General features: G+C 37.6%; 206 protein-coding genes, 4 tRNA genes, 9 rRNA genes and 6 pseudogenes (2 of these 225 only partly in view). 126 read left to right on the top strand and 99 right to left on the bottom strand.

Annotated features, from left to right (window positions below):
* From GQR59_RS17940 to GQR59_RS17920, 5 genes are all read left to right on the top strand, one after another.
* Positions 1-1,466, top strand: the final stretch of a protein-coding gene (locus GQR59_RS17940; protein ID WP_160064943.1) for an MHYT domain-containing protein. It extends 1,858 nt beyond the left edge of the window; the window shows 1,466 of its 3,324 coding nt (coding positions 1,859-3,324); its start codon lies beyond the left edge, outside the window; its stop codon occupies positions 1,464-1,466.
* A gap of 22 nt (positions 1,467-1,488) precedes the next feature.
* The gene (locus tag GQR59_RS17935; protein ID WP_160064941.1) at positions 1,489-2,472 is read left to right on the top strand and encodes a response regulator; all 984 of its coding nucleotides are present in this window, start codon (positions 1,489-1,491) and stop codon (positions 2,470-2,472) included.
* Between the two features lie 200 nt (positions 2,473-2,672).
* Complete coding sequence (gene gmk, locus GQR59_RS17930) at positions 2,673-3,299, top strand: guanylate kinase (protein WP_160064939.1); 627 nt, start codon at positions 2,673-2,675, stop codon at positions 3,297-3,299.
* A gap of 86 nt (positions 3,300-3,385) precedes the next feature.
* Entirely contained in the window at positions 3,386-3,661 is a 276-nt protein-coding gene (gene rpoZ / locus GQR59_RS17925) for a DNA-directed RNA polymerase subunit omega (protein WP_025563521.1), read from the top strand.
* 92 nt (positions 3,662-3,753) lie between these two features.
* A complete protein-coding gene (locus GQR59_RS17920; protein WP_160064937.1) occupies positions 3,754-4,737 on the top strand; it encodes a calcium/sodium antiporter in 984 nt (327 codons plus the stop codon).
* A gap of 344 nt (positions 4,738-5,081) precedes the next feature.
* Here GQR59_RS17920 and GQR59_RS17915 read toward each other — a convergent pair whose 3' ends face one another.
* The 5 genes from GQR59_RS17915 to GQR59_RS17895 form a co-directional block, all read right to left on the bottom strand.
* Positions 5,082-5,894, bottom strand: coding sequence for a formate/nitrite transporter family protein (locus tag GQR59_RS17915; RefSeq protein ID WP_160064935.1), 813 nt, complete (start codon positions 5,892-5,894; stop codon positions 5,082-5,084).
* 145 nt (positions 5,895-6,039) lie between these two features.
* Entirely contained in the window at positions 6,040-6,366 is a 327-nt protein-coding gene (nirD, locus tag GQR59_RS17910) for a nitrite reductase small subunit NirD (protein ID WP_160064933.1), read from the bottom strand.
* On the bottom strand, positions 6,363-8,912 hold the full coding sequence (gene nirB / locus GQR59_RS17905) for a nitrite reductase large subunit NirB (protein WP_160064931.1): 2,550 nt from the start codon (positions 8,910-8,912) through the stop codon (positions 6,363-6,365). Before nirB ends, nirD begins: the two co-directional genes overlap by 4 nt.
* Before the next feature lie 255 nt (positions 8,913-9,167).
* Positions 9,168-9,977 carry a dTDP-glucose 4,6-dehydratase gene (locus tag GQR59_RS17900; protein ID WP_160064929.1) on the bottom strand — a complete coding sequence of 270 codons (810 nt, stop codon included), beginning with the start codon at positions 9,975-9,977 and terminating at the stop codon, positions 9,168-9,170.
* A gap of 27 nt (positions 9,978-10,004) precedes the next feature.
* Positions 10,005-10,196, bottom strand: a complete 192-nt coding sequence (locus GQR59_RS17895; RefSeq protein WP_160064927.1) for a DUF1289 domain-containing protein — start codon at positions 10,194-10,196, stop codon at positions 10,005-10,007.
* A 99-nt stretch (positions 10,197-10,295) separates the two neighbouring features.
* Here GQR59_RS17895 and GQR59_RS17890 point away from each other — a divergent pair, with 99 nt between their 5' ends.
* The gene (locus tag GQR59_RS17890) at positions 10,296-10,652 is read left to right on the top strand and encodes a glutathione S-transferase N-terminal domain-containing protein (RefSeq protein ID WP_160064925.1); all 357 of its coding nucleotides are present in this window, start codon (positions 10,296-10,298) and stop codon (positions 10,650-10,652) included.
* 52 nt (positions 10,653-10,704) lie between these two features.
* On the opposite strand, the gene GQR59_RS17885 is transcribed toward GQR59_RS17890, so the two are convergent.
* From GQR59_RS17885 to GQR59_RS17815, 14 genes and pseudogenes are all read right to left on the bottom strand, one after another.
* Positions 10,705-12,726 (bottom strand): permease, encoded by a 2,022-nt coding sequence (locus tag GQR59_RS17885; RefSeq protein WP_160064923.1) that lies wholly within the window; start codon positions 12,724-12,726, stop codon positions 10,705-10,707.
* Between the two features lie 256 nt (positions 12,727-12,982).
* On the bottom strand, positions 12,983-14,164 hold the full coding sequence (locus tag GQR59_RS17880; RefSeq protein ID WP_160064921.1) for a heme biosynthesis HemY N-terminal domain-containing protein: 1,182 nt from the start codon (positions 14,162-14,164) through the stop codon (positions 12,983-12,985).
* Between the two features lie 5 nt (positions 14,165-14,169).
* The gene (locus GQR59_RS17875) at positions 14,170-15,303 is read right to left on the bottom strand and encodes a uroporphyrinogen-III C-methyltransferase (protein ID WP_160064919.1); all 1,134 of its coding nucleotides are present in this window, start codon (positions 15,301-15,303) and stop codon (positions 14,170-14,172) included.
* Between the two features lie 24 nt (positions 15,304-15,327).
* Positions 15,328-16,080 (bottom strand): uroporphyrinogen-III synthase, encoded by a 753-nt coding sequence (locus GQR59_RS17870; protein WP_160064917.1) that lies wholly within the window; start codon positions 16,078-16,080, stop codon positions 15,328-15,330.
* On the bottom strand, positions 16,077-17,003 hold the full coding sequence (gene hemC / locus GQR59_RS17865; RefSeq protein WP_160064915.1) for a hydroxymethylbilane synthase: 927 nt from the start codon (positions 17,001-17,003) through the stop codon (positions 16,077-16,079). Before hemC ends, GQR59_RS17870 begins: the two co-directional genes overlap by 4 nt.
* A gap of 649 nt (positions 17,004-17,652) precedes the next feature.
* Positions 17,653-17,768: ribosomal RNA gene (gene rrf, locus GQR59_RS17860) — 5S ribosomal RNA — on the bottom strand.
* Positions 17,769-17,919: 151 nt separating this feature from the next.
* Positions 17,920-20,806, bottom strand: a 23S ribosomal RNA gene (locus tag GQR59_RS17855).
* 395 nt (positions 20,807-21,201) lie between these two features.
* Positions 21,202-21,277, bottom strand: a tRNA-Glu gene (locus GQR59_RS17850).
* A gap of 146 nt (positions 21,278-21,423) precedes the next feature.
* Positions 21,424-22,968, bottom strand: a 16S ribosomal RNA gene (locus tag GQR59_RS17845).
* The 16S, 23S and 5S rRNA genes sit together here with 1 tRNA gene alongside, the layout of an rRNA operon.
* Positions 22,969-24,323: 1,355 nt before the next feature.
* Positions 24,324-24,482: a carboxyltransferase domain-containing protein gene (locus tag GQR59_RS19070; protein ID WP_442966209.1), complete on the bottom strand. Its 159-nt coding sequence runs from the start codon at positions 24,480-24,482 to the stop codon at positions 24,324-24,326.
* Positions 24,483-24,774: 292 nt separating this feature from the next.
* The gene (locus GQR59_RS19065) at positions 24,775-24,882 is read right to left on the bottom strand and encodes a LamB/YcsF family protein (RefSeq protein WP_160065302.1); all 108 of its coding nucleotides are present in this window, start codon (positions 24,880-24,882) and stop codon (positions 24,775-24,777) included.
* 215 nt (positions 24,883-25,097) lie between these two features.
* The gene (locus GQR59_RS19060; protein WP_442966208.1) at positions 25,098-25,169 is read right to left on the bottom strand and encodes a hypothetical protein; all 72 of its coding nucleotides are present in this window, start codon (positions 25,167-25,169) and stop codon (positions 25,098-25,100) included.
* A gap of 11 nt (positions 25,170-25,180) precedes the next feature.
* Positions 25,181-25,606 (bottom strand): annotated as a pseudogene (locus GQR59_RS18770) (transposase); the annotation flags it as partial.
* Positions 25,607-25,640: 34 nt separating this feature from the next.
* Positions 25,641-26,663, bottom strand: a complete 1,023-nt coding sequence (locus GQR59_RS17815) for an IS630 family transposase (RefSeq protein WP_160064911.1) — start codon at positions 26,661-26,663, stop codon at positions 25,641-25,643.
* 73 nt (positions 26,664-26,736) lie between these two features.
* Between GQR59_RS17815 and GQR59_RS17810 the strand changes: the two are divergent.
* Positions 26,737-27,294: pseudogene (locus GQR59_RS17810) on the top strand (IS630 family transposase); the annotation flags it as partial.
* Between the two features lie 145 nt (positions 27,295-27,439).
* Here GQR59_RS17810 and rrf (GQR59_RS17805) read toward each other — a convergent pair.
* The 8 genes from rrf (GQR59_RS17805) to rpoE all read right to left on the bottom strand — a co-directional run bounded on the left by rrf (GQR59_RS17805) (position 27,440) and on the right by rpoE (position 35,843).
* A 5S ribosomal RNA gene (rrf, locus tag GQR59_RS17805) occupies positions 27,440-27,555 on the bottom strand.
* 159 nt (positions 27,556-27,714) lie between these two features.
* A 23S ribosomal RNA gene (locus GQR59_RS17800) occupies positions 27,715-30,602 on the bottom strand.
* Positions 30,603-30,997: 395 nt separating this feature from the next.
* Positions 30,998-31,073: transfer RNA gene (locus GQR59_RS17795), tRNA-Glu, on the bottom strand.
* A gap of 146 nt (positions 31,074-31,219) precedes the next feature.
* Positions 31,220-32,764: ribosomal RNA gene (locus GQR59_RS17790) — 16S ribosomal RNA — on the bottom strand.
* A gap of 498 nt (positions 32,765-33,262) precedes the next feature.
* Positions 33,263-33,700 (bottom strand): SoxR reducing system RseC family protein, encoded by a 438-nt coding sequence (locus GQR59_RS17785; protein ID WP_160064909.1) that lies wholly within the window; start codon positions 33,698-33,700, stop codon positions 33,263-33,265.
* Positions 33,700-34,710 carry a MucB/RseB C-terminal domain-containing protein gene (locus tag GQR59_RS17780; protein ID WP_160064907.1) on the bottom strand — a complete coding sequence of 337 codons (1,011 nt, stop codon included), beginning with the start codon at positions 34,708-34,710 and terminating at the stop codon, positions 33,700-33,702. Before GQR59_RS17780 ends, GQR59_RS17785 begins: the two co-directional genes overlap by 1 nt.
* Before the next feature lie 8 nt (positions 34,711-34,718).
* Positions 34,719-35,252 carry a sigma-E factor negative regulatory protein gene (locus tag GQR59_RS17775; protein WP_160064905.1) on the bottom strand — a complete coding sequence of 178 codons (534 nt, stop codon included), beginning with the start codon at positions 35,250-35,252 and terminating at the stop codon, positions 34,719-34,721.
* A 12-nt stretch (positions 35,253-35,264) separates the two neighbouring features.
* Positions 35,265-35,843: an RNA polymerase sigma factor RpoE gene (gene rpoE / locus GQR59_RS17770; protein WP_160064903.1), complete on the bottom strand. Its 579-nt coding sequence runs from the start codon at positions 35,841-35,843 to the stop codon at positions 35,265-35,267.
* A 167-nt stretch (positions 35,844-36,010) separates the two neighbouring features.
* Here rpoE and nadB point away from each other — a divergent pair, with 167 nt between their 5' ends.
* On the top strand, positions 36,011-37,639 hold the full coding sequence (gene nadB / locus GQR59_RS17765; protein ID WP_160064901.1) for an L-aspartate oxidase: 1,629 nt from the start codon (positions 36,011-36,013) through the stop codon (positions 37,637-37,639).
* Here nadB and GQR59_RS17760 read toward each other — a convergent pair.
* Together GQR59_RS17760 and GQR59_RS17755 are read right to left on the bottom strand one after the other, a co-directional pair.
* Positions 37,636-38,085 carry a protein YgfX gene (locus GQR59_RS17760; protein ID WP_160064899.1) on the bottom strand — a complete coding sequence of 150 codons (450 nt, stop codon included), beginning with the start codon at positions 38,083-38,085 and terminating at the stop codon, positions 37,636-37,638. The genes nadB and GQR59_RS17760 overlap by 4 nt on opposite strands.
* The gene (locus GQR59_RS17755; RefSeq protein ID WP_160064897.1) at positions 38,057-38,308 is read right to left on the bottom strand and encodes an FAD assembly factor SdhE; all 252 of its coding nucleotides are present in this window, start codon (positions 38,306-38,308) and stop codon (positions 38,057-38,059) included. The genes GQR59_RS17760 and GQR59_RS17755 overlap by 29 nt, the downstream gene beginning before the upstream one ends.
* 301 nt (positions 38,309-38,609) lie before the next feature.
* Between GQR59_RS17755 and ygfZ the strand changes: the two genes are divergently transcribed.
* From ygfZ to metJ, 3 genes are all read left to right on the top strand, one after another.
* The gene (gene ygfZ, locus GQR59_RS17750) at positions 38,610-39,587 is read left to right on the top strand and encodes a tRNA-modifying protein YgfZ (RefSeq protein ID WP_160064895.1); all 978 of its coding nucleotides are present in this window, start codon (positions 38,610-38,612) and stop codon (positions 39,585-39,587) included.
* 150 nt (positions 39,588-39,737) lie between these two features.
* Positions 39,738-42,263: a class I adenylate cyclase gene (locus tag GQR59_RS17745; protein WP_201288137.1), complete on the top strand. Its 2,526-nt coding sequence runs from the start codon at positions 39,738-39,740 to the stop codon at positions 42,261-42,263.
* A 163-nt stretch (positions 42,264-42,426) separates the two neighbouring features.
* Positions 42,427-42,714, top strand: a complete 288-nt coding sequence (gene metJ, locus GQR59_RS17740; protein ID WP_160064891.1) for a met regulon transcriptional regulator MetJ — start codon at positions 42,427-42,429, stop codon at positions 42,712-42,714.
* 600 nt (positions 42,715-43,314) lie between these two features.
* On the opposite strand, the gene GQR59_RS17735 is transcribed toward metJ, so the two are convergent.
* A complete protein-coding gene (locus GQR59_RS17735) occupies positions 43,315-43,938 on the bottom strand; it encodes a bifunctional 4-hydroxy-2-oxoglutarate aldolase/2-dehydro-3-deoxy-phosphogluconate aldolase (RefSeq protein ID WP_160064889.1) in 624 nt (207 codons plus the stop codon).
* Between the two features lie 23 nt (positions 43,939-43,961).
* Positions 43,962-44,897 carry a sugar kinase gene (locus GQR59_RS17730; protein WP_160064887.1) on the bottom strand — a complete coding sequence of 312 codons (936 nt, stop codon included), beginning with the start codon at positions 44,895-44,897 and terminating at the stop codon, positions 43,962-43,964.
* A gap of 739 nt (positions 44,898-45,636) precedes the next feature.
* Between GQR59_RS17730 and GQR59_RS17725 the strand changes: the two genes are divergently transcribed.
* Together GQR59_RS17725 and GQR59_RS17720 are read left to right on the top strand one after the other, a co-directional pair.
* On the top strand, positions 45,637-47,775 hold the full coding sequence (locus GQR59_RS17725; RefSeq protein WP_160064885.1) for a heparinase II/III domain-containing protein: 2,139 nt from the start codon (positions 45,637-45,639) through the stop codon (positions 47,773-47,775).
* Between the two features lie 2 nt (positions 47,776-47,777).
* On the top strand, positions 47,778-49,967 hold the full coding sequence (locus GQR59_RS17720; protein ID WP_160064883.1) for a heparinase II/III domain-containing protein: 2,190 nt from the start codon (positions 47,778-47,780) through the stop codon (positions 49,965-49,967).
* 155 nt (positions 49,968-50,122) lie between these two features.
* On the opposite strand, the gene GQR59_RS17715 is transcribed toward GQR59_RS17720, so the two are convergent.
* The 4 genes from GQR59_RS17715 to coaBC all read right to left on the bottom strand — a co-directional run bounded on the left by GQR59_RS17715 (position 50,123) and on the right by coaBC (position 54,122).
* Positions 50,123-50,836, bottom strand: a complete 714-nt coding sequence (locus GQR59_RS17715; RefSeq protein WP_160064881.1) for a FadR/GntR family transcriptional regulator — start codon at positions 50,834-50,836, stop codon at positions 50,123-50,125.
* Between the two features lie 279 nt (positions 50,837-51,115).
* A complete protein-coding gene (gene mscS, locus GQR59_RS17710; RefSeq protein ID WP_160064879.1) occupies positions 51,116-51,991 on the bottom strand; it encodes a small-conductance mechanosensitive channel MscS in 876 nt (291 codons plus the stop codon).
* Positions 51,992-52,011: 20 nt separating this feature from the next.
* Entirely contained in the window at positions 52,012-52,614 is a 603-nt protein-coding gene (gene slmA / locus GQR59_RS17705; RefSeq protein ID WP_160064877.1) for a nucleoid occlusion factor SlmA, read from the bottom strand.
* Positions 52,615-52,898: 284 nt separating this feature from the next.
* Entirely contained in the window at positions 52,899-54,122 is a 1,224-nt protein-coding gene (gene coaBC, locus GQR59_RS17700; RefSeq protein WP_160064875.1) for a bifunctional phosphopantothenoylcysteine decarboxylase/phosphopantothenate--cysteine ligase CoaBC, read from the bottom strand.
* Positions 54,123-54,238: 116 nt separating this feature from the next.
* On the opposite strand from coaBC, the gene radC reads away from it, so the two are divergent.
* The 5 genes from radC (at position 54,239) to mutM (ending at position 56,901) form a co-directional block, all read left to right on the top strand.
* On the top strand, positions 54,239-54,916 hold the full coding sequence (gene radC / locus GQR59_RS17695) for a RadC family protein (RefSeq protein ID WP_160064873.1): 678 nt from the start codon (positions 54,239-54,241) through the stop codon (positions 54,914-54,916).
* A gap of 136 nt (positions 54,917-55,052) precedes the next feature.
* Entirely contained in the window at positions 55,053-55,289 is a 237-nt protein-coding gene (gene rpmB / locus GQR59_RS17690) for a 50S ribosomal protein L28 (protein WP_025562983.1), read from the top strand.
* Positions 55,290-55,300: 11 nt separating this feature from the next.
* Positions 55,301-55,456, top strand: a complete 156-nt coding sequence (gene rpmG / locus GQR59_RS17685; RefSeq protein WP_025562982.1) for a 50S ribosomal protein L33 — start codon at positions 55,301-55,303, stop codon at positions 55,454-55,456.
* Positions 55,457-55,526: 70 nt separating this feature from the next.
* Positions 55,527-55,979, top strand: coding sequence for a hypothetical protein (locus GQR59_RS17680; protein WP_160064871.1), 453 nt, complete (start codon positions 55,527-55,529; stop codon positions 55,977-55,979).
* A 109-nt stretch (positions 55,980-56,088) separates the two neighbouring features.
* Positions 56,089-56,901: a bifunctional DNA-formamidopyrimidine glycosylase/DNA-(apurinic or apyrimidinic site) lyase gene (gene mutM / locus GQR59_RS17675; protein WP_160064869.1), complete on the top strand. Its 813-nt coding sequence runs from the start codon at positions 56,089-56,091 to the stop codon at positions 56,899-56,901.
* 26 nt (positions 56,902-56,927) lie between these two features.
* On the opposite strand, the gene coaD is transcribed toward mutM, so the two are convergent.
* The 3 genes from coaD to cyaY form a co-directional block, all read right to left on the bottom strand.
* The gene (gene coaD, locus GQR59_RS17670; protein WP_160064867.1) at positions 56,928-57,401 is read right to left on the bottom strand and encodes a pantetheine-phosphate adenylyltransferase; all 474 of its coding nucleotides are present in this window, start codon (positions 57,399-57,401) and stop codon (positions 56,928-56,930) included.
* 15 nt (positions 57,402-57,416) lie between these two features.
* A complete protein-coding gene (locus GQR59_RS17665; RefSeq protein WP_160064865.1) occupies positions 57,417-57,626 on the bottom strand; it encodes a hypothetical protein in 210 nt (69 codons plus the stop codon).
* Between the two features lie 65 nt (positions 57,627-57,691).
* On the bottom strand, positions 57,692-58,006 hold the full coding sequence (cyaY, locus tag GQR59_RS17660) for an iron donor protein CyaY (RefSeq protein WP_160064864.1): 315 nt from the start codon (positions 58,004-58,006) through the stop codon (positions 57,692-57,694).
* A 71-nt stretch (positions 58,007-58,077) separates the two neighbouring features.
* On the opposite strand from cyaY, the gene GQR59_RS17655 reads away from it, so the two are divergent.
* The 11 genes from GQR59_RS17655 (at position 58,078) to hslU (ending at position 69,699) form a co-directional block, all read left to right on the top strand.
* Entirely contained in the window at positions 58,078-58,254 is a 177-nt protein-coding gene (locus GQR59_RS17655; RefSeq protein WP_160064862.1) for an LptM family lipoprotein, read from the top strand.
* Positions 58,255-58,315: 61 nt separating this feature from the next.
* Positions 58,316-59,578 carry a diaminopimelate decarboxylase gene (gene lysA, locus GQR59_RS17650; protein ID WP_160064860.1) on the top strand — a complete coding sequence of 421 codons (1,263 nt, stop codon included), beginning with the start codon at positions 58,316-58,318 and terminating at the stop codon, positions 59,576-59,578.
* A 75-nt stretch (positions 59,579-59,653) separates the two neighbouring features.
* Complete coding sequence (gene dapF / locus GQR59_RS17645) at positions 59,654-60,481, top strand: diaminopimelate epimerase (RefSeq protein WP_160064858.1); 828 nt, start codon at positions 59,654-59,656, stop codon at positions 60,479-60,481.
* A 141-nt stretch (positions 60,482-60,622) separates the two neighbouring features.
* Positions 60,623-61,522 (top strand): tyrosine recombinase XerC, encoded by a 900-nt coding sequence (gene xerC / locus GQR59_RS17640; protein ID WP_160064856.1) that lies wholly within the window; start codon positions 60,623-60,625, stop codon positions 61,520-61,522.
* Between the two features lie 16 nt (positions 61,523-61,538).
* A complete protein-coding gene (locus GQR59_RS17635; protein WP_160064854.1) occupies positions 61,539-62,246 on the top strand; it encodes an HAD-IA family hydrolase in 708 nt (235 codons plus the stop codon).
* A gap of 116 nt (positions 62,247-62,362) precedes the next feature.
* Complete coding sequence (gene uvrD / locus GQR59_RS17630; protein ID WP_160064852.1) at positions 62,363-64,528, top strand: DNA helicase II; 2,166 nt, start codon at positions 62,363-62,365, stop codon at positions 64,526-64,528.
* A gap of 265 nt (positions 64,529-64,793) precedes the next feature.
* The gene (locus GQR59_RS17625) at positions 64,794-65,249 is read left to right on the top strand and encodes a hypothetical protein (RefSeq protein WP_160064850.1); all 456 of its coding nucleotides are present in this window, start codon (positions 64,794-64,796) and stop codon (positions 65,247-65,249) included.
* 137 nt (positions 65,250-65,386) lie between these two features.
* Positions 65,387-67,135, top strand: a complete 1,749-nt coding sequence (gene argS, locus GQR59_RS17620; protein ID WP_160064848.1) for an arginine--tRNA ligase — start codon at positions 65,387-65,389, stop codon at positions 67,133-67,135.
* Between the two features lie 2 nt (positions 67,136-67,137).
* Positions 67,138-67,656 carry an SPOR domain-containing protein gene (locus tag GQR59_RS17615; RefSeq protein ID WP_160064846.1) on the top strand — a complete coding sequence of 173 codons (519 nt, stop codon included), beginning with the start codon at positions 67,138-67,140 and terminating at the stop codon, positions 67,654-67,656.
* 139 nt (positions 67,657-67,795) lie between these two features.
* Entirely contained in the window at positions 67,796-68,344 is a 549-nt protein-coding gene (gene hslV / locus GQR59_RS17610) for an ATP-dependent protease subunit HslV (protein ID WP_160064844.1), read from the top strand.
* A gap of 8 nt (positions 68,345-68,352) precedes the next feature.
* Entirely contained in the window at positions 68,353-69,699 is a 1,347-nt protein-coding gene (gene hslU, locus GQR59_RS17605; protein ID WP_160064842.1) for an ATP-dependent protease ATPase subunit HslU, read from the top strand.
* A gap of 122 nt (positions 69,700-69,821) precedes the next feature.
* Here hslU and GQR59_RS17600 read toward each other — a convergent pair whose 3' ends face one another.
* The 4 genes from GQR59_RS17600 to GQR59_RS17585 all read right to left on the bottom strand — a co-directional run bounded on the left by GQR59_RS17600 (position 69,822) and on the right by GQR59_RS17585 (position 75,643).
* Positions 69,822-70,355, bottom strand: coding sequence for an MltR family transcriptional regulator (locus tag GQR59_RS17600; protein ID WP_160064840.1), 534 nt, complete (start codon positions 70,353-70,355; stop codon positions 69,822-69,824).
* Between the two features lie 48 nt (positions 70,356-70,403).
* Positions 70,404-71,546 (bottom strand): mannitol-1-phosphate 5-dehydrogenase, encoded by a 1,143-nt coding sequence (locus tag GQR59_RS17595; protein WP_160064838.1) that lies wholly within the window; start codon positions 71,544-71,546, stop codon positions 70,404-70,406.
* A 76-nt stretch (positions 71,547-71,622) separates the two neighbouring features.
* Entirely contained in the window at positions 71,623-73,521 is a 1,899-nt protein-coding gene (locus tag GQR59_RS17590; RefSeq protein WP_160064836.1) for a PTS mannitol transporter subunit IICBA, read from the bottom strand.
* 697 nt (positions 73,522-74,218) lie between these two features.
* Complete coding sequence (locus tag GQR59_RS17585) at positions 74,219-75,643, bottom strand: MDR family MFS transporter (protein ID WP_201288136.1); 1,425 nt, start codon at positions 75,641-75,643, stop codon at positions 74,219-74,221.
* 491 nt (positions 75,644-76,134) lie between these two features.
* On the opposite strand from GQR59_RS17585, the gene GQR59_RS17580 reads away from it, so the two are divergent.
* Positions 76,135-77,106: an IS30 family transposase gene (locus GQR59_RS17580; RefSeq protein WP_160064834.1), complete on the top strand. Its 972-nt coding sequence runs from the start codon at positions 76,135-76,137 to the stop codon at positions 77,104-77,106.
* 247 nt (positions 77,107-77,353) lie between these two features.
* Here GQR59_RS17580 and rrf (GQR59_RS17575) read toward each other — a convergent pair.
* The 5 genes from rrf (GQR59_RS17575) to GQR59_RS17555 form a co-directional block, all read right to left on the bottom strand.
* Positions 77,354-77,469 (bottom strand): 5S ribosomal RNA (gene rrf, locus GQR59_RS17575).
* Between the two features lie 151 nt (positions 77,470-77,620).
* Positions 77,621-80,508: ribosomal RNA gene (locus tag GQR59_RS17570) — 23S ribosomal RNA — on the bottom strand.
* A gap of 428 nt (positions 80,509-80,936) precedes the next feature.
* Positions 80,937-81,012: transfer RNA gene (locus tag GQR59_RS17565), tRNA-Ala, on the bottom strand.
* A 46-nt stretch (positions 81,013-81,058) separates the two neighbouring features.
* Positions 81,059-81,135, bottom strand: a tRNA-Ile gene (locus GQR59_RS17560).
* Between the two features lie 108 nt (positions 81,136-81,243).
* Positions 81,244-82,788, bottom strand: a 16S ribosomal RNA gene (locus GQR59_RS17555).
* 577 nt (positions 82,789-83,365) lie between these two features.
* On the opposite strand from GQR59_RS17555, the gene mioC reads away from it, so the two are divergent.
* From mioC to GQR59_RS17475, 16 genes are all read left to right on the top strand, one after another.
* The gene (mioC, locus tag GQR59_RS17550) at positions 83,366-83,827 is read left to right on the top strand and encodes an FMN-binding protein MioC (protein WP_160064832.1); all 462 of its coding nucleotides are present in this window, start codon (positions 83,366-83,368) and stop codon (positions 83,825-83,827) included.
* 370 nt (positions 83,828-84,197) lie between these two features.
* Complete coding sequence (mnmG, locus tag GQR59_RS17545; RefSeq protein ID WP_160064830.1) at positions 84,198-86,087, top strand: tRNA uridine-5-carboxymethylaminomethyl(34) synthesis enzyme MnmG; 1,890 nt, start codon at positions 84,198-84,200, stop codon at positions 86,085-86,087.
* Complete coding sequence (gene rsmG, locus GQR59_RS17540) at positions 86,087-86,713, top strand: 16S rRNA (guanine(527)-N(7))-methyltransferase RsmG (protein ID WP_160064828.1); 627 nt, start codon at positions 86,087-86,089, stop codon at positions 86,711-86,713. The genes mnmG and rsmG overlap by 1 nt, the downstream gene beginning before the upstream one ends.
* A gap of 30 nt (positions 86,714-86,743) precedes the next feature.
* On the top strand, positions 86,744-87,538 hold the full coding sequence (locus tag GQR59_RS17535) for a ParA family protein (protein ID WP_160064826.1): 795 nt from the start codon (positions 86,744-86,746) through the stop codon (positions 87,536-87,538).
* Between the two features lies 1 nt (position 87,539).
* Complete coding sequence (locus GQR59_RS17530; protein WP_160064824.1) at positions 87,540-88,448, top strand: ParB/RepB/Spo0J family partition protein; 909 nt, start codon at positions 87,540-87,542, stop codon at positions 88,446-88,448.
* A 227-nt stretch (positions 88,449-88,675) separates the two neighbouring features.
* Complete coding sequence (locus GQR59_RS17525; protein WP_160064822.1) at positions 88,676-89,086, top strand: ATP synthase subunit I; 411 nt, start codon at positions 88,676-88,678, stop codon at positions 89,084-89,086.
* Positions 89,070-89,870 carry a F0F1 ATP synthase subunit A gene (atpB, locus tag GQR59_RS17520; protein ID WP_160064820.1) on the top strand — a complete coding sequence of 267 codons (801 nt, stop codon included), beginning with the start codon at positions 89,070-89,072 and terminating at the stop codon, positions 89,868-89,870. Before GQR59_RS17525 ends, atpB begins: the two co-directional genes overlap by 17 nt.
* Positions 89,871-89,955: 85 nt before the next feature.
* Positions 89,956-90,213, top strand: a complete 258-nt coding sequence (gene atpE, locus GQR59_RS17515; RefSeq protein WP_025565310.1) for a F0F1 ATP synthase subunit C — start codon at positions 89,956-89,958, stop codon at positions 90,211-90,213.
* Positions 90,214-90,251: 38 nt separating this feature from the next.
* Positions 90,252-90,722 carry a F0F1 ATP synthase subunit B gene (gene atpF / locus GQR59_RS17510; RefSeq protein WP_160064818.1) on the top strand — a complete coding sequence of 157 codons (471 nt, stop codon included), beginning with the start codon at positions 90,252-90,254 and terminating at the stop codon, positions 90,720-90,722.
* An 11-nt stretch (positions 90,723-90,733) separates the two neighbouring features.
* Positions 90,734-91,267, top strand: a complete 534-nt coding sequence (gene atpH / locus GQR59_RS17505) for a F0F1 ATP synthase subunit delta (protein WP_160064816.1) — start codon at positions 90,734-90,736, stop codon at positions 91,265-91,267.
* A gap of 12 nt (positions 91,268-91,279) precedes the next feature.
* The gene (atpA, locus tag GQR59_RS17500; RefSeq protein ID WP_025565307.1) at positions 91,280-92,821 is read left to right on the top strand and encodes a F0F1 ATP synthase subunit alpha; all 1,542 of its coding nucleotides are present in this window, start codon (positions 91,280-91,282) and stop codon (positions 92,819-92,821) included.
* A gap of 47 nt (positions 92,822-92,868) precedes the next feature.
* Positions 92,869-93,735 carry a F0F1 ATP synthase subunit gamma gene (gene atpG, locus GQR59_RS17495; RefSeq protein WP_160064814.1) on the top strand — a complete coding sequence of 289 codons (867 nt, stop codon included), beginning with the start codon at positions 92,869-92,871 and terminating at the stop codon, positions 93,733-93,735.
* Between the two features lie 28 nt (positions 93,736-93,763).
* Positions 93,764-95,161 (top strand): F0F1 ATP synthase subunit beta, encoded by a 1,398-nt coding sequence (gene atpD, locus GQR59_RS17490; protein ID WP_025565305.1) that lies wholly within the window; start codon positions 93,764-93,766, stop codon positions 95,159-95,161.
* Positions 95,162-95,176: 15 nt separating this feature from the next.
* Positions 95,177-95,596, top strand: coding sequence for a F0F1 ATP synthase subunit epsilon (locus tag GQR59_RS17485; RefSeq protein WP_160064812.1), 420 nt, complete (start codon positions 95,177-95,179; stop codon positions 95,594-95,596).
* A gap of 689 nt (positions 95,597-96,285) precedes the next feature.
* Positions 96,286-96,471, top strand: a complete 186-nt coding sequence (locus GQR59_RS17480; RefSeq protein WP_160064810.1) for a hypothetical protein — start codon at positions 96,286-96,288, stop codon at positions 96,469-96,471.
* A gap of 170 nt (positions 96,472-96,641) precedes the next feature.
* Complete coding sequence (locus GQR59_RS17475; RefSeq protein ID WP_160064808.1) at positions 96,642-96,854, top strand: hypothetical protein; 213 nt, start codon at positions 96,642-96,644, stop codon at positions 96,852-96,854.
* 500 nt (positions 96,855-97,354) lie between these two features.
* Here the strand turns inward: GQR59_RS17475 and GQR59_RS17470 are convergent, their stop codons facing one another.
* Together GQR59_RS17470 and GQR59_RS17465 are read right to left on the bottom strand one after the other, a co-directional pair.
* Positions 97,355-97,510: a DUF4223 family protein gene (locus GQR59_RS17470; RefSeq protein ID WP_025565303.1), complete on the bottom strand. Its 156-nt coding sequence runs from the start codon at positions 97,508-97,510 to the stop codon at positions 97,355-97,357.
* A 367-nt stretch (positions 97,511-97,877) separates the two neighbouring features.
* Positions 97,878-98,570, bottom strand: coding sequence for a DUF2161 domain-containing phosphodiesterase (locus tag GQR59_RS17465; RefSeq protein ID WP_160064806.1), 693 nt, complete (start codon positions 98,568-98,570; stop codon positions 97,878-97,880).
* Between the two features lie 289 nt (positions 98,571-98,859).
* Between GQR59_RS17465 and glyQ the strand changes: the two genes are divergently transcribed.
* The 4 genes and pseudogenes from glyQ to GQR59_RS17445 form a co-directional block, all read left to right on the top strand.
* Entirely contained in the window at positions 98,860-99,765 is a 906-nt protein-coding gene (gene glyQ / locus GQR59_RS17460) for a glycine--tRNA ligase subunit alpha (protein WP_160064804.1), read from the top strand.
* A 14-nt stretch (positions 99,766-99,779) separates the two neighbouring features.
* The gene (glyS, locus tag GQR59_RS17455; RefSeq protein WP_160064802.1) at positions 99,780-101,846 is read left to right on the top strand and encodes a glycine--tRNA ligase subunit beta; all 2,067 of its coding nucleotides are present in this window, start codon (positions 99,780-99,782) and stop codon (positions 101,844-101,846) included.
* A gap of 258 nt (positions 101,847-102,104) precedes the next feature.
* On the top strand, positions 102,105-103,358 hold the full coding sequence (locus GQR59_RS17450; protein ID WP_160064800.1) for a valine--pyruvate transaminase: 1,254 nt from the start codon (positions 102,105-102,107) through the stop codon (positions 103,356-103,358).
* 1,706 nt (positions 103,359-105,064) lie between these two features.
* Positions 105,065-105,963, top strand: a pseudogene (locus GQR59_RS17445) (IS630 family transposase); the annotation flags it as partial.
* 335 nt (positions 105,964-106,298) lie between these two features.
* Here the strand turns inward: GQR59_RS17445 and gyrB are convergent.
* The 4 genes from gyrB to dnaA form a co-directional block, all read right to left on the bottom strand.
* Entirely contained in the window at positions 106,299-108,728 is a 2,430-nt protein-coding gene (gyrB, locus tag GQR59_RS17440) for a DNA topoisomerase (ATP-hydrolyzing) subunit B (RefSeq protein ID WP_160064798.1), read from the bottom strand.
* A gap of 7 nt (positions 108,729-108,735) precedes the next feature.
* Positions 108,736-109,818: a DNA replication/repair protein RecF gene (recF, locus tag GQR59_RS17435; protein ID WP_137297706.1), complete on the bottom strand. Its 1,083-nt coding sequence runs from the start codon at positions 109,816-109,818 to the stop codon at positions 108,736-108,738.
* Positions 109,819-109,919: 101 nt separating this feature from the next.
* Positions 109,920-111,023 carry a DNA polymerase III subunit beta gene (gene dnaN / locus GQR59_RS17430; RefSeq protein WP_137297707.1) on the bottom strand — a complete coding sequence of 368 codons (1,104 nt, stop codon included), beginning with the start codon at positions 111,021-111,023 and terminating at the stop codon, positions 109,920-109,922.
* A gap of 14 nt (positions 111,024-111,037) precedes the next feature.
* On the bottom strand, positions 111,038-112,414 hold the full coding sequence (dnaA, locus tag GQR59_RS17425; RefSeq protein WP_160064796.1) for a chromosomal replication initiator protein DnaA: 1,377 nt from the start codon (positions 112,412-112,414) through the stop codon (positions 111,038-111,040).
* 513 nt (positions 112,415-112,927) lie between these two features.
* Here dnaA and rpmH point away from each other — a divergent pair.
* From rpmH to mnmE, 5 genes are all read left to right on the top strand, one after another.
* Complete coding sequence (rpmH, locus tag GQR59_RS17420; protein ID WP_028869407.1) at positions 112,928-113,062, top strand: 50S ribosomal protein L34; 135 nt, start codon at positions 112,928-112,930, stop codon at positions 113,060-113,062.
* Between the two features lie 10 nt (positions 113,063-113,072).
* A complete protein-coding gene (rnpA, locus tag GQR59_RS17415) occupies positions 113,073-113,429 on the top strand; it encodes a ribonuclease P protein component (RefSeq protein WP_137297709.1) in 357 nt (118 codons plus the stop codon).
* Complete coding sequence (yidD, locus tag GQR59_RS17410) at positions 113,396-113,659, top strand: membrane protein insertion efficiency factor YidD (RefSeq protein WP_137297710.1); 264 nt, start codon at positions 113,396-113,398, stop codon at positions 113,657-113,659. The genes rnpA and yidD overlap by 34 nt, the downstream gene beginning before the upstream one ends.
* Before the next feature lie 14 nt (positions 113,660-113,673).
* Positions 113,674-115,347, top strand: coding sequence for a membrane protein insertase YidC (gene yidC / locus GQR59_RS17405; protein ID WP_160064794.1), 1,674 nt, complete (start codon positions 113,674-113,676; stop codon positions 115,345-115,347).
* A 116-nt stretch (positions 115,348-115,463) separates the two neighbouring features.
* On the top strand, positions 115,464-116,831 hold the full coding sequence (gene mnmE, locus GQR59_RS17400) for a tRNA uridine-5-carboxymethylaminomethyl(34) synthesis GTPase MnmE (protein ID WP_160064792.1): 1,368 nt from the start codon (positions 115,464-115,466) through the stop codon (positions 116,829-116,831).
* A gap of 1,815 nt (positions 116,832-118,646) precedes the next feature.
* Here the strand turns inward: mnmE and GQR59_RS17395 are convergent.
* The gene (locus tag GQR59_RS17395; RefSeq protein WP_160064790.1) at positions 118,647-119,558 is read right to left on the bottom strand and encodes a TIGR01777 family oxidoreductase; all 912 of its coding nucleotides are present in this window, start codon (positions 119,556-119,558) and stop codon (positions 118,647-118,649) included.
* Between the two features lie 79 nt (positions 119,559-119,637).
* On the opposite strand from GQR59_RS17395, the gene GQR59_RS17390 reads away from it, so the two are divergent.
* The 3 genes from GQR59_RS17390 (at position 119,638) to glpX (ending at position 122,600) form a co-directional block, all read left to right on the top strand.
* On the top strand, positions 119,638-120,222 hold the full coding sequence (locus tag GQR59_RS17390; protein ID WP_160064788.1) for an anthranilate synthase component II: 585 nt from the start codon (positions 119,638-119,640) through the stop codon (positions 120,220-120,222).
* 66 nt (positions 120,223-120,288) lie between these two features.
* Positions 120,289-121,509: an aspartate aminotransferase family protein gene (locus tag GQR59_RS17385; protein ID WP_160064786.1), complete on the top strand. Its 1,221-nt coding sequence runs from the start codon at positions 120,289-120,291 to the stop codon at positions 121,507-121,509.
* An 80-nt stretch (positions 121,510-121,589) separates the two neighbouring features.
* Positions 121,590-122,600 (top strand): class II fructose-bisphosphatase, encoded by a 1,011-nt coding sequence (gene glpX / locus GQR59_RS17380; protein ID WP_160064784.1) that lies wholly within the window; start codon positions 121,590-121,592, stop codon positions 122,598-122,600.
* A gap of 91 nt (positions 122,601-122,691) precedes the next feature.
* Here the strand turns inward: glpX and coaA are convergent, their stop codons facing one another.
* From coaA to GQR59_RS17350, 6 genes and pseudogenes are all read right to left on the bottom strand, one after another.
* Positions 122,692-123,657, bottom strand: coding sequence for a type I pantothenate kinase (gene coaA / locus GQR59_RS17375; RefSeq protein WP_160064782.1), 966 nt, complete (start codon positions 123,655-123,657; stop codon positions 122,692-122,694).
* Positions 123,650-124,291, bottom strand: a complete 642-nt coding sequence (locus GQR59_RS17370; RefSeq protein WP_236546828.1) for a uridine kinase family protein — start codon at positions 124,289-124,291, stop codon at positions 123,650-123,652. The genes coaA and GQR59_RS17370 overlap by 8 nt, the downstream gene beginning before the upstream one ends.
* 107 nt (positions 124,292-124,398) lie before the next feature.
* The gene (locus GQR59_RS17365; protein WP_160065292.1) at positions 124,399-125,007 is read right to left on the bottom strand and encodes a thiol:disulfide interchange protein DsbA/DsbL; all 609 of its coding nucleotides are present in this window, start codon (positions 125,005-125,007) and stop codon (positions 124,399-124,401) included.
* A gap of 34 nt (positions 125,008-125,041) precedes the next feature.
* The gene (locus tag GQR59_RS17360) at positions 125,042-126,031 is read right to left on the bottom strand and encodes a serine/threonine protein kinase (RefSeq protein WP_160064778.1); all 990 of its coding nucleotides are present in this window, start codon (positions 126,029-126,031) and stop codon (positions 125,042-125,044) included.
* 99 nt (positions 126,032-126,130) lie between these two features.
* Positions 126,131-127,532 (bottom strand): annotated as a pseudogene (gene ccoG, locus GQR59_RS17355) (cytochrome c oxidase accessory protein CcoG).
* A 371-nt stretch (positions 127,533-127,903) separates the two neighbouring features.
* Entirely contained in the window at positions 127,904-128,305 is a 402-nt protein-coding gene (locus GQR59_RS17350) for a hypothetical protein (protein WP_160064776.1), read from the bottom strand.
* 251 nt (positions 128,306-128,556) lie between these two features.
* On the opposite strand from GQR59_RS17350, the gene GQR59_RS17345 reads away from it, so the two are divergent.
* The 4 genes from GQR59_RS17345 to GQR59_RS17330 are packed head-to-tail and all read left to right on the top strand — an operon-like array spanning position 128,557 to position 132,212.
* Positions 128,557-129,444: a metal ABC transporter substrate-binding protein gene (locus GQR59_RS17345; RefSeq protein ID WP_442966202.1), complete on the top strand. Its 888-nt coding sequence runs from the start codon at positions 128,557-128,559 to the stop codon at positions 129,442-129,444.
* Positions 129,444-130,349 carry a manganese/iron ABC transporter ATP-binding protein gene (locus tag GQR59_RS17340; RefSeq protein ID WP_328600626.1) on the top strand — a complete coding sequence of 302 codons (906 nt, stop codon included), beginning with the start codon at positions 129,444-129,446 and terminating at the stop codon, positions 130,347-130,349. The genes GQR59_RS17345 and GQR59_RS17340 overlap by 1 nt, the downstream gene beginning before the upstream one ends.
* An 8-nt stretch (positions 130,350-130,357) precedes the next feature.
* A complete protein-coding gene (locus tag GQR59_RS17335; RefSeq protein WP_160064772.1) occupies positions 130,358-131,323 on the top strand; it encodes a metal ABC transporter permease in 966 nt (321 codons plus the stop codon).
* Positions 131,307-132,212: a metal ABC transporter permease gene (locus GQR59_RS17330; RefSeq protein WP_160064770.1), complete on the top strand. Its 906-nt coding sequence runs from the start codon at positions 131,307-131,309 to the stop codon at positions 132,210-132,212. The genes GQR59_RS17335 and GQR59_RS17330 overlap by 17 nt, the downstream gene beginning before the upstream one ends.
* 70 nt (positions 132,213-132,282) lie before the next feature.
* On the opposite strand, the gene GQR59_RS17325 is transcribed toward GQR59_RS17330, so the two are convergent.
* Positions 132,283-132,483 (bottom strand): DUF4250 domain-containing protein, encoded by a 201-nt coding sequence (locus tag GQR59_RS17325; RefSeq protein WP_160064768.1) that lies wholly within the window; start codon positions 132,481-132,483, stop codon positions 132,283-132,285.
* A 381-nt stretch (positions 132,484-132,864) separates the two neighbouring features.
* Between GQR59_RS17325 and GQR59_RS17320 the strand changes: the two genes are divergently transcribed.
* Positions 132,865-134,532, top strand: coding sequence for a methyl-accepting chemotaxis protein (locus tag GQR59_RS17320; protein WP_160064766.1), 1,668 nt, complete (start codon positions 132,865-132,867; stop codon positions 134,530-134,532).
* A 101-nt stretch (positions 134,533-134,633) separates the two neighbouring features.
* Here the strand turns inward: GQR59_RS17320 and GQR59_RS17315 are convergent, their stop codons facing one another.
* The 3 genes from GQR59_RS17315 to aroE are packed head-to-tail and all read right to left on the bottom strand — an operon-like array spanning position 134,634 to position 136,053.
* On the bottom strand, positions 134,634-134,897 hold the full coding sequence (locus GQR59_RS17315; protein ID WP_160064764.1) for a YihD family protein: 264 nt from the start codon (positions 134,895-134,897) through the stop codon (positions 134,634-134,636).
* Between the two features lie 27 nt (positions 134,898-134,924).
* Complete coding sequence (locus GQR59_RS17310; protein ID WP_160064762.1) at positions 134,925-135,215, bottom strand: DUF1488 domain-containing protein; 291 nt, start codon at positions 135,213-135,215, stop codon at positions 134,925-134,927.
* Positions 135,216-135,234: 19 nt separating this feature from the next.
* A complete protein-coding gene (aroE, locus tag GQR59_RS17305; protein WP_160064760.1) occupies positions 135,235-136,053 on the bottom strand; it encodes a shikimate dehydrogenase in 819 nt (272 codons plus the stop codon).
* 334 nt (positions 136,054-136,387) lie between these two features.
* On the opposite strand from aroE, the gene GQR59_RS17300 reads away from it, so the two are divergent.
* A complete protein-coding gene (locus GQR59_RS17300; protein ID WP_160064758.1) occupies positions 136,388-137,410 on the top strand; it encodes a class I SAM-dependent rRNA methyltransferase in 1,023 nt (340 codons plus the stop codon).
* 196 nt (positions 137,411-137,606) lie between these two features.
* Here the strand turns inward: GQR59_RS17300 and GQR59_RS17295 are convergent, their stop codons facing one another.
* From GQR59_RS17295 to GQR59_RS17265, 7 genes are all read right to left on the bottom strand, one after another.
* Positions 137,607-138,755 carry a 5-(carboxyamino)imidazole ribonucleotide synthase gene (locus GQR59_RS17295; RefSeq protein WP_160064756.1) on the bottom strand — a complete coding sequence of 383 codons (1,149 nt, stop codon included), beginning with the start codon at positions 138,753-138,755 and terminating at the stop codon, positions 137,607-137,609.
* Position 138,756: 1 nt separating this feature from the next.
* On the bottom strand, positions 138,757-139,239 hold the full coding sequence (purE, locus tag GQR59_RS17290; RefSeq protein ID WP_137297731.1) for a 5-(carboxyamino)imidazole ribonucleotide mutase: 483 nt from the start codon (positions 139,237-139,239) through the stop codon (positions 138,757-138,759).
* Positions 139,240-139,459: 220 nt separating this feature from the next.
* Positions 139,460-140,029: an L-threonylcarbamoyladenylate synthase gene (locus GQR59_RS17285; protein ID WP_160064754.1), complete on the bottom strand. Its 570-nt coding sequence runs from the start codon at positions 140,027-140,029 to the stop codon at positions 139,460-139,462.
* 99 nt (positions 140,030-140,128) lie between these two features.
* A complete protein-coding gene (locus GQR59_RS17280) occupies positions 140,129-140,689 on the bottom strand; it encodes a DNA topoisomerase family protein (RefSeq protein WP_160064752.1) in 561 nt (186 codons plus the stop codon).
* 1 nt (position 140,690) lies between these two features.
* Positions 140,691-141,164, bottom strand: a complete 474-nt coding sequence (locus tag GQR59_RS17275) for a DUF494 domain-containing protein (protein ID WP_160064750.1) — start codon at positions 141,162-141,164, stop codon at positions 140,691-140,693.
* A gap of 2 nt (positions 141,165-141,166) precedes the next feature.
* Positions 141,167-142,222 (bottom strand): DNA-processing protein DprA, encoded by a 1,056-nt coding sequence (gene dprA / locus GQR59_RS17270; protein ID WP_160065288.1) that lies wholly within the window; start codon positions 142,220-142,222, stop codon positions 141,167-141,169.
* 85 nt (positions 142,223-142,307) lie between these two features.
* On the bottom strand, positions 142,308-143,387 hold the full coding sequence (locus GQR59_RS17265; RefSeq protein WP_160064748.1) for a LysM peptidoglycan-binding domain-containing protein: 1,080 nt from the start codon (positions 143,385-143,387) through the stop codon (positions 142,308-142,310).
* 94 nt (positions 143,388-143,481) lie between these two features.
* Between GQR59_RS17265 and def the strand changes: the two genes are divergently transcribed.
* From def to GQR59_RS17235, 6 genes are all read left to right on the top strand, one after another.
* Entirely contained in the window at positions 143,482-143,994 is a 513-nt protein-coding gene (gene def, locus GQR59_RS17260; protein WP_160064746.1) for a peptide deformylase, read from the top strand.
* A gap of 30 nt (positions 143,995-144,024) precedes the next feature.
* The gene (fmt, locus tag GQR59_RS17255; RefSeq protein ID WP_160064744.1) at positions 144,025-144,978 is read left to right on the top strand and encodes a methionyl-tRNA formyltransferase; all 954 of its coding nucleotides are present in this window, start codon (positions 144,025-144,027) and stop codon (positions 144,976-144,978) included.
* Positions 144,979-144,984: 6 nt separating this feature from the next.
* Positions 144,985-146,283 carry a 16S rRNA (cytosine(967)-C(5))-methyltransferase RsmB gene (gene rsmB / locus GQR59_RS17250; RefSeq protein ID WP_160064742.1) on the top strand — a complete coding sequence of 433 codons (1,299 nt, stop codon included), beginning with the start codon at positions 144,985-144,987 and terminating at the stop codon, positions 146,281-146,283.
* Between the two features lie 34 nt (positions 146,284-146,317).
* Entirely contained in the window at positions 146,318-147,694 is a 1,377-nt protein-coding gene (gene trkA, locus GQR59_RS17245) for a Trk system potassium transporter TrkA (protein ID WP_137297740.1), read from the top strand.
* Positions 147,695-147,704: 10 nt separating this feature from the next.
* The gene (locus GQR59_RS17240; RefSeq protein ID WP_160064740.1) at positions 147,705-149,150 is read left to right on the top strand and encodes a TrkH family potassium uptake protein; all 1,446 of its coding nucleotides are present in this window, start codon (positions 147,705-147,707) and stop codon (positions 149,148-149,150) included.
* Between the two features lie 68 nt (positions 149,151-149,218).
* A complete protein-coding gene (locus GQR59_RS17235; RefSeq protein WP_236546802.1) occupies positions 149,219-150,103 on the top strand; it encodes a LysR family transcriptional regulator in 885 nt (294 codons plus the stop codon).
* 92 nt (positions 150,104-150,195) lie between these two features.
* Here the strand turns inward: GQR59_RS17235 and rmuC are convergent, their stop codons facing one another.
* Both rmuC and GQR59_RS17225 read right to left on the bottom strand, forming a co-directional pair.
* Positions 150,196-151,551 carry a DNA recombination protein RmuC gene (rmuC, locus tag GQR59_RS17230; protein ID WP_201288135.1) on the bottom strand — a complete coding sequence of 452 codons (1,356 nt, stop codon included), beginning with the start codon at positions 151,549-151,551 and terminating at the stop codon, positions 150,196-150,198.
* A 1-nt stretch (position 151,552) separates the two neighbouring features.
* Complete coding sequence (locus GQR59_RS17225) at positions 151,553-151,804, bottom strand: hypothetical protein (protein ID WP_160064736.1); 252 nt, start codon at positions 151,802-151,804, stop codon at positions 151,553-151,555.
* A 277-nt stretch (positions 151,805-152,081) separates the two neighbouring features.
* Between GQR59_RS17225 and glmS the strand changes: the two genes are divergently transcribed.
* Positions 152,082-153,914 (top strand): glutamine--fructose-6-phosphate transaminase (isomerizing), encoded by a 1,833-nt coding sequence (gene glmS / locus GQR59_RS17220; RefSeq protein WP_160064734.1) that lies wholly within the window; start codon positions 152,082-152,084, stop codon positions 153,912-153,914.
* Positions 153,915-154,191: 277 nt separating this feature from the next.
* Positions 154,192-154,299, top strand: coding sequence for a phytase (locus tag GQR59_RS19055; RefSeq protein ID WP_201288164.1), 108 nt, complete (start codon positions 154,192-154,194; stop codon positions 154,297-154,299).
* A 160-nt stretch (positions 154,300-154,459) separates the two neighbouring features.
* On the opposite strand, the gene GQR59_RS17210 is transcribed toward GQR59_RS19055, so the two are convergent.
* Entirely contained in the window at positions 154,460-155,716 is a 1,257-nt protein-coding gene (locus tag GQR59_RS17210; protein ID WP_160064732.1) for an adenylosuccinate synthase, read from the bottom strand.
* A 135-nt stretch (positions 155,717-155,851) separates the two neighbouring features.
* Here GQR59_RS17210 and GQR59_RS17205 point away from each other — a divergent pair, with 135 nt between their 5' ends.
* Positions 155,852-156,742 carry a LysR family transcriptional regulator gene (locus tag GQR59_RS17205; RefSeq protein WP_160064730.1) on the top strand — a complete coding sequence of 297 codons (891 nt, stop codon included), beginning with the start codon at positions 155,852-155,854 and terminating at the stop codon, positions 156,740-156,742.
* Between the two features lie 63 nt (positions 156,743-156,805).
* Here GQR59_RS17205 and GQR59_RS17200 read toward each other — a convergent pair whose 3' ends face one another.
* Entirely contained in the window at positions 156,806-157,678 is an 873-nt protein-coding gene (locus GQR59_RS17200; RefSeq protein ID WP_160064728.1) for a cache domain-containing protein, read from the bottom strand.
* Positions 157,679-158,112: 434 nt separating this feature from the next.
* Here GQR59_RS17200 and msrA point away from each other — a divergent pair, with 434 nt between their 5' ends.
* Both msrA and GQR59_RS17190 read left to right on the top strand, forming a co-directional pair.
* Complete coding sequence (gene msrA, locus GQR59_RS17195) at positions 158,113-158,703, top strand: peptide-methionine (S)-S-oxide reductase MsrA (RefSeq protein WP_160064726.1); 591 nt, start codon at positions 158,113-158,115, stop codon at positions 158,701-158,703.
* A 426-nt stretch (positions 158,704-159,129) separates the two neighbouring features.
* Positions 159,130-159,933: a MetQ/NlpA family ABC transporter substrate-binding protein gene (locus tag GQR59_RS17190; protein WP_160064724.1), complete on the top strand. Its 804-nt coding sequence runs from the start codon at positions 159,130-159,132 to the stop codon at positions 159,931-159,933.
* A 242-nt stretch (positions 159,934-160,175) separates the two neighbouring features.
* On the opposite strand, the gene GQR59_RS17185 is transcribed toward GQR59_RS17190, so the two are convergent.
* From GQR59_RS17185 to GQR59_RS17175, 3 genes are all read right to left on the bottom strand, one after another.
* Positions 160,176-161,414: an L-lactate MFS transporter gene (locus GQR59_RS17185; protein WP_201288163.1), complete on the bottom strand. Its 1,239-nt coding sequence runs from the start codon at positions 161,412-161,414 to the stop codon at positions 160,176-160,178.
* Positions 161,415-161,578: 164 nt separating this feature from the next.
* Positions 161,579-162,304 (bottom strand): LytR/AlgR family response regulator transcription factor, encoded by a 726-nt coding sequence (locus GQR59_RS17180; protein ID WP_160064720.1) that lies wholly within the window; start codon positions 162,302-162,304, stop codon positions 161,579-161,581.
* On the bottom strand, positions 162,298-163,977 hold the full coding sequence (locus GQR59_RS17175; protein ID WP_328600625.1) for a LytS/YhcK type 5TM receptor domain-containing protein: 1,680 nt from the start codon (positions 163,975-163,977) through the stop codon (positions 162,298-162,300). Before GQR59_RS17175 ends, GQR59_RS17180 begins: the two co-directional genes overlap by 7 nt.
* Positions 163,978-164,291: 314 nt before the next feature.
* On the opposite strand from GQR59_RS17175, the gene GQR59_RS17170 reads away from it, so the two are divergent.
* Entirely contained in the window at positions 164,292-164,621 is a 330-nt protein-coding gene (locus tag GQR59_RS17170) for a hypothetical protein (protein ID WP_160064718.1), read from the top strand.
* Positions 164,622-164,699: 78 nt separating this feature from the next.
* A complete protein-coding gene (locus GQR59_RS17165) occupies positions 164,700-165,011 on the top strand; it encodes a cupin (protein WP_160064716.1) in 312 nt (103 codons plus the stop codon).
* Between the two features lie 29 nt (positions 165,012-165,040).
* Here the strand turns inward: GQR59_RS17165 and GQR59_RS17160 are convergent, their stop codons facing one another.
* Entirely contained in the window at positions 165,041-165,259 is a 219-nt protein-coding gene (locus GQR59_RS17160; RefSeq protein WP_160064714.1) for a hypothetical protein, read from the bottom strand.
* Between the two features lie 83 nt (positions 165,260-165,342).
* Between GQR59_RS17160 and GQR59_RS17155 the strand changes: the two genes are divergently transcribed.
* On the top strand, positions 165,343-166,221 hold the full coding sequence (locus tag GQR59_RS17155; protein WP_160064713.1) for a DMT family transporter: 879 nt from the start codon (positions 165,343-165,345) through the stop codon (positions 166,219-166,221).
* Positions 166,222-166,354: 133 nt separating this feature from the next.
* Positions 166,355-166,885, top strand: coding sequence for a hypothetical protein (locus GQR59_RS17150; protein WP_201288133.1), 531 nt, complete (start codon positions 166,355-166,357; stop codon positions 166,883-166,885).
* A gap of 116 nt (positions 166,886-167,001) precedes the next feature.
* On the opposite strand, the gene GQR59_RS17145 is transcribed toward GQR59_RS17150, so the two are convergent.
* From GQR59_RS17145 to GQR59_RS17130, 4 genes are all read right to left on the bottom strand, one after another.
* Complete coding sequence (locus GQR59_RS17145; protein ID WP_160064711.1) at positions 167,002-167,778, bottom strand: hydratase; 777 nt, start codon at positions 167,776-167,778, stop codon at positions 167,002-167,004.
* A gap of 514 nt (positions 167,779-168,292) precedes the next feature.
* Positions 168,293-168,706, bottom strand: a complete 414-nt coding sequence (locus GQR59_RS17140; protein ID WP_160064710.1) for an ExbD/TolR family protein — start codon at positions 168,704-168,706, stop codon at positions 168,293-168,295.
* Positions 168,703-169,386 carry a MotA/TolQ/ExbB proton channel family protein gene (locus GQR59_RS17135; RefSeq protein WP_160064709.1) on the bottom strand — a complete coding sequence of 228 codons (684 nt, stop codon included), beginning with the start codon at positions 169,384-169,386 and terminating at the stop codon, positions 168,703-168,705. The genes GQR59_RS17140 and GQR59_RS17135 overlap by 4 nt, the downstream gene beginning before the upstream one ends.
* 2 nt (positions 169,387-169,388) lie before the next feature.
* Positions 169,389-170,162, bottom strand: a complete 774-nt coding sequence (locus GQR59_RS17130) for an energy transducer TonB (RefSeq protein WP_160064708.1) — start codon at positions 170,160-170,162, stop codon at positions 169,389-169,391.
* A 290-nt stretch (positions 170,163-170,452) separates the two neighbouring features.
* Here GQR59_RS17130 and hutZ point away from each other — a divergent pair, with 290 nt between their 5' ends.
* The 5 genes from hutZ to GQR59_RS17105 all read left to right on the top strand — a co-directional run bounded on the left by hutZ (position 170,453) and on the right by GQR59_RS17105 (position 178,114).
* On the top strand, positions 170,453-170,989 hold the full coding sequence (gene hutZ, locus GQR59_RS17125) for a heme utilization protein HutZ (RefSeq protein WP_160064707.1): 537 nt from the start codon (positions 170,453-170,455) through the stop codon (positions 170,987-170,989).
* A gap of 149 nt (positions 170,990-171,138) precedes the next feature.
* A complete protein-coding gene (locus GQR59_RS17120; RefSeq protein WP_160064706.1) occupies positions 171,139-172,341 on the top strand; it encodes a class I SAM-dependent methyltransferase in 1,203 nt (400 codons plus the stop codon).
* Positions 172,342-172,757: 416 nt separating this feature from the next.
* Positions 172,758-174,047 carry a thiolase family protein gene (locus GQR59_RS17115; RefSeq protein WP_160064705.1) on the top strand — a complete coding sequence of 430 codons (1,290 nt, stop codon included), beginning with the start codon at positions 172,758-172,760 and terminating at the stop codon, positions 174,045-174,047.
* Positions 174,047-176,176, top strand: a complete 2,130-nt coding sequence (locus GQR59_RS17110; protein ID WP_160064703.1) for a 3-hydroxyacyl-CoA dehydrogenase NAD-binding domain-containing protein — start codon at positions 174,047-174,049, stop codon at positions 176,174-176,176. Before GQR59_RS17115 ends, GQR59_RS17110 begins: the two co-directional genes overlap by 1 nt.
* Before the next feature lie 48 nt (positions 176,177-176,224).
* Positions 176,225-178,114, top strand: coding sequence for an acyl-CoA dehydrogenase family protein (locus GQR59_RS17105; RefSeq protein ID WP_160064701.1), 1,890 nt, complete (start codon positions 176,225-176,227; stop codon positions 178,112-178,114).
* 160 nt (positions 178,115-178,274) lie between these two features.
* On the opposite strand, the gene GQR59_RS17100 is transcribed toward GQR59_RS17105, so the two are convergent.
* The 3 genes from GQR59_RS17100 to GQR59_RS17090 are packed head-to-tail and all read right to left on the bottom strand — an operon-like array spanning position 178,275 to position 181,361.
* On the bottom strand, positions 178,275-178,598 hold the full coding sequence (locus GQR59_RS17100; RefSeq protein WP_160064699.1) for an MGMT family protein: 324 nt from the start codon (positions 178,596-178,598) through the stop codon (positions 178,275-178,277).
* Entirely contained in the window at positions 178,585-179,277 is a 693-nt protein-coding gene (locus GQR59_RS17095; protein WP_160064697.1) for a pseudouridine synthase, read from the bottom strand. Before GQR59_RS17095 ends, GQR59_RS17100 begins: the two co-directional genes overlap by 14 nt.
* Complete coding sequence (locus tag GQR59_RS17090; RefSeq protein WP_328600624.1) at positions 179,277-181,361, bottom strand: GNAT family N-acetyltransferase; 2,085 nt, start codon at positions 181,359-181,361, stop codon at positions 179,277-179,279. The genes GQR59_RS17095 and GQR59_RS17090 overlap by 1 nt, the downstream gene beginning before the upstream one ends.
* A 302-nt stretch (positions 181,362-181,663) precedes the next feature.
* On the opposite strand from GQR59_RS17090, the gene rpsJ reads away from it, so the two are divergent.
* From rpsJ to rplQ, 28 genes and pseudogenes are all read left to right on the top strand, one after another.
* Entirely contained in the window at positions 181,664-181,975 is a 312-nt protein-coding gene (rpsJ, locus tag GQR59_RS17085; protein ID WP_025563085.1) for a 30S ribosomal protein S10, read from the top strand.
* Between the two features lie 15 nt (positions 181,976-181,990).
* Positions 181,991-182,629 (top strand): 50S ribosomal protein L3, encoded by a 639-nt coding sequence (rplC, locus tag GQR59_RS17080; protein WP_160064693.1) that lies wholly within the window; start codon positions 181,991-181,993, stop codon positions 182,627-182,629.
* 14 nt (positions 182,630-182,643) lie between these two features.
* Positions 182,644-183,249, top strand: coding sequence for a 50S ribosomal protein L4 (gene rplD, locus GQR59_RS17075; protein WP_025563083.1), 606 nt, complete (start codon positions 182,644-182,646; stop codon positions 183,247-183,249).
* The gene (gene rplW, locus GQR59_RS17070) at positions 183,246-183,545 is read left to right on the top strand and encodes a 50S ribosomal protein L23 (RefSeq protein ID WP_025563082.1); all 300 of its coding nucleotides are present in this window, start codon (positions 183,246-183,248) and stop codon (positions 183,543-183,545) included. Before rplD ends, rplW begins: the two co-directional genes overlap by 4 nt.
* Before the next feature lie 11 nt (positions 183,546-183,556).
* Positions 183,557-184,384 carry a 50S ribosomal protein L2 gene (gene rplB, locus GQR59_RS17065; protein ID WP_025563081.1) on the top strand — a complete coding sequence of 276 codons (828 nt, stop codon included), beginning with the start codon at positions 183,557-183,559 and terminating at the stop codon, positions 184,382-184,384.
* Between the two features lie 14 nt (positions 184,385-184,398).
* Complete coding sequence (rpsS, locus tag GQR59_RS17060) at positions 184,399-184,674, top strand: 30S ribosomal protein S19 (protein WP_025563080.1); 276 nt, start codon at positions 184,399-184,401, stop codon at positions 184,672-184,674.
* 8 nt (positions 184,675-184,682) lie between these two features.
* Positions 184,683-185,018: a 50S ribosomal protein L22 gene (gene rplV / locus GQR59_RS17055; RefSeq protein WP_025563079.1), complete on the top strand. Its 336-nt coding sequence runs from the start codon at positions 184,683-184,685 to the stop codon at positions 185,016-185,018.
* Between the two features lie 3 nt (positions 185,019-185,021).
* Positions 185,022-185,711 (top strand): 30S ribosomal protein S3, encoded by a 690-nt coding sequence (gene rpsC / locus GQR59_RS17050; protein ID WP_025563078.1) that lies wholly within the window; start codon positions 185,022-185,024, stop codon positions 185,709-185,711.
* A 12-nt stretch (positions 185,712-185,723) separates the two neighbouring features.
* Positions 185,724-186,134 (top strand): 50S ribosomal protein L16, encoded by a 411-nt coding sequence (gene rplP / locus GQR59_RS17045; RefSeq protein ID WP_025563077.1) that lies wholly within the window; start codon positions 185,724-185,726, stop codon positions 186,132-186,134.
* A complete protein-coding gene (rpmC, locus tag GQR59_RS17040) occupies positions 186,134-186,325 on the top strand; it encodes a 50S ribosomal protein L29 (protein WP_025563076.1) in 192 nt (63 codons plus the stop codon). The genes rplP and rpmC overlap by 1 nt, the downstream gene beginning before the upstream one ends.
* Entirely contained in the window at positions 186,325-186,576 is a 252-nt protein-coding gene (gene rpsQ, locus GQR59_RS17035) for a 30S ribosomal protein S17 (RefSeq protein ID WP_160064692.1), read from the top strand. The genes rpmC and rpsQ overlap by 1 nt, the downstream gene beginning before the upstream one ends.
* A gap of 175 nt (positions 186,577-186,751) precedes the next feature.
* Positions 186,752-187,120: a 50S ribosomal protein L14 gene (gene rplN / locus GQR59_RS17030; RefSeq protein WP_025563074.1), complete on the top strand. Its 369-nt coding sequence runs from the start codon at positions 186,752-186,754 to the stop codon at positions 187,118-187,120.
* A gap of 10 nt (positions 187,121-187,130) precedes the next feature.
* Positions 187,131-187,445 (top strand): 50S ribosomal protein L24, encoded by a 315-nt coding sequence (gene rplX, locus GQR59_RS17025; RefSeq protein WP_025563073.1) that lies wholly within the window; start codon positions 187,131-187,133, stop codon positions 187,443-187,445.
* 12 nt (positions 187,446-187,457) lie between these two features.
* A complete protein-coding gene (gene rplE / locus GQR59_RS17020; RefSeq protein ID WP_025563072.1) occupies positions 187,458-187,997 on the top strand; it encodes a 50S ribosomal protein L5 in 540 nt (179 codons plus the stop codon).
* 10 nt (positions 187,998-188,007) lie between these two features.
* Positions 188,008-188,313, top strand: coding sequence for a 30S ribosomal protein S14 (rpsN, locus tag GQR59_RS17015; RefSeq protein WP_160064690.1), 306 nt, complete (start codon positions 188,008-188,010; stop codon positions 188,311-188,313).
* Between the two features lie 25 nt (positions 188,314-188,338).
* Positions 188,339-188,731: a 30S ribosomal protein S8 gene (gene rpsH, locus GQR59_RS17010; RefSeq protein WP_160064688.1), complete on the top strand. Its 393-nt coding sequence runs from the start codon at positions 188,339-188,341 to the stop codon at positions 188,729-188,731.
* Positions 188,732-188,741: 10 nt separating this feature from the next.
* The gene (gene rplF, locus GQR59_RS17005; protein ID WP_160064686.1) at positions 188,742-189,275 is read left to right on the top strand and encodes a 50S ribosomal protein L6; all 534 of its coding nucleotides are present in this window, start codon (positions 188,742-188,744) and stop codon (positions 189,273-189,275) included.
* Between the two features lie 11 nt (positions 189,276-189,286).
* Complete coding sequence (gene rplR, locus GQR59_RS17000) at positions 189,287-189,637, top strand: 50S ribosomal protein L18 (protein WP_025563068.1); 351 nt, start codon at positions 189,287-189,289, stop codon at positions 189,635-189,637.
* Between the two features lie 11 nt (positions 189,638-189,648).
* Positions 189,649-190,149, top strand: a complete 501-nt coding sequence (gene rpsE / locus GQR59_RS16995) for a 30S ribosomal protein S5 (protein ID WP_025563067.1) — start codon at positions 189,649-189,651, stop codon at positions 190,147-190,149.
* A 6-nt stretch (positions 190,150-190,155) separates the two neighbouring features.
* Positions 190,156-190,338, top strand: coding sequence for a 50S ribosomal protein L30 (gene rpmD, locus GQR59_RS16990; RefSeq protein ID WP_025563066.1), 183 nt, complete (start codon positions 190,156-190,158; stop codon positions 190,336-190,338).
* A 2-nt stretch (positions 190,339-190,340) separates the two neighbouring features.
* Positions 190,341-190,775: a 50S ribosomal protein L15 gene (rplO, locus tag GQR59_RS16985; RefSeq protein WP_025563065.1), complete on the top strand. Its 435-nt coding sequence runs from the start codon at positions 190,341-190,343 to the stop codon at positions 190,773-190,775.
* A gap of 6 nt (positions 190,776-190,781) precedes the next feature.
* Positions 190,782-192,110, top strand: a complete 1,329-nt coding sequence (secY, locus tag GQR59_RS16980) for a preprotein translocase subunit SecY (protein ID WP_025563064.1) — start codon at positions 190,782-190,784, stop codon at positions 192,108-192,110.
* Between the two features lie 35 nt (positions 192,111-192,145).
* The gene (gene rpmJ / locus GQR59_RS16975) at positions 192,146-192,259 is read left to right on the top strand and encodes a 50S ribosomal protein L36 (protein WP_011770886.1); all 114 of its coding nucleotides are present in this window, start codon (positions 192,146-192,148) and stop codon (positions 192,257-192,259) included.
* 139 nt (positions 192,260-192,398) lie between these two features.
* Positions 192,399-192,755 carry a 30S ribosomal protein S13 gene (rpsM, locus tag GQR59_RS16970; protein ID WP_025565958.1) on the top strand — a complete coding sequence of 119 codons (357 nt, stop codon included), beginning with the start codon at positions 192,399-192,401 and terminating at the stop codon, positions 192,753-192,755.
* Between the two features lie 11 nt (positions 192,756-192,766).
* Positions 192,767-193,154, top strand: a pseudogene (gene rpsK / locus GQR59_RS16965) (30S ribosomal protein S11).
* A 33-nt stretch (positions 193,155-193,187) separates the two neighbouring features.
* A pseudogene (gene rpsD, locus GQR59_RS16960) lies at positions 193,188-193,807 on the top strand (30S ribosomal protein S4).
* Positions 193,808-193,832: 25 nt separating this feature from the next.
* Positions 193,833-194,819 carry a DNA-directed RNA polymerase subunit alpha gene (locus GQR59_RS16955; RefSeq protein WP_025565960.1) on the top strand — a complete coding sequence of 329 codons (987 nt, stop codon included), beginning with the start codon at positions 193,833-193,835 and terminating at the stop codon, positions 194,817-194,819.
* Positions 194,820-194,854: 35 nt separating this feature from the next.
* Complete coding sequence (gene rplQ / locus GQR59_RS16950; RefSeq protein WP_137297931.1) at positions 194,855-195,235, top strand: 50S ribosomal protein L17; 381 nt, start codon at positions 194,855-194,857, stop codon at positions 195,233-195,235.
* Positions 195,236-195,502: 267 nt separating this feature from the next.
* On the opposite strand, the gene oxyR is transcribed toward rplQ, so the two are convergent.
* A complete protein-coding gene (oxyR, locus tag GQR59_RS16945; RefSeq protein ID WP_160064684.1) occupies positions 195,503-196,405 on the bottom strand; it encodes a DNA-binding transcriptional regulator OxyR in 903 nt (300 codons plus the stop codon).
* Positions 196,406-196,795: 390 nt separating this feature from the next.
* Here oxyR and GQR59_RS16940 point away from each other — a divergent pair, with 390 nt between their 5' ends.
* From GQR59_RS16940 to GQR59_RS16920, 5 genes are all read left to right on the top strand, one after another.
* A complete protein-coding gene (locus tag GQR59_RS16940; protein ID WP_160064682.1) occupies positions 196,796-199,015 on the top strand; it encodes an Ig-like domain-containing protein in 2,220 nt (739 codons plus the stop codon).
* 138 nt (positions 199,016-199,153) lie between these two features.
* Positions 199,154-199,741 (top strand): superinfection exclusion B family protein, encoded by a 588-nt coding sequence (locus GQR59_RS16935; RefSeq protein WP_160064680.1) that lies wholly within the window; start codon positions 199,154-199,156, stop codon positions 199,739-199,741.
* A 187-nt stretch (positions 199,742-199,928) separates the two neighbouring features.
* Positions 199,929-200,615, top strand: a complete 687-nt coding sequence (gene trmH, locus GQR59_RS16930) for a tRNA (guanosine(18)-2'-O)-methyltransferase TrmH (RefSeq protein ID WP_160064678.1) — start codon at positions 199,929-199,931, stop codon at positions 200,613-200,615.
* 17 nt (positions 200,616-200,632) lie between these two features.
* On the top strand, positions 200,633-202,102 hold the full coding sequence (locus tag GQR59_RS16925; RefSeq protein WP_160064676.1) for a DUF2868 domain-containing protein: 1,470 nt from the start codon (positions 200,633-200,635) through the stop codon (positions 202,100-202,102).
* Complete coding sequence (locus GQR59_RS16920) at positions 202,095-203,495, top strand: GTPase/DUF3482 domain-containing protein (RefSeq protein ID WP_160064674.1); 1,401 nt, start codon at positions 202,095-202,097, stop codon at positions 203,493-203,495. The genes GQR59_RS16925 and GQR59_RS16920 overlap by 8 nt, the downstream gene beginning before the upstream one ends.
* Before the next feature lie 12 nt (positions 203,496-203,507).
* Here the strand turns inward: GQR59_RS16920 and GQR59_RS16915 are convergent, their stop codons facing one another.
* Positions 203,508-204,371: a phospholipase A gene (locus GQR59_RS16915; protein ID WP_160064672.1), complete on the bottom strand. Its 864-nt coding sequence runs from the start codon at positions 204,369-204,371 to the stop codon at positions 203,508-203,510.
* A gap of 128 nt (positions 204,372-204,499) precedes the next feature.
* On the opposite strand from GQR59_RS16915, the gene recG reads away from it, so the two are divergent.
* Positions 204,500-206,572, top strand: a complete 2,073-nt coding sequence (recG, locus tag GQR59_RS16910; RefSeq protein ID WP_160064670.1) for an ATP-dependent DNA helicase RecG — start codon at positions 204,500-204,502, stop codon at positions 206,570-206,572.
* Positions 206,573-206,686: 114 nt separating this feature from the next.
* Here recG and GQR59_RS16905 read toward each other — a convergent pair whose 3' ends face one another.
* The 6 genes from GQR59_RS16905 to glnA all read right to left on the bottom strand — a co-directional run bounded on the left by GQR59_RS16905 (position 206,687) and on the right by glnA (position 214,892).
* Positions 206,687-207,679, bottom strand: coding sequence for an Imm49 family immunity protein (locus GQR59_RS16905; RefSeq protein WP_160064668.1), 993 nt, complete (start codon positions 207,677-207,679; stop codon positions 206,687-206,689).
* Between the two features lie 123 nt (positions 207,680-207,802).
* Positions 207,803-209,203, bottom strand: a complete 1,401-nt coding sequence (gene glnG / locus GQR59_RS16900; RefSeq protein ID WP_160064666.1) for a nitrogen regulation protein NR(I) — start codon at positions 209,201-209,203, stop codon at positions 207,803-207,805.
* A 41-nt stretch (positions 209,204-209,244) separates the two neighbouring features.
* Positions 209,245-210,306, bottom strand: coding sequence for a nitrogen regulation protein NR(II) (gene glnL / locus GQR59_RS16895; RefSeq protein WP_160064664.1), 1,062 nt, complete (start codon positions 210,304-210,306; stop codon positions 209,245-209,247).
* Positions 210,307-210,318: 12 nt separating this feature from the next.
* Positions 210,319-210,849, bottom strand: a complete 531-nt coding sequence (locus GQR59_RS16890) for a DUF4124 domain-containing protein (protein ID WP_160064662.1) — start codon at positions 210,847-210,849, stop codon at positions 210,319-210,321.
* A 246-nt stretch (positions 210,850-211,095) separates the two neighbouring features.
* Positions 211,096-213,267, bottom strand: a complete 2,172-nt coding sequence (locus tag GQR59_RS16885) for a glutamine synthetase III family protein (RefSeq protein ID WP_160064660.1) — start codon at positions 213,265-213,267, stop codon at positions 211,096-211,098.
* A 206-nt stretch (positions 213,268-213,473) separates the two neighbouring features.
* The gene (gene glnA / locus GQR59_RS16880) at positions 213,474-214,892 is read right to left on the bottom strand and encodes a glutamate--ammonia ligase (protein WP_160064658.1); all 1,419 of its coding nucleotides are present in this window, start codon (positions 214,890-214,892) and stop codon (positions 213,474-213,476) included.
* A gap of 452 nt (positions 214,893-215,344) precedes the next feature.
* On the opposite strand from glnA, the gene typA reads away from it, so the two are divergent.
* From typA to dtd, 3 genes are all read left to right on the top strand, one after another.
* Entirely contained in the window at positions 215,345-217,168 is a 1,824-nt protein-coding gene (typA, locus tag GQR59_RS16875) for a translational GTPase TypA (protein ID WP_160064656.1), read from the top strand.
* Between the two features lie 282 nt (positions 217,169-217,450).
* On the top strand, positions 217,451-218,317 hold the full coding sequence (locus GQR59_RS16870; protein WP_160064654.1) for a virulence factor BrkB family protein: 867 nt from the start codon (positions 217,451-217,453) through the stop codon (positions 218,315-218,317).
* Positions 218,317-218,754, top strand: coding sequence for a D-aminoacyl-tRNA deacylase (dtd, locus tag GQR59_RS16865; RefSeq protein ID WP_160064652.1), 438 nt, complete (start codon positions 218,317-218,319; stop codon positions 218,752-218,754). The genes GQR59_RS16870 and dtd overlap by 1 nt, the downstream gene beginning before the upstream one ends.
* Before the next feature lie 76 nt (positions 218,755-218,830).
* On the opposite strand, the gene GQR59_RS16860 is transcribed toward dtd, so the two are convergent.
* From GQR59_RS16860 to GQR59_RS16840, 5 genes are read right to left on the bottom strand one after another with little or no spacing between them, the layout of a single operon-like run.
* Positions 218,831-220,489: a hypothetical protein gene (locus GQR59_RS16860; RefSeq protein ID WP_160064650.1), complete on the bottom strand. Its 1,659-nt coding sequence runs from the start codon at positions 220,487-220,489 to the stop codon at positions 218,831-218,833.
* 17 nt (positions 220,490-220,506) lie between these two features.
* Positions 220,507-221,103 (bottom strand): PilW family protein, encoded by a 597-nt coding sequence (locus GQR59_RS16855; RefSeq protein ID WP_160064648.1) that lies wholly within the window; start codon positions 221,101-221,103, stop codon positions 220,507-220,509.
* Between the two features lie 9 nt (positions 221,104-221,112).
* Positions 221,113-221,550, bottom strand: coding sequence for a type IV pilus modification PilV family protein (locus GQR59_RS16850; RefSeq protein WP_160064646.1), 438 nt, complete (start codon positions 221,548-221,550; stop codon positions 221,113-221,115).
* Entirely contained in the window at positions 221,550-222,011 is a 462-nt protein-coding gene (locus GQR59_RS16845) for a GspH/FimT family pseudopilin (protein ID WP_160065280.1), read from the bottom strand. The genes GQR59_RS16850 and GQR59_RS16845 overlap by 1 nt, the downstream gene beginning before the upstream one ends.
* Positions 222,008-222,433: a type IV pilin protein gene (locus tag GQR59_RS16840; protein WP_160064644.1), complete on the bottom strand. Its 426-nt coding sequence runs from the start codon at positions 222,431-222,433 to the stop codon at positions 222,008-222,010. The genes GQR59_RS16845 and GQR59_RS16840 overlap by 4 nt, the downstream gene beginning before the upstream one ends.
* Before the next feature lie 305 nt (positions 222,434-222,738).
* Between GQR59_RS16840 and GQR59_RS16835 the strand changes: the two genes are divergently transcribed.
* The 5 genes from GQR59_RS16835 to pyrE form a co-directional block, all read left to right on the top strand.
* Positions 222,739-225,531: an insulinase family protein gene (locus GQR59_RS16835; RefSeq protein ID WP_236546801.1), complete on the top strand. Its 2,793-nt coding sequence runs from the start codon at positions 222,739-222,741 to the stop codon at positions 225,529-225,531.
* 293 nt (positions 225,532-225,824) lie between these two features.
* Entirely contained in the window at positions 225,825-226,565 is a 741-nt protein-coding gene (locus tag GQR59_RS16830) for a DUF481 domain-containing protein (protein ID WP_160064640.1), read from the top strand.
* Between the two features lie 447 nt (positions 226,566-227,012).
* Complete coding sequence (locus GQR59_RS16825; protein WP_160064638.1) at positions 227,013-229,250, top strand: transporter substrate-binding domain-containing protein; 2,238 nt, start codon at positions 227,013-227,015, stop codon at positions 229,248-229,250.
* Between the two features lie 139 nt (positions 229,251-229,389).
* Positions 229,390-230,109 carry a ribonuclease PH gene (gene rph, locus GQR59_RS16820; protein WP_160064636.1) on the top strand — a complete coding sequence of 240 codons (720 nt, stop codon included), beginning with the start codon at positions 229,390-229,392 and terminating at the stop codon, positions 230,107-230,109.
* A gap of 3 nt (positions 230,110-230,112) precedes the next feature.
* Positions 230,113-230,686, top strand: partial view of an orotate phosphoribosyltransferase gene (gene pyrE / locus GQR59_RS16815; protein ID WP_160064634.1) — the 5' portion only. Its footprint extends 68 nt past the window's final position; the window shows 574 of its 642 coding nt (coding positions 1-574); the start codon lies at positions 230,113-230,115; its stop codon lies beyond the right edge, outside the window.

Here is a 230,686-nt window from a genome sequence, read left to right as displayed (position 1 = left end):
TCGTATCAACATTGTGGTTACAAGCACAACATAAAGGTTTACAAATTAACCTCAATATAGACAAAGATACTCAATGCTTCTATAACGGTGTGCCTGACCGATTAAGACAAGTATTGACCAATATTATTGGTAATGCGGTTAAATTCACAGAAGAAGGCAGCGTCACAATCACTATCAAAAATAAACAAACAGAGTTTTTACACTTTGCTGTTTCTGATACTGGTATTGGCATGACTCAAACTCAACTAGATTCTGTATTTGAACCCTTTGCACAAGCAGATGAATCAATGAGCCGTCGCTTTGGTGGTACCGGTTTAGGCACTACAATTAGTAAGCAGTTAATTGAATTAATGGGTGGTTCTATTTCAGCTAAAAGTGAAAAAGGTAAAGGCTCTACTTTTGAATTTAGCATTCCGATGAAATTAGCCAATGTACCAACTCAATCAAAATTAAAAGAAATTTATACTGAGCTACCGCAATTAAGTGTTTTAATCGTCGATGATATTGAACAAAATATTGATTTAATGAGCTTGATTTTAAAACGTAATAATCATTCTTTTGCTGTGGCAAGAAATGGTGAACAAGCTTTACATAAAATGGAAAATGAGCGTTTTGATATTGTACTTATGGATATTCAAATGCCAGTAATGGATGGATTAACAGCATCCAAGAAAAGACGTGAATATGAAATAGAGCATGGACTTTCAAGACTGCCTATTATTGCTTTAACAGCCAGTGTATTACCTCAAGATAGAAAATCAGCTGAAGAATCGGGGATGGATGGGTTTGCTAATAAACCAATCGATCTTCGTCAACTATTAAATGAAATAGCGAAAGTATTAACCTTAAATGAAACAACAATTGATGCAAAAGAGAGCAAACCAACGCAACAAGTGTCGATTGATATTGAGAAAGGTATAGATTTATGGGGCTCAAAAACAACGCTATTTAACGAAATAGTACAATTTTTAAATCAATCTAAAAATAATATTGCAGCATTATCTGCTCTTATAAAAAATGAAGAGTGGCTCACTGTAGAAAGTACTGCCCATAAATATAAAGGAGCAGCTGGAAATCTAGCGCTAAATCGACTTATGTTGGCATTAACTGCACTAGAAGACGCAAGCCTTAAACATAAACAACAAGAAGCGATAGCATCGCTGGAAAATATTGAATTAGAAATTAATGCGATTACTCAATGTACTAAAAAAATGAGTACAAGAACATACCAAGAAGCAGAGAAAGAACATACTTCTCATGAAGTATTGCTTGCAACACTCTTAAAACTTGAAGTCTCTGTAGAAAACAATGAGTTTGATGATGATCAGTTAGATATATTACAAGCTGTTCGTTCAAATTATAATGAAGAGATTAAAGCAGTCATTACTGCATGTAATGACTTTGATTTTGAATTAGCCTTGAATCATATTAAAGTGCTCATTCAATCGATAAAATCTTCTATTTAAATAAGTGTAATGAGTAAATTAGATGCCAAATAGTAAACAAAAAATACTTATTGTTGATGATGAACCTATTAATTTAAAAGTATTGAATAACATTTTAAAAGATATTTACAAACTCATTTTTGCTAAAAGCGGAACTGAGGCATTGCGCTTAATTGATAAAGAAAAGCCAGACTTAATTTTACTTGATGTAATGATGCCAGAAATGACCGGGTATGAAGTTTGTGAGCTTCTCAAAAAGAATCCTTTATATAAAACTATCCCAATTATATTTGTGACGGCTTTAAATGACGCAGTTGATGAAGCAAAAGGGCTTAATATCGGTGCTGTCGATTATATTTCTAAACCAGTTACTCCGGCAGTGGTAAAAGCGCGTGTAAAAACCCATTTGTCTTTAGTTGATATCGATGAACTAAAGCGTACCAGGTTACAAGTTATTCAGCGACTTGGTAGAGCTGCCGAGTACAAGGATAATGAAACCGGCATGCACGTTATGCGTATGAGTCATTACTCGAAAGTGATTGCCTTAGCCTACGGTCATTCAGCAAAAGAAGCAGATGCATTATTTCTTGCTGCTCCTATGCACGACATCGGTAAAATTGGTATTCCTGATAGCATCATGCTTAAGCCAGGAAAACTAACCGATGAAGAATTTACAATAATGAAAAAGCACCCTGAAATAGGTGCAGAGATATTGGGTGAATCAGACTCAGATTTAATTGAATTAGCTAAAATAGTCGCAATGACACACCATGAAAAATGGGATGGCACAGGTTACCCTAAACAGTTAAAAGGCACCGATATCCCTATTGAAGGTCGCATAGTTGCACTTGCAGATGTATTTGATGCATTAACCAGTGTTCGTCCTTATAAAGAAGCATGGCCCGTTGAGAAGGCTATCGAGTTAATTAGATCTCAAAAAAATAAGCACTTTGATCCTGAATTAGTTGATTTGTTTGAGTCAAAATTAGACAAGATTATTGAAATAAAAAATCGTTGGAAAGATTAATATCGGTAGATATGATTGAAGCTATATTTACTGCATTAAATAGGCACAGTGAATAATATAATTGTTTTTATAAAAATAGTTGATGATTAAAAAGACTTCATTCATAAAATAAGCCATAATCCGCGCTTACAAAAATTCAAGTGCTTAAAAATCCACCAGCCTGGTGCTTGATTTACAAAAACTGTTTCAGGAAATTAACTATGTCCCAAGTTGGCACTCTTTTTATTGTATCCGCCCCAAGTGGCGCAGGAAAGTCTAGTTTAATTACAGCATTACTAGCTGAAAAAAGTGACTACCCTGCTCAAGTATCAATTTCACATACAACACGCTCACCAAGACCAGGTGAAGTGAATGGTGAGCATTATCACTTTGTTACTGAAGCTGAATTTAAACAGTTAATTACTGATAATGCTTTTTTTGAATGGGCTGAAGTCTTTGGTAACTATTACGGTACTTCGCGTATTACTATTGAGCAATCTTTAGCACAAGGTATTGATGTAATGTTAGATATTGACTGGCAAGGTGCTCGTCAAGTTCATAAAGTTATGCCAAATGCTAAAGGTATTTTCATCCTGCCACCAAGCCGAGTAGAACTAGAAGCTCGTTTAAATAAACGTGGACAAGATAGTGCTGAAGTCATCGCTAAACGCATGGAAAAAGCACAATCAGAGATGTCACACTATAATGAATACGATTATTTAATCATCAATGACGATTTTGATACAGCTACACAAGAGTTTTCTGCTATTGTACGCGCATTGCGTAACGAGCAAGAAAAACAAGCGATTAAACACCGCAAAACAATCAAAGAGTTATTAGAAGTATAATCTCTATACTAAGGTGCTGGATCAATTAGCGTTTAGCACATATAATAACCGCCCTTTTTTATGTAATTAATTTTTGGAGTTCAGCAATGGCACGAGTAACCGTTGAAGATGCAGTAAATGTAGTAGGTAACCGTTTTGATCTAATCTTAATGGCTTCTCGTCGAGCTCGTCAGCTTGCTACTGGAGGTAAAACACCTTTAGTTGATCCAGAGAATGACAAACCAACCGTGATTGCTTTACGTGAGATTGAAGAAAACCTAATCACAAATGAGTTAATGGATATTCAAGATCGCCAGGAAAGACATGAAAAACAAGCGGCTGAACTAGCGGCTGTTGCAGCAATAGCTGAAGGTCGTGGCTAAATACCCACAGATTTTATAAATTTAAAAGAACGCTGATCATGAGAATGTTCAGCGTTTTTTTATAGGTAATTCAAAATACTCAGGAGGAAGTTTTGATCACTTTATTATATCCAACATTGGCTATCCTAATTGGTTTTGCACTGCTTATTTGGAGTGCAGATAAGTTTGTATTAGGTGCATCTAATACAGCGCGTAGCTTTTCTATATCGCCTTTGATTGTCGGTGTTGTTATTGTTGGTTTGGGTACATCTGCCCCGGAAATGTTAGTGTCATCTATGGCCGCATTAGACGGGAATACAGGACTATCAATTGGTAATGCTATTGGCTCTAATATTACTAATGTTGGTTTAATGCTAGGTTTAACCGCTTTATTTTATCCGTTACATATCCATTCAAAACTACTTAAACGTGAAATGCCTGCTCTTTTAGCAATCATGGCTATAAGCTACTTTCTTTTGTGGGATCAATATCTTAGCTTCTTAGATGGTTTGTTACTATTAATCATGATGTTTGCAATGTTAGGTTTTACCATTTGGGAAGCAAAAAGTAATGGAGAGGACACCTTACCGCAGGAAATTTTAGATGAGTTACCAGAAGAAATCGGTAAAGGTGCAGCATTAAAATGGTTAATTATTGGTATTCTTATTTTAATCGCTTCTTCTCGGATTTTAGTCTGGGGTGCAGTAGAAGTTGCTGAATATTTTAAAGTAAGTGACTTAATTATTGGATTAACTGTTGTTGCTATCGGTACAAGCTTACCTGAATTAGCAACAACCATTGCAGCTGCTCGTAAAAAAGAGTTCGATTTAGCAGTGGGTAATATCATCGGCTCAAATATGTTTAATATTCTGGGTGTAATGGCCTTACCAGGTTTAATTCATGCAAGTAGTTTCGATATCGCAGTGTTAACGCGTGATTATCCCGTTATGATTGCATTAACCTTGGCGTTGGTTATTTTCTCAATTGCTTGGAGAAAAGGTAAAATAGCCATATTGGGCCGCGTTGAAGGTGCTTTATTATTAATCGGCTATCTTGCTTATATGGTTTGGTTGTATAAAGACGCAGTATCAATCTAGATTTAACCGTTGGTATATTTATAATAATGGTATCTTTATAATAATGGGAAGTTATTCAACCGATTACTCCTAAAGAAATCATAAAAATAAGGCCCTAAGTTATAACTAACTTAGGGCCTTATTTTTATGACAGATTAAAACAATATAGTGTTAATACTTTTTAATCCATGATCGTATTACGTAAGGTTATACCGATTACATTAAATATGTTATCTAAATTTTGCGCTGTAAAAACAGTTCAACTCAAGGCGTAAATTGACGTAAATGGCTGTTCTCTTTACGAAATTTACAACGAGGAGTTGGGCTGTTTTAACAAGTAAATAAGCTATTTATTGTGATTGGTATTATACAAGATTACGTGCAGGTTTTGTTTTAGCGTGTGTAACGTACAGAACCATACCAGTAAAGCCTAAACCACCGACTATATTACCTAATGTAACCGGTAACTGATTCCATGTTAACCAGTCCATAATAGTAAATTCAGCGCCTAACATCATGCCGATTGGGAATAAAAACATATTAACAACCGCATGCTCAAACACTAATGCAAAGAAGATAAAGATAGGGAACCACATTGCCAGCGTTTTGCCTCCCACTGATTTTGAAACCATTGCGCCAACTACACCTAAACAAACAAACCAGTTACACAGAATACCTTTCACAAAAGCGGTGATCCAACCATCCATACCGTGCTCAGCGAAACCAAGTGAACGAGCTGTAGATGCTTTAATAAAAGCTTGACCTACTGCACCTGGCTCAACACTAAAGTTCATAGTAAATGTTAAAGTTATGAGAAAAGCGACACTCACAGCCCCAATCAAGTTGCCTAAACCAACTAATAACCAGTTACGTAATACCCCTGCTTTAGTCACCCCTTTTCGTTTATCAAATAATGCCAATGGCGCTAGTGCAAAAACCGCCGTTAACAAATCAAACCCCATCAGGTTTAAGACAACAAACCCTACAGGAAAGACCAAAGCACCGACAATCGGCAGACCCGTTTGTACAGCTGCAGTTATTGCAACAACAACGGCGACAGCTAAAATAGCCCCTGCCATGATGCCTCGAAGAATGGTATCGCGAGTTGACATGAACACTTTATTTTCGCCGGCATCGATCATAGTTTGAACAAATTCAGCAGGTTTAATGTAAGACATAGATAAGTCCCTATTGTTAAGATTGAAGTTAAAATTGAATAGTGAAAGGCTCCTTACTTACTTAATGGACAACAGTCGTACTATCATAAGTAAGAAGCATTTAAGCTATTTAATCTTTACAGCCGCACCTTTTATAGCTGGGCTTTTATAATTGAACCTCGATACTGCCTTCTTTAATACGCGTTTTATAGGTTGCAACAGAGACTTGATCATTTTCTAAACATGATCCATCTACTAAGTTAAAACGTTGTTTCTTAAGTGGCGATGCAACCCATAGCTGGTCTTTGTGTTCACAAATAATACCGCGAGACAGTACATTTGATCGCGCAAATGGATCCATATTCTCCATTGCAAATACTTGCTCATCGTCACGAGGGCGAAAAATAGCGACTTGCTTACCGTCTATTAATGCACATACGCCTGTTGCAGGGTAAACGTTGTCTAAGGCGCAAATTGGATTCCATTTACTCATTTCATTTCCTCCAAGTTAATGTGGTAAGTTGGGGCTTTTTCTTCAAAGAATGCTGGGCGTTTTTGACCACGCTCAGGAGTGAACACAACATTGTCATCTTGTTGATCGCTGTTAATGAAGTGTGAAAAGCGTGATAGCTGGTGTTGATCAGATAATGCCGTTGTCCATTCACATTGGAAGCTATTAATTGCCTCAGCCATCTCTTTTTCAAGTTGTTCGTTAATACCTAACTTATCATTCATGATCACGTCTTGTAAGTATTCAACACCACCTTCAAGATTCTGTAACCATACTGACGTACGTGTTAACTTATCGGCAGTACGCACATAAAACATCATGAAACGGTCTAAGTATTTAACCAAGGTTTCTTTGTCTAAATCAGACGCTAATAATGATGCATGTTGTGGCTTCATACCGCCATTACCACATACGTAAAGGTTCCAACCAGAATCTGTTGCAATAATGCCGACATCTTTACCCTGTGCTTCAGCACATTCACGAGTACAACCTGATACACCAAATTTTATCTTGTGGGGTGTACGTAAGCCTTTGTAACGATTTTCAAGCTCAACACCAAGGCCTACACTATCTTGTACACCAAAACGACACCATGTGCTTCCTACACAGGTTTTAACCATGCGTAACGCTTTCGCATAAGCTTGACCCGTTTCAAAACCAGCATCGATTAGTTGTTGCCAAATATCAGGTAAGTCACTTTTGTGAGCGCCAAATAAACCGATGCGTTGTGCACCTGTTATTTTGGTATAAAGTGCGTATTGCTCAGCCACTTTAGCGACGACACCTAATGCTTTTGGCGTCACTTCACCACCCGCCATACGAGGAATAACAGAATAAGTCCCGTCTTTTTGCATATTACCTAAGAAGATATCGTTAGTATCTTGTAAGCCATTATGATCTTGGGTTAACACAAAATCATTCCAGCAAGACGCTAAAATAGATCCTACCGTAGGTTTACACACTTCACAGCCATAACCGTTACCATATTTATCTAATAAAGCTTTAAAGGTTTTAATACCACCAACACGGATCAAGTGAAATAACTCTTGGCGAGAGTATTCAAAATGTTCACAAATGTGGTTTTTAACTTCTACACCTTGTTTTTTTAATTCTGCATTTAATACTTGTGTAATAAGCGGCACACAACCACCACAACCCGTGCCAGCTTTTGTTTCCATTTTGATTGCACCAATGGTCGTATGACCAGCGGCAACGGCTTCAGATATATCTGATTTTTTAACATCAAAGCATGAACAAACTTGTGCAGTTTCAGGTAAAGCATCTACGCCTAAGCCAACTTTTTCAGCACCAGAATGACTAGGTAAAATAAGTGCATCAGGATGTTTTGGTAGTTCAATATCGTTTAATTTATATTGTAATAAATCACTGTAACTGCTGCTATCACCAACTAATACTGCACCTAATAATTTTTTACCGTCTTCAGAAACAATAAGACGTTTATAGATTGATTTATTACCGTCTAAGTACACGTAACTTTTACAGTTCGGTGTACGGCCATTAGCATCACCAATACTACCAACATCAACCCCTAATAGTTTTAGTTTTGCGCTCATGTCTGCACCAGTAAATGCATTTTCGTTGCCTAATAATGTATCTACCGCGACTTTTGCCATGTTGTAACCCGGTGCCACTAAGCCAAAGAATTTTTCATTCCAAGAAGCACACTCACCAATCGCAAAGATATCTGGGTCAGACGTAATACATTGATCATTAATCGTAATGCCACCACGACGAGCCGTCGCTAGGCCGCATTGTTTTGCTAATTTATCCTGAGGACGAACACCTGTAGAAAAAACGATAAAATCGACTTCTAATTCACTACCATCAGCAAACTGCATGGTATTACGTGCAGTCTCGCCTGATGCAATAATCTCTTTGGTGTTTTTACCGGTATGTACGTTCACATCAATACTTTCGATTTTACTACGTAAAATTTGACCACCTTGCTGATCTAATTGCTCAGCCATTAATACAGGGGCAAATTCAATCACATGTGTTTCCACACCCAATGCTTTTAATGCGCCAGCGGCCTCTAAACCTAGTAAACCACCACCAATAACTGCACCACTTTTACTACGACGAGCAGTACTTTCAATTGCATTTAAATCTTCAATAGTACGATACACAAAGCAATCTTTGCTCTCGTTACCTTTAATGGTCGGAACCCACGGGTAAGATCCTGTTGCCATAATCAGCTTATCGTAAACAATGGCTCGACCCGTTTGAGAATGAATGACCTTTTCAGCACGATTAATGGTTAAGGCACGTTCACCAACAAACACTTCAATATTGTGTTTTTGGTAATAACCTTCTTTTACTAATGACAATTCGTCAGCAGTATGATGAGAAAAGTATGAAGAAAGGTGTACGCGATCGTATGCTACACGTGGCTCTTCACAGAAAGTAACGATATCAAAATGCACTAGGCCACCTTTATCGACAAACTCTTCAATAAAACGGTGCCCGACCATGCCATTACCAATAATGACTAACTTTTGTTTACTCATAATTTCCTCATCCACCAGCTAAAACTAAATTCAAGTGAAAGATAACCTACCCCTGCAAACAGAACTTGATAGATATCAATAGAAATCACATAACGCTTAAAATAAGTACACTTATTTTAAGAAATGCTATAAACCCTACTTTATTTATGGTCTTTTTGTGGTATGGAATAAGTAATATAGGTGATTGGCTGTATTAATTTCATTATTAATACAGCCTCATAAGAAGGTATTATTTTCGAATCAAAAGAAATGAAGTTAACAGATGATATTAAATATATCAGGATAAATAAATTGATAACCTAGTTGTGTTTTTATTTTTTCATTGCACACTATTTTAGAGGCACTTGGCTCTGCAATAAGACACTCTGGTTCTGGATACCCTAATGATAATGCCATTTTGGTATAATATGATTGTTTAGTGGGATGATTATCAGCACAGCCATTGAACACTTCACCCCATGCTTGTTGTTGTAAAATAGTTTCAATTAATTTAATGCAATCAAATTGATGAATTAGGTTTACCTTAGCATTGCCATCTTTAATACTTTTTCCCCCAGCAAAGAATCTACCGGGATGACGTTTACGGCCAATCAATCCGGCGAAGCGAATAACTGTACAATCAAAATGTATATTATCTGTAAATAATTTTTCTATTTTACGTAAATTAGTTTCAGTTTCTAAGACGTCACTTTCTTTACATATTCCTTGGTTATTACCATAAACCGAAGTAGAGCTAATAAATAAAACGTGTTCAATGGAGCTTTTTTCAACTTCAATCAAAAGATCCTGAAAGGCAGATAATGACTTACTAGTAATATTGATAATAAGTGTATTAGCTTGTAAAAAATCTTGGACGTTATTTAAATTATCGAGGTCATCTAGGTTATATAAGCTACTTTCTATATCAACCACATAAGATTTAAAGTTCAAACCAGCTAACTGTTTCGCTTTATTTTCCGTTCGAGTTGATAAGCGCACTGTTTTCCCATCAAGCTGTAAACTACGCGCTAATGGCAAACCTAACCAACCGCTGCCCAATATACTAACTGTATCGTTTTGATTCATATACTCATAACCTATTTAAAATATTAACTACGATGGTAATGATTGAGAGACTTTAATCTTCTCACGACGTATTTTTGTATTAGCAATAATGTCTTGTTTACCTGAATCTGATGCTTGCGACCAGCCAGTGATTTCAGTCAAACTACGAAAACAGCCTAAACAAATATCTTCTTCATTTAAACAGCAATTCGAAACGCATGGAGAGGCAGGAGTACTCATTTATTTTCCTTAATTAGTATTCGAGAGGTAATCATCTTTTATGAACCTCTTGGATCGGTTACAATTTTACTTTGAACAGTCAATTACAAAGAGAAAAAGATGAAAATAATTCGCTGGCTATTAGGCCGTTTAATTTTAATACTGAACTTTATTTTTGCACCTAAGAAAGTAAAACGCAAAGACGATTTACAACAAAAAGTTGACCAAGAAACAAAGAGCTTACAATTATACCAATTTGCTGCTTGTCCTTTTTGCGTCAAGGTTCGACGTGCGATGCGCCGTAATGCGTTAAATATTGAATTAGTCGATGCACAACAACCTGAACACAAAAAGGTACTTGCTGAACAAGGCGGTCACGTAAAAGTACCTTGTTTACGTATAGAAGAAAATAACACCGTTACTTGGATGTATGAGTCATCAGACATTGTTAGTTATCTAGAGAAAAGATTCGCTTAATAAATATGAGTACGCTAATCATAACAATATGATTAGCGTACTCATATTACCTTTAATGATGATGGTGATGCCCCAATAAACTTTTAGGTAATAATTCCGCAATAAAAGCACGTGCACCTCTACGAAATAGTGAAGTAAAATACAAAACAAGAATAATGGCTAAACTAGCAAAGTGCCACCAAGAAAAGTCAGCATCTAGTTCACCTAACCATGGCAATGGGAAAGCATCGATATACTCATTTAATGACAATCCAATTAAGAAAGCCGTTACCAACATCACCATTGCAAAAGCAAATGCAGCAAAGTAACCTTGTTGAAGCCTTAATTGTTTTAATAAATCTAAGCTAATACTTGGTCCAATTAACAAACAAGCAACCGCAGCCCCTGGCGATAAACCAGCAATTAGCATCACCGCAATAATAGGTGTCATTCCCGTTGCACATAATGCAAATGGGAAAGCGATCAGCACCATCACTAATACTTGTAACCATAAGGCTTGCTCAAAGAAAGCCCAAGCAGGCGTTGCGGATAAAGTTGCGGCTAATGCCCAACCAAAGATAACCCAAGGCGCAGTGTGATCTAATTGATGTTGATAACCTTGTTTTATCGCTGCTACAAAGCGTGAAGTTGGATGCCCTCCCTGACAACTTTGCTCGGCAACAGCAGAAATCGAATGCTTAAAATGCCTTCCTAATAACCATGCGATTATCACAGCAAATAAAACTGCAAATACAATGCGTAATAGAGCTAACTGCTCACCCAATAATGGAATAGAGATTAAAATGGCATCAAAACCAATAATTGGGGTCGCGATTAAAAAAGCGGTCGCAAAAGTTTGATTCGCTCCCAAGCTTAATAATTGTTGGTGCATTTTGCTCGCGGCAGGTGAGCAAATAGGTAAAGGTAGGCCATATAAAACTCCTTTAATGGCGTCTTTAAAATAACCTTTATTACCCTGTGTCGGTAATACATTTAATGCTGGTTTAAAATAATGCATTAATCCACTTAAAAGGTAAGCAAATAACAACATAGGCGCACTGTATAAAGCTAGCTTACCAAAGTTAACTAAAGTTAATGCGGTATTATGTTGTTGATGTAGCGCCTCGCTTTCTTCGATACTTTGATTATGATGTATATCTTCATGCTCATGTTCATCATGAACTTCATCCTCATGCAGATGTTCATGGTGTCCAGCCTCTTCTTCTACATGTTGTGACTCATTAGTTTGCGCATGTTCTTCAGCATCATGATCATGAATAATATTTTCTAAGTGCAAACCTCCATGTTCAACTTCTTGAACAAGAAGGTGAGACTCGTGAGCTTCATGCTCATTCGATACAGCATGATCATGGTTATGTTCTATATAGCCAAGCCAATGTGGTAATAATACAAACCCTAAAACCACTAAACCAAACAAACTACCGATACCAGCAGCATATTTATGTTCTTTTGTATTACCTTGTTGATGTTTTTTATGATGCTGTAAATAAGGTCTATGCAATACAACATGCATAATAGAGCCCATAACAAAAGCTTGGAACCAAGCAAGTAGCTGTCCATCTAATTGAGACATAGAAAGCTCCGCATAAGACGCGCCAAGTAAAGTGGCTGCAGCCATACTAATTAAAACAACAAAGGGTAAAACGACACCATATTGCGGACGTAACAACCACCAGATAGTCAAACCAACGGGGAAACGATGTAATAAAACACCTAGCGCTAATAACCATCCGGTATGGTCAGCTTGATTTACTAATAAAACAGTACCATCAAGGCTAGCATGTAGTACTAAACCTAATACACCAAGAAACAAGGTTGTGTTATGGGCTTTATTAGCGGCTTTATGGAAGTATTTTTCTATCAGAGAAGGAGTTAGTAGACCCAAGCCTGTTAAGACCAGCACTAATAAGCCACCTTCGTACAATAATTCAGGGAGAATGTGGAAGAGTACAAGACCAGATATGCTAACAAATATAAAAGCATCTAATAGATCTAACCAACCGGGTTGTCGTTGTAATAGTCGGTAAGTAACAGGACCTAAGAATAAGGCCAAAATGCTTAAAATGAGTAACATAAAAAACCAATTAAATTAAAGATGTTATAATATAACATCCGAAAATAACTAGCTATCAGAAATAACAATAAAAATTATTTAAGCGAATGCTGATGAGCGCTTAATTATCTCATTAACTTAGCAAATATGAGTTGTAGATTATGGAGTATGCACTAAACACAAAAAAGGTAAGCCAAAGCTTACCTTTTAAATTAAGCCATTTTTAGTAGCAGGTTTATCATCCCGCCATAAAACATAACCATCAGATCAACATGGCTTATTTAGCCGCAAACTCCAAACCTTGACGATAATATAAATTAGCCTCTTCAATTTTATCCTGCTGCTCTAGCAGAGAAGCCAATAGCTGATAGTCAGCAACATTAGGCAACGTTTTAAGGCTTTCAGTAAGATGCTTAATAGCAGCATCTTGATTGCCTTCTTTTAACTTTAAATGCGCTAATGCTTGATTGATGTAATCGGTATGTGTTGATTTTTTTAACTGCTTTTCCAGAAAAGTGATAATAGGATAATAATCAGTCACTTTTATTTTTTGAAGATAAGGCAACAATGGCAAAGAAAACTGACGTTGTAACTTATCTAATAAGAACTCTTGCGCTAACTTTCCATTACCATTAGCAATAAATGCTTCTAATACCGCTTGTTGGTAAGACAGTTCCTTACGCATCCAGCGAGCAACATCTTTATACCAATAATCATTAAGTAATTGCCCACTTTCAGATGCTAATTTTTTAAATAATTGCTGATGAGCATAAAGTTCTAACTCCGCAAACTCCTGATCATTTAAACCAGTTAATTTACGCTGTGTATTAAGCAGAGAGATTAGTTTACCCCATTCATTAATCGCCGGATAAAGCGTTAAATAATGTTGTAATATTTGTCTGTTTTTAGGGAACCGTTGATCTAATTCACTGATGGTAGCTAGTGCATTTTCATACTGTTTAGCATCAAGCTGTAGCTCAGCCCATACTAATCCAACAGCTAATTTACAACCAGGGTGTTCGTTTGCTAATTGTAAGTAATCATCACGCTTATTATATTCACCATTTTTATGTGAAGCACGTGCTGCTGCAATATAAGTCAATGCAGGAGATTCGCTTCGGTCTGCTGATTTAGACAATAGTTTTTGTGCTTGTTTAGTATTCCCTTCTAATAGAGCAAGCATACCTAATAAACTATTTTTTTGTGCTTTACGAGTTTTACGTTGTCCAAACCAACCACGAGTAACACTGCTCATCGATAATAATTTACGTAAAATCCACTCTGCTACTAATAATAAAAAATAGAATAAAATCGCAATAAAAGCCGCGTTAATAATCGTTGTTTCATAAGTCGTGTAACTATCAAATGAAACTAGAATATAACCTTTATGTGCACTTAACTCAGGCGCAAAAATTAACCCAGTGAGTAAGAATATAACAATAATTAAAAGTCCAATCATAATCGTTACTCCGCATTTTCAATAGTAAATGACTTACTAATGCGTTGTTTAAGAATGCTAGAAAGTAAGGGTGCACTCTTGAATTGATCTGGGTAATCTATTGACACATTTTGCTTACTTAATCTTTTCACTGAAGTATAAAATTGTTGTGTACTTTTATCTTCCATATCGTAATAAAGAGCAACTAACTTTAATGCATTCTGTAATGCTAGGTCATATATATCTTGTTGTTCTCTATATACAGCGAATTCAGCTTTGGATAATGCATTTCTTAGATTTTCTTTTAAGTACCAAGATTGTTCTGGTGATAATAAAGCTTCAACTGGTTTATCTCGATGAGATATAACAATAAAGCTTTCAATAAATGAGTTCCAAGATTTATCAACATTAGTTTCCCAATCAGCAACATCTCCAGAAACTTCTTTATCTTTAGCTTGTTTAATTTCAGGTACCTCTAGTCCAGCTACAACTAGTTTATCAATACGACGTTCCAAACTAGACAATGCCAAAATAACACCATCCACATCACGTTGAGGTAAGGCTTCAAGCATATTAATGTCTTCAAGCAAAGCACGACGCAACGGGTTCAAGCTAGGGTCTCCCATTTCAACAATACGTTTGTCCGCAGTACTCAATAAAGCAATAGTTGATTTTAAATCGTGCTCTAGCCATAATTTACGACCCGATAAGTTAATCAAATATTCAACTTCAGATAAAATCCAATCACTAGGATGACGAATGTTAGTTTCTGCAACACTACGCTGAAGAGCTTGCATGTCCGAACTGTATAATTTGCTTTTATTCTGAGCATCTAACAATTGAATATCGAGTTGTTCAATTTGTGTTTTGAAATTGTCATTCAATGATTTACTTTGCTGAAACTGATTATTTTGTTGTGCAACTTGCGATTCCAACTTATTAGCTAACAGTTCAATTTTTTGTTGATAAGCAGTATTATTGACTACATTATTTTTATAAAAATAAAAGCCATACCCTATAATACATAGCAATATGATAATAAAAATCAGAGCAATAATGACTAATAGCCGAGAAGATTTTTTACGTTTTTTATTAACAACATCTTCTTCTGACTCAGGTGTTGTTGATATATTTTGATTTTCAGTATTAGTATCAGTCATAACATTCCTATTTAAACTAATGGGCTATATACAGGTGCCATTATTTACTTTAAAAAATTCCACAATTTGGTCTGTATGTAAACTTGGTAACAAAACAATACGTTGAGCACCTAACAATGCAGCTTGTTTAGCTACACGTTGACTTGGGACATAAAATATTAACTCACATATCCAACTTGTATATTCCTTTGGTACAAGCATAAATAATTGATTTAAAATTTCCACACTGCTGATAATAGCACCATTTATAGACGCTTGTTGCCAATTATTAACTAATTCGTGACCGTTAAGATCAATCTTGATACGTTTATATGTTTGAAAGAAATCAACTTTTGCACCACGTTCAATTAGTGTTGTCTCAAGTAAATCTCGTCCACCTTCACCACGTAAAATTAAAATACGTTTAGCTTTAATTGATTTTAGTGGATCCAGCGCTAATAACCCTTCGCTATCAAATCGAGTCAAAGGACATAAAACACTCTGACCAGTAGCTTCACTAAGTATACTTTGTGTAGATTGACCTACTGCAAAATAACAAGCTTTGGGCCAGTTAATATTTATTTGTTGTTGAGCATATTTAACTGCATTACCACTGACCGCAATTACATAATCATAGTGGCTAGATAAAAAAGTATTCAGTGTTTTAGGATCATTTAATGCAGTCACCATCAATAGTGGTTGTGCAATAGAAAAACACCCAATATCATTTAAACTATTAGTAAGTCGTTCTGCATGAGGCGCAAAACGAGTCACTAATAATCGAGGTTCAATTCTCACTTATAAACTTCACTTAAAATTTCTTTTGCTCCAGCATCTAATAGTTGCTGTGCTAGTGTTTCACCTAGTTCATGAGCTTGATCAACATGACCTGTTAATTCTTTTCTGATGATATTAGTACCATCAACACTACCCACTAATCCACGCAAAAATAATTGATCGCCGTTCATTAAGGCGAAACTACCAATGGGTACTTGGCAACCACCTTCAAGTGCTAAATTCATAGCTCGTTCAGCCGTTACGCGTACACGTGTTTCACGATGTTCCAAAGGAGCAAGCAAAGCAATAGTTTCTGCGTCATCTAATCGACATTCGATACCCACTGCACCTTGGCCTACTGCTGGTAAACTTACTTCAGGTTCAATAAAACTAGCAATACGGGAGTCCATCTCTAAACGAATTAGCCCTGCAGCAGCAAGAATAATTGCATCGTATTCGCAATCATCTAATTTACGCAAACGTGTATTAACATTACCACGTAAGTCTTTAATCTTTATATCTGGACGCAATTCACTAATTTGGCATTGACGTCTTAAACTACAAGTACCAACTATTGCACCTTCAGGTAGATCTGATAGTTGTTTAAAGTGATTAGAAACAAAGGCGTCACGTGGATCTTCACGTTCACAAATAATACTTAACCCTAAACCTTCAGGAAATTCTACAGGCACATCTTTCATAGAATGAACGGCAATATCAGCTCTATTTTCCAAGATAGCAACTTCTAATTCTTTAACAAATAAACCTTTACCACCAACCTTAGCTAAAGGGGTGTCCAAAAGAATATCGCCTTTTGTTTTCATTGGTAATAATTCAACAGTTAAATCTTTATGGTGCTTCATTAACTCAGCTTTAACAAAATTAGCTTGCCACATCGCTAAAGGACTATGACGAGTTGCAATACGGATAATTTTTTTAGACATTATATTCTCTCTAACAAAGGGATAATTAATGCTATCAAAAACAAACTAATGATCCATACAAATATCATATAAAGTGTCAAAGTTGACATTAAAGTATAAATTTAATACATAAAGACAAGAAAAAACTATAAAAAATTAAAAACCTACAGAAATTGATGCTTGATAATGCAAAAACATCCTATAGGTTATGTAGCTCATAAAACAATACAGACGCGTCATACGCCGCTACTTTCTATTATATTGGTCATTATTCTAAAACAAAAAATCCCTGTCGACATCAGTCAACGGGGATTGCTCGTGTATTTAAGGTTTATACCAATGGAATTAAATAAGTGATCAGATATTGCGCAGGAAAAATTAACACTAATAAGGCGTGAGTTGTAGGAGATAGTTGTTCTCACTTCAAAACTCACAACGCAGTTAGGGGGGAATTTTAACCAACAAGAATGATCACCTTATTAATTCTTTTGGTATTAGCAAGCTTGGCAATGGAAAGGTGTCGCAGAGCGTCACCGCTCGTGACACATTGCACTCGTAATACTCGCCCTACTTTCTATGTAAGGTATTTTATTAAACCACTACATTATTAAATCATCAAAACGAAAAAATCCCTGCTGACGTTAGTCAACAGGGATTTTTCGTATTAGGCGCTTGGCAATGACCTACTTTCACATGAGGAGACCTCACACTATCATCGGCGCAGCTGCGTTTCACTTCTGAGTTCGGCATGGGATCAGGTGGTACCACAGCGCTATTATCGCCAAGCATAAAAAATAAATTAGAAAAGCTAATAGTCGATATGTTCTAATTCTGAAATTGTTTTATCTCGCAATATGTAAATATACTTCACAAGCGCTAGTTTAAAGAGTATCCACTCTATGTGTCTTGGTAAACACCAACACCACTTAGGTGTTGTATGGTTAAGCCTCACGGGTAATTAGTACAAGTTAGCTCAATACATTACTGCACTTACACACCTTGCCTATCAACGTTGTAGTCTCCAACGGCCCTTTAGGGAACTTAAAGTTCCAGTGAGAACTCATCTTGAGGCTCGCTTCCCGCTTAGATGCTTTCAGCGGTTATCGATTCCGAACGTAGCTACCGGGCAATGCATCTGGCGATACAACCCGAACACCAGCGGTTCGTCCACTCCGGTCCTCTCGTACTAGGAGCAGCCCCTCTCAATTCTCAAACGCCCACGGCAGATAGGGACCGAACTGTCTCACGACGTTCTAAACCCAGCTCGCGTACCACTTTAAATGGCGAACAGCCATACCCTTGGGACCGACTTCAGCCCCAGGATGTGATGAGCCGACATCGAGGTGCCAAACACCGCCGTCGATATGAACTCTTGGGCGGTATCAGCCTGTTATCCCCGGAGTACCTTTTATCCGTTGAGCGATGCCCTTCCATTCAGAACCACCGGATCACTATGACCTACTTTCGTACCTGCTCGACGTGTCTGTCTCGCAGTTAAGCTGGCTTATACCATTGTACTAACCTCACGATGTCCGACCGTGATTAGCCAACCTTCGTACTCCTCCGTTACTCTTTAGGAGGAGACCGCCCCAGTCAAACTACCCACCAAACAGTGTCCCAAACCCCGATTCAGGGGCCATGGTTAGAACTCAAAACATACAAGGGTGGTATTTCAAGATTGGCTCCACGTCATCTGGCGACAACGCTTCAAAGCCTCCCACCTATCCTACACATGTAGGCTCTAAGTTCACTGCTAAGCTATAGTAAAGGTTCACGGGGTCTTTCCGTCTAGCCGCGGGTACACAGCATCTTCACTGCGATTTCAACTTCACTGAGTCTCGGGTAGAGACAGCATGGCCATCATTACGCCATTCGTGCAGGTCGGAACTTACCCGACAAGGAATTTCGCTACCTTAGGACCGTTATAGTTACGGCCGCCGTTTACCGGGGCTTCGATCAAAAGCTTCGACCTAAGTCTAACCTCATCAATTAACCTTCCGGCACCGGGCAGGCGTCACACCCTATACGTCATCTTACGATTTAGCAGAGTGCTGTGTTTTTAATAAACAGTTGCAGCCATCTGGTATCTTCGGCCTCTAGCAGCTTAGAGAGCAAGTCTCATCACCGCCAAAGGCGTACCTTCTCCCGAAGTTACGGTACCATTTTGCCTAGTTCCTTTACCCGAGTTCTCTCAAGCGCCTTGGTATTCTCTACCTGACCACCTGTGTCGGTTTGGGGTACGATCCTTTATTATCTGAAGCTTAGAGACTTTTCCTGGAAGCATGGCATCAATGACTTCAGTACCTTAGTACCTCGACATCGTATCTCAGTGTTAGTAGAAACCCGGATTTACCTAAGTCTCCCACCTACATACTTGAACCTGGACAACCATCGCCAGGCCCACCTAGCCTTCTCCGTCCTCCCATCGCAATAATAAAGGGTACGGGAATATTAACCCGTTTCCCATCGACTACGCCTTTCGGCCTCGCCTTAGGGGTCGACTCACCCTGCCCCGATTAACGTTGGACAGGAACCCTTGGTCTTCCGGCGGGGAGGTTTTTCACCCCCCTTATCGTTACTCATGTCAACATTCGCACTTCTATACCTCCAGGATGCCTTACAGCTTTCCCTTCGACGGCTTACAGAACGCTCCTCTACCACGCATATAAATATGCGTCCGCAGCTTCGGTGATATGTTTAGCCCCGTTAAATCTTCCGCGCAGGCCGACTCGACTAGTGAGCTATTACGCTTTCTTTAAAAGATGGCTGCTTCTAAGCCAACTTCCTAGCTGTCTAAGCCTTCCCACATCGTTTCCCACTTAACATATACTTTGGGACCTTAGCTGGCGGTCTGGGTTGTTTCCCTTTCCACGACGGACGTTAGCACCCGCCGTGTGTCTCCCATGATTGCACTTGTTGGTATTCGGAGTTTGCAAAGGGTTGGTAAGTCGGGATGACCCCCTAGCCTTAACAGTGCTCTACCCCCAACAGTGATACATGAGGCGCTACCTAAATAGCTTTCGAGGAGAACCAGCTATCTCTTGGTTTGATTGGCCTTTCACCCCCAGCCACAAGTCATCCCCTAATTTTTCAACATTAGTGGGTTCGGTCCTCCAGTTGATGTTACTCAACCTTCAACCTGCTCATGGCTAGATCACCAAGTTTCGGGTCTAATCCCAGCAACTATTCGCCCAGTTAAGACTCGGTTTCCCTACGGCTCCCCTAAACGGTTAACCTTGCTACTGAAATTAAGTCGTTGACCCATTATACAAAAGGTACGCAGTCACGGAATAAATCCGCTCCTACTGCTTGTACGTACACGGTTTCAGGTTCTATTTCACTCCCCTCACAGGGGTTCTTTTCGCCTTTCCCTCACGGTACTGGTTCACTATCGGTCAATTAGGAGTATTTAGCCTTGGAGGATGGTCCCCCCATATTCAAACAGGATTTCTCGTGTCCCGTCTTACTCGTTTTCACTGTAAAGAAGTTTTTGTGTACGGGACTATCACCCTGTACCGTGGCACTTTCCAGAGCCTTCCACTAACTTTTAAACAGCTTAAGGGCTGTTCCGATTTCGCTCGCCGCTACTTTCGGAATCTCGGTTGATTTCTTTTCCTAAGGGTACTTAGATGTTTCAGTTCCCCTCGTTTGCTTCGACTAGCTATGTATTCACTAGCCGATGACACTAAGTGCCGGGTTGCCCCATTCGGAAATTCCAGGATATAACGCTTGTTATCAACTCCCCTGGACTTATCGCAGATTACCACGTCCTTCATCGCCTCTAATTGCCTAGGCATCCACCGTGCACGCTTATTCACTTAACCATACAACACCTAAACAGTGTCTAGATGTGTATGTTGCTTCCAAGACGCTTGTGACTCATATTTTACATATGAAAAACAATCGTTTTTCGTGCACCTATCAATTAATAAATTAACTGAGTAGATACGTACTCACATTACAGTAACGAATTACTATAATGTGTGCTTTTTATTTTGCTTGATTACAATATCTAATTTAACTACAAGTAGTTATTTTAAATACTGAGAACAATTTCGTTTATATTTATCACACCAATCAACACCGAAGTGTCATTGTTATTGTGTGATAAATAAGAACATTTATCAGCTTTCCTAATTGTTAAAGAGCAGTGTTAAAAACACTTAATAATCATTCTAAGCAAGAACAGTTATTAAGTATCTTTCATTAAAGTAGTAGTTGGTATCCCCAAGGGGATTTGAACCCCTGTTACCGCCGTGAAAGGGCGGTGTCCTAGGCCTCTAGACGATGGGGACCCGGAACCTACTTTGCTTTCTAATCAGTCTAATCAAACAATCTGTGTGGGCACTCATATGAAAATTGCCTAAGCAAGCTTTCATAGCCGGTAGATTTATTTGCCTAAGCAAATTCATCGTAAGGCTTGTTGATGTGTTTCTTTACGTAAGGAGGTGATCCAGCCCCAGGTTCCCCTAGGGCTACCTTGTTACGACTTCACCCCAGTCATGAACCACACCGTGGTCATCGCCATCCCCGAAGGGTTAAGCTAATGACTTCTGGTGCAGCCCACTCCCATGGTGTGACGGGCGGTGTGTACAAGGCCCGGGAACGTATTCACCGTGGCATTCTGATCCACGATTACTAGCGATTCCAACTTCACGGAGTCGAGTTGCAGACTCCGATCCGGACTACGACAAACTTTAGGAGATTCGCATACCATCGCTGGTTAGCAGCCCTTTGTATTTGCCATTGTAGCACGTGTGTAGCCCATCCCGTAAGGGCCATGATGACTTGACGTCGTCCCCACCTTCCTCCGGTTTATCACCGGCAGTGTCCCTAGAGTTCCCGGCATAACCCGCTGGCAAATAAGGATAAGGGTTGCGCTCGTTGCGGGACTTAACCCAACATTTCACAACACGAGCTGACGACAGCCATGCAGCACCTGTCTCAGAGTTCCCGAAGGCACTCATCAATCTCTTGGTGATTCTCTGGATGTCAAGGGATGGTAAGGTTCTTCGCGTTGCATCGAATTAAACCACATGCTCCACCGCTTGTGCGGGCCCCCGTCAATTCATTTGAGTTTTAACCTTGCGGCCGTACTCCCCAGGCGGTCTATTTAATGCGTTAGCTTTGAATCCCACGGCATATAGCCACAAAATTCTAATAGACATCGTTTACTGCGTGGACTACCGGGGTATCTAATCCCGTTTGCTCCCCACGCCTTCGCGCCTCAGCGTCAGTCTTTGTCCAGGTGGCCGCCTTCGCCACTGGTATTCCTTCAGATCTCTACGCATTTCACCGCTACACCTGAAATTCTACCACCCTCTACAAAACTCTAGTTAACCAGTTTCAAATGCAGTTCCAAGGTTGAGCCCTGGGATTTCACATCTGACTTAATTAACCGCCTACGCGCGCTTTACGCCCAGTAATTCCGATTAACGCTCGCACCCTCCGTATTACCGCGGCTGCTGGCACGGAGTTAGCCGGTGCTTCTTCTGCGAGTAACGTCACAGATAAAACCTATTAAGATTTACCCTTTCCTCCTCGCTGAAAGTGCTTTACAACCCGAAAGCCTTCTTCACACACGCGGCATGGCTGCATCAGGCTTGCGCCCATTGTGCAATATTCCCCACTGCTGCCTCCCGTAGGAGTCTGGACCGTGTCTCAGTTCCAGTGTGGCTGGTCATCCTCTAAGACCAACTAGGGATCGTCGCCTTGGTAAGCCATTACCTTACCAACTAGCTAATCCCACTTGGGCTACTCTTATGGCGTGAGGCCCGAAGGTCCCCCACTTTGATCCGGAGATGTTATGCGGTATTAGCAGTCGTTTCCAACTGTTGTCCCCCACCATAAGGCATATTCCCAAGCATTACTCACCCGTCCGCCACTCGTCAGCAAAGTAGCAAGCTACTTTCTGTTACCGTTCGACTTGCATGTGTTAAGCCTGCCGCCAGCGTTCAATCTGAGCCATGATCAAACTCTTCAATTTAAAGTTTAATGTGCACTTAATTAAAGGTGCGACTCAATACTACTGACTAAAACTTACTGCTAATGACTTATATAAATATAAGCAATTAACAATTTATTATTCTGAAATAATGAATTATTTCGTGTGTCACTATTATTGATGTTGCCTTTACAAGAAAGGACTTTGATTTTTTGAAATCACATCAACAACAAGTGCTCACACAGATTGTTTGATTAAATTGTTAAAGAGCGTGCCTTTCGGCTAGGCGGCGTATATTACGCGCCTTTCGAGCAATGTCAACGTCTTATTTTAACTTAATTTCAAACCGAAGTTCGAATCGTTAAAGCGTTTCTTTTATTCTCAGTCTTGGTTAGTGGCTTGCGCCTCCGTCCTTGTCTGTGCGGCGTATTATAGGGATAGCGAAACTATTGGCAAGCGTTTTATTGCGTTTATTTCAATTAAATCACTGAGTGATTAATTAAACTACAAAGTGTGGATATTTCATTCAAAAATGAGGTGTTCATTCGTATAAAATAGTATTTGAATAGCCGCCTAAACTTATTCTATTGGATAGAAAGCTTTATTCTACAAATTCAATCAGTTTATCTTTTAACCTATAACTCATTCGATCAATATTAGAAGTCACTGTATATGTATCATTAAACAAAGTATTTTTTTAGAGGCTGAGCTGAAGTGATCAAATTGGTATGTTGGCAATACACTGACATTAATGATGTCAGTAAATTCTGTTACAAACAGTTTGGGTCTTTTACAAACAGAAAAGATATTACTTGTCGCGAAATAACTAGGTAGTCCTTGCTTAGGAAATCTAATATCTAAAATATATCCAACTTAAATATTTAACAACAGTCAATATTGAATGACTCACCTATTTAAATTGGACATACATTTGGCCCACACAAAGAAAAACTCATTATCTTTTTAAATCTCGCTTGAAATGATCCCATGGTAATTTCAATTTTCGATTCATTCACGTCATTATCTAATAATGAGTTTGTTCAACAGCACTCATGAGTATCCATTGAACCTCTAGACGTTACAACAATATTTTAATTATCAAATCGCCTCAAATTATGTAATAAACTCAAGAGACCTGATTAAATTATATCTAACGACATATCGCTTAAGCCTTACACATATTGAAGCGGCCCATCATTATCTTATCTATCAATGGAATCAAACCATACTTCATCATCCATTATGAATTTCTTAGAGAATGTTGTTAATCGTCAAGTATGTCTAATATGTCTGCCCACCCTCTTTGAGATTGGCTAAGGTAACCGCTGTTTGTCTATCTGCTTCAATAGTACTTGTATTAGACACATTAAACTTTGGACTGACTTTACGTAGATACTTCACGATAAAGTAAAACTAGGTTTAATCCCTACCACAAAAACGTAATAGTATTCTTCAGTATGTAATTTAATTATTTCAGAAAAAGCTAAGCCAGTGTATTTGCTTATTGCTTCATGATCGAGAGCTACCTCTATTCCATAATAGGCTTGTAATACTATTTTATTATGAATAGAGCTTTCGTAATTTATATTATATTAACGGTTTTATTATTCTATCGATATGAGCGACTAAACTTTACAGTAATGTATTACGCGAATTACAACATGGAAGTATATCAAGAAGAGTTTGACTGAGTTCAGCTTTTAACAACTGTTAAGCATGAGTAATACTGTCATTTATTTCTAACGCAAAAGCCACTTGAAAAATAAATAATTACATTATTATCATTCATAAAGTTTATATGTATTCCTCAGTTATTACTTTTAAAACGTTAGTTAATTTTACAGCTAATTAATTATTACCATGAATACACAAAGTATCAGCTTTAATATTTATCTTTGATCTATCTGTACTTATAACGTGCTCATATTTAACAAGACGTATAGCTTGCTTATAAATAGATTATAAACCTTTGTTATATGCAATAGACAAACTTCCTAATGTCAAATCGTCGATCATTTAAATAGGCTCGATCAACAAAGACTTCAAAAATAAACTTAATACAATATTGAACAGCAAATTTTTAATAACACTCATAACCATAAACGGCTACTACTATTAATGATGATTTATTATTGTATTTCGCAAGATCTTTTAACAATACGATGAAAATATCATCCGATTCCATCATAAAGAACATCATGCAACTTCACATAACTAAACTCTGTATATTCATTTTGCCAAATACCATTTAATGCTCCCAGTTGATAAATAATGCGAGGTCTACCGCTTTGTTGATAACGCGTTTATCCTGGCGAATTTTAAGCACAATGAAATCACTTGTTCAATAACTGAGCCAGTAATCCTTGATATGAGGTAGGCTGATACGTCTGCGCCATAAAGCTCTTTGACCGTAGCGACTATTTCAGGTGTCGTCATGCCTTTTGCGTAGAGGCTTAAGGCTTAGCACTTTGTCATCCATTTAGGTGAAACGTGTTTGTTATTTTTTGACAAGTTGAGGCTCAAAAGTGCCTTCTCTGTCACGAGGAATCTCTAGTTCAAATTGCTCATCATCAGTGATAATGGTTTTAGCTGAGTGCCATTACGGTTTACGGTTGTTACTAGATGATGATTTGTGACTCTTAGAGTAGCCAAGATGCTCGTCTAACTCTGCGTTCAATGCAGCTTAAACGATTATCTTATACCATTCCGCCTAATTAGTTGATCAGATTCATCCAATCCCTAGTGCACATTTTTATTACTCTTTGACTATCACTTACAAAGTAATTCCATGCATAACAAACCGCATCCACAATTGATTCATAACCATTAAAACAACGATTAGCGAAATGATATTGACGCAACCAGCCCCACACTTGTTCTATCGGATTTAATTCTGGGGAGTACGGAGGAAGCTTAATTACGCTAACATTATTAAAGTCTGTCGCAAGATCTTCTGTATGCCAACCAGCCCCATCCATAATAATGACTGCATGCCGATCTTCGGCGGTACTCATGGATATTTGTTTAAGGTGAGCATACATAATGTCTTTATTGACATAAGGCATTACCATCGCTTGTGATTGCCCATTAGTGACACAAACGGAGCCAAATAAATATGCATATTCAAACTGTTGCTGTTTCACAGCTAATGGTCCTACCTGTTTTAGCCCATAGCTTTGTTGTTGTATTTGTTGTCCAAAACGTGCTTCATCTTGTAACCAGATATCGACTCTATCTAATGAGATATGGCCAGGGATCTTAAGGATCATTTTTATTTGGAATTTTTTAAAATCTTCTTGAACTTCAAGGGACTGTTTTGGGTGCTTAGAGCGAGAGGTTATCCATGAAAAACCTAAACGGTGAAGTAATTTGTAGACACTTGAAAGGTGGTATTGATGGCCAAAATTATCAGCAATAAACAACTGGATATCAGTGCCTACTAATCGGCCACCCTTATCATTTTTTGTATATTCATTAATATATTGAATTAGTTGAAGTGATTGGATTTCAGATAATCGTAAGGGACGTCCAGTTGTCTTTTTATCAATTAATCCATCCAATCCATTTTGATGATATTGAGATATCCATTTATTAACACTAGTACGGCTCACTTTAAGAAATTTAGCTATATCGGTACGAGAGCTGCCTTCTTGAAAGTGCGCTAGAGCAGAATAACGCAGTCTCATACGAACACTTTTATGTGTTTTGGCCAATTCAGAAAAATCATGTTTTTTCATACGTCACCAAGAGAATATAATCAGTTAATAATTAAATACATTAGATCACATAATTAGGCGGAATGGTATAAATACGATCCTTAAGATCCCTAGGCATGTTCATTTAAAAGAGGTACATATTTGGTTTCAGGATGAGGCTAGGTTTGGTCAACGTAATACAACAACTAGGATATGGGCAAAAAAAGGAACCAGACCAAGGGCCATTCAGCAGCAACAATTTGAGTATGCTTATTTATTTGGCGCGGTCTGTATCAATACAGGTCAAACCGAGGCATTAGTAATGCCTTACAGTAATAGTGAAGTGATGAAGATTCATTTACGCTTAATTTCTGATGCAACCCCAAAGGGAAAATATGCCGTTATAATAATGGTTCGAGCCAGTTGGCACCAGTCGTATTTAGCTGAAGAGTTTACTAATTTAACGATCATTCACCTCCCTCCGTATTCTCCTGAATTGAATCCAATCGAACAAGTTTGGCATTGGATGCGGGATAATGAAATCGCGAATAGATGCTTTGACGGTTATAACGATATTGTCAATAAATGTTGTGATGCTTGGAATCGCTTCAGTGAAGATAAAAATAGAGTCATCTCACAATGTTATAGGGACTGGGCTAATCTGGAAACTTAATTATCGGAATTGGTATCAGTTAATAATTAAATACATTAGATCACATAATTAGGCGGAATGGTATTATTAAAGCATCACATTATTAAATCATCAAAACGAAAAAATCCCTGCTGACGTTAGTCAACAGGGATTGTTCGTATTAGGCGCTTGGCAATGACCTACTTTCACATGAGGAGACCTCACACTATCATCGGCGCAGCTGCGTTTCACTTCTGAGTTCGGCATGGGATCAGGTGGTACCACAGCGCTATTATCGCCAAGCATAAAATGTTAATTAGAAAAACTGATGTTTTTAAATGCTCTAATCTTTGAAATTTTTTCATCTTACAAAATTTTTTTTATGTAAATATACTTCACAAGCGCTAGTTTAAAGAGTATCCACTCTAGTCTTGGTAAACACCAACACCACTTAGGTGTTGTATGGTTAAGCCTCACGGGTAATTAGTACAAGTTAGCTCAATACATTACTGCACTTACACACCTTGCCTATCAACGTTGTAGTCTCCAACGGCCCTTTAGGGAACTTAAAGTTCCAGTGAGAACTCATCTTGAGGCTCGCTTCCCGCTTAGATGCTTTCAGCGGTTATCGATTCCGAACGTAGCTACCGGGCAATGCATCTGGCGATACAACCCGAACACCAGCGGTTCGTCCACTCCGGTCCTCTCGTACTAGGAGCAGCCCCTCTCAATTCTCAAACGCCCACGGCAGATAGGGACCGAACTGTCTCACGACGTTCTAAACCCAGCTCGCGTACCACTTTAAATGGCGAACAGCCATACCCTTGGGACCGACTTCAGCCCCAGGATGTGATGAGCCGACATCGAGGTGCCAAACACCGCCGTCGATATGAACTCTTGGGCGGTATCAGCCTGTTATCCCCGGAGTACCTTTTATCCGTTGAGCGATGGCCCTTCCATTCAGAACCACCGGATCACTATGACCTACTTTCGTACCTGCTCGACGTGTCTGTCTCGCAGTTAAGCTGGCTTATACCATTGTACTAACCTCACGATGTCCGACCGTGATTAGCCAACCTTCGTACTCCTCCGTTACTCTTTAGGAGGAGACCGCCCCAGTCAAACTACCCACCAAACAGTGTCCCAAACCCCGATTCAGGGGCCATGGTTAGAACTCAAAACATACAAGGGTGGTATTTCAAGATTGGCTCCACGTCATCTGGCGACAACGCTTCAAAGCCTCCCACCTATCCTACACATGTAGGCTCTAAGTTCACTGCTAAGCTATAGTAAAGGTTCACGGGGTCTTTCCGTCTAGCCGCGGGTACACAGCATCTTCACTGCGATTTCAACTTCACTGAGTCTCGGGTAGAGACAGCATGGCCATCATTACGCCATTCGTGCAGGTCGGAACTTACCCGACAAGGAATTTCGCTACCTTAGGACCGTTATAGTTACGGCCGCCGTTTACCGGGGCTTCGATCAAAAGCTTCGACCTAAGTCTAACCTCATCAATTAACCTTCCGGCACCGGGCAGGCGTCACACCCTATACGTCATCTTACGATTTAGCAGAGTGCTGTGTTTTTAATAAACAGTTGCAGCCATCTGGTATCTTCGGCCTCTAGCAGCTTAGAGAGCAAGTCTCATCACCGCCAAAGGCGTACCTTCTCCCGAAGTTACGGTACCATTTTGCCTAGTTCCTTTACCCGAGTTCTCTCAAGCGCCTTGGTATTCTCTACCTGACCACCTGTGTCGGTTTGGGGTACGATCCTTTATTATCTGAAGCTTAGAGACTTTTCCTGGAAGCATGGCATCAATGACTTCAGTACCTTAGTACCTCGACATCGTATCTCAGTGTTAGTAGAAACCCGGATTTACCTAAGTCTCCCACCTACATACTTGAACCTGGACAACCATCGCCAGGCCCACCTAGCCTTCTCCGTCCTCCCATCGCAATAATAAAGGGTACGGGAATATTAACCCGTTTCCCATCGACTACGCCTTTCGGCCTCGCCTTAGGGGTCGACTCACCCTGCCCCGATTAACGTTGGACAGGAACCCTTGGTCTTCCGGCGGGGAGGTTTTTCACCCCCCTTATCGTTACTCATGTCAACATTCGCACTTCTGATACCTCCAGGATGCCTTACAGCTTTCCCTTCGACGGCTTACAGAACGCTCCTCTACCACGCATATAAATATGCGTCCGCAGCTTCGGTGATATGTTTAGCCCCGTTAAATCTTCCGCGCAGGCCGACTCGACTAGTGAGCTATTACGCTTTCTTTAAAAGATGGCTGCTTCTAAGCCAACTTCCTAGCTGTCTAAGCCTTCCCACATCGTTTCCCACTTAACATATACTTTGGGACCTTAGCTGGCGGTCTGGGTTGTTTCCCTTTCCACGACGGACGTTAGCACCCGCCGTGTGTCTCCCATGATTGCACTTGTTGGTATTCGGAGTTTGCAAAGGGTTGGTAAGTCGGGATGACCCCCTAGCCTTAACAGTGCTCTACCCCCAACAGTGATACATGAGGCGCTACCTAAATAGCTTTCGAGGAGAACCAGCTATCTCTTGGTTTGATTGGCCTTTCACCCCCAGCCACAAGTCATCCCCTAATTTTTCAACATTAGTGGGTTCGGTCCTCCAGTTGATGTTACTCAACCTTCAACCTGCTCATGGCTAGATCACCAAGTTTCGGGTCTAATCCCAGCAACTATTCGCCCAGTTAAGACTCGGTTTCCCTACGGCTCCCCTAAACGGTTAACCTTGCTACTGAAATTAAGTCGTTGACCCATTATACAAAAGGTACGCAGTCACGGAATAAATCCGCTCCTACTGCTTGTACGTACACGGTTTCAGGTTCTATTTCACTCCCCTCACAGGGGTTCTTTTCGCCTTTCCCTCACGGTACTGGTTCACTATCGGTCAATTAGGAGTATTTAGCCTTGGAGGATGGTCCCCCCATATTCAAACAGGATTTCTCGTGTCCCGTCTTACTCGTTTTCACTGTAAAGAAGTTTTTGTGTACGGGACTATCACCCTGTACCGTGGCACTTTCCAGAGCCTTCCACTAACTTTTAAACAGCTTAAGGGCTGTTCCGATTTCGCTCGCCGCTACTTTCGGAATCTCGGTTGATTTCTTTTCCTAAGGGTACTTAGATGTTTCAGTTCCCCTCGTTTGCTTCGACTAGCTATGTATTCACTAGCCGATGACACTAAGTGCCGGGTTGCCCCATTCGGAATTCCAGGATATAACGCTTGTTATCAACTCCCCTGGACTTATCGCAGATTACCACGTCCTTCATCGCCTCTAATTGCCTAGGCATCCACCGTGCACGCTTATTCACTTAACCATACAACACCTAAACAGTGTCTAGATGTGTATGTTGCTTCCAAGACGCTTGTGACTCATATTTTACATATGAAAAACAATCGTTTTTCGTGCACCTATCAATTAATAAATTAACTGAGTAGATACGTACTCACATTACAGTAACGAATTACTATAATGTGTGCTTTTTATTTTGCTTGATTACAATATCTAATTTAACTACAAGTAGTTATTTTAAATACTGAGAACAATTTCGTTTATATTTATCACACCAATCAACACCGAAGTGTCATTGTTATTGTGTGATAAATAAGAACATTTATCAGCTTTCCTAATTGTTAAAGAGCAGTGTTAAAAACACTTAATAATCATTCTAAGCAAGAACAGTTATTAAGTATCTTTCATTAAAGTAGTAGTTGGTATCCCCAAGGGGATTTGAACCCCTGTTACCGCCGTGAAAGGGCGGTGTCCTAGGCCTCTAGACGATGGGGACCCGGAACCTACTTTGCTTTCTAATCAGTCTAATCAAACAATCTGTGTGGGCACTCATATGAAAATTGCCTAAGCAAACTTTCATAGCCGGTAGGTTTATTTGCCTAAGCAAATTCACCGTAAGGCTTGCTAATGTGTTTCTTTACGTAAGGAGGTGATCCAGCCCCAGGTTCCCCTAGGGCTACCTTGTTACGACTTCACCCCAGTCATGAACCACACCGTGGTCATCGCCATCCCCGAAGGGTTAAGCTAATGACTTCTGGTGCAGCCCACTCCCATGGTGTGACGGGCGGTGTGTACAAGGCCCGGGAACGTATTCACCGTGGCATTCTGATCCACGATTACTAGCGATTCCAACTTCACGGAGTCGAGTTGCAGACTCCGATCCGGACTACGACAAACTTTAGGAGATTCGCATACCATCGCTGGTTAGCAGCCCTTTGTATTTGCCATTGTAGCACGTGTGTAGCCCATCCCGTAAGGGCCATGATGACTTGACGTCGTCCCCACCTTCCTCCGGTTTATCACCGGCAGTGTCCCTAGAGTTCCCGGCATAACCCGCTGGCAAATAAGGATAAGGGTTGCGCTCGTTGCGGGACTTAACCCAACATTTCACAACACGAGCTGACGACAGCCATGCAGCACCTGTCTCAGAGTTCCCGAAGGCACTCATCAATCTCTTGGTGATTCTCTGGATGTCAAGGGATGGTAAGGTTCTTCGCGTTGCATCGAATTAAACCACATGCTCCACCGCTTGTGCGGGCCCCCGTCAATTCATTTGAGTTTTAACCTTGCGGCCGTACTCCCCAGGCGGTCTATTTAATGCGTTAGCTTTGAATCCCACGGCATATAGCCACAAAATTCTAATAGACATCGTTTACTGCGTGGACTACCGGGGTATCTAATCCCGTTTGCTCCCCACGCCTTCGCGCCTCAGCGTCAGTCTTTGTCCAGGTGGCCGCCTTCGCCACTGGTATTCCTTCAGATCTCTACGCATTTCACCGCTACACCTGAAATTCTACCACCCTCTACAAAACTCTAGTTAACCAGTTTCAAATGCAGTTCCAAGGTTGAGCCCTGGGATTTCACATCTGACTTAATTAACCGCCTACGCGCGCTTTACGCCCAGTAATTCCGATTAACGCTCGCACCCTCCGTATTACCGCGGCTGCTGGCACGGAGTTAGCCGGTGCTTCTTCTGCGAGTAACGTCACAGATAAAACCTATTAAGATTTACCCTTTCCTCCTCGCTGAAAGTGCTTTACAACCCGAAAGCCTTCTTCACACACGCGGCATGGCTGCATCAGGCTTGCGCCCATTGTGCAATATTCCCCACTGCTGCCTCCCGTAGGAGTCTGGACCGTGTCTCAGTTCCAGTGTGGCTGGTCATCCTCTAAGACCAACTAGGGATCGTCGCCTTGGTAAGCCATTACCTTACCAACTAGCTAATCCCACTTGGGCTACTCTTATGGCGTGAGGCCCGAAGGTCCCCCACTTTGATCCGGAGATGTTATGCGGTATTAGCAGTCGTTTCCAACTGTTGTCCCCCACCATAAGGCATATTCCCAAGCATTACTCACCCGTCCGCCACTCGTCAGCAAAGTAGCAAGCTACTTTCTGTTACCGTTCGACTTGCATGTGTTAAGCCTGCCGCCAGCGTTCAATCTGAGCCATGATCAAACTCTTCAATTTAAAGTTTAATTTGCACTTAATTAAAAGTGCGACTCAATACTACTGACTAAAACTTACTGCTAATCTCCCTATATAAATATAAGAAACTCACAATTTATTATTCTGAAATAATGAATTATTTCGTGTGTCACTATTATTGATGTTGCCTTTACAAGAAAGGACTTTGATTTTTTTGAAATCACATCAACAACAAGTGCACACACAGATTGTTTGATTAAATTGTTAAAGAGCGTGCCTTTCGGCTAGGCGGCGTATATTACGCGCCTTTCGAACAATGTCAACGTTTTAATTTAACTTAATTTCGAAGCGAACTACGAAGCGTTAATACGTTAAAATATTCTCAGTGTTGGTTAGTGGCTTGCGCCTCCGTCCTTGTCTGTGCGGCGTATTATAGGGATAGCGAAACTATTGGCAAGTGTTTTATTGCGTTTATTTCAATTAAATCACAGAGTGATTAATTAACAAACAAACTGTTCAATTTAACAGTTTATTTAGATGTTATTTTGTACTGATGAGTTTATTGAGGCTGTTGATTGGGTATAGCTTTGATGAAACAGCTTTAGCGATACAAGTTCCAACAACTAAAGACACACCAGATGCGAAGATAACCAGCAGTTCATTAGAGAAAAATAAGTTACTTAATGTACATGTAACGATAAAAAGGAATAGAGGAATGATATAAACAATTAGTGAGCTTTTAACGATATCGTTATTTTCAATTAATAACTCTATGGAATGATCAACCTTCATCCCTTCTTTAAATGGCATGGATAGTTTATGAGACTTATCACTAAGACCTTTAGCAACAATACCTACCCCACAATTATCATTACTACTACATGATTTACAGGCAGATTTAGAGATACATTCAACAATTGCTGTTTTTTCTCCGTTAATAACGGTTATATCTATTATTTTACCTGTTTCATGTAGCATTATTTCGAAGGCTCGATTGAGGCTGCAATTTTTTCTGCAGTAAGAAGTGGAATTTCTCCAATAACATTAATTTCAATATTTTCTGTTTGCTTAGTATAAATTAGTGTTCCACCGCGTTGAATAATATTCTGTTGTTCTGCTAATTCTGTTTGTTTCGTTGATACATAAACAGATACACGCACAATACCATCATTAAGCATAATATATGAAACAGGGTCTGTATCGTGCATCATTAATTTATGCTGATCGTCTTTTACGATTTCAAAACCTGGCGGCATCCAATCAAGTTGCCACTTAGGTAACTCCGCCATTGTAGTTAACGGTAGATGTAATACTTCAGGGGTTGCCTGAACACTTAGCTGTTGGATCCACGGGTTTATGGTTTCACTTATATTCAATGAAACAACCATAGTTTGTTCAACAATTTGATTCGATTTATTAATGATATCGAGACGTAATGGCAAATAACTTTCTAAATCGAGCCATACAATATAACTATATCGATATTGATCTTTACTAATCATTCGGATCGCGATGGCTTTTTTTCCTGCGATTCTATCTCTACCAAGAATGATATATTCATAATTCTTATTACCATTTTCAAAGTCAAAATTAGCAATATTAGCAAAGACACTTTGATCTCGATTGGTTGCTAAGCTATAGGCTTGGCTACCCTGTTGGTAGAAACTAATTTTCCCATCAAACTGTAAAGACTCTCGCATTGTTCCATTTAAGAAATAGAAGTAAGCAATGCTTTTACCATCTACAACACCATGGATAAGTTGCTTCGGCTCTATTTGATTTTGAGCAGTATTAAGATAAAGCAGTTTATAATTTAATTTCTGATAAGCCTGCTTCATATTATTTAAATAATTTAAAGCAGACGGTAATGCTTGTTTAGTTTCGATTTTAACTTCTGATTGGGCTACTTCTGGGCTTGCGATTAGTTGCGGTGACACTAATAAAGACAATAGCGACATTAACGCAACTAAAAATAATCGATGTTTCATCGTTAACCTTAAGGCTGTGTTTGTAACTGTAGCTGATGGTCTTTTAATAACGCTTCTACACGTTCATTACGCTCTTTGATATCACTTTTAGTTTGTAATGGTGTTGCTTGTAAACTAACTGGTGCAGCTGCGCCGCCAAATGGTACGGTATTTAATACCGGAGCAACACTTGGGTCAGTTGCTGAACCTTGATTTACCATCAAGCTACTAACAACCACAACACCTGCTACAGATGCAGCAATCGCATACTGTCCAAAGCGTTTCATAAATGGCACAACATTACTTTTCTCTGGTTCAGGAGCTGCGCTCAAAGGTGCAACATAATCATCCTGCTGTTCATTAGCAATTGCAGCCATCACACTATCTGTAACATCCATTCGCAAATCTAAGCCATTGCTTTCATCACGAAGTACATCACCAATTAGTTGATATCTTGAAAACTGTTTTTGTAAAGCTGCATCTTCAAGAACCGTATTAATGACCTCTTTATCACCTAACTCATTATCAATGAGTGATGATAGGTCTTGTGAGTATTCTTTCATTATAAATTCCAATTAATTTTCTAATAAAGGTTTTAATTGTTTATCAATTGCTTCACGCGCTCTAAAGATGCGAGATCTAACGGTACCAATTGGACAATTTTCAATTTGTGCAATTTCGTCATAACTCATGCCTTCAAGTTCACGTAATGTAATCGCTGACTTTAACTCATCAGGTAAATCACCAATTACTTTTAAGATAACTTGCTTTATTTCCTGTGAATGTAAAATTGCCTCAGGGTTAGCATCATCTTTTAAAGCACCACTTCCGTCATAACTATCAGCTTCTTCTGCATCAATATCAGATGCTGGAGGACGTCGGCTTTGACTTGTTAAATAGTTTTTAGCTGTATTTACCGTAATTCGAAATAGCCAAGTATAAAAAGCACTATCACCTCTAAAGTTAGGTAATGATTTATATACTTTTATAAACACTTCTTGCGACACGTCAGGTATATCACCAGAACTTCGCACATAACGTGTGAGTATGTTAGCCACACGCGTTTGGTACTTACGTACTAATAATGCAAATGCTTGCTGCTCACCATTTTGTATACGTTGTATTAACTGTAAATCTAATTCACGCTCATTCATTGAGCTTTTCTACCTATATTTATAGTGAGCTATTGATTCTCACAGATATGACTTTTATTAAAAAAGAAAGTTCCAAATAAATTCAAAACAAAGATGTTTTTGGATAAACTCTCTCATTACTCGGAATGTTAGTTAATCATTTCATCCAAAACAGAGCATATAATGCCATGACAGAGACTAAAACAAAAACTGAACATCAATACACTTGTGATGTTTTAATCATTGGCGCTGGCGCAGCAGGTTTATCGCTAGCTCTAAAAATAGCAGACCACAGTACCGTCAGAGTACTAAGTAAGGGCATACTTTCAGAAGGTTCGACCTATTATGCTCAAGGCGGTGTAGCTGCTGTTTTCTCTGACGATGATAGCACTGACTCGCATTTTGAGGACACTCTTGTTGCAGGGGCTGGTTTATGTGATGAAGAAGCTGTTCGCTTTACCGTGAACAATGCAAAAGAAAGTATGCAATGGTTAATTAAGACTGGCGTTAACTTCGACACTGAAGTTAATGCTCAAGAAGAAACTCAATATCACCTTACTCGTGAAGGAGGCCACTCCCATCGACGTATATTACATGCAGCAGATGCAACTGGTCGAGAAATAGAAGAGTCTCTTTTAACTGCGGTTAAAAAACATCCAAACATTACCTTAATGGAAGGCTACAACGCCATTGATTTAATCACCACACAAAAACTAAATTTACCTGCAAATCGCGTATTAGGTGCTTATGTTTGGAATAGAACGGCAGAGCATGTCGAAACAATTAATGCTCACTTTGTTACTTTAGCAACAGGCGGCGCGAGCAAAGTATATCAATATACCAGTAACCCTGATGTTTCCAGTGGTGATGGTGTTGCCCTCGCTTGGCGAAGTGGTTGTCGTGTAGCCAATATGGAGTTTAATCAATTCCATCCAACCTGTTTATATCATGCCGATGCAAAAAATTTCCTATTAACTGAAGCATTACGTGGTGAAGGCGCATTATTGTTACGCCCTGACGGAACACGTTTCATGCCCGACTTTGATGAAAGAGGTGAATTAGCACCGCGTGATATCGTCGCTCGTGCGATCGATTACGAAATGAAGCGTCTTGGTGTGGATTGTATGTATTTAGATATTAGCCATAAACCCAAAGATTTCATTGTAAAACACTTTCCAACTATCTATCGTCGCTGCTTACTCTTAGGGCTTGATATTGCTCATCAACCAATGCCTATTGTTCCTGCAGCCCACTATACTTGTGGAGGTGTTATGATTGATCACCATGGTCAAACAGACATTGATGGCTTATATGCAATAGGTGAAGTGACTTATACAGGCTTACACGGAGCTAATCGCTTAGCCTCAAATTCACTACTGGAATGTATTGTATATGCGCATGCTTGTGCAAAAGATATTATTAACCGTATTCCTTTCTATAAAGAACGCAAGTTTGCAGTGATTCCTGATTGGGATGATAGCCAAGTTGAAAATTCAGATGAGCAAGTTGTTATTCAACATAACTGGCATGAACTACGTTTATTTATGTGGGATTATGTTGGTATCGTACGCACTGATAAACGCTTACAAAGGGCACTAAGTCGAGTTGAATTATTACAACACGAGATCACTGAGTATTACAGTAACTTTAAAGTAGGCAATAATTTATTAGAACTGAGAAATTTAGTTCAAGTCGCAGAATTAATTATAAAAAGTGCAATAAGAAGAAAAGAAAGCAGAGGTTTACATTACAACTTGGATTATCCAGAACAAAGCGATAACCCTAAGCCAACAATATTAAACCCTAAAAAAGATTAACCCCAACGCGCGCTATTAATAAGACGAGCAAGTAAATGGTACTCTTCTTCTGTAACGCTATCATAAAACACAATAAACCATTTTCTTGGTTTGTTGTGTTGTAGCTGCTTCACTAATAACTTATCTGTCGCTTCCACGCATAGCAATATAATCCAACCATTATAAAAAGATCGGGAATTAATCTTACCTGCAATAACCATGGGTTTATTGATTTCGATATTCCCAGTTTCAGATAAAGCACAAGAAAATGGTAAGAGTATTGACGATTGGACAAGATAAAAAGAAGTTAATATATAAGCGATTAAAAAAACAACACTAAACCAACCCACTCCCCACAACAAAAACAATAAAATAGCACTGAATAGCAGTGTTATTATCGCCAGTACGTTGGCGATAAATGAACGGGTAGATTGTATGTTATAATTTAACGCGCTTGAGGATGACATCGACAATTTCAGCAAGATCAGGATCAGGACAGGTCTTATGCCCCATAAACCAAGCAAATAACTCAGGGTCTTCGCAAGTCAAAAGACGCTGAAAGGACAATTTATGTTGTTGGCTTAAATCACTGTAAGCCTCTTTTGCAAATGGCATAAACAGTACATCAAGTTCTAACATACCACGACGACAAGCCCACAATAAACGAGAAAGAGAAACCTCTTCTGTCATGACAAATACTTCCTTTTAAAAAAAATGGAGGATTATTTATAATAGCAATCCAAAATAATATGAAACATGATACTACACTGCATTAAAAAGTAAGTTCAGGCAAAATTAGCAGTAAACGATGATGACCCACAAATAAATATTTATCGAATTAATAACGTGTAATATTAATCGGTTATTTATATCAATTGATATACAGTGCACAACATCATAACAACAACGTTTTATTAACAGCAACTACTGACAAAATAGGTTGTGAGCTATAACATTGTAATAGACCAATTAGACCAAAAATGAGGCCAATATGCGAACACTTAGCCAACTTGAGAACATTAGTAAGCTACCAGACTTAGTTTTATGCCCACTTGATAGCTGGGATTTAATTAGTGTAACAGGTGAAGACCGTATTACTTTTTTACAAGGACAATTAACTTGTGATCTTGAAAAATTAGAAACCGGGCAGCAAACCTTAGCTGCGCATTGTAACCCTCAAGGAAAAGCGTGGACAGTCGCACGAGTAATTGTATTAGAAGACCGTGTTTTATTAACTCAGCCTAGCTCTGTCTCTGAAGTACAATTACCAGAATTAAAAAAATATGCTGCTTTTTCTAAAGTCGTGATACAAAAAGAAACTGAATATAAAATATTTGGTTTAGCAGGCCCTAAATCAGCAGAATATATTGCTGAAGAGGTTGATACGGCAACAACGCATGAAACAAGTAGTTTACTTGATAGCGGCACAATATTGATAAAACAACCATATCCATCATTACGTTATCTTGCGATTATGAAAAATGCAGTTGCTGAAGATTTATTAGCCGATTTAAAAAATAAAGCAGAAATCTTCGATGACAGTTTATGGAATGCAATGAATATTGCTGCAGGTGTCGGTTTTATTGAAGCACAAATATCTGCACAATTTATCCCACAAATGTTGAATTTACAGGCGCTTGATGGGATAAGCTTTACAAAAGGTTGTTACATCGGCCAAGAAACGGTAGCTAGAGCAAAATATCGTGGAGCTAATAAACGTGCAATGTTTATTCTGACAGGCCGTTCAAACGATTGCCCAAAAGCAGGTCAAACAATCGAAATATTATTAAATAACAATTGGAAACGAGTCGGTGCAATAGTGTCTGCATGTCAATACGGTGATGGTCACATTGAAGTATTAGCCGTATTGCCGAAAGATACAAATCCTGAAGATATTTTCCAAGTAAAAGAACTTGAAGGCTCTACACTTTATTACGCTCCTCTCCCTTACCAGATAGCGGAAGATTAACCTGTAGCCCCTCGATAACTCTAGGGGCGTCGTTGACTGCGCTTGTAGTAGAAGAACACTATATTTACCAATAACCATAATTAATGCTATGATGCTCACACTTTTTTTAGGGTTTAATAGTAATTTACGCCTGCACAAATGGAACACAGCTTGAATCAAGAAATCATCCAATTACGCGACAAATCAGACGAGTTTTCTCGCCTACGCGTTAGATCTGCTTTAGCATTAATGAGGCAAGATGAAGCTGATGTTTTTCAAAGTTTTCCATTATTATTACACTTCAACGACCCTGCTTTACCTGGTTATATAAAAGGTGATGTACCGGTTGGTATTTGTCAATTTAGCCCCACTAAAAAACACCAAAATTTAGTACAAAAGCTATTCGCCATTGAATTGCCAGAAGATGAAATAGAAGCGCCAGAGATTATTGGCTTGTATGCCATGGGGAGTACCTCGTCTATTGGTCAATGTTCTGAAAGTGATTTTGATGTTTGGATTTGTTATTCGCATGAATTAGATCCAGCTCGAGTTGAATTGCTTGATAAAAAATCATGGGAAATCACCTATTGGGCGGAAAGTTTAGGCGTGGAGTTAAACTTCTTCCTTATTCCTGATAATAAATTCAGAGTTAATAATAAAGCAGCGTTGAGTAATGAATCATGTGGAACATCTCAACATATGTTGTTACTCGATGAGTTTTATCGCACCTCATTACGTGTTGCTGGTCGACGTATTTTATGGCGACAAATTCCTCATGAACATGAACATCACTACGATAGCTATGTTAAAAACCTTTGTGCAACTGGGCAAATTAATGCCGATGATTGGTTGGACTTAGGTGGCTTATATTGTGTACCTGCTGAAGAGTTATTTGGTGCTACATTATGGCAACTTTATAAGGGCATCGATAACCCATATAAAGCAACATTAAAGACCATTTTAATGGAAGCTTATTCTTGGGAGTATCCAAATATAGAGCTTATTTCGACATCATACAAAAAAAGTTTTCAGGAACAAGATTTCTATGATGAACACTTAGACCCATACTGTCTCATGCTTAGCAAAGTAAGTGACTACTTAATTAGCATTAATGATTTACAACGTTTAGAGTTAGTACGAGTTTGTTTTTACTTTAAAACAGAAGAGATGCTATCGACATCTTCCTTTAAAGAGAACTCTGCTTGGCGACGTACTATATTAAATAAGTTAATCAATCAATGGGGTTGGACTGATAGTCAAATTGCAGACTTAGATAACCGTAATAATTGGAAAATACGCGAAGTAAAACAAGCGAATACCCTTTTACTTGATGCGCTAATGTTAAGCTATAGTAACTTAATTAAATTTGCACGTGATAACAACATTAGTGAATCAATCAGTGCTGAAGATATAGGTATTTTATCTCGTAAACTTTACGCGGCACATGAAACGCTACCAGGCAAAGTTGATATTATTAATCCTAATATCTCACCAAATCTAGTTGAGCATAATCTCAGTTTCATTCAAATTCCTGAGCATCGTAAAAATAAAGCTGGTTGGTACTTATTCAATAGTACTTTAGATTCTTTTGAATTGGCTTCTACTCCCTGTTTAGGTGATTCACCTTACCTATCTAAGTTAGTTGCTTGGAGTTATGTAAATGGATTATACGATGAAGATACAAAACTTCACTTATATAATCAAGGTTCTGATTTAGTTGATAAAAACCTAAACCAATTTGCAAAAGACTTATACGCTGTTTTCCCTGTATATGTACCAAAAGCCAGTGATAAAGCACTTAGTGCGCCTTGTGCTATTAAGCATTTATCTATTTTCTTAAATGTAGAAAAAGATCCAACAAGACATTGGCAAGATACAGAAGAAAGTGAATTAAACCAGATCGATAATGTAATGGCTTACGGTGAAAATAAAGAAAGCCTAATTGGCAGTATCGATTTTATATACCGTAACTCGTGGAATGAAGTCCGTACATTACATTTTAATAGTCAATTTTCAGTGGTTGAAGCACTTAATACAATCCTTTCAAAAATGCATCAAGATGCTTCGCCACCTCATCAAATTGATTTATTTTGTTATAGCAGACATTTTAGTGAACAAATTTGTCAATCATTCGGCAGTAAACTGAATGAGTTTATTCAACTACGTTTGCATACCGTACATACAAGATCGGTACAAACATTATGGACTGGTGGTAGAAAATTTGGATTTTACTTCGAACGTAAAGGCGTTTCATTACAGCATCTAGAAAGTGCTGTGGATATTTATAGCCATATTTCTAAAAAGAAATTATCAGCTAGTTCATTAAACTTAAAAACGACTCACTATGATCAAACGGCAGATGTTATTGAGTCTCATATAAGTGAAGGTTTGATTCAATTCTTTTTTGAGAATTATCATAATGGTTTTAACGTTTATATTGCTAATGCAGATAACGATGTGGAGACGTTTTTAAACTTTGCGGGTTCAAAAAATGAATTTGTACAAAACGTAAATCGATTCTACGCATCTAATAGTCACCTCCCTGATTCTCTTGATGAGCAAATTAATTTTAACCTGCCACAATTCTACGACATCACGCTAAATGAAGATAAAACTTTATCGCTAAACCCATTTAAAAGCAGTAAGTTAACGGCTTCCACTAAAGACTTACTATCAACTCTTAAACCGAATGAATGACAAATAACATCACTTAAATCACCACTATTTAAGGCATAAAACCAAAGATAGCTAAATTTAAATTTCAAATAAGCTTAATAGACTTCTAGCCCTCTTTACGTTCAGATTGCCATACTTAAAAGATCAAGGTAAAATAAAGCATATTTTTTAAAAGGTTATTATTATGTCAACAAAGTGGAACGGTGAATATATTAGTCCTTACGCTGAGCACGGTAAAAAAAGTGAACAGGTAAAAAAAGTGACAGTTTCAATACCAACTAAAGTATTGAAAATACTGACTGATGAACGTACCCGACGCCAAGTGAATAATCTACGTCATGCTACGAATAGCGAATTATTATGTGAAGCTTTTTTACATGCTTACACCGGGCAACCATTGCCTGAAGATGAAGAGTTAGATAAAAGCCAAAATGTGAATATTTCAGAAACAATGGAAAAAACAGCAAAATAAAAACCTCTTATTGACCAACTAATGAAATTCAAAGCAAATAATACCGCCGTTCTTTATAGGTGGTTACTTGCTCTTTGGTTAGATCAACATTAATTACTCAGATTTTTTACCTCTTTTATCCTATAAAACCTTCTTTAATAACAATAATGCCAATTTTATATTCGCTTACGCAGAGCTTACTTTCTTTAAGGTTACAACCTTTCAATTTAGGACATAAATGAATGTAAGTAAGTAGTTATTCACTTTGCAATACTTGTAATGAAAAAGTAAATTTTTAGCCAGTAAAGTAGATTAATACCAATCACACTTATTAACTGATCTATTTTACTTATTAAAATAACTTATTTCTTCGTTGTAAATTTCGTAAAGGAAAGAAACATTAAAGCATTAACGTTTTTTGGTTAATTCTCAGACAGACGATTAACGAAGTTAATCTTCGAAAGGCTCAATTTACACCTTAAACTAAGTCATTTTTCCTGCGCGAAATTTAGATTACTTATTTAATGTAATTGGTATAACTACTTTTTGTATTCATTTTTAAAAGACATAAAAAAACCTCGATTAAATACATAACCGAGGTTTCCAAAAGACAGTTGATAATTATTTTAAAGCAGCAACCGCTTCTTTAACTAATTGTCCAATTTTATCCCATTCACGATTATCAATTAAATCAGCAGGTACCATCCAAGTACCGCCACAAGCAAGTACCGCCTTGATATCTAAATATTCATTGATATTCGCAGGTGAAACACCACCGGTAGGCATAAAGCTAACAGGGTAAACAGCAGTGAGTGATTTCAACATTGGAACGCCACCAGATGGACCAGCAGGGAAGAATTTTAACGTTGTTAATCCCATTTCCATTGCTTGCTCAACTAAAGATGGGCTATTTACACCAGGAATGATTGGCATATTACGTTGCTGACAGTATTTAACCGTTGTCGGGTTAAAGCCAGGGCTCACGATAAAATCAACACCCGCATCAATGGCTTCATCAACTGTTTTGCTTGTTAATACAGTACCAGCGCCAATTAGCATTTCAGGGAAAGCTTCACGTAGGTTTTTAATGGCTTGTGCAGCAGCAGGAGTACGGAATGTAATTTCCGCACAAGGCATACCATTTTCAACTAATACTTTACCTAACGGAACGGCGTCATTAGCGTCTTTAATTGCAATTACAGGAATTACTTTAAGTGCTTGTAACTTTTCATTTAATGTTGTCATTTTACTATCCTAAATATTTATAATTAATCTACAAAAGGAGCAATATACTGCATATCAATAATTGCGCCTTTATGCTGTATAACTGTACTTGCCACTTGATGTGCTTTTTCAGCAGCAACAACACTTGATTCACCTAACGTACGTTTTGATAGATAACCAGCAGCAAACGAATCTCCCGCCGCAGTGGTATCAATGACATTTTCAGGTGCTACTTTTTGAGCAGCAACACTAATTGAATCATCTGCTGTGATGATCAAACATTCACCGCCACCTTGTTTAATAACAATTTCTTGAACGCCTAATGCTCGAGTACGTTCGATACACTGCTCAACTTTTATGTCGCCGAACAAAGCTTGCTCGTCATCGAACGTTAATAGACCAGTATGTGTAACTGCTAAAATGCGTTTAAAACCTTCAGCGGCTTCTTCTGCAGAATTCCATAATTTAGGACGGTAATTATTATCAAAATAAACTTTACCACCAGCTGCTTTATAACGCGCTAGTAGGTCATATAATTTTTCACGACTAGCAGGCGGTAAAATCGCTAAACTAATACCAGATAAGTAAATAACGTCTTGCTTTAATAATGATTCAATTAACTCTTCACTTGCTGTTTCAAGCCAGAACTTTGCAGCAGCCGCGTCACGCCAGTAAAGGAAACTACGCTCACCTGTATCATCCGTTTCAACCATGTATAAACCCGGCTGTCTTGTTTCAGAACGTTGAACAAATTGAGTATCAATTCCTTCAGCATTCCATGCATCAACCATTTCTTGGCTAATTTGGTCTTGGCCTAATGCAGTCACATAACTAACATTAACATCTTTACTTGCCGTTAAGCGTGATAGATAGATAGCTGTATTTAGTGTATCTCCACCAAAAGATCTACGTAAAACACCATTAACTTCCTGCAATTCAATCATACATTCGCCAATCAAAGCGATATTTAAATTAGCCATTAGCCACCTCTGTTATAAAAAATGGATTCATTTGCATCCTCTATTCAATTTCTTGCTATTCATAACTTGGCCATATTGGCTTTGATTATAAAATCAGCATTTTATACTAATAATGTAAAAGTACTTTGTGCAGAGTTTATTTGTTTGCGCGAATTCATGTTATTAAGCACATTAATAATATTGATTCATATAGAATCAAACGACTAATTAATGCTATTTAACAAAAAATAAGCTTAATCAAAAAACCAGAAAGTATCTCATGGGCGTTAAAAAAGCCTGTTTGTTCAAAAAAGTACGAAAGCGTAACGTTTAGACGACTATTCAAATCAAAACATGACTTTGATTAACATTTAATTTGTTATTTTTATAAGTCAAAAATTGTACATTACACAAGATAATTTGTAATACAAAAAGACACTATGTGTGATCCAGATCATTCACCTACATCACAATCAAAATAATTAATTAGATATCAAAAACGTAGAAAGCACTATCTAAGATGACAATAGTATATCAACCAATCTTACATTATAAGGTAATAAAAAAGCACTTAGCCCTTAAGCTACTGAAAAGCAGAAACTATTATTTAAAAGTGATTAACAAAGCTAACTCAAGTTAATTTAAAAAATAAAAAATAGAGAGCTCACCCTTAAAAACTAAAAAATAAAAGTGATTTTACAGTCTATTTGTATTACTTTATTACACTGTTTCTATCCACTTTATATGCAATGAGGTCACAATGCCTGCCAACGTCAACGCTGTTCTTATGGACCAACAAGAAATTACAGCCATCCAAAAAGAACTCGGTAAACAAAGCCTAATGGGACTCAGCCTCGAAGCCCTGATTAACGACACAGATAACTATCTTGCACAACCAATAGATGTACCAGGACACAGTCCAGCTGGCGGTTACGCACATAATAAACATCAACAAAATTACAAATACATTGATCAAGCAGGTCGTTTATTTTTAATCACAGGCGATGAAAAGTATGCTCAGTTTACTGCTAATTTGTTAACACAATACGCCGATAAATATTTAGAGTTGGGTTTTCAAGAACAACGTAATACCAATCCACCAGGACGACTCTTTCACCAAATGTTAAACGAACATGTTTGGTTATTGTATGCAAGTTTAGGTTACAGCTGTATTAGCCATTGGTTGTCTGAAACACAACGTGCCCACATTGTAGGTCGCTTATTTGAACCAATGTTAGAAGTTGCCACTGTAAAGTATCACTTTGACTTTGACCGAATTCATAATCATGGCGTATGGGCAGTCGCGGCAACAGCAGCATGCGGCGCAGCCATTGGGCAAGAGAAATATATTGATTTGGCATTGCATGGTTTAGCCGGTGATGACATACAAGGTGGTTTCCTTGCACAACTAAGCAATCTATTTGCACCATCTGGTTATTATATTGAAGGCCCTTATTACCACCGTTATGCGATTCGTCCTTTATGTTTATTAGCAGAATTAACTCAGCGTTTCCGTCCAGAACTAGACATCTTTAACTTTAAAGGCCAAGTTATTGGCAAAACAATCCAATCTTTATTATCGACTGCTTATCCAAATGGTGTTTTCCCATCATTAAACGACGCATCAAAAAGCATGGATATTAAAGATGAAGGCGTAGTGATTGCAGTAAGTTTATATGCAAAACACTACCCTGAAGATACCAACTTATTTGGTATTGCTAAAATTCAACAACAGATTTGGATCAGTGGATGTGGCGTTGCTTTATCGCAAGCTTACCAAGCACAAGGCTCAGTTGAAGTTCCTTGCTTACCAAGCGTTGAATTAAGCGAAGGTCCTAATGGGGATAAAGGTGCTCAAGGCTTTATTCGCATGCAAAATGCAAAAGGTGATATTAGCCAATTAGTGATGAACTATGGTCAACATGGTATGGGACACGGCCACTTCGATACCTTAGGGATGACTTACTTTAATAACAATCAAGAAGTATTACGTGATTACGGGTTTGGGCGTTGGGTAAATATCGAACCTAAATTTGGTGGTCGTTACCTTGACGAAAATAAATCTTATGCACGCCAAACTATCGCACATAACTTAGTGTCTGTTGATGCAAGTTGTCAAAACAACTTTGATGTTGATACGGCTGATAGTAAACACGGCACACCACACTTCTTTATTGGTAGCGGTAAAACACAAGCAATGAGTGCTTATGCGGTTGACTTTTACCCTGGTGTCGACCAACAACGCTCACTTATTTTAATTGAGCATGAACAACTAGAAAAACCACTGCTTATTGATTTATTCCGCTTAATCAGTGAAGAAGCACATCAATACGACTACTCGCTACAATACCAAGGTCAAATCATCCGTACTAATGTTGAGCATAAACAACACGCAATATTACATCCAATGGGTGATGATGCAGGTTACCAACATTTATGGAACGAAAGTGAAGGTGCAGCAGCAAAAGACACAAGTTTAGTCAGTTGGTTACAAGGCAGTAGTTATTACACTTGGTTAAGTGCATCCTCTTCTGACGACACCTTATTTTTCACTCGTACAGGTGCTAACGATCCATCATTTAACTTACGTAGCGAAACAAGTTTAATTCTACGTCGCCAAGCTAAAAATGCACTATTTGCTAATGTGATAGAAACACATGGTTACTTTAATGAAGCGATTGAAGCTAGCTTAGATGCACGTGGTAAAATTCACTCAATTAATATTATTGGCTTTAATGATGATGCAACCGTTGTAGATCTTATAGGTGAAAACATTGCATTAACAGTGATGGTCAACAATGACCGTAATGCAACCACTGACAGTCAAACCACTATCGAATTTAATAATCAAACATACAGCTTCCAAGGTTTTGTTGCTGTAGAAAGTAAAGAGGTTTAATCATGAGTTACCAACCATTACTAATGAGCTATGAACAAGCAGCTGACTTACGTCAATACGTAGGCACTGACTCACTAATTGGTCGCTCTATTACTGAAGAGATTGAAGCACTTGAAGCTTACATGCCAATGGGTATTGAAATTCCAGGACATGGTGAAGCAGGTGGTTACGAACATAACCGTCATAAGCAAAACTATATTCATTTAGATTTAGCTGGTCGTTTATACTTAATTACTGAAGATAAACGTTACCTAGATTACGCAACAACTATGTTAGTTGAATATGCAAAGGTTTATAAACACCGAGAGCTAAACGTTAGTCGTGACTCCAATAAACCAGGTCGTTTATTTCACCAAACATTAAACGAAAACATGTGGATGTTATATTCATCGTGTGCTTATTCTTGTATCCGACATGAACTAACAGAGTCGCAACAACAACTCATTGAAAATGACTTATTTAAAGTGATGCTTGAAATGTTTGTTGTCACCTATGCAGAGAACTTCGATATTATCCATAACCACGGTTTATGGTCAGTAGCCAGTGCGGGTATTTGTGCTTATGCGATTAATGACCAAACAACAGTCGACAAAGCAATCTACGGTCTTAAAGGTGACAGTGTTTCTGGTGGTTTTATTGCACAGCTAACACAACTTTTCTCGCCTGATGGTTATTACATGGAAGGTCCGTATTACCACCGCTTCTCACTACGTCCAATCTTCTTATTTGCAGAAACTATTGAACGTCGTCAACCAGAAATCGGCATCTACCAATTAAAAGATGAAGTGATAAAAACAACGGCATATGCCGTCATGTCGACAGCATTCCCTAACGGTACGTTACCTGCATTAAATGATTCATCTCGTACCATGGACATTAAAGATCTTGGTATTTTATTAGCAACAAATATCTGTTTTGACCGTTACGAGCAAAATGAAACATTATTAGCAATGGCTAAACACCAAGATCATGTTTGGGTTCATAACACCGGTGCATCACTCTCTAATGCATTAGACAACAATACTGACGTAGCAAACTTCAACTGGGGTAGCCTAAGCCTTACTGATGGTTCTGAAGGGGAATGTGGTGGTGTCACTATTCTACGTCATCGTGATAGCAAATCAGACGATAGCATGGCACTACTTTGGTACGGGCAACATGGTAGTGATGCAAAGCTTCACTCTGCATTAGACCACGGTCATTTTGATGGCTTACATTTAAGCTTATTTAATAATAATCAAGAGTTTATTAATGATTACGGTTACGGTCGTTGGGTTAATATTGAACCTAAATTTGGTGGTCGTTACATTCCTGAAAACAAAAGTTATTGCAAACAAACCATTGCACATAACACTGTAGTCGTTGACCAAGTAAGTCAAAATCAAGGTAGTACAGCCATTGCACAACAACACTTTGGTGAAAAACACTTCACTCTGTTGGCTAATGAAGCGTCTAATGATGCAACGACTAAAACAAGCAATGGTAAGTTACAAGCAATGAGCGCTTTTGCACGTGATTATTACACTGGTGTTGACCAACAGCGTACGGTTATCATGCTTGAATCTGAAGAGTTTGAAAAACCACTGATTATTGATCTATTCCGTATGATCAGTGAAGAAGAGCATAGCTACGATTACCCTGTTCATTACAACGGACAAATTATTCGCACTAACTTTGAGTATCAAGCACATAAAAGCTTAAGCACTGTGGGCGATGGCTATGGCTACCAGCACCTTTGGAACCTTGGTCAAGGTAAAGTAGAAGGTTCATCATTAACAACTTGGTTAATGGGTAACAGTTACTATTCATTAATCAGTAGTGCAAATAAAGACAGTGAAGTCATCTTTGCTCGTACTGGTGCTAACGATCCTGACTTTAACTTACGTAATGAGCCAATGTTCATTCTTCGCCAAAAAGCAGCCAACCATTTATTTGCAAATGTTTATGAAACGCATGGCTACTTTAATGAAGCGATAGAAGCGAGCCTAAATGCTCGTGGTCAAGTTGATTCCGTAACGGTCTTACACACTGATGATAGCGCTTCTGTTGTTAGCCTTAATCTAATTGATGGCAAACAAATTAAAGTTTGTGTAAGCAACACTGCTGATGTAAATAACAATACCGAAACAAGCATAGTCATCGATGGCGAAACGCTTAGTTGGACCGGTTATATTGCTATTATCAACAAGTAAATAATTAAGCCTTATGGTGCTGGTTCTACAAAAGGCTTAATTAGATTTTAAAGTGCTTTTAACAAAACAACTTCAACAAAGTAACTAAACACAAAAAGGCCGTTGCCAGTAAATTACTGACAACGGCCTTTGTTTAACTATTAATAATGAAGTAATTAGTTACTAGTAGGTAAACGATGATTGGTATTTGCTAACAAAGTAATATTAGCTTCACGTGCTTTCTCTGCATCACCAGCCATAATCGCAGAGTAAATTGCGCGATGTTCACCAATACAAGTACCACCTTTTTCAGAAGAGTGGCTAATAAAGCTTTTAAACATAGTACATAACACATTAGCAAAAGGTAAATAAAAGCTATTACCTGTTGATAAAAACACAAGACGATGAAATTCCATATCCACTTCCATCCACTTTGCCGCATCGAAGTTTTTAGAAACATAATCCATTTGTTGGAAAGTAGCGGATAATAAAATTCTTTGTTGTGCAGTAGCATTTTTTGCTGCTAATGCTGCTGCCTCTGGTTCAATGGCTTTACGTAATGCTAGAAACTCTTGGTAAACAACTGCATTATCACCTAGATCGATAACCCAATCTAATAACTGTGCATCTAAAAAATTCCAGTTGTCACGACTTTTAACACGAGTCCCAACTTTAGGTTTAGATTCCAATAAACCTTTTGATGTTAATAATTTAATAGCTTCTCGTAGCGCAGTTCGACTAACACTGAATTGCTGACATAACACCATTTCACTAGGAATGATCTCATTCTGAGCCGCTTCACCAGATAATATTTTTCGCGCGATTTCACGTGCTACTTGCACATGTAGACTGCGCTTTGAGCCTGCAATCTGTATGAATGGGTTATGCATAATTTCTCTTCAAATATAAGAATCAATCCACATTATATGACAAATGTGAAACCTTAGATACAAACAACTAATTGCTTAATTGATGCATACCTATCCGATTGATTTAAAATGTAAAAATGGCTTTATTTAGAATAAAAATAGTGTATTTTTTAAAATCAAAACAAAAAAATAAATTGAATCTACATCATGTTTTGATAGAAAAGTTGTTATCTCACAGATAAAAATATAAAAAAAACCAACCTAAAGATTGGTTTTTAAAGGCAAATAAATAACCAAAAGTTATTTATTCATATGGATATCCATTTGTGGGAATGGTATTTCGATACCCGCTTCATCTAAATCATTTTTAATGGCTTCCATTAATTCAAAGCGAATACGCCAATAATCAGGGCTATTAACCCATGGACGAACCACTAAGTTAACACTTGAATCAGCTAATTCAGCAACTGCAACTAATGGTTCAGGCGACTTTAAAATACCGTCATTTGCTTTAAGCACAGCTTCTAATACGGCTTTTGTTTTCGCTAAATCTGCGTTGTAACTCACTCCAATAATTAAATCAATACGACGAGTAGGTTTACGAGAATAGTTAACAATATTACCACCCAAAATGGCTGAGTTAGGTACAACTACAAATTTATTATCTGGCGTTGTTAAGGTAGTTGAAAAAATTTGCACAGATTCAACAGTGCCGGCAGTACCGGCTGCTTCTATATATTCACCTGCTTTAAAAGGGCGCAAAGCAATGATTAATACGCCTGATGCAAAGTTAGATAAAGAGCCTTGTAATGCAAGACCAACCGCTAAACCTGCAGCACCAATAATGGCAACAAAAGAGGTCGTTTCGACACCAATTCGACCTAATGCGGCAATAATAACAAACGCAATAATAACGTAACGAACCATATGCGAAACAAAATCGATTATGGTGTTATCTAATTTACGTTTTGTTAATACTTTATGTAGAGTACCGGCAATAAAACGAGCAACCATCATACCGACTATCAAGGTAGCAATAGCAAATATAATATTCATACTATAACTAATAATTAAATCTTGATTCTCTGAAAGCCATTTCACACTATCGTTAAGTACATCTACATTTTGCTCAATAACGTTAGTAACAGCGGAGACTGCACTTTCTTCTTTCGACATATTCTAACCCCTTTAATAAATTAGCTTTGTGTTAGTTGCTTATAAAAAAATATCCATTGGCTTTTAAAGTGCAGTGTTGGTTTTTGTTTAAACTGAGAGCGAACAAATTGAGCCATTCGACCTTCAATGTAAGCTAATAATAAATTAGCTAATATACCTTCATCCATTTCAAATTTTTGACCATCTGAAATTGGACGTTCGCGCAAGGTTTGTTTAATCTGTGTTTCTAACTTAGAAAAAACATGTTCGATACGCAGTTGTAACCTCTCATTCTCACCGACTAATGCATCGCCACTTAAAATACGAGTGATCCCTGGATTTTGTTCAGAAAAACCTAATAAAAAATGGACGATATGTTCTATTCGAACAAAAGTATCTTTCTGCTGCTCTTTAATGACATTAATATGACTAAATATAGTGGTTTCAGTAAAATCTATCAAGCCTTCAAACATGCGAGCTTTACTTGGAAAATGACGATATAAAGCGGCTTCTGAAACACCCACTTCTGCAGCTAGTTTAGCTGTTGTTATTCGTTGTCCTGGCTTCCCTTCTAACATAATAGCTAGAGCACTTAAGATATCATCCTTGCGATTTACTTTCTTTTTGTTGTTTTTTACAACCATTTTAATAACTTCCTTTGTTATCATTATTGTTTTTCTGAGTACTCAAAACCGCCCTCTCCACGTTGTTTTTTGAAAGATATCATCCAATCAAAATCAATTAATTGTTCAGAATATTGATGATTATCGATCCTCTGAAGTTAATGTAAATGTTATTTAAAGTATTCTCTCTTATTAAAAAGAGTTTATACCTTCAAATTTATATCTTCGAGTATTCGGGTAATAGAAGCTTGCTATCGACCCTAAGGCCGATAACTTTAAACTTAAGTTATTACATTAATGTGGCTCTAAGAACGCGTTTGATACTGTTGAGATATTATTTTAAGTAACTGGATAGCAACTTCTTTTTTATTATTTAATCCAATATCAAAGCGCTTATCTTTAGCAAAAACGGTTAACGCATTATTTTCACTATTAAACCCTTGATCGCCAACCGAAACATCATTTGCAGCAATTAAATCTAAGTTTTTACGTTTTAACTTACCTAATGCATAAGCTTCAACATCATTGGTTTCTGCTGCAAACCCAACACAAAAAGGTCGATGATTCGCATTAGCAACATCGGCAATAATATCTGGATTTTTTACTAAGGTTAATGTGATTGAATCCGTATCTGCTTTCTTTTTCATTTTTTCGCTATGAACTTCTTCTGCGCGATAGTCAGCAACAGCAGCACAAGCAATAAATATATCAGTCGTCGGAAGCGAATCTAATGCCGCTTGATGCATTTCTCGAGCACTCTTCACATTCAAACGTTTAATCGCCGTAGGTAAGGTTAAGTTCACAGGCCCTGCAATCACGGTAACGTTAGCACCCATACTTAATGCAGCATTAGCCAATGAAAACCCCATTTTACCAGAGCTATGATTACTAATGTAACGTACAGGGTCTATTGCCTCTTGGGTAGGTCCAGCCGTGATAACAACATTAACACCAGCTAACGATTGATCAGTTGGAGCAAAGAAGTCACAACTTAGTTGAACTAAATCGGGGACTTCTAATAATCGACCAGGGCCAACATCACCACAAGCTTGAATGCCTTGAGCAGGTCCCCAAATCAATATGCCACGATCTTTTAATACGGTTAAATTATCTTGTGTGGCTGGTGCGAGATACATTTGTTGATTCATTGCAGGTGCAATCGCAATAGGTGAAGGTGTTGCTAAACATAATGTTGTTAGTAACTCATCAGCCATCCCTGCACGTAAACGAGCAATGGCATTAGCAGTAGCAGGTGCAATTAAGATTAAATCTGCCCATTTAGCTAATTCAATGTGTCCCATTCCAGCTTCAGCTTGTGGATCCAGTAAATCATCATAAATAACATGGCCAGAAACAGCCTGCATTGTTAAAGGGGTGATGAATTGCTTTGCAGAGGCAGTCATAACAATACGAACCTGCGCTCCTTGATCCATTAAACGACGCGTTAATTCAGCGCTTTTATAGGCAGCAATACCACCACAAACACCTAAAAGTATCTTTTTCCCTTCGAGGGGTAATATTGGCAACATAAGCTTCTCAAAAAGGTTGATAAAAAAAAGGAAGTTACAATAACATAAAAAAGTTACGCAATATGTACAACTTCAACTAGATTTAAAGTTCTATAATTTGTTTAAGGAGGTCTAGTTTGGCATCAATAAAACAATGGCCGAAACAAGAAAGACCACGTGAAAAGCTAATTCAACAAGGCGCTAACAGTTTAACTGATAGTGAATTATTGGCTATTTTTTTACGAACAGGCTGCAAAGGAATCGATGTAGTTACCTTGTCTCGCCAATTATTAATCGACTTTGGGTCATTACGCTCCCTTTTTTCTGCCAGTGAAAGTGATTTTTGTTTGCACAAAGGATTAGGCCAAGCAAAATATGTACAATTACAAGCGGTATTAGAAATGTCTCGACGTTATTTACAAGAGCCATTAATGAAAGGTGACCCACTAACAAGTGCGACACAAACTCAAGAGTTTTTAAGTGCAAAGATGCGCGATTATCCCTATGAAGTATTTGCCGGCTTATTATTAGATAGCCAACATCGTGTTATTCGCTTCCATGAATTTTTCTTTGGCACAATTAACTCTGCAAGCGTTCACCCGAGGGTAATAGTTCAAAAAATATTACAAGAAAATGCCGCGGCAATTATCCTTGTTCACAATCATCCTTCAGGTGATCCAACGGCTAGTCAGTCAGATAGAAATATTACTGAAAAACTTGTGAATACACTGCAATTAATTGATGTTAAAATATTAGACCATTTCATCATTGGTGATGGAAAATACACCTCATTTGCGGAAAAAGGGTGGATTTAAAGCATTTATTATCAGAATTGTTGATCTTTTAATCTCAATCATGTATAAAATGCGCCCTCGACGCCTTTGGCGACGGCTAAAAAAGGTGTTCGACTATTTTGCTCGAGTAAAACTAATATTTTTGGAGAATTTCGACATGTCTAGAGTATGTCAAGTTACAGGCAAGCGTCCAGCTGTTGGTAACAATGTATCACACGCAAAGAACCGTACACGACGTCGTTTCTTACCTAACCTACAAACACATCGTTTTTGGGTTGAGAGTGAGAACCGTTTTGTTAAATTACGCCTAACTACTAAAGGTATGCGTATCATCGACAAAAAAGGTATTGATTCAGTTTTGGCTGATATCCGTGCTAATGGCGTTAAAGTTTAAGGAGCTTAAAAATGCGTGATAAAATTCGTTTAAATTCAAGCGCTGGCACTGGTCATTTTTATACTACTGATAAAAATAAAAAGAACATGCCTGAAAAGTTTGAAATCAAAAAGTTTGACCCTGTAGTACGTAAACACGTTATCTACAAAGAAGGCAAGATCAAGTAATTTTGATTTAACCTTAAAAAAAACCCAGTTTATACTGGGTTTTTTTATATCTGAAACAAAAGGAATTAATATGCGTTTATCCAAAAGGGGTTGGAACAATGTTCTTATTTTTGGCGTATTGCTTATCATTTTTATTTTTAATTTCAGTCAACAACTACGTTTATCTACGGTAGTCTCTCAACGTACCGTTATTTCTTCTGATTTAACGATTGTAGAGATAGAAACTCCCGATTACGTTATAACGCGAGTAGGCCGAAATTGGGAAAGTAACCCTAGTGTAGGACTTTCAAGCGATAACCTTCAGCAGATTGTCAATAATTGGCAAGCAGTTCCTCTAGATGCCTTAACGGAACAGGATTTACCAACGTCTAACTTTGTTCTTAAGTTTTTTGTGACAGAGCAAGTTCAACCAATCATTGTGCAGCTCCACCAGCAACAAAATGACCAATATATTTTACAAGTCGATGAAAACTCTTTTTTATCCTTACCAACAGAAAAGCTGACTTCTTTTTTAGGTAGATAAGCATAAAGTTCAACCGCCATAATAAATATCGAATTCAAAAAACTCAGTTAACTAATTTTAATAATTACGATATGGTGATTCATTAATTTAAGTCTACAACGAGATAAATATGCCAGAGCTACCAGAGGTAGAAACAAGCCGTCGTGGTATTAGTCCACATATTGTTAATCAAAAAGTAAGCAGTGTAACACTCCGTCACCATCAATTACGTTGGCCTATTCCAGAAAATCTATTAGCTTTAATAAAAGACCAAGTGCTATTAAATATTGATCGCCGTGCTAAATATCTTTTATTACGTTTTGAAAGTGGCACCTTATTGATTCATCTCGGTATGTCTGGCAGCTTGCGTATTTGTAAATTAAACACCCCAGCGCAAAAGCATGATCATGTTGATTTACAGTTTGAGCATTGCTTACTACGTTATACAGACCCAAGACGCTTCGGTGCCATTTTATGGTTAGGCGACTCGCCAGAAGATAGCTCTTTATTAAGTATTTTAGGGCCAGAACCATTATCCGATGAATTCACCGCAGAAATGCTTTATGTACAAGCAAAAAATAGAAAGTTACCTGTAAAACAGTTCATTATGGAACAAAAAGTGGTGACTGGTGTAGGTAATATCTACGCGACTGAAGCTTTATTTAAAGCGGGTATAAGCCCTATCCGAGCTGCCAACAATATCAGTTTAAAACGTTATCAATTGTTAGTTGAAGCGATTAAAGAAATTCTAACTGAGGCAATCAAACAAGGTGGTACGACGTTAAAGGATTTTGTAGGGGGTGATGGTAAACCCGGTTACTTTCAACAAACATTACATGTCTATGGTAAAACAGGCGAGTTATGCCCAAGCTGCAAAGAGCCATTAACATCGGTCAAATTAGCAGCGAGAAATAGTGTTTATTGCTCGCATTGCCAACGTTAATCGCATTATAAAAAAGCAGTAGAAACTTACTGTTTTTTTATAAAAGCTTGTTTGACACAGTCTGGTGCTAACAAACTTATATCACCTTGATGTTTAAACACTTCTTTAACGATCGTTGAGGATATAAAAGCAGTTCTTGCATGAGCAGGTAATAAAATAGTTTCAAGTTGAGGGTTTAATGTGTGATTAACCTGTGAAAGCTGAATTTCATAATCAGTATCAGTAGCTCCTCGAATGCCGCGAATCAAAGCTTGTGCTTGATGTGTTTTAGCAAACTCCGCTAATAAGCCTTCAAAAGGGATAACTTCTACTCCTTTGATATGTTTTGTCGCTTCTGTCACTAGCTCGCACCTTTCTTGTAAATCAAAAAAAGGGTTTTTACTATTGTTTATCGCAACAGCCACGATCACACGCTCAGCTAAATGGCTTGCACGAGTGATTAAATCAAGGTGACCATTAGTGATAGGGTCAAAAGATCCTGGAAAAACAACTGTATTCATTTTGAACCCTCTATCTTATGCGGCAATATCGATTGACTCATGATCAGCATCCCAATAGAAATCAATCCATGGTTTCGCGCCTTCAGAACGTAAACTTTCTTTAGGAAAGTGGATAAATAAACTACTTTCTTCGAGTTCACTTAATGATGTTTTTAATTCAACATCACTTGCTAACCAAAAACATACCAATAAAATAAAAGGGTATAGTACAAATAACTTAAACATATTCATTTACCATCTTGCTGTTAATCATTGAAATGCGAGTAGAATTGATGCCCTTCTAATGTCGATTATTTAAAAGTAATTTTTTCACCTGATTGTTTAGTAATTGCCGCAGATAAAAAGCTTAAAAACTCATCTCCACTTCTATCATCAATCCATAATCCATCTTTATAATCATAATGATGGCCGTTTTCTAATGTCGCTAACCATACTTGATGTAATGGCTGCTGACGGTTAATAATTAACTTAGTTCTATTTTCAAACTCTAACGTTAACAAAGCACCATTTTGGTCAGAATCTATATCAGCTCCTGAATCTTCGATGTTATCTTCAATTTTCTGATACAACAAATCTGCTAATTCAAGAAATTCGCTATCGGTCATTTACTTCTCCTTTGCTTTTTAACGATGAAATGCGATTATAGAGGGCTAAAAACATTTGACTAGGATAAGGTATGAAAAATCTGAATTTATCGCTAATAGTCCTGATTTTTTCAAGTTTATTGGCTGGTTGTGGCATGAGTGGACAGCTTTATAGAGAAACACCACCAGCGCCAGCAAAAGAAAAAATACAACAACAGAGTAACATAGCTGAAGAAGAAGTAACGGACGCCTTAAGTACTTCGCAATAAGGCATTACCGAAGACAGTGACAATAACCAAAAAACGACAGAATTAACAAAAGGATTTAAAATTGGATCATTTTAATTACCATAGCGATGGCCGTCTATTAGTAGAAGACACTGCAATTGAAGATATTATTAAAAAATCAGGTACGCCTGCTTATATTTATTCTCGTGCAACTATTGAACGTCACTGGAAAGCATTTGACCAAGCTGCTGGTGCACATCCACACCTCATTTGTTACGCAGTTAAAGCAAACTCAAACTTAGGTGTATTAAACCTAATGGCTCGCTTGGGTTCTGGTTTTGATATCGTTTCTGTTGGTGAACTATTACGTGTAATCCAAGCAGGCGGCGATCCTAAGAAAGTTGTTTTCTCTGGTGTAGGTAAAACAGAAATAGAAATATCAACTGCATTACAAGCTGGTATTCATTGCTTTAACGTTGAATCGATTTCAGAGTTACATCGCATTAATGAAGTCGCTGGCTGTTTGAATAAAAAAGCTCCTATTTCAATACGTATTAATCCTAATATTGATGCTGGTACCCATCCTTATATTTCTACTGGTTTAAAAGAAAATAAGTTTGGTATCGAAATTGAACAAGCATCTGCAGTTTATAAAGTAGCAAATGAACTACCATTTTTAGATGTAAAAGGTGTAGATTGTCATATCGGTTCACAATTAACTGAAATCGAACCTTTTTTAGAAGCGCTAGATAAACTACTTGGCTTAATCGATACCCTAGCAACGGAAGGTATTACTATTAAGCACCTTGATTTAGGTGGCGGCTTAGGTGTTCCATATAATGGTGAAAAGCCACCTCAACCAGCTGAATACATGCAAGCTATAATTGAACGCATGAACGGTCGTAAATTAAAGCTTATTTTCGAACCAGGTCGTGCAATCATGGCAAATGCAGGTATTTTAGTGACGAAGATTGAGTTCTTAAAATTAAATGACCATAAGAACTTTGCCATCGTTGATGCCGCAATGAATGATTTAATCCGTCCAGCTTTGTACAGTGCATGGCAAAATATCATTCCACTTAATAACAAATTAAACGATCCTGAGACACGTCCAAGTCGTGTTTACGATATCGTAGGCCCTATTTGTGAAACGGGTGACTTTTTAGGTAAAGACCGCCCATTAACAGTTGCTGAAGGTGATTACTTAGCAATTCGTAGTGCCGGCGCTTACGGTGCAACAATGAGCTCAAACTATAACTCTCGTTGTCGCCCTGCTGAAATAATGGTGGATGGTGATAAAGCATTTGTTGTACGCCAACGTGAGAAACACATTGAACTATGGCGTGGCGAGCATGTTTTACCTTAGTTAATACTTACACTGTATATCAGGGAGTATTAGCTCCCTATTCTAATAAGTTTTGTTGGTAAAAGTTGAACTAAGATGAATATTGAGTTTTCAAAAATGCATGGTTTAGGGAATGACTTTATGGTCATTAACAATGTCACGCAAAATGTATTTCTATCTAAAGAAATGATCTGCAAATTAGCAGATCGTAACTTTGGCATAGGTTTCGACCAATTATTAATGGTTGAACCGCCTTATGATCCTGATTTAGATTTTCATTACCGTATTTTCAATGCAGATGGTAGTGAAGTAGAGCAGTGTGGCAACGGTGCTCGTTGTTTTGCACGTTTTGTAAAATTGAAAGGATTAACGCATAAACGCGTGATTAACGTGAGTACTGCAAAAGGTAAAATCCAACTTAAGATAGAACAAGATGGCAATATCATTGTTGATATGGGGAAACCTGTTTTAGAGCCTGCAAAAGTCCCTTTTGAAGCTCAAAAAGAAGAAAAAACCTATATTCTACGTGTTGAAGACCACACGGTATTATGTGGTGTTGTGTCAATGGGCAATCCACATTGTGTTATCTTAGTGGATGATATCGATACGGCACCTGTTGAAACGCTAGGTCCATTACTAGAAGTCCATGAACGTTTTCCTAATAAGGTAAATGTTGGATTTTTACAAATAATAGACCGGGACTATGCAAAACTACGTGTGTGGGAGCGTGGTGTTGGTGAAACATTAGCATGTGGTACTGGCGCTTGCGCTGCTGCCGTTGTTGGTCAACTACAAGGTAAACTAGATACACATTGTCGTATTGAGTTGCCTGGTGGTGAATTACGTTTCTTCTGGCAACCAGGACAAAGCGTACGTATGAGTGGTTCTGCTGAATTTGTATTTGATGGTCAAATTCAGGTATAACATTTTACTTAATAGTCATTTACCATGTAGCTCTATTTATTAACTATAGCGTTATTAAACATAAATTTATTAACCATAGACTTTAAAATGCAGCGTTGATCAACCAGATTATCGCTGCATTTTTTCTATCTAGGATTTAACATGAATCCATTATTACCTGATACTCAACGATATTTATCGCATATTGCTAGCCAACGTGGTTTAAGCCCTGTCACTATTATTAATTATCAACGTCACCTCAATGAGTTTATCGCATTATTAGAAGCTCAAGATATACAGGCATGGCAAGAGCTAGATACACATCAAGTACGTTTATTGGCAAAGCAATTACATCAAAACGGTATTAAAGCGAGATCCATCGCGACTAAGCTTTCTGCTCTTCGCTCTTTTCTTGAATACTTAGTTAAAAATGACCAACTCAGTTTTAATCCTGCAAAAGGCGTCTCTGCACCTAAATTAGACAAACCATTGCCTAAAAACATCAGTGTAGACGATATGGACCAGTTATTAGATATTGATGGTGATGATCCACTAACTATTCGAGATCATTGCATGATGGAGTTAATGTATTCTTCTGGCTTGCGCCTAAGTGAGTTAGTAGGCATTAACTTAAAAGATATTAAACTGTCAGAAAAAGAGGTAATGGTCACCGGTAAAGGCAGTAAACAACGTTTATTACCCATTACTAAAAGTGCCGTAGAAACCATTACATTATGGTTAAAGATCAGACCTGATTTTGCAGAAGAAGGTGAAACGGCTTTATTTTTATCTAAACAAAAGAAACGCATTTCTACTCGTAGTGTGCAAATGCGCATGGAAAAATGGGGGTTAGAGCAATCATTACCCAGCCACGTAAATCCACATAAATTGCGCCACTCTTTTGCAACACATATGCTTGAATCAAGTGGTAACTTACGAGCTGTACAAACATTATTAGGTCATGCCGATCTCGCAACAACCCAAATTTATACCCATTTAGATTTTCAACATTTAGCAGAGGTGTATGATAAAGCACACCCTCGCGCTAAACGTAAAAAATAACCATATTGGAAAGCAGATGAAATTTTATAAATCATTACGTCCTTTTAAAGCCATTAGCTTTGATTTAGACGACACCTTATATGACAACCACCCAGTCATCAAAAAGGCAGAAGCTGATTTTATTGTTTATTTAACGTCAACATATCAAGAACTTGAGCAGTTAGATGCAAGAAAGTGGAATCTCTATAAAAACCTGCTGATAAAAGAAGATCCAACGTTAAAACATGACGTTTCACTATGGCGTAAAGAAATAATTAAACGTGTGATGGTGGTGTACGGTATTTCAATGGTTAATGCGATTAAATACGCTGAACGTGCCTTGCAAAAATTTCTACAATTGCGTAGTAACTTTGTTGTTCCACCAGAAAGTATCCTATTATTAAAAGAGCTTGCCTTACATTATCCTGTCGTTGCGATCACCAACGGTAACGTAGATATAAATCAGATCGGCCTAAGTAATACATTTCAATTTGTATTAAAAGCGGGTAACGGTTTTAACAGCAAACCAGATATTGCACTATTTCAACAAGCAGCAATAAAGCTAAATATAGCTGTAGAAGATCTATTACATGTTGGTGATCACCTACTAACCGATGTTTACGGTGCACAAAATAATAATGCACAAGCAGTTTGGTTTAATCCAAAAGCAAAGCAGCTTGATAAAGCAAAACTATTACCTACGATTGAAGTATCAGATCTTAAGCATTTATTGAAATTACTATAATCAAAACCAAGTATCAAAAACGTTAATACCAGACAAAGCCGAAACATCGATCATTCACATTTATCTTATGTTTCGGTATAGTTCTTATCTACTGAATAAATAAACAGGCATTTCTTATGGACGTATCTTACCTTCTCGATGGTTTAAATGATCATCAACGCGCAGCCGTTTCAGCACCAGAACAAAATATGCTGGTCTTAGCTGGGGCTGGCAGTGGTAAAACACGTGTTTTAACCCATAGAATAGCCTATTTAATGCAAGTTAATCATATTCCAACCTACGGTATTTTAGCGGTTACTTTTACGAATAAAGCAGCTAAAGAGATGCGTGGACGTATTGCCGATATTTGCCCTCAACAAATTGGTAGTATGTGGATAGGTACTTTCCACGGTATTGCACATCGATTATTACGCTTGCATCATCAAGAAGCTAACCTACCAGAGCAGTTTCAGATCATTGATAGCGATGACCAACAAAAAATGGTTAAACGTATTATCAAAAGCTTAGGGTTAGATGAAAAATATTATCCACCAAAAGAGTTACAGTGGTACATCAACGATAAAAAAGATGAAGGTTTACGCTCAAAACATATCGATCCTGGTTTTAGTGTACAAGAAAAACAACGTTTACAAGTGTACCAAGCTTACGAAGCGGCTTGCCAATTAGCTGGATTAGTTGATTTTGCAGAATTGTTATTACGTGCCCATGAATTATTATTAAATAATGCAGCACTATTACTACACTACCAACAGCGCTTTCAACATGTATTAGTAGACGAATTCCAAGATACCAATAAGTTACAATATGCTTGGTTAGTATTATTAACCGATAACAAAAATTATCTCACCATTGTTGGTGATGACGATCAATCTATTTATGGGTGGCGTGGTGCTGATGTTGAAAATATACAGCGTTTTTTAAAAGAAAAAGAGTCCCCAGTCACTATCCGCTTAGAACAAAACTATCGTTCGACGGGCAACATTCTAAAAGCATCAAATAAACTAATTCAAAACAACAGTGATCGTTTAGGTAAAGAATTATGGACTGATGGTGAAGATGGAGAGCCAATCTCAATCTACAGTGCATTTAATGACTACGATGAAGTTCGATATGTAACAAGCCAATTACAAACATGGAAAAATGCGGGTAACAAACTCAGTGAATGTGCAATTTTGTACCGTAGTAATGCACAATCTCGACTGTTTGAAGAACAGCTAATGGCGCAGCAAATTCCTTACCATATCTATGGTGGCCAACGCTTCTTTGATCGCTTAGAAATTAAAGATAGTATCGCTTATTTACGTTTAATGAATAACCATCAAGATGATGCCGCGTTTGAACGTATTGTGAATAAGCCAAAACGTAAAATTGGTAACACAAGCTTAGATAAAATAAGAATTTGCGCTCGAGAACAAGGGTATACTTTATGGCAAGCAAGCCAGTACCTAATTGAAAATAATCAACTAAGTCCTGCAGCTAAAAGCTCATTAAGCGGGTTCTTAGCATTAATTAATCGTTTTAAAAATGAAACGTCGGAATTACCTCTATTCCAAATGGTCGATCATATTACCCAACATTCAGGTTTAGTGGCAATGTTCGAGGCAGAGAAAGGGGAAAAATCTCGCAGCCGTATAGAAAACTTACAAGAGTTAGTATCAGCCACAAAAGCTTTTGTCATTCCAGAAGAAGAGCAAGAAATGGAAGAGTTAACCGCATTTTTAGCTTACGCAGCTTTAGAGTCGGGTGATAACCAAGCAGATGAATTTGAAGATGCAGTACAATTAATGACAATGCATGCAGCGAAAGGACTAGAATTTCCGCAAGTGTTTATTGTGGGTGTTGAGGAAGGCATGTTTCCTGGTCAACAATCAGCAACAGATGAAACCCGTATGGCTGAAGAACGCCGTCTATGTTACGTTGGTTTAACACGAGCAATGATCAAATTAACATTATGTCATGCAGAAAGCCGTCGTTTGTACGGACAAGAGAAATTCCATGCGCCCTCTCGCTTTATTAGTGAATTACCTGAAGAAAATGTTGATTATATTCGTATACAAGCAAAAGTTCGTAGATCTGAGCCGGTCATCAGAAAGCCTAAGTTAGCAATCACTCAAGATGTTCAAGGCTTTAAACTAGGACAACAAGTGATGCACGCTAAATTTGGTGAAGGTACCATTACCGCACAAGAAGGTAGCGGTGAAAATAGTCGCTTACAAGTTCACTTTATGGACGTTGGAAGTAAATGGTTAATGACAACTTATGCTCGTTTAGAAGCGATTTAAGGCGTATTGAGGCTAACAACAACCCCAGCTAACACCTTAGGTAGATATCGAATTTTCAATAGGGTCATTTAATATCTACCTAAGACACTTTAATATCAATTATAAAAGTGACTCATATTGCTAACAAAAACGCCAAAAAAGTGACTCCTCTTCAATAAATAGATTGTTTTATAACCAATATCACACGCAATAATAAAAATAAGCTAAGCTTAATTGGTTCTGATTTTTTTAATCAAAACAAGGAAAGTAAATCAAGGAGCTTATTATGCGTTCAAAACTGATTAAAGACTTTTTGTTTTATATTGAAGATTGCCATCAAGCATTGGCCGATCTTTATCAACGATTAAGTGTTGAAGCAAACGATGAAAAAGTAAAACTACTATTAGAATATCTAAAAAATAAAGAACAAATTTCATATCTCTATTTACATCAATATGCAAAACAAGCCCCATTAAGTTTATTAAATACTTGGTTAGATAATTTTTTCGACCAAAGCTTCCCGCAACGCTGCAAAGAACTAGAGCTAAGACCTGAATTATCTATAGAAGACGTAGTGACTTTAGCAATACAGTTGGATATGCAATTAATTGAAGCAATGCAAGCTGTTGCAAGTAGTAGTCTCACTCTTGAAGGAGAAACAGCAATTGAAAACTTAACAAGTAAAGAAGAAGAAATGTTATATCAAGTCGTCATGGCAAGTCATGAATTTGATTACTTATAAATTAAGTTAGGATTAACGCTAAAAGTCTTCTTATATTCAGCTTTTAAGCATTGTTATTACTTTACTCGCTAGTCTTCATCAATGATAAACGGTAGAATCTTACTAATTTATTTGTCGAATCAATTGGTGAGTTACACATGAAAGCATTAATCCAGAACCTACTTGAACAAGCGGTTGTTTCTTTACAAGAACAGCAAATTTTACCTGCCGATGTTCAACCTCGTATCACCATTGATCGTACTAAAGACAAATCACATGGCGACTTTGCAAATAACCTTGCATTAATGCTAGCAAAACCAGCAAAGCAGAATCCACGCGCACTTGCTGAATTAATCGTAAAAAACTTACCGACCTCTGAATTAGTGATAAAAACTGAAATAGCTGGACCTGGCTTCATTAACTTTTTTATCAACCCTAACTATTTAGAAAAACAAATAGACAGTGCATTTGCAGATTCTCGTTTAAATGTTGAATTAACTGCAACCCCGCAAACCATTGTTATCGATTACTCATCACCTAACCTTGCAAAAGAAATGCATGTTGGACATTTACGTTCAACGATTATAGGTGATTCAGTTACTCGTACCTTAGCATTCCAAGGGCATAACGTTGTTCGTCAAAATCACGTGGGCGATTGGGGTACTCAATTCGGCATGTTGTTAGCTTACATGGAAGAGCTCAGAGCAAAAGGCGAAGAGATCAATAAAAACCTTGCTAACTTAGAAGTTTTTTATCGTGCTGCAAAAGGTCGTTTTGATGAATCAGAAGCATTTGCAAACCGTGCTCGTGATTTAGTCGTGGCATTACAAAGTGGTGATGAAGAATGTTTAACACTATGGAAAGAATTTAAAGACATTAGTATTGCACATTGCCAAGAAGCTTATGAGCGTTTAGGTGTTAGCTTAAGCATCGGTGATGTTCGTGGTGAAAGTGCATACAATAAAGACTTATCTGTTGTGGTAAGCGACTTAGATAGCAAAGGTTTATTACAAGAAAGCCAAGGTGCTAAATGTGTTTTCTTAGATAACTTTAAAAATAAAGAAGGCGAACCGCTTCCCGTTATCATCAAGAAAAAAGATGGTGGTTTCTTATATGCAACATCGGATTTAGCTGCTATCCGCTACCGTCAATCAGCATTAAATGCAGATCGAGTATTATACTTTGTAGATGCTCGTCAAGGCTTGCACTTCCAACAAGTATTTGAAGTAGCTCGTTTAGCTGACTTTGTAAAAGCAGACACGACCCTTGAACATATGCCATTTGGCACTGTAATGGGGGAAGATGGCAAACCTTTCAAAACACGTGCTGGGTCTACCCCTAAATTGGCTGATTTATTAACTGAAGCTGAAGAACGTGCTTACGAATTAGTAAAAGAGAAAAATAAAGATATGGCCGAAGAAGAACTTCGTCATATTGCTTCAATTGTTGGTATTGCCTCTGTTAAATATGCTGACTTATCAAAAAACCGTACTAGTGATTACACCTTTAGCTTTGACAGTATGCTAAGTTTTGAAGGTAATACCGCCCCTTATTTATTATACGCTTACACACGAGTAGCCAGTATTTTCAATAAGGCAGGTATTGAAATAGACAGTCTTACCGCAGATGTCACTTTCACTGAAGAAAAAGAGAAAGATTTAGCAAGTAAATTAATGCAATTCAATGAAATTGTTAGTCAAGTAGGCAAACAAGGCCTACCGCATTTCTTGTGCGCATACTTATTTGAGCTTGCAGGGTTATTCTCAAGTTTTTACGAAGCTTGCCCTATTTTAGTAGCTGAAAATGAAACTCAGAAACAAAGCCGTTTAAAATTAGCAGGCTTAACAGCAAAAACATTACAACAGGGTTTAGCATTATTAGGCATTAACACATTGGAACGCATGTAATAATGGCAAGAGTAACACGAAGAAAGCCTGCTAAACGCGGTGCAAAAAGAAATAATAAGCGTAAACAAAGCAAGCAAGGGTTCCCTTATATTGCCTGTTTTGTTGCATTATTATTAATTGCTTTTATTAGTTACTTTGTTTTTGCAGTTGAAAAGCCACCTGCAAAAATCAAACCTAAGAAGAGCACAGTTAAAACCGAAGAAGTATTGCCAGAAATGCCACAACCAGAATGGGATTATGTGGATATATTGAAAACTAAAGAAGTTAAAGTTGATATTCCGGTAGATACAAAACCAAGTAAACCTTACCAGATGCAATGTGGTTCGTTTAGACATCAAGATGATGCTGAATCATTAAAAGCTAAAATTGCATTCCAAGGTTTAACAAGTATGGTTAAAAAAACCGGTAATTGGTATCGCGTAATATTAGGCCCATACGATCGTAAACGCTTAGCAGAAAAACAGCGTCATAAATTACAACGAGCGAAAATTCATGGTTGTCAGATATGGTTCTGGCGTTAACAAATTTTAAAGGAGAACTTAGGTTCTCCTTTTCTTTATCTATTTCCCCTTGAATTCAATAAAAACTACCCCATTTTATAATTATTAAGCCAATAAACTTGGCATCTTCGTTTACTCAACAAACAAAAAAGGTATCAATATGACTACTATTGTTTCTGTACGTCGCGGTAATCAAGTGGTTATCGGTGGTGATGGTCAGGTATCACTCGGTAACACGGTAATGAAAGGTAATGCACGTAAAGTACACCGCTTGTACAACGATCAAGTCATTGCAGGCTTCGCTGGAGGCACTGCCGATGCTTTTACATTATTAGAGCGTTTTGAAGCGAAACTGCAAGCTCACCAAGGTAATTTAGAACGAGCAGCAGTAGAGCTAGCAAAAGATTGGCGTACTGATCGAATGTTAAGGAAATTAGAAGCTTTATTAGCCGTTGCAGATAAAAAACACTCATACATTATTACTGGTAATGGTGATGTAGTTAGACCTGAAAATGATTTAATTGCTATCGGTTCAGGTGGTAATTTCGCACAATCAGCTGCGATGGCTTTATTAGAGAATACTGAATTGTCAGCACAAGAAATAGTTGAAAAAGCATTAACCATTGCTGGCAATATTTGCGTATTCACTAATAGCAATCAAACAATTGAATGTATCGATTATGATGCTGATGTAGCAACAACAAAATAGGAATTATCATGACTAATAATATGACTCCACAACAAATAGCGCATGAATTAGATCGCCACATTATTGGCCAGAGTAAAGCTAAACGCGCTGTTGCTATAGCATTACGTAATCGCTGGCGCCGTATGCAGTTAAGTGAAGATATCCGTCATGAAGTGACACCGAAAAACATTTTGATGATCGGTCCGACGGGTGTTGGTAAAACTGAAATTGCACGTCGTTTAGCAAAATTAGCAAATGCTCCTTTTATTAAAGTAGAAGCAACAAAATTTACTGAAGTAGGTTATGTAGGTAAAGAAGTTGAAAGTATTATTAAAGACTTAGTTGAAGCTGCAATTAAAATAACCAAAGAACAAGAATTAGCAAAAGTAACTGCAAAAGCAGAAGATTTGGCTGAAGACCGTATTTTAGATATTCTTATTCCGCCAGCTAAAACAGCGACAGAATGGGATGTAAACAGTACTGAAGTAATAGAAGAAGGTCCAGCAAGACAATCTTTCCGTAAAAAATTACGTGAAGGTAAACTTGATGATAAAGACATTGAGATTGATGTACCAGCTCCACAAATTGGCGTAGAAATTATGGCGCCTCCTGGTATGGAAGAGATGACTAACCAACTTCAAGGTATGTTTCAAAACCTAGGTAACAAAGGTGAATCTAAAAAACGTACGATGAAGATCAAAGATGCAATTAAAGCATTGATAGAATCAGAAGCATCGAAACTAATTAACCAAGAAGACTTAAAAGAAAAAGCCATTTTTGCAGCAGAAAACAACGGCATTATTTTCATCGATGAAATTGATAAAATATGTAAACGTGGTGAATCATCTGGTCCTGACGTTTCACGAGAAGGTGTACAACGTGACTTATTACCATTGATTGAAGGATCAACCGTTAGCACTAAACACGGAATGGTAAAAACAGACCATATGTTATTTATCGCATCTGGTGCGTTTCAAGTATCAAAACCATCGGACCTAATTCCAGAGCTACAAGGTCGTTTACCGATTCGAGTTGAACTTGAAGCATTAAAAGAAGAGGACTTAGCACGCATTTTAACTGAGCCTAAAGCTTCTTTAAGTGAACAATACCAAGCATTATTAGCAACAGAAGGTGTTTCTATTAACTTTACTGAGTGCGGTATTAACAAAATAGCTAAATCTGCGTGGCAAGTAAATGAAACAACTGAAAACATCGGTGCACGCCGTTTACATACTATGATGGAACATATTATGGATGAACTGTCATATGAGGCGACAGAGCGCTCAGGACAGTCTATTACTATTGATGAAGCCTACGTAGCTAATATGTTAGATGAAATCGTTAAAGATGAAGATTTAACCCGCTACATCCTATAAATTGACATTATTTCATGACAAAAAAGCCCCTGATAATTAAATTATCAGGGGCTTTTTTATTAAAGGCTTTTTATAAAAATATAAGTAGTCTTTTAACCTAACCAATGATTAGTGATTAAACTTTAAAAAGGGCTCTCTTTATTTAGCACTTCACAAATAGAGATAATCTCAAGCGCAAGAGATGACTTAATAACTTGTTGCTGTCTATCTAATTGCATTTTATAAAAAACTAAATCGACATTATCTTGAGCAACAGGTACTAAATCAAAAATACCCATATTCATATTTTTAGATAAATGTAGTGTTTTAATAGTGTCTGCAATCAGAGCATCAGTAAAATGATACTCTGCACTGTCATTATTTAATAAGCTTTTTAATTTAATCATACCCTCAATATCTTGATAGATAACATGAGGTATTGCACCCAGCCCAAATAACAGCTTTAAACGAACAGACAATTCACCGAGAGGCCCTGAATCATGTAACAATGGACCAACAACAGATTGAACAGCAAAATCATTTTTCAAAAAAATACGTTCAATTAATGTTTGTATAAGCTGTTCAAAAATATCAACGGCAGAGATAAAAAAACCACGAGCAGTAAGACTCGCATTCAAATATTCTAAAATTTCATTTTCTTGTAGTTTTTTTGACATAATTTCAGCTAGGTTAGGTTGTGCGATAAGTTATCGCACAACTATTTTTTAAGACATAGCTAAGAATAGCTTTTCAATCTTAATAGCCTCGTCACTATTAACTGCTAAACCAGTATATTTAGATAATGTTGCTAAGAAGCCAATTTCTTCTAAAGAAGCTTGTAATTCGATAGCTTGTGGATCATCGCTGTTTTTATATTTAAATGCAGCTGCAATACCTTTCAATAACATATCATTAGCAGTGGCGTACTCGATAGTACCTAATAGAGGCTTAACTAAACGATCGTTCTCACCAAGCTTACGAATTGGTTGACGACCAACACGATCAATCTCATCGTGAAGATATGGGTTAGCAAAACGGCCAATAATTTTTTCAATATAAGCGTTATGAGCATCACGTTCAAAACCGTAACGATTAATTAACACTTCACCACTTTCTTGCATCGCTTGTTTAACCTGGGAACAGATAGCCTCATCATCGATAGCATCTTTTACTGTTTCATGACCAGCTAAAGCACCTAGATAAGCCGTCATAATGTGACCAGTATTAAGCGTGAATAATTTACGTTCGATAAAAGCCATCAAATTATCTGTTTTTTGCATACCTTCAATAACAGGAACTTCGCCTTTAAATTGTTGTTCATCAACAATCCATTCGCTAAAGCTTTCAACAGTTACTTCTAATGGATCATCAGATTCTGAAGGAGGAACAATACGGTCTACAGCTGAATCAACAAAGCCGACTAGGCGCTCTGCTTTTTCATGATATTTTTCATCTAAATGCTTATAAACTTCCGTTTTAAGAAAAGTAGTACCACGGATCATATTTTCACATGCGATGATATTAAGAAACTGCTCATTATTTGCATCAAAACGTAACGCTAGACCTTGTGCTAGTTTACTAGCAATAATAACTAAAACGTTAGGGCCTACAGCAGTAGTAATTAAATCAGTTTTACTAATTAATTCGACTAACTCATCACTTGTAGAGTTAATTGCATCAACACCTGAAACAACTTCTGTTTTACATTCAGCACCAACGACTTTTACATTATAAGTATTCAATGTATTCAGTAAATTAATAACTTTCTCATCAACATCAGCAAAAGTTACTTTAACACCAGCATCTGCTAGTAATTTACCGATAAAGCCACGGCCAATGTTGCCCGCGCCAAAATGAATTGATTTCATTGTTTTATCCTTATTTAAATAATATTAAACGAAAAAACGCTGGTAAAGACCAGCGTTTCAATTAAGCCAGTTATGACTAACTTAATATACTTAATACTTTTTGAACATCTTTACTATTGATCAATGTTTCGATAGCTTCTGGATCATCAAGCGCATTAGTTATCGTTGTAATAACACTGATATGTTCATCATTCTTAGCAGCAATACCAATAACAAGTTTAGCAATGTCATCAGCTTCGTCACCGAACAGAACACCTTCAGAATATTGACATACAACAATACCTGTTTTGATTACGCTTTCTTTAGCTTCAATTGTACCATGTGGAACAGCAATTGACTCACCAAGATAAGTTGTTACTAATTTTTCGCGTTCAAACATACCTTTAATGTAAGCAGGTTCAGCATAACCAAGCTTAACTAGTTGCTCACCAGCAAATTGAATAGCTTGTTCTTTATTTTCAGCTTTTAAGCCTAAATGAATATTCTTAGCTGATAATTCAAAAACAGGTTTTGCTGTCACTTCTTCTTCAACGACTTCACTTGCAGTGTTAGCAACTGGTGCACTAGACGATGCTAATAATTCAGATACTAGTCCATCATAAAGCGTACTATCTAAGAAGTTAGTTAAAGATAAGTGCTTAGCTTGACCAGCATGTTTAATTGCACGAGGCGTTAAATCTTTGTGTGTAATAACAATATCAACATCACCTGGAAGGTTATTGATAGCACAGTTAGTAACACTAATGTTTAGACCTGCTGATTTTACTTTTTTAGCTAATAAGCTTGCGCCCATTGCACTAGAACCCATACCCGCATCACAAGCAACGATAATCTTAGTGACATTTGTCATGTTGATATCGCCATTACCTTGAGCGGCAGAAGCTGCTGGTGCATTTTTAAGATTTTTCATTTGGTTAGAAGCTTCAGCTAGTTTATCACCTTCATCTTCACCTAAATCTTTTTGTGTTTTCATTAATAATGAAGCAACAATGAAAGATACAGATGTAGAAGCAATAACAGATAACACAACACCGACTAGAGATGCTTTAGGTGTTAGTAATAGTATTGCAAAGATAGAACCCGGAGATGCTGGAGAAAGAAGACCGGCATTGAATAATGTTAATGTGAATACACCAGTCATACCACCTGCGATAACAGCAAGAATTAGACGAGGATTCATTAACACGTATGGGAAGTAAATCTCATGGATACCACCGAAGAAGTGGATGATAGACGCGCCACTAGCAGTTTGCTTAGCAGTACCTTTACCAAATACCATGTAAGCAAGTAATAGACCTAAACCAGGACCAGGATTTGCTTCGATTAGGAAGAATATTGATTGACCTAATTCAGTAGACTGTTGGATACCTAACGGAGAGAAGATACCGTGGTTAATCGCATTGTTTAAGAATAAGATTTTAGCCGGTTCTACGAAAATAGACGTTAACGGTAATAGACCTGCTTGTACTAAGAAATTTACGCCTGCAGCTAAACCTTCAGAAAGTACATTAACAGCTGGACCAATCAAGTAGTAAGAGATGATAGCTAAGATCATACCGATAATACCTGATGAGAAGTTGTTCACCAGCATTTCAAAACCGCTCTTAATTTTACCGTGAACAGCTTTATCAAATTTACTAATTGCGTAGCCACCTAAAGGACCAACAATCATCGCACCTAGGAACATTGGAATTTCAGTACCAACGATAACACCCATTGTTGTAATTGCACCAACTACAGCACCACGATCACCACCAATTAACTTACCACCAGTGTAACCAATCAATAAAGGAAGCAGAAATTTAATCATCGGGCCAACTAAAGCTGCCAATCCTTCATTTGGGAACCAACCTGTTGGAATAAACAGTGCAGTAATAAAACCCCATGCTATAAATGCCCCAATATTTGGCATAACCATATTTGATAGAAATCTACCAAAATTTTGTACTCTGATTTTTGCTTCGGATGATATCATTTTATTTCCCCGTCCATTTTTGTTATAGATAATGTTAATTAACAGCTTATGTAAGCGGTCGTGTTTGGTTTGATACAATTAATTTAGCACATAAAAAAAAATATAAAATAGAACAACAATTCATGTGAAGATGATCACTAAAAAGGCAGCGACTGGGCTACTTTTGATACATAAGTCACTTAAATAGGATGTACTATTGCTACAAATTTAATCTAAAACAATTCACGCACCAGAATTAGTGATTTTCATCACATTTATTATGCGAGAGAAAATATCACAAAAGAGACTTATGTCTCGTAAAATTATCGATTAATTACAATTACAATTAATTAGAGTGATATAGATCTCTTTATTTTAATAAAGAAATCGATATTGTAATTTTATTACACCATTAAAAATCCTTTTTCCGACCTATTTATTGTCCTCTCTACATATAGAAAGAACAGCAATAGCAGTATTGAAGCTAAATAAACAGCAATAAAACATAACTATTAAAATATCAACAATAAGTCTGAAACATTCAAATAATAGAGAGGCATAAAATATGCAAATACATTGTATATTGAACTATAAGTAGATTTATGATGTCTAAGCTTATTCAAAAAATAGACTTCAAATAAACAATAAAAGTAAACTCAAAGACTTAAGTCTTCTATGTAATATCGCCATATATAAAAAACAAATTAACTATAATAATCTATTCATTTCCAAGTGAAATAATAGGTGCGCGAGCAGCATTAATAGCAGCTAAAAAGGCAATAATTGCAGCAACATAAAAAGACGTTTGAAAAGCAGTTATAACCGCTTCCTGTGGCCCATTTATCAATACTTCAATGCTCGTATTATGATCAAAGTTAGGTAATAAAGCATAAATAAGCACGCCAAATAAAGCCGTTCCAATAGCAGCCCCTAAATTACGACATAAAGAAGCTAAAGCGGTAACAGATCCTACATTAGCCTTACCCCCAACAGTCTGAATCACTAACTGAGTAGTAGGCATTACAGTGCCAAAACCAATACCACAAAGCATCCCCAACGAACCAATTAAAATAGGATTCGGAGTAAAGCTACCTAAAGCTATAAAGCCACATGTAGATAATGACATTCCCACTACAGGAATGTACTTTGGAATACCTGTTCTAGCCATAACACGTCCACTAATCAATGCACCTGATATTTGACCAATTGTTAATGGAAGTAATAGTAGACCAGAAGTAGCGGCATTGGTTTTTAAGCCTAACTGTAAATAAATAGGCATAAAAAATATTAAAGCAAACATACAAGCAGCAAATAGCATTGAAGTAATTAGCGGAATGTAAATGGCTCTATTTTTAAGTAATTCATTTGGTAGAAACGGTGTAGGGTGACGAAGTTGATTTCGATAAAAAATAGTAATTAACAATAATATAATGGATAAATAGCTAAAACTAGACAATGACCACCACTCAAAATCTTGTCCCGCGACAGAAATCCAATAAAGAAATAAAGTGCATAAAACAGGGAAAACAATTAAACCAACACGATCGATAGGTCTATTTCTATTCTCCAGAACAGCATCACCTTTTAAACATAATAAACGCCAAACAGCAATTAAAGCTAATGGGATATTAGCCCAGAATAACCAGTGCCATGAATAATGAGTTACAACTATCCCTCCTATCACAGGTCCTCCTATACTTGCACAAGCAAACATAGAAGCAAAATAACCTTGATATTTAGCTCGTTGTCTTGGAGGTATTAACTCAGCGATTAATGCTTGTGAAAGGCTCATTAAACCGCCTCCGCCGATACCTTGAATGACGCGTGATACAATCATTTCATGCATATTATTTGCCAACGCACCAACAACTGAGCCAATACAGAAAATACCTAATGCCCAAATTAAAATATTACGGCGACCGTAACGATCACCTAACCAACCGTAAACCGGTACAGAAGCGACAGTAGCGAGTAAATAGCCAATAGCTATCCATGATGATAAATGGAGTTGTCCAAGATCACTGACAATACTCGGTGTTGCGGTCGCTAAAATAGTAAGGTCTACCGCAGCTAAAAACATAGGTAAGAAAACCGCAGAGAAGAAAACTAAAAAAGTACGACGATCTAACGTTTTACTACTCATAAATTGTGCATATATTGACGATTAACATGGAAACTCTTAATTATTGAATAATTGAATTAATAAAATCGAAAAAATTTCATAGAATAAATTGTTTAGATGCAAATAATGGTTATAGGTATTATTAGTAGGATCGGAGCTATTAAATAGTAAATTAGTTCATAGGACCACAATATAATATCTAATATATTAACAGCCAAACATAGAGGATAAAAAAATAGAATAAAACAATATACACCTTCAACATTACTATTTAAAACTTAAATACATTTAATTATTCAGCACTTGATCATTGAATTTACTTTAAATATTATTTTACCTCCACTCTAATCAATAACCCTTTTTTTTGAAATGCTAAAAAACAATAAATAACTAAAATAAATCGATGAATAATATTGCTTGGATTCAGATCATAAGTGCATAACTTGAATTGGTAGAAAAGACGATCAGCTGAATAGTTGCTTATCGCTTTTTCTCCGGCAAGAGATGCAACAATGAAAACATATAAACAACTGACCTATGCGCAACGATGCCAGATTTACGCACTAAAGAAAATAGGCATGAGTCAAAATAAAATAGCTAAACAATTGAATGTGAGTCAATCGACGCTTAGTAGAGAGTTTGCTCGCAATACAGGCAAGCGAGGTTACCGTATTAATCAAGCTCAACAAGCAACAGTTAAACGCCGTATTGAAGCCTGTAAAGCAATAAAAATGACATCGACTCTGATTGCATTAATAAATGTAAAACTAGGTGAAAAATGGAGTCCGGACCAAATTTCAGGATGGCTTAAGAAAGAGCGTGGCATCAGTATTAGCTATGAAACTATTTACCAACATATTTGGTCCGATAAGCGGAATGGCGGTCAATTATTCCAACATCTGCGCCGAAAAGGGAAAGCTTACCAAACGCGTAATAAAGATAAGCAAGCTGGTCGAGGTTTTATCAAGAACCGCGTCAGCATCGATGAACGGCCTAATATCGTTGACACACGTAGCCGAGTTGGTGATTGGGAAATAGATTTAGTCATTGGTAAAGGACACAGCGGTGCATTGGTGACTATTGTTGAGCGTAAAACACGTTTTACAGTATCGACACGTATTGATGATAAATCAGCAAAGACTGTCACTGCGGCTACTATTGCATTATTAAAACCATTTGAAGATGCAGTGTTAACCATTACCGCTGATAACGGTAAAGAGTTCGCTTACCACGAAGAGTTAACCAAAAATTTAAAGTGTGCAGTCTATTTTGCAGATCCATATTGTTCATGGCAACGCGGTTTGAATGAAAATACAAATGGTTTATTAAGACAATATTGGCCCAAATCTATCGACTTTAAAAAAGTATCGAATTGGGCAGTAAAAGATGTAATAGTGAAACTCAATGAAAGACCAAGAAAGAAATTAGATTACAATACGCCAGCCAAATTAATGGCTGAACATATGGCAGCTATAGCTGCTTAGTCGTTATGCACTTCAGACTTGAATCTGCCTTGTTTTTACAGTTTATATTAAAAATAATAGAAAATTTTAACTAAATAAACTTAGTAACATTCTAATGTAGAGAGGTAATCAACAGAGTTTAAACCATAAGCAATACTTTCCATTAATCAACTGATCTATTTTACTGGTTAAATATTTGTTTATTGATTGTAAATTAAACGAAAAAATCCCTGCTGACGTTAGTCAACAGGGATTTTTCGTATTAGGCGCTTGGCAATGACCTACTTTCACATGAGGAGACCTCACACTATCATCGGCGCAGCTGCGTTTCACTTCTGAGTTCGGCATGGGATCAGGTGGTACCACAGCGCTATTATCGCCAAGCATAAAAAATAAATTAGAAAAGCTAATAGTCGATATGTTCTAATTCTGAAATTGTTTTATCTCGCAATATGTAAATATACTTCACAAGCGCTAGTTTAAAGAGTATCCACTCTATGTGTCTTGGTAAACACCAACACCACTTAGGTGTTGTATGGTTAAGCCTCACGGGTAATTAGTACAAGTTAGCTCAATACATTACTGCACTTACACACCTTGCCTATCAACGTTGTAGTCTCCAACGGCCCTTTAGGGAACTTAAAGTTCCAGTGAGAACTCATCTTGAGGCTCGCTTCCCGCTTAGATGCTTTCAGCGGTTATCGATTCCGAACGTAGCTACCGGGCAATGCATCTGGCGATACAACCCGAACACCAGCGGTTCGTCCACTCCGGTCCTCTCGTACTAGGAGCAGCCCCTCTCAATTCTCAAACGCCCACGGCAGATAGGGACCGAACTGTCTCACGACGTTCTAAACCCAGCTCGCGTACCACTTTAAATGGCGAACAGCCATACCCTTGGGACCGACTTCAGCCCCAGGATGTGATGAGCCGACATCGAGGTGCCAAACACCGCCGTCGATATGAACTCTTGGGCGGTATCAGCCTGTTATCCCCGGAGTACCTTTTATCCGTTGAGCGATGGCCCTTCCATTCAGAACCACCGGATCACTATGACCTACTTTCGTACCTGCTCGACGTGTCTGTCTCGCAGTTAAGCTGGCTTATACCATTGTACTAACCTCACGATGTCCGACCGTGATTAGCCAACCTTCGTACTCCTCCGTTACTCTTTAGGAGGAGACCGCCCCAGTCAAACTACCCACCAAACAGTGTCCCAAACCCCGATTCAGGGGCCATGGTTAGAACTCAAAACATACAAGGGTGGTATTTCAAGATTGGCTCCACGTCATCTGGCGACAACGCTTCAAAGCCTCCCACCTATCCTACACATGTAGGCTCTAAGTTCACTGCTAAGCTATAGTAAAGGTTCACGGGGTCTTTCCGTCTAGCCGCGGGTACACAGCATCTTCACTGCGATTTCAACTTCACTGAGTCTCGGGTAGAGACAGCATGGCCATCATTACGCCATTCGTGCAGGTCGGAACTTACCCGACAAGGAATTTCGCTACCTTAGGACCGTTATAGTTACGGCCGCCGTTTACCGGGGCTTCGATCAAAAGCTTCGACCTAAGTCTAACCTCATCAATTAACCTTCCGGCACCGGGCAGGCGTCACACCCTATACGTCATCTTACGATTTAGCAGAGTGCTGTGTTTTTAATAAACAGTTGCAGCCATCTGGTATCTTCGGCCTCTAGCAGCTTAGAGAGCAAGTCTCATCACCGCCAAAGGCGTACCTTCTCCCGAAGTTACGGTACCATTTTGCCTAGTTCCTTTACCCGAGTTCTCTCAAGCGCCTTGGTATTCTCTACCTGACCACCTGTGTCGGTTTGGGGTACGATCCTTTATTATCTGAAGCTTAGAGACTTTTCCTGGAAGCATGGCATCAATGACTTCAGTACCTTAGTACCTCGACATCGTATCTCAGTGTTAGTAGAAACCCGGATTTACCTAAGTCTCCCACCTACATACTTGAACCTGGACAACCATCGCCAGGCCCACCTAGCCTTCTCCGTCCTCCCATCGCAATAATAAAGGGTACGGGAATATTAACCCGTTTCCCATCGACTACGCCTTTCGGCCTCGCCTTAGGGGTCGACTCACCCTGCCCCGATTAACGTTGGACAGGAACCCTTGGTCTTCCGGCGGGGAGGTTTTTCACCCCCCTTATCGTTACTCATGTCAACATTCGCACTTCTGATACCTCCAGGATGCCTTACAGCTTTCCCTTCGACGGCTTACAGAACGCTCCTCTACCACGCATATAAATATGCGTCCGCAGCTTCGGTGATATGTTTAGCCCCGTTAAATCTTCCGCGCAGGCCGACTCGACTAGTGAGCTATTACGCTTTCTTTAAAAGATGGCTGCTTCTAAGCCAACTTCCTAGCTGTCTAAGCCTTCCCACATCGTTTCCCACTTAACATATACTTTGGGACCTTAGCTGGCGGTCTGGGTTGTTTCCCTTTCCACGACGGACGTTAGCACCCGCCGTGTGTCTCCCATGATTGCACTTGTTGGTATTCGGAGTTTGCAAAGGGTTGGTAAGTCGGGATGACCCCCTAGCCTTAACAGTGCTCTACCCCCAACAGTGATACATGAGGCGCTACCTAAATAGCTTTCGAGGAGAACCAGCTATCTCTTGGTTTGATTGGCCTTTCACCCCCAGCCACAAGTCATCCCCTAATTTTTCAACATTAGTGGGTTCGGTCCTCCAGTTGATGTTACTCAACCTTCAACCTGCTCATGGCTAGATCACCAAGTTTCGGGTCTAATCCCAGCAACTATTCGCCCAGTTAAGACTCGGTTTCCCTACGGCTCCCCTAAACGGTTAACCTTGCTACTGAAATTAAGTCGTTGACCCATTATACAAAAGGTACGCAGTCACGGAATAAATCCGCTCCTACTGCTTGTACGTACACGGTTTCAGGTTCTATTTCACTCCCCTCACAGGGGTTCTTTTCGCCTTTCCCTCACGGTACTGGTTCACTATCGGTCAATTAGGAGTATTTAGCCTTGGAGGATGGTCCCCCCATATTCAAACAGGATTTCTCGTGTCCCGTCTTACTCGTTTTCACTGTAAAGAAGTTTTTGTGTACGGGACTATCACCCTGTACCGTGGCACTTTCCAGAGCCTTCCACTAACTTTTAAACAGCTTAAGGGCTGTTCCGATTTCGCTCGCCGCTACTTTCGGAATCTCGGTTGATTTCTTTTCCTAAGGGTACTTAGATGTTTCAGTTCCCTCGTTTGCTTCGACTAGCTATGTATTCACTAGCCGATGACACTAAGTGCCGGGTTGCCCCATTCGGAAATTCCAGGATATAACGCTTGTTATCAACTCCCCTGGACTTATCGCAGATTACCACGTCCTTCATCGCCTCTAATTGCCTAGGCATCCACCGTGCACGCTTATTCACTTAACCATACAACACCTAAACAGTGTCTAGATGTGTATGTTGCTTCCAAGACGCTTGTGACTCATATTTTACATATGAAAAACAATCGTTTTTCGTGCACCTATCAATCTTACGATTGAGTAGATACGTACTCATTACTTTTTAATTTACATTAAAACGTAATGTGCTTTTTATTTTGCTTGATTACAGTATCTAATTTAACTACAAGTAGTTATTTTAAATACTGAGAACAATTTCGTTTATATTTATCACATCAATCAACTTACTCTGTAAAACAGAACTAAGTCATTGTTATTATGTGATAAATAAGAACATTTATCAGCTTTCCTAATTGTTAAAGAGCAGACTTTTTCGTTAAAAAAAGCCTTAGATAAGGAGTGTTGCTTATCTAAGGCTTCTCATCATGTTGGTCACTTATTCTATTTAAGAATGAGTGGTGGAGCTATGCGGGATCGAACCGCAGACCTCCTGCGTGCAAGGCAGGCGCTCTCCCAGCTGAGCTATAGCCCCAACATGGTGTATATAAATAGAAATCCAATTTCATTTTACAAGAAATTGGTGGGTCTGGGCAGATTCGAACTGCCGACCTCACCCTTATCAGGGGTGCGCTCTAACCAACTGAGCTACAGACCCAAACAGGTCTATCTATACGTCTCTTCACTTTCTAATCAAACAATCTGTGTGGGCACTCATTATTACTTGCGCCAATGTACCGGAATACAAAGGATGTGTTTCTTTACGTAAGGAGGTGATCCAGCCCCAGGTTCCCCTAGGGCTACCTTGTTACGACTTCACCCCAGTCATGAACCACACCGTGGTCATCGCCATCCCCGAAGGGTTAAGCTAATGACTTCTGGTGCAGCCCACTCCCATGGTGTGACGGGCGGTGTGTACAAGGCCCGGGAACGTATTCACCGTGGCATTCTGATCCACGATTACTAGCGATTCCAACTTCACGGAGTCGAGTTGCAGACTCCGATCCGGACTACGACAAACTTTAGGAGATTCGCATACCATCGCTGGTTAGCAGCCCTTTGTATTTGCCATTGTAGCACGTGTGTAGCCCATCCCGTAAGGGCCATGATGACTTGACGTCGTCCCCACCTTCCTCCGGTTTATCACCGGCAGTGTCCCTAGAGTTCCCGGCATAACCCGCTGGCAAATAAGGATAAGGGTTGCGCTCGTTGCGGGACTTAACCCAACATTTCACAACACGAGCTGACGACAGCCATGCAGCACCTGTCTCAGAGTTCCCGAAGGCACTCATCAATCTCTTGGTGATTCTCTGGATGTCAAGGGATGGTAAGGTTCTTCGCGTTGCATCGAATTAAACCACATGCTCCACCGCTTGTGCGGGCCCCCGTCAATTCATTTGAGTTTTAACCTTGCGGCCGTACTCCCCAGGCGGTCTATTTAATGCGTTAGCTTTGAATCCCACGGCATATAGCCACAAAATTCTAATAGACATCGTTTACTGCGTGGACTACCGGGGTATCTAATCCCGTTTGCTCCCCACGCCTTCGCGCCTCAGCGTCAGTCTTTGTCCAGGTGGCCGCCTTCGCCACTGGTATTCCTTCAGATCTCTACGCATTTCACCGCTACACCTGAAATTCTACCACCCTCTACAAAACTCTAGTTAACCAGTTTCAAATGCAGTTCCAAGGTTGAGCCCTGGGATTTCACATCTGACTTAATTAACCGCCTACGCGCGCTTTACGCCCAGTAATTCCGATTAACGCTCGCACCCTCCGTATTACCGCGGCTGCTGGCACGGAGTTAGCCGGTGCTTCTTCTGCGAGTAACGTCACAGATAAAACCTATTAAGATTTACCCTTTCCTCCTCGCTGAAAGTGCTTTACAACCCGAAAGCCTTCTTCACACACGCGGCATGGCTGCATCAGGCTTGCGCCCATTGTGCAATATTCCCCACTGCTGCCTCCCGTAGGAGTCTGGACCGTGTCTCAGTTCCAGTGTGGCTGGTCATCCTCTAAGACCAACTAGGGATCGTCGCCTTGGTAAGCCATTACCTTACCAACTAGCTAATCCCACTTGGGCTACTCTTATGGCGTGAGGCCCGAAGGTCCCCCACTTTGATCCGGAGATGTTATGCGGTATTAGCAGTCGTTTCCAACTGTTGTCCCCCACCATAAGGCATATTCCCAAGCATTACTCACCCGTCCGCCACTCGTCAGCAAAGTAGCAAGCTACTTTCTGTTACCGTTCGACTTGCATGTGTTAAGCCTGCCGCCAGCGTTCAATCTGAGCCATGATCAAACTCTTCAATTTAAAGTTTAATTTGCACTTAATTAAAAGTGCGACTCAATACTACTGACTAAAACTTACTGCTAATCACTTATATAAATATAAGAAACTCACAATTTATTATTCTGAAATAATGAATTATTTCGTGTGTCACTATTATTGATGTTGCCTTTACAAGAAAGGACTTTGATTTTTTGAAATCACATCAACAACAAGTGCTCACACAGATTGTTTGATTAAATTGTTAAAGAGCGTGCCTTTCGGCTAGGCGGCGTATATTACGCGCCTTTCGAACAATGTCAACGTCTTATTTTAACTTAATTTTAAACCGAAGTTCGAATCGTTAAAGCGTTTCTTTTATTCTCAAACTCGCTAGGTAACTTGCGCTACATCCCGTGTCTGTGGGGTCGCATTATAGGGATTGAGATCACATTGGCAAGTGTTAATTACTGTTTTATTCGATTTTTTGTTTGAATGATTATTTAGCGAACAACCTGCTTTATTTTTATACTAATTCATCTCTATATTTACTATTTATCTCGTTATAATGTATCTCTGTTTTATAAGTTCATTATTTCTATATATAGAGAGAGTAAATATTGTGATTAATATAGATATATTAGTTGGTAGTACATTAGGCGGAACGGAATATGTAGCTGAAGCGACACAGCCATTTTTAGAAGCTGCAGGTTTTGCTTCTCAAGTTCACTTTTCTCCAGACCTGACATTGTTAGATATAGAAGGTCAACATATATGGTTAATTTGTTTAGCAACACATGGTGCAGGAGATTATCCAGATAACTTTAAAATGTTTGTTGAACAGATTAATAATCTATCAGACGAATTAACGAATGTGCATTTTGGTTTAATTGGCGTTGGCGATTCAAATTACGATACTTATTGCCATGCAGCAAAACATTTTGATCTTCTGTTAAGAGATAAAGGTGCTACGCGTTTAGGTAATATTTTCAATATTGATGTCGTTGATTCTCCAATTCCTGAAGATCGTGTTGACGATTGGATCCCATTATGGATAAAAGATCTTAATTTATTAACGAATTAATGATTAAGTTACCCACAAGGTTCTGTGCATAATCCATTTATAACTATTGAATTAGTTTGGCGTAATTACTTTATAAAAATGTGCATAAGAGGCCCTGTTGATAAAGGCTGTTTCTATACGCAGGTTGATCGCATTAAGATCCCTTATTATGCACACGATCGGATCTCTTTTAAGATCCTGATCTTTAATCGTTTAAACGTGTTTTACACAGAAATGCGTTTGCTTAATAAGTATAGTAATAAAAGATCTTTAAAGATCTATATATAATACTAATACTATTGTTTTCTTTTAAAACAACCTTGTTGCTTTCCTTTATTTTTTAAAAGAGTAAAATCACGCTTTAATTTTATACTGCTGTATTTGGAATATTATGATTTACCATGAACAATTTGACGTTATCGTTATTGGCGGTGGCCATGCGGGAACAGAAGCTGCTGCTGCGCCAGCTCGAATGGGATTAAAAACCCTGTTATTGACTCACAATATTGAGACTTTGGGTCAGATGTCATGTAACCCTGCTATTGGTGGGATTGGTAAAGGACATCTTGTTAAAGAGATTGATGCTTTAGGTGGTTTAATGGCATCAGCGATTGATAAAGGTGGTATTCAATTTAGAACCCTTAATTCAAGTAAAGGACCAGCTGTTCGTGCTACTCGTGCACAAGCGGATCGTCTTCTGTACAAAGCAGCCATTCGTGAAAAATTAGAAAACCAAGAAAACTTAAAAATATTCCAACAGGAAGTTGAAGATCTTATTATTGAAAACGATCGCGTTGTTGGTGTAATCACTAAAATGGGCGTTCGCTTTTCTGCAAAAACAGTTGTTTTGACAGTAGGTACTTTCTTAAACGGTTTAATTCATATTGGTTTAAAAAATTACAGTGGCGGTAGAGCTGGTGATCCAGCTTCGATTACGTTATCTGATCGATTAAAAGAAATGCCATTACGCATGGGACGTTTGAAGACAGGTACACCAGCACGTATTGATGCGCGTAGTATCGACTTTTCTGGCTTAGAAGTTCAACATGGCGATGATCCAACACCTGTATTTTCATTTTTAGGAAGTCGTAGTGAACACCCTCGTCAAATCCCATGTTATATCACTCATACCAATGAGAAAACACACGACATCATTCGAGCTAATTTAGATAGAAGCCCTATGTACTCTGGTGTAATTGAAGGTGTAGGACCTCGCTACTGCCCTTCAATTGAAGATAAAATCATGCGTTTTGCTGATAAAAATTCGCATCAAATTTTTGTTGAGCCAGAAGGATTAACGACGCACGAAGTTTACCCTAACGGTATTTCTACTAGCCTACCTTTTGATGTTCAACTTGAATTTATTCAATCGATGAAAGGATTTGAGAATGCTTTTGTAACTCGACCTGGTTATGCCATTGAGTATGATTATTTCGATCCACGCGATCTTAAAGCGACTTTAGAAAGCAAATATATTGATGGTTTATTCTTTGCTGGGCAAATCAACGGTACAACTGGTTATGAAGAAGCAGGAGCACAGGGCTTGTTAGCAGGCATGAATGCGGGGTTACAGGTACAAGATAAAGAAGGTTGGGCTCCACGTCGAGATCAAGCTTATATGGGTGTACTCGTTGATGATCTATCAACATTAGGTACTAAAGAACCTTACCGTATGTTTACTAGTCGCGCTGAGTATCGATTACTGTTACGTGAAGATAATGCTGATACCCGTTTAACAGAGAAAGGCCGTGAACTCGGTTTAGTTGATGATATTCGTTGGAAAGCCTTTAGTGAAAAACAAGAACTAGTAGAAACTGAATTAAAACGTTTGAAAGGCCAATGGATTAACCCAAATTCTATTAATGCCGATAAAATTAATGAATTATTGAAAAAACCTATGCAGCGTGAAAGTACATTGGAAGCAATGATACGTAGACCCGAAGTTACTTATGAAGGCTTGATGAAAATTGAAGGATTAGGACCTGCGATTGCTGACCCTATTGCTGCAGAGCAAGTTGAAATAAATATAAAATACCAAGGTTATATCGATCGTCAGTTAGATGAAATAGAAAAGCTGAAACGTCATGAAGATACTGCGTTACCTGTCGATCTTGATTATTCTGAGATTAAAGGTCTTTCAAATGAAGTAACAGCTAAATTGAACGATATAAAACCGCACAGCATTGGACAAGCATCAAGAGTATCAGGAATCACCCCTGCTGCTATCTCCATTTTATTGATCTATTTAAAGAAAAGCGGCGTTCGTCGTAAGGCTGGATAATGAATTTACGCTCTCAATTAGATAGCCTTTTAGCACAAACAGACTTAATCGTAAGTAATCAACAGGCTTCACAACTAGTAGCGTTAGTCGAGTTATTAGCTAAGTGGAATAAGGCTTATAACCTTACTTCTGTCCGTGATCCATCACAAATGCTTGTCAAACATATTTTGGACAGTATAGTCGTATCTCCTTATTTACAGGGTGATAGTTTTATTGACGTTGGTACTGGACCGGGATTACCTGGCTTACCTTTGGCTATTTTAAATCCTGATAAGCAGTTTGTTTTATTAGACAGTTTAGGAAAGCGGATGCGTTTCATTCGTCAAGCTATTCTCAGTCTAGGGCTTAAAAACGTTGAAATAGTACAAAGTCGTGTTGAAGAATATCAACCTAAAGTTGGTTTTGATTGTGTGCTAAGTCGTGCCTTTGCTTCATTAGAAGATATGCTATCTTGGTGCAGTCACTTACCTAATGAAAGTGGACATTTTTTAGCCCTTAAGGGGCAATATCCTGAATCTGAAGTAGTTAATTTAGATTCTAAATTTGAATTTATAGAGTCAGTTACATTACAAGTCCCACAATTAGATGGTGAACGCTGTTTAGTCAAAGTTAAGCGTGTATCGTAATAACTCTCATATATTATTAAGTAGGTTTTTGTGGGTAAAATAATAGCAATTGCAAATCAAAAAGGTGGTGTTGGTAAAACCACTACTTGTGTTAATTTAGCGGCCTCAATGGCTGCAACAAAACGCAAAGTATTAATAATCGATCTCGATCCTCAAGGTAATGCAACCATGGGTAGCGGTATCGATAAATATGAAGTTGCACATACTGCCTATGATCTATTAATTGATGAATTACCACTTTCTGAAGTAGTTGAAACAGAAACAACAGGTGGTTTTCATTTAGTAGCGGCTAACAGTGACGTTACAGCTGCTGAAGTTAAGTTAATGACCTTTTTTGCTCGTGAAACGCGCTTAAGAACAGCTTTAGAAGGCGCTAGGGATGTATACGATTACATTTTTATTGATTGTCCCCCTTCATTGAACATGTTGACTGTTAATGCCATGACAGCTGCTGATTCGGTTCTAGTGCCAATGCAATGTGAGTATTATGCTTTAGAAGGATTAACTGCCTTAATCGATACTATTAGTAAATTAACGGCCGTTGTTAATGCAGATCTAAAGATCGAAGGTATCTTGCGTACAATGTATGACCCTCGAAATCGATTATCAACCGATGTATCTGATCAACTTAAAAAACATTTTGGCGATAAAGTTTACCGTACGATCATCCCTCGTAACATTCGTTTAGCTGAAGCGCCTAGTTTCAGTAAACCGGTGATGTATTATGATAAAAACTCAACGGGTGCGAGAGCTTATTTGTCATTAGCTGGTGAAATATTAAGACGAGAAGAACAATCTATCAGTACTGATCAGGAAGTGATTTAATATGTTAGGTAAAAAAAGAGGGTTAGGGAAAGGATTAGACTCATTGTTAAGTAGCAGTACTGTTACACGCAATAAACAAGTATCCCACGATATTAATGCTGAAAAGACACAGCAGCTTGTTAATAATGAACAAGGTGCCCTTCAGGATATAGATATCAACCTGTTACAGGTTGGTAAGTACCAACCTCGTCGAGATATGTCTGCGGATGCATTACAAGAATTAGCTAACTCGATTCATGCTCAAGGTATCATTCAACCGATTGTAGTTCGTGAGACCGGTCATCAAAAATATGAGATTATTGCAGGTGAACGTCGTTGGCGTGCAGCTAAAATAGTTGGATTAGGCTCTATTCCGTGTTTGATTAAAAATGTGGAAGATGATGCTGCGATTGCGATTGCTTTAATTGAAAATATTCAACGTGAAAATCTTAATGCAATGGAAGAAGCAATTGCTTTAAAACGGATTGTTGATGAATTTGAATTAACTCATCAAGAAGTAGCAACTGCAGTTGGTAAATCACGTACAGCAGTTAGTAATTTATTACGATTAAACAACTTGAATGAAGATGTTCAAATATTATTAGAGCATGGCGACTTAGAAATGGGCCACGCTAGAGCTTTATTGGTATGTGAAGGACAATTACAATCTGATCTTGCTAAGACGGTTGTCAGTAAAGTATTGAGTGTTCGTGACACTGAGAAATTAGTAAAACAGGCTCACTCCCCAGAAAAAGTTAAAACATCCCCATTACTTTGTGACAAAACTGAGTTGTTTGTTACAACTTTAGAAAATAAATTTGGTCTCAAAGTAACAGCTAAAAATAATAAAAATGGCAATGGAAAACTGGTCATTGACTACACTTCTATCGCTGACTTAGATGCATTGATCACATTAATTGAAAATAATTAAAAATAAATAGATATTTTCAACAATTTATTATTTTAGGTCATCAAATATTTAATTGATTTAATATTAAATATACCTCAAATTTACTCTATTCTTGTATCACAAGAGCTCGCTTATATTGCATTGACATTTTTTGTCGGTATAATTTGCGCGGGTTTTAGTTTGTGACAATAAAATGATTAATTTAGTTATTTTTAATGTTTCAAACTAGCTAGTAAAAGGAAATCGGAGTGGTTGATAAACTAGCAAAAAAAGGTCAGGTTTCAGGGCTGAAATTAGTGGCTTTTCAATTATTATTAGTGCTATTTGCTGCATTGATTTCAACAGTGTTTTTTTCGAATAAAGCCGGTTACTCAGCTTTGCTAGGAGGAATCACTTTTTTGCTTCCTAATCTTATTTTTGTTTTGATGACATTTGCTCACGCAGGTGCTCGGCAATCTCAGAAGGTACTTAGGGGGTTTTACGCAGGGGAGGCTATTAAACTCTTTTTAACTGTGCTGTTGTTTGTTGTGTTTTTAAAATATGGAACGTTATCATTGATCGCTTTTTATATTTCATTTGCATTACTTGTTACTTCGCAGTGGTTAGCGCCTTTCTTTTTCTATAACAACGATGGGATAAAACATGTCAGGTCAAGGTGAAGCTCTAACATCATCAAGTTATATTCAACATCATTTAACAAACCTTACATGGAGTGTTGATGGTGGCTGGAATGCGCATGATGCTGGATTTTGGACTTTTCACGTCGATTCTCTACTGGTAGCAGTAGGCCTCGGTGTATTATTTCTTTGGTTGTTTCGTAGTGTTGCAAAACATTCTACTGTCGGTGTACCTGGTAAGTTACAGTGTTTCATCGAAATGGTAATTGATTTTGTAGACGAGAATGTAAAAGATACATTTCATGGCAAAAATGCCTTGATAGCACCTTTAGCATTAACTATTTTTGTTTGGGTTTTCTTAATGAACCTAATGGATTTAGTTCCTGTTGATTTGCTACCTCACGCTGCGCAAGCTATCGGAGTACCTTATCTTAAAGTTGTACCTACAACTGATTTAAACGTAACACTTGGTATGTCATTGAGTGTCTTCGCTTTAATCATTTACTACACTGTTAAAGTAAAAGGTTTTGGTGGGTTCGTTAAAGAACTAACTATGCAACCATTTAACCACTGGGCATTTATCCCTGTAAACTTCCTACTTGAATCTGTGACGCTATTAGCGAAACCTGTTTCATTAGGTCTGCGTTTATTCGGAAATTTATATGCTGGTGAGTTAATATTTATTTTGATAGCACTACTGGGTTACTGGCAATTACCACTGTACTTTCCGTGGGCAGTATTCCATATTTTAATTATTGTTCTACAAGCTTTCATATTTATGATGTTAACTATCGTATATTTGAGCATGGCACACGAAGATCATTAATTATTTAGGTATGACGTTAACTTTTACTTTTATTAGTAATTACTTTTAAACATTAAAACAACTTATTTTATTTGGAGAATTTTTCATGGAAACAGTATTAGGTTTTACTGCAATCGCTGTAGCACTTCTAATTGGTTTAGGCGCTGCTGGTACAGCTATCGGTTTTGGTATCTTAGGTGGTAAATTCCTAGAAGGTGCTGCTCGTCAACCTGAAATGGCACCTATGCTACAAGTTAAAATGTTCATCGTTGCTGGTCTTATCGATGCAATCGCAATGATCGGTGTTGGTATTGCATTATTCTTCACATTTGCAAACCCATTTGTAGCTCAACTAGCGGGCTAATAACGGATCCTAATTTACTTAATTACTAAGGAGCTGTTATGAATATTAATGCAACCCTAATTGGCCAAGCTATTGCATTTGCAATATTTGTTTGGTTCTGCATGAAGTATGTGTGGCCACCACTTTTAGACGCAATTGAAGCGCGTCAAAAGAAAATTGCTGATGGTTTAACTCAAGCTGAACGTGCAGGAAAAGATCTTGAACTTGCGCAAGCAAAAGCGGCTGAAAAGCTGAAAGAAGCTAAAGCACAAGCAGCAGAAATTATTGATCAAGCTAATAAGCGTCGTACACAAATTGTTGAAGAAGCTAAAAATGAAGCCGTCACTGAGCGCAATAAAATTATTGCACAAGGTGAAGCAGAGGTTGAAGCTGAACGTAACCGAGCTCGTGAAGAGTTACGCCAACAAGTTGCTGTTCTAGCTATTGCGGGTGCTGAGAAAATCATTAAGCGTACTATCGATAAAGAAGCGAATAGCGACATTATTGATAAATTAGTTGCCGAACTATAAGGAGCGAAGTTATGTCTGAATTGACTACTGTAGCTCGTCCTTATGCAAGAGCCGCTTTTGAATTTGCAGTTGATAAAAACACTATCGAAGCTTGGTCTACGATGCTGTTTTTTGCTTCTGAAGTTGCGCAAGATGCAACGATAGCAAAAATATTAACACGCGATAAAGCACCACAAGAGTTAGCTGATCTATTTCTTAATGTTTGTGGCGATCAACTCGATGAGAGTGGTCAAAACTTTATTAAAGTATTAGCTGAAAATGGACGTTTGAGTGTTTTGCCTCGCATTGCACAACTTTTTGCTGGTTTAGAAACTGAGTATAATAAAGAGGTAGATGCTAATGTCGTCTCCGCTTATGCACTTTCTAACACACAACTTAAAGAGTTGAGTATATCGCTAGAAAAACGTCTCGCACGAAAAGTAAACCTAAATTGTAGTATTGATAAAAGTTTAATTGCCGGGATGGTAATTACTGCTGGAGATTTAGTGATTGATAGCACAGCTAGCGGTCAATTATCTCGTTTATCACATACCTTACAATCATAATGGGAAGTTAGCATGCAACTGAATTCCACTGAAATTAGCGATCTTATCAAGCAACGAATTGGAAAATTTGAAGCGGTAAGCGAAGCGCGAAATGAAGGTACAATCGTTTCTGTAAGCGATGGTATTATTCGTATCAATGGCCTTGCTGAATGTATGCAAGGTGAAATGATCGAACTACCAAATGGTAGCTTTGCTATGGCACTTAACCTTGAGCGTGACTCGGTAGGTGCAGTAGTAATGGGACCTTACCGTAACCTTAAAGAAGGTGAAAAGGTAAAATCAACTGGTCGTATTCTTGAAGTACCAGTAGGTAAAGGTCTTCTTGGCCGTGTTGTAAACACAATGGGTGAGCCGATTGATGGAAAAGGACCTATCGAAAACGATGGTTACTCTCCAATTGAAGTTATTGCACCTGGTGTTATCGATCGTAAATCAGTTGATCAACCAGTACAAACTGGTTGGAAATCAATTGATTCAATGATTCCAATCGGTCGTGGTCAACGTGAACTTATCATCGGTGACCGTCAAGTAGGTAAAACTGCTATTGCAATCGATGCAATCATTAACCAAAAATCAACAGGTTTATACTCAATCTATGTAGCAATTGGCCAAAAAGCGTCAACAATTGCCAACGTAGTACGTAAACTTGAAGAGCATGGCGCATTAGAAAATACTATCGTTGTTGTTGCCTCAGCTTCTGAAGCTGCTGCACTGCAATACCTAGCACCATATGCTGGTTGTTCAATGGGTGAATACTTCCGTGATCGCGGTGAAGATGCACTAATTGTATATGATGATCTTTCTAAGCAAGCTGTTGCTTACCGTCAAATATCATTATTGCTTAAACGTCCACCTGGCCGTGAAGCTTATCCTGGTGATGTTTTCTACCTTCACTCGCGTCTTCTAGAGCGTGCATCTCGTGTAAGCGAGCATTACGTTGAAACCTTTACTAAAGGTGCAGTGAAAGGTAAAACTGGTTCATTAACAGCATTACCAATCATTGAAACACAAGCGGGCGATGTATCTGCATTCGTACCTACTAACGTAATCTCTATTACAGATGGTCAGATATTCTTAACAACTGAGCTATTTAATAGTGGTGTACGTCCAGCCGTTGATCCAGGTATCTCTGTATCACGTGTTGGTGGTGCTGCTCAGTGTAAAGTGATTAAAAAGCTTTCTGGTGGTATTCGTACTGCTTTAGCGCAATACCGTGAATTAGCAGCGTTTGCACAGTTTGCATCTGATTTAGATGAAGCGACTCGTAAACAGCTTGATCATGGTAAAAAAGTAACTGAATTAATGAAGCAGAAACAATATGCTCCAATGTCAGTTGTTGAACAAGCGTTATCACTATTTGCTGCAGAGAAAGGCTTCTTAAATGATGTCGATGTTGAAAAAGTATTAGACTTTGAAGCATCTTTAATCTCTTACGCTAAAAATGAGCATGCTGAGTTCTATGCTCAAATTAATGCATCTGGTGATTACAACAAAGAAATTGAAGGGCAATTTAAAGCTCTTTTAGAATCTTTCGTTGCGACGCAAACCTGGTAATTAATTAACGGCGCGAGTCGTTAATTAGCATTAATTAGGAGTTAGAAATGGCCGGCGATAAAGAAATTAGAAATAAGATCGCGAGTGTGAAAAATACTCAAAAGATTACTGGTGCCATGGAAATGGTTGCAGCATCAAAGATGCGTCGTGCGCAACAGCGTATGCAAAGCAGTCTTTCTTATGCAGCGACTATGCGCAAAGTGATCGGTCATATCGCATTAGGTAACTTGGAATACCATCACCCTTATCTTGAAGAAAGAGAAGTTAAACGTGTTGGTTATATTGTCATTTCAAGTGATCGTGGTTTATGTGGTGGTTTAAACATTAATTTGTTTAAACCAGTTATCCAAGAAATGAAAAAGCACAGCGAAGCTGGTGTTGAAGTTGATTTAGCCGTTATCGGTTCTAAAGCAAAAAGTTTCTTTGGTAATTTAGGCGCTAACATTGTTGCTCAAGCTACGGCTTTGGGTGATGCACCCGCAATTGATGATTTAATCGGTTCGGTAAAAGTAATGTTAGATGCTTACGATGAAGGTAAACTTGATCGTTTATATATAGTGAACAATAAATTCGTTAGTACCATGGTACAAGAGCCTACAATTAGTCAATTATTGCCTCTGCCAAAAGCAGACAGTGATAATGAAGTTGCCGCCCATCACTGGGATTACATCTACGAAGGTGATGCTAAAGATATTTTAGATTCACTATTAGTTCGTTATGTTGAATCTCAAGTGTATCAAGCGGTAGTTGAAAACTTAGCGTGTGAACAAGTTTCACGTATGGTTGCAATGAAAGCTGCAACAGATAACGCAAGTGACTTGATTGAAGATTTACAACTTGTTGCCAACAAAGCACGTCAAGCTGCAATTACTCAGGAACTTTCTGAGATTTGTGGTGGTGCGGCTGCGGTATAATTTTAATATAGATTTTAGAGGATCAGAAATGAGTTCAGGTAAAATCGTACAGATTATCGGTGCTGTTGTGGATGTTGAATTTCCACAAGAAAGTGTTCCGAATATATACAGTGCACTGATCGTGACTGAAAAAAACCTAACAATGGAAGTGCAGCAACAAATTGGCGGTGGCGTTGTACGTTGTATCGCTATGGGTGCTTCTGAAGGTTTGAGTCGTGGTTTAGAAGTTACTGATACTAAACATGCAATCACAGTACCTGTTGGTACGGCTACATTAGGCCGTATCATGAACGTATTGGGTGAGCCGATTGATGAATGTGGTCCTGTTGTTTCTGATGAACAATACGAGATTCACCGTGCAGCTCCTTCATATGAAGAGCAGTCAGCATCAAATGAAACACTGGAAGTAGGTATCAAAGTTATCGACTTAATCTGCCCATTCGCAAGAGGTGGTAAAATCGGCCTATTCGGTGGTGCTGGTGTTGGTAAAACAGTTAACATGATGGAACTTATCAATAACATCGCACTTAAACATTCAGGTTTGTCTGTTTTTGCTGGTGTTGGTGAGCGTACTCGTGAAGGTAACGATTTCTACTTTGAAATGCAGGAAGCTGGCGTTGTAAACGTTGAAAAACCTGAATTATCAAAAGTAGCAATGGTGTATGGTCAAATGAATGAGCCACCAGGAAACCGTTTACGTGTTGCTCTGACTGGTCTTACTATGGCTGAGCGCTTCCGTGATGAAGGTAAAGACGTACTTCTATTCATTGATAACATCTACCGCTATACACTAGCAGGAACTGAAGTATCAGCTCTACTAGGTCGTATGCCATCAGCCGTTGGTTACCAACCAACACTTGCTGAAGAGATGGGTGTTTTACAAGAGCGTATTACCTCTACTAAAACGGGTTCTATCACTTCTATCCAAGCGGTATACGTACCTGCCGATGATTTAACGGATCCCTCTCCTGCAACAACCTTTGCTCACTTAGACGCAACTGTTGTACTTAACCGTAATATCGCATCAATGGGTTTATACCCAGCGATTGATCCGTTAGATTCAACGTCACGTCAACTTGATCCATTAGTTGTTGGTCAAGAGCATTACGATATTGCACGTGGTGTACAAGGTATTTTACAGCGTTATAAAGAGCTTAAAGATATCATTGCTATCCTAGGTATGGATGAGCTTTCTGAAGAAGATAAGCAAATCGTATCTCGTGCACGTAAAGTTGAGAAATTCTTAACTCAGCCTTACCACGTAGCTGAAGTATTTACAGGCGACCCAGGTATTTACGTACCGCTTAAAGACACATTAGCTGGCTTTAAAGGTTTGATTGCTGGTGAATACGACGACATCCCTGAGCAAGCGTTCCTATACGTAGGTGCAATTGAAGAAGCTGTCGAAAACGCTAAAAAAATGTAACAGCTGGAGGTTACTATGGCTAAAGCAATGACCACACATTTAGATGTTGTAAGTGCTGAAAAATCTCTGTTTTCAGGGCTTGTTTCACACTTATCAGTATCTGGTCAAGAAGGTGAACTAGGCATTATGCATGGTCACACGCCATTACTGACACCAATTAAGCCAGGAATGGTTCAATTGATGAAACAAGATGGTGGCGAAGAAGTCATTTATATTTCAGGCGGTTTTCTTGAAGTACAGCCTGGCGGTGTTACTGTATTAGCTGATACTGCAATTCGCGGTCAAGATCTTGACAAAGCGAAAGCAGAAGAAGCAAAACGCGCTGCTGAAGCACAAATGTCAAATCCTAATAAGGATATTGATTTTGCTCTTGTTACTGCTCAACTTGCGCAAGCAGTTGCTCAGTTACGTGCTATTAAGTTAACGCGTAAGTAGATATTTAAACTTTCGTTAAAAAGGCGGCCTTAGGTCGCCTTTTTTATTTAATTTGCTTAAATTGCGTATATTCACAGTCTGCAATTCAGCATCCATAATTAAACACTCACTTACTCTACACCCTATTTTTCCAACAAAAAAACACATAAATAATACATAACCTCAGTTCTGAATAAGTAAAACGATACAATACCGCTATTCCCACGGATGCCTGCGTTAAATTATCTATCAATAACCCGTTATTGCTTCAATAATTTGCCTTGAACTACGCAAAACTAACGGCACCGTATAGTAATATATATAACTTTTTGATTTTAAATGTAATTCCACTTTCATTAACCAGAATTGAGGTTACATAGTTTAATTGTGGAATAACGGTATTAGTTAATTAAATAGCAGATTTTTGATACTGAATAGCATTTTCCATTGTGGTTTTTATATTAGGTATACTCAGTGATAGCAATATAACTGCAGAAGTATATTAGATAGTAGCTCGAAAACCTTTAGTAAATGGACCTAAATTAATATAACAATACTTATTCTGTGTACAGTATTTGTACTGTTGTTGATAGTGGATTATGATTAAAGGTAATTGAAACTTCTCTATTTTTGTATTTATAGCTCCGTTGTAGTTTGGTTTTGATGGTCTAATATTTAGTTATCATTACTTTGAAATTCAAGGTGTAACTATGATCAACAATAAATTAAAAGGCATTCTCAAAGAAGTTACCAACCTAAACTACCCTGACCTTAAAAAGCTACGGCATGAGGTTGAAAATAACATCTCAAATAATCGAACTGGTAAAGCAATAGCAGAGCATGAAAATCGTGTTTGCAGTTGCCCTTATTGTGACTCTGAGCTTATTAATAAGTGAGGAGTCACTAAGCAAGGCATTAAGCACTTTAGATACGCTCTATTTTCAACACCTTTCTACCGTATGATAAAATCAGAAAAATAGATTAATTACTCTAATTTAATGTGGAACGGCACTTCACTCAGAAAGTATGCCTCTCTTTTAGATATAAACCTTAAAACAGCTTTTCGATGGCGTCATATTTTCTTATAGCAACCTTTGGCTATAAACCCTCTAATTTACATGGAATTATTGAAGCCGATGAAACTTTTATTGCAGAGTATTTTAAAGGTAAAAGAAAAATTTGTAGACCAGCCCGAAAGCGAGGTGGTGGCAATATTCCTCAAGTCCCTATTATCATGGTATTAGATAGAGCTGGAAATATAGTGCACAAGGTTATCTAAAATAACATAAAAGAAAATATTGAGACCGTTTTAACCCTATTATCTCAGAAGGTTCCGTGTTGTGCACAGGTGGTAATATATCCTACATAGGCATTGCCAAAGGCTTGAACATTGATCATAAAAGACTAATTACTTTTGATAATCAACGTATTATTGAAAGCGTACATCATCTTCAAACATTAAATAATTATATGATGTGCAGGAAGTCTTGGCTTAAGGAGTTTTGTGGCCTAGGTACAGCTTATTTAGATAATTGGCTAAGTTGATTTCGTTTTATGGCACAAAATGAAGCTCATTCTGAACAGGCATGGGTTGAATGTGCACTTTAAAACTAACAGAAAAAATACAAACAACACTTAAGTGAAACAGAGCCATATTTATACACGCGGTATTATATATTAACGGAGTTTATCGAGATTGAGAAAATAATAAAGGTAGTTATAAAAACGCACCCATAAGAGAGTGCGCTTTAATATTAATATCAGAATTTGATATTAATATTATTCTCCACATGCACCGATAGCAGCAGGAATAGAAAGAGCTGGAACTAGTAAGTAATCCATAGAACAGTCTTTAGCGCTGTTGTAAGTAGTACCAGTACAACCTGCAAGAAGAATTACGGCTACAGCAGCTACTGCTAACTTAATAGATTTCATGTTATATCCTTATTTTATATTTAAATTCAAACAATCAAATTATTGTCAGTGGGAATATAACTTATCATATAGAAATTGGCTATTAAATATTTTATTTAAAAAATATAATAAAAATCTATGGCTAAATAATAAACTATAATAATATAAAAAATTAAATGTTTGATAATTAATGTTTTTTTGTTTATTTTGTTTATTTTTCGAACGAGTTGTTGAGGTTGATTATATATTAAACAACTGAAATGTATGTGTTAATAATATAATTTAATAGATTTTAAATATAGCTTTAGGTTTTTATTATTAGATAATTAAATTAGTATTAATTTATATGTTGCCATCTGCTTTTTTGGATGTTGAATAAGTAAGGTGATCAAAAAATAGGTGTTTTTATTTTTAGCTGCCATTCTGGTAATTCTGCTTTACCTTTATCCGATAATTTATAAATGCCGCGTTCTACTTTATTAAACCATCCATAATAATTACTGTAGAGAAACTGTGTTGCTTGCTGCTCGTCAATTGTCTTTTTGATTTCAGCACCTGATGCTATATCCGTTTTAGATAAGTATTCGGCTATACGTATACATCGCTGTCGATAAGCGGTTAAACCTGCTTTTTTTGTTGTTGAACCACCTTTTTGAGTGTCGCCTTGGCGTAGACTAAATTCTTTTAATAATGCTGATTGTTTACGTTTGTTTTTTCTAGGTTGGTATTCTTTAGGGTCACTAATAACTTCAACATATTGTTGTTTTTCTTGTATATCTACAACAATTAAACCTAACCCTAAACGTGCAACTAGTTTTTTGATTTGTTTACTTTTGGTTTTATACATTGGCGTTTGTTTAGGGATGGCAATGTAGACTATATCGGCTAAAGTAAAACGATCGATCGATTGTAATAATAAGGTAATGTTGAGCGTTAATTTTAATTCGATAATAATAATTTCATCGTCTTTTTTAGCGACAATATCACATTGCTTTATTTCACCTTTAACTTCGTAACCTTGTTTATTTAAAAAGAGTTTAATAGGTAAATAAAGATCACTCTCTTTTAATCTTTTAAGCATTTTAATTCACTTTTTTATTTCAATTTAGAGCTTATTTTAAGCTTAAAAGTCTACCCTATTTATTGGCTTTTTGTTTGTTATCTATTGTGCCAGTTAATATATTTACTTATTGAGTTTGTAATTTATTCGATACTCTCAATTAGTTGTATTAAAATCATTCAATTTTTGTTTCTTATACTGAGTTAATATTACGTTGTAAAGTTAGCGTATACATCTATTGCCATTGGTATAATCGGCATCAATAGGTATAATGGATTTCATTTTTTTTAATCAACTCGAAGCCTAAATCATGCAAAAATTTGATACAAAAACATTCCAAGGGCTGATTCTTGCGTTGCAAGACTTCTGGGCTCGCCAAGGTTGTGCCATTGTACAGCCACTTGATATGGAAGTAGGTGCTGGAACATTCCACCCACAAACTTTTTTACGTTCGATTGGTCCTGAGCCAATGAGCAGTGCTTATGTACAACCTTGCCGTCGCCCTACTGATGGTCGCTACGGTGAAAACCCTAACCGTTTACAACACTACTACCAATTCCAAGTGGTATTAAAACCTTCTCCTAAAAATATTCAAGAATTGTACTTACAATCACTTGAAGAGATTGGTATTGATACTTCTATCCATGATATCCGCTTTGTTGAAGATAACTGGGAATCACCTACGTTAGGTGCATGGGGATTAGGCTGGGAAATCTGGCTAAATGGTATGGAAGTTACGCAATTTACCTATTTCCAACAAGTTGGTGGCCTTGAGTGCTCTCCTGTTACTGGTGAAATTACTTATGGTTTAGAACGTCTTGCTATGTATGTTCAAGGTGTGGATAGTATCTACGATCTCGTCTGGACAGATGGCCCAATGGGTAAAGTAACTTACGGTGATATATTCCATCAAAATGAAGTGGAACAATCTACTTACAATTTTGAACATGCAGATGTTGATGCATTATTTACACAGTTTGATCAATGTGAAAAAGATAGCCAAAAATTAATTGAAGCTAGCTTGCCATTACCTGCTTATGAGCAAGTAATGAAAGCATCACATGTGTTTAACCTGTTAGATGCTCGTCATGCTATCTCTGTTACTGAACGTCAGCGTTATATATTACGTGTTCGCTCATTATCAAAAGCGGTTGCAGAAGCTTATTACGCTAAGCGTGAAGCACTTGGTTTCCCACTTTGTAAAAATTTAAATTAATAGAGGCAAGTTTAATGTCACAAGAAAATTTATTGATTGAGTTGGGAACCGAAGAGTTACCACCAAAATCACTTCGTAAACTTGCAGAGTCTTTTGCTAGCAATATTGAAGCGGAATTAAATAAAGCTGAATTAACATTTGAAAAAGTTAGTTGGTTAGCATCACCAAGGCGTTTGGCAGTAGTAGTTACTAACTTATTGGCAACTCAAGCAGATAAAGTCGTTGAAAAACGTGGTCCTGCAGTTAACGTTGCATTTGATGATAATGGTGTAGCGACTAAAGCTGCACAAGGTTGGGCTCGTTCTAATGGTATTACCGTTGAAGAAGCTGAACGCTTAGTCACTGATAAAGGTGAGTGGCTATTATTCAAGTCAGAAGTTAAAGGTCAGCATATTAATGACTTGATCCCTGCTATTGCTGAGTCAGCTCTTGCTAAATTACCTATTGCAAAACCAATGCGTTGGGGAAGTGAAAGCACACAATTTATTCGTCCTGTGCATACTGTTACTATGTTATTTGGTAGCAAGTTAATCCAAGGTGAATTATTAGGTGTTGTTTCAGATCGTGTTATTCGTGGACACCGCTTCATGGGTGAAGCTGAATTAACATTATCACACGCAGACGAATATGAATCGTTATTAGATGATTCTGGTAAAGTTATTGTTGATTATGAACGTCGTAAAGCGATCATTCGTGAGCAAGTAGAAGCACTTGCTGCTCATGAAAATGGTATAGCTGCAATTGATGATGAACTATTAGAAGAAGTAACCTCTTTAGTTGAGTGGCCAGTAACATTAGTTGGATCATTTGAAGAAAAATTCTTAGCTGTCCCTTCTGAAGCCCTTATTTATACAATGAAAGATAATCAAAAATACTTTCCTGTATTAGATAAAGAAGGCAACTTATTACCGCGCTTTATCTTTGTTTCAAACATTGTGAGTCGTGATCCTAAGCAAGTTGTTTCAGGTAATGAGAAAGTGGTTCGCCCACGTTTAGCTGATGCTGAATTTTTCTTTGAAACAGATAAAAAGAAAACATTAGAAAGCCGTTTAGCTTCTCTATCAACAGTGCTATTCCAAAAGCAATTAGGTACGTTAAAAGAGAAATCTGAGCGTATTAGTGCCGTTGCTGAAAAAATTGCTATTAGCATTCAAGCAAATCCTGAACATGCACAACGTGCTGGTTTATTATCAAAAGCAGACTTAATGTCTGAAATGGTAATGGAATTCCCAGACGTTCAAGGTGTGATGGGGATGTATTATGCTCGTTTTGATGGCGAGCATGAAGATGTCGCTGTGGCGTTAAATGAACAGTATTTACCTCGTTTTGCTGGTGACAAATTACCGACTTCATTAGTTGCATGTGCTGTTTCATTAGCAGATAAATTAGATACGCTGGTGGGTATATTTGGTATTGGTCAAACACCTAAAGGTGACAAAGACCCATTTGCATTGCGCCGTGCTGCTATCGGTCTATTACGTATCATTACAGATAAAAATTTAGATTTAGATATTGTCGATTTGGTTGAAATTGCTAAAACACAGTACGCAGATAAATTAACAAATGATAACGTCGTTATTGATGTTGTTGATTTCTTATTTGCTCGTTTCCGCGCAACTTATCAAGCAAACGGATATTCAGTTGAGTTAATTCAATCTGTATTAGAACGTCGTCCAACTAAACCTGTTGATTTTGAAAAGCGTATTAAAGCGGTTGCTAAGTTCCAAACTTTACCTGAAGCTGCTCCGATTGCTGCTGCTAATAAACGTATTAGTAATATTCTTGCTAAAGTGACAGAGCAAATTAGTAATGAAGTTAGTCAAGATTTGCTTCAAGAAGACGCTGAAATCGCACTTGTTGAAATATTAGGCTCTCTAGAAAGCAAGCTAAGCCCTTTATTTTCAAGTGGAGACTACGAGTCAGCCTTGTTTGAGTTAGCTAGCTTACAGACGCCTGTAGACGCTTTCTTTGATAATGTGATGGTAATGGCGGACGATTTAGCAGTAAAAAATAACCGTTTAGCGTTATTAAACCGTTTACGTAACTTATTTTTACAAGTGGCCGATGTGTCAGTGTTATAAATAAGTTTGTCGGTTTATTTATAAACCGTTAATCGTTCTTATAAAAAGCTCAGTTTATACTGAGCTTTTTTGTTTCACGTGAAACACTGAAACAAAAATATCTTATTTATGTAATATCAATTTCCAATATTTTATTGCTTGTTTAAAGGTATTAAATTTCATTAGTAGTTGCCAGTCTATTGTTTCACATGAAACAATTACGTTATTAAAAGCCTTACGTTTTAATTTTAATTCTCATTATATATTCAGGATTTTTACATGCCCTATTCAACATTTGGAAATAAGTTTACGCAGCATTCAGGTATTACAGAATTAATGGATGATTTAAATGCAGGTGTAAAAGGTGGCGATGACATACTAATGTTAGGGGGTGGTAATCCAGCATCTATACCTGCTATTCAGCAACGATTTACCGATTTAATGCAAACGCTGTTAAATGAAGGAAAGCTAGTTGATACATTAGCAAATTACGATGGACCTCAAGGAAAAGACTCTTTCATTATTGCACTCGCTGAACTGTTTAATGATTTATATGATTGGGATTTATCATCAGAAAATATCATGTTAACCAATGGCAGTCAGAATGCTTTTTTCTATTTGTTTAATTTATTAGCGGGCGATTTTAGTGATGGGAAAAAGCGTAAAATATTATTTCCATTAGCACCTGAGTATATTGGTTATGCGGATGCAAGTGTTTCAGAAGCGTCTTTTGTTGCTGTTCGTCCAAAAATTACAGAATTAGACAATCAACAATTTAAGTACCATGTTGATTTCGATGCTTTAGAAATAACTGATGATATTGGTGCTATCTGTGTTTCTCGGCCTACGAATCCTACCGGTAATGTGTTAACCGATAGTGAAATAGAAAAGTTAGATAAACTAGCAAAACAACATAATATTCCATTAATTATCGATAATGCCTACGGGACACCTTTCCCAAATATTATTTTTGAAGATGTTAAACCACATTTTAACGACAATACTATTTTATGCATGAGTCTATCTAAATTTGGTTTACCAGGTGCACGTTGTGGGATTGTCATTGCAAACCCAACAATTATTAAAGCAATGTCTAACCTATCAGGCATTATGGCGTTATCACCTGGTGGAATTGGACCTGAAATTGTATTACCTTTAGTAAAAAACAAAGAAATTATTACTTTGAGTAATGATGTTATAAAACCTTTTTATCAAGATAAATCGCAAATAGCGATGTCATTGTTATTAAGTAAAATAACTAACAAGAATTTTAGAATTCATAAAGCAGAAGGCGCACTATTTCTTTGGCTTTGGTTTAAAGATTTACCGATCAGTTCAAACGAACTATATAAAAAATTAAAAGAAAAAGGACTTATTGTTGTTTCTGGTCATTATTTCTTTCCTGGCCTTGAGCAAGATTGGCAACATACACATGAATGTATTCGACTTAATTACGCGCAGGAAAGTGATGTTGTAGAACGCGGCATTGATATTTTAGCTTCGGTGGTTAACGAATTATATCAAGATAACTAATAAATAAACTCATCCTGTTTTAGTTGTTTCACGTGAAACAACTAAAATATTCTTTATATCAAACTGTACACTTTCACTATTTTCTAATATTTGAGTCTTTTTTGTATAACCTGGAAACAAAGAAAAGAGTTATCTATAGCATCACATTAGTCACAACTACTTTAACTATCTTTTAAATATAATTGAAACTTATTAACTGCATTTAGTTTTATAATCGTTATTCGATTATGAATACTCAATTAACTAAAAATACTGAATCATCTTTTACAGACATTACTTAATTAGCTTTAGATGTATTCTCTACCACATGGTTAATGAGTTTTTATTTCTCTGTTAAGTTTGATGTTCGAATGGCTAAGGCGTTAACTTCATTTTTACGTTAGTAAATATTCTATATCCTCCTCCATTACTATTATTATGTACTATCAAATTTATTACCGCATCGAAAATAAGTAACTCACCAGTTTTAAAGCATGATTAATAATATTTAATCGAGTCAGTTTCTATTGTTCACATCAATATTTATTGCATACTATTATTCATACGAATGGAATTAAATAAGTGATCAGAGATTGTGTAGGAAAAATTAACACTATTAAGGCGTGAGTTGTAGGAGATAGTTGTTCTCACTTAAAACTCACAATGCAGTTAGGGGGGACTTTAACCAGCAAGAATGATCACCTTATTAATTCTTTTGGTATTCGTATCGCGATTATTTTTCTGATGGTCTATTTATCATTAATCTCTATAACTAAACTTCTTTGAAAAATTATTTACTGACTTTAATAATGAAATTAATTAATGATTCTACCTATTCAAATGAATTATTGATTGGCTACATTAGAAAGTGAGTTAGATAGTTATGTTACATAATTAAAGGGTTATCTAATTCAAGGTATCAGTAATTATACTTATTTTTCATGCTGTAGACCCTCTTCAAGGAACATAGAGCACGTTAGCGTAATAAGTCATGAATATGGTAAGGATTACTAAGATTGAGCTTGTGATGTCTTTGTGAATGCTATAACTAATAATGTAATTAAGTGCAATAAATAATGGATTGATATGGATTCTGATAATGGGTTTTTAATGGGATTTTTTATTTAATTGCTCATTAGTAACGTATCAAGGTAGATAAAAATCGACGAATAAAATATAAGCTTTGAATTTTAGATACTAGCCATCACTACTATTATCATTGCCATTCTTAAAATAAAGTCGAGTAATAAGAAAGTCTTAATATCGTTTACTTTTTAGATTATTACTTTTTAATGGGGGTGATAACGATAAGTTATGAGGCAAAACGTTATTATTAATTATCTAATGTTACCTAAGCCAATCTGACTATCAATAACCGCCATTAACATTTCTGTTGTAAATAGTTTGTTTCACTACTTAGTTTTTCTCTTTCTTTTTAGAATGTATGAAGTGCTTATTTTTTCTAAAAATATGACATTATTTAATGTTGTATTTAAATAATACCGATTACATTAAATAAGTGATTTAAATTTTGCGCAGGAAAGATGAGTTAGTTCAAGGCGAAAGTTGAGCTAAATGGTTGCTCCCTTTACGAAATTTACAACGAAGAAATAAGTTATTTTAACAAGTAAAATAGATAACTTAATTAGTGTGATTGGTATAATGTAGCACTAATACCATTTCCGATAAATATGTGATCTAATTAAGCTTCTTACAAAGGAGTTAATATGAGTCAAAATTTTGCTGAATTAATTAATGCGACAACCAATGCGAGACAACGATTAAAATTACTCGCTGTCTCGCATTTCTTAGAAGGGAAAAGTAGAACTGATATTGCGACTTTTTTAAAGGTAAGCCGTAGAAGTGTCAACATTTGGATTAAAGCATACCTTCATTCTGGGTTAACAGGTCTGGAAGTAAAGCCCCGTAGCGGGAGGCCTCATCGACTCACGCCTGAGCAACTTGCTAACATAAAACAATATGTCATTGATAATGCGATAAAATCAGAAGGAGGCCGTCTGCAGGGGAAGGATATAAAAGAATATATTGAAACAACATTCGGGGTCACTTATCAAAAAACTAATATTTATCATTTACTCAACAAATTAAATCTAAGCTGGATACAACTCGCTCTAAGCACCCCAAACAATCAGAAGAAATCCAAGCATCTTTTAAAAAAATTCCAAATAAATACGATCCTTAAGATCCCTGGGCATGTTCATTTAAAAGATGTACATATTTGGTTTCAGGATGAGGCTAGGTTTGGTCAACGTAATACAACAACTAGGATATGGGCAAAAAAAGGAACCAGCCAAGGGCCATTCAGCAGCAACAATTTGAGTATGCTTATTTATTTGGCGCGGTCTGTATCAATACAGGTCAAACCGAGGCATTAGTAATGCCTTACAGTAATAGTGAAGTGATGAAGGTTCATTTACGCTTAATTTCTGATGCAACCCCAAAGGGAAAATATGCCGTTGTAATAATGGATCGATCCAGTTGGCACCAGTCGTATTTAGCTGAAGAGTTTACTAATTTAACGATCATTCACCTCCCTCCGTATTCTCCTGAATTGAATCCAATCGAACAAGTTTGGCATTGGATGCGGGATAATGAAATCGCGAATAGATGCTTTGACGGTTATAACGATATTGTCAATAAATGTTGTGATGCTTGGAATCGCTTCAGTGAAGATAAAAATAGAGTCATCTCACAATGTTATAGGGACTGGGCTGATCTGGAAACTTAATTATCGGAATTGGTATAATAAAAACGAATCATATATATAGCTGATAGATAAACTATCAATACTGAATAAGTTGCGATATTACAATTAAATATTTATTAGCAGGTATAAAAAATCCAACTTATTAGCTGGATTATTATTATTGTTTAACTTTATGACAACCTATGAATAATAAGTTGTCATTAGTAAACGAAGTTAGATATTAATAAATGAACCTAAATGTCGATATTACCAACACGTAATGCATTCTTCTCAATGAAAGCACGACGAGGCTCAACATGGTCACCCATCAAGGTTGTAAATAATTGGTCTGCACCTACAGCATCATCTACGGTAACTTGAAGCATATGACGAGTACTAGGGTCCATTGTTGTTTCCCATAATTGACTTGGGTTCATCTCTCCTAGACCTTTGTATCGTTGAATATATAAACCACGTTTTGATTCATGCATTAACCAATTGACTGCTTCGATAAAGTTTTCGACAGGTTTAGTACGTTCACCACGTTGTATATAAGCCCCTTCTTCCAATAGGTTTTGAATTTCAACACCTAAAGAAACTAGAGATTTATATTCAATTGAACCGAAGAATTCTTCATCAAAAGTATAGGTTGTATCAACACCATGTTTACGTACAGTAAACAATATTTTGTTAGTTAACTCATCTTCTGATTTAACGACGTTAGCTTTATAGATAGTCCCTTCTAAATCTTGGCGATTTAACACCTCAATAATAGTTTCCATCCATGTTGTTACTTTATCTGCATTAACTAGCTCTTCAGCTTTCAATTCAGGCTGATAGATTAATTTATCTAATACAACATTTGGGTAACGACGAGTTAAACGAACAATTGTTTCTTGTGCTGTACGGTAGCGTTCAATCATACCTTGTAAATGCACACCGGTAATACCAGGGGCATCTGCATTAATATGCAATGATGCGCCTTCCATTGCCAGTGCTGTTAAATAAGCTTGTAATGCTGGGTCATCTTTAAGATATTGCTCTTGTTTACCTTTTTTTACTTTATAAAGTGGTGGTTGAGCAATGTAAATATAACCATTTTCGATTAATTCAGGCATTTGACGATAGAAGAAAGTCAATAATAGTGTACGAATGTGAGAACCATCGACGTCGGCATCGGTCATGATGATGATACGGTGATAACGGGTTTTCTCTGGGTTATATTCATCACGTCCGATACCACAACCTAATGCAGTGATCAGCGTTGCTACTTCTTGTGAAGATAACATTTTATCAAAACGTGCTTTTTCAACGTTTAGAATCTTACCTTTAAGCGGTAAAATAGCTTGGTTTTTACGAGATCGACCTTGTTTAGCACTTCCGCCAGCCGAGTCCCCTTCCACTATGTATAGTTCAGAAAGTGCAGGGTCTTTTTCTTGGCAATCTGCTAACTTACCTGGTAAGCCGGCTAAGTCTAATGCACCTTTACGACGAGTCATATCTCGTGCTTTACGAGCGGCTTCACGTGCACGTGCAGCATCAACAATTTTACCTACGATGATTTTAGCTTCAGAAGGATTCTCTAATAAGAACTCTTGTAAGCGTTCATTCATTGCGCCTTCAACAATTGGTCGAACTTCAGATGACACTAAACGGTCTTTTGTTTGTGAAGAGAATTTCGGATCAGGTACTTTAACAGAAATAACTGCTGTTAAGCCTTCACGTGAATCACCACCTTCAGTAGATGTTTTATTCTTATTGTTTTTTACTTTTGCTAATTCTTTCTCAATGTACGAGTTTAAGGTACGTGTTAATGCACCACGGAACCCTGTTAAGTGAGAACCACCATCACGTTGTGGAATATTATTAGTAAAACAATAAATATTTTCTTGGAAACCATCATTCCATTGCATTGCAACTTCAACGGCAGTGCCATCTTCATGTTCTGTATTAAAGTGGAATATTTTATTATGTACAGGCGTTTTGTTTTTATTTAAATATTCAACAAAAGCGTGTATGCCACCTTCATAATGGAAATGATCTGCTTTATCTTCTTCACGTTTATCTATTAATTTAATAGATACACCAGAATTCAAAAATGATAATTCACGTAAACGTTTAGCTAAAATGTCATATTGAAATGTCACATTTGAGAAGGTCGATGGGCTAGGCCAAAAACGAATCTCTGTACCGGTTTGATCTGTATCACCGATAGCAGTAATTGGTGCTTCAGGCTCACCTTTTGCGTATGTTTGTTGATGAATATGACCACTACGTTTAACAGTTAAACGTAACTTATCAGATAAAGCATTTACTACAGAAACACCTACACCGTGTAATCCACCTGATACTTTATAAGAGTTATCATCAAATTTACCGCCGGCGTGTAATACTGTCATGATAACTTCTGCTGCTGATACGCCTTCTTCTTCGTGCATATCAACTGGAATACCACGGCCATCATCGCGTACTGAAACACTTCCATCAGTATGGATAGTACAAATAATATCGCTACAGTGGCCTGCTAAAGCTTCATCGATTGAGTTATCTAAAACTTCAAAAACCATGTGGTGTAGACCCGTACCGTCATCGGTATCACCGATATACATGCCAGGGCGTTTGCGAACTGCGTCTAACCCTTTTAGTACTTTAATACTTGACGAATCATAACTATTCTCAGCCATAAAACTTTCACCTTTCTACTGTAATTTTACCCTGTTTCACGTGAAACAAAGTGCGTTCTTGTGTGAATAAATCACCAATGCTATTAGCTGAAATCGCGCTAATAAATACCTGAGCATTGGACTCTATAATATGTTTTGCTAATATTTTTTGCTTGCTGCTGTCGAGTTCAGAACTGAAGTCATCAATTAAAAAAACACACTGCTTATGATCTACCGAGTTTAAGAATAAACCTTGTGCTAAACGTAACGCATAAACAAGTAACTTTAGTTGCCCTCTAGACAATACATCATCCACAGGTAAACCATTGATTTTTATTTTTAAATCGGCTTTTTGTGGTCCAACACTTGTATAGCCTAATTGTTTATCTCGATAGAAATTATCTGATAAATATTGTGCTAACGGTTTGTTGTTTTTGTCCCATCCACAAAAGAATTTGCTATCGATAGTAAACTCAGGCAAAAAATCTGCAATAGTTTGTGCTATCAAAGGCTGCAATTTCGCAAAGTAATCGGCCCTCTGCGCGCTTATTCTCTCACTTAAGACACAAAGTTCATTATCCCATACTTGAAGCTCTTTGTAAGCGTTACATTGCTTTAAAGCTGCATTCCTTTGCTTTAATAGTCGCTTTATGCGAGCCCAGTTACTATAAAATAAAGGATCGTGGTAAAAAACACCCCAATCTAGATAAGCACGGCGATTTTTAGGACTTCCTGATAGTAAAGTATAGCTTTCAGGAGTAATTAATTGCATTGGAATATATTGGGTTAAAGAGGCCAATTTCTTAACTATCTGACCATCTATTTTAAGAGTAGTTTCACCGCCTCTCGTTTTTTGTAAGCCGATAGGAAATACACGGTGTTGATAATTAATTTCACTGTATAGAGTAAAATGGGTTTGTTCGTGTTGAATGACTCTATTAGTTAAATGCGTACGAAAAGAACGGCCTAAACCCAATAAGTAAATCGCTTCTAATAAAGAGGATTTACCACTGCCGTTTTCGCCTACAATTAAATTAACTTTAGGGTCAAAAGTAATAGTGGCGGAGTCGATATTACGGAATTGATTGATGATTAATTTCTGTAATGACATTAATCAATTCCCTAAATAAGTTGAATGTTTTTTTATGGTTAGGTTGTTAATACCCATTGTTGTTATTGCATCAAACACTTTTATAATAACAATGTTTATAACTATAAACGCATTGGCATTAGTACATAAAGTGAGTCATCACTATCAAGAGACTCTATCAATGCACTATGATCTGATGTGCTAAACGTGATTTTAACTTGCTCACTTTTTAAGGTGTTTAATACATCTAGAACATAACTTACGTTAAAGCCTATTTCTAACTCTGCTGAATGGTAATCAACATCGATGTATTCTTCTGCTTCTTCTCGTTCAGGGTTATTGGCCGTTATTTTCAGTAAGTTTTCAGATAGCGTTAAACGTACACCACGGAATTTTTCGTTTGATAAAATAGCAGCGCGGCTGAATGCTTGTTTTAATGTTTCACGGCTAGATATTAATTCTTTATCACCATTACGTGGAATTACACGTCGGTAATCAGGGAAACGCCCATCCACTAATTTTGTGGTAAATACAAAACCATCAATCACTGCGCGTAAATTATTTTTACCTAATTGAATAGTAACATTAGCTTGGTCTTTATCTAGTAGCTTAACTAATTCTAATACCCCTTTTCGAGGTACAATGACTGATTGTTCTTCAATCGCCTGGTCGATGTTAATAGAGCACGACGCTAGGCGATGTCCATCGGTAGAAACACTGCGTAGTGTGTTACCAGAAACTTCAAAGAACATACCGTTTAGGTAATAACGAACATCTTGACTAGCCATTGCAAACTGAGTGAACTCAATGAGTTTCTTAAATTCGGTTTGTGGCACAGTTAGTTCAATCAAACTCTGCCATGACTCTATATTAGGGAAATCGATAGAAGGTAATGTCGATAATAAATAACGGCTGCGTCCTGATCGTACCGTAACACGCTCATTCTTTACTTCAAAGGTCACTTCACAAGGATCGGCTAAACCACGGCATATATCTAATAACTTACGCGCAGGTACGGTAATAGCACCCTCAATAGAAGCTTGTTCTAATGGGATTTGTGCCATTAATTCAACTTCTAAATCTGTACCGGTTAAGTTTAAAAAGTTATCTTTTACTTCAATTAGTATATTACCCATGATAGGTAAAGCTGGACGTCCGCCTGCAACTGAGCCAACAACTAATTGTAATGGGCGTAATAATATTTCACGAGAAATAGTAAATTTCATCAGATAACCTTTTCTTACATTGACAACGTGCGGATAAGTATTTTGTAATCTTCTTGAATGTCGTTATTTTCACGACGTAACTCTTGTACCTTACGACAAGCATGTAGCACAGTAGTGTGGTCTCGGCCGCCAAAAGCTTCACCTATTTCAGGTAAGCTATGTTGAGTTAACTCTTTCGCTAATGCCATGGCTATTTGACGTGGACGAGCTACGGTACGAGTACGGCGTTTTGAAGACATATCAGAAATTTTAATGCGGTAATGTTCTGCCACTACCTTTTGAATATTATCAACAGTTGTTTGTTTTGTGTGAACGGCTAACATATCGCGTAATGCATCTTGTACTAACGAGATAGTGATATCTTGTCCTGTAAACTGTGCTTTTGCTGAAATATTAGCAATTGCGCCTTCTAATACACGAACATCGGTAATCGTTAGACGTTTTGCAATAAAGAAAGCAACATCATCAGGTAAATGTAAACCACGTTCTTCGGCTTTAGTAATTAAGATAGCAACACGTGTTTCTAATTCAGGTGGATCAATTGGAATTGATAATCCCCAACCAAAACGTGTACGTAGTCGTTCATCAATGCCTTCAATCTCTTTTGGAAAGCGATCACTGGTTAAAATAACTTGTTGATGAGCATCTAACATTGAATTAAAGGTTTGGAATAACACTTCTTGAGAACGGTCTTTTCCAGCGAAGAAATGAATGTCATCTATTAATAGTGCATCTAACGACGCGTAATATTCTTTAAATTGTTCAATTGTATTGTTACGAATTGAATTAATCATATCTTGAACAAAACGTTCTGAGCGAATGTAAACAACTTTACTATCAGGATTTTCAGCAACGATTGCATTACCTACTGCATGTAATAAATGTGTTTTACCTAAACCGGGATGGGCATATAAAAATAACGGGTTATACACATCGCCTGGATTTTCTGCTATTTGCTGTGTTGTTGCGATCGCAAAATTATTCGATTTACCTTCAACGAAATTATCAAAAGTGTATTTTTTAATTAAATTACTTTTATGTGCAACTGTCGTTGCTTTAGATTCACCTTCCCAAGGTTGTTGGGTATTTAATGCTGGTGCAATTTTGGCAGCTGCTGGTTTATTAGATGCTGCATTAGCAGTACCGACTAATAAACGAATTTTAATAGTGAGGTTTTCATCTACTGCATGTACTAATGTTTGTAATTTAGTCTCAATGATATCCATGTACTTTTCACGGACCCATTCGCTGGTGTACTTGTTTGGCGAGTATAATGATAACGTTTCATTATCATATTCTGCCTGTAAAGGACGTAACCAAGTACTAAAGTCTCCTGCTGATAGCTCATCTTTTAATTGTGCTAAACATTCTTGCCAAATAGCGAGGGACATTGTGGAACTCCAGTAAATACATTAGGGCGGATAATTCTACCGATAAGATCGTCTGGATGCCATAAGATCAGTGAACAAAAATAAAAAAAAGATCCTTGTATTTAAACTCATTCAATGGTTAAAGCATCCACAAGCTTGTGAGTAGCTATCATCTACCACTGGGTACTTTATCCACAACGAGATAATTTAGTTATTTACAAATCTAACTTTATAAGATCAAGGAAGATCCTTGCTTATTGGTGTCGCTTATATATAATCGCGCCACCCTAACTTTTGAGTTTGGCTCGTAGTGACAATTTTTTTACTTAGGATTCTTTTCTAAGGAATATTAATTTAATCTACCAGAAAGAAGCATCTCTGATTGACTTTTAGTCGATCAATCAATAGAATTCGCTCTCTTTTTAATCGGCTAATGCTTTTGATTATTATTGTTTGGTTACTTTATAGTAATTAAGCAAAAAAAATTAAAAAATCTAGCTACTGTACAGTACTTAACAATAAGTGGAAAAGAGCATGAAACGTACTTTTCAACCAAGCAACATTAAGCGTAAGCGTTCACACGGTTTTAGAACTCGTATGGCGACTAAGAACGGTCGTGCCGTATTAGCTCGTCGTCGTGCTAAAGGCCGCGCTAGCTTAAGCGCATAATTTACCAGACGTGGTGAATTATTCGTTTTCTCGGGAGTTACGTTTGTTAACTCCCGATGATTTTCAACCTGTATTTAAAAATGCTATTCCAGCAGTATCTCCACACCTAACTCTTCTTGCTAGAAAAAATACTTTTGAACACCCCCGTATTGGTATGGCTATTCCTAAAAAGCACATTAAACATGCTGTAGGACGTAATCGTATTCGTCGCATTGTAAGAGATCATTTCCGCCTTCAACAACATGAGCTTCCAAACATCGATATCGTAGTCGTTGCTAAAGCTGGTATTGCTGATTTATCAAATCAAGAACTTCATAAAGTATTGGATAAGTTATGGCGAAAATTAGTGCAGCGCTGCAATGGGTAGCCATTAAATTCATTCGTGGTTATCAGCTAGTTATTAGTCCCATTCTTGGACCTCGTTGTCGTTTTACGCCAAGTTGTTCACATTATGCGATAGAAGCAATTAAGAGTCATGGTATGATTAAGGGATGTTGGCTAGCGGGCTGTCGTCTTGTAAAGTGCCATCCTTTTAATGAAGGAGGATATGATCCTGTACCTCCTTGTTGCGCAACTAAAAATAAACCTAAACCTTAGAGATAAAATACGTTATGGAATCACAACGCAATTTACTTTTCCTCGCACTTTTGTTTGTTAGCTTCTTGCTATATCAAGCATGGGTTGTTGAGCAAGCACCTCAGCCAGCTGCTACAGCGCAAACGACTGAACAAAGTACGACAAAATCATCAGTTCCATCGACTAGTAATCATAGTGCTGATGTACCAACTTCATCAGAAGATAGTGTTTCATCTTCTTCTGCTCAAGTACCAACACAAGCATCTACTAGCGCAATCGCAGTATTAGCTAACGATCAATTACGCTTAGAGATTACCTTAGTGGGTGGTGATGTCATTGTTGCTGATTTAATTGAGCATGATGAGCAACTTGATTCTGGTGTTCCATTCCGTTTATTAGAAAATGGCAACGGCTTTACCTATATCGCACAAAGCGGTTTAATTGGTAAACAAGGCCCGGATGCAAATCCAAAAGGTCGCCCTTTCTATAGCGTTAAAAATACTGAAAGTATTATTTCTGAAGGTCAAGAATCTGTTTCTACAGCATTACGTTATGTTGATCAGCAAGGTAATGTATTCACTAAAACCTTCACGCTAAAACGTGGCGATTTTAATGTTAATGTTGATTACACGATTGAAAATAAATCGGATGCTGATATTAACGTACAATTGTATGGTCAGTTAAAAGAGTCATTACAAGATCACTCAACAAATTTAATGATGCCTGTATATCGCGGTGGTGCTTTCTCAACATCGGATACTAAATATAGTAAATACAGCTATGATGATATGCGCGAACGCGGACTAAACAAAACAACGGAAGGCGGTTGGGTTGCAATGTTACAGCATTACTTTGTGTCAGCTTGGATTCCATCATCAACAGATACTAATGTGCTATATAGTAAAATAATTCAAAATACGGATGCAACGATTGGCTTTAAATCGCCGATTAAAACAATTGCACCTAATAGCACTGAAAAGTTTGCTACAAACCTTTGGATTGGTCCTAAATTACAAGAAGAAATGGCACAAGTTGGTGAGAACTTAGACTTAACTGTAGATTACGGTTGGTTATGGTGGCTTGCACAACCATTGTTTAAATTATTGTTATTCTTCCAAGGTATTGTTGGTAACTGGGGTGTTGCAATCATCTTAATTACTTTCACTGTTAAAGGCCTTTTATACCCACTGACAAAAGCACAATATACGTCAATGGCTAAAATGCGTTTATTACAGCCTAAGATTCAAGCTTTACGTGAAAAATATGGCGAAGATCGTCAGAAAGTATCAAAAGCGATGATGGAAATGTACAAAGAAGAGAAAGTTAACCCATTAGGTGGTTGTTTCCCTATCTTATTACAGATGCCAATATTCATTGCTTTATACTGGTCATTAATGGAAGCGGTTGAACTGCGTCACGCACCATTTATGTTCTGGATCCAAGATTTATCAGTACAAGACCCGTTCTACATTTTACCTATCTTGATGGGTGTGAGTATGTTCTTCATTCAAAAAATGTCTCCTGCTACGGTTCAAGACCCGATGCAGCAGAAAATTATGAAGTTTATGCCTGTTGTCTTTACTTTCTTCTTCTTGTGGTTCCCTGCAGGTCTAGTACTTTACTGGTTAATGAGTAATATCGTAACATTAGTTCAGCAAACTGTTATTTACCGTCAGTTTGAAAAACAAGGTTTAGGACATAAGAAATAATTTAACTGTTTAGCTTTTTATATAAAGCGCTATAAATAATTATATTATTTAGTAATTGATAAAAGGCGACTATAATAGTCGCCTTTTTTATTGGCTTCATTTTTTAGGAACAGAACATGATAAAAGCGACTGATACAATTGTTGCACAAGCAACTGCACCTGGCCGTGGTGGCGTTGGCATTGTGCGTGTTTCTGGGCCTGATGCAGAAGCGGTTGCACAGATTGTTTTAGGTAAGTTACCTAAAGTACGTTATGCAGAATACCTCCCTTTTCATGACCAAAATAACGAAGTGTTAGACCAAGGCATTGCGATATTATTTAAAGGGCCTAATTCATTTACAGGTGAAGATGTATTAGAGCTTCAAGGACATGGTGGTCCAGTTGTAATGGATATGCTGATCAAAGCTATTTTAACCATTAAAAACCTTCGTAGTGCCAACCCTGGTGAATTCTCTGAACGTGCATTTATGAATGATAAGCTAGATTTAGCGCAAGCAGAGGCTATTTCTGACTTAATTGAAGCTAGCTCAGAACAAGCAGCAAAAAGCGCTTTAAATTCGTTACAGGGTGAGTTTTCGAATAAAGTAAATGATTTAGTTGAAAGCCTTATCTATTTACGTATTTATGTTGAAGCGTCAATTGACTTCCCTGAAGAAGAAGTGGACTTTTTAAGCGATGGAAAAATAGCAAAAGACCTCTATCAGATTATCGATAACCTGAGTGCTGTAAAAGAACAAGCCAAACAAGGTGCTATTTTACGAGATGGTATGAAAGTGGTGATTGCTGGACGCCCTAATGCAGGTAAATCAAGTCTATTGAATACCTTAGTGGGTAAAGAAAGTGCGATTGTAACGGATATTGCGGGCACAACCCGAGATGTGATGCGTGAACACATTCACATTGATGGTATGCCATTGCATATTATTGATACTGCTGGTTTACGTGAAGGTGCAGATGAAGTCGAACGTATTGGTATTGAACGTGCTTGGACTGAAATTCAAAATGCAGACCGCATCTTATTTATGCTAGATGCAACAACAACTGATGCTGAAGATCCTCGTGATATTTGGCCTGACTTTATTGAAAAGTTACCTAAAGGCGTAGGTTTAACCGTTGTGCGTAATAAAGCTGATTTAACAGGTGAAGTGTTATCAATGACTGAACATGAAAATCATCCTGTTTATCGAATATCAGCAAAAACAGGTTTAGGTGTTGATGATTTAAAACAACACCTTAAAGATATAATGGGCTATCAAGGTAATACTGAAGGCGGCTTTATGGCAAGACGTCGTCATTTAGAAGCGATTGATCAGGCTGAAAAACATTTACTTGAAGGTAAAGTACAACTCGAAGAGTATCAAGCAGGTGAATTACTGGCAGAAGAGTTGCGTTTAACACAGCAACACTTAAGTGAGATAACCGGTGAATTTACATCTGATGACTTATTAGGGCGTATCTTCTCAAGCTTCTGTATTGGTAAATAAGTAACTTATTAATAAGCTATTATCCCTTTTAATTAAACCACTTTAATGTGGTTTTTTTATGCTTATTTTTACTAAATAAAACTAAAAAACATTTATAATTACTTTACGTATTAGAAGCTCAATACCGCTTTAATAAATCAATTTGTACTTATGTTGCTTTTCTAGGTAGCGTGGTTACTTTTGTTACTCGGGCTGAAATTGTAATGGGATGAATTTATAAAATAGTTAATATAAAAATAGTAGAGGAACTAAGCTCATATTTAGAAATACAATTTATCTTCACTCCTTTTATAGACTTCTTTATAAAAATATCTATTTACTTACTTACTGCTTTTTAAAATGGCAGGTAATAACAGTTTTTAAAGCAGATCAAATTATTTTTTAATCTGTATTTTAACGATAATCAAGTTTTTGAAGTCATTGACCCATTTTCTATGGTTTACTCTTGTGAGACATTGACCATAGATAATAGAGGTTATCGTACTTTTTATTCGAGGTTATTTAATTTAAAAAAAAATAAAAACACATAAGCTATTGTTTTTAATTTAATTGTTTTTTTTCGTGCGATGAGAGTCAGTCATTAAATATTATCTTTACCCCTTTTATTTTAGAAAGACCGTAATATCTATCTTGCAAACGGGGATTGATTTACAGGATGTAAAATTTGAACCTTTGTATTGCTAGGATGGCAATTTGGACCTCTCAGGATGAGAGCTTATAAAACAGGATGTTTTATAATTAAGGATGATCAGGACACTCTAGGATGGAGTTTTTAGTACCTACTAGGATTGTAGTTATTAAGCCAGGATGGCAAAAGAAGGACACCTCCTAAGGACAGGGAGATGACGGATAAACAAGATGTTTATCTAATATGGATGTTACAAGGATGAACCCAAAGGATTTGGGAAGTGGACGCCTAGTTTGGCTTAGTCAAAAGGATGTACTGCAGGGAGCATCAACTATCACGGATTCGATAGAAAGACTAAATTAAGGGCAGCTTCGGCTGCCCTTTCCTGTTTCTGGAATACCAGAAATTATTTACCTAGTTTTACCTCTTACCTATCTATAAAACTTTTTTCGCACGATCATTTAAAAGTGTTACTTCAATTGATGTTTTAAACTCCCTTCTGATTATTTTAACTTTTTAAGGCATTTTATCGATTTTCTCTGGCTTATTCTTGTGAGACATTGACCATAGCCAATAGAGGTTATTGTACTTTTTATTCGAGGTTATTTAATTAAATAAGGTAACAAAAAACCATAAGTGATTGTTTTTTAATTAATTGTGTTTTTACGTGTTAGATGTGGCAGTAATTAAATATTCTCTTTAACCCTTTTATTTTAGAAAAACCGTAATATCTATCTCGCAAACGGGGATTGATTTACAGGATGTAAAATTTGAACCTTTGTATTGCTAGGATGGCAATTTGGACCTCTCAGGATGAGAGCTTATAAAACAGGATGTTTTATAATTAAGGATGATCAGGACACTCCAGGATGGAGTTTTTAATACCTACTAGGATTGTAGTTATTAAGCCAGGATGGCAAAAGAAGGACACCTCCTAAGGACAGGGAGATGACGGGTAAACAAGATGTTTATCTAATACGGATGTTACAAGGATGAACCCAAAGGATTTGGGAAGTGGACGCCTAGTTTGGCTTAGTCAAAAGGATGTACTGCAGGGAGCATCAACTATCACGGATTCGATAGAAAGACTAAATTAAGGGCAGCTTCGGCTGCCCTTTCCTGTTTCTGGAATACCAGAAATTATTTACCTACCTATAGAATTTCTTTTCGTACAACTATTTAAAGTGTTACTTCAATTGATGTTTTAAACTATCTTCTAATAATTCGTATTCAAACTTAAAGCCCGCTTTTAATAACTTTGTAGGACGTACATTTGTACTTGAAAGTAATAACTCTTTGCCCATTTGTCCAAATAAGAATTTTATAATAGATTCTGGTAATGGCAGTATGCAAGGACGTTTTAAAATATTAGCCAGTATAATGGAAAAGGTTTTATTATTGACTGGATGTGGTGAAACTAAGTTAACAGGACCAGTCAGGTTTGATTGTTTAATAATAAATAAAATAGCATTTAATTCATCTTTTAAATCTATCCAGCTCATGACTTGTTTACCAGTGCCTATTCTCCCTCCAAGCCCCATTTTAAAGGCTGGTAGCATTTTTGCTAATGCACCTTCTGTTTTATTTAACACAATACCTGTACGTAGATTAACAATGCGAGTTTTCGGTGATCTCACTTGTTGGCAAGTCAACTCCCATTTTTCAGCTAACTCGCTAACAAAGTCTTTGCCTTTTGAGGTTCCTTCATCTACTGGTTGTTGCCCTCTGTCCCCATAAAACCCAATAGCAGAAGCACAGATAAATAGAGCTGGCGGCGTTTTGCTGTTGTTAATGTAGTCGACTAAAAGCTGTGTTGATTGTATGCGGCTGTTAGTTATTTTTTCTTTTGATTTTATTGTCCATCGAGACTTAGCAATATTCTCGCCTGCTAAGTGAATGATAATATTAGGAGTTGGACACCCATTAAGCTGTATTTGTTGTTTTTCTATATTCCAATAAGGTAGCGTAGGATCAGGTGTTCGTTGCAATGTGTGTACGATATAGCCTTGTGCCTGTAAAAATGGCACTAATGAACTTCCAATTAAACCAGAAGCGCCAGTTATTAAAACATGGTTATTACTATCAGCTGCTTTACTCATGAGCATCCCTTAATGTTATTAGGATTACATACGTTACTAATGTTAAAATGGATCTTTATGTTTGAGATGAAACTAAATTATGCTTCTAATGATCGATAATTATGACTCCTTTACTTATAACTTAGTTCAGTATTTTGGTGAACTAAAGCAACAAGTCATCATAAAGCGTAATGACCAAATCAATTTACAAGAAATATCAGATCTAAATCCTGACCATATTGTTATATCACCAGGGCCTTGTACCCCCAATGAAGCTGGCGTTTCATTAGCAACTATTGAACGTTTTGCTGGGAAAATTCCTATTTTAGGTGTGTGTTTAGGTCATCAAAGTATTGCTCAGGTATTTGGTGCAAATATAATACGTGCAGATAAAGTGATGCATGGAAAAAATTCATTGATTGAACATGACAACAATGGCGTTTTTAAAGGGTTAAACAATCCATTAGATGTCACTCGTTATCATAGTTTAATGGTGCAGGAAGCCAGTTTACCCGCTTGTTTTGATGTTTCAGCAAGAGTGGTACAAAGTCAGGAAATTATGGCTATTCGTCATAAAGAAATGGTATTAGAAGGTGTACAATTTCATCCTGAAAGCATTCGATCGGAGCAAGGTTTAATACTGCTCAATAATTTTATTGGACAAGCTATTGGATTGTCAAAATAAGTGCGTATATTAAGGCTTTTATAAACCATCTTTTATAAACATTGCCAATTATCAGAGGATATCTTTATGTCAGACACTCACATCACCCGTCCGTTATTTGATCAAATTATGGTGCCAAACTATGCCCCGTTAGACATGATCCCTGTGCGCGGTGAAGGCTCTCGAGTGTGGGACCAAGAAGATAATGAATATATTGATTTAACCGGTGGTATTGCGGTTAATGCTTTAGGACATGCCCACCCTGAATTAATTACAGTGCTAACGGAACAAGCTCAAAAATTATGGCATGTTAGTAATATTTATACTAATGAGCCCGCATTAAAGTTGGCAAAAAAACTAGTGGATAATACTTTTGCTGAAAAAGTTTTTTTTGCTAACTCTGGTGCAGAAGCTAATGAAGCGGCTTTAAAATTAGCGCGTCGTGTGGCATTCGATAAATTTGGTATTGAGAAAACAGAAATTATTGCTTTTTACCAAGGTTTTCACGGCCGTACTTTTTTCACCGTTACTGCTGGTGGACAATCTACTTATTCAGATGGTTTTGGTCCTAAACCTGCTGATATAACACATCTTGAATATAATGATTTGAGTGAACTTGAAAAGGTTATTTCAGATAAAACCTGTGCTGTTATTTTAGAGCCTTTACAAGGTGAAGGTGGTGTTTTACCGATCACGTCTGAATTTGCACAAGGTGTTAGAGCTTTGTGTGATAAGCACAATGCTTTAATGATTTTTGATGAAGTACAAACAGGCATGGGCAGAACCGGTGAGTTATTTGCTTATATGGGGTTGAATGTCATTCCTGATGTCGTCACTTCAGCTAAAGCATTAGGTGCAGGTTTTCCTATTGCAGCGATGTTAACAAAAACATGTTTTGCTGAACACTTGAAAGTAGGTACGCACGGTACAACTTTTGGTGGTAACCCATTAGCATGTGCTGTTGCTGGTAAGGCATTTGACCTTATTAACACTAAAGATATGATGTCAGGCGTCAAACATAAAGAACAGCTAATACGTCAACATCTAGAAGCGATTAACGATGAATTTTCAGTGTTTAAAGAAATTCGTGGTGCAGGTTTATTGTTAGGCGCAGTGTTAAACGAACAATATAAAGATCAAGCCAAAATATTCTTTTTAGAGTCAGCACAACAAGGTTTATTGATCTTAGTCGCAGGTGCAAATGTATTACGTTTCGCCCCTGCTTTGAATATTTCAGATGACTTGATTGAACAAGCAATGTTGAAACTAAAACAAGCGGTAAGAAATATCGTTCATAAAGATACTTAAAAACAAGGTTTGTTTATTGATGGGGTTTATCATCAATAACACTTGTTTCAATTAGATTTAAAAAACTGGGAGCTCATAAAATGAGACGCGAATTAGCAATAGAATTTTCTCGAGTAACGGAAGCAGCAGCATTAGCTGGATACAAATGGTTAGGTCGAGGTGATAAGAATATTGCCGATGGTGCTGCTGTAGAAGCAATGCGCCTTATCTTCAACCAAATTGATATCGATGGAGAGATCGTTATTGGTGAAGGTGAAATCGATGAAGCACCGATGTTATACATTGGTGAGCATGTTGGGACTGGTACGGGTGATGCGGTTGATATCGCCGTTGACCCAATTGAAGGTACGCGCATGACGGCGATGGGACAGTCAAATGCCCTCGCAGTATTAGCCGTTGGTGAAAAAGGTAGCTTCTTACGCGCACCTGATATGTACATGGAAAAACTTATTGTTGGCCCTGGTGCAAAAGATGCTATCGATCTAGAGCTTTCTTTAGAACAGAACTTAAAAGCGATTGCATTGGCTTTAGGTAAGTCTCTTTCTGAATTGACTGTGGCGACACTAGCAAAACCTCGTCACGATCGTATTATTAAAGACATGCAAGGTATTGGCGTTCGTGTATTTGCTATCCCAGATGGTGACGTTGCTATCTCTGTACTCGCGTGTATGCCAGAAAATCAAGTTGATGTGTTGTACTGTATTGGTGGAGCGCCAGAAGGCGTTATATCAGCTGCTGTTGTGCGTGCCTTAGACGGTAACATGCAAGCTCGTTTAATTCCTCGTCCGATGGTTAAAGGCCCGACAGAAGATAATATTCGTATTGGTGAAGAAGAAGTTGCACGTTGTGAAGCTGCAGGCATTGAAGTCAATAAAGTATTAAAACTTGAAGACTTAGTAAAGAATGATAATGTTATCTTCTCTGCAACCGGTATCACTAAAGGTGATTTGGTTGAAGGCGTATCGGTAAACGGCCGTCTAGCGACAACAGAAACGTTATTAGTACGTGGTAAGTCACGCACAATACGTCGCATTCATTCTACACATTACTTAGACCGTAAAGACCCGGATTTAAAAGATATTATTCTTTAAGCTAATCAGGTAGGTTTGATGAAATTTTAAAAGGCGCTATCAGCGCCTTTTTTATTTCTATTTTTATAAGCCTAAACTTAACTGCTTTTATTTATTTCCGCAACTTCACTTGGCTGACTTGGTGATTAATCGATTTTTTCAAGATTAAATTAGCACGGTCACGTGTTGGCCTAATATTCTCTTCTAAATTAATTCCATTTATTTCATCCCAAATCTTTGATGCGATAGCAATAGCTTCACGCTTACTCATTTTAGAATAACTATGAAAGTAAGCATTTGGATCGGTAAAGGCGCCTTCTCTAAACTTTAAAAAACGTTGGATATACCAGGTTTTCAGTAAGTCGGTATCGGCATCAACAAAAATAGAAAAATCAACGAAATCAGAAACAAAGACACGGTGAGACTGTTCTGGATCGTTTAGTCCAGCTGTTTGTAACACATTTAAACCTTCTAAAATAACAATATCAGGCTTTTCAAATTGTAATGACTTGTCAGGGATAATGTCATAGGTTAAGTGAGAATAAATAGGTGCTGTGATTTGCTTTTGGCCAGATTTAATTGCTGAAACAAACTCAATTAAGGCTTTGGTATCAAAGCTTTCAGGGAAGCCTTTTTTATGCATTAAATTACGAGCAACTAAGTCTTTATTAGGGCGCAAAAAGCCATCTGTGGTGACTAAAGCCACTTTCGGATGCTCAGGCCAGCGTGATAACAAAGCTTGTAGTATACGAGCTGAGGTACTTTTACCTACGGCCACACTACCTGCAATACCTATAATATAAGGTACTTTATCGTTATCAGAATCAAGGAAAGTATCACGAACGGTATGGCGGTACTGCCGTGCTTCTACATACAGGTTTAATAACCGTGAAAGAGGTAAATAGATATCAACCACTTCTTCCATCGATAACGACTCATTAATACCTTGTAATTGGCTTATATCGTCTTCAGATAGGGTTAGTTTTACATTGTCTCGTAAGTTTGCCCATTGGTTGCGCTCAAAGTGCATATAAGCGCTATGAATACTTTGTTGATTGAATGCGTCATGATTACTCATTCGGCACGCTTGCTTGTTCTAGGTAAATTGATTTGCTATTACCGATGGGATCATCAGCATAAAGATGATATTGCCCAGCGGGTTTAATGAGTAATTCAAATAAATTAACCAGGGCTTCTTGTGACTCTTCAATATTAACTTGTTCATGTAAGCGTTTTAATGCGGTGCCAAAATTACTTTTTACCCAACAGCTATAATCATATAGATCTAAATAAGCTTCTTGTAAAAGGTACACTCCTTCAATAAGAATGATATCTATGTTCTCAAAGTTATAATCTACTTGTCGAGGGCATTCGGCATCATCTAAATTAACGGATGTTTTAATACTGCCAAATAGCTTTAAAGGTAGAACTAACTCTTCAAACATTTCATCAAAACGATAAGCATTAAGGTAATATTCTTCAGGGCTGTTCATTACATTGAACCGAACATTTTTGCTCGCTTCCCAGTCATCGGTATGAATAACAGCGACATTTAAACCATCTAAGGTTAATGCAGCTGCAATTTTTTCGGTTAGTTCGCGTTTACCACTACCTTCAATTCCACTAATAGCAACAACTTGTGCTTTCGTAGATTCTTTGTGGTTATGCAGTTCTTTAATAGCACTTTTCATTTGTGCTGCATTATTAAACATCGTTTTCAACGGTCATCTCCCCTTCTTGACGGCGCTATTATGCCATAAAAATAAAAAAAGCCACTAAAGTGACTTTTTATTTTAGATAGAGGTGTTTAAAAAACGTATTAGTCCGTTTTTTTAGTTAAGAAAGTCACTAACTCAGTGAACTCTTCAACGCTTTTTACTGATCCAGTATTTACTTTGTACTTACCGTTAACAATCAGTGTTGGAACGCCACGTACTTTAAAGTTTTCTGTGTTACGTTTCATTTGTGAAGCCATACCATTTACAGGGAAACTTGCTAATGCAGCAGTTGCATCTTTCTCTGAAACGCCTGCTTTAGCAAAGATATCGATAATATCTTTTTCACTGTTAATTGCTTTACGCTGCGTATGAATGCGGTCAAATATAATACTTGTTACTTCTTCTTTAACATCTAATAAATCTGCAGCTGCATAAGCTTTTGTTACTTCATCAGCCATTGCGCCACCTAAAAAGTTAACGTGGCTCTTTTTAATTGTTACATCTGAAGGTAGATCTTGTGCTAGTTTTTCCATTAGTGGTTCAAACTTGAAGCAATGTGGGCAGTAAAAAGAGAAAAACTCTAAAACTTCTGGTTTCTCTGTTGCTGTTTGTTTAATAACTTCGTAGTTAGTACCTTCTTTAAAGTCTGCAGCATTAACACTTAATGGCAGTAATACTAAACCAACTAATAGAGCAAAAACCTTTTTCATCATATGTTCCTTTATTGTCATTTTATGGTGTTAATTAATATTGAGGCTGAAGTGTAAGGGGAACTTCATCTAATAATACTAACTGATGTTGTAGCGATTGTAACAACTCTTTCCAATATTGGTCAGTTATAAACCATGGAAAGTTTCGAGAAAATGCCGGATCTTCCCATCTTTTGTTGATCCAGCTCACATAATCAATCATACGCATCGTTCTTAAGCTCTCTATATGGGCTAATTGATTTGTATTGAAATCGTATTCTTCTTGGTAACCTTCTAAAATCATTGATAATTGTAATAGCTGTTCCTGTCTATCCCCATTCAATAACATCCAGACATCTTGTACTGCTGGTCCCATTTTACAATCATCAAAATCGACCCAGTAAGGTTGACCATCTTTTAAAAGTATATTACTTGCATGAGCATCCCCATGTATTGCAATCATTGGTAATGCACTTAATTTAGCATTACTAATTTTATATTTAATCTTATCAATGGTTTCAAATAAAGGGGCTTTGATCGCGTTAGGAATATGCTGACAATTCATTAGGTCGCTGGCAGCTAAATTAATTTTTTCGATGACATTTAAAGTGGGACGTTCAATAAATTGATGCTTTGCACCTATCTTATGAAGTTTTCCTAATGCAATGCCTACATCATATAGGCTATCGATATCATCTACGGCTAAAGAGCGTGCTGATAGGTTATTAAAGAGTGAAAAATAATACCCTGCGAAAGAATGCAGCGTTTTATCTTCAAAAACTAAGGGGGTTGAAAGATTTAAACCAGCATTTAGCAAACGTTCACTAAAAGCATGATCTTCCAATAATTGTTGCTCGTTCCAGCGTCCTGGACGGTAAAACTTAACTACATAACGGTGTTGATTTTCATCAGTGAATGAATAAACGCGGTTTTCATAAGAATTTAAGGCTAATAAGCCTGTTTCTGGGTAAATACCAATACTTGCTAAAGCATCTAATTGGCATTCTGGAGTGAGCTTTTGGTAGGTTAAGTTTGCGTTAGACATTATATTTCTCCAATAAAAAAAGGCGCAGCTAAAGTGTTAGCGCGCCTTTATCAACTAAGATAGCAAATCTAGTATTTATTGATACCGCTTAGCCCATAATTAAAGTCCAAGAAAGAAAGAAGCATCTTGTTCAATGACTTCGTTATTCTCTATATTTGTTAGTTTAATTGTTACGGTTATTTTTTTAGCCTTAATATCATACGGGTCTACAGCAATTGAAATAGGCTGTGTAAAAATCTCACCAGATTGAATAGTGATTTGCTTAGGACCAATCAAAGTTGCATCTTTTATTCCTGCAAAAGTAATATTATAAACTTGTGCATCAGTGCTTTTATTGATGACTTTTAACGTATAAGTATTTTCAATTAAACCATCCACATTTTCACGATAGAGCGAATTTCTATCGCGTAAAATCTCCATTTCTGCATTGGTCAATGTGCTTATGTTGGCAATAAATAACCCGACCATGATCAAAAGCATTAACCCATAACCAATGATTTTGGGTCTCATCAGTTTCGTTTCTTTGCCTTCTAATACTTGTTCAGAGGTATAAGAAATTAATCCTCGAGGGTAACCCATTTTATCCATGGTTTGATCACAAGCATCAATACAAGCACCACAGTTAATGCATTCGTATTGTAATCCATCTCGAATATCAATGCCGGTAGGGCAAACTTGCACACATAAATCGCAGTCTACACAATCACCTAAGCCCGTTTCACTACGGTCAATCTTGCGAGATCGAGGACCACGTTTTTCTCCACGTGTTGCATCGTAGCCAACGCTGTATGTATTTTTATCGAACATAGCAGATTGGAAACGTGAATAAGGACACATATGTACACAGAAAATAGAGCGCATCCATCCTGCATTTGCATAGGTTGAAAATGTGAAGATAAAAATCATGATTAAAACGAGCATACTACTTTGACCAGTGAAAAAGTCTGTATAGAGTTTTTCAACGGGTACAAAATAAGAGCAAAATGCTAAACCTGTTAACAATGAAACGGCTAACCAACCTGTGTGCTTAGCTGTTTTTCGCCATACTTTATTAAAGTCCCAAGGCATTTCATCAAGTCGTTTGCGTTTATTCGCTGTTCCTTCAAAACGTTCTTCAAACCAGATAAAAATAAAGGTCCAGACTGTTTGTGGACAAGTATAACCACACCAAACTCGTCCTAAATAGGTGGTAAAAAAGAATAAGGCAAAGGCGGCTATAATAAAGACCCAGGCGACTAAAGTTAAATCTTGTGGGAAAAATAACATATCAAATAATTGGAATTGTTGCTTATCGACATCAAAGAGAACTGCTTGATGGCCATCCCAACGAATCATTGGCATAGCAATAAAGAATAAAATTAATCCCCATCCAGTAAATTTACGTAATTTTTTGAAAGAAACCATAAACAGCACGTACATAAATTCGATTACTTGGGTTAAAGCGATCAGCGCTGTTTTTATGAGTACTTTTAATTTCTTTGATTTTAATTCTTTGGGTCATTGTCTAACACCTGCCATTAATAATACTGGGATTATAAAGTAATTATGGGCTAATAAATGCTACAGAGAAAACAAAAAATGCGTTGAAATTACTGCTTTAAGGTAAATAACTTAACATGAATAGTAATGATTATTAGTTCATTTGGTTTTAATCATATAAATGAGTCCAAACAGTTAATTTTGTTACGGATATGTAACTTTAAAAATGGAGTATTTTAATGAAGGTTAAGTATTTTTTGATATAGAAAATGAAGTTTAAGTTAAATACTTTATGACGAATGGAGCTAGATACTATGTTTATGGGTATTGAAGTGATTATTATTTTTAACAAAAAGCTTCGCAGTGAAGCGAAGCTTGATTTGATGTCTAAGCCTATAGCGTTTCGCTACAGCCTTTAGCACTCATAACAGGCGTTGCTGTTTCTTTTGCTGTGTCGTAAGCACTATCTAGTTTTGCTTTTGCACTTGCTGTACTTACACCAGCTGTTGCTAGTAAACCAGAACCACTTTCAAGGCTTGCTACTTGTGCTTCATAATCAACAAATGTTTGTTTGATTGCAGAACAACTTAGGCTTGGGAAGTTTGTATCAAGAAGACCACTTGTTAAGCTTGTTACTGAGCTAGTTGCGCTACTAGTCGCAGCTGTCGCTGTACTTGTTGCAGTGTTAGTCGCAGAAGTTACTGCTGAATTAGCTGTTGTAGTAAGGTCTGAGCTAGTTGTTTGGCAACCAGCTAGTAGTGCGCCACCTAGTAGAATTAAAGCAATTTTTTTCATTTTTTAGTTCACTTATTGTTTAAAGAAATAGAAGTGTATTTTTTTAGGTTAAAACAATCAATCGGTAATAACAGAATAGTGTAAAGCTTTTGTTCAATAAAAGGCTTAATGATATTAATGAGCCACTTCGATTTCAGCTTTTTAGATCTAAACTCACAACAAACCTTTAACGATAATGAATATCATTTGCGATAATGTTTAAGCACTGCTATTGTTAATTTCACCTTAGTTTCATGTGGAATCAGAGCAGAATGCTTAGACCTTTATTATTTATTTTTATAATGACATTTCAATCACAGAGTAGTTTTGCAGCGAATGATGAAAAATTTAAAGTCATTACTACTTTTACAGTTATTGCAGATATGGTTAAAAATGTAGTTGGTGATGCCGCTATTGTTGAGTCAATTACCAAAGCAAATGCTGAAATTCATAATTATCAAGCAACGCCTGGCGATTTACGTCGCGCTCAAGGTGCAGACTTGATTATTTATAATGGACTTAACTTAGAGCTTTGGTTTGATAAGTTTTTTAATAATTTAAAAGACGTGTCTAAAGTTGTTGTGACTAACAATATTCAGCCAATGGGGATCACACAAGGGACTTATGCTGGAAAGCCTAATCCACATGCTTGGATGTCTGCTCCTAATGCATTGATCTACGTTGAAAATATTCGAGCAGCCTTAGTTAAATACGATCCTCCGCATAGTGAAACGTATAATAAAAATGCGAAACAATACAGCCAAGAAATAATAGATGCAGTGGCTCCTTTTAAAGCTGCCATTGCAGCCGTTCCTGAAGATAAACGCTGGTTAGTGACTAGTGAAGGGGCTTTTAGTTACCTAACACGGGATTACAATTTAAAAGAGTTATACCTTTGGCCGATGAACTCTGATTCTCAGGGCACTCCTCAACAAGTTAAAAAAGTAATAGACCTTGTACGATCGCATCATATAACCGCAGTCTTTAGTGAAAGCACCGTTTCAGCTAAACCTGCCTTGCAAGTCGCCAGAGAAACCGGTGCTAATTATGCGGGTGTCCTTTATGTTGATTCATTAAGCAAAGCGGATGGCCCGGTACCGACTTATATTGACCTACTTACAACAACCTTGAGTCATATTGCAAAGGGGATTAGTCAGTAATGATAATAAGTAAAGTTGACGGGAAGAATATGAATACCAACTATGCCGAAATAGACCATATTAAAGTCGATAATATCAGTGTGACTTACCGTAATGGTTTCACTGCCATCCATGATACGACTTTTAGTTTACCGGAAGGCTCAATTACGGCGTTAGTCGGTGTTAACGGCAGCGGTAAATCAACCGTCTTTAAATCAATCATGGGGTTAGTGAGCTTGAAAACAGGCTCGGTTAATATATTAGGGCTAACGGTTAAACAAGCGTTGAAAAAAAATGTCGTCGCTTACGTGCCACAAACAGAAAAGATTGATTGGGATTTTCCTATCTTGGTTGAAGATGTTGTGATGATGGGCCGTTATGGGCACATGAATATGCTGCGTATGAGTACCAAAAAAGATCAGGAATTGGTTGAGCAAGCTTTGTTACGTGTTGATATGCAAGGTTACCGTAAACGCCAAATTGGCGAATTATCAGGTGGTCAAAAGAAACGTATTTTTTTAGCCCGAGCATTAGCCCAACAAAGTAAAGTTATTTTATTAGATGAACCGTTTACAGGGGTCGATGTAAAAACCGAAGAACAAATAATGGTGCTATTAAAAGCACTTCGTGAAGAGGGGAAAATCATTTTAGTCTCGACACATAATTTAGGCAGTATTCCTGAGCTTTGTGATCGAACTGTTTTCATTAACCGAACTATTTTAGATGAAGGGCAAACAGCGAAAGTATTTACACCTAAAAATATAGAAAAAGCCTTTGGTGGGGCACTACGTCATTTCGTTCTCGCAGGCGACCTTTTACATAATGATGATGATAAACGTCAAGTGACAGTGATCAGTGATGATGAACGGCCCGTTGTTTTATATGGTGAGCAACATACGAATACCGTAATTAACCAATCAAAGTAGAGGGTGTTATGTTTGATTATTTATTAGAACCTTTTAGTTATCAATATATGGTTAATGCAATATTTGTAAGTGCTTTGGTAGGGGGCGTTTGTGCTTTTCTGTCCGTTTATTTAATGTTGAAAGGTTGGTCGTTAATTGGCGATGCACTCTCTCATTCGATAGTACCGGGGGTCGCAGGGGCTTATATGTTGGGATTACCTTTTGCTGTTGGGGCTTTTTTTTCTGGAGGCTTAGCAGCAACGGTCATGTTATTTTTAAATCAACGCTCAAAACTTAAAGAAGATGCGATTATTGGTATCATTTTCACTTCTTTTTTCGGACTTGGTTTGTTCATGGTTTCATTGAGTCCTACATCGGTCAATATTCAAACGATAGTGCTAGGTAATATTCTCGCAATCTCCCCTTACGATACGTTACAGCTCTTATTAATTAGCTTTATTACGCTGATTGTATTAACCCTAAAATGGCGTGATTTTATGGTGTTATTTTTTGATGAGCAGCATGCTAGAAGTATTGGTTTGAATGCTACGGGCTTAAAAATTATTTTTTTTACTTTATTGAGTGCATCTACCGTGGCTGCATTACAAACAGTGGGCGCATTTTTAGTGATAGCGATGGTGGTTATTCCTGGAGCAACCGCTTATTTATTAAGTGATAAATTTAGTAATATTATTTTTATTAGCATTGCTATCGGCACATTGACGTCCTTGATTGGTGCTTATTTAAGTTATTTTATTGATGGTGCGACAGGCGGAGTTATTGTTTTATTTCAAACGCTTATTTTTGTGATCAGTTTCTTTTTTGCACCTAAATACGGCTTAATAAGTAACAGAAAGAAGCAAAAGCCAGTGACTCAGGGCGCCTCGCAATTAACCAATAAATCAACAGCTCAGCCAACGGTGAAGTCTTCGATCCATTCAACCCATTTAAACCAAAAAAATAAAAGGGAGGTTGCTCATGCAGGCTCTATTTGAATCTCTTGTATCTCCTTTTACATTTGAGTTCATGCAACAAGCATTTGTGATGGTGTTGTTATTGGCTGTTCCAACGGCTTTGCTCTCTTGTTTTTTAGTCTTAAAAGGATGGTCATTAATGGGAGATGCTATTTCTCATTCTGTATTGCCAGGTATCGTAATCGCTTATGTTTTAGCGATTCCTTTTGCTGTTGGTGCGTTTGTCGCAGGCATTAGTTGCGCTGTATGTACTGGTTATATTAAAGAGCATAGCCGTCTCAAAGAGGATACGGTTATGGGAATTGTATTTTCATCGATGTTTGCATTAGGTTTGTTATTAATGACCAAAATAGAAACTGATGTACACCTCGATCAAATTCTTTTTGGGGATTTACTAGGCAGTAGCTGGCAAGGGATAGGTGAAGTTGCTCTTGTTAGTTTAGTTGTCTGCTTTTTCTTATTTATAAAAGGAAAAGACTTATTACTTTTTGTTTTTGATAAGCAACATGCGCAAGTTATGGGGTTATCTGTGCGTTTTTTACATTATGCTTTATTGTCTATTTTATCTATTACTATTGTATTTTCGTTAAAAGCGGTGGGTATGATTTTAGTGATCACTATGTTAATTACACCTGGTGCCATTGCATTTTTAGTGACTAGAAGTTTCTATAAAATGTTAATTATTAGTGTGTTAATTGCCTGTAGTTGTTCTTTCTTAGGTATTTACATTAGTTTCTTTATTGATAGTGCGCCCGCACCGACGATTATCATGTTGTTTAGTGGGTTATTTATTGCAGTGTTTTGTTATAGCAGTTTAAAGATAAAGCGATTGAGTGAAGCGAAACATAAGCGGCATAAAAAGCATTTAGCTAAAGGAGCTTGGTTAGGTTACCCGTATCGTTATAGGTAACTCAGTAACATGATGTTATCGCTATAACATCATGTTTTAATTATTGAGGAATAAACGTTACCTATGATACTTATTGTGTAGAGCGCTGCTTAAACTGATGGTGATCATCATCATAAACAAAATCATGCTTTTCAAGCCTTTCTAATAGCAATGGCTTTTCAATTTCATAGGTTACACATAGGTCCTCGAGTGTTTGACTTTCATTTCTTAATTTCATATTAACAATACTCAACAGCATATTAACATCCATTTTTTTATAGTTCTCTAACATATTAATTACTCCATCTTTCATTTTTATATTTAAGAATATTGATACATATATTCACATTTGAAATTTTACAATACCAGTAATCTTTTACAAAAAAGTGGCTTATAACCATCAATATTTTTAACTGAAGCATTTAGTAAACATCATTTTGTGCCAGCCATTAAGTGACTTACACGTTAAAACGGTAAGTTAATGACTTTACTTTTAAATACATTTTTAAAACTGTCTACACTCTGTTGGAATTATTAATTCTAAGTACTTTTTAACTTTTCATATGAATTAAGAAGTGTCATTTTTTTGATTAATGCGTTTAACGGAATGTTAAATATATTGATCGTTTTTAATAATTTTTATTTATTCATGGCTATATTTTAAGGGAATGAAATGAAAAAAATGTCGATAATTAAAATGATCATTACTTATTCAATAATAATGATTGTTATACAGTTGGTATATGGGGTCGTAAGTAATAACAAGATTAATACAATGGGTGGTCATATAGAGCAAATAGAAGCAGATCTCATTCCGCTTACCAAAGTAATTACCATGACAACAGAGCATCAATTGATGCAAGAAATACAATACGAAAAAATATTTAGCTTTTCATTACAGTTTGAGATAAATGCGAATGCGGTTAATGGGTTTGATAAGTCAAAGGAAGAGTTTAATTCACTCTCTATCAAAATATCAAAAGAACTAACCGAGGCTCACAATTTACTAACTCAGTCCATTGCTTTAATGGAGGATAGCCATAATAAAAAAACGTTTATAACAATTGAAAGTGAAATTAAAGAATTACAAAGCTTGCATAAAAATTGGACTATTCATGCTGCTGATGTTTTTGATTTACTTAAACAAGAAAAGTTTAATTTAGCAATTACTCAATCTGAAGAAGTTCATAATGAAAGTTTAGAAATTGAACATTTGATAACAGGTGTATTGGCAGATATAGAAGCGCTAACAGAAGAAAATGTTCACCAGCTTAAATTAGAAGAGGAGAGTATCTTATCCTTTGGTGTAGCGGTTTCTGTGCTTATTTTAATTCTTATTATTGTTATTACAAAATATATTACTTTTATTTTAAATAAAGACCTTAAAGAACTTAAACAAGATATTAAAGATATCGCGAATGGTAATCTAAAAAAACCTGCTGCTTCTACGTTGAGTGTTGAATTTGGTGTTGAAACAATGAGGTCTGATTTAAGTCATATAATTGGAGCGGTTGACTCTAGTGCAACAGAGATACTTGAAATGAGCATTCACCTAGCCGAGGTTAGCGCGAAAGTTTCTGCAAACATTAATGAGCAGGCAGAGCAAATTGCACTTGTTGCAACAGCGGTTACAGAAATGGAGGCAACCTCTGAAGAAGTCGCTAGCCATACTAAAAATACACAAGATACGACGATTAATATCACAGTGAAAGCATCGGATAGTAAAGAAAGTACTTTAAAGTCTATGGAATCTATTTCTCAATTAACTGATAGCTTAGCAAAAACAAGCGCAGACGTAAAAGAATTGGAGCTACACAGTGCTAATATTAGTTCGGTGTTGGATGTCATTAAAAGCATTGCAGATCAAACAAATTTATTGGCATTAAATGCTGCAATTGAAGCCGCTCGAGCTGGTGAACAGGGGCGCGGGTTTGCTGTTGTTGCAGATGAAGTAAGAAATTTGGCTCAACGTACTCAATCTTCTACTATTGAAATCGAAGGTATTATCAGTACTTTTTCGCAAGGAACTGTAAGTGCTGTTAACTCAATGCAACAATGTTCAGTCTATGGAGAAGCAAGCCATCAAACGGCTATCGACTCAACGACGAGAGTTGAAGAGATTCAATTAGCTATCGAAGAAGTAAATGGGATGAGCGAGCAGATAGCTATAGCTGCAGCAGAGCAATCGAGCACATCTAAAGAGCTTTCAATAAATAGTAACTTAATCCATGACCTTACAGAAAGTAACGTTGAGTCTTCTACTAAGGTCTCTGTTACTTCTGAAGAGCTTGCACAGGTATCTTTAAACTTAAAAGATAAAATATCTCACTTTAAATTATAGATTACCTCGATTCGCATAATAAGGGAGTAACACCGTTTTTATTACAGTCTCTTTTTATTTACAGGAACCAATTGTCCTTATTATGCAATTTTTATTAGCAACTATAATAAACCGCGCGCTTTTAGCAGTGCCGTTTCGAAGTCATCTTCACAATCCTTGGCAATACCTGGGATCATTTCCCCTTCTGCAGTTTGATCCATTTTTAAATGATAAATTATCACTTCATCAGTTAACTCTGTCATCGGTTTGTCAAATCCAGACTCTGTCGAGATTAATTGTAATACTTCTAATAAACTCAATTCTTGGTTTTTTAACCAGTAAGGTTTAATTAATTCTAAAATTTCATTAATGCGGTGGCTTTGCATGATATTCATTCCTCATTGAGATATAGATTAAGTATTGTGTAGATAGATTTTTCCATCTTCACCGAACGTTTGTTGATTAATCATCTCTTCAGCAAGGTCCTCAATATCAAAACGAGCATTATCAAATAAAGTCAGTGCTGTTGTTTCGATATTAATACGCTGTTCAGAAGTTATCTCTGCTTGCTCATTAAGCTGTTGTAAGTGGCTTAGTGAGATAACGCAGCTAATTAATACGCCTTTATTTTGCGCTTGAAACTCTACTTGTTGTGAGATCGTGTTGTATTGTTCATTATCTGAAAAGATGATGGCTTGATTCATATTAAGTTCTCTATAAAAACTAACCGGCTAGGTTATGACGTAATTCACTTAATACTTGTTTTGCACCTGGTTTTACACCGCGCCAAATAGCAAAACTTTCAGCAGCTTGGCCAACTAACATGCCTAAACCATCAATTGTTAACCTTGCACCGTTTTCTTTTGCCCAAGCATTGAATGCAGTCACTTCAGCATTGTAAGTCATGTCATAGATTGCAGTTTCTGGTGTAATTAATGATGTTGATATACTTGGAAGGCTACCGTGTAAACCTGCAGAAGTTGAATTAATGATAAGGTCAAAGGGACCTGATAAATCGTTAAATTCAGTGGCATTAATATTACCTAGCTCCTTGAAAATAGAAGCTAATCTTTCGGCCTTTTCAAAAGTACGGTTCGCAATAGTTAATTGAGCAGGATTTTCTGCGAGTAGGGAGCTGCATACACCACGTGCTGCACCACCAGCTCCTAATAATAAAATACGTGCATCGGTTAGGTTTACATGATTATTTTTTAAGTCTAAAACTAGTCCGGCACCATCGGTATTATCACCAATAATTAAACCATCATCGGTTTTCTTTAACGTATTAACTGCGCCCGCTAAACGTGCACGGTCAGTTAAAGATTGTGCAAACTGAAAAGCTTCTTCTTTAAAGGGCGCGGTAATATTACACCCTTTTGCATCGCTATTAAAAAAGGCTTGGACTGCTTCTGTAAAACCATCAACAGGTGCTTCAACAATACCGTAAGACATCTGTTGCTGTGTTTGATTGGCAAATAAAGTGTGAATAAAAGGCGATTTACTATGTTTGATAGGATTGCCAAAAACAGCGTACTGATCCATGTGAGCTCCAAATTCAATAAGTTTAGTAAGGTTAATTTATCATGTCTGCTGACCTCAGGGTATCCATAGAGGTCTTTTTTATAGCAATTTATGAGCGTGAATTGACTGGTATCAAGGTCGAGAAAGGTAGTGATTGAGTTGTGGTGATCTAACGTAAGGTATTTGGCATAAATAGACTTTATTTATCACGGTCAGTCCCAGTTATTCTGTTGAGATTATTAATAGCAATCTTGGTTTTTGTTTTGTTAAAGCATCGGGTTTGATATTATAAGTTTTCATTATCTGGCATTAATTTTTGCTGAATAGCTATTTCTCTTTTATGAGTCTCTTGATTATGCCAATAACTTCTCTGTTAACGACTGCGTTAGCCAAACGTGCCGATCTTATTAATAACCTTAATGCTGTTGTATCTGATATTCCACTGACTAATTGTTTTCGTGTGTTTCATGGCACAGTGGAAGGTGTGAATGGCCTTAATATTGATCGTTATGGTGATGCTTGGTTAATTCAAACCTTTCATGAGACGCTATCAGCGGAAGAACTTGAGCTGATTAAGAAAGTGTTAATTAATGTAGCCGATTTACCCGTTGTTTATAACGATAGATCAAACAAAAATTCACGTATTATTAATGAATTAAATGAAAGCACAGAAGCTTTTTCGCAAAGTGACCAAGTGGTGTCTGAAAATGGGGTGTTATTTACCAGTAAATTACGCCATGAAGGGCAAGACCCTCTGTTGTTTTTAGATATGCGTGTTGGGCGTGAGTTTATGAAAGCGAATAGTCATAAAAAAACAGTGTTAAATCTGTTTTCATATACTTGTGGTATTGGTACCGCAGCTGCTGTGGGCGGTGCTAAACGTGTGATTAATGTTGATTTCTCATCTTTTGCATTAGCTGCAGGACAAAAGAATGCAGAATTAAATGGTGTTGAGTCGGTCTGTCAGTTTATTCAAAGTGATGCTTTTCCTGCTTTACGTCAGTTAGCTGGACTGAAAGTGGCGAGTCGTAATAATAAAAAGCTACCTAGTTATCCAAAAATGTCAGCGTCACAGTTTGATTTAGTATTTCTAGATCCTCCTCGTTTTGCTAAAAGTGCATTTGGTACGGTTGATTTGGTGAATGACTACCAAAGCTTATTCAAACCTGCGGTACTAACAACCAAAACAGGCGGTACGATTGTTTGCTGTAATAATGTAGCGAAGGTTGATAAAGAAGCTTGGTTTGCTAGTTTAGTGCGTTGTGTTGAAAAACAAGGGCGTACAGTGAGTGATGTACAGTGGTTAGACTGCCATCAAGACTTCCCTTCATTTGATGATAACCATCCATTAAAAATCGTGGCTTTAACGCTTATTTAATCAGTTATTTGTTAGTGTAAGAGTGTATAAGTTGAGTAATTGCTATTACTATCAGTGACTAACCATCCAATCAAGTCATCGCGAGCATTATTCAATAACCGCTGTTATTAACATTTCACTATAAAAAAGATAATAAAAAGCCGAGTATTAAACTCGGCTTGTTTTATTGGTACTCTAGGCGGCCAATCAGGTTTTATTAACTTTCTAATAATCGCTGTGCGGTGCTTTTTATACCTGGATAATCTTGTTCAGGTAAGATTTCAGCCAGTTGTAATAACTTATTAGCTAATACGGCATTGGTTTCTGCTGAAACATTAATATGTCCCATCTTACGGCCAGCTCGTTGTTCTTTACCGTACCAATGACTTTTAACATCACTAATACTAAGTACTTTTTGGCTAATGGATGCTTGACCTAATACATTGATCATCGCACTGACTTTTTGCAATCGAGTATCGCCTAACGGCAAACCCGCAACCGCACGCATATGGTTCTCAAATTGGCTACAAGCGGTGCCTTGCTGTGTCCAGTGGCCTGAGTTATGCACTCGTGGTGCAATCTCATTGACCATTAACTTGCCATCTACATCAAAGAACTCAATGGCTAATACACCTACGTAGTCCATCGTTGTCGATAGTTTATTAAAGGCATCAACAGCTTGTTGTTGAATGTTAATATCCATTTCAATGGCTAATGATAAGGTTAAAACACCATCGGTATGCTGATTCTCTGTGACCGGATATATCGCAATATTACCTGCTTTATCACGAGCCCCAATCACCGAAACTTCACGGTTAAAAGGAATCATTTTCTCTGCAATAATAGTATGCGGAAAGGCTTCTGTGCCAGCTGCAATAAATTCTGCCATTTCTGACCAAATTTCATCAAGTTGATCTAATGATTTTAAGCGCCATTGTCCTTTTCCATCATAACCGGCTTGGCAGGTCTTAATGACTAAAGGTAAGCCTAGCAATGAAACCGAATCAATAAGTTGCTGTTTTTCGGTGATCAGTTTGTAAGGAGCTGAAGGCACACCTGTTTTATCAAGCAATGCTTTTTCAATACTGCGGTCACCACCCGCTTTAATCGCTGCTTTACCTGGGAAAAACTTACCGCTAGCACAGCAAAGTGCGAGTACGTCATCAGGGATATGCTCAAATTCACAAGTGATCACATCCACTAACGCGATAGCTTCTTCAAGTGTTTGCTCAAACAAATGCAATGTCAGAGGATGAACAACTTGTTTTGAACCAACATCATAAGCGCGTACATTTAAATTTAATGGCGCAGCTTCTAAGCTCATCATACGTGCAAGTTGCCCTGCACCTAATACTAGAATATTCATATTAAATCGCAGGATCTGGGTTAGCTAAAACGGTTTCTGTTTGTTTCTGACGGAATGCATCAACTTTTGCGAGTAGCTCTGGTTGCTGACAAGCTAGAATTTGTGTCGCTAATAAACCTGCATTTGCAGCACCCGCTTCACCGATAGCAAGCGTTCCTACGGCAACACCTTTAGGCATTTGGCAAATTGATAATAAAGAGTCGATACCTTTTAGTGCTTTAGATTGAACCGGTACACCTAATACAGGCAAACTAGTAAAAGCAGCCGCCATACCTGGTAAATGTGCTGCACCGCCTGCACCAGCAATAATGACTTTAATGCCTCGTGCAGCAGCGCTAGAAGCGTAATCTGCTAATAGTTGTGGAGTACGGTGTGCAGAAACAACGCGAGTTTCATATTCAATACCAAAAGAATCTAGCATATTTGCTGCGTGTTCCATGGTCGGCCAGTCAGACTTTGAGCCCATAATAATACCAACTTTCATGCATACTCCTGTTATAGGGTGATTGTTTAAAACTCGTTCAAAAGATGCGCGCGATTATATACCTGTTACCCTATAAGATGCAAAGTTCAGTCCATGGATCGGCTAATGGATTCTGGACTGAAAATAGAAGGGAAAATAGGTTAAATAGATACTTACTCGAATCTAAGGTGTTTATTTAACCCCTTAGATTCGACTTAATGATTGCTATCGTTACAGCGAATTAACGTAATCGTTTGCCGGTTAGTGCATCATGGATTTGAGAGGGGTTTTCTAAACCAGTCACAGGTTGGTCAATAACATGATCTAGCAACGGGTTATTCATAAACATTTGCTCGACTTGTGTTGCAGTAATACAAGCGTCTTTGCCAGATAAGTTTGCGCTGGTGGAAATAATGGGTTTACCAAACGCTTCGCATAATGCTTGTACTACAGGATGTTTACTAACTCGTACGGCAATGCTATCAAAGTCTCCACTGACTAATTTTGATAATGAAGCTTGTACAGGAACAACCCATGTAAAAGGGCCTGGCCACGTTGCTTTAATATTGTTGAGTTGTTCAGTGCTTAATGATGAAAAGTCAGCATAATTTTCTAACTGCTCGATATTCGCGGCAATTAAAATCAATCCTTTATGTGCAGGGCGTTGTTTTAAATCGAGAATTTTTTGAATTGCGATTTCGCTGTCAGGGTCACAACCTAATCCAAAAACAGATTCAGTAGGGTAGGCAATAACACCTTGTGTTGTTAATGCTAAAAGTGCTTGAGAAAGCTCATGTTTATTGATGGTCATTAAGAGTTTTCCTAGTAATAAACGAGTTGATTGTAGGTTAGTTGAGCCGTCCGGTAAAAGGCAAAAACATAGGGTGTCTGAATACAAAAGAGCCAATAATTATAGTGGCTTACTGCGGTAACTACATCCTTTTTTAGGACAGATTATGCGTTTAGCCGTCGCTGTTTTTCGTTCAACTAATATTGGCCATTTACATTCAGGACAGAATTCATTAACGGGTTTGTCATTCACTGCATATTTGCAATCAGGGTAGTTGTCACAGGCATAAAATGTTTTGCCAAAACGAGATCGGCGGGCAATTAAATGACCATTCTTACAACTTGGACAAGGCACTGAATCTTCTTTCAGAGCTTCTTCTACTGGCTTATTTTGTTCTGAAAGTTGGGCAGTATGTTCACAGGTAGGATAGTCAGTACAACCAATAAATAACCCAAAGCGTCCTTGTTTTAATACCAACTCATTTTGGCATAAAGGGCAGCTACTGCCCGTTAATACTTTTTTTACTTCGCTTTTTTCATGTAATGGACGTAAATAATCACATACAGGGTAAGCGCTACATCCTAGAAATGGCCCTTGTTTACCATTTCTAATATGTAATGGTGAAGCACATTTAGGGCATGCTTCAGAGGTTTTTTCATGGTGAGTACTTAACGTGCTCATATTAATGAATTAATCCGTCTTCAAAATCCATTAGCATTGATTCTAATTGTAAGAATGCATCATCGCTAACAGGGTCATTAAATAAAACCATGAGTATAAGCCATTTCACATCTTCTAATATCAATTCACCACTGTCTAAAGACATGATGCAATCAATGACCATTTCACGAGTGTGTGTGGTTAATATTTTTGCTTCTTCTAAGTAGTGAATGTAATTACGACATTCTAAAGATATTTGACGTTGTTCTTGTTTGTTATAAATACGGTGCGATGTCTTTTTTTCTGCTGTAGCTCTCGTTTGAGGCTCTTGGCTATGCATGTTTGCAAGGTTGTCTAACCAAGCCAACGCTTTGGTTATATCTGACTTTTGAAAACCTTCTTGCATTAATTCATCGGTCACCTCTTGTGTATCAAGTTCCATTGTTTGGTCAACTTGTATATAACTTTCAAAGAGATACATGATAATTTCGAACATAACTAACCTTTTAACTTGGTGTAACCTTGCGGTTGGACGTTAATTATACCATTTATCTCTAATTCTATTAACTCATTTTGTAAGCTCACTACATCCATTCCACTACGGGCTAAAATTGTTTCAAAACTGGTTAGATTATAGTCAATTAATGATAGCAAAGGGGATTGACTTTTAGCTGGGTAAGGTTGTGCTATAGCGGTTGATTGCAATAAATTTAATGCAGGAAATTCATTAATAATATCATCACTATTCAATATTAATTTTGCACCTTGTTGAATTAACTTTAAACAGCCACATGCTTGGGGGTTATCCACCGACCCAGGCAAAGCAAAGACTTCTCTATTTTGCTCTGCCGCATAACGTGCTGTAATTAATGAACCGCTTCTTAGCGATGCCTCTATCACCAAAGTCCCAAGACTTAAACCTGAGATAATACGATTACGTCTGGGAAAGTTACTTGGGTAGGCTGGCGTATCTGGCCAAAACTCTGAGATTAATAATCCTTTTTCACGAATCGCTGTGGCCAGTGAAGTATGGCGTTTAGGGTAGATATTATTTAAACCAGTTCCCAATACCGCAACCGTCGAACCGATTTCTGTTAAAGCACCTTGATGAGCCATGCCATCAACACCTATCGCTAACCCACTGGTAATGGTTAAACCTACTTTAGAGAGTTGCTGTGCTAGGTCATGAGCTTTTTCTTTGCCATAGGGTGTACAACTTCGACTCCCAATAATCGCTATTTGTGGGGAGTTTAATAAGGTTAAGTTACCTTGAGTGAATAATAATAACGGAGGGCTACTTATCTGTTTCAATAATGGAGGGTAACGTTGATCGCCATAGCTGATAATATTCCGATCATCTGCATTTTCTTGCCAATCTAAACAAGATTGAATATGTGCTTTATTAGGCTGTAAAAAAGCAGTGATTTGTTCGGGTTTGAGGTGAAGGGCCGTTAATTGTTGCTTATTAAGTTGAAAGAGTTGTTCAATTGAATAATGAGATAGGAGTGTGAAAATTTTACGCTTTTGAAGTGCTGGAATAGCATCAAGTGCTATCCAGCAATAAAGAGAATTTACAATGGCATCATGTTCAAATAGATTTTTTTGAATAACAACCTCTCTTAATTAAAGAGCAAGTAGTTTAAAATGCTAACCCTTCAATTTTGTATGTAGAACCAATAACATCATTACCACGCATGAGTATTGCGATACTTAAATTTTCATAAACTTTAAATACCATTAACTCACCAACACGTTCTGCTGGAAGTCTTAAATCCGCGTCGCCTAATTGGTCAAATGCATTACTATCTTCTTTATAAAGAATTTCTTCATCGTTTACTAATAATGCCTGTCCTGAACGTAAGATAGAAAACATTGAGCCGATTTGAATGTCGTCTTGTTTGCCTTTATCAATAACCACAATATCCCATTTACCAATCGCCGCAGAGTTGTTTACTGCTGCTAATATATTGCCTTTAGTACTTTTTGGCACTGGTTTAGGAATAAAGTAAGCAGGTATCGTTTCATACTCTGGAATTGCTATAATTAAGTCACCTTGACGCGCTTCTCGAGCACTCTTAATTAAATCATGTGGCGTTACTTTATCTGTCGTATCTACATTTGGACTTTGTGATACTTGTGATTGTCCGATAAAGATTAATTCAGTTCCTAAGTTTTTGCCAGTTGGTCCTTTATAATCTTTACCTAAACGATAAATACCATACAGTTTATTTTGATCATATTGGCCTTCTGCATAGAAAATATCACCTTCAAAGAAACGAGGGGAACCTACTGAGTCACCTAATAAACGAGGCGTTCCTTCTAATAAAACAGGATCAATAATGTGATCTTTCGATAGGAAGGCAGAAAGCATTTCTAATGGGATGATAGGAATCGCTTGGGTTTTTTCTTGTAAACGAGGAATTGGCGATAATTTTTTTAATCGTTTGCGAGTTAATCTAGGTTCTCCATCCACCCATATAAGATTTAAAATATCACCAGGGTAAATTAAGTCAGGGTTTTCTATTTGACTATTATTTTCCCATAAATGTGGCCATAACCACGGACTATTTAAAAATACAGATGAAATTCCCCAGAGAGTGTCGCCTTTTTTAACGGTATAAGTATCGGGATGATCTGCTTTTAGTTTAATTGTGTCCGCAAGTACCGCCATTGAAAGAGCTGCGCCAATAATAAACGATACAATAAGTTTTAATTTCATAACAATCCTTGCTCTGTGATTAATAAAACTGTTTTTTGTAAAAGGAAATGACTAGAATTAACTTTTTAACATTAATAATGAGCACAATAATACCATGCCTTTACTTGAAGTATTACATTTTCCAGACGAACGTCTAAGAACTATAGCAAAACCCGTTGAGGAAATTACACCAGAAATCAAACAATTTGCTTCAGATATGATTGAAACAATGTATGACGAAGATGGTGTAGGACTCGCAGCAACACAAGTTAACTTTCATCAACGTCTTGTTGTGATCGATGTTTCTGCTGAGCGTGACCAACCTCTTGTACTAATAAATCCAACTATTTTAGAGAGTGACGGTGTAGAGATCTCTGAAGAAGGTTGTTTATCTGTCCCTGAAACTAATGCTGAAGTTGAGCGTGCTGAGTTTGTTACTTTACAGTATCAAGATTTAGAAGGTGAAACACATGTTGTAAAAGCAGATGGTTTATTTGCTGTGTGTATTCAACATGAATTAGATCATTTAAAAGGTAAGTTGTTTATTGATTACCTATCGCCATTTAAGCAAAAACGCATTAAGGCTAAACTTGAAAAGCTTCAGCGTCAAAAAGAAAAATTCTCATAATTTATCATTATATTTGTTTAAGGTTGTTTCGTGGAAAAACTAAAAATAATTTTTGCAGGTACGCCTGATTTTGCTGCCAATCATTTACAAGCATTGATCGACGCTGAATTTGATGTCGTTGCTGTTTATAGCCAACCAGATCGTCCAGCAGGACGAGGTAAAAAGCTGACTGCAAGTGCAGTAAAAGAAGTTGCACTAGCGAATGATATTGCAGTTTACCAACCAGAGAATTTTAAACAGAGTGACAGTGTTGAACAACTTGCTGCATTAAATGCAGATTTAATGATTGTAGTTGCTTATGGTTTAATTTTACCAACGAGTGTATTAACCACTCCGCGTTTAGGGTGTTTAAATGTTCATGGATCATTATTACCAAGATGGCGAGGAGCTGCACCTTTCCAGCGTGCTATCTGGGCGGGTGATAAAGAAACGGGCGTGACCATAATGCAAATGGATGAAGGATTGGATACTGGCGATATGCTTAAAAAAGTAAATTGCCCAATTGATGCCGATGAAACCAGTGCTTCATTATATGCAAAAGTAGCAAAGCAGGCGCCCGCTGTTTTAATTGAAACTATTAATCAATTACAAGCAGGTGAATTGACAGCAGAGAAGCAAGATGAAAGCGAAGCGACTTATGCTAAAAAATTGAGCAAAGCAGAGGCGTTAATTAATTGGCAAGATGATGCTGACTTTATTGATCGCTGTATTCGCGCGTTTAACCCATGGCCAGTGAGTTATTTTGAATGGTCAGGGCAAGTCATTAAAGTTCATCAAGCTAAGATTGTTGATACAACGACTACCAAACCAGCAGGCACCATTGTAAGTGTTGATAAAAAGGGTATCCAAGTCGCGACTGGACAAGGTGTAATAAACTTAGAAGTGATTCAATTAGCAGGTAAAAAAGCGATGCCTGTGCAAGATGTCTTAAACTCTCGCCGAGAACTGTTTACAGTTTCTAGCAATTTACTCGAACAAGGTTAATAAAAAATGAATGTACGTGCGATTGCTGCGAAAGTGCTAAATCAAGTAGTAGAAAAGGGGCAATCGTTATCACAAGCATTGCCTGCTATTCAACAAGACCTCACCCCTAAAGACAAAGCCTTAGTACAAATGCTGTGTTACGGAGTATTACGTACTCTGCCTCGCTTAGATTTTTTCTGTCGCTCATTAATGAAAAAACCATTAACCGGTAAACAGCGTGATTTACACTTTCTGATTTTAGTGGGTATTTACCAATTATTGTATACACGTATTCCAAGCCATGCTGCTGTTGGAGAAACGGTTAATGGTGCAAAAGCGCTGAAAAAGCCAGCCTTAAAAGGCATGATTAATGGTGTGTTACGTAGTTTTTTGCGCGAACAGGAAAGCTTAATTGAGCAAGCAGATCAGCAACCGGCTTTATTATATTGTCATCCAAGTTGGTTAGTTAAACGTCTTCAAGCCGCTTATGGTGAAGAGAAAGCGGCACAAATCATGACGGATAATAATCAACAAGCGCCAATGTGGTTACGTGTAAATTCACGCTTTCATGATCGTGAACAATATCTTGCTTTGTTAACAGAGCAAGATAAAAAAGCAGACGTTGCAGAGTTTAATGACAATGCTTTATGTTTAGAAAATGCCTGTGATGTTTATCAGTTACCAGGATTCTCTGAAGGTTGGGTGTCAGTACAAGATGGCGCGGCACAATTAGCTGCTCATTATTTAGACGCACAACCTAATGATTTGGTGTTAGATGCTTGTTCTGCGCCTGGCGGTAAAACAGTTCATACATTAGAACTACAACCAAAGCTTAAACAAATGGTTGCCGTTGATTTTGATGAAAAGCGCTTATTACGTGTTAAAGAAAACTTAGCAAGATTAAATTTAGAAGCGACGGTTATCCACGGTGATGCCTCTAAACCAGATGACTGGTGGTCTGGTGAGCAATTTGACCGAATCTTATGTGATGCTCCATGTAGTGCCACAGGTGTTATTCGTCGTCATCCAGATATTCGTTGGTTAAGACGCGATAGTGATATTAGTGAATTAGTGTCGTTGCAAAAGAATATTTTGAGCGCATTATGGAAAAAATTGAAGCCGGGTGGTGTGTTGTTATATGCGACGTGTTCTATTTTGCCCGATGAAAATGATCTACAAATCAAAGGCTTTTTAGAAAGTACAAGTGATGCATCATTAATTCCACTATCTGCACAATATAATGAATCAACTAAAGGTCGCCAAATTTTGCCTAATGAGCAAAAAATGGATGGATTTTATTACGCGAAACTACAAAAAGCGTTATAAAAGAAAAAAATCAATCGATAAGCAGTGAGATGAAATGAAAATTATTATTTTAGGTGCAGGACAAGTTGGTGCTTCTTTAGCTGAAAACTTGGTTGGCGAAAATAACGATATCACCGTAGTTGATGAAAATCATGAAGCCTTACAAGAGCTACAAGATCGGTTTGATTTGCGCGTAGTGCAAGGTAGTGCTTCTAGCCCACATACATTGGGCGATGCTGGCGCTATTGATGCCGACATGTTAATTGCTGTGACTAACAGTGATGAAATTAATATGGTTGCCTGCCAAATTGCTTTTACGTTATTTAATGTACCTAAAAAAATAGCACGTATTCGATCTCAAAGTGTCGTGATGCATGAGAAAGAACTCTTTAATAAAGACGCTTTTCCGATTGACCATATCATTGCACCTGAAAAGTTAGTAAGTGATTACATCGCCCAGCTAATAGAGTACCCAGGCGCTCTACAAGTTGCTAACTTTGCCAATGGTAAGGTTGGCCTAGTGGCGATTCGTGCTTATTATGGTGGTTCTTTAGTTGGTAACGCTATTTCTGCTTTAAAAGAACATATGCCTAATATCGAAGCGCGTGTAGCGGCTATTTTTAGACGTGGTAAAGCAATTCGCCCTCAAGGGACAACCATTATTGAAGCCGATGATGAAGTGTTCTTTATTACAGCGAGCCCTAATATTCGCGCGATCATGGGGGAAATGCAAAAACTTGAACATCCTTATAAACGTATCATGATTGTTGGCGGTGGTTATATCGGTGAAAGCTTAGCGAAACGCTTAGAAAAAGAAAACTCAGTGAAACTGATTGAGAAAAATTACAGCCGCGCAGAGTATTTATCTGAAACTTTATCGAATACAATCGTTTTTTGTGGTGACTCGTCAGATCAAGATTTACTATTAGAAGAACATATCGATCAAACAGATTTATTTATTACCGTCACCAATGATGATGAAGCGAATATCATGTCTGCGATGTTGGCAAAGCGTCTAGGTGCACGTAAAGCCATGGTATTGATTCAACGAACTGCTTACGTCGATCTAATCCAAGGCAATATCCTTGATATTGCAATATCGCCGCAACAAGCAACATTATCAGCCTTACTCACTCATGTACGTAAAGCCGACTTAAAACACGTTTATTCATTACGAGAAGGTCTGGCAGAAGCGATTGAAATTGTGGCGCGAGGCGACAACATGACCTCTAAAGTAGTGGGTAAAGAGATTTCTCAGTTAAAACTACCAAAAGGAACCAGTGTTGGTGCGATTGTGCGCGATGAACAGGTACTGATTGCACATGATGATACGGTAATAGAAACCGATGATCACGTGATCTTGTTCTTAGTGAACAAAAAATATATCAGTGATATTGAGAAACTATTCCAACCAAGCCCATTCTTCTTGTAAGAGATAGCAGATGAACTACCGTCCGCTATTTTTTATCACGGGATTGGTACTGTCAAAAATGGCAGTCTTTATGTATTTCCCCATGATATTGGCCTTTTACTATCACTCTTTTGGAGGGATGGAGTTTTTAGCGTCAATTATCATTACACACTTAGCATCGATCGTTTTCTTATACCTTGGTGGTGAAACTAACCGCTCCCATTTGGGAGTAAAAGAAATGTTTATGTTAACCACTGGTGTGTGGATATTAGCCAGCTTATTTGCAGCATTACCTTTTGTTTTTATTGAACATATTAGCTATAGCGATGCCTTTTTTGAAACCATGTCAGGTATCACTACTACGGGGAGTACTGTCTTATCTGGCTTAGATACTATGCATCCAAGTATTCTTTTATGGCGTTCGATTCTACAATGGTTAGGCGGTGTGGGTTTCATTGTTATGGGGGTTGCTATATTGCCGTTTTTAAACGTCGGTGGTATGCGTTTATTCCAAACTGAATCATCTGATTGGTCTGATAAATCAGCCTCTAAAACACGTCGTGTTGCATTAGATATTTTATTGGTATACATATCTTTAACGGTTTGTTGTTTTATTGGTTATCGCTTCGCAGGCATGGAAAACTTTGATGCTGTAAATCATGCCATGACCACTATCTCTACTGGCGGATATTCAACCTCTGATAGCTCCATGGGGCATTTTTCAAAACTAGCTCATTGGAACGCAATCGTCTTTATGTTCCTAGGTGGTTTGCCATTTTTATTACTCATCCGTAGCATGCAACAAAAGTCATTTGGGCCATTATGGCGAGATGCTCAGATCCAAGGCTTTGCAAAACTAGTGATGTGTTGTTCATTAAGTTTAACCCTTTACTTGGTATTTACTGACCAATTTTCATGGGCAGATGCGCTCCGTTTAAGTGTGTTTAATGTGGTATCAGTTATTACCACTACTGGCTTTGGATTAGATGACTTCATTACTTGGGGCGATTTCAGCGTACTTATCTTTTCTGGTTTATTATTCACTGGTGCTTGTTCTGGCTCTACGGCTGGTGGTATTAAAATATTCCGTTTTCAAATAGCATTTAGCTTATTAAAACGTCAATTGATGTTATTAATGCACCCTCATGCACTTTTTCCGCAAAAATATAATAATCGCAAAGTTAGTGATGAAATTCTGCGTTCATTAGTTGCTTTTGTTATTGCTTATATGACCACTATTGCGGTTTCTACCTTACTACTGACGTTATTTGGATCTCATTCTATGGTGGCATTGAGCGCTTCCATTACCGCCGTTTCTAATGTTGGTCCTGGTCTAGTTGAGTCAATTGGTCCATCAGGTAACTTTGCAGCACTTCCTGCGCCTTCTAAATGGGTTTTATCGATTGGTATGCTAATGGGGCGTTTAGAGATTCTAACCGTTGCAGTGATGCTAACTCGTCATTTTTGGCGTCGTTAAATCAAGTTCGTACCATTAACTAACCACCAGCACTTTCATTTAATTAAATATGATTTTCAAGGTAAATGATGATTAATCAAAAACACCTAAATACCTTTATAAAATTAGTTGAAACTCAGCATTTTACTCAAACTGCCGAGCTGCTTTTTATGACTCAGCCCGGTGTGACTCAACATATTAAAAAACTTGAAAAACATTTTAATACTTTGCTATTAGCCCGTTATGGAAAACAATTTGAGTTGACATTAGCTGGTGAGAAACTTTACCAAACAGCATTAGCTATGCGGGGGCTAGAAGAACAGTTAAATGAACAAATTAACCATGATGAAATGACAAAAGGTGTTTGTTCTATTGCTTGTTCAGGCGCTTTAGCTAATTTTTTATACCCTCATTTTGTAGATCGACAAACTGAATACTCAGAATTAAATGTGTTTGTGGAAGCAGCACCCAATAAAAATATTATTGAGGACTTGTTAAATAATGATGTTGATCTAGGGGTTGTGACGATAGAGACTGTGCATGAGCAACTTAAGCAAACATTAATCGGTGTTGAAGAGTTGCAACTTGTACTACCAGCAATGGTTGATGTGGGTGAAGAATTTACATTTACTGATTTAAATAATATTGGCTTTATTAATCATCCTGATGGATTACATTTTGCAGAAAAAGTGTTGTCAGAAAATTTTAAAGCTGATTATAAAGGCCCCAATAGTTTGAATATTAAAGGCTATGTAAATCAGTTACAGCAAATATTGTTGCCGGTTGCTAAAGGAGTCGGTTTTACTATTTTACCAAGAAGAGCGATAGAGCAGTATCAACAACCATCATTACTACAAGTCTTATCGTTAGAAAACCTTATTCAAGACCCTCTGTACCTAACGCAAAAACGTTATCGTCAACTACCACGCCGTTATGATTGGTTTGAACATAAAATAAAGCAATTACTAAGTTAAGCCAGCGCCAGACAAGTAACAGCGAGTCTTCAACTGATTTCATTCCTTAATTTAACGTGACTTAACTGTAATTAGGTATCGCTCGGAAGTAGTTAATTTAAATCATCGAGTTTATCGTTATGTTCCGTAAGCTGATCTGCGATAGGGCGCTTAATAGGCACGCCTAAGCCTTTTAATTGCTCAGCTTGTTGTATGACATTACCTCGTCCAGAACTAAGCTGTTTGAATGCACTATGGTAGGTTTTTTGTGCTTTATCTATTTGCACACCAACTTCTAAGAAGTTATCACTGAATAAACGTAATTTATCGTATAACTTACTGGCTTGTTGCGCGATCAGTTGACCATTGTTTTCTTGACGCTGAAAACGCCATAGATTTTCAATGGTGCGCAGCGCAATCATTAAGTTGCTTGGGCTGGCTAATAAAATATTATTGTCTAAAGCTAATTGTACTAAGCTTGGGTCATGCTCTAAAGCGACAATAAAAGCAGGCTCTACAGCCACAAATAACAACACATAATCTAAAGTATTGGCACCAATTAAGTCTTGATAATCCTTTTTACCTAATCCTCTAATATGTTGTCTTATGGACAAGCAGTGCGCATCGATTGCTTGTTTCTGCTCGCCGACATCTTGACTATTGAAGTAGCGTTCATAAGCGACTAAAGAAACTTTAGAGTCGATAATAATATTGCGTTGCTGTGGCAAGTTAACAATCACATCAGGTAAGAATCGTTGACCTTTACTGTCTTTTAAATTTACTTGAGTGGCGTATTCATGCCCTTCTCGTAACCCTGAGTTTTCTAGAATGCGTTGCAAAACCACTTCACCCCAATTACCTTGCTGTTTATTATCGCCTTTTAATGCGTTTGTTAGGTTTTGAGTTTCTTGATGCATTAAATTGTTCAAATTAGCGAGCTGATCAATTTCACGTTTTAAATTAAAACGCTCTTTGCTCTCGTTGACGTAACAATCAGTGACCTGTTTTTTAAACCCTTCCAACTGTGTACTTAATGGATCTAACAACTGCTTAATAGATTGCTCATTCAATTGCTTAAACTGAGTAGATTTATCGTGAAAGATACGCTGCGATAATACTTCAAATTGTTGGCTTAACTTGGCCTCTGTTGCTTGCTGATCACGTAAACGTTGTTCGCCTGCTTGTAAACGAATGTCTGACTCTCTAACGCGTGTCGTTAACTTGCCAACTTGTGCTTGTAAGCTTTCATTATGTAGTGATAAGTCGTCTATTTTATTTTTTTGAGAGTCATTTTGTAGAGTTTGATGTTGTAGATTTTGTTCTGTGAGCTTTAAAGCGAGGTGTTGTTCAGCTAAGGTTTTTTTAGCGCGAGATAAGTTGCTGAAGGTAAACAATAAAACCATCAAAAGTAGAGTGGTTAAAATACTGATCAATAATATGCCATTGTTTGCTAATAAATCCGCAGACATTTTAATATTCCATCTTTTTTAATGCGCTGATCACATGAGGGTTAAGTCTGTTCCAGCAAAGTAAAAAAGCTAAATAAATAGCAAAAACAATCCACTTGTGTAAATTTTTACCCAGATCTAAATCCGCAAAAACAAAAGGTCCATAATAGGTATCTATTATTTTCACATAAATAGCCATAATCACAGGCAAGATCAAAACCGTTAATAATTTCCAAACCAAAGACAAAGCTTGAGTAAGAGGGGTATTTAACATGCACTTTCCAATCGATAATAGATGAACTGTAACTTTAAACAGTAATCAGATATAAGTGAATAGATAACTTTAAAAAGAGCTGGTTAGAGCAACAATCAATAACAGTATCAATATTAAACAATCAATGCATTATTATGCTGTTTTCTTTTTTAATATTGCCTATTTAGAGATAAAAATCGTATTTATGCATGTTTGTGCATATTTGTGCGTGATATTCATTAAAAAATGGATTAAAGTGCGTACCTAATTAAATTAAAACTAATATCAGGGGAAGTTTATGTGCGGTATCGTTGGTGCAGTTGCGCAAAGAGAAGTATCTGAAATTTTAATCGAAGGCCTAAAAAAATTAGAATATCGTGGTTATGACTCAGCCGGTGTAGCCATTGTTGATAGCGAAGGTAAATTAACTCGAGTTCGTCGTTTAGGTAAAGTGAAAGAATTAGCCGATGCCGTTGAAGGTATGCAAGCAATGGGCGGTACTGGTATTGCGCATACTCGTTGGGCAACACATGGTGAGCCCTCTGAAATTAATGCACATCCACACGTTTCTGCTGATATTTCTATTGTACACAACGGCATTATTGAAAATCATGAGCCACTACGTGAGTTATTACAACAACGTGGTTATGTTTTTAAGTCTCAAACTGATACTGAAGTGATCGCACATTTAGTTGAATGGGAATTAAGAACATCTACATCATTACGTGAAGCTGTTCAAAAAGCAGTGCCTCAATTAGAAGGTGCTTACGGTATGGTGGCGTTAGATAGTCGTGACCCGTCTCGTTTAGTGGTCGCACGTTCAGGCAGCCCGATTGTTATCGGTCATGGTATCGGTGAAAACTTCCTCGCATCAGATCAACTTGCACTATTAAATGTAACACGTCGTTTTACTTACCTTGAAGAAGGTGACGTAGCGGAAATCACACGCCGTGAAGTAAATATTTTTGATTTAAGTGGAAATGCCATTGAACGTGACGTGATTGAATCGACGGTTGAGCATGATGCTGGCAGTAAAGGTAAATACCGTCACTTTATGCAGAAAGAAATTTTTGAGCAACCAACTGCATTATTGAGTGCCTTAGAAGGTCGCATCAACGAAGATAGTATCGTTGTTGAAAGTATTGGCGCAGGTGCAAAAGAGATTTTATCTAAAGTACAACATGTTCAAATCATTGCTTGTGGTACGTCATATAACTCAGGCATGGCTGCTCGTTACTGGTTTGAATCACTCGCTGGTGTAAGTTGTGATGTTGAAATTGCCTCTGAATTCCGTTACCGCGACTTTGTAGTACGTCCAAATAGCTTATTACTCACACTTTCTCAATCAGGTGAAACTGCAGATACGCTAGCGGCGTTACGTTTAGCGAAAGAGAAAGGTTACATGTCTGCCATGTCAATTTGTAACGTATCTGGTTCTTCACTAGTACGTGAATCCGACCTCGCGTTTATGACACGTGCAGGGACTGAAATCGGCGTAGCATCAACAAAAGCATTTACTACACAACTTGCAGCTATGTTGATTCTGGTAACCGCTATTGGTAAAGAGCAAGGGACGATTAATAAGCAAAAAGAAACAGAAATTGTCCATGCTTTACATTCATTACCAGCACAAATTGAAAAAGCATTAGCGTTTGATAAAGAGATTGCAGCGTTAGCACCAGACTTTGCTGATAAACATCACACACTATTCTTAGGGCGTGGTGAGTACTACCCAATTGCAATGGAAGCGGCGTTAAAATTAAAAGAGATTTCTTATATTCATGCTGAAGCTTACGCAGCAGGAGAGCTAAAACATGGCCCATTAGCGTTAGTTGATGCAGATATGCCAGTGGTGGTTGTTGCACCAAACAATGATTTATTAGAAAAATTAAAATCAAACGTTGAAGAAGTACGCGCTCGTGGTGGTTTGTTATATGTATTCGCTGATGAAAACTCAGGCTTTGAAGCGTGTGATGGAATGAAAATTATTTCATTACCACATGTTGACCCTATCATTGCACCAATCTTCCACACTGTACCGATGCAATTACTGTCTTATCATATCGCTTTAATCAAAGGGACAGATGTAGACCAACCACGTAACCTAGCGAAAGCGGTAACAGTGGAATAAATACTTTAGAGGGAAACCTTGATTAAAGTGTATTTAAAAAACCGACAAAAGTCGGTTTTTTTAGCGCTATTTTTTGTTGCATACTTTAATGATGCTCTCTTCTAATTGTTCTTAAGTAACCTTCCTTTTCAATCATAAATTTTTTCGATAAATATTGAGCTTGTAAATGGTTAAGAGTCTCTGTTCGTTCAGCTCGGTTGTCATGCTTCGTCATTATTGGTGATGATAGTAAAGGCGTTGATGGCGCGAGTAATACGGATGGCATTCATGCTACTGCATTCAACTTAGGGAAGCTTACCCTCAAGGTGTGTTTATTGCTCAAGATTGGTATAATTTAAGCGATAAGTATCAGCCTTTAAACCAGCACTTTAAAATGGTTGATTAGCGTGATATTCAGAAAATATTAAAATAATGAAAGTGGCGTTTAAGAGATGATTTAGCCACTGTTTAATTAAGGTTTTCCTTTCAAACTAACGGCCCGATTTAATGGCGTCATTGTCAATAAATCGGGGCGTTTTTATTGTGTTCAATTATCCTAAAACGACTTATCGAATAATCATTTGCTCACGTTCAGGGCCTACAGATACCATGCTCACAGGTACGCCCATTAGCGCTTCGATACGGGTTACGTAATGTTGTGCGGCGATTGGCAGGCTGTCAAAGGTACGGCAACCACTGATATCTTCACTCCAGCTTTGCATCTGCTCATAAACAGGCGTTAATGCGGCTGTTTGTGGCCAAATTGGATTTTCTGGATGTTGACCTTCATAAGCAACACAGATTTTTAAATCTGCCATACCTGATAAACAATCAATTTTAGTTAACGCTATTTCAGTCGCTGCTTGTAGTTCAACGCCATTACGCGTCGCAACTGCATCAAAGAACCCCATATCACGTGGACGACCTGTTACTGCGCCATATTCGTTTGCACTTTCACGGAAATTATCTTGATGTTCCATTGCTGTTACTAGTGTGCCAGTCCCTACTGATGAGCTAAATGATTTAGCTACAGCAACAATGCGCTCAGGATATAAAGCGGGTAAACCACTGCCGATGCCAGCATAAGCAGCCGTTACATTAGATGACGTTGTCCATGGGTATTCGCCGTATACTAAATCTCTACCTGCCCCTAATTGTGCTTCGAATAATAGGTTGGCTTTTTGTTTTTGTAATGCTTTGAGTGGCTCTGTTACGTTACAAATGAATTGGCGCCAAGGCGCTGTCACTTCTAATAACCAATTTGTCATCTCTTCTGCTGTTTGGTTAAAGTCACATTCAGGGTAAAGGGCTTTCAGTTGAGGTAGTTTCCAATCAAGTAAGAATTGAATACGTTGTTGTAGTACTTCTGGTTGGTTTAACCAGCCAACGAGAATCCCTTTTTTCATTACACGATCGCCGTAAGCAGGTGCGATACCTTGTCTTGTTGAACCGTATGCAGCATCACCAAGGCGTTGTTCTTCTAAGGTATCTTCTAACGCGTGTAATGGTAAACAAAGCGTTGCACGGTCTGATATTTTTAGGTTTACATCGATGTTTGATACTTTAACTTCGCTAATTTCTTCACTTAAAGCAGCAGGGCTGATCACCATTCCTGGGCCAAGTACTGCAATACAATTAGGGTTAAATATGCCGCTTGGTAATTGGTGTAGTTTGAAAGTACCGAAATCATTAACGACAGTATGACCAGCATTATTACCGCCTTGAAAACGAATACTTGCGCTCGCGTCTTCTGCTAAAAAATCAACGATACGACCTTTACCTTCGTCGCCCCAGTTTGCACCTACAACCACTATTGATGTCATACTTTACCCCTTGAATGATGAAAAGGGTATGCTACATAACTGGCGTTAATATGATAAATTAATAATAGTTATTACATTGATAAGTATTCCATATGGCTGGCTATGTATTAGATTGAAAGGGGGTGAAGGTATATTATGCTTGATATTAATTGGTTAAAAACGTTTGTTACACTAGCTGAATTACAACATTTTGGTAAATCTGCCTTAGCATTACACATGACTCAACCCAATGTCAGTTTGCATTTAAAACAATTAGAGAAGGTGACTCGCACCAAGTTGATAGAGCGCAGCCCGTTTAGGTTGACCCAAGCAGGTCAACGTTTATTGGCGAGCAGTCAAAAAACCTTACAAGAGTTAAAAGTGTGCCAAGCGGATATTAATGCCTTGAATGACCTTCGCCAAGGTACATTGACTATTGCTGCCAGCGACATCATTTCCAGGGCATTGTTGATTGAACCCTTTCAATTATTTAAACAAGAGTATCCAAACATGGATCTCGCCCTTTTTAATACAACGTCATCACAAGCTTCTTCATTCGTTAAAAGTGCAGATGCAGAATTAGGCTTTGTGATTGCTCAGAAAGAAAGTTTACCGCTGCATTTTACAGAGTTAAAAGCAGTGCATTGGTGTGCAGTTGGGCATCAATTAGAGTTAGTGCAAGGTGAAGTAGTACAAAAAGATAGTGCTGAATCTCCTACGTTAATTTTGCTTGGTCATGATACGCGAACCCGTGATTTGATTGACCTTGCTTTACCTTCTTTAAATCTGCCGCGCTATCGAATCATGGAGGTAGGCAGTGTCGATGCGCAAATAGATTGGGCTGAAGCCGGATTTGGCACCGCCATTGTCCCTGATTTTTCTATTCATAATAGAGAACATTTAAAAGCGGAGGTGGTGACGCTACTCGATTTCCCTTGTACTAGTTTGGGATATGTTGTTCGAAAAAACCAAGTGCTGTCTAAGGCGGTTAAGCATCTTTTACGCTTAGTCAGCGAAAAGATTGCCCTTAATAAACAACCTTCGTAATTGGATTTTTGCGATACCAATTATATTAAATAAGTGATCTAAATTTTGCACAGAAAAAATGACTTATTGCTTCTTTATTGGTGCAAGTGAAGGGGTGGTTTCAATTGGCTTTAAAATAATACGGATACCTTCGCCATTTTTAAATATATCTTCTAAAGATTGAGAATAATTTATTGGTTCTTTTTCGGCTATTTGTTGATATTTACCACGGCCAGTTAAATACTTGCTCCAAGATTTTTTAGGATCAGGGTGAATAAGCACTTCGTTATCAGCATCTACTAGGTACACCAAAAAATCAGTAGACTCAGTTAAATAACCGATAACACTTGTCATATCTAAGTTGATGATAACCATGCCAGAAAACTTTCCATCAACATAAACTGGAGATGAAATTCTATAAGTAGGGTTAATTAGTTGCTCTATTTCTCCTAGTTCTCTATTTAAATCAAACGATGAGTACCATAAGCCCCCAGCTGGTGTTTTTTTAGTTTCCGAGAAATATTCTCGAGCGCTTTTATTCTGTAGTGCTTCTTTTTTTACGACAATAGGTGCTAATCCCTTAGTTGATTGCTCAATACGAATCTTTTCTTGGCCATGCCCATCTATAAAACGAACTTGCATATAGTGCTTATTGATAGTGGCAGCGGTAAGAAACAATTCATTCAAGCTTTCTCGAGCTAATGCTTCATTTTTAGATACATAAGAAGCCATAAAGGGAGTATTGACTAGTGAGGTAACTAGCCTTTCCTGTTGGCTAATAATGTGTTGTAGGTACTCTCGTTTGATTTCAATCTCTGAAGATGCTTTTGTTGAAATGGTGTTTTCGCTTTCAGATGCATTCACTTTAGTAATGACCAATCCGTTAGCAGAGAGCATCGACAATATTATGAGTAATAATGGATTTTTTAAACTGCTATATATCCATAAATGAGGCATTTTAAGCTTCCTATAAGCGTTTAAAACGAAAGAGAATAAGTTTAGCGATGAAGCGAATCTTGGTATGGCTATATGTTTATTTTGATATGACATTTTATGCTTTTCCTAATGAATTAGTGTCGATGATAACTAATCTTTTCATTTACTGGCGTAAAACGAATAAGTTGTATTTTTGAAGTTTAAGATTGATTTGCTCTTAATGGTTGTAATGTGTTTAATTATTGCTCAATAAAACGACTATATCCTCAAAAAAGTATTAGAACAACTTTCTGTCAATATATTGAGATGACAGAGACTAAAGCTTCTAAAGCCTCTTGGTCTATCCTTGAAATGAGTTATTAATGAAATAATTATTATTAATAATGGGTCTAGTTATATATATCCGTTACCGTTCAAGGTGTTTTGTCTATTCATCACGTCAATAAGAGAATTTTATGAAAAAAATATTAGGGTTAATTTTATCAACATCGATGCTTTTTTATGTGTCATTAGCTAATGCAGATAAGGCAGTATTAGCGGGTGGTTGTTTCTGGTGTATGGAGTCTGATTTCGAAAAACTACCGGGTGTGACTGATGTTATTTCAGGTTTTACTGGTGGAGAAGTGGAGAATCCAACTTATCGAGGAAATCATGAAGGGCACTATGAAGCTGTTGAAATAACTTACGATGCTAAACAAGTCAGTTACCAAGAAATATTAGATCATTATTGGGTTAACATTGACCCGTTTGATGCAAGAGGTCAGTTTTGCGATAAAGGAACCAGCTATTTAAGTGCTGTTTTTGTGGCGAATGATCAGGAGCGAACCCTTGCTGAAAAATCTAAACAAGCAGTGGTAGAAGAGTTCCCTAACCAAACAGTCGTAACCCCTATATTAATGGCGAGTACTTTTTACCCTATTAAAGGTAATGAAAGCTACCATCAAGATTATTACAAAAATAACCCTCTACGTTACAATGCGTATCGCTGGAATTGTGGTCGCGACCAACGTTTAAAAGAGATTTGGGGTGATAGAGCGACACATTAGTTATAACTGTTAACCATTAACTATAAACAGTGAATAGCATTAACAAAAATACTTATTGCGCGTTCTCTGATAGTTGGACTTACCTTCAAGTCCACACTATGTTAGTGACTGGAAACTAATTTCTAAAAACGATAAAAAGCCTAAAAATTAAAGCAGTTAATGTAAATAATTAACTGCTTTTTTATTACCTATTTTTAAAAAACTAAAAATGCCTCGTTACCTATTTTTGTTTATTTTTTCTCATGCAAATCGTCTTTCATGTAAACCAACTCATTACAAATAAAGTCATATACTGCTCATGCCAATTCCAGTGTTTAATAAGATCTCGGATAAAATAATAGTTAAAAAAAGTATGTATCTGCTATTGTTTATTGTACTATTCTTTTTAGCCGTCTATACGTCCATTGTTTTTTAAAGGAATTGAAAATGTTGAATAAGAAAATATCGAAGTTATTTTATATTTTACCATTAGTGCTTGGATTAGCTGCTTGTGGTGAAAAAGATGATACTCAAGTTATCAAAGTCGGTGCAACTGTTGGACCTCATGCTGAGGTCGTTGAAGCGGTTGCTGTTGAAGCTGCAAAACAAGGTTTGAAAGTTGAAGTGGTTATATTCTCTGACTATATTACGCCGAATGCTGCGCTAGCAGATGGCAGTCTTGACCTTAACAGTTACCAGCATCAACCGTTTATGAGTAACTTCAATAGTAATAGCGATCAAAAGATTGTTTCTATTGGTCATTCTATTTTAATGCGTATGGGTATCTACTCGAGTAAGTATAAGTCGATTAATGATTTACCGGATAATGCAAAAATATCTATTCCTAACGATCCAACTAATGGTGGACGTGGTTTGCTGTTATTAGCGGATGCGAAGTTAATTACGTTGAAGCCTGATGCAGGTGCAAAAACTACGGTTTATGATATCGTTGATAATCCTAAAAACTTTGAATTTATTGAAGTTGAAGCAGCTCAATTACCACGTACATTAGATGATGTTGATGCGTCTGTTATTACAATGAATTATGTTATGTCTGCGGGCTTAAGTCCTGCTGAACAAGGCATTTATCTTGAAGCGAAAGATGCTGAATTTGCTGTGATGAATATTGCTTCTCGTGTTCAAGATAAAGATAATGCGACTTACAAAAAGTTTGTTGAAATCTTTCAATCTCAAGCGACTCGTGACTTCCTTGATAAAACGTATAAAGGCACGATAGAAGCTGCTTTTTAATTCATCTTCTTTAGTTTTTAATCATCACCTTATGAGCTTAGCTGGTAAGGTGATGATTCATACATAGTAATAACAAGTAAAATAGCTTATCTATTTTACTTGTTAAAACAGCCTACTTCCTCGTTGTAAATTTCGTAAAGAGAACAGCCATTTACATTTTTAATTAAACTGTTTTTTAAGCGCAAAATTTAGATAACATGTTTAATGTAATCGGTATAACATTCCCTATATAGTGAAAACCTTTATTGCGTAGCAAGTTGGTGATTGGTAGCGGTAAGTTTTTCATTACTTGGGTGTTTTATAAATAGTGTTAATACTAATGATATGATTAATAATGACATTATCATGTAAAAAGTTGGAATAAAACCACCGAAGATAGACGCCACAATCGAGCCTGTAATACTACCAATACCAAATCCTAAATAAATCACACCGTAGTTTTTAGTTAGATTATTTAAGCCGAAGAAATCGCTTATTAATGAAGGGAATACGGTAATAGTTCCGCCAAAGCTGAAGGCAATACATGCCACTGCAAAGTAAAATACATTACTGCTAGGTTCGCCAAATATTAAAGAAGCAACGCCAGTAAAGCTGACTAATATCGCAAATGAAATGACTTTCATTCTTTCTATTTTGTCTGATAATACACCTAATACAAGTCGACCACTTAAATTTGCAATGGCAATAACAGCAACCGAAGTGGCAGCAGAAGTTACCGATAAATGAATGTAGTTTTCACCAATATCTTTAGCAACACCGATGACATACAAACCACTCATACAGATTGATAGGAAAATAGTGGCTAGCATCCAGAATTGACTCGTTCTGATTGTTTGTGACAAGGTAAACTCACCTGATATCGGTAGTGATTTGTCTTGTTTAGTTGTTTTTTCTGTTGTTTCCACTGCTTGTTTAGGTGCATCAGTCATTAATAAACCACCTATAATAACCATCACCATGGCAATCATTCCCCATGCTGCGAAGGCTTGATCTAGGCTAAAGTGCGTTAGTAAATACATGTTAATAAATTTAAAGCCAAGGCTTCCTAAACCATAAGCACCAATAGCACAGGCTGATGCTAACCCTTTATGTTTTGGAAAGAACTTAACGCAGTTAGATAGTGTCATTAAGTAACCAGTACCATCTGCAAACCCAACTAATAAACCGATGCAAATGTAAATCATGATTAAATTAGTTGCATGGGAAGCTAGCAGTAAGCTAGCACCAAGTAGTATGCCTGCGCCAATAGTGACATTCTTAACACCAAATCTATCTTGTAATTTACCTGAAATGGAAGAAGCAAAGGCGAGGGCTAAACTGAGAATACCGAATGAAAATGCAATTTGACTAACAGGTTCATTAATCTTGTTTGCTAGAGGAGAGTTAAATAAGCTCCATGTGTAAACGGAACCTAAGGCAAATTGGGCAATGACCGTGCCAATTAAAGTGAGCCATTTTTTTTGGTGTGATGCGATAGTAATCATAATGTGAACTCCAAAAGTTTAAAATATTAAATGGGTTGAAGGCGATTTTCTCGCTTCTGATGGGTTCAAAGTACAACTTTTATAAAACATTACAATATGTGTGGGAAAGTAAAAAATGAAATGCAATTCAGTCACCATGAATTGCATTATTTGGGTATGAATTACAAACTCATTATTTTTCGAAACTCTTTTATATTGCCTCTACTGACTGATACTTTAGTCGGGTGATGATGAAATTTAAGTAAGTAGGTACTATTTACCCAAGGGATGATCTCTTCTATACGTTTTAGGTTTACGCAGTAAGAGCGATGACAACGAAAAAATTGGCGTACTGGTAGTTTATTGACTAGCTCGCTAATATTATAAGGGGCAATAAAAATACCTTCTTCTGTATGCACTTCAGTGAGTTTTTCTTTAGCCTCTGCGTAAATAATGTCATCGATCGGCATTACCCTTATACGGTTATCTCGGGATAGGTTAATAGTATTAGAGGAAGCTTGTATCGGATCGTCAGTTATCAAGGAAGATGCATGCGCTTCAAGCTTCATTAACAGTCGTTGTACGCGTTGTTCATCCAAGGGTTTGAGTAAGTAATCAAATGCTTCTAGTTCGAAAGCTTCTAATGCATGTTCTTTATAGGCCGTGGTAAACACAATTTGCGGAGGTTGCGCGAATTGATGGATATTACGCGCTAATAACATCCCGTTGATAGAAGGAATGTTGATATCAAGAAATACAATATCAACCGTATTACTTTGCAGGTAAGTAAAGGCCGCTAAACCATCGTCAAAGGATTCTATTACTTCAATTCGACTATAGGTGTTAATGAGGTAGTTAAGCTCTTCACGGGCTAGATATTCATCTTCAACGATGATCGCTTTTAGCATGTTTTCTCCTGAGTATCATTGGCATAGAAAGAAACGGAGGTACCAATATCTTGACGTTGAATAGTTAGGCCTGAACCGTAAAGTAGACCAACACGTTGATGTACATTAACCATTCCTATGTGATTACTACCCATAGAACCTTGGTAAATATGCTCAATGATTTCTGTTTTTATACCTACGCCCGTATCTGCAACCGTTACTTTTACTGTATCTTCTTGTTGCTTCACTGAAATGATCACTGTTCCTGGTGCACGAGAAGGAACAATGCCATGTTGAATAGCATTTTCAACTAGTGGTTGAATAAGTAGAGAAGGAATTTTGATATGCACAGGGTCGATATCAAATACTACCGTTAGTTTATTACCAAAACGCGCTTGTTCGATAGCGACGTAATCTTGTACTTGTTGAATCTCTTCTTGAATATCAATTAATTCATCGCCTTTTTCTAAGTTGAACCGTAGAAAGTTGGCTAGGTTAGCGATTAGCTGCCGCGCTTGATCTGGTTTAATCCGCACGAGTGTAGAAATTGCATTCAGTGCATTAAATAAAAAATGAGGATTGATTTTATTTTGTAAAGCCGAAAACTCAGCTTTACTGGCCATTGTTTTAAGTTGTTCCATGTTAGAGACTTCGATTTGTGTTGAAATTAAATGAGAAAGACCAATGGCCATTTCACGTAAAGCATGGCGAATTTGATGTGGCTGACAGTAGAAAATCTTGAGTGTGCCTGTTACTTTGCCATTTCCCCATAACGGGATAATTAATAGTGAATGAAACTCATGTACATTGAGGTTGTTGTTAATTATCTGTTTACCTAAGTCCACTGCTTGTTGTGTCATGTAACTTATTTGATGGTGAGAATCGAGAAAGTTTTCTTCACCGACCCCTACATAAGCTTTTACATTACGAGTATCGGTGATGGCAACGGCATCAGCGCCTGTTTCTTGTTTAATAATTTCACAGACTTTAACTAAAGAATCACGATCATTTTTTCGAAAATGAGGCAGGGTTTTATTCGCAATATTAAGCGCTTGTTTAGCTTGTAGTGCTGCTACTTTATCTTTTTCATCATCAATACTTTGCACTAAAGTAATGATTAAACCAATGCATAAGGTGCCTGCGATCATTGGGATTGAGATTTGTTCAACGATTGAGATAGCTAATGCTGAATTTTTGTTAAGTAACAAAATTAATATCATAGTGAGTAGTTCACAGAACATACCTGCGGCAATACCATACTTTGCATAATTTTTTTTATCACAACGCTGGTGGATCCAGGTTGCAAGTAACCCAGCTAGAATACTGGTAATAAGACACGCGAGTGATGTTGGTCCATCGATGTCTATCCAATACCGGTGGACACCTGAGATCAACCCTGCTGCAATCCCAACCCAGGGGCCAAATAAAATACCACCACAAATAATGGCGATGATTCTTACATTAACCACGGAGCCATAAACATTAATGCCGGTGTAAGTACTGAATACAGCAAAGCAAACAAATAATAATAGGATAATGGTAATTTCTTTGGGGTTACGTTGACGTTTACTGATGATTTTTTGGAAAAGCTGAGTTCTAGTGAGTAGAAAAAGTGCCATTAGCATTAGTGCGGCACGTTCAAAAACAGCTAATAACATGGTGAATTGGTCTAAATACAAGTTAACCTCGAACAATAATAAAGAGTTCCTCAGTGTAGTGTTTGTGTCACAGTTACGTTATGAGGAGGATCAATTGATGGTTTTAAAAAACTAAGTGAATAAAGACTTAAATTATTTGATTTATTCGAATCTAAAAACAGCGAGTAATTAATGCCTTTTTTTGATTAATTCTACCCATTGTATGCTTTTTATTTTATTCGTAACTAAATTAACTTGATTGTGCATTGATTAAAACTTTCAGGTTGTTATGGTCAACCAAAGTGACGTAGCTTTATTTTACTAAGCTGCTTTTTATCTTATTTTGTATTTTATTCGATTAGGTTATTTTTATGATATTAGGTTGGATACAACTCATTGTCGGCATCATGTTATGGGTTCTCGCTATTGCAGCCGGCATTGCATGGATAGGTTTTTGTTTTGGTACAATTATTATTGGCATTCTTCTTTTATTTTTTGCTCCTCGTATTCTTATTTTTCCTACCGCTTTTATCTCCGTTTTTGCTAATGGCTTTTTACTTGTCGGGTTAGTCAATATTAAGAAAGGTGCGAGAGATAAAGATATTATTGATTCAGAAGCTGAATGGGTGAAAACTGATGGTGAGGATAATAATAAAGAACCAATAGCTGGGCTGCTTGAAGATAAAAAAGATAAAGAATAGTGCTGGATAATAAATAATAGTAATGGGATAAAGTAAAACCTAAATAAATCATTAGGTTAGAATTAAAAAGGAATTTAAATGGAAATAACCAGAGGCAAGGAATTCAAGTCAGATGCCGCTTGGGGCGCAAAAGACATTGCTAATATGAATGGCATTACTACCCGTTTACATTGGACAGACAAAGCCTATAAATGGCACGTAAACGATGACCAAGAAGTGTTTGTGGTGTTAGATGGGGTTGTTGAAATGTTTTATAAAGAAAATGAAATTGAGCAATCTTGCATTCTTAATTCAGGTGATATTTTTTATGCGTCTATTGGCACAGAGCATGTTGCTCGCCCTAAAGGAGAAGCAAGGATATTGGTGATTGAGTCAGAAGGTAGTGTCTAACTCATCGGTTCATTATTGGCAGTACTAAGTTATAATTCCTTGTAGCATTCCTTAACACTGAGGCCTTTTAGAAAGTTTTGTTTTATTTTTTGTTCTTGTGATTCTGATAGTATGACTGGCGTTTGTTTACTGTTAGCCGCTAATTGGCGGATAATACGACGGCGGTATATTGCTAAACGATTGAGGTGCATGAATAAACCTGATCCTGCAAATACGAGTACGCCACAAATTATATAAAAAATTAGCATGTTATCTCCTTCGTTTATTTATACTTAGAACAGTGTCTCACATCGTTTTGCTTAGTTAAAACTTTATTCAAGGAAGAAGAAGTATGTCGTTAGCGAGTGTCTTACGATTAGTGTTATTAGCTGCGATTTGGGGGGGATCGTTCTTATTTATGCGCCTTACAGCAAGTAGCTTAGGACCTGTCTTTTTAATTGAAGGAAGAGTATTAGCAGCTGCGTTATGCTTGTTATTAATTAGTTTTTATTTACGTCGAAAATTATCCTTTTTATCCCACGCTAAACACTTTTTTATTATCGGTGCTTTTAATACCGCACTGCCTTTTTTAATGTTTGCTTATGCTGCACAGACTTTAAATGCGTCTACTTTGGCTATTCTGAACTCTACTGCACCCTTATTTGGTGCTGTGATTGCTAGTGTGTGGCAAAAAGAGCGCTTAAAAGTGAAAGCAAGTGTGGGATTGTTAATTGGTATGTTAGGTGTTTGTGTTTTGGTAGGGCAGCAGGCATTAGCGCTTGGAGAACAAGGTTTATTGGCTATTTCCGCCTGCTTATTAGCTGCTTTTATGTATAGTGTTTCAGCTAATTATACTAAAGTCGCTCCAGTTGTTGCTCCCTTTGAAAATGCGCATGGCAGCTTGTGGGCGGCGGTTATTATAGTGTTGCCTTTATTGCCTCTTATACCGATACGAGATCCTATCTCTTTACCAATTAGTCTGTCTGTATTAGCACTGGGTATTGTATGTACTAGCTTTGCTTATTTATTATATTTTCGATTGGTGAAAGATGACGGTCCTGCTTCTGCATTGTCAGTTACTTTTTTAGTGCCGTTATTTGGAATTGTGTGGGGGCATCTTTTTTTAGAGGAAGCAATCGGCTTAAATACTTTATTAGGGGCTTCGTTAGTTATTATCGGCACTATTTTGGTAACCGGTTTTTCTTTTAAAAAGGCGCTAAAGAAACGTTGAATATTAAGTACAGTAGTATAGTCTGGATAATTATTTTTTATGTTTACACTATTATTTTAAGTAACAGATAAATGGAATATGAAAACTTTACTTTTATAATAAATTCATCTACTTGCTATAAATGGAATTTAATTTGCAAAATATATTGTTTGTTCGTTTAAGACTTTTCTTAATTCTTTTATCAGGTGTTTTGTCAACGCCTTCCATAATGGCTAATCCCTTCGATTTATTCTCAGTTAATACGGGATCATTTCTGTACCATGCACTTCCACCGGATTCAGATTCAACTCAATACTTTAATAATCAATACTTTTCTATAGAGCGTAAGCTTAATGCTGATTCTGATTACAGTATATTAGTTGGTACCTTTATCAACAGTCAAAATAATCGCTGTGCGTTGTTAGGTGTTCGTAAAGATTGGTATCGAATTAATGATAAGTTGGTGATTAAAGGTGTTTATACTTATGCTGGTGAGTTTTTTATAGATGCTTTTGATAACTGTGGTGATGATGGCTTTTATCAAGATATGAAAGACAATACAGGTCTTGCTTTTGCCCCATATATTTATCATGCTGCTCAATACAACTTTACTGATTATTTTGGTGTCGAAGGTGGGGTAATATTACCTGGTATTTTACTGATGAGTGTACAGTGGAGTTTTTAATTATATTGTTGTATTAGTTGGTTATTTTTTAAAAAAAATACTGAATCATATAAGTGTTTAATTTAAAGCTAATTAGGTGTCTGATAAACAATCACAGACACCTTTCAAAGACTATTTTATAGTGCTTTAAACTCTACGTTATACTTTCCTAAACCTTCATATTTAATCTCTGTTGATTTGATTGGTACTTCAATCGCGCCAGCATAAGAACCAGTAATAATAGCTTGGCCTTTTTCTAGGTTTAAACCATTTTTACACATGAAATCAACGAACCAGTAGATTGGTGCTTGAGCTGATAAGTTAGGGTGCTTGCCTTCATAACTAGCGTCATCGATAAACAGTTTAATTTCAGCCGCATCGTATGCTTGTGCTTTCGTTATTTCTGGACCAACAAATATACCTTGGTTTAATAAGCAATCTGCTTGTCTGTCAGCGAAGATTAGATCATCGTTAGGTAAATAGCGACGTTGTAATAGTTCTAATGCCATATGCGTTGTTGCAATAGCTGCGTCTACTTCTGTGTTTGTGTACCCTTCTGGGCGTGCTGGTAAATCAGTACCTAGTACAAATGCAATTTCAGGTTCAATTAATGTTTTGCCTGGTTCTGTTGATTTAACGAAACAGGTGCTACCTTGCTGTACTGTGCCTTCTAAAACAGGGCCAACAATAATTTGTTCTGGGTTTAATGGAACTAAACATTTCCAACCAGCTATTTTTTTACCACTGGCTTTAATGGTTGCTGCTTGAATTGCAAGTGCATCTTCAAAATTAGTTGGACGACATGCATCAGGTAAAATGCCACCTTTTTTGTTGCTCTCGCGGCGAGCTAATAATTCCGATGCTGCTTGTAAACAAGCTTCTGCGCTTAATGTTTGAGTATTTTTATTAGTCATTTTAAGTCTCTTTTAAATACAGGCTATCGCCATGAACTGTGGATTAATTATAAGTATATTAACGTCAAAGCGTTCGAAAAGTTAGTATTTGTATGACTTTTTAAATAGTTTGTTATCAAAATTAGATTTAAAGCGTAGTGATGGAACTAATGCAGATAGTTTTTCATTGAAATTAGATGTTCTTTGGCTGTTTATTTATCATTAATCTTGTCTGAAAGTTTAGTGGTGCTTTTGTTCGTCTTTTTATCGATGACTTTTTATATAATCAGGCATGGAAAAGGGGCGATTGGTGAAAAAATATTTTGGGTGATTTTTTCAGTGGCGTTATATAAAAGTATCATAGATAGTTCACTATTAAGCTCACTAGCATTAGTGATCACAGTGATTAGCGACGATTTACTAACAAGTTAAATAATGGACTATCTAACTTGTTAGTAACGTTACAGAGAGAAAGTTAAGGTTGTTTTATCTAGCCAGTTTTTGAATTTGACGCTACCTAAACAATTCTTTTTTATTACTCTTCTTCTATTAGTAATTGTGTTGCTTGAATATTGTGCTGTTGTAAAAAACCTAATAATTTCACCATGTGTTGTACTTCAGCGGTTTTGTCGGCAGCAATAACCCATTGTGTTGCTGGCTTTTCTTGTACTATTTGTATTAGTTTTTGCTGAAACACTGACCAGTCTGGAAGTTTTTCTCCATCAATCGCCCAATGTGGTTCTGAGCTTAGTATGTTAATGGTCACTGCTTTATTATCGACGACTTGCACTGCTGTTGTATCTGTTGTTGGTAAATCAACTTGTAAAGATTGTAATTTAATATTTGCAGAGAGCATTAAAAATACCATTACAATAAAAATAATATCCAATAACGGAGTAAGATCAACCTGCGGTAACTCTGATTGATTTGGACGTTGACTGCGTATCACGATTTTACTTCCTCAGCTTTGATTGCCGTTTTAGCTGCACGTTTCTGTTCTGGGAAGCTCACACCTTGTAACCATAGATTACAAAAGTTAAGCGTAAACTCTAAACGATAAGTTACTTTATTCGCCCATAGACCTAATAACTGTGCGCCACAAATAGCAGGTAAGGCAATTAATAAGCCAGCGGCTGTTGTACGCATCGCAATACCTAAGCCATCGGCTAAGTCATTTGGTGTTACAGAGCCAGTCGTTAATGCAATGGCTTTAAACATTTCAATTAACCCTAATACGGTCCCTAATAAACCAAGTAATGGGCTGATAACACCAATTAAAGCTAATAGCTTTAAACCGCTATGTAATTCTTGACGCTTATCTTGTACCCAAATACTGGCCGTATCTTCACGTAATTGTTGACTAAAATGTTGGTGTGCAAATAGCATTGCAATGCCACGCTTAGCGAGGTTATTTTCCGTTTTTAGTTGTTGGCTAAGTAATTCTAATTGTTCGCTTTGTTTTGGATTATGTCCTGTTAATAACTTCTTTATTTCTTTCTTACTTAATGAGCCTGAACTCAATAGTTTTAATAAACGTTCACTAATGATCATCAGTGTTAATAGAGAGCAGATAATTAAAGGCCAAGTCATTAAGCCTAGTTGTTCTTGTACTATGTTGAATAAAGTCATTGTTAATCCAGTTTAAAGCTAATAGGTATGTAAATACGGTGTGCGATACTTTTGCCATTGATGGTATGAGGAGAAAACTTCCACTTTTTAATTGCTTTTAGAGCTGCTACATCAAGCACTTTTGCACCTGATGAGTCCTTCAGCAATAATTTCACTTGTTTGCCTTTTTCATCTAACCAGACTTCATAGGTAACCGTTCCCTCTATGCCTTTACGTTTCGCTAAACGTGGGTATTTAGGAGGTGTTGGTTTACTTAAAAAACGGCTTTTTTGTATCAGTTGTGGTTTTTCTTGTAAGCCATCACTTTTTTTCACAGTTTGTTGTTTATTATCTGTGAGTTTTTCTTTCGGTGCTTTTTTGGTTTCAGTCGGTGCTGCTTTAGCAATCGGCTCTTTAGGCTCAACTACTTTTTCAGTTGGTTTCTTGACGGGTTCCGGTTTCTTTTCAACTTTTGCTATGACTTTTTTAGGCGTTTCTTTTTTAACTTTTTTAGTGACTGTTTTTTGTTTAACGATACGCTTTTTGACTGTTTTTTTAACCGGTTTTTTCGTTTCAACTTTTTTAGGTGTCGGTGTTTCGACAACTGGTTGGGGTTTCTCTGGAACAGGCGTTTCTACTTTTTTTGGTGTAGGCTTTACTGGCGTCGCAAAACTAATGCTAACGCTTTGTGTTTGCTGGCTGAGAGGCAGTGCCATTACTGGTTGATCTAGTAATGGTGAAAAGATTAAAAAATGGATCGCAACAGATAAAAAACCCGCACTGATATAACGAAACATAGGGCCAGAACTCCATACAAAAAACAAAATAGATGTAACGATACTTATTATCAACTAATTCAATTATGAGATCAATTATCATTTACATTATCTTTTTGTCTAAGGTGATGGTTTTTACTCTCTATAAAGATAATTCATCTTCTTTTTTTTTTGAATTAAAGAGACTTTACTAATATAGGCGGACTATTACCTCTTACATTATGATTAAATGAGCTTGATTTTTAACTGGAAATTTTAACTTTAAATCTAAAACTATATAGGCTTTAATCTTTAAATAATAAGGAATAGCAATGGGAGAGTCTTCAATCAAACAACAACCTCTACGTGACCAGTTAGAGCCAGAAATTCGTGCTTTTATGGACAATAAGAGAACATTACAGCTAGCCACAGTTGATGCTAATGGGCGACCTAATAATAGTTATGCGCCATTTGTTTACGATGTAGATGGTTATTACGTTTTAATTTCAGAAATGGCTCGACATACTCAAAATATATTCGCTAATCCAGCCGTTTCTTTAATGATAATTGAAGATGAGTTGGACGCAAAGAATGTGTATGCAAGAAAGCGGCTAACTTTTGATGCACATGCGCAGATAGTTTCACGTGAAACTGAAAAATGGTCTGAAATAATCCCTTTGATGATTGAAAGGTTAGGCAATACCGCTGAGTTGTTGACTCAACTTGGTGACTTTCATTTGATTCAGTTAAAAACTGAGCAAGGATTATTTGTTAAAGGGTTTGGGCAAGCGTATCAAGTATCATCAGATGATTTAGTGGATTTTGTACACTTAAAAAAAGGCCATACTTCACTTGATGAAAATGATTAAATATTTGTAAAGGTGACTTAGAGAAGAGGGTAAACCTTTTATACTGCGGTTGTGTTTCTCCTGCTATCACTAAATTGCACGTTTATTCAGATAGCTTAACTGTTAGAATGCGTTTCGTTATTTTATTTTAGACTATCTCGGAAACTACTATGTCAGAAGCTACGCTTAATACCATTGAAGACTTTTATGTATTGTTATCAAAAAGTATTGAAAATAATCAGGTCGTTAAACTGTTATTAAGTAAATATAGAGGTGCAGATAAGAGTTTAAACCGTGTTGCTATTCGTCCTATTACTTTACAAAATGAAGCGGTACTTAGTTTTGTATATGAGCATCAAACCAATCATATTACTAAAAACTATAGTTATAAGTTGGCATTGTCTGAAATTAAATCGTTAGTCGGTGAGGACTTTAAAAGTGCTTATTTAACGTTATTAGATGCAGAAGTGCAGATCGAATTTAGTAAAAAAGGTAAATTGAAAATCTCACAACATCAAGCAAAAAAACAACAAACTGCTGTCGCAACTCATAACCGTGAAAAGAATCGTTTTGTTGATATACAACGTCCATTTTTAACGGCATTAAAGGTGACAGATAAACAGCAAAAACTGATCCCTGCTATGTCTAATAAGTGGAAGCAAATCAATAAGTTTATTGAGGTGTTTAGCCAAGCATTGGATGTTTCCCCGCATGATAAAACAACACCACTTAATGTGGTCGATTTTGGTTCTGGTAAAGGTTATCTAACTTTTGCTATTCATGATTACCTTCGCCATACCTTAAAAAATGACGCGCAAGTGACGGGAGTGGAGTTACGCCAAGCATTAGCTGATTTATGTAATGAAACCGCATCTACTTTAGATCATCAAGGTTTAGATTTTGTTTGTGGTGATGTCAAAACTCATGCGCCAAAACAAACTGATGTGATGATTGCATTACATGCTTGTGATGTCGCTACTGACTATGCGATTCATTATGGTATTCGTGCGAATGCAAGCATCATCATGTGCTCACCTTGTTGTCATAAGCAAATTCGTCCACAGATGCAAAGCCCGGAATTATTCCAGCCAATGTTGCAATACGGCGTTCATTTAGGTCAACAAGCTGAAATGGTGACGGATTCGTTGCGTGCGTTATTGTTAGAAGCCAATGGCTATAGCACTAAAGTATTTGAGTTTATTAGCCTAGAACATACGAATAAGAATAAGATGATCTTGGCAGTAAAAAAAGCCAAAATAAACCCTAAAGAACAAGCTAAAACGTTGACTCAAATTGCTAATATTAAAGCGTATTATGGCATTACAGATCATTGTTTAGAAAGCTTGCTAAAAGAAAGTGTAGTGCAAGATTAATTACAATTTTCATTCTAATTAAAGTACTTTAATGCTTCCTTTTCTGATTTGAAATTTTCAAATATAGCGATCAAATTATCTATTTAAGATTGCTTGATCGCTTGTTTTATCTACAATTTCTGCGATGCTCATCGCGAATCCAATAGGGTTATTTTTATTTCACTTGCTCAAAAATAAAGCAACTCTATACTGATTAAAATGTGTATTTTTAAGTGATGTAGAAAAAGAATCATAGAATACTCAACCCTCACAACATTATGATGTTCATTTTCTTTCGTACTTTTTAATTCACTGTAAATAATTGATTTTTCGCCGATCGCTTAATTTAAGCATTAGTTTAATAAGCTATTTTAGGGGAGATTTTTATTGTTTTTGCTCATTACTAATGGACATCGTTACGATGTTGGAGGTGGTTAATGAAAGAAAGACTAGCAATAATAGAGGGTGGGCGTAGTCCATTTTGTAAAGCAGGTTCAACGTTTAAAACAATGCAGGCTGATCAATTAGGCGCAGTGGTTGTTAGAGAACTAATGGCGCGTTCTGTACTTGATTACCATGACATAGATGAGGTGATTATAGGCAACGTTGCACAGCCTGGCCATGCTGCTAATATCGCTCGAGTAATTGCATTACAAGGTGGGTTTCCTACTAGTACTTGCGCTTATACAGTGAACCGAAACTGTGCGTCGGGTATGGAAGCAATGACAACGGCTGCGAATAAAATATTTGCAGGGGAAATTGAAACTGCATTGGTTGGTGGTAGCGAGTCGATGTCCAGCATTCCTTTATTGTACAGCCCGCAAATGACTCAGTTTTTTATGCATATGATGCAAGCAAAAACGCCGGTCGCTAAACTCAAAGTACTTTCTCAATTTCGCTTACCTTTTCTAAAACCAATCATTGGTATTGAACTAGGCTTAACCGATCCCGTTTGTGGCTTGAATATGGGCGAAACAGCGGAAGTATTAACCCGTGAGTTTGGCATTACTCGAGAACAACAAGATCAGTTTGCTTTAAATAGTCATCAACAAGCGATTAAAGCACAGCAAGCAGGTAAGTTTGAAGATGAAATAATCAGCATTGCTGTCGCACCTAAATACCAACATATTCAACATTTAGATAATGGTCCACGTGAAGATCAAACGTTGGCTAGTTTGGCGAAGCTTCGTCCTTATTTCGATCGCTTAGCGGGCAGTGTGACCGTTGGGAATGCATGTCCAATTACTGATGGCGCTGTTGCCTTGACGGTAATGTCGGAATCTAAAGCAAAAGAAATGGGGTTAACGCCATTAGGTTATTTAACAGATTATAGTTATGCAGGCTTGGAAGGTAGTCGCATGGGGTTAGGCCCTGTTTATGCGACAGCTAAATTATTACAAAAGTCAGGTTTAGCAATAAGTGATTTTGACCTAGTAGAATTGAATGAGGCTTTTGCAGCTCAAGTGATTGCTAATCAGTATGCTTTCGCAAGTAAATCATTTGCTCAACAGTATTTACAGTCATCGCAAGCTATTGGTGAATTAGACCCAAGCAAGTTAAATGTTAATGGTGGTGCGATTGCATTAGGTCATCCTGTTGGTGCAACGGGTGGGCGCTTAATATTAACCTTATTACATGAACTAAGACGCCAAGGTTTACAGCGTGGTTTAGCGACTTTATGCATCGGTGGTGGTCAAGGCGCTGCATTAGTATTGGAGGTCGAATAATGAAACACATTCAAATACAAAAGAATGATTGGTTAATTCGAGTTACGTTTGATTATCAAGATCAGGCTATAAATAAGCTTTCAGCTCAACTAATGAAAGAGTTGTTTGATGTTATTAAAGATATCGAAACTGCCCCACAAAAGGTGGTGAGTTTTGAGAGTGCTAAAAAAGATATCTTTATTGCGGGTGCGGCTATCGAGGAGCTACAGAAAATAGATAGTATTGAAATGGCAAAAGAGAAAGCACAACAAGGATTAAAAATTTTTAAAGCCCTTGAACTATTGCCACAAACAACCGTCGCTATTATTGATGGAGCCTGCGTTGGCGGTGGTTGTGAGCTCGCATTAGCATGTAATTTCCGCTTAGCTACCGATAACCCAAAGACTAAGATAGGTTTACCTGAAGTTAAGTTAGGTATTATTCCTGGGTGGGGCGGTACACAGCGTTTACCTCGTTTAGTCGGTTTACCTGAAGCATTAGCCATGATCCTACCTGGTAAGCTATTACCCGCAGCAAAAGCTTATCGTATTAAGTTGGTCGATAAAGTTATTTCATCTATACAGCTTGAACAACAAATAGATCAATTTTTAGAAGATTTGAGAGAGACTCGCTTTCAAGAAAGCTTGCTTAGCAGGAGAGAGCCTAAAAGTATTGCACAAAAAACAATGGCGGCTGCAATGGACTCGCATTTAGCGCGTTTATATATTTTGAAAAAAGCCCATCAGAATGTCATGAAAACAACTAAAGGTTTATACCCTGCACCATTAGCTGTTTTGGAGGTTTACCGTAAAAAGTGCAATTTTGAAGAGGGTATTCAACGAGAGCTTAGTGCTTTTTCTAACTTAGCGTCTACAGATGTCTGTAAAAATCTTATTTCGTTATTTTTCCTTAACGAACAAGTTAAAAAGGAGCAAAGAGAACGTTATCCACAGCCTGAAACGTTACCCTCTTCCGGTGCTGTTTTAGGAGCTGGCATTATGGGAGGAGGAATTGCTTGGTTAATGAGTTCTAAAGGGTTATTGGTTCGTATAAAAGATATTAACTGGGAATCTATTCAATTAGGTTATCAACAAGCCGCTGATTATTTTAATCAACTTAAAAAACGCCGTCGAATTAAACAAGCAGGAATCGATACTGCGATTAATAGTATTGGGGCTTCTCTCGATTATACGGGATTTAACCATGCTCAAATTGCTATTGAAGCGGTTGTTGAGGTTATGCAGGTTAAAAAGCAAGTATTGAAAGAGGCTGAAGCAGTTTTACCAGAAAGTAGTTTGCTATGTACCAATACGTCCGCGTTATCAGTAACAGAGATGGCCTCCGTGTTAACTCGCCCCTCACAATTTTGTGGTATGCATTTTTTTAATCCTGTTAATCGTATGCCATTAGTAGAAATTATTAGAGGTGAGCAAACCAGTGAAGAGACGATTGCTAAAGCTGTTGCGATCAGTAAAGCCTGGGGGAAAGTGCCTATTGTGGTTAATGATTGTCCTGGTTTTTTAGTTAATCGTATTTTATTGCCTTATTTAAATGAAGCCGCTTATTTATTACAAGAAGGAGCTGACATTGAAAAAGTTGATTCTGCAATCACTACATTTGGTATGCCGATGGGACCTTTTCAGTTAGCTGATGAAGTAGGTATAGATGTTGGTTATAAAGTAGCTGCTATTTTAGAAGCTGGTTTTGGAGAGCGGATGGCGGTTGCACCTATTTTAGAGCATATTTATGGGGCCTTAAAACTTTTAGGTAAAAAAGGTGGGCGTGGTTTTTATCATTATAAAAATAAAGAAGTCGAAGTGAACCAGTTGTTGTATCAAGCTGGCTGTGTTGCAAGTAGCAAAGACTTTAGTGACCAAGATATTATTGACCGTTTAATGCTAGTGATGGTCAATGAAGCGGCACATTGTATTGATGAAGGAATTGTCGAAAATGCTGGACAGCTCGATTTAGCAATGATCATGGGAACTGGGTTCCCTGCTTGGCGAGGAGGTTTGTGTCGTTGGGCCGATAGTATTGGCTGTAAAGAAGTTGTGCAACGATTAGATAAATTACAACAACAAGTGGGTATTCGTTATCAAGTTTCGCCTTATTTACAGAAGTGTGCAGATGAACAGCGTAGTTTTTATTAATAAGAATTGAAAGAGTGACTAATTTAACTATTTAAATAAGGAGCTGTTATGAGTTTTCCTGAAGACAAAAAAGTAGTGATTGATACGTCTAAAATGAGCGATGAGAAAGCATCATCGTTGAACCTTACCGAAGCTGCACGTGATTCAGTGTGGGAACACCCAAGTTTTGCAAAATCTTTATTCATGGGGGAGTTTAAATCTGATGCTATTTTCCCTTTTCCTGAGCAAAGTAAAGAAGATAAGTTCGTAGGAGACCAGTTAGTAAAAGAAGTGGGAGTTGTACTCGCTGAGACCTTAGATGCTGATTTAGTGGATGAAACTCGCACTATCCCCACTGCAGCAATGCAAGCCCTCGCTAAAGTCGGTGTTTTTTCGATGAAGATACCTAAAGAATATGGTGGCTTAGGATTATCACAAGTTAACTATAATCGTGTCCTTATGACGATCGCCAGTCATTGTGGTTCAACTGCTGTACTTGTTTCTGCCCATCAAAGCATTGGTGTGCCGCAGCCTATTAAGTTATTTGGTACAGACGATCAAAAACAACGATTTCTACCATTATTTAAAGATGGTGCTATTTCTGCCTTTGCATTGACAGAACCAAGTGTTGGCTCCGATCCCGCTCAAATGGAAACAACTGCAACCTTAAATGCAGCCGGCACACATTATCTTATCAATGGTGAAAAACTTTGGTGTACTAATGGCCTCATCGCAGATTATTTAGTGGTGATGGCCTGTACCGCGCCTAAAATTATTGGAGATAAAGAGGTTAAGCAAATTTCAGCTTTTATCGTGAAAGGCCAAAGCCCGGGGATTAACATCAAGCATCGTTGTGATTTTATGGGGATACGTGGCATTCAAAATGGTTTGATTGAGTTTAAAGATGTAGAGGTGCCTATTGAAGATAGAATTTTAGAAGAAGGCCAAGGTTTAAAAATCGCATTAGCGACGTTAAACACGGGTCGTTTAACGATTCCTGCGGCTAGCACGGGTATGGCAAAACAATGTCTTAATATGACTCGTCGTTGGGGAGGTAAGCGTGTGCAATGGGGATCGCCTATTGCAAAACATGAAAAAGGCTCAAATCGTATTGCTTATATCGCATCAACAACTTTTGCTATGGAAGCCGTTACTTGGGTAACTAGTTTTATGGCGGACAAAGGTGATGTTGATATTCGCATGGAAGCTGCCATGGCCAAGTTATTTTGTAGTGAAATGGCGTGGAGTGTGATGGATGAGACGGTACAAATGTTTGGTGGCAGGGGGTATGAAAAAGCCAGTTCATTAAAAGCACGTGGTGAATTACCTTTCCCAGTAGAGCGTATGTTACGTGATTGCCGTATTAATCGTATTATTGAAGGCACAACAGATGTAATGGAATTATTTTTAAGCCGAGAAGCGTTAGATACACACTTATCTTTAGCTTCTGATTTAATTAAACCTGATGCTGATTTTACGACCAAACGTAGTGCTGCATTTAAACTTTTTAAAGAATATGCTTCTTGGTATCCTTCGCAAATTATCAATAAAGAGTTTATTGAACAATTTACACATAGTGGAAAACTAGTCGAACACATTAATTATTGTCAGCGTACTTCACATCGCTTAGCGAGAGTATTGTTTGAGCAAATGTTGGTACATCGAGAAAAGCTAGAATTACGCCAAGAAACATTAGGGCACCTTATGACCATCGGTTGTGAAATATTTGCCATGTCAGTGGCTTGCTCTTATGCTAAAAGCCAAGCAAAAGCAGGTAATGCGAATGCCATTTCATTAGCAGATCATCATTGCGTATTAGCATCAGAAAGAATAGAAGGGCATTTTAAAGCATTATCAACTCCTCAACGAGTAACGGCAAAAACAATAGCGGACGATATTTTGAGTAATCAGTATCAGTGGTTGGAAGAGGGGATTTATCCAGTCGCACCAGAACAGTAGTATTTGAAGCATAAGGAATTATTTTTAGAAGACGTTTAAAGAGAGGTATTGTTATCTCATTCAATACCTTCCTTTTTAACGTTATTGCTGTGCTTTATTATTAATGCTGTTAAATATTACTAATGTAGCTAAATTTACTAATATAGGTAAATGCCGAGACTTACTTAAATGTATGACGTTGTTTATTTAAATTAACTACTTTTGGATTCACTGTATCAGTATTAATAATAATGCCTTCTTGTTTTAGAAGGGCTATTTTCTTATCTGTGCCTAATGCAAACTTTCCGATGTTGCCATTGCTATTGACCACTCGATGGCATGGCACGATGATTACATCTGGATTTTTTGCCATCGCATTGCCCACTGCTTGATAGGCTTTACCACCAAGCTGATGAGCAATATCTGCATAGGTTACAACTTTACCTGTTGGTATTTGACGAAGTAAGTCGTAACATTGTTGATTAAATGATTTATTTGAATCCATTGACCTCTTGCTCCGTTAAAAAGCGCGATTCTCCTAAGGCTAGGTTATGGTCTAATTCGACGTCACCTATTTGCTCTCTATGCAGTTTAGTTACATAGTTACCTACTGCAGCAAACATACGTTTCACTTGATGGTATTTACCTTCACTAATCGTTAATAGTACTTCTTTTTCACTTAATACTTCTAATTTTGCAGGTAAACAAGCTTGGCTTTCACTTTTAAGTTGAATACCCTCAGAAAAAAGTGCGATTGCATCGTCACTGATTGGGTCTTGTAAAGAGATACGGTAACGCTTTTCACACTTCTTACGTGGGCTCGTTACTTGATGTGACCATTGGCCATCATCTGTGATTAAAATTAAGCCTGTTGTATCTGCATCTAAACGACCTGCGATAAATACGTTTTGTTTTTTCTCTATATCGATAAGGTTTAATAAACTAGGCATTTGCTCATCAACATTCGAGCTAATAAAACCAGCTGGTTTATTAAGCATAATATAGCGAAATCCTCGCGTTGTGATTACCTGACCTTTAAATTCAATAATATCGTCAGCAACGATTTTGTAAGAACCACTACGTAATGTGCCAGCCTGATTGCTGATTAAACCTTTACGAATAGCACTCTTTGCTTCGCTACGTGTCAATTCTGTTGATTCACAGATAAATTTGTCGAGTCTCATTATGTTGTGTGTTCTCTTATTTGTTGCGTAAGTAAGTCATCAATACATTTTTTTACGAATGCTTGTGCTTGTTTTTGTCCAGTAAAATGGTGTTGCTGTATTATTTCTTGCCAACTATGGTTTTGAATTACTTTTTCTACTAAACAACGTTGTTGTTGGTTGTTTAATGTCGCTAATGATGAGCTATATAATAATTCAATTAATAAGTACTCAACATTGTCATAACTTCGATTCGCATTGACATAAGCTGATAACGCTTGTTGTGTTGATGCTTTCAATTGTTCGAATGCAACTTGCGGCCATAATACGATAATTAATGATGAATCTAATTGTCTAAGCTGTCGGCTAAACTGTACTTTAACCTGTTTATGGAAATCAGTCTGTATTTGATGGTGTAATTCTTTACCTTGTTGGCTTAAAGGTAAGTTCACCATGAATGAATGTTGTCCACTGCTCTTATCTTTGCGAATTCCAATACGTAGAACTTGTAATTCATGACGTAACCAAAATTGTAATAAATTATCGCTCGCTGCAAAGCTCGCACTCAAATGATCAAATTGCTGTGTAATGGACCAATTAATTATCCATTGTAGTAATTGACTACCTAATCGTTTCTTTTGTAACGTTGGTTGAACAGCAATACGTTGAATACGAGCAAATGACTGGGTAGCTGCATTTTTAAAACCACTGTGGAAAGTTAATGATTGAGCAATTAAATGTCCGTTAGGTCTGCGTTTGCCTTGATAGATTTGTTCGCTTGTTGTTTGATCAAATTCACCTTCATTATTGATTAATGCAACGGCTAATATTTGTTTGCCTTGTTGCATCGCAATAATCGTTAAATTTTGATCGTTTAATAAAGCTGCTAAGTTCGAAGGTTTGGTTTGATAGTGTGCATTAATGAGGAGTGTGAATAGCTGATTCAGTAATTTAGGTTGTTGAAGTAACTTCACTTGTTCAATGATCGAAATGGTTGGGTTAAGGGAATTATCATTTATTGCAGTTTGCGTTGATTGTTCAATTAGACATAAACTTGTAAGAGTAAATGTTTCAACAGGATCATTTTCAGCCCAACGTATTGGGTGGGTAAGACGAAAAGAGCGCCATTCAGGAGCGATGGCATTAAGCTGTTTCTGAAAACGTAAAGCAAACCCTCGTCCTGAGCCTTCATAACCAAACTGTGTCGTTGCAAATACAATTCGAGAATAGCGCTTTGTAAACGTAATTAATAGCTTAAGTGGAATCGCAGCGGCCTCATCAATGATTAGTAAGTCACACTCTGGTTGCTCATAATTTAAGGCATCGGGAGGCATGAAAACAAGTCGTTGCAAATCATTCTGGTTCATTAACGTTTGTGTTGCATGTTTATACATAGTGGTAGCTGTTTGCTTACTTGGGGCACAAATTATGATTTTAGATAAACCTTGATTGATTAAGGCTGCTGCAGCAATCCCTAAACTAGCTGATTTTCCTCTTCCTCTATTTGCAGTAATAACTAAAGGTCGGCGTCGATGTCCTTTTACTGTGTTAATGATTTGCTTAATCGCCTGTTGTTGTTCTTCTATATATAAGTATTGATTAGAAGCAGGGAGTATTAGCTGCTCATCTATTAATGAAGGTTGTTGGGTATCTTTCAATATAGGGATTTTATGGTTAATGAGTTGTTTCTGCATATACAATGAAAAATGATCATCTATGGTTGTTTGATCTGGTAATAGTAAAACAATGACCGAACCACCACACACTGCTCCTTCTGCCGCAGCAAACATATTTGCATCAAATTGTTGGTGCATATTCATAAATAGTAAATGGACATCTTGACCTAACAAAGATGAATAAAGACAAGCTTTAATAGAAGCAGGGCTTTCTCCACACCATTTATAATCTCTGTTTTCAAATTCAATAATTGCTGAGGCTTCCTCAAAACACCATTGTAGAGTTCCTTGAATACAGCACAACTGTCTATGGTTAGATTGCTCGGCTAAAGATTTAAGTTGCTGGTAAAATTGAGTGACGACTGACACAAGAGATCCTAGTGATGATAAAATGAAGAATAAACATTGAATAAGTACAAAATGTAACATAAAAAAGGGTCGTTAATACGAGTAACGAAGCGATCCTTATAGTATTAGAGCTAAGCAGATCCTTTTGAATGTTTTTTAAACAAACTAGCAATAAATACTTGCCTTAGTTCATAGTTAATGTATTATACGCCCACTTGCCAATATGGCGGGTGGGTTTTTTAACCCCATAGCCAGATATTGGTTATCAAAAATGTCTCCCAATTGGGGAGCTACTAGTTTGAATATACACTTGAGATCTATCTAGCATAGGTTGTCAGGTGTTTATTTGTATGTTGTATTTTTAACTATTGGAGTTTTGGTCCATGCAGAACCAAAGAATCCGTATCCGCCTTAAAGCTTTTGATCATAAATTGATCGATCAATCAACGGCGGAGATCGTTGAAACTGCAAAGCGCACAGGTGCTCAGGTACGTGGTCCTATCCCACTACCTACTCGTAAAGAGCGTTTCACAGTACTAACTTCACCGCATGTTAATAAAGATGCGCGTGATCAGTATGAGATTCGTACTCACAAGCGCTTGATTGATATCGTAGAACCAACTGAAAAGACTGTTGACGCACTAATGAAGCTAGATTTAGCTGCTGGCGTTGATGTTCAAATCAGTTTGGGTTAGAGAGGAGTTATCGTAATGACAATCGGTCTAGTAGGTCGTAAAGTTGGTATGACTCGCATCTTCACTGAAGATGGTGTCTCTATTCCAGTTACAGTTCTAGAATGTTCACCAAACCGTGTTACTCAAGTTAAAACACTTGATACTGATGGCTACCAAGCTATTCAAGTAACAGCTGGCTCTAAAAAAGCAAGCCGTGTAAACAAACCTGAAGCTGGTCACTTTGCGAAAGCAGGTGTAGAAGCAGGTCGTGGTTTATGGGAATTCCGCCTTGGTCAAGACGAAGGTGCAGATATTCAAGTTGGTGCTGAGCTAAGCGTTGAGTTGTTCAACGAAATAAATAAAGTAGATGTTACTGGTCAATCTAAAGGTAAAGGTTTCCAAGGTGCTGTTAAGCGTTGGAATTTCTCTATGCAAGATGCGACTCATGGTAACTCTATTAGCCATCGTGCTCCAGGTTCAATTGGCCAATGTCAAACACCAGGACGCGTATTTAAAGGCAAGAAAATGGCTGGTCATATGGGTGCTGAGCGTGTTACGACTCAAAACCTTGAAGTTGTTCGCGTAGACATTGAACGCAATTTACTGCTCGTTAAAGGTGCAGTAGCTGGTGCGAAAAATGGCAACGTATTCATCAAACCTGCTGTTAAAGCATAGCCGAGGAGTTAGTAATGGAATTGGTATTGAAAGATGCACAAAGTGCTCTTGAAGTTTCTGACACTACCTTTGGACGTGAATACAACGAAGCCCTTGTACATCAGGTAGTCGTTGCATATGCAGCCGGTGCTCGTCAAGGTACTCGTGCTCAGAAAACCCGTAGTGATGTTCGCGGTGGTGGTAAGAAGCCATGGCGTCAAAAGGGTACTGGTCGCGCACGTGCAGGTACAATCCGAAGCCCAATTTGGGTAGGTGGTGGTGTAACTTTTGCAGCTCGTCCTCAGGACCATAGCCAAAAAGTTAACAAAAAAATGTATCGCGGTGCTGTAAGAAGTATTCTGTCTGAGTTAGTTCGCCAGGATCGTCTAATCGTTGTCGAAAAATTTACTGTAGAGGCTCCTAAAACTAAAGAGCTTGCAGCTAAATTAAAAGACATGGATCTTAAAGATGTTTTGATTATCACTGAAGAGTTAGATGAAAATCTATTCTTAGCAGCGCGTAACTTGTATAAAGTTGACGTTCGTGATGTTCAAGGTATTGATCCAGTAAGCCTAATCGCGTTTGATAAAGTTTTAGTAACTGCTGATGCAGTGAAAAAGATTGAGGAGAGCCTAGCATGATCAGTGAAGCACGTTTACTGCAAGTTATTCTAGCCCCGCATATCTCTGAAAAGGGAACTTTATCTGCTGAAAACCATAACACTATGGTATTCAAAGTTGCAGGTACTGCGACTAAAGCAGAAGTCAAAGCGGCAGTTCAGAAGTTATTTGATGTTGAAGTAACTGGTGTTCGCACACTTAACGTGAAGGGTAAAACCAAGCGTTCAGGTCAACGTATGGGTCGCCGTAGCGACTGGAAAAAAGCATACGTTTCTCTGGCTGAAGGTGCAGACATTAGTTTCGATGGCGCTGAGTAGAGGAATTATTTATGGCTATTGTAAAATGTAAGCCTACGTCTCCAGGTCGTCGCCACTTAGTTAAAGTGGTAAACAACGATCTGCATAAAGGCAAGCCATACGCACCACTTTTAGAGTCAAAATCTAAATCTGGTGGTCGTAATAATGGCGGTCGTATTACGGTTCGACATATCGGTGGTGGTCACAAACAACACTATCGTTTAGTTGATTTTAAACGTAATAAAGATGGTATCCCGGCAAAAGTTGAGCGTTTGGAATATGATCCAAACCGTAGTGCAAATATCGCACTAGTACTTTATGCTGATGGTGAACGTCGCTACATCCTTGCCCCTAAAGGCCTGGTTGCTGGTGATATGATCCAATCTGGTGAAGATGCATCAATCAAAGCAGGTAACTGTTTACCGATGCGTAACATCCCAGTAGGTACAACAGTACACGCTGTAGAAATGAAACCTGCTAAAGGTGCACAAATTGCACGTTCAGCTGGCTCATACAGCCAAATTATAGCTCGTGATGGTGCTTACGTTACTCTACGTTTACGTAGTGGTGAAATGCGTAAAATCCCTGCTGAGTGTCGTGCAACAATCGGTGAAGTTGGTAATGCAGAACATATGCTACGTCAACTAGGTAAAGCTGGTGCTACGCGTTGGCGTGGTGTTCGTCCTACCGTTCGTGGTGTTGTAATGAACCCAGTAGATCACCCACATGGTGGTGGTGAAGGTAAATCTAGTGGTGGTCGTCACCCTGTTTCGCCTTGGGGTGTTCCAACTAAGGGTTACAAAACTCGTAAGAACAAGAAAACTGATCAGTATATTGTTCGTCGTCGCAATAAGAAATAAGTAGAGGTATCGCCATGCCACGTTCTCTCAAGAAGGGTCCTTTTATTGACCTACACTTGCTGAAGAAGGTAGAGAAAGCGGTTGACAGTAACGAGAAAAAGCCTATTAAGACTTGGTCTCGTCGCTCTATGATCATTCCTGATATGATTGGTCTAACTATCGCTGTCCATAACGGGCGTCAACACGTGCCAGTATTTGTAACTGATGAAATGATCGGTCACAAACTGGGTGAATTTGCACCAACTCGTACTTACCGTGGCCATGTCGCGGATAAGAAAGCGAAGAAATAGAGGTAATTATGGAAGCTTTAGCTAAACATTTATACGCTCGTTCTTCGGCTCAGAAAGCGCGTTTGGTGGCAGATCAAGTACGTGGTCTTCCAGTAGAAAAAGCACTAGAACTTTTATCATACAGCCCTAAGAAAGCCGCTGTTTTGATTAAGAAAGTTGTAGATTCTGCAATTGCAAACGCCGAGCATAATGAAGGCGCTGATGTTGATGAGCTAGTTATCACAAAAATTTGTGTTGACGAAGGTCCAACAATGAAGCGTATCATGCCGCGTGCGAAAGGTCGTGCCGATCGCATAATGAAGCGTTCTTGCCATATCACAGTAGTGGTATCAGACAGGGGTTAAACAATGGGACAGAAAGTTCATCCTAACGGTATTCGCCTAGGTATCACTAAAGCATTTAGCTCTACTTGGTATGCAGGCAAAAAAGATTTTGCAGATAACTTATACAGTGATTTTCAAATCCGTAAATTCTTAACAGAGAAATTGAAAAACGCTTCTTTGTCTAAAATTACTATTGAACGTCCAGCGAAAAGCGTACGTGTGACTATTCACACAGCTCGTCCTGGTGTTGTAATTGGTAAGAAAGGTGAAGATGTTGAGTTACTACGTACAGCTATTGCTAAAATGGCCGGCGTTCCAGCTCAAATCAATATCTCAGAAGTTCGTAAACCTGAACTTGACGCAAAACTAGTAGCAGATTCAATCTCTTCTCAGTTAGAGCGTCGTGTTATGTTCCGTCGTGCTATGAAGCGTGCGGTACAAAATGCTATGCGTCTAGGCGCTAAAGGTATCAAAGTTCAAGTTAGTGGTCGTCTTGGTGGTGCAGAAATCGCTCGTGACGAATGGTATCGTGAAGGTCGTGTACCTCTGCATACTCTTCGTGCCGATATTGATTACTCAACATCAGAAGCATTGACTGTTTACGGTATCATTGGTGTTAAGGTTTGGATATTTAAAGGCGAGATTCTTGGTGGTTTACCACTTCAACAAGAAGAAGCGCCAGCTAAACCAAAACGCAAAGGTCGCGGTAAGTAGGAGTAAAATCTAATGATGCAACCAAAACGTATGAAGTTCCGCAAAATGATGAAAGGCCGCAACCGTGGTCTTTCTAAAGGTGCGGAAGTAAGCTTTGGCGAATTTGGCTTAAAAGCAACTGGTCGTGGTCGAATTACTGCTCGTCAAATCGAAGCAGCACGTCGTGCAATGACTCGTCATGTTAAACGTCAAGGTAAAATCTGGATCCGTGTGTTTCCTGATAAACCGATTACCAGCAAACCGTTAGAAGTGCGCCAAGGTAAAGGTAAGGGTAACGTGGAATATTGGGTTGCTCAAACTCAACCAGGTAAAGTTCTTTATGAAATGGAAGGTGTTCCAGAAGCATTAGCTCGTGAAGCATTTGCTCTTGCAGCAGCTAAATTGCCAGTGGCAACAACTTTCGTAACTCGTAAGGTGATGTAATGAAAGCTAACGAACTTAAAGAAAAAAGCGTTGAAGAGCTTAATGCTGAACTTCTAAACCTATTACGTGAGCAATTTAACTTACGTATGCAGTTAAACACAGGTCAGTTAGAAAAGCCGCACTCAGTTAAACAAGTGCGTCGTGACATCGCCCGTGTTAAGACAGTATTAAATCAGAAGGCAGGTGCGTAATGAGCGAAAAAAATACTCGTACTCTTCAAGGTAAAGTAATCAGTGCAAAGATGGAAAAATCTATCGTTGTAGCTATTGAACGTAAAGTGAAGCACCCGTTATACGGTAAATTCATGAAGCGTACTACTAAGCTACATGCACATGATGAAACAAACCAGTGTAATGAAGGCGACTACGTAGAAATTAGTGAGTGTCGTCCTTTATCTAAGAATAAATCTTGGACATTGGCAAAAATCGTAACCAAAGCATAATTATCTGATTTTAGATAATTTAATTTGATTACATAAGCTAAACGGTACTCATTTTTTGAGTGCCGTTTTTTTAGACTATCTTTCTAATAAAGTTGGTGGTATGATGCCGCTCCCTGAAAATATGGGGAACACGACTCGTTTAGAGAGTATTAATAGTAAATAGCGGAGCACTATAATGATCCAAATGCAAAGTGTGCTAGATGTCGCCGACAATAGTGGCGCTCGACGCGTAATGTGTATTAAGGTCCTTGGTGGCTCGCATCGCCGTTATGCAGCAATCGGTGACATCATCAAAGTTTCTGTGAAGGAAGCAATTCCTCGTGGAAAAATTAAAAAAGGTGATGTTCATTCAGCTGTGGTAGTGCGTACCAGAAAAGGTGTACGTCGTCCCGATGGTTCTGTAATTCGTTTTGATCGCAACGCTGCGGTTATCTTGAATGCAAACAACCAGCCTGTCGGTACACGTATCTTTGGCCCTGTAACCCGTGAGCTTCGAAATGAAAATTTCATGAAGATAGTCTCGCTGGCGCCAGAAGTACTGTAAGGAACCGAAAATGGCAGCAAAAATAAAACGTGACGATGAAGTAATTGTTATTGCCGGAAAAGATAAAGGTAAAACTGGGAAAATTTCTCAAGTTTTAGCTAACGGTAAAGTAATTATTGAAGGTGTAAACATTCAAAAGAAACACCAAAAGCCAAACCCACAAGCGGGCGTAGCTGGCGGAATCATTGAACAAAATGCACCGATCGAAGTATCAAATGTTGCGATCTACAACTCGGCAACGAGTAAAGCAGATCGTGTTGGATTTAGATTAGAAGACGGACAAAAAGTACGTTTCTTCAAATCTAATAACGAACTTGTGAAGTAACTGGAGTTTACGATGGCGAAACTGCATGATTTCTATAAAGACAACGTGGTGTCTGATTTGCAAAAGCAATTCGACTATACGTCTGTCATGCAAGTCCCTCGAATAGAGAAAATCACCCTTAATATGGGTGTTGGTGAAGCACTGGCTGATAAAAAAGTCCTAGAGCACGCTGCGTCAGATATGGCAGCAATCTCAGGTCAAAAGCCAATGATCACTAAAGCACGCCGCTCTGTGGCAGGCTTCAAAATTCGTGAAGGCTACCCGATTGGTTGTAAAGTAACACTACGTGGAGCACGTATGTGGGATTTCTTTGAGCGTTTGGTAACAATCGCTATCCCACGCGTACGAGATTTCCGTGGCCTGAATGCTAAGTCATTCGATGGTCGTGGTAACTACTCTATGGGTGTTCGTGAGCAAATCATTTTCCCTGAAATCGATTACGATAAAGTTGATAAAGTACGTGGTTTAGATATCACAATTACTACTTCAGCTAAGTCTGACGAAGAAGCACGTGCACTTTTGTCTGCGTTCAACTTCCCATTCCGTAAGTAAGGACTAAAAAATGGCTAAGCAATCAATGAAAGCGCGTGAAGTAAAACGTGAGAAGCTAGTTGCAAAGTTCGCTGAAAAGCGTACGGCATTAAAAGCAACTATTAATAATCTAAACACTGCTGACGAAGATCGTTGGAATGCAGTTTTAGAGCTTCAATCGCTACCTCGTGATTCAAGTCCAGTACGTCAACGTAACCGTTGTAATGTAACTGGCCGTCCACATGGTTATCTTCGTAAATTTGGCATGAGCCGTATTAAGGTTCGTGAGCATATGATGCGCGGAGAAATCCCTGGCCTGAAAAAAGCCAGCTGGTAATCAATTAATCACGGAGTAAATAGTTATGAGCATGCAAGATCCTATTTCGGATATGCTAACGCGTATTCGTAACGGTCAAGCAGCAAGCAAAGTATCTGTTAAGATGCCTTCTTCTAAGCAAAAAGTTGCAATTGCAGCTGTGCTTAAAGCAGAAGGTTATGTTGCAGATTTCGCTGTTGCTGGTGACACAAAGCCTGAATTAGAAGTTACTTTAAAGTACTTCGAAGGCAAAAAAGTAATCGATACTATCAAACGAGTAAGCCGCCCAGGTCTTCGTATCTATAAAGGTGCAAATGATCTTCCTAAGGTTATGGCTGGTTTAGGTATTGCGATTGTTTCAACTTCTCAAGGTGTTATGACTGACCGAGCTGCGCGTAATGCAAGCATCGGCGGTGAGATCATCTGTTACGTATCTTAAGGAGTAATCTATGTCTCGTATAGCTAAGGCACCGATTACTGTTTCTGCTGGCGTAGAAGTAAAAGTAAATGGTCAAGAGATCACTGTTAAAAGTGGTAAAAGCGAATTAGTTCGTACTCTTAATGATGCTGTTATTGTTAATTTAGAAGATGGCGTATTAACTTTCGCACCTGTTGAAGGTGTTAAAGACGCATGGGCACAAGCAGGTACTGCACGTGCTAACGTTAACAATATGGTTGTAGGTGTAACTCAAGGCTTTAAGAAGACTCTTCTTCTTCAAGGTGTTGGTTACCGTGCACAAGTTAAAGGTCAAGATGTAAACCTAACTTTAGGTTTCTCTCACCCTGTTGTATATACATTACCTCAAGGTATTTCTGCTACGGCTCCAAGCCAAACAGAAATCATCATTGAAGGTTCTGATAAACAACAAGTAGGCCAAGTAGCTGCAGAGATTCGTGCTTTCCGTCCGCCAGAGCCTTATAAAGGTAAAGGTGTTCGTTACGCTGATGAAAATGTGCGTCGTAAAGAAGCGAAGAAAAAGTAAGGTAAGACACTATGGATAAGAAAGCATCTCGTCTTCGTCGTGCTACCCGCACACGTAAGAAATTGCAAGATCTTGGTGCAACTCGTCTTGTGATCAACCGTACACCTCGCCATACTTACGCGCAGGTAATTACAGCAGACGCACAAGTCGTAGCAAGCGCTTCTACATTAGAAAAAGAAGTGATTGCACTAGTTAAGAACGGTGGTAATAAAGAAGCAGCTCAACTAATTGGTAAATTAGTTGCAGAGCGTGCGGTAGAGAAAGGAATTTCTAAAATTTCTTTTGACCGTAGCGGTTTCCAATACCACGGTCGTGTTGCAGCACTAGCTGACGCAGCTCGTGAAGCTGGTCTACAGTTCTAAGGGTAAAGATTATGTCAAAAGTAGAATCTCAAACCGGTGATCTGAACGAAAAGCTAATCGCAGTAAACCGTGTTTCAAAAGTAGTTAAAGGTGGTCGCATCTTTAGCTTTACAGCACTAACAGTTGTTGGTGATGGTAATGGTCGTGTTGGTTTCGGCTATGGTAAGGCACGTGAAGTTCCAGCAGCTATTCAAAAAGCTATGGAAAAAGCACGTCGCAATATCAGCGAAATTCAATTAAAAGGTAACACTCTGCAACACCCAGTTAAGGGCCGTCATTCTGGTTCTAAGGTGTACATGCAACCAGCATCGGAAGGTACTGGTATCATAGCAGGTGGTGCAATGCGTGCCGTGTTAGAAGTTGTTGGTGTACAGAACGTATTATCAAAAGCTTACGGCTCAACTAACCCAATTAACGTTGTCCGCGCTACGATGGATGCACTAGAGAGTATGAACTCTCCAGAGCAAATCGCAGCTAAGCGTGGCTTAAACGTTAGTGATATTCTGGGGTAATTCAGCATGGCTACTAAAACGATTAAAGTAACTCAAACCAAAAGTGCAATTGGCCGTTTACCAAAGCACCGTGCAACATTAACAGGTCTAGGCCTGCGTCGCATCGGTCATACAGTGGAGTTGCAAGATACTCCTGCTGTACGTGGTATGGTTAATAAAGTTTACTATATGGTTAAGGTTGAGGGGTAATTATGAAACTAAATACTCTATCTCCAGCTGCTGGTTCTAAACCAGTACGTAAACGTGTCGGTCGTGGTATCGGTTCTGGACTAGGTAAGACAGGTGGCCGCGGTCACAAAGGTCAAAAATCTCGTTCAGGCGGTACTGTACGTCCTGGTTTTGAAGGCGGTCAAATGCCATTAAAACAACGTTTACCAAAATTTGGTTTCACATCTCGTAAATCTCTAGTTAGCGGTGAAGTTCGTTTGAACGAAATTGCTAAAGTAGAAGGCGATATTGTGACACTAGAAACGTTGAAGCAGGCAGGTCTACTAACAAACACAACTAAGTTTGCTAAAGTAGTTCTATCTGGTGAAATCTCTCGCTCAGTAACAGTACAAGGCCTTGGTGTAACCAAAGGTGCTCGTGCTGCGATTGAAGCGGCGGGCGGAAAAATCGAGGAATAATAGGCAATGGCTAAGAAACCAGGATTAGATCCAAAAGCGGCACAAGGAAGCAAATTGAGCGAACTTAAAACACGTTTATTGTTTGTTTTAGGCGCTATATTAGTGTTCCGTGCAGGTTCTTTTGTTCCAATTCCTGGTATTGACGCCGCTGTCCTAGCTGATTTATTCCAACAGCAAAAGGGTACTATCATAGAAATGTTTAACATGTTCTCTGGTGGTGCGCTTGAGCGTGCTTCTATCTTTGCATTGGGTATAATGCCGTATATTTCTGCGTCTATTATTATCCAATTGTTAACGGTAGTTCATCCTCCTTTAGCTGAGCTAAAGAAAGAGGGTGAGTCTGGTCGTCGTAAGATAAACCAGTACACACGTTACGGTACTTTGATATTAGGTACTTTCCAAGCAATTGGTATTGCAACCGGTTTGCCAACGATGATGCCTGGACTTGTTGAAAATGCAGGTCTGAGCTTTTACATCACGGCAGTTGTAAGTTTAGTGACAGGAACTATGTTCCTAATGTGGCTAGGTGAGCAAATAACTGAGCGCGGTATTGGTAATGGTATTTCTATCATTATCTTTGTAGGTATTATTGCTGGGTTGCCTTCGGCAATCGGGCAAACTGCAGAGCAAGCACGACAGGGTGAAATTCATCTTCTAGTGTTACTCGCATTAATTGTTATCGTTTTTGCAACTACTGCTTTTGTAGTATTTGTTGAACGTGGTCAACGACGTATTGTTGTTAACTACGCTAAACGTCAACAAGGCCGTAAGGTTTTTGCTGCTCAAAGTACTCACTTGCCATTGAAATTAAATATGGCTGGTGTAATTCCTGCAATTTTTGCATCGAGTGTTATCTTATTTCCTGGTACTATTGCCCAGTGGTTTGGTCAGACTGAAGGTTTAAGCTGGTTATCGGATGTTTCTTTGGCTTTACAGCCGGGACAACCGTTGCATATGATGTTATATGCTGCTGCTATTATCTTCTTTTGCTTCTTTTATACTGCACTTACGTTTAATCCACGTGAGACTGCGGATAATCTGAAGAAAAGCGGTGCCTTTATCCCAGGAATTCGTCCAGGAGAACAAACATCACGTTACATTGATAAAGTAATGACGCGTCTAACATTAGCTGGTGCGTTGTATATTACCTTTATCTGTTTGATTCCCGAGTTTATGATGGTTGCAATGAATACACAGTTCTACTTCGGTGGTACGTCGTTATTAATTATTGTTGTTGTTATCATGGACTTTATGGCACAGGTGCAGACTCATTTGATGTCTAATCAATATGATTCTGTCTTGAAAAAAGCTAACTTGAAAGATTACGGAAAATAAACCGAGTCTGATAGTTATAATCACGGAGTGTTGCAATGAAAGTTCGTGCATCCGTTAAAAAAATCTGTCGTAACTGCAAAGTTATCAAACGCCACGGTGTGGTGCGAGTTATCTGCGTAGAGCCAAAGCATAAACAACGCCAAGGCTAATCCACAGAGATTTTGGATATATCAGCAGCTTAGGTGATTAATTTCATCTAAGCTGTGTTTTGTTTGCTAATTTATCATTTGTCGAGTATCCTACCGGGCTTTTCACAAATGAATCGTTAACCTTAAAGGAGTGTGCATAGTGGCCCGTATCGCTGGCATTAACGTTCCTGATCATAAGCATGCAGTTATCGCATTAACTGCTATTTTTGGTATCGGCAAGACTCGTTCACAAATTATTTGTGCTGAGTCAGGTATTGCTGAAAATACTAAGCTTAAAGATCTGGATGAAACACAAATCGAAGCTCTTCGTACAGAAGTAGCTAAATTCGCCGTTGAAGGTGATTTACGTCGTGAAGTATCTATGAGCATCAAGCGTCTAATGGACCTTGGTTGTTACCGTGGACTTCGTCATCGTCGCAGCTTACCTGTACGTGGACAGCGTTCTAAAACGAATGCTCGTACCCGTAAAGGTCCGCGCAAAGCAATTAAGAAATAGGGTAAGAGATCATGGCTAAAACACCAACTCGTGCTCGCAAGCGCGTTAAAAGCAAGTGCAGATGGTATGGCTCACATCCATGCTTCTTTCAACAACACAATCGTCACTATTACAGACCGTCAAGGTAATGCGCTTTCTTGGGCTACTGCAGGTGGTTCTGGTTTCCGTGGTTCTCGTAAATCTACTCCGTTCGCTGCACAGGTTGCTGCTGAACGTGCTGCTGAAGCAGCGAAAGAGTATGGCCTTAAAAACGTAGAAGTTTTTGTAAATGGACCAGGACCTGGTCGTGAATCTTCGATTCGCGCACTAAACGCGGCGGGTTTCCGTGTAACTAACATTACTGACGTTACACCGATCCCACATAATGGTTGTCGTCCACCAAAGAAACGTCGCGTTTAATCGCAACCTTCTAAGGCAATTGGAGAAAGAACAATGGCAAGATATTTAGGTCCTAAGCTTAAGCTTAGCCGTCGCGAAGGTACTGATTTATTCTTAAAATCAGGCGTCCGAGCGATCGAATCTAAGTGTAAAATCGAAACGCACCAGGTGTACATGGTGCGCGTAAACCTCGTCTATCAGACTACGGTTTACAATTACGTGAAAAGCAAAAAGTACGTCGTATGTACGGTGTATTAGAAAAGCAATTCCGTAACTACTATAAAGAAGCTGCTCGTTTACAGGGCAACACTGGTGAAAACTTACTTCAATTACTTGAAGGCCGTTTAGACAATGTTGTATACCGTATGGGTTTTGGCGCAACACGTGCTGAATCACGTCAACTAGTTAGCCATAAAGCTATTCTAGTGAACGGTAAAGTTGTAAATATCCCTTCATTTAACGTTAAACCTAGCGATGTGATCGCAATCCGTGAAAAAGCTAAAAAGCAATCACGTATTGGCGCTGCATTAGAAATCGCTGGTCAACGTGAAGCCCTTGCTTGGGTTGAAGTTGATACAACAAAAATGGAAGGCGAATTTAAACGTCAACCTGAACGTTCAGATTTATCTGCTGAGATTAACGAACAGTTAATCATCGAGCTTTACTCTAAGTAAAGTTAACTGCTAAGAGAGGACACAAATGCAGGGTTCTGTAATTGATTTTCTAAAACCAAGATTAGTTGATATCGAGCAAATTTCAACAACTAGAGCAAAAGTGGTTCTTGAGCCACTAGAACGTGGTTTTGGCCACACTTTAGGTAATGCTCTTCGTCGTATTTTGTTATCGTCTATGCCTGGCACAGCCGTAACTGAAGTCGAAATTGATGGTGTACAACATGAGTACAGCACCAAAGAAGGCGTGCAAGAAGATATCCTAGAGATTCTTCTTAACCTTAAAGGTCTAGCTGTAAAACTTGAAGGTAAAAACGAAGTTTTAGTTAGTTTAACTAAATCTGGCGCTGGTCCTGTTACTGCAGGCGACATCATTCATGATGGTGATGTAGAGATAGTCAACCCAGAACACGTGATCTGTAATTTAACAGGCAATGCTGAAATCAGCATGCGTATTAAAATTGAATCAGGTCGTGGTTATGTTCCAGCTTCATCTCGTATTCATAGCGAAGAAGATGAGCGTCCAATTGGTCGTCTATTAGTAGACGCGACTTTCAGTCCTGTTGAGCGTATTGCTTACAGTGTTGAATCTGCTCGTGTTGAACAACGTACCGATTTAGACAAGCTTGTTATCGATATGGAAACAGATGGTACTTTAGAGCCTGAAGAAGCAATTCGTCGCGCAGCTACAATTTTAGCTGAGCAATTAGACGCATTTGTTGATTTACGCACTACTTATGAAGTACCTGTAGTTGATGCGAAACCTGAGTTTGATCCAATTCTTTTACGCCCAGTAGATGATTTAGAACTAACTGTTCGTTCTGCTAATTGTTTGAAAGCAGAGTCGATTCATTATATCGGTGATTTAGTACAACGTACTGAAGTTGAACTTCTAAAAACGCCTAATTTAGGTAAGAAGTCTCTAACTGAAATCAAAGATGTACTTGCATCACGTGGACTGTCTCTAGGCATGCGCTTAGAAAACTGGCCACCAGCAAGTTTAATCGAAGATTAGTCTAAAACCGACTTACGAATAATAAGGATTAGGTTATGCGCCATCGTCAAAGTGGACGTCAACTTAACCGAAACAGCAGCCACCGTCAGGCTATGTTTCGTAATATGGCAATCTCTATTGCTACGCACGAAGTTATTAAAACTACCGTGCCTAAAGCAAAAGAATTGCGTCGTGTAATTGAGCCATTAATTACACTAGCTAAAGTGGATAGCGTTGCTAACCGTCGTTTAGCGTTTGCTCGTCTTCGTGATGATGCAACAGTAGCAAAATTGTTTAATGAACTAGGTCCTCGCTACGCGACTCGTCCTGGTGGATACACTAGTATCATTAAATGTGGTTTCCGTACTGGCGATAAAGCTCCTATGGCTTACATCCAGTTCGTAGACCGTCCAGTTGTAGCGGACGAAGAAGCGTAAGTTTCTTTATAGTTGCAATAAAAAAAGCCGAACTTATGTTCGGCTTTTTTGTATCTACATATCGATGAAACAACAGTTTATATGGCTGGGCTTAATACTAAAAGTACGAAAAAAGATCTTCCTTAGCTATCGCAATTATCTTTAACTACCTGGTTTTTTTTGAATAAAAACAACTCTCTTTTGTACTTAACAACCTGATATTGGCAATTTAATTGATCAATCCATATTCGCTTAATGATATATCTTTTATTATTGAGTTTTGGGTTATTAATATTCATCTAGACGAGTTTGTACTGCTTTATTAATTAACGCCGCTAACTGATCAAAACAGACTTGTCGTGCGCTATTATTACGGCTTAGTAAGGTAATGTTGCGTGATGGTGCCGGTGCTATAAATGGGATGTATTTTACGCCTGATTGATAACGATTTAACGGAATGGCTAATTGTGGTAACAGTGTTAAACCATTTTCAGCACTGATCATATGTCTTAATGTTTCTAAACTAGTTGCTTTAAAGCTATTATCTTCAATTGCACCTGCTGCAAAACAGAACCCCATCGCTTGATCTCTTAAACAATGGCCATCTGCTAGCATTAGAACATGCTCACCACTCAACTCTTGTAAATTTATTTGACGTTGTTCTGCCCATGCGTGTTTATCTGATAACGCTAGTTCTAACGGTTCTTCATATAAATCTAGTTTTTTAAACTGTTCCATGCCTGGTAATAACGCTAATATTAGGCAGTCTAATTCACCTTCCTCTAATTGCTTGATGAGGACTTGTGTCTGATTCTCGTGTAAGTAAAGTTGCAAATCTGGAAATGCTTCTTTCATTGCAGGAACAATTAATGGTAATAAATAAGGTGCAACTGTCGGAATTAAACCAATATGTAAAGTACCGCTCATTGGCTCATTATGGCTTTTTGCTATTTCTTTTAATGATTTTGCTTCCAATAAAATAGTCTTTGCTTTTGCAACAATATCAATACCTGCAGGAGTAAAAATGACTTTACGAGATGAACGTTCCATTAATTGAACATTTAACTCTTCTTCTAATTTTTTTATCTGCCCACTCAACGTTGGTTGACTAACAAAACATTTATCAGCTGCTTTACGAAAATGCTTTAATTCTTCAAGTGCAATTAAATATTCTAAATCTCTAAAATTCATTATGGTGACCTTACATGAAATACATCTGATCAAATAATACCATACTAATATCGACTATTATTTGATAACAAAAACAGGGCAAGACAAACAGTATCTACTATTCTCAATAGTAAAAGAATAATGATATTTTATTTTATAATCGAATATTCAATAAAATCATTAAAACATCTTATTTTGAATTAAATAAGGTATAAATAACAGGTAATTCTAGTTAGTATTAATTTATTTTGTGTTAATGTTTAATTCATATAAATCGTTTAAGTTCATTTATTTTATTAGAAATGATTAACACCTTTTAATTGTTTAAATATTGTTCGCTTATACCCTTTAACTATTGCTAAATTCAGGTTGAATTTACGCTAAAATATTATTTTCGAAAAGGAATTCCCAATGAAATGGTACCAAATTTTGTGCGTAGCGCTACTTTCATCTGTGCTTTTTGCGTGTGGCGGAGGTAGTGGGGGAGGGTTGAGTTTTAATGAAGGTAGCACCGACTCTACTGATTCAACTGACAATACGGATGATGGTGCTGATTCACCTGATGCAACAGATACCGTTACCTTAAGTGCCGTACTTTATAGTTGTCCTAGCGATTGGGATAAAGATGATGGCGTTACTTCTTGTGATGAAACAATTGAAATATCCGATGTTAATCCAGGTACCCTCGCTGTCACATTATATTTAAATGGTGAAGCTGTAGTAGATAATCATCAGATAATCACAGCAACTACGACTATCGGTGAGATCGCTGTTGATACAGCATTAACTAATAGTGAAGGTATTGCTTACTTTATTGTAACTTCTGGTAGCGTCTTAGGTGCAGGACGTATTACGGTAGATACAGATGCTTTCGAAGATGACACTACTTTTGACTCTGCTGATGCAATCAATTTTGAGATCGCTGAAGCAGAATTTGAGATTACTATTGAAAATGTGTTAGATGGTGCTTCATTGGCACAAAATGCAACAACATTAATTACGGCTAACTTAACGCTTAATGGAGAAGCTTATACGATACCTGTTGATGTGAACTTTACTTCTGCTTGTGCTGAGGCTGATACTTCGAATTTAGATGAAACAGTGACTACTAGTAATGGAATCGCACAAGCAAGTTATCAAGCAGTTGGCTGTGTAGGTGATGATACTATTACGGCATCAACAGATATCAATAGTCTTTCGGTAACGACTACTATTAATGTTGCTAGCTCACCTGCAGATAGTATTCGCTTCATTAGTGCAACGCCGACTAGTATCTCTATTGCTGGAACTGGTGGCGCTGATCGTCAAGAAACATCTACAGTCATATTTGAAGTGGTTGATGTTAATGGCTCAGCAAGCTCACTACAAGATGTTACTTTTTCATTAAATAATGCACCATCAGGAACAACACTTAGCTCTTATGCTGGAACAACTAATTCAGATGGCCAAGTTTCAGTTGTAGTTAAAGCTGGTAGTGTCGCTGGACCTGTAAGGGTACAAGTGGAAGTGACAGGTTCTGAACCGCTTATTTCCAGTATTTCTGATCAATTAAGTATTTCGACAGGTTTACCAGATCAAGATAGTTTTTCATTTGCTCTTGAAGACCATTCTCCCGAATCGCTTAATATTAATGGTGTAACAGTGTCGACAAGTGTTTTACTCGCTGATAGATTTAATAATGCTGTACCTGATGGTACGACTGTTTTCTTTAATACAGAAGGTGGTGCAATTCGTGATACTAGTGGAGGAACTACAGGTTCATGTACAACATCAGGTAGTGCTTGTTCAGTAGAGTGGGTTTCTCAAAACCCTCGTCCAGAAGGCAACGAATTAACCGATTTTAATGCAGTTGGTCAATGTGCTAACTACGTATATGCACCAAGTGGGTTTAACAGCACAGGGCCTTGTATTACTGATGAAGATGGAGATGGTATTATTGGTATGGGTAGCCCTTGGGGGGGACGTGTAACCATTACTGCTTACACTGAAGGTGAAGAAAATTTCGTTGATAACAATGGTGACGGTTTATTCAGCTCTGTTGACACGTTTGACATTGATAGTGATGATTTATCAGAAGTGTTTTTTGATGATAATGAGAATGGTAGTTACGATGTAGGTGAAGAAGAGTATCAAGACTATAATCAAGATGGTTCGTTTAGTGTCGGCAATACCAAATATAACGGAACACTATGCGATGATGCGACTTGCTCAACAGATCTCATACATGTTAGAGATCAACAAATTTTAATCATGGCTTCTAGCGACCAATATATTCGAGTACAACACGATAGCGCGGATATTGGGGAAGTTGATTTAGCCCCTAATGATGAAGGTACTGGTGAAGATGTTATTCTTGAATCTTATAAAGTGAAAGCTTACTTTGCAGATATCTATAATAATAGACCTCCAACAGGGACTACAATTTCTGTATCAACAGAAAACGGTGAATTATCCGGACAAACTTCATGGGTATTGGGTAGTAGCTCTGCAATTGGACCTTATAGTATTGAGTTTACGCTTGTTCAAGAAGAGTCACCAAACGACAAAACTTTTGGTACCTTGTCTATTGAATTAGCAACTCCAGAAGGCGGAACTTTAACTTTCGAAATGGACGTTCGTGACGCGGGTTAATATCTGCTAGATTTAGATCTCTACATAATTAAGGAGCTTCGGCTCCTTTTTTATTGTCTATTAATGCGCCTCTTATATTTTTTGGCACACTTCCTGCTTTCTTGTCTTTGTACAACAAATTATTGGCAGGAGCTAACAATGAAAACATTCTTATACCGATTTATAGACCAACAAAGTATTACTATCACTATTATGTGGATGTGTTTTAGTTGCGCAGTCTTATTAGTGATCCCAAGTTCATTATTCTCGGTCAGTAACTCAGATGTCCTTCCTGATACCTATGCTCCTTATCTTTGGGTGCTTACGCTTTTAACAGGTTCTTATTTACTAACACGTTTACTTTCTTATTCATTTGCAAGGTTGAGTGAATACTACGCGAGCCAACGTTTGTTGATTCGCCGTAATAAAATGATCCGTCAATTAGACTTTGAAGAAAAGGCCTTATTACGTGAATTCATTATTCAACGTAAAACAGTACTTTCTTTACCGTTGAACGAACCAGCCGTTAGTAACCTATTAGCATCGGGTGTATTGGCACCGGCATTTGAAACACAAGAAATCAAAGGTAGTAGTCGTATTATTAAGCTATCTATCGCTATCGATGCTCGTGAGCAGCTTACACATAGAGTGATTGGTTTACCTGTTGGAAAATTGACAGAGACAGAAGCTGAAGTATTAAAAAATGCTAGACCTAAATACGCACGTAACAACTACATCGCTTTATAATAAATGATTAACTAATAATTAATAAAAATTAACACATGATCTTAACTACTTAAATGAATGCTTAAGATCATGTATTTTAAACCTCTTTTAGAATATAAGAAATCGCTCCATTTTTTTGACACTGCTTTAGCCTCCGTCAATTATTATATATAATGATCTCTTTTATAGCTTCCCTGTGTGAGAGAGTATGACTCCTGAACGTTTTACCCGAATTACTTCCATGTTAAATCGTCGCCAACCCGATCTCACTATTTTTATGGAGCATGTGCATTTACAACATAATTTAGCGGCCATTGTCCGCACAGCAGATGCTATGGGAATTAATAACGTACATGCCACTTGGGATGAGGATACAACACGTATTTCTCGTAACGTTGCTTCAGGGAGCCAAAAGTGGGTTAATTTGCATTCTCATGAGACAACTCAAGAGGCGATAGCTGTGTTACGAGAACAAGGCATGCAAATTATTGCCACAAATCTTTCTGCGACAGCGATTGATTTCCGAGAAGTTGATTATACAAAGCCGACTGCGATTATCATGGGACAAGAGAAATTTGGTATTAGTGATGAAGCATTAGCTCTAGCGGATCAAGATGTCATTATTCCTATGGTTGGCATGTGCCAGTCTTTGAATGTTTCAGTGGCTTCAGCGCTTATTATGTATGAAGCACAGCGTCAACGTGAACTCGCAGGCATGTATGATCAAGTTTGTCGTTTACCTGAAGAAGAGCAGCATCGTATTTTATTCGAAGGCGGTCACCCTATTTATCGTCAATTATGTCGTGAAAAAAGTTTACCTTATCCGCCACTGGATGACGAAGGGCAAATCGCCGCTTCAGATGATTGGTGGAATGCTATTCGTGGTCGTAAATAATTGAAGGAGAGCGTTTAATGAGCCTATACCAAGACCGTTTATTGACGGAAGGCATACGAATCATTGAGAAAAATGCTCCATCGGATAGCTTTAATGCGGATTATAGTGCGTTAACTTTTCAGGATGCATTATTCAAACGTACTCAACTGGCGGAATTACGCTATCAAACTGCACCTGTTGTTAATCACCTTAAAAAATTAGTAAAGCTATTTTGTAGTGTCATGTGCTTATTCTTCTTTATGATCGGTGCAACGAGTGTCTCGACCTTTTTAGTCAGTGAAACAGGTGCTCAAATTAACTTCTTTTGGGCTATCGTCTTATTTATTGCGCCTAATATAGTATCTTTGGTTATTTGGCTTTTTTTATATTTTAAGAAAAATGCGATTAATAACACTTGGGTAACTAATTTAAGTTTATTATTAATTACACTGCTTGATAAATTGCATCATAAAATAAGTAATAAGCATCCTCATTATATTGCGTTATTTGAGTATTACTTTGAACATCGATTTGGCCATTACTTAGGGCGCGCACAATTATCTTTAATTAGTCACTTGTGGTGGAGCTGTTATTTATTAGGCGCTACATTATCTTTGTTATTGGTTCTGGCAACACACCAAGTTGATTTTATATGGCAGACAACGATTTTAAGTGAAGATGTTTTTGTACAACTGACTCAAATATTAACGACAGTCCCACACCTTTTAGGAATTAATGTACCTAGTGCAAGTGATGTAAGTAATGCCACTATTGGTTTAACTAACCCATTACCGCTAGCACAAGATAGCCGAGTTAGCTGGTCTAATTTACTTATATTTAGCTTAACGATTTACGCTTTATTGCCACGTCTTATTCTTATGCTGTTTTTTCAGCGTGCGGTTAAAAGCCAACAAAAACAATTTAGCCTTAATCTATCATTACCTTATTACGTTCAATTAAAAAGTCTTTTACATCCGATTGTGAATACGAGCTTTATTAGTGATCCAGACAGGGTTCATAATAATCAAAGTACGAGAGGGACAAATCAAACTATAAACCGTAAAGGTTATGAAGCGACCTTACTTGTGCCTAAAAATGCTTATCCTCTAGCAATCGAGTTAAATCATTCACGTTTTCAACAAGCGAATATACATGCAGCAGAATATGCTGTTACGCGTTTAATTAATGTTGTCGATAGTGACAGTCAACAAATGGCTTTATTACAAATACAATCAGGTAGCGTATCGAATATTGTATTGTATGCCGATTTAAAACGCTTACCTGACCGTGGTTGGTTAAGTTTAGTTAAAAAGTGTCATTACCAGTCTAATGTGCAAATTTATTTAGTTTTATTAAGTGAGAAACCAATAGAAAAAAATGGGCCGTTATCATCTCGTTTGCAAGACTGGCTTGAAATGGCAGCGCAAGCGAATATTACAGAACAGCATATTACTTATATCTTCGATGATCTTGCCACTATAAAAACTAATGAGGTGGAAAATGGATAAACAATTATTATCTGTCGCTGTTGTTGGCCATGCTAATACGGGTAAGACATCTTTAATTCGTACTTTATTACGTGATGCTAGTTTCGGTCAAATTGCAGATAAAGCCGGCACTACACGCCATGTTGAAGGGGCTGAAATCCGTGTTGATAACAATCAAAGCATGGTTATCTATGATACGCCTGGTTTAGAAGACTCGATTAACTTATTAAGTGTGCTCGATGCTGAACCCTCTATTGAATATCAAGATGGCATCGATCGTTTATTAGCCTTTATTAAACGTGAGAATGACTTTCCGGAGTTAAACCAAGAGTTAAAAGTATTAAAAGCTTTATTAAGTAATGACATTCTATTTTATGTCATTGATGTGAGAGAGCCTATTTTAGGTAAATACCGCGATGAATTAAAAATTCTCAGTTATGCGGCTAAACCTATCATTCCCGTGCTTAATTTTATCGAAGCGGGTCAGGAAAATATCAATGCTTGGCAAACTCAGTTAGCGCGTTTAAATCTTCATGCTTTTGTTAGCTTTGATAGTGTTGTATTTAGGTTTTCAGATGAGTTAAAAATCTATCAAAAAATGCAGACGTTATTAGCACACAGAGAGCAACAACTTGATGCCTTAATTACACAACGTAAACAACAATGGCAAGAACGAGAAAGCGCTGCACAGCAATTAATTGCTACTTTGTTAGTTGAGGCTGCAGCATGTCGCTTTAAAGCTGATAATAATGAAAAGAGCATTAGTAGTGCTAGTGATCAATTACAATCAGCCATTCGAGAACTTGAAAAGCAAACGCTAAATCAACTGTTAGCTTTATATCAATTTAAACAACATGATATCGACCAATATGATTTACCTATCCAACAGGGGCAATGGGAATTAGATCTTTTTTCTGCGGATAACTTACAAGAGTTTGGTGTTAAAGCGACCAGTAATTTTGTGAAAGGCGCGGGGATAGGTGTTGCGGTTGATTTAGTGGCTGCAGGCATGACATTAGGCGCGGCAGCAGTAGCCGGTGGTGTGATGGGCGTATTGTGGGGCGTCAAACAACGTTATTACGATGAAATCCACGCTAAGGTAAAAGGACATCGTTATTTATGTGCCGATGATTTAACGCTACAAGTATTATGGGTGCGCCAACTTAGTTTATTAATTGCGTTGCAACAGCGTGGCCATGCAAGTGTGGCTAAAATGTCATTAGCGAATATAAAATCAGATAAAGTCGAGTTACCTAAACAATGGAGTAAGTGGCTTAAAAATGCACGCCAACATCCCCAGTGGTTAATTTCAAACAAGAGTGAACAGCCTCTTTTACGAGAAAAAAAGCAGCTATTAATTGATCAAGTTGTGAATAGCTTAATCGTTATTAGTCATGAAAAAAGTGAAAAATAATTTATGCTGACTTTATAAAAAGTCAGCAATCGATATACCTAAACCTACTGCATTGGTGTATTCATTATATTCGACCAGGCTATTGCCATAACCTGAAAATACCTGCACGTAACCTTTTATTTGCCCATATAGTGGGAAACTCCAAGATGCCTCTATCGAACCTTGACTAAAGTTACTTTCGATATTGTTACGACTCGTCATAGAAAAAACATGTTCATTATATTTATAAGCGGTAATAATTTGACCATGACCGTAATAGTCTAATAGATCAGGGTTATCATCATCTGAATCTTCAAATCGGTACCAAGGGTTCAATGCGATAACTAAGTTGTCATTATCAAATATCAAGCTACCATTAAGACGATTCCAGCTACGTGATGTTGGCTCTGTTTTACCATTCGACTGATGTGTGAAACCAAAGGTTCCCGCTTTAAACCTCCAGCCTAAACCTAATTCTTGGCTTACATCCCATACTAAAAAAGCTTCGGGCTCATAATTTGTTTCACGAAAGGGTGAGGAATACTCAGTATTATAAGCTTGCCAATAAGAAAGTTGGGTATAAGCAACATAACCGGAGATAGGTAAACTACCAATTTGGTGAAATAGCGGTACTTTAAAGCTAATTTGAAACTTCACTTCTAGACGTTGTGAGGTACTGTCATTCTCTTGCAGTTTTTCATTAAAATAAAACGGCAATAAATAGTTTGGTTTATGCGGTATAATTGAGAAGTTATAGCGTGCACTTTTCACTTCATCTTCTATACGTTCATCAATTGCGCTGGTGTCTTTAGATGTGTCCACTATAGAATCATCATTTATCGTTTCAGAAAATGCTGTAGAGTTAAAAACAATTAATATAAAAAAAATAAAACGCATGTTCTTCACCTTAAAAACATTATTAGTGGATAGTAGTTTACGCATAAACTATGGTTGATAAAGATTAAGTCTAAATTATTGTCAGTATACGCACAGAAGATTAAACAGATAAGACATTAAGGTAAGAAATGAAGCTAAATAAAATACCTTTATCAGCACTTAAAGGTGTTGGTGCTAAAGTTGCCGAAAGGCTCAGTAAAATAGGCTTAAATTCAGTCGAAGATATGCTGTTTCATTTACCGTTGCATTATCAAGATCGTACTCGACTCTATCCAATTAAAGATATTAAAGATGGCATGCAAGTAAGCGTGCAAGGTGAAGTGGTTAGTTGCCAAGTACAATTTGGAAAACGCCGTATTTTAAAGTGTAAGATCAGTGATGGTGAAGGTATTGCCACATTAAACTTTTTTCACTTTAATGCAGGGCAAAAAAATGCTTTTAAAGAAGGGCAATGGATACAATGCTTTGGTGAATTTAAGCGAGGTTATCAAGGTTTAGAGGTCACTCATCCTGAATATTCATTAGTGGGTGAAAACGCGGCTACATCAGTTGAAGAAGTGTTAACACCTATTTACCCAAGTACTGAGGGCTTGAAGCAAAATAGTTTAAGACAGTTAACCGATCAAGCGTTGCAACATTTACAGCAAAACCAAGTTGAAGAACTTATTCCCACTGCTTTACTGTCTCACCCTATTAGTTTATATGATGCGTTGATGACCATTCATCGTCCGCCTCCTTCTGCTAGTATTGAACAATTAGAAGATCGCTCACACCCAGCACAGCAGCGTTTAATTATTGAAGAGTTACTCGCACAGCAAATTAGTATGTTGGCATTACGTCAGCAAGCACAACAGCATCATTCGCCTGCGCTTAAGCAAACTGACCAATTATCCAAACAGTTTTTAAAAAACTTACCCTTTTCACCAACGGGAGCCCAACAAAGGGTTAACGTAGAGATTCAACAAGATTTAATGAAAGATATCCCAATGATGCGATTAGTACAGGGAGATGTAGGTTCAGGTAAAACATTAGTGGCTGCTTTAGCGGCATTAAGCGCAATTGAAGCTGGGTATCAAGTCGCATTAATGGCACCCACTGAATTGTTAGCAGAACAACATTTATTAAACTTTCAGAATTGGTTTGAACCTTTGGGTGTTCGAGTCGGCATGTTATCTGGAAAAATGAAGGTAAAAGAAAAGCGTGATCAATCTGAGAATATTACCTTAGGTTTATCAAAGATGGTGGTCGGTACGCATGCACTCTTTTCAGATAATGTTAAATTTCATAATCTAGCGTTAATCATTGTTGATGAGCAACATCGTTTTGGCGTACATCAGCGTTTATCGTTACGTGAAAAAGGCATTAATAATGGTTTGGTTCCACACCAACTAACCATGACGGCGACACCGATCCCTCGAACATTGGCGATGACTGCTTATGCTGATTTAAGCGTGTCGGTTATTGATGAGTTACCACCGGGCAGAACACCGATTAAAACCGTTGCGTTAGCTGATACAAGGCGAGATGAAATTATTCAACGCGTCTATAAAGCCTGCAAAGAGGAAGGGCGTCAAGCTTATTGGGTTTGTACGTTGATTGAAGAGTCTGAAGTCTTAGAGTGTCAAGCTGCTGAAGATACTGCCAATGATTTACAACTCGCATTAACGGATTTAAGAATTGGTTTAGTGCATGGAAGAATGAAAGCCGCTGAAAAACAATATGTAATGGATGCGTTTAAAGCGGGTGAATTAGATTTGTTGGTGGCGACAACGGTGATTGAAGTGGGCGTAGATGTGCCCAATTCAAGCTTAATGATCATCGAGAATCCAGAGCGTTTAGGGCTAGCGCAGCTACATCAATTACGCGGACGAGTAGGGCGTGGAGAAGTGGCCAGTCATTGTGTTTTATTGTACAAGTACCCATTGTCAAAAACGGCGCTAAAACGGTTAAATGTATTACGTGAAAGTAATGATGGTTTTTATATTGCAGAGCAAGACCTAGCCATTCGTGGACCGGGTGAAGTGTTAGGGACTAAGCAAACAGGTATTGCCGATATGAAAATTGCAGACTTATTGAGAGATCAAGAATTACTACCACAAGTACAGCAACTGGCACATACCTTGATACAAACACACCCAGAATACATCAGCCCTTTAGTGGAACGGTGGTTGGGGGACAAACCTGTGTATGCACAGGTCTGATAGGGATTAACTCAGAAAAAGGGGAGATATTACTTTTTTATCGTTCAGTTTATAAAAAATGATTGTTATACAAAAGCCAGTAATGTGACTGGCTTAGTGAATGGTTCATCTTATTTACAACCCTATTCCCGCTAAGGTAAATTCAGGTGGGCTGTCAAATAATACCGCTTGACGGCTGGGTATTTCCCCTTTAATTAACCAACTTGGAATATAATCAGATTCAAACTCTGGTACTTCTCCTGTTGTTTGGTGGTGAAAGGCCAATACGCCTAATAATCGTCTCAATAGCATGGCTGACCCGCGATAAAGCCCCATCGAATCTTTACCTACTGGCTCTCCAGGCTCCCGTGGTAATAAATCTGCATAATATTCATAGGATGCTTTAATGGCTTCTGTGGTTGCATCACTTAGGCTACTGCGCTGTAGTTTCCACATACTGGCTATTACACTGACAACTGAATACTCTAAAAAATGAAAACTAACTTCTGCTTCTATACTGGTGAGTTGCTCAATTTTACCGTGCTCCGCATATTGCATGACAGCTCTTAATGCGTCTGTTTGTTGTTGTTTGTCATGTGTATTTGAATAAAATAGCTTATAAAAATGAAAAAAGGCTTTATGAACCTCAAAGTTGCGATGGACTCCTGCCGCTTCATCTAAAAAATGGACGGGATAGGCCTGTAATTCATCTACAATAAACGACTCTTTACATAAGGTGGCCGCTATTGCCGCATCAAGCCATGTATGAGCAGAGCTGTAGTGGTGTTTTCCTACGGGAGTTGGCGTTAATATAACAAGCTCACTAGCTAACTCCACCGGCGTTAATTTATTAGGGCTTAAATGCATCCGAAAATGCATACGGCCAAAATCAGTCGCCTGATAAAGCAGCCACATACAGTGTTTTTTGGGCCAATCTAACATCACTGCATCAGTAAATAAATTCCAATAATTGCTTAACATCAGTGGCGCGATACGTTGAATACGTTCCTCCGTAAATGCCTTTTTTGATCTTTTATTTGCACTATCAATGCTACTTAGCAAGCGTTCACTATGCTGTTTTTTTTTATTTAACCAGTGGCGTTTATTATGATGTTGTGTGATATCCATCTTTTACCTTATTGTGTATCAATAAATAAAGCCCTCTAACACCTATTAGAGGGCTTAAACTTAAAGTACTATTGATGTATTTTAGAGTAGCGAGGCTTGTATATTTTTTTGGGGCTTTATTATTTAATCAGATAGATTAAGCTCTTTGAGTTTACGTGTGAGTGTGTTTCTCCCCCAACCTAATAATTTAGCCGCTTCATGTTTTTTACCTTGAGTGTGTTTTAATGCGCTTTGTAGCATTATTTTTTCAAACTCGGGTAAGAGTTGCCCTAGAATATTACTTTCGCCATTTTTAAGTTGTGCATCAGCCCATTTTTTTAAGCTTTCTTGCCATATTACAGGTTCACCTTCTTGCTGCGGTGTTTCTTGTTCGCCTAATTCAGGCGGTAGGTCGCTGATATGAACTTCTTGACCACTAGACATGACCGTTAACCAACGACAAATATTTTCTAATTGTCGAACGTTACCCGGCCATGGTAAATCACTAAGGTAATTGATCGTTGCTTTAGTCAGTACCTTACTTTCAACAGTTAACTCATTAGCAATGCTGTGTAAAAAGTGATTTGTTAGTAATGGTATATCTTCTCGACGCTCTTTTAATGCAGGTAACTGTAAGCGAATGACATTTAAACGATGGAATAAATCCTCACGGAAATCACCACTAAGTACTTTCTTTTCTAAATTTTGATGAGTTGCTGCAATAATGCGCACATCAACTTTGATCGCTTGATGTCCACCTACTCGATAGAATTGCCCGTCTGCTAATACACGTAATAAACGCGTTTGTACGTCTAATGGCATATCACCTATTTCATCTAAAAAAAGTGTTCCGCCATCAGCTTGTTCAAATCGACCTTGTCGATTCGCAGCGGCACCTGTAAAGGCACCTTTTTCATGACCAAATAATTCTGCTTCTATCAATTCTTTAGGAATTGCAGCCATGTTTAGTGCAATAAATGTCTCGTTTTTACGTGGGCTATGCTTATGTAGTGCTTGAGCAACTAACTCTTTACCTGTACCTGATTGACCGTTAATTAACACACTCATACTTGAGCGTGATAGACGACCAATGACTCTGAATACTTCTTGCATAGCGGGCGCTTCACCAATAATTTCTGGCGTTGCGATAGGTTGTTGAATTGGCTTTTTTTGTTGTTTTAATTCTTTACTATGGCTGATTGCTCGTTTAATTAAATCTGTTGCTTCGTGAATATCAAAGGGTTTTGGTAAATATTCAAATGCACCACTTTGATAAGCATTAACTGCGCTATCTAAATCTGAGTGCGCTGTCATTATGATGATAGGAATTAATGGATAGCGTTGATGGATTTTTTGCATTAACTCCAAACCATCAATACCAGGCATGCGCACATCTGAAATAATAATTTCAGGTTGCTCAATTAATAATTGTTGCCATAAGCATTCTGCATCAGGAAAACTTGCATATTCGATATTCTCTGCTTTTAACGTGCGTTCTAATACCCAGCGAATGGCGTGGTCATCATCTACAATCCAAGCGGCCATTATAATTCCTTATTTTTTTATTATTATGCATACATTAAAAATTAAATTGGTAAATAAACCGAAAACTCTGTGTGGCCTTTACAACTGTTAAACTCAATACGCCCGTAGTGTTGCTTAATCAATTCTTGTGCAATTGATAACCCTAAGCCAGTTCCATCTTTGCGTCCAGTTACCATTGGGTAAAATAATGTATTTCTAATATGCATTGGTATACCCGGTCCGGTATCTATAATTTTAATTTCGGTTGCTAAACGTTGTGGTAATCCATTAATTGTTATTTGATTTGCAGTTCGAGTACGCAGCGTGATTGAGTGGTTCTCAGGTTGGCTTTGTAACGCTTGTACTGCATTTTGAACAATATTCAAAAACGCTTGTTGTAGCTGATCCGGCTCCATTTCAAAATCTGGAATGCTAGGATCGTAATCAATATGTATTTTTACATTTTCAGGTAAGTCTAAGTTAACTAATTTACGGACACTTTCTAATACTGAATGAATATTATGAATGCGTTTTTCACCTAGTTTTTGAGGTCCTAACAAACGGTTAACTAAGGCGCTTAATCTATCCGCTTGTTCAATGATAATTTGTGTAAATTCTTTTAATTCTGGATCAGGTAACTCTGCTTCTAATAGCTGTGCTGCACCACGTAGTCCACCTAAAGGGTTTTTAATTTCATGGGCTAAACCACGCACTAGTTCTTGCGCCGCTTTTTGCTGATGTTCTTGATAATGAACTTGACTAATGCGCTTTTGTTGCTCGATACAACGCATTTCAATAATGATATATTGTGTCGATTTGTTGTCTATATAGCTGGCACTTAAGTCAATTAATAACGGGTGACCGTCAATAAATAAAGTAACTTCGTTCTCTGTAAAAGATGATTCTTCAAGTAGTAAGTTTTTAATCGATTCAGGTGAAAAGTGAAATTGTTCTGCAAGCGCGTGCAAGTTCTGGCCATATAAACGTTGTTTACTTTGTGACAACAACTGCTCACTTGCTGGGTTCGCGTAGATTAGATTTAATGAGGCATCTAATGCTACAAACGCCGTTTTAGCTTCTTCAAGAAAAGTAAAAATAAGATCGATACTAGGTTCTTTTGACATATTTTAAATAATCTAATTATTAACAGAGATACGTTGTAAATGTACAGTAACAACTTGTGTTGTCGCTAATATGTTGTTTGCTTCGTCTAATAACTTGACTTGTATTTGGTGCGTACCACGGTCAACATTTAATGCTCGAATAGTCGGTGATATTTGTGGCAAACCTAATGCTTGACCATCTAAAAAAAGTTGTAAGCGTTGTGTGCTTTTCTTTTCAGGTGTTGTTTTAACGTGAACTTCTAATGTGCCGTTATTGCTTCTTATTGCAACATCATCTTTAGGTGTTGTTATTTCTGCTAGATATTCAATAATTTCTTCTTTCTTAGTATTGATATTTGTGTTGCTTGTTCTTTCAGGTTGTTGCTGCTGAGGTGTTGAGACTAAATTTTTATTCTTAATTATTATTTCAGCTGTACCAGGTGGTGCTGTATCTGCAAAGTGGCTTTTACCCTTTTCATCAACCCAATGATAAATTTTCGTTTCAGCAGAAGTTAAAGTCGCATAAAAACAAAGCAATATAGATAATAAAAGTGAACACTTCATAATCAAAAACCTTAATAGTAAAAAGCTCATTGTCGAACATATAAAAGGTTTAGACAATTAAAAACATACTGTAAACATGGTGGTTATATAAATATTAAACTTTTATCACTATATCAGGTGAGCAAAGGTTAATATTTTCTTTCTTAAAGAATATGGATAAAATTATTACGGTTTTATATTGTTATAATTATTAAGGAGTGAGCAGTTACTCACTCCTTATTTAAGGTTATTTATTAATATTAATAATTATTTAATAAATAACATTTCAGAGTATTTAGGTAGAGGCCATAATTCGTCTGCTACTAGTAACTCAAGTGCATCAGCATGTTCACGAGCTTCACCCATTAATGGACAAATGATATCGGCGCTATGGCGCATATGAGCTTCTGTATCTGCAAAGTCATGTTTAGCAGTTTCAGTTTCAAGTTTCGCAACTGAAGCTAATAGACCATTAATATGTTCAGCGATTTGTTTTGCAATCGTTGAATCTAATTCAATACCTAGATCTAGCGTTGAAGCAGAAGCAAGCGTTAGCTCAGATACATAAGTGATCGCAGCTGGGTAGATTTTAGTTTTAGCAATGTCTATTACTAGTTTAGCTTCAACTTCAATCGCTAAGTTGTATTGTTCAGCATACACTTCGTAACGGCTTTCTAGTTCAACCGCAGTTAAAACACCTGTTTTTGTGAATAACTCAATAACTTCTTTAGATTTGAAAGCGGGTAATGCATCAGCAGTCGTAGGGATGTTTTGTAAACCACGTTCTTCAACAGCCGCTTTATGCCATTCTGAAGAATAACCGTCACCGCCAAATACAGCGTTACCGTGTAGTTCCATTAACTCTTTTAATACTGTGATAACAGCAGCCGTTTGATCTTGTGTTTTTAATGCAGCTTCTAACTTCTCAGCAATCCAGTTTAATGAATCAGCAAGCATTGTATTCATTGCAACTAATGGGCCTGATACAGATTGTTCAGAACCTACCGCGCGGAATTCAAAACGGTTACCAGTGAATGCAAATGGAGACGTACGGTTACGGTCACCTGGATCACGGTCAAAGTTAAGAATTTGAGAAAGACCAAGATCCATCTCGCCGCCTTGAGTACAAGTTGTTAGTTTACCTGTTTTGATCTCATCAAATACTTTCTCTAACTGGTCACCTAGGTAAACAGAAAGAATAGCCGGTGGAGCTTCATTGGCACCTAAACGATGGTCATTACCAGCAGAAGCAATAACCGCACGTAATAATGGACCATATTTATGTACACCACGAATAACGGCACCACAGAATAATAGGAACTGTAGGTTTTTATGAGGTGTTTTACCTGGGTCAAGTAAGTTACCTTGTGTGCTGTTACCAACAGACCAGTTAACGTGTTTACCTGAACCATTTACACCTGCGAATGGTTTTTCATGTAATAGACATAGGAAACCGTGCTCTTTAGCCGTTTGCTTCATCATTGTCATTAGTAATTGCTGTTGGTCTGCGCCTACGTTAGCTGCGCCGTAGTAAGGTGCAATTTCAAATTGTCCTGGTGCTACTTCGTTATGGTGTGTTTTAGCTGGGATACCTAACTTGTATAGTTTGTCTTCAAAATCTTGCATGAACACTTGTACACGTGCTGGTATTGCACCAAAGTAGTGATCATCAAACTGTTGACCTTTAGCTGGCGCTGCACCGAATAAAGTACGACCTGCTAGTAGTAAATCTGGACGTGCATTTGCGAAGTTTTCATCAATTAAGAAATATTCTTGCTCAGGACCACAGCTTGAATCTAATGCTGCAACGTTCTTTTCGCCCATTAATTTCAATACTTTTTGTGCTGCATCATTCATTGCTGAATTTGAGCGAAGTAGTGGAATTTTCTTATCAAGTGCTTCACCAGTCCAAGACATGAAAACACTTGGAATCATTAATGTTGCACCATTTGCTGTTTGTTGAATATAAGCAGGGCTTGTTGGATCCCATGCTGTATAACCACGTGCAGCATTAGTCATACGTAGGCTACCATTAGGGAAAGAAGAACCATCTGGTTCACCCTTAATTAATAGGCTACCAGTAAATTCATTGATCGCATTACCGTCAGAGTTTGTCAGAATAAAGGCATCGTGCTTTTCTGCGGTAATATTTGTCATTGGATAGAATACGTGAGAGAAAAACTTAGCGCCTTTTGCTAAAGCCCAATCTTTCATTGCAGCAGCAATGATATCAGCTGTTGCATTATCTAATGCTTCACCAGTCTTAACCGTTTTTTTAATCGCTTTAAATGCATTTTTTGATACCGCTTCTTCCATTTTAGCTAGATTGAATACATCAGTAGCCCAAATTTGATTTAGTGGTTCAGTTTGAGCGACCTCTTTTGGTGCACGGTTAGTAATTTGTTCAATTGCTTGAAGACGGACTTGATTTCCACTCATGTATTGCTCCTTGCCGCAGTAGTAGTACTGCTTGTTTAATAGCTTGGTTATTTTTATAGGATAATTATAAAAACACATGCTTGTAATAAGCAAAAAATAGGCCACTTTTATTTTTTGAAATAAAGCAGTGAAAATGAAGAGGATAGAACGAAAAAAGGACCGCGTATGCGATCCTTTTGGAGTATTGGTTGTATTAAATTTTTATATTATACGCTGTAGTATAAATCGAACTCTTTTGGATGCGTTGCTTGTGATACAGCTTGGCATTCCGCAGTTTTTAGCTCAATGAACGCATCAATAGCTTCATTTGAGAATACGCCACCTTCAACAAGGAAGTCACGGTCAGCATCTAGCGCAGCAAGTGCTTCTTCAAAAGAAACAGCAACTTGTGGAATTGCATCAGCTTCTTCTTTAGGTAGGTCGTATAAATCTTTATCTAAAGAGTCACCAGGGTGGATCTTGTTTTTGATACCGTCAAGACCAGCCATCAACATTGCAGAGAAACCTAAGTAAGGGTTCATTGTTGGATCTGGGAAACGTACTTCAATACGTGCTGCGCGTGCAGTAGGTACAATTGGAATACGGATAGATGCAGAACGGTTACCAGCAGAGTATGCAAGCATTACTGGTGCTTCAAAACCTGGAATAAGACGTTTGTACGAGTTAGTTGACGCATTAGTGAATGCATTAAGCGCTTTAGCGTGCTTGATGATACCACCGATGTAATAAAGTGCCATTTCAGATAGGCCGCCGTATTGGTCACCTGAGAACAAGTTAACACCGTCTTTACCTAAAGATTGGTGACAATGGTTACCAGAACCGTTATCGCCAACCAGTGGTTTAGGCATAAAGGTAGCAGTTTGACCGTATGCATGAGCAACGTTATGAACTACATACTTGTAAATTTGAATTTCATCTGCTTTTTCAACCATAGTATTGAAACGACAGGCGATTTCATTTTGGCCAGCAGTAGCAACTTCGTGGTGATGCGCTTCAACAACTAAGCCCATTTCTTCCATGATTAAACACATAGCAGAACGGATGTTTTGAGCTGAGTCAACGGGTGCTACTGGGAAGTAACCACCTTTGATGCCTGGGCGGTGACCCGTGTTGCCTTCTTCATAAGAAGTACCTGAGTTCCATGCTGCTTCTTTTGCATCTACTGAGTAAAACGCACCCGCAATGCTGTTACCGTATTTAACGTCGTCAAATAGGAAGAATTCTGGTTCTGGACCAAATAATACAGTATCAGCAATACCTGTTGAACGCATGTATGCTTCAGCGCGCTTAGCTACTGAGCGAGGGTCACGGTCGTAACCTAACATTGTTTTTGGTTCTAATACGTCACAACGTAAGTTTAACGTCGCATCGTCTGTAAATGGGTCAAGTACTGCAGTTGAAGGAACTGGCATAAGCACCATGTCAGAATCTTGAATGCCTTTCCAGCCTGCGATTGAAGAACCGTCGAACATCTTGCCTTCTTCAAAAAAGTCTTCAGTTACTTGGTGATGTGGAACTGATACGTGTTGTTCTTTACCATGTGTATCAGTAAAGCGTAAATCTACGAATTTTACGTCTTGCTCTTTGATTAGAGTTAGAACGTCTTGAATTGTTTGTACAGACATGTTGTAGAACCTCATTTGACATCGAAAATTGTAGTGATGATAAAATAGAACTCATCAATGAAACTTACCATCAATCTAGATTTATTACACATTAAATTAGCTAATAATATGCCAAGTTAACAAAACCTATTATACCGAGGTTTTTGTTTTACGATATGGTGCAATATTTTATTTTTCGCACCAATGTGGTGCTTTGGTGCTCTTTTTTGGTGCCTCTGAAGTGGGGCGTCTGACTTAGCTCTATTTTTTCTTACTTTTAAGCATTTAAGCTAACTGTGACCGACTTAAAACTTTCTATTTTTGAAATTATGTTTACAATGTGCGCACATTTGGCTATATCACTTTAAGTGCTTCCATAGCCTAAACCTTTTTGTACCAATTAAATAAAAATAGGACGTTTCTGTTTTTATTTAATTGGTATTTTTAATTAGTAGTTATTTTTGAGGCGCATCATGTCGTTAGATAAATTAAGAAATATAGCCATCATTGCTCACGTTGACCATGGTAAAACAACATTGGTTGATAAACTGTTAGAGCAGTCTGGTACTTTAGATTCACGTGGTGATAATGAAGAACGTGTAATGGATTCTAACGATCTTGAAAAAGAACGTGGTATTACTATCCTTGCAAAAAATACAGCGATTGTATGGAATGATTACCATATCAACATCGTAGATACGCCAGGACATGCCGATTTCGGTGGTGAAGTAGAACGTATTCTATCTATGGTAGACAGTGTTTGTCTTATCGTTGATGCGGTTGATGGTCCAATGCCACAAACTCGCTTTGTAACGCAAAAAGCATTTGCACACGGTCTTAAGCCAATTGTTGTTATCAACAAAATTGATAAGCCTGGCGCTCGTCCTGAATGGGTAATGGATCAAGTATTTGATTTATTTGACAACCTAGGCGCGACTGATGAGCAATTAGACTTCCAAGTTGTTTATGCTTCTGCATTAAACGGTTGGGCAAGTACTGATATGGACACTCAAAAAGATAACATGGAAGATTTATTCCAAACTATCGTTGATACTGTTGCTCCACCAGAAGCGGATCGCGATGGCGATTTCCAAATGCAAATCTCTCAACTTGATTACAACTCTTACGTAGGTGTTATCGGTGTTGGTCGTATTACACGTGGTCACGTTAAAGTAAATCAAGCTGTTACTATTATTGGTGCTGACGGTAAAGAACGTAAAGGTAAAGTAGGTCAAGTATTAGGTTACTTAGGTCTAGAACGTCATGATATTGAATACGGTGAAGCTGGCGACATTATTGCAATCAGTGGTTTAGGCGAACTTAAGATCTCTGACACTATCTGTGCACAAAACAATGTTGAAGCGATGACGCCATTAACTGTTGATGAACCAACGGTAACAATGACTTTCCAAGTAAACAACTCTCCATTCTGTGGTAAAGAAGGTAAATTCGTTACATCACGTAACATCCTTGACCGTTTGAATAAAGAGCTTGTACACAACGTTGCATTAAAAGTAGAAGAAACTGCCGATCCTGATAAATTTAAAGTATCTGGTCGTGGTGAACTACATTTAGGTATCTTAATTGAAAACATGCGTCGTGAAGGTTTTGAGCTAGCAGTATCTCGTCCTGAAGTTATCGAACGTATGATTGATGGTCAGTTACATGAGCCAATGGAAACATTGACTGTTGACTGTGAAGAAGCACATCAAGGTTCAATCATGGAACAATTAGGTATCCGTAAAGCGGAACTAACTAACATGATCCCTGATGGTAAAGGTCGCGTACGTTTAGACTTTATGATTCCAAGTCGTGGTTTAATCGGTTTCCAAACTGAGTTCATGACAATTACATCTGGTTCTGGTCTTTTATACCATAGCTTTGATCACTACGGTCTACATAAAGGCGGTACAATTGGTCAACGTCAAAATGGTGTAATGGTTTGTAATCAAACTGGTAAAGCGGTTACATACTCACTATTCTTCTTACAAGATCGTGGTCGTTTATTCCTAGGTCATGCTACTGAAGTTTACGAAGGTCAAATCATCGGTATTCATAACCGTTCAAACGATTTAACAGTTAACTGTATTCGTGGTAAGCAGCTTACTAACGTTCGTTCTTCTGGTACAGATGAAGCACAAACACTTTCACCAGCAATCATTTTAACGCTTGAACAAGCGCTTGAATTTATTGATGTTGATGAATTAGTGGAAGTAACGCCGTTAAGCATTCGTATCCGTAAGAAATTACTGGGCGAAAATGAACGTAAGCGTGCAGCTCGTCCATCTAAAGGTTAATTCGTTTCTTTAAACGAACAATAAACCTATTATTAAGGTCTTACTTCGGTAAGGCCTTTTTTTTGTTTACGATTTACAGGTATAGTAATACCAACCACACTTATTAACTGACCTATTTGACTGATTAAAACAACTTATTTCATTGTTGTAAGTTTCGTAAAGGGGACAATTATTTACCTTAACTTACGGCTAAACTAAGTCATTTTTTGCGAAAAATGTAGATCACTTAGTTAATTTAATTGGTATAAATATTCGGTAATCAACCTATTTGGGGATGCTATTTTGCAACTACAGCAGCAAGTTTTAGTAGAGAAAATAAAGCTATTTTATAACTATGGCATATTCTTATGGAAACGTAGTGAGGAAGATAATATTAAAGTGCCTGCGGGTCATCTTGCTTATGTAACCTTACTTTCAATCGTGCCTTGTCTTGCCGTTGTTTTTTATATGCTCTCTGCTTTTCCAATGTTCTCTGAGCTTAATAAAATCATTGAAAACCTTATTTATAATAACTTTGTGCCGACGGCTGGAGATGCGGTTAAAGAGCATATGACGGGGTTCATTGAAAATACTAAAAAAATGAGCATGATGGGGATCGCCTCATTAGTAGTGATTGCTTTGTTATTGATTTCAACGATTGACCAAACGATTAATCGTATCTGGCGTTGTAATAAAAAACGCTCTCCCATTCAAGCGTTTACTATTTATTGGACCATTCTCAGCTTAGGCCCAATTATTATTGGTGGCAGTATTGCATTGAGCTCTTATATCTTTTCTATTGTAAAAACCGATGGCTTTTTATCAATCGGGCAGCAAGTACTCAGTTTTATGCCGTTTGTCTTTTCTTGGCTCGCTTTTGCTGGTGTTTATACGTTAGTGCCTCACCAAAGAGTGCGTTTACGTTATGCGATGATAGGTGGTTTTATTGCTGCTTTATTATTTAGCTTAGCGACAGATTTATTTACTTTATATATTACTAATTTCCCATCACAACAGATTATTTATGGCGCATTAGCGGTCATCCCTATTATGTTTGTATGGATCTACTTTAGTTGGTTAATTGTATTAATTGGTGCTGAAGTAACGGCAACTTTAGATGAATTCTTTTACCCCGAAGCAGGGCTCGTTGAAGAACCTGAGGAAGTGTAATGATTGCGATGATTCAGCGTGTAACGAATGCCTCAGTCGTTGTTAAAGGTGATACTGTTGGAAAGGTTGACCATGGATTATTGGTTTTATTGGGTGTAGAAAAAGGCGACACCGATGCACAATGTAAGCGCTTAGCAGAGAAAGTGTTAGCGTATCGTATTTTTGCTGACCAGCAAGGTAAAATGAATCTTAATGTACAACAAGCGGCAGGTGACTTATTAGTTATTTCACAGTTTACGTTGGCTGCTGATACTAAAAAGGGTAATCGTCCCGGGTTCAGTAATGGGGCCGAGCCAATAGAAGCAAAACGACTTTACTTAGACTTCAGTGAGCAATGTCGATTGTTAGGCTGTCATGTTGAAAACGGTATCTTTGCAGCAGATATGCAAGTGACTTCAACGAATGATGGACCTACAACTTTTTGGTTGCAGGTTTAATGTTGATTAAATAAAACTGATAAACGGCTCTGTTACACATGGTGTTTTTATAACGCCTTGTGTAGTTTATTGAAGTTTAGAACCAACGTGTGATTTTTATAGTACCTGAACCATCACCTTCACCTATATTTGCATTCGCTATTTGTTCATCATAATGTAAACCTATACTAGTATTTGTTATATCTAAATAGTTACTGCGTATGGCACCATATTGATTTCCAGATGCTTGTATTTTAACAGATGCTTCTGTTGCATAAGTGGTTAAATATGAATCTGTACCCCCTAATAGATTAACACCGTAATCAGAGTTACTAGTAGATTCATAGCCTGAATATAGAGTAATACCGATATTTCCATCACTATTGACCGCAGATGAGGATGTTGTGTTATCGTCATTTAGATTGATGATACTTCCATTACTTCCTACCTCAAAAGAACTCTTTGTAATAATAGTTAATGTGGCACCGTCTTCTACTTGAATACTTCCACCAATAAAAGTTTTCTCGCTTAAATAAACCGTTACATTACTGCCACTTTCAACGGTAAGAGACAACCCACCATAAGTGAAACCCTTAAGGTCTAATACATAGACATCTGTATCTGTATCTTGAAATTCTACATTTTCTGTTTGAACGTCAACTATTTCGTTATTATGGGTATCTATTAATCCTGAGTCACTAATAACATAGGATGTATTATTACCACTAAACGTTACAGTCGTAGATACACTATTTGCTAAACTACCTATACCATCAGTTGTTTTATTAAATTCGCCGGCTAGATTTAAAATATCACACACTTGAGTTGCTATTTCGCTTACATGATCTTCATCGTATTGAGTTACATTGTTGTCAACATTATCGCCAGACGTATAGGTTCCTCCATTATCACCACCATATGATACGTCACCATTAAAAGCCGTTTGACCTTCACCACCAATAGTGACACTACCATTAGAGCTAATGCTATCAGGTGCATTTGTGGCATTACCCGTTGACTTATAAGTAACATCTCCTCCAGCTTCTATTGAACCTCCAATAGAAGCTGCTCCACTATTGTTAGTCGTTATGTTACCAGAGGCACTAGCATTACCATATATCTTGCCATTTGTTAAAGATATGTTGCCATTAACCGATACGCTTCCATATAATTCTGCACCGCCACTGAGGTTTAATTCACTGTTTGCATTTAGTATCGATATATCACCATTATTGTTAGCATTTGCGGAATCGTAGGCTCCAGTACTGGAGTCATAACTATCAATTACTCCACCACTACCTAGTGAGACTCCATCACAAGTCGTCACTGCACTTGTAAAAACAGAATTTCCACCTGAAGAGCCTACTGTAATTGCGCCTCTTATTTTATAATTACCTTCATAATGTGAGCCTTCGCTTTCCATTGCAATTTCACCTGCCGTACCGCTTACTGAGCTACTACTCGGAGAGGCAAGTTGATAATAATAAGCACCAGTATTATTTTGTGTGCTATTTAGGTTAGATATCATAGTGTCACTTGTAAGGGCGTTATTAACGCTAAGTGCATTATAAGAAGCTGCAATCCCGTTTTCCGCTTGTAAGTGAGCATTCAGCTCTTTAGCATAATTACCTGCCATACGTTCTTGGTTAACATTCTCTTTCACGGTATCAAATACAATTAATCCACCTAGTAGTGAAATAACTAATACTGTTACAGCGGCAAAGCCTTTAGAGCGTTGAATTTGAGATCCTTTCATGTAGCTATCCTTCATTCTTAATTTAAGCCTAATATTGCTTGACGTTGTGCAAACATCATATCGATAGTGTCACTGCCAATTAATTCTATGTTCGACATTATTGATGGTGTAATGGTGACTGTGAGTAAATTATCAGTAATTGAGAAGTTCAAATCATCAATATTTGTGCCGATCGCAGTAAATGTTTTACTTGAGTCATCTAGTCCTGCCGTTGTGTATTCTGCACAAAGGAGTTCATTATCAGTGAGGCGATAGCTTTCATAGTATTGGCTTGTCATGGGATTACCTAAACAGCTGGTATAAGTATCATTTGCATCTGAACTGTCTAAATTGTCTAAATTGAAAGTTAAATCTAATTGCTTATACGTATTGCCATCGCTCCCAGTATAAGACTTATCATCCATCTCATTTGCTCGATGTACTGCTCGACTAAAAGTCGAGTTGGTAAAACGCAAGACTTCTTGTGTGTTTTCTAATTGTTGAGAATAAGAAGAAGTGTTTTTTAAACTAGAGAATACAGTCGCTATACCCAGTATAAGGAGTAGAGACAGCGACATTGCAATCATTAACTCAATTAAACTAAATCCTGACTGCGTATTGCGTTGTTTCTTCATTATATTTACCTATGGGCAGAGAGTTGTATCGTTGTTAATTGCAGGAAAAACAACTTCTACTGCCACTTCATTATCGACTACTATCACTTCATTACCGGCATCAGTTAAGCGATTATCGCCCCATGCAATAGTGATTTTCATTTCATTATCGAAAGAGGTAGGGGTAAAAGTACGTGTAAAACCGTCAGCAAGCGTTAAAGTATTTAATGCTTTAGTTCCATTTTGAAACTCACACAGCGAAGCCCATATTTCCTCTACGGTATTACTGGCTTCAATGCTAGCTCGCGTATATTGGCTACTACTACGTGCGTATTGCAGGCTTTTCGTTTGTGTGTAAGCCAAGCCTAATACAGAGATACTTGCGATAACAACCGCGATTAAAAGCTCTAGTAGTGTGAAACCTTGTTGTTTATTCTGACGATGCTTACGGTTGATTAATTGATTCATTAAACACAATCTCCACTTTCTGAACTGATTTTAGTTTGACCACTACTGTAAATTACCAAGCAACGATATTCATCTTCCCAACTAAATTCGATCTTTTCACTGTTGGTAAAACCAGAGCTATCAACAGTAGTGTTTACTTCATCATCAACACCCGCAGAAGGAGTGATCGTCACTTGGTCTATTGAGAGTTTGATTGTTTTTATAGCATTAGATGCTTCGTCTGTTAGCTCCCAAGTTAATCTGCTTTTAGAGGACTTTAATGTTACCTTTTCATGGCGTTTAACTGCTTCTGAGCGAGTTAATTGGTAGATACTTTGCACTTGATTAACAGCACTTGCAATGCTGTTATCTTGAATAAGCTTAGTCCAGCTTGGCAATGCAATGGTTGCTAAGATAATAACAATCGCTACGGTTACCATTAATTCTATTAATGTGAACCCTTTGTTCGCATTTAATTTCATTTCCAGCACCCTGATGTCGAAGGCGTTTTCTCGCCACGGTAATTTAGGGTTAATGTGCTGCAGTCATCGCTGGTTTGGCCACCTGTTGGTGTCGCCGAAATTGTAAACTCATCATCTTCTAATGTACTAAAAGCCAATGTGTAGTGTGTACTGCTATAGTCGCCTGCTGTTGCGGTTGACCCTGAGTAAACTCCTTTGCGTGAATAATGACGTTCTAATTGTTGGCTCAATTCAATCATTGATTGTTGAGCTTCATAACGATAGCTTTGTTGTATTGTTTTTAAATATGATGCATAGGCAACTTGAACCAAAATAGCGACGATAGCAATCGTTATTAATAGCTCTATTAATGTGAAACCTTGCTTTTTACAGCTAGCGTTATTGTTTGAACATAGCATTTGGAATAGAGACAGTTTCATCATATTTTGTACATCAACTAACGTGATCCATAATTAATTCATTATCCTTAGAGCTTACAATATATACTATAATGGGTATTTGTTGTACTAAATACACGCAACCTTCATTGTTTTTATTAGGAGATGAGTGCTTTTATTTTTGCTGAACTTGTAGCATAGTGTTTAGCCTTAATCACTGACTTCCACTTACAATTGAAAGAGCTCATCGAATGCTGCCTATTAAGCCCATCTATCTATTATTTAATTGTTTCTGTTTATGTTTTTCTACGTTTCTACATGCCGCCCCCAATACACAATCTGAGTCCACTATGAAAAATTTTGAAATAGTTAATAATTCCATAATACAGAGTCCAAATGACACTCGAGAATACCAAGTGATTCGCCTTTCAAACGATCTGGAAGTATTACTCATTTCTGACCCCGATTTACAAAATAGTGCGGCTTCTTTATCTGTTCCTATTGGTAGTATGCATAACCCCGACTCTCAATTGGGTTTAGCGCATTATTTAGAGCATATGTTATTTCTTGGCTCAGAAAAGTACCCTGTAATAAATGAATACAGTAAATTTATGAGCCAAAATGGTGGGTATACCAATGCTTATACTGCACAAGATGCAACGGTTTATGGTTTTGAAGTGAATGATAATGTATTTGGAGAAGCCTTAGATCGACTTGGTGATGTGATGCATGCACCTTTATTAGATGAAAAGTATGCAGATAAAGAACGACATACTGTTAATGCTGAAAATGAAACCTATGTAGATAATGACATGCGTAAATTATATGCATTACAACGTTATTCACTGAATCCTGAACATCCGATGGCACGTTTTAGTACGGGGGATTTAACAACGCTTGTTGATAAGCCTGGGAGTGTTTTACAGCAAGAGTTGGAGTTGTTCTTTAAACAAAATTATTCTGCGAATACAATGAAGGTGGCCTTAACAAGTCCTCGTTCAATTGAAAATATGCAAAAAATCGCGGTTAGATATTTAACGCAAATTCCAAATAATAATGTCACTAAACCCGTCATAATGACGCCGCTATTAACAGATAAGCAGTTAGCGTTAGAAGTACAAATGAAGCCCACTGCCGAGCTCAAGTTATTACAAGTTAACTTTTTAGTGCCAAGTGTTAAAGATGAGTATATGTATCAACCTGGTGGTTATATTAGCCGCTTATTAGGATCTGATCATAAAGGTGGTTTATCTGATCATTTACAAAAGCTTGGTTTAGCAGAGTCGGTTTCAGCTGGGTTTTATGGCGCGCATAGCGATGAATATTCACAGTTTAGTATGACGTTTAAACTAACGAATAAAGGGTTAAGTCAACAAGATACCGTTATTGCGAGTTTATTTGCTTATATCAATTTAATTAAAGAGCAAGGGGTTAATCAACTACAATATTCAGAGCAGAAGAAAAGCTTAGATAACTATTTCCAATTCTTACCTAAAAAATCTAGTTTTAATAATGTCATGTCCTTAGCGGCTAATATGCAGAATTATCCTTTACAAGATTTATTAGCTTACTCATATCGCTTGGATGGATTTAACCCTGAGTTCATTACTCAATTAATAGGTTATTTAACCCCTGAAAATAGTCGATTATTTGTTGTGTCGCCTAATGCCGTGGTTAATAAAGATATTCCATATTATGAAGGGAAGTATTCACAAGCAAAAATTAAAAAGTCACGTTTACAACTATGGCTTAATAAAGCAAAAACAATTCAACCAGAGTTGATTTTGCCTGTTCGTAATGAATGGTTACCTGAAAATTTAGTGCTGGTTAAAGAAGAAAAAAATAAAAAGGCAATACAACTTGTAAAAGAATCAGGTCTCTCTGTTTGGTTTAAACAAAGCCAACTAAAAGAACCTAAAGGCATTTATAAGCTACAGCTTAATAATGACCTTAATGATCAAAGTCCAGCTGCTAGAGTTAAAATGAATCTTTTATTAAATATTTTACAAAAGCAATTAGCAGAACTTAGCTTTGTTACTCAAGAGGCAGGGTTAGGGTTCTCCATTAGCAGTAGTGATGGTTTACTGATTAGCACCAGTGGTTATAGCGATAAACAGAGCAAATTATTATTAATGCTATTAACCCACATTGAAAATATGAAAATCGATGAGCAGTCTTTGAGGTTGGCGAAACAAGAATTAACACGTCGCTTCAATAATCAATCTAAAAGTAAAGCAATGGACTTAGGCTTAAATGGTTTTAGAAAAGTCATTCGCCAACCATCTTGGTCTGATAGCACATTATTAGCTCAAATTGATGGTGTAACAAGCGATGAGATTAGTGAATTAATTAAACAGATGCTCTCACAATCTAGTGTGCGTTTATTAGCGTTGGGGAATTTTTCAACAGTCGATGTTTTGCAGTTAACAGCACAACTTAAAGTTAAAATTAAAATTCAACCTAATGCATTTTATACAACTAAACGCTTACAAGCAGATCCTCAGCAAGGCGCTTTAAATTATGTACGTGAATCTGAGCTAGAAGATGATGCATTAGTGAGCCTTTATTTAGCGACAAACCAAGACATTATTTCATTAGCTAAAGCGGAGTTGCTTAATAAACTACTTAAGCCTGCTTTTTATGATCAAATTCGTACACAAGAGCAATTAACCTATTCTCCCTTTACAGCCACAGTACAAGTAGATGAAAGTGTTGGTTTTGGACTCTTTACACAAAGTCCTGCGGTTGGAAGTGCGACATTATACGAACGCTTCCAAGTATTTTTGGATAATTTTAAAGCAACGTTAGCCGACACTAAAGAAAGTGATTTTGAAGAGATAAAAAAAGCGCATATTGCTAATTATCTCGCGAAGCCAAGCAACCTTGGTACTGAGTTTTCTTATTTAACCGATGAATGGATGAGTAACAAAGAAAACATTGATACTAAATTACAGCATGTTGCTAGATTGAAGTCTGTTTCATTAAAACAAGTACAACAGTATTACACTGACTTATTCTTTAATGATCAGCAAACACAACAAATCATAGTGCAAATTAAAGGTAAAAAATTCAGCCAAGAAAAGCCGTTAGTGTTAACACCTCAAGTATCGATCTCAAATGTAGATCAATTACCTAAGCAATAAAAAAACTACCAAGCAATACAAAATAATATAAAGCACTACAGAATGAGAAGCATTGGTATTTGATTGAATTTCAATGCTTTTTTATTTTAATTTTTCTGATCTTATCCCTTTGGCTTAACGTAATGTTTTTAGGCATTATTCCGTTTACTTTATTTTTCCTAATCTAAAAGTTAGGATAATAATGTTACTTAGTTCTCATTTTTAAATTTTGTTAATGAAGTAATATTATGTGTGAAATTAAGAAAGCATATCGCCACATTAGACTTTCGTAAATCGTAAAAAGGATAAACATTATGAATAAATTGCTACTCACTGCTGCGATTGCATTGACAGTGCCCATGACTGTACATGCAAAAAGTGAATTCGTAGAAGGAGATGCAACACTCGCTGGTGAAGCTGAATTAGGTGCCTCTTTAACGACAGGTAATACTGATACATCGTCATTTAAAGCGAGCCTTGCATTGAAGCAAGAGTTGGGTGATTGGGAAAATGAATATGTATTTCAAGGTTTATATAAAGAAGATGGAGACGAAGTAACAGCAAAACGTTTCTATGCTGGATTACAAGGTAACTATCAAATTGATGATACGAGTTATTTGTTTGCCAATACTGGTTATGAAATAGACCCATTTACTGGTTACGATTTCACTTCGATAACGGCTGTTGGTTATGGCCATCACTTTATTGACAATGAAACAATGTCTTTAAATGCAGAAATTGGTCCTGGTTATATTTATCAAAAATTGGATGATGATTCTGCTGAAACTGAAGGCGAAAACTATGATAGTAGTGCAGTCGCTCACTTTGTTATTGATTTTCAAACTAAGATTAGTGATTCTGCTAAATTTCAGCAAAAGTTTGTTGCTGATTGGGGAAGTAAGTTAGATGGTCGTTCTGAAACGTCATTATCGACCAAGATTATTGGTGCATTATCGATGAAATTTGCTGTTGTTGTTCGTTATAACAGTAAGCCGTTGGATGAGAAAAAAAGCACAGATACGGCAACTAATATGACGTTACTTTACGCTTTTTAAGTACCCATTTGTTGTCATTACTCGTTAAGTATTAACTGTAATATCCGTATCATAAAAGCTGGTTTACCGGCTTTTTTATCGACTCACTTAGAAAAAAGTAAATTCAGTCATTATTATATTTTTTGCTTTGAGATTAAACATAACACGTCTGTATTAGTGTTAGTACGATGCAAGATCAGATAGGTGAATAAATTATTTTAAATACCAAGTAATGACTTATTGTTGGAATAAATAGTGTTTCAATAACAGGGATTAACGTTAATTTTTTGCCCAGTCCTTTTTATTAACACTTTCTTCATAACTGCCTGTTTTATTGGCCCGTACTGATGAGCCTAGCGATACATTGATCACAGTAAGCTGGTTATACTTTGTGTTTTTTTTTAAATAACTACTTTAACCAAGCACGTTTGATAAAGTCTCAACTTCTTAAATAAAGGGTTAATATTTATGCGGTTATTTATGCCCCCTCTCTCTATTATTTTCTGTCGCATTTTCAATGTTGCTGTGATGTTTTTTTTCAGCAGCACTTTAGTACTGGCTAATTCTGTAGCAGTCGATCTTACCCCACAAGAAAAAGAATATATTCAACAACACCCGTTAATAAAAGTACACGCAGAAAAGAATTGGCCTCCATTTAACTTTGTTCAAGATGGTGAAGCCTCTGGTTATAATAATGATTTAATGCGATTAGTTGCAGATAAAGTAGGCTTAAATATTGAGTTTGTTATCGGTTACGAATGGTATGAATATTTAGACAAATTAAAAAATAATGAAATAGATATTATTTCTAATATGAAAATCACTCCAGATCGGCAGAAATTTACAGCTTTTACTCACTATCAGTCTTTAACTTCAATGGATGGTTTGTTAACACGAGAAGGAGAGGTTTTTGCTAATGACTTTAGTGATATTCAATCAATTGCTGTTATTAAAGGTTTTTTCTATCAAGAAGTACTCGAGAAGAACTTCCCTAATATAGATTTAATGTTAACCAGTAGTACTGAGGCATCTATTGAGCAATTACGACTAGGTAATGTTGATGCTGTTATAGATGCTTATGACGCCATTAATTATCATTTACACCGTTCACTAGAACAAGGTTTTGTTAATACACCATTAATTAATAATAAAGTTTTTCATTATTTACCGAGGTTTATGGGCGTTAATAAAGATAATATTATTTTACGTAATATTTTAGATAAAGGGCTATTAGCATTAAATAAAAACGAGACAGATAATTTGCATCAGAAATGGGCAACTCAGATAGGTGTTGCCAAGACAAGTGAAGAGGCTGCTTACCAAGATAGGATGCCTATTTTATCTAATACACAACAACAATATTTAAAAGCTCATGGGCCTCTCTACATGTGTGTTGATCCAGATTGGTTACCTATAGAAGCAATTAAAGAAGGTAAATATGTTGGCATAGCATCTGAATTCGTCAATCTATTTTCTCAGCGTATTAGTAACCCGATTATTTTATTAGAAACTGCGACTTGGTCTGAAACAATTAAATCATTAAAAGAAGGGCGTTGTGATTTCATTCCCGTAATACACAACACTCCTCGTCGCAATAAATATCTGTCTTTTACTTCTGCTTACTTAGACTTTCCATTAGCCTTGGTAGCTGCTGGAAAGAATCAAGCTTATAAGTTAGATCAAGTTCTACACAAACCGCTGGGAATGCTAAAGGAAGGGTCATACTTAGAGTTTTTGAGTGCGCTATATCCGGATGCTGATTTATATGAATATGATTCTCTAAAGTCAGGGCTTGATGCTGTAAGTAATGGCGAGATTTATGGTTTTATTGATGTGTTACCTGTCATGGTTAGTCAAATTCAAACACTGTACCCAGAATTGAAAGTTGTTGATAAATTTGAGCATGAATACCCATTTTCACTAGCAGTATCAAAAGATAATACGAATTTATTGAATGTTTTTGATAAAGTCGTTACTTCAATCGATTTACAACAAAAGCAAAAAATATTGAATCGTTGGTTACCTGTTATCTATGAAAAAAAGGAGGATAACTCTGGTTATTGGATCATCATTTCACTCATGACTGTCGCGCTTATTTTAATTTTTTTATTGTTATATTTTTCAAAAAAACATAATCGACAATTATCTTTAAAGAATAAAAATCTTGAAAAAATAGCAATGCGTGATTATTTAACTGGGTTGCCTAATAAGTCTTACTTTAATGAGCAGTTTAAAAAAGAATGGGCGCGAGGAAGACGCTCAGGAGAAAAGTTATCATTATTAATTATCGATATTGATAACGTTAAACGCTTCAATGAACAATATGGAAGACAAGCTGGAGATGATTGTATTATTGAACTTGCTCGTCGTTTACAGAATATTGTTCAACGCCCTGCCGACTTATTAGCTCGTCTTGAAGAAGATGATTTTATGATACTTTTACCTAATACTTCGGAAGAGGGTATTAAGACATTAGCTGCTGAAATATTCTATATGGTTAATGGATGGGGAATGAAATTTGAGAATGCGCCAACAGGAGATGCTATCTCCGTGAGTATTGGTGCTGCTTGTATGGTTCCTACTAATACCAATACAGAAGTAGAGCTCAACAGGCGAGTAGAGCAAGCTTTATATCAAGCACAAGATAAAGGTTTTGGTCAGTTAGTTATTTATAAAAATGGCCATCATCAACATTCTGAGCATTAATATTTCGAAGATTGACAGGAATATTGTGAATCTTCGAATTTATACCTCACATTACATTTATTGGCTCCTTTCTGAGTTTTGCTCCTTGCAGGTTAATGGGTATAATTAGCGCTCATTTATTGACAAGGTTTTTTAACTTATGCGCCCAAGTAATCGAACACCCGAACAAAACCGCGAAATTAAAATTACTCGGCACTACACTGACTATGCAGAAGGTTCTGTACTGATTGAAGTCGGCAACACTAAAGTGTTATGTAACGCAACGGTCTCAGAGTCGGTACCACGTTTTTTAAAGGGCAAAGGTAAAGGCTGGGTAACGGCGGAATACGCTATGTTGCCACGTGCGACACATACTCGCAATCAACGCGAAGCAGCAAAAGGTAAACAAGGTGGTCGTACGTTAGAAATTCAACGTTTAATTGCTCGCTCTTTACGTGCGGCAGTCGATTTAAATGCTTTTGGTGAAAATATGATCACTGTCGATTGTGATGTAATACAAGCCGATGGTGGTACACGTACTGCATCAATTACAGGCGCTTGTATTGCTTTAGCTGACGCATTGAACTGGATGGTTGCAAAAGGTAAGTTGAAAAAAAGCCCATTAAAGCAAATGATAGCGGCTGTTTCTGTCGGTATTTATAAAGGAACGCCTGTTTGTGATTTGGATTACGCAGAAGATTCAAATGCACAAACTGACATGAATGTTGTCATGACAGAAAGTGGCGGTTTAATTGAAATTCAAGGTACAGCTGAAGAAGGCGCTTTTAGTCATCAAGAATTATTAGCAATGTTAGCCTTAGCCAATACCGGCATTAATAACTTAGTAGCAGAACAAAAAAAAGCATTAAATGTGGAGTAAGAAATGAAAGCGTATCAAAAAGAGTTTATTGAATTTGCGATTGAAAAACAGGTTTTAAAATTTGGCGAATTTACCTTGAAATCAGGACGTATTAGCCCTTATTTTTTCAATGCAGGGTTATTTAATACAGGTCGAGATCTGGCGCGTTTAGGGCGTTTTTATGCTGCTGCTTTACAGGATTCAGGTATTGCTTATGACCTTTTATTTGGTCCTGCATACAAAGGTATCCCGATTGCAACAACCACTGCTGTCGCGTTATCAAATGATTATGACCTAGATGTCCCGTATTGCTTTAACCGTAAAGAAGCAAAAACACACGGTGAAGGTGGTAGTTTGGTGGGCTCTGAGCTAACAGGTAAAATTATGCTCGTTGACGATGTTATCACCGCTGGCACAGCTATTCGTGAATCGATGGATATCATTAATGCACATAATGCAGAGCTTGCAGGTGTGTTAATTGCATTAGATCGCCAAGAGAAAGGTAAAGCTGAATTATCTGCGATTCAAGAAGTAGAGCGTGACTATGATGCAAAAGTTATTTCGATTGTAGAGCTTGCTGATGTGGTTAGCTATCTTG

Origin of the sequence: Psychromonas sp. L1A2 (genome assembly GCF_009828855.1) — a bacterium.
In the GTDB taxonomy this organism is placed as follows: Bacteria; Pseudomonadota; Gammaproteobacteria; order Enterobacterales; family Psychromonadaceae; genus Psychromonas.
The sequence above is the reverse complement of the archived record's forward strand: the minus strand, read 5'-3'. Positions and strand labels throughout refer to the sequence as shown.

Coding starts and splice junctions, on each gene's coding strand:
- GQR59_RS17935 (WP_160064941.1), top strand. CDS start 1,489: ATGCCAAATAGTAAACAAAAAATACTTATTGTTGATGATGAACCTATT.
- gmk (WP_160064939.1), top strand. CDS start 2,673: ATGTCCCAAGTTGGCACTCTTTTTATTGTATCCGCCCCAAGTGGCGCA.
- rpoZ (WP_025563521.1), top strand. CDS start 3,386: ATGGCACGAGTAACCGTTGAAGATGCAGTAAATGTAGTAGGTAACCGT.
- GQR59_RS17915 (WP_160064935.1), bottom strand. CDS start 5,894: ATGTCTTACATTAAACCTGCTGAATTTGTTCAAACTATGATCGATGCC.
- nirD (WP_160064933.1), bottom strand. CDS start 6,366: ATGAGTAAATGGAATCCAATTTGCGCCTTAGACAACGTTTACCCTGCA.
- nirB (WP_160064931.1), bottom strand. CDS start 8,912: ATGAGTAAACAAAAGTTAGTCATTATTGGTAATGGCATGGTCGGGCAC.
- GQR59_RS17900 (WP_160064929.1), bottom strand. CDS start 9,977: ATGAATCAAAACGATACAGTTAGTATATTGGGCAGCGGTTGGTTAGGT.
- GQR59_RS17895 (WP_160064927.1), bottom strand. CDS start 10,196: ATGAGTACTCCTGCCTCTCCATGCGTTTCGAATTGCTGTTTAAATGAA.
- GQR59_RS17890 (WP_160064925.1), top strand. CDS start 10,296: ATGAAAATAATTCGCTGGCTATTAGGCCGTTTAATTTTAATACTGAAC.
- GQR59_RS17885 (WP_160064923.1), bottom strand. CDS start 12,726: ATGTTACTCATTTTAAGCATTTTGGCCTTATTCTTAGGTCCTGTTACT.
- GQR59_RS17880 (WP_160064921.1), bottom strand. CDS start 14,164: ATGATTGGACTTTTAATTATTGTTATATTCTTACTCACTGGGTTAATT.
- GQR59_RS17875 (WP_160064919.1), bottom strand. CDS start 15,303: ATGACTGATACTAATACTGAAAATCAAAATATATCAACAACACCTGAG.
- hemC (WP_160064915.1), bottom strand. CDS start 17,003: ATGTCTAAAAAAATTATCCGTATTGCAACTCGTCATAGTCCTTTAGCG.
- GQR59_RS17815 (WP_160064911.1), bottom strand. CDS start 26,663: ATGAAAAAACATGATTTTTCTGAATTGGCCAAAACACATAAAAGTGTT.
- GQR59_RS17785 (WP_160064909.1), bottom strand. CDS start 33,700: ATGCTACATGAAACAGGTAAAATAATAGATATAACCGTTATTAACGGA.
- GQR59_RS17780 (WP_160064907.1), bottom strand. CDS start 34,710: ATGAAACATCGATTATTTTTAGTTGCGTTAATGTCGCTATTGTCTTTA.
- GQR59_RS17775 (WP_160064905.1), bottom strand. CDS start 35,252: ATGAAAGAATACTCACAAGACCTATCATCACTCATTGATAATGAGTTA.
- rpoE (WP_160064903.1), bottom strand. CDS start 35,843: ATGAATGAGCGTGAATTAGATTTACAGTTAATACAACGTATACAAAAT.
- nadB (WP_160064901.1), top strand. CDS start 36,011: ATGACAGAGACTAAAACAAAAACTGAACATCAATACACTTGTGATGTT.
- GQR59_RS17760 (WP_160064899.1), bottom strand. CDS start 38,085: ATGTCATCCTCAAGCGCGTTAAATTATAACATACAATCTACCCGTTCA.
- GQR59_RS17755 (WP_160064897.1), bottom strand. CDS start 38,308: ATGACAGAAGAGGTTTCTCTTTCTCGTTTATTGTGGGCTTGTCGTCGT.
- ygfZ (WP_160064895.1), top strand. CDS start 38,610: ATGCGAACACTTAGCCAACTTGAGAACATTAGTAAGCTACCAGACTTA.
- metJ (WP_160064891.1), top strand. CDS start 42,427: ATGTCAACAAAGTGGAACGGTGAATATATTAGTCCTTACGCTGAGCAC.
- GQR59_RS17735 (WP_160064889.1), bottom strand. CDS start 43,938: ATGACAACATTAAATGAAAAGTTACAAGCACTTAAAGTAATTCCTGTA.
- GQR59_RS17730 (WP_160064887.1), bottom strand. CDS start 44,897: ATGGCTAATTTAAATATCGCTTTGATTGGCGAATGTATGATTGAATTG.
- GQR59_RS17725 (WP_160064885.1), top strand. CDS start 45,637: ATGCCTGCCAACGTCAACGCTGTTCTTATGGACCAACAAGAAATTACA.
- GQR59_RS17720 (WP_160064883.1), top strand. CDS start 47,778: ATGAGTTACCAACCATTACTAATGAGCTATGAACAAGCAGCTGACTTA.
- GQR59_RS17715 (WP_160064881.1), bottom strand. CDS start 50,836: ATGCATAACCCATTCATACAGATTGCAGGCTCAAAGCGCAGTCTACAT.
- mscS (WP_160064879.1), bottom strand. CDS start 51,991: ATGTCGAAAGAAGAAAGTGCAGTCTCCGCTGTTACTAACGTTATTGAG.
- slmA (WP_160064877.1), bottom strand. CDS start 52,614: ATGGTTGTAAAAAACAACAAAAAGAAAGTAAATCGCAAGGATGATATC.
- coaBC (WP_160064875.1), bottom strand. CDS start 54,122: ATGTTGCCAATATTACCCCTCGAAGGGAAAAAGATACTTTTAGGTGTT.
- rpmB (WP_025562983.1), top strand. CDS start 55,053: ATGTCTAGAGTATGTCAAGTTACAGGCAAGCGTCCAGCTGTTGGTAAC.
- rpmG (WP_025562982.1), top strand. CDS start 55,301: ATGCGTGATAAAATTCGTTTAAATTCAAGCGCTGGCACTGGTCATTTT.
- GQR59_RS17680 (WP_160064871.1), top strand. CDS start 55,527: ATGCGTTTATCCAAAAGGGGTTGGAACAATGTTCTTATTTTTGGCGTA.
- mutM (WP_160064869.1), top strand. CDS start 56,089: ATGCCAGAGCTACCAGAGGTAGAAACAAGCCGTCGTGGTATTAGTCCA.
- coaD (WP_160064867.1), bottom strand. CDS start 57,401: ATGAATACAGTTGTTTTTCCAGGATCTTTTGACCCTATCACTAATGGT.
- GQR59_RS17665 (WP_160064865.1), bottom strand. CDS start 57,626: ATGTTTAAGTTATTTGTACTATACCCTTTTATTTTATTGGTATGTTTT.
- cyaY (WP_160064864.1), bottom strand. CDS start 58,006: ATGACCGATAGCGAATTTCTTGAATTAGCAGATTTGTTGTATCAGAAA.
- GQR59_RS17655 (WP_160064862.1), top strand. CDS start 58,078: ATGAAAAATCTGAATTTATCGCTAATAGTCCTGATTTTTTCAAGTTTA.
- dapF (WP_160064858.1), top strand. CDS start 59,654: ATGAATATTGAGTTTTCAAAAATGCATGGTTTAGGGAATGACTTTATG.
- xerC (WP_160064856.1), top strand. CDS start 60,623: ATGAATCCATTATTACCTGATACTCAACGATATTTATCGCATATTGCT.
- GQR59_RS17635 (WP_160064854.1), top strand. CDS start 61,539: ATGAAATTTTATAAATCATTACGTCCTTTTAAAGCCATTAGCTTTGAT.
- uvrD (WP_160064852.1), top strand. CDS start 62,363: ATGGACGTATCTTACCTTCTCGATGGTTTAAATGATCATCAACGCGCA.
- GQR59_RS17625 (WP_160064850.1), top strand. CDS start 64,794: ATGCGTTCAAAACTGATTAAAGACTTTTTGTTTTATATTGAAGATTGC.
- argS (WP_160064848.1), top strand. CDS start 65,387: ATGAAAGCATTAATCCAGAACCTACTTGAACAAGCGGTTGTTTCTTTA.
- GQR59_RS17615 (WP_160064846.1), top strand. CDS start 67,138: ATGGCAAGAGTAACACGAAGAAAGCCTGCTAAACGCGGTGCAAAAAGA.
- hslV (WP_160064844.1), top strand. CDS start 67,796: ATGACTACTATTGTTTCTGTACGTCGCGGTAATCAAGTGGTTATCGGT.
- hslU (WP_160064842.1), top strand. CDS start 68,353: ATGACTAATAATATGACTCCACAACAAATAGCGCATGAATTAGATCGC.
- GQR59_RS17600 (WP_160064840.1), bottom strand. CDS start 70,355: ATGTCAAAAAAACTACAAGAAAATGAAATTTTAGAATATTTGAATGCG.
- GQR59_RS17595 (WP_160064838.1), bottom strand. CDS start 71,546: ATGAAATCAATTCATTTTGGCGCGGGCAACATTGGCCGTGGCTTTATC.
- GQR59_RS17590 (WP_160064836.1), bottom strand. CDS start 73,521: ATGATATCATCCGAAGCAAAAATCAGAGTACAAAATTTTGGTAGATTT.
- GQR59_RS17585 (WP_201288136.1), bottom strand. CDS start 75,643: ATGAGTAGTAAAACGTTAGATCGTCGTACTTTTTTAGTTTTCTTCTCT.
- GQR59_RS17580 (WP_160064834.1), top strand. CDS start 76,135: ATGAAAACATATAAACAACTGACCTATGCGCAACGATGCCAGATTTAC.
- mnmG (WP_160064830.1), top strand. CDS start 84,198: ATGATTTACCATGAACAATTTGACGTTATCGTTATTGGCGGTGGCCAT.
- rsmG (WP_160064828.1), top strand. CDS start 86,087: ATGAATTTACGCTCTCAATTAGATAGCCTTTTAGCACAAACAGACTTA.
- GQR59_RS17530 (WP_160064824.1), top strand. CDS start 87,540: ATGTTAGGTAAAAAAAGAGGGTTAGGGAAAGGATTAGACTCATTGTTA.
- atpB (WP_160064820.1), top strand. CDS start 89,070: ATGTCAGGTCAAGGTGAAGCTCTAACATCATCAAGTTATATTCAACAT.
- atpE (WP_025565310.1), top strand. CDS start 89,956: ATGGAAACAGTATTAGGTTTTACTGCAATCGCTGTAGCACTTCTAATT.
- atpF (WP_160064818.1), top strand. CDS start 90,252: ATGAATATTAATGCAACCCTAATTGGCCAAGCTATTGCATTTGCAATA.
- atpH (WP_160064816.1), top strand. CDS start 90,734: ATGTCTGAATTGACTACTGTAGCTCGTCCTTATGCAAGAGCCGCTTTT.
- atpA (WP_025565307.1), top strand. CDS start 91,280: ATGCAACTGAATTCCACTGAAATTAGCGATCTTATCAAGCAACGAATT.
- atpG (WP_160064814.1), top strand. CDS start 92,869: ATGGCCGGCGATAAAGAAATTAGAAATAAGATCGCGAGTGTGAAAAAT.
- atpD (WP_025565305.1), top strand. CDS start 93,764: ATGAGTTCAGGTAAAATCGTACAGATTATCGGTGCTGTTGTGGATGTT.
- GQR59_RS17485 (WP_160064812.1), top strand. CDS start 95,177: ATGGCTAAAGCAATGACCACACATTTAGATGTTGTAAGTGCTGAAAAA.
- GQR59_RS17480 (WP_160064810.1), top strand. CDS start 96,286: ATGATCAACAATAAATTAAAAGGCATTCTCAAAGAAGTTACCAACCTA.
- GQR59_RS17475 (WP_160064808.1), top strand. CDS start 96,642: ATGGCGTCATATTTTCTTATAGCAACCTTTGGCTATAAACCCTCTAAT.
- GQR59_RS17470 (WP_025565303.1), bottom strand. CDS start 97,510: ATGAAATCTATTAAGTTAGCAGTAGCTGCTGTAGCCGTAATTCTTCTT.
- GQR59_RS17465 (WP_160064806.1), bottom strand. CDS start 98,570: ATGCTTAAAAGATTAAAAGAGAGTGATCTTTATTTACCTATTAAACTC.
- glyQ (WP_160064804.1), top strand. CDS start 98,860: ATGCAAAAATTTGATACAAAAACATTCCAAGGGCTGATTCTTGCGTTG.
- glyS (WP_160064802.1), top strand. CDS start 99,780: ATGTCACAAGAAAATTTATTGATTGAGTTGGGAACCGAAGAGTTACCA.
- GQR59_RS17450 (WP_160064800.1), top strand. CDS start 102,105: ATGCCCTATTCAACATTTGGAAATAAGTTTACGCAGCATTCAGGTATT.
- gyrB (WP_160064798.1), bottom strand. CDS start 108,728: ATGGCTGAGAATAGTTATGATTCGTCAAGTATTAAAGTACTAAAAGGG.
- recF (WP_137297706.1), bottom strand. CDS start 109,818: ATGTCATTACAGAAATTAATCATCAATCAATTCCGTAATATCGACTCC.
- dnaN (WP_137297707.1), bottom strand. CDS start 111,023: ATGAAATTTACTATTTCTCGTGAAATATTATTACGCCCATTACAATTA.
- dnaA (WP_160064796.1), bottom strand. CDS start 112,414: ATGTCCCTCGCTATTTGGCAAGAATGTTTAGCACAATTAAAAGATGAG.
- rpmH (WP_028869407.1), top strand. CDS start 112,928: ATGAAACGTACTTTTCAACCAAGCAACATTAAGCGTAAGCGTTCACAC.
- yidD (WP_137297710.1), top strand. CDS start 113,396: ATGGCGAAAATTAGTGCAGCGCTGCAATGGGTAGCCATTAAATTCATT.
- yidC (WP_160064794.1), top strand. CDS start 113,674: ATGGAATCACAACGCAATTTACTTTTCCTCGCACTTTTGTTTGTTAGC.
- mnmE (WP_160064792.1), top strand. CDS start 115,464: ATGATAAAAGCGACTGATACAATTGTTGCACAAGCAACTGCACCTGGC.
- GQR59_RS17395 (WP_160064790.1), bottom strand. CDS start 119,558: ATGAGTAAAGCAGCTGATAGTAATAACCATGTTTTAATAACTGGCGCT.
- GQR59_RS17390 (WP_160064788.1), top strand. CDS start 119,638: ATGCTTCTAATGATCGATAATTATGACTCCTTTACTTATAACTTAGTT.
- GQR59_RS17385 (WP_160064786.1), top strand. CDS start 120,289: ATGTCAGACACTCACATCACCCGTCCGTTATTTGATCAAATTATGGTG.
- glpX (WP_160064784.1), top strand. CDS start 121,590: ATGAGACGCGAATTAGCAATAGAATTTTCTCGAGTAACGGAAGCAGCA.
- coaA (WP_160064782.1), bottom strand. CDS start 123,657: ATGAGTAATCATGACGCATTCAATCAACAAAGTATTCATAGCGCTTAT.
- GQR59_RS17370 (WP_236546828.1), bottom strand. CDS start 124,291: ATGTTTAATAATGCAGCACAAATGAAAAGTGCTATTAAAGAACTGCAT.
- GQR59_RS17365 (WP_160065292.1), bottom strand. CDS start 125,007: ATGAAAAAGGTTTTTGCTCTATTAGTTGGTTTAGTATTACTGCCATTA.
- GQR59_RS17360 (WP_160064778.1), bottom strand. CDS start 126,031: ATGTCTAACGCAAACTTAACCTACCAAAAGCTCACTCCAGAATGCCAA.
- GQR59_RS17350 (WP_160064776.1), bottom strand. CDS start 128,305: ATGAAAAAAATTGCTTTAATTCTACTAGGTGGCGCACTACTAGCTGGT.
- GQR59_RS17345 (WP_442966202.1), top strand. CDS start 128,557: ATGCTTAGACCTTTATTATTTATTTTTATAATGACATTTCAATCACAG.
- GQR59_RS17340 (WP_328600626.1), top strand. CDS start 129,444: ATGATAATAAGTAAAGTTGACGGGAAGAATATGAATACCAACTATGCC.
- GQR59_RS17335 (WP_160064772.1), top strand. CDS start 130,358: ATGTTTGATTATTTATTAGAACCTTTTAGTTATCAATATATGGTTAAT.
- GQR59_RS17330 (WP_160064770.1), top strand. CDS start 131,307: ATGCAGGCTCTATTTGAATCTCTTGTATCTCCTTTTACATTTGAGTTC.
- GQR59_RS17325 (WP_160064768.1), bottom strand. CDS start 132,483: ATGTTAGAGAACTATAAAAAAATGGATGTTAATATGCTGTTGAGTATT.
- GQR59_RS17320 (WP_160064766.1), top strand. CDS start 132,865: ATGAAAAAAATGTCGATAATTAAAATGATCATTACTTATTCAATAATA.
- GQR59_RS17315 (WP_160064764.1), bottom strand. CDS start 134,897: ATGCAAAGCCACCGCATTAATGAAATTTTAGAATTAATTAAACCTTAC.
- GQR59_RS17310 (WP_160064762.1), bottom strand. CDS start 135,215: ATGAATCAAGCCATCATCTTTTCAGATAATGAACAATACAACACGATC.
- aroE (WP_160064760.1), bottom strand. CDS start 136,053: ATGGATCAGTACGCTGTTTTTGGCAATCCTATCAAACATAGTAAATCG.
- GQR59_RS17300 (WP_160064758.1), top strand. CDS start 136,388: ATGCCAATAACTTCTCTGTTAACGACTGCGTTAGCCAAACGTGCCGAT.
- GQR59_RS17295 (WP_160064756.1), bottom strand. CDS start 138,755: ATGAATATTCTAGTATTAGGTGCAGGGCAACTTGCACGTATGATGAGC.
- purE (WP_137297731.1), bottom strand. CDS start 139,239: ATGAAAGTTGGTATTATTATGGGCTCAAAGTCTGACTGGCCGACCATG.
- GQR59_RS17285 (WP_160064754.1), bottom strand. CDS start 140,029: ATGACCATCAATAAACATGAGCTTTCTCAAGCACTTTTAGCATTAACA.
- GQR59_RS17280 (WP_160064752.1), bottom strand. CDS start 140,689: ATGAGCACGTTAAGTACTCACCATGAAAAAACCTCTGAAGCATGCCCT.
- GQR59_RS17275 (WP_160064750.1), bottom strand. CDS start 141,164: ATGTTCGAAATTATCATGTATCTCTTTGAAAGTTATATACAAGTTGAC.
- GQR59_RS17265 (WP_160064748.1), bottom strand. CDS start 143,387: ATGAAATTAAAACTTATTGTATCGTTTATTATTGGCGCAGCTCTTTCA.
- def (WP_160064746.1), top strand. CDS start 143,482: ATGCCTTTACTTGAAGTATTACATTTTCCAGACGAACGTCTAAGAACT.
- rsmB (WP_160064742.1), top strand. CDS start 144,985: ATGAATGTACGTGCGATTGCTGCGAAAGTGCTAAATCAAGTAGTAGAA.
- trkA (WP_137297740.1), top strand. CDS start 146,318: ATGAAAATTATTATTTTAGGTGCAGGACAAGTTGGTGCTTCTTTAGCT.
- GQR59_RS17240 (WP_160064740.1), top strand. CDS start 147,705: ATGAACTACCGTCCGCTATTTTTTATCACGGGATTGGTACTGTCAAAA.
- GQR59_RS17235 (WP_236546802.1), top strand. CDS start 149,219: ATGATTAATCAAAAACACCTAAATACCTTTATAAAATTAGTTGAAACT.
- rmuC (WP_201288135.1), bottom strand. CDS start 151,551: ATGTCTGCGGATTTATTAGCAAACAATGGCATATTATTGATCAGTATT.
- GQR59_RS17225 (WP_160064736.1), bottom strand. CDS start 151,804: ATGTTAAATACCCCTCTTACTCAAGCTTTGTCTTTGGTTTGGAAATTA.
- glmS (WP_160064734.1), top strand. CDS start 152,082: ATGTGCGGTATCGTTGGTGCAGTTGCGCAAAGAGAAGTATCTGAAATT.
- GQR59_RS17210 (WP_160064732.1), bottom strand. CDS start 155,716: ATGACATCAATAGTGGTTGTAGGTGCAAACTGGGGCGACGAAGGTAAA.
- GQR59_RS17205 (WP_160064730.1), top strand. CDS start 155,852: ATGCTTGATATTAATTGGTTAAAAACGTTTGTTACACTAGCTGAATTA.
- GQR59_RS17200 (WP_160064728.1), bottom strand. CDS start 157,678: ATGCCTCATTTATGGATATATAGCAGTTTAAAAAATCCATTATTACTC.
- msrA (WP_160064726.1), top strand. CDS start 158,113: ATGAAAAAAATATTAGGGTTAATTTTATCAACATCGATGCTTTTTTAT.
- GQR59_RS17190 (WP_160064724.1), top strand. CDS start 159,130: ATGTTGAATAAGAAAATATCGAAGTTATTTTATATTTTACCATTAGTG.
- GQR59_RS17180 (WP_160064720.1), bottom strand. CDS start 162,304: ATGCTAAAAGCGATCATCGTTGAAGATGAATATCTAGCCCGTGAAGAG.
- GQR59_RS17170 (WP_160064718.1), top strand. CDS start 164,292: ATGATATTAGGTTGGATACAACTCATTGTCGGCATCATGTTATGGGTT.
- GQR59_RS17165 (WP_160064716.1), top strand. CDS start 164,700: ATGGAAATAACCAGAGGCAAGGAATTCAAGTCAGATGCCGCTTGGGGC.
- GQR59_RS17160 (WP_160064714.1), bottom strand. CDS start 165,259: ATGCTAATTTTTTATATAATTTGTGGCGTACTCGTATTTGCAGGATCA.
- GQR59_RS17155 (WP_160064713.1), top strand. CDS start 165,343: ATGTCGTTAGCGAGTGTCTTACGATTAGTGTTATTAGCTGCGATTTGG.
- GQR59_RS17145 (WP_160064711.1), bottom strand. CDS start 167,778: ATGACTAATAAAAATACTCAAACATTAAGCGCAGAAGCTTGTTTACAA.
- GQR59_RS17135 (WP_160064709.1), bottom strand. CDS start 169,386: ATGACTTTATTCAACATAGTACAAGAACAACTAGGCTTAATGACTTGG.
- GQR59_RS17130 (WP_160064708.1), bottom strand. CDS start 170,162: ATGTTTCGTTATATCAGTGCGGGTTTTTTATCTGTTGCGATCCATTTT.
- hutZ (WP_160064707.1), top strand. CDS start 170,453: ATGGGAGAGTCTTCAATCAAACAACAACCTCTACGTGACCAGTTAGAG.
- GQR59_RS17120 (WP_160064706.1), top strand. CDS start 171,139: ATGTCAGAAGCTACGCTTAATACCATTGAAGACTTTTATGTATTGTTA.
- GQR59_RS17115 (WP_160064705.1), top strand. CDS start 172,758: ATGAAAGAAAGACTAGCAATAATAGAGGGTGGGCGTAGTCCATTTTGT.
- GQR59_RS17110 (WP_160064703.1), top strand. CDS start 174,047: ATGAAACACATTCAAATACAAAAGAATGATTGGTTAATTCGAGTTACG.
- GQR59_RS17105 (WP_160064701.1), top strand. CDS start 176,225: ATGAGTTTTCCTGAAGACAAAAAAGTAGTGATTGATACGTCTAAAATG.
- GQR59_RS17100 (WP_160064699.1), bottom strand. CDS start 178,598: ATGGATTCAAATAAATCATTTAATCAACAATGTTACGACTTACTTCGT.
- GQR59_RS17095 (WP_160064697.1), bottom strand. CDS start 179,277: ATGAGACTCGACAAATTTATCTGTGAATCAACAGAATTGACACGTAGC.
- GQR59_RS17090 (WP_328600624.1), bottom strand. CDS start 181,361: ATGTTACATTTTGTACTTATTCAATGTTTATTCTTCATTTTATCATCA.
- rpsJ (WP_025563085.1), top strand. CDS start 181,664: ATGCAGAACCAAAGAATCCGTATCCGCCTTAAAGCTTTTGATCATAAA.
- rplC (WP_160064693.1), top strand. CDS start 181,991: ATGACAATCGGTCTAGTAGGTCGTAAAGTTGGTATGACTCGCATCTTC.
- rplD (WP_025563083.1), top strand. CDS start 182,644: ATGGAATTGGTATTGAAAGATGCACAAAGTGCTCTTGAAGTTTCTGAC.
- rplW (WP_025563082.1), top strand. CDS start 183,246: ATGATCAGTGAAGCACGTTTACTGCAAGTTATTCTAGCCCCGCATATC.
- rplB (WP_025563081.1), top strand. CDS start 183,557: ATGGCTATTGTAAAATGTAAGCCTACGTCTCCAGGTCGTCGCCACTTA.
- rpsS (WP_025563080.1), top strand. CDS start 184,399: ATGCCACGTTCTCTCAAGAAGGGTCCTTTTATTGACCTACACTTGCTG.
- rplV (WP_025563079.1), top strand. CDS start 184,683: ATGGAAGCTTTAGCTAAACATTTATACGCTCGTTCTTCGGCTCAGAAA.
- rpsC (WP_025563078.1), top strand. CDS start 185,022: ATGGGACAGAAAGTTCATCCTAACGGTATTCGCCTAGGTATCACTAAA.
- rplP (WP_025563077.1), top strand. CDS start 185,724: ATGATGCAACCAAAACGTATGAAGTTCCGCAAAATGATGAAAGGCCGC.
- rpmC (WP_025563076.1), top strand. CDS start 186,134: ATGAAAGCTAACGAACTTAAAGAAAAAAGCGTTGAAGAGCTTAATGCT.
- rpsQ (WP_160064692.1), top strand. CDS start 186,325: ATGAGCGAAAAAAATACTCGTACTCTTCAAGGTAAAGTAATCAGTGCA.
- rplN (WP_025563074.1), top strand. CDS start 186,752: ATGATCCAAATGCAAAGTGTGCTAGATGTCGCCGACAATAGTGGCGCT.
- rplX (WP_025563073.1), top strand. CDS start 187,131: ATGGCAGCAAAAATAAAACGTGACGATGAAGTAATTGTTATTGCCGGA.
- rplE (WP_025563072.1), top strand. CDS start 187,458: ATGGCGAAACTGCATGATTTCTATAAAGACAACGTGGTGTCTGATTTG.
- rpsN (WP_160064690.1), top strand. CDS start 188,008: ATGGCTAAGCAATCAATGAAAGCGCGTGAAGTAAAACGTGAGAAGCTA.
- rpsH (WP_160064688.1), top strand. CDS start 188,339: ATGAGCATGCAAGATCCTATTTCGGATATGCTAACGCGTATTCGTAAC.
- rplF (WP_160064686.1), top strand. CDS start 188,742: ATGTCTCGTATAGCTAAGGCACCGATTACTGTTTCTGCTGGCGTAGAA.
- rplR (WP_025563068.1), top strand. CDS start 189,287: ATGGATAAGAAAGCATCTCGTCTTCGTCGTGCTACCCGCACACGTAAG.
- rpsE (WP_025563067.1), top strand. CDS start 189,649: ATGTCAAAAGTAGAATCTCAAACCGGTGATCTGAACGAAAAGCTAATC.
- rpmD (WP_025563066.1), top strand. CDS start 190,156: ATGGCTACTAAAACGATTAAAGTAACTCAAACCAAAAGTGCAATTGGC.
- rplO (WP_025563065.1), top strand. CDS start 190,341: ATGAAACTAAATACTCTATCTCCAGCTGCTGGTTCTAAACCAGTACGT.
- secY (WP_025563064.1), top strand. CDS start 190,782: ATGGCTAAGAAACCAGGATTAGATCCAAAAGCGGCACAAGGAAGCAAA.
- rpmJ (WP_011770886.1), top strand. CDS start 192,146: ATGAAAGTTCGTGCATCCGTTAAAAAAATCTGTCGTAACTGCAAAGTT.
- GQR59_RS16955 (WP_025565960.1), top strand. CDS start 193,833: ATGCAGGGTTCTGTAATTGATTTTCTAAAACCAAGATTAGTTGATATC.
- rplQ (WP_137297931.1), top strand. CDS start 194,855: ATGCGCCATCGTCAAAGTGGACGTCAACTTAACCGAAACAGCAGCCAC.
- oxyR (WP_160064684.1), bottom strand. CDS start 196,405: ATGAATTTTAGAGATTTAGAATATTTAATTGCACTTGAAGAATTAAAG.
- GQR59_RS16940 (WP_160064682.1), top strand. CDS start 196,796: ATGAAATGGTACCAAATTTTGTGCGTAGCGCTACTTTCATCTGTGCTT.
- GQR59_RS16935 (WP_160064680.1), top strand. CDS start 199,154: ATGAAAACATTCTTATACCGATTTATAGACCAACAAAGTATTACTATC.
- trmH (WP_160064678.1), top strand. CDS start 199,929: ATGACTCCTGAACGTTTTACCCGAATTACTTCCATGTTAAATCGTCGC.
- GQR59_RS16925 (WP_160064676.1), top strand. CDS start 200,633: ATGAGCCTATACCAAGACCGTTTATTGACGGAAGGCATACGAATCATT.
- GQR59_RS16920 (WP_160064674.1), top strand. CDS start 202,095: ATGGATAAACAATTATTATCTGTCGCTGTTGTTGGCCATGCTAATACG.
- GQR59_RS16915 (WP_160064672.1), bottom strand. CDS start 204,371: ATGCGTTTTATTTTTTTTATATTAATTGTTTTTAACTCTACAGCATTT.
- recG (WP_160064670.1), top strand. CDS start 204,500: ATGAAGCTAAATAAAATACCTTTATCAGCACTTAAAGGTGTTGGTGCT.
- GQR59_RS16905 (WP_160064668.1), bottom strand. CDS start 207,679: ATGGATATCACACAACATCATAATAAACGCCACTGGTTAAATAAAAAA.
- glnG (WP_160064666.1), bottom strand. CDS start 209,203: ATGGCCGCTTGGATTGTAGATGATGACCACGCCATTCGCTGGGTATTA.
- glnL (WP_160064664.1), bottom strand. CDS start 210,306: ATGTCAAAAGAACCTAGTATCGATCTTATTTTTACTTTTCTTGAAGAA.
- GQR59_RS16890 (WP_160064662.1), bottom strand. CDS start 210,849: ATGAAGTGTTCACTTTTATTATCTATATTGCTTTGTTTTTATGCGACT.
- GQR59_RS16885 (WP_160064660.1), bottom strand. CDS start 213,267: ATGAGTGGAAATCAAGTCCGTCTTCAAGCAATTGAACAAATTACTAAC.
- glnA (WP_160064658.1), bottom strand. CDS start 214,892: ATGTCTGTACAAACAATTCAAGACGTTCTAACTCTAATCAAAGAGCAA.
- typA (WP_160064656.1), top strand. CDS start 215,345: ATGTCGTTAGATAAATTAAGAAATATAGCCATCATTGCTCACGTTGAC.
- dtd (WP_160064652.1), top strand. CDS start 218,317: ATGATTGCGATGATTCAGCGTGTAACGAATGCCTCAGTCGTTGTTAAA.
- GQR59_RS16860 (WP_160064650.1), bottom strand. CDS start 220,489: ATGAAAGGATCTCAAATTCAACGCTCTAAAGGCTTTGCCGCTGTAACA.
- GQR59_RS16855 (WP_160064648.1), bottom strand. CDS start 221,103: ATGAAGAAACAACGCAATACGCAGTCAGGATTTAGTTTAATTGAGTTA.
- GQR59_RS16850 (WP_160064646.1), bottom strand. CDS start 221,550: ATGAATCAATTAATCAACCGTAAGCATCGTCAGAATAAACAACAAGGT.
- GQR59_RS16845 (WP_160065280.1), bottom strand. CDS start 222,011: ATGAAATTAAATGCGAACAAAGGGTTCACATTAATAGAATTAATGGTA.
- GQR59_RS16840 (WP_160064644.1), bottom strand. CDS start 222,433: ATGATGAAACTGTCTCTATTCCAAATGCTATGTTCAAACAATAACGCT.
- GQR59_RS16835 (WP_236546801.1), top strand. CDS start 222,739: ATGAAAAATTTTGAAATAGTTAATAATTCCATAATACAGAGTCCAAAT.
- GQR59_RS16830 (WP_160064640.1), top strand. CDS start 225,825: ATGAATAAATTGCTACTCACTGCTGCGATTGCATTGACAGTGCCCATG.
- GQR59_RS16825 (WP_160064638.1), top strand. CDS start 227,013: ATGCGGTTATTTATGCCCCCTCTCTCTATTATTTTCTGTCGCATTTTC.
- rph (WP_160064636.1), top strand. CDS start 229,390: ATGCGCCCAAGTAATCGAACACCCGAACAAAACCGCGAAATTAAAATT.